Source organism: Robiginitalea myxolifaciens (genome assembly GCF_900115205.1).
GTDB classification, from domain to species: Bacteria; Bacteroidota; Bacteroidia; order Flavobacteriales; family Flavobacteriaceae; genus Robiginitalea; species Robiginitalea myxolifaciens.
Window position 1 is genome coordinate 749,596 of the sequence record NZ_FOYQ01000001.1, and the last position, 230,686, is coordinate 980,281.

General features: G+C 49.0%; 203 protein-coding genes, 5 tRNA genes and 1 pseudogene (2 of these 209 running past the window's edge). 116 read left to right on the top strand and 93 right to left on the bottom strand.

All coding sequences use genetic code 11. The features are described 5' to 3' along the window. Window positions 1-2,146 carry the 3' portion of a glycosyltransferase family 117 protein gene (locus BM318_RS03285; RefSeq protein WP_092980650.1) on the top strand. It extends 1,220 nt beyond the left edge of the window, so 2,146 of the gene's 3,366 nt are visible here — the last part of the coding sequence; the start codon falls outside the window, past its left edge; it ends in the stop codon at window positions 2,144-2,146. Window positions 2,147-2,160: 14 nt separating this feature from the next. Here BM318_RS03285 and BM318_RS03290 read toward each other — a convergent pair whose 3' ends face one another. The 3 genes from BM318_RS03290 to BM318_RS03300 form a co-directional block, all read right to left on the bottom strand. Continuing rightward, window positions 2,161-2,457 (bottom strand): thioredoxin family protein, encoded by a 297-nt coding sequence (locus BM318_RS03290; RefSeq protein WP_092980651.1) that lies wholly within the window; start codon window positions 2,455-2,457, stop codon window positions 2,161-2,163. Between the two features lie 91 nt (window positions 2,458-2,548). Continuing rightward, a complete protein-coding gene (locus tag BM318_RS03295) occupies window positions 2,549-3,778 on the bottom strand; it encodes a metallophosphoesterase (protein ID WP_092980653.1) in 1,230 nt (409 codons plus the stop codon). Window positions 3,779-3,794: 16 nt separating this feature from the next. Beyond that, window positions 3,795-4,523, bottom strand: coding sequence for a copper homeostasis protein CutC (locus BM318_RS03300; protein ID WP_092980655.1), 729 nt, complete (start codon window positions 4,521-4,523; stop codon window positions 3,795-3,797). 39 nt (window positions 4,524-4,562) lie between these two features. Here BM318_RS03300 and BM318_RS03305 point away from each other — a divergent pair, with 39 nt between their 5' ends. Both BM318_RS03305 and polA read left to right on the top strand, forming a co-directional pair. Next, window positions 4,563-5,597 carry an isoaspartyl peptidase/L-asparaginase family protein gene (locus BM318_RS03305; RefSeq protein ID WP_092980656.1) on the top strand — a complete coding sequence of 345 codons (1,035 nt, stop codon included), beginning with the start codon at window positions 4,563-4,565 and terminating at the stop codon, window positions 5,595-5,597. Between the two features lie 9 nt (window positions 5,598-5,606). After that, the gene (gene polA / locus BM318_RS03310; RefSeq protein WP_092980658.1) at window positions 5,607-8,435 is read left to right on the top strand and encodes a DNA polymerase I; all 2,829 of its coding nucleotides are present in this window, start codon (window positions 5,607-5,609) and stop codon (window positions 8,433-8,435) included. A gap of 3 nt (window positions 8,436-8,438) precedes the next feature. Here polA and BM318_RS03315 read toward each other — a convergent pair whose 3' ends face one another. After that, window positions 8,439-8,954 (bottom strand): hypothetical protein, encoded by a 516-nt coding sequence (locus BM318_RS03315; protein WP_092980659.1) that lies wholly within the window; start codon window positions 8,952-8,954, stop codon window positions 8,439-8,441. A gap of 94 nt (window positions 8,955-9,048) precedes the next feature. Continuing rightward, the gene (locus tag BM318_RS03320; RefSeq protein WP_092980661.1) at window positions 9,049-11,748 is read right to left on the bottom strand and encodes a DUF5916 domain-containing protein; all 2,700 of its coding nucleotides are present in this window, start codon (window positions 11,746-11,748) and stop codon (window positions 9,049-9,051) included. Window positions 11,749-11,971: 223 nt separating this feature from the next. On the opposite strand from BM318_RS03320, the gene rplM reads away from it, so the two are divergent. The 4 genes from rplM (at window position 11,972) to tsf (ending at window position 15,141) form a co-directional block, all read left to right on the top strand. After that, window positions 11,972-12,427 (top strand): 50S ribosomal protein L13, encoded by a 456-nt coding sequence (gene rplM, locus BM318_RS03325; protein WP_092980663.1) that lies wholly within the window; start codon window positions 11,972-11,974, stop codon window positions 12,425-12,427. Beyond that, the gene (gene rpsI, locus BM318_RS03330; protein WP_092980665.1) at window positions 12,427-12,813 is read left to right on the top strand and encodes a 30S ribosomal protein S9; all 387 of its coding nucleotides are present in this window, start codon (window positions 12,427-12,429) and stop codon (window positions 12,811-12,813) included. Before rplM ends, rpsI begins: the two co-directional genes overlap by 1 nt. Before the next feature lie 248 nt (window positions 12,814-13,061). After that, window positions 13,062-14,261, top strand: a complete 1,200-nt coding sequence (gene rpsB, locus BM318_RS03335; RefSeq protein WP_092980667.1) for a 30S ribosomal protein S2 — start codon at window positions 13,062-13,064, stop codon at window positions 14,259-14,261. 55 nt (window positions 14,262-14,316) lie between these two features. Beyond that, the gene (gene tsf / locus BM318_RS03340) at window positions 14,317-15,141 is read left to right on the top strand and encodes a translation elongation factor Ts (RefSeq protein WP_092980669.1); all 825 of its coding nucleotides are present in this window, start codon (window positions 14,317-14,319) and stop codon (window positions 15,139-15,141) included. 106 nt (window positions 15,142-15,247) lie between these two features. On the opposite strand, the gene BM318_RS03345 is transcribed toward tsf, so the two are convergent. From BM318_RS03345 to BM318_RS03365, 5 genes are all read right to left on the bottom strand, one after another. Further along, window positions 15,248-16,066 (bottom strand): DUF4097 family beta strand repeat-containing protein, encoded by an 819-nt coding sequence (locus tag BM318_RS03345; protein WP_143099906.1) that lies wholly within the window; start codon window positions 16,064-16,066, stop codon window positions 15,248-15,250. A gap of 4 nt (window positions 16,067-16,070) precedes the next feature. Further along, a complete protein-coding gene (locus tag BM318_RS03350; protein WP_092980673.1) occupies window positions 16,071-16,952 on the bottom strand; it encodes a DUF4097 family beta strand repeat-containing protein in 882 nt (293 codons plus the stop codon). A 42-nt stretch (window positions 16,953-16,994) separates the two neighbouring features. After that, window positions 16,995-17,807, bottom strand: a complete 813-nt coding sequence (locus BM318_RS03355) for a HEAT repeat domain-containing protein (RefSeq protein WP_218154982.1) — start codon at window positions 17,805-17,807, stop codon at window positions 16,995-16,997. 5 nt (window positions 17,808-17,812) lie between these two features. After that, window positions 17,813-18,364: an RNA polymerase sigma factor gene (locus BM318_RS03360; protein WP_143099907.1), complete on the bottom strand. Its 552-nt coding sequence runs from the start codon at window positions 18,362-18,364 to the stop codon at window positions 17,813-17,815. Between the two features lie 148 nt (window positions 18,365-18,512). After that, the gene (locus BM318_RS03365) at window positions 18,513-20,381 is read right to left on the bottom strand and encodes a M61 family metallopeptidase (protein WP_092980679.1); all 1,869 of its coding nucleotides are present in this window, start codon (window positions 20,379-20,381) and stop codon (window positions 18,513-18,515) included. A gap of 99 nt (window positions 20,382-20,480) precedes the next feature. Between BM318_RS03365 and pyrH the strand changes: the two genes are divergently transcribed. The 6 genes from pyrH to BM318_RS03395 all read left to right on the top strand — a co-directional run bounded on the left by pyrH (window position 20,481) and on the right by BM318_RS03395 (window position 27,851). Beyond that, window positions 20,481-21,188 carry a UMP kinase gene (pyrH, locus tag BM318_RS03370; protein WP_092980681.1) on the top strand — a complete coding sequence of 236 codons (708 nt, stop codon included), beginning with the start codon at window positions 20,481-20,483 and terminating at the stop codon, window positions 21,186-21,188. A 4-nt stretch (window positions 21,189-21,192) separates the two neighbouring features. Continuing rightward, the gene (gene frr / locus BM318_RS03375; RefSeq protein ID WP_092980683.1) at window positions 21,193-21,747 is read left to right on the top strand and encodes a ribosome recycling factor; all 555 of its coding nucleotides are present in this window, start codon (window positions 21,193-21,195) and stop codon (window positions 21,745-21,747) included. A 61-nt stretch (window positions 21,748-21,808) separates the two neighbouring features. Continuing rightward, a complete protein-coding gene (locus BM318_RS03380) occupies window positions 21,809-24,214 on the top strand; it encodes an efflux RND transporter permease subunit (RefSeq protein ID WP_092980684.1) in 2,406 nt (801 codons plus the stop codon). A 69-nt stretch (window positions 24,215-24,283) separates the two neighbouring features. After that, window positions 24,284-25,711, top strand: a complete 1,428-nt coding sequence (gene asnS, locus BM318_RS03385; RefSeq protein ID WP_092980686.1) for an asparagine--tRNA ligase — start codon at window positions 24,284-24,286, stop codon at window positions 25,709-25,711. A gap of 77 nt (window positions 25,712-25,788) precedes the next feature. After that, window positions 25,789-27,246 carry an RNA polymerase factor sigma-54 gene (gene rpoN / locus BM318_RS03390; RefSeq protein WP_092980687.1) on the top strand — a complete coding sequence of 486 codons (1,458 nt, stop codon included), beginning with the start codon at window positions 25,789-25,791 and terminating at the stop codon, window positions 27,244-27,246. After that, a complete protein-coding gene (locus tag BM318_RS03395; protein ID WP_092980688.1) occupies window positions 27,246-27,851 on the top strand; it encodes a hypothetical protein in 606 nt (201 codons plus the stop codon). Before rpoN ends, BM318_RS03395 begins: the two co-directional genes overlap by 1 nt. Before the next feature lie 8 nt (window positions 27,852-27,859). On the opposite strand, the gene BM318_RS03400 is transcribed toward BM318_RS03395, so the two are convergent. The 10 genes from BM318_RS03400 to BM318_RS03445 form a co-directional block, all read right to left on the bottom strand. Then, window positions 27,860-28,336, bottom strand: coding sequence for an ExbD/TolR family protein (locus BM318_RS03400; protein WP_092982049.1), 477 nt, complete (start codon window positions 28,334-28,336; stop codon window positions 27,860-27,862). Window positions 28,337-28,357: 21 nt separating this feature from the next. Further along, window positions 28,358-28,957, bottom strand: coding sequence for an ExbD/TolR family protein (locus tag BM318_RS03405; protein ID WP_092980690.1), 600 nt, complete (start codon window positions 28,955-28,957; stop codon window positions 28,358-28,360). Window positions 28,958-29,102: 145 nt separating this feature from the next. After that, entirely contained in the window at window positions 29,103-29,825 is a 723-nt protein-coding gene (locus BM318_RS03410; protein ID WP_092980692.1) for a porin family protein, read from the bottom strand. Between the two features lie 66 nt (window positions 29,826-29,891). Continuing rightward, entirely contained in the window at window positions 29,892-30,374 is a 483-nt protein-coding gene (locus BM318_RS03415; RefSeq protein WP_092980693.1) for an ExbD/TolR family protein, read from the bottom strand. A 14-nt stretch (window positions 30,375-30,388) separates the two neighbouring features. After that, a complete protein-coding gene (locus tag BM318_RS03420) occupies window positions 30,389-30,997 on the bottom strand; it encodes an ExbD/TolR family protein (RefSeq protein ID WP_092980694.1) in 609 nt (202 codons plus the stop codon). A 10-nt stretch (window positions 30,998-31,007) separates the two neighbouring features. Continuing rightward, the gene (locus BM318_RS03425; RefSeq protein WP_177218248.1) at window positions 31,008-31,451 is read right to left on the bottom strand and encodes a hypothetical protein; all 444 of its coding nucleotides are present in this window, start codon (window positions 31,449-31,451) and stop codon (window positions 31,008-31,010) included. A 25-nt stretch (window positions 31,452-31,476) separates the two neighbouring features. Continuing rightward, entirely contained in the window at window positions 31,477-32,247 is a 771-nt protein-coding gene (locus tag BM318_RS03430) for a MotA/TolQ/ExbB proton channel family protein (protein ID WP_092980696.1), read from the bottom strand. 560 nt (window positions 32,248-32,807) lie between these two features. Continuing rightward, window positions 32,808-32,894 (bottom strand) — tRNA-Ser (locus BM318_RS03435). Between the two features lie 82 nt (window positions 32,895-32,976). After that, the gene (locus tag BM318_RS03440; protein ID WP_092982051.1) at window positions 32,977-34,005 is read right to left on the bottom strand and encodes an asparaginase; all 1,029 of its coding nucleotides are present in this window, start codon (window positions 34,003-34,005) and stop codon (window positions 32,977-32,979) included. After that, the gene (locus BM318_RS03445; RefSeq protein ID WP_092980697.1) at window positions 34,005-34,790 is read right to left on the bottom strand and encodes a TatD family hydrolase; all 786 of its coding nucleotides are present in this window, start codon (window positions 34,788-34,790) and stop codon (window positions 34,005-34,007) included. The genes BM318_RS03440 and BM318_RS03445 overlap by 1 nt, the downstream gene beginning before the upstream one ends. A gap of 41 nt (window positions 34,791-34,831) precedes the next feature. Between BM318_RS03445 and BM318_RS03450 the strand changes: the two genes are divergently transcribed. Beyond that, window positions 34,832-35,287 carry a retropepsin-like aspartic protease gene (locus tag BM318_RS03450; protein ID WP_092980698.1) on the top strand — a complete coding sequence of 152 codons (456 nt, stop codon included), beginning with the start codon at window positions 34,832-34,834 and terminating at the stop codon, window positions 35,285-35,287. A 13-nt stretch (window positions 35,288-35,300) separates the two neighbouring features. Here the strand turns inward: BM318_RS03450 and odhB are convergent, their stop codons facing one another. The 4 genes from odhB to BM318_RS03470 all read right to left on the bottom strand — a co-directional run bounded on the left by odhB (window position 35,301) and on the right by BM318_RS03470 (window position 41,745). Next, window positions 35,301-36,536 carry a 2-oxoglutarate dehydrogenase complex dihydrolipoyllysine-residue succinyltransferase gene (gene odhB, locus BM318_RS03455; protein ID WP_092980700.1) on the bottom strand — a complete coding sequence of 412 codons (1,236 nt, stop codon included), beginning with the start codon at window positions 36,534-36,536 and terminating at the stop codon, window positions 35,301-35,303. A 57-nt stretch (window positions 36,537-36,593) separates the two neighbouring features. Further along, the gene (locus BM318_RS03460) at window positions 36,594-39,413 is read right to left on the bottom strand and encodes a 2-oxoglutarate dehydrogenase E1 component (RefSeq protein ID WP_092980701.1); all 2,820 of its coding nucleotides are present in this window, start codon (window positions 39,411-39,413) and stop codon (window positions 36,594-36,596) included. Between the two features lie 112 nt (window positions 39,414-39,525). Then, complete coding sequence (gene galE, locus BM318_RS03465; RefSeq protein WP_092980702.1) at window positions 39,526-40,554, bottom strand: UDP-glucose 4-epimerase GalE; 1,029 nt, start codon at window positions 40,552-40,554, stop codon at window positions 39,526-39,528. 39 nt (window positions 40,555-40,593) lie between these two features. Next, window positions 40,594-41,745 (bottom strand): DegT/DnrJ/EryC1/StrS family aminotransferase, encoded by a 1,152-nt coding sequence (locus tag BM318_RS03470; protein ID WP_092980704.1) that lies wholly within the window; start codon window positions 41,743-41,745, stop codon window positions 40,594-40,596. A gap of 84 nt (window positions 41,746-41,829) precedes the next feature. Here BM318_RS03470 and BM318_RS03475 point away from each other — a divergent pair, with 84 nt between their 5' ends. From BM318_RS03475 to BM318_RS14510, 5 genes are all read left to right on the top strand, one after another. Further along, the gene (locus BM318_RS03475) at window positions 41,830-43,086 is read left to right on the top strand and encodes a 3-deoxy-D-manno-octulosonic acid transferase (RefSeq protein ID WP_092980705.1); all 1,257 of its coding nucleotides are present in this window, start codon (window positions 41,830-41,832) and stop codon (window positions 43,084-43,086) included. A gap of 37 nt (window positions 43,087-43,123) precedes the next feature. Beyond that, window positions 43,124-43,330: a hypothetical protein gene (locus BM318_RS03480; protein ID WP_092980707.1), complete on the top strand. Its 207-nt coding sequence runs from the start codon at window positions 43,124-43,126 to the stop codon at window positions 43,328-43,330. A gap of 49 nt (window positions 43,331-43,379) precedes the next feature. After that, window positions 43,380-44,741, top strand: a complete 1,362-nt coding sequence (locus tag BM318_RS03485) for a sugar porter family MFS transporter (RefSeq protein ID WP_092980708.1) — start codon at window positions 43,380-43,382, stop codon at window positions 44,739-44,741. Window positions 44,742-45,102: 361 nt separating this feature from the next. After that, complete coding sequence (locus BM318_RS03500; RefSeq protein WP_177218249.1) at window positions 45,103-47,493, top strand: Ig-like domain-containing protein; 2,391 nt, start codon at window positions 45,103-45,105, stop codon at window positions 47,491-47,493. Window positions 47,494-47,690: 197 nt separating this feature from the next. Continuing rightward, window positions 47,691-47,819: a hypothetical protein gene (locus tag BM318_RS14510; protein ID WP_262501540.1), complete on the top strand. Its 129-nt coding sequence runs from the start codon at window positions 47,691-47,693 to the stop codon at window positions 47,817-47,819. A gap of 50 nt (window positions 47,820-47,869) precedes the next feature. Here BM318_RS14510 and BM318_RS03505 read toward each other — a convergent pair whose 3' ends face one another. Both BM318_RS03505 and BM318_RS03510 read right to left on the bottom strand, forming a co-directional pair. Beyond that, window positions 47,870-48,835: an L-threonylcarbamoyladenylate synthase gene (locus BM318_RS03505; RefSeq protein WP_092980716.1), complete on the bottom strand. Its 966-nt coding sequence runs from the start codon at window positions 48,833-48,835 to the stop codon at window positions 47,870-47,872. Window positions 48,836-48,903: 68 nt separating this feature from the next. After that, window positions 48,904-48,985 (bottom strand) — tRNA-Leu (locus BM318_RS03510). Window positions 48,986-49,193: 208 nt separating this feature from the next. Between BM318_RS03510 and BM318_RS03515 the strand changes: the two genes are divergently transcribed. From BM318_RS03515 to BM318_RS03525, 3 genes are all read left to right on the top strand, one after another. Then, window positions 49,194-51,929 carry a M16 family metallopeptidase gene (locus BM318_RS03515; RefSeq protein WP_092980718.1) on the top strand — a complete coding sequence of 912 codons (2,736 nt, stop codon included), beginning with the start codon at window positions 49,194-49,196 and terminating at the stop codon, window positions 51,927-51,929. A gap of 122 nt (window positions 51,930-52,051) precedes the next feature. Then, on the top strand, window positions 52,052-52,420 hold the full coding sequence (locus tag BM318_RS03520; protein ID WP_262501551.1) for a DUF2306 domain-containing protein: 369 nt from the start codon (window positions 52,052-52,054) through the stop codon (window positions 52,418-52,420). Between the two features lie 34 nt (window positions 52,421-52,454). Next, window positions 52,455-53,309 (top strand): hypothetical protein, encoded by an 855-nt coding sequence (locus tag BM318_RS03525; RefSeq protein ID WP_092980722.1) that lies wholly within the window; start codon window positions 52,455-52,457, stop codon window positions 53,307-53,309. 33 nt (window positions 53,310-53,342) lie between these two features. Here BM318_RS03525 and BM318_RS03530 read toward each other — a convergent pair. Beyond that, window positions 53,343-53,424, bottom strand: a tRNA-Leu gene (locus BM318_RS03530). Window positions 53,425-53,535: 111 nt separating this feature from the next. Between BM318_RS03530 and BM318_RS03535 the strand changes: the two genes are divergently transcribed. The 4 genes from BM318_RS03535 to BM318_RS03550 all read left to right on the top strand — a co-directional run bounded on the left by BM318_RS03535 (window position 53,536) and on the right by BM318_RS03550 (window position 58,365). Beyond that, complete coding sequence (locus BM318_RS03535) at window positions 53,536-54,930, top strand: dipeptidase (RefSeq protein WP_092980724.1); 1,395 nt, start codon at window positions 53,536-53,538, stop codon at window positions 54,928-54,930. A 138-nt stretch (window positions 54,931-55,068) separates the two neighbouring features. Beyond that, window positions 55,069-55,434: a BlaI/MecI/CopY family transcriptional regulator gene (locus BM318_RS03540; RefSeq protein WP_092980726.1), complete on the top strand. Its 366-nt coding sequence runs from the start codon at window positions 55,069-55,071 to the stop codon at window positions 55,432-55,434. Beyond that, a complete protein-coding gene (locus tag BM318_RS03545; protein ID WP_092980728.1) occupies window positions 55,431-57,179 on the top strand; it encodes a M56 family metallopeptidase in 1,749 nt (582 codons plus the stop codon). Before BM318_RS03540 ends, BM318_RS03545 begins: the two co-directional genes overlap by 4 nt. Before the next feature lie 85 nt (window positions 57,180-57,264). Beyond that, on the top strand, window positions 57,265-58,365 hold the full coding sequence (locus BM318_RS03550; protein ID WP_092982052.1) for a DUF4407 domain-containing protein: 1,101 nt from the start codon (window positions 57,265-57,267) through the stop codon (window positions 58,363-58,365). A gap of 16 nt (window positions 58,366-58,381) precedes the next feature. Here the strand turns inward: BM318_RS03550 and BM318_RS03555 are convergent, their stop codons facing one another. From BM318_RS03555 to BM318_RS03600, 10 genes are all read right to left on the bottom strand, one after another. Next, window positions 58,382-58,741, bottom strand: a complete 360-nt coding sequence (locus BM318_RS03555; protein WP_092980729.1) for an MmcQ/YjbR family DNA-binding protein — start codon at window positions 58,739-58,741, stop codon at window positions 58,382-58,384. 11 nt (window positions 58,742-58,752) lie between these two features. Next, the gene (locus tag BM318_RS03560) at window positions 58,753-59,241 is read right to left on the bottom strand and encodes a Dabb family protein (protein WP_317040335.1); all 489 of its coding nucleotides are present in this window, start codon (window positions 59,239-59,241) and stop codon (window positions 58,753-58,755) included. Window positions 59,242-59,247: 6 nt separating this feature from the next. Continuing rightward, window positions 59,248-59,883 carry a DUF4230 domain-containing protein gene (locus tag BM318_RS03565; RefSeq protein ID WP_394333324.1) on the bottom strand — a complete coding sequence of 212 codons (636 nt, stop codon included), beginning with the start codon at window positions 59,881-59,883 and terminating at the stop codon, window positions 59,248-59,250. A gap of 18 nt (window positions 59,884-59,901) precedes the next feature. Further along, complete coding sequence (locus BM318_RS03570; protein ID WP_092980732.1) at window positions 59,902-60,696, bottom strand: cyclase family protein; 795 nt, start codon at window positions 60,694-60,696, stop codon at window positions 59,902-59,904. Window positions 60,697-60,705: 9 nt separating this feature from the next. Further along, a complete protein-coding gene (gene hemW, locus BM318_RS03575) occupies window positions 60,706-61,836 on the bottom strand; it encodes a radical SAM family heme chaperone HemW (RefSeq protein WP_092980734.1) in 1,131 nt (376 codons plus the stop codon). A gap of 9 nt (window positions 61,837-61,845) precedes the next feature. After that, entirely contained in the window at window positions 61,846-62,418 is a 573-nt protein-coding gene (ruvC, locus tag BM318_RS03580; protein WP_092980735.1) for a crossover junction endodeoxyribonuclease RuvC, read from the bottom strand. Beyond that, window positions 62,418-62,798, bottom strand: a complete 381-nt coding sequence (locus BM318_RS03585; protein WP_143099911.1) for a hypothetical protein — start codon at window positions 62,796-62,798, stop codon at window positions 62,418-62,420. The genes ruvC and BM318_RS03585 overlap by 1 nt, the downstream gene beginning before the upstream one ends. 177 nt (window positions 62,799-62,975) lie before the next feature. After that, window positions 62,976-64,103: a tetratricopeptide repeat protein gene (locus BM318_RS03590; RefSeq protein ID WP_092980740.1), complete on the bottom strand. Its 1,128-nt coding sequence runs from the start codon at window positions 64,101-64,103 to the stop codon at window positions 62,976-62,978. Between the two features lie 48 nt (window positions 64,104-64,151). Next, window positions 64,152-65,591: a M56 family metallopeptidase gene (locus BM318_RS14365; RefSeq protein WP_177218250.1), complete on the bottom strand. Its 1,440-nt coding sequence runs from the start codon at window positions 65,589-65,591 to the stop codon at window positions 64,152-64,154. After that, entirely contained in the window at window positions 65,588-65,950 is a 363-nt protein-coding gene (locus tag BM318_RS03600) for a BlaI/MecI/CopY family transcriptional regulator (protein WP_092980742.1), read from the bottom strand. Before BM318_RS03600 ends, BM318_RS14365 begins: the two co-directional genes overlap by 4 nt. A 135-nt stretch (window positions 65,951-66,085) precedes the next feature. On the opposite strand from BM318_RS03600, the gene BM318_RS03605 reads away from it, so the two are divergent. Then, window positions 66,086-66,619 (top strand): DUF456 domain-containing protein, encoded by a 534-nt coding sequence (locus BM318_RS03605; protein WP_092980744.1) that lies wholly within the window; start codon window positions 66,086-66,088, stop codon window positions 66,617-66,619. A 20-nt stretch (window positions 66,620-66,639) separates the two neighbouring features. Here BM318_RS03605 and BM318_RS03610 read toward each other — a convergent pair whose 3' ends face one another. Continuing rightward, entirely contained in the window at window positions 66,640-67,191 is a 552-nt protein-coding gene (locus BM318_RS03610) for a nitroreductase family protein (protein WP_092980746.1), read from the bottom strand. A gap of 74 nt (window positions 67,192-67,265) precedes the next feature. Between BM318_RS03610 and hutH the strand changes: the two genes are divergently transcribed. From hutH to hutG, 4 genes are all read left to right on the top strand, one after another. Further along, on the top strand, window positions 67,266-68,846 hold the full coding sequence (gene hutH, locus BM318_RS03615; protein WP_092980748.1) for a histidine ammonia-lyase: 1,581 nt from the start codon (window positions 67,266-67,268) through the stop codon (window positions 68,844-68,846). A gap of 8 nt (window positions 68,847-68,854) precedes the next feature. Beyond that, window positions 68,855-70,099, top strand: a complete 1,245-nt coding sequence (gene hutI, locus BM318_RS03620) for an imidazolonepropionase (RefSeq protein WP_092980750.1) — start codon at window positions 68,855-68,857, stop codon at window positions 70,097-70,099. Window positions 70,100-70,155: 56 nt separating this feature from the next. Next, window positions 70,156-72,177 (top strand): urocanate hydratase, encoded by a 2,022-nt coding sequence (locus BM318_RS03625; RefSeq protein WP_092980752.1) that lies wholly within the window; start codon window positions 70,156-70,158, stop codon window positions 72,175-72,177. A gap of 71 nt (window positions 72,178-72,248) precedes the next feature. Beyond that, on the top strand, window positions 72,249-73,244 hold the full coding sequence (hutG, locus tag BM318_RS03630; RefSeq protein WP_092980754.1) for a formimidoylglutamase: 996 nt from the start codon (window positions 72,249-72,251) through the stop codon (window positions 73,242-73,244). Window positions 73,245-73,258: 14 nt separating this feature from the next. On the opposite strand, the gene BM318_RS03635 is transcribed toward hutG, so the two are convergent. Both BM318_RS03635 and BM318_RS03640 read right to left on the bottom strand, forming a co-directional pair. Further along, window positions 73,259-74,416, bottom strand: coding sequence for a homogentisate 1,2-dioxygenase (locus BM318_RS03635; protein WP_092980756.1), 1,158 nt, complete (start codon window positions 74,414-74,416; stop codon window positions 73,259-73,261). Between the two features lie 160 nt (window positions 74,417-74,576). Next, window positions 74,577-75,965, bottom strand: coding sequence for a Gfo/Idh/MocA family protein (locus BM318_RS03640; RefSeq protein ID WP_092982055.1), 1,389 nt, complete (start codon window positions 75,963-75,965; stop codon window positions 74,577-74,579). Between the two features lie 135 nt (window positions 75,966-76,100). Between BM318_RS03640 and BM318_RS03645 the strand changes: the two genes are divergently transcribed. Both BM318_RS03645 and BM318_RS03650 read left to right on the top strand, forming a co-directional pair. Then, window positions 76,101-76,985, top strand: a complete 885-nt coding sequence (locus BM318_RS03645; protein ID WP_092980758.1) for a nucleotidyltransferase family protein — start codon at window positions 76,101-76,103, stop codon at window positions 76,983-76,985. Between the two features lie 24 nt (window positions 76,986-77,009). After that, window positions 77,010-78,065: a phosphotransferase enzyme family protein gene (locus BM318_RS03650; protein ID WP_092980760.1), complete on the top strand. Its 1,056-nt coding sequence runs from the start codon at window positions 77,010-77,012 to the stop codon at window positions 78,063-78,065. Window positions 78,066-78,106: 41 nt separating this feature from the next. On the opposite strand, the gene BM318_RS03655 is transcribed toward BM318_RS03650, so the two are convergent. From BM318_RS03655 to BM318_RS03670, 4 genes are all read right to left on the bottom strand, one after another. Continuing rightward, complete coding sequence (locus BM318_RS03655) at window positions 78,107-79,285, bottom strand: acyl-CoA dehydrogenase family protein (protein ID WP_092980762.1); 1,179 nt, start codon at window positions 79,283-79,285, stop codon at window positions 78,107-78,109. Window positions 79,286-79,425: 140 nt separating this feature from the next. Then, window positions 79,426-80,862 carry a sulfatase family protein gene (locus BM318_RS03660; RefSeq protein ID WP_245759727.1) on the bottom strand — a complete coding sequence of 479 codons (1,437 nt, stop codon included), beginning with the start codon at window positions 80,860-80,862 and terminating at the stop codon, window positions 79,426-79,428. Window positions 80,863-80,953: 91 nt separating this feature from the next. After that, window positions 80,954-81,484 carry a ribosome maturation factor RimM gene (rimM, locus tag BM318_RS03665; protein WP_092980764.1) on the bottom strand — a complete coding sequence of 177 codons (531 nt, stop codon included), beginning with the start codon at window positions 81,482-81,484 and terminating at the stop codon, window positions 80,954-80,956. Between the two features lie 11 nt (window positions 81,485-81,495). Beyond that, a complete protein-coding gene (locus tag BM318_RS03670; RefSeq protein WP_092980766.1) occupies window positions 81,496-82,098 on the bottom strand; it encodes a 30S ribosomal protein S16 in 603 nt (200 codons plus the stop codon). 320 nt (window positions 82,099-82,418) lie between these two features. Between BM318_RS03670 and BM318_RS03675 the strand changes: the two genes are divergently transcribed. From BM318_RS03675 to BM318_RS03715, 9 genes are all read left to right on the top strand, one after another. Then, entirely contained in the window at window positions 82,419-82,868 is a 450-nt protein-coding gene (locus BM318_RS03675) for a ferritin-like domain-containing protein (protein WP_092980768.1), read from the top strand. Window positions 82,869-83,073: 205 nt separating this feature from the next. Further along, window positions 83,074-87,468, top strand: coding sequence for a DNA polymerase III subunit alpha (dnaE, locus tag BM318_RS03680; RefSeq protein WP_092980770.1), 4,395 nt, complete (start codon window positions 83,074-83,076; stop codon window positions 87,466-87,468). Window positions 87,469-87,555: 87 nt separating this feature from the next. Next, entirely contained in the window at window positions 87,556-87,873 is a 318-nt protein-coding gene (gene trxA / locus BM318_RS03685; protein ID WP_092980772.1) for a thioredoxin, read from the top strand. 167 nt (window positions 87,874-88,040) lie between these two features. Continuing rightward, window positions 88,041-88,970: a DUF58 domain-containing protein gene (locus BM318_RS03690; protein WP_092980774.1), complete on the top strand. Its 930-nt coding sequence runs from the start codon at window positions 88,041-88,043 to the stop codon at window positions 88,968-88,970. A 201-nt stretch (window positions 88,971-89,171) separates the two neighbouring features. Further along, a tRNA-Asp gene (locus tag BM318_RS03695) sits at window positions 89,172-89,248 on the top strand. Window positions 89,249-89,397: 149 nt separating this feature from the next. Continuing rightward, window positions 89,398-89,667, top strand: a complete 270-nt coding sequence (locus BM318_RS03700) for a helix-turn-helix domain-containing protein (RefSeq protein ID WP_092980776.1) — start codon at window positions 89,398-89,400, stop codon at window positions 89,665-89,667. A gap of 2 nt (window positions 89,668-89,669) precedes the next feature. Further along, on the top strand, window positions 89,670-89,927 hold the full coding sequence (locus BM318_RS03705; protein ID WP_092980778.1) for a hypothetical protein: 258 nt from the start codon (window positions 89,670-89,672) through the stop codon (window positions 89,925-89,927). 110 nt (window positions 89,928-90,037) lie between these two features. Continuing rightward, window positions 90,038-90,811, top strand: a complete 774-nt coding sequence (locus BM318_RS03710) for a type IV toxin-antitoxin system AbiEi family antitoxin (protein WP_092980780.1) — start codon at window positions 90,038-90,040, stop codon at window positions 90,809-90,811. Then, window positions 90,798-91,700 (top strand): nucleotidyl transferase AbiEii/AbiGii toxin family protein, encoded by a 903-nt coding sequence (locus BM318_RS03715; protein WP_092980782.1) that lies wholly within the window; start codon window positions 90,798-90,800, stop codon window positions 91,698-91,700. Before BM318_RS03710 ends, BM318_RS03715 begins: the two co-directional genes overlap by 14 nt. A gap of 82 nt (window positions 91,701-91,782) precedes the next feature. On the opposite strand, the gene BM318_RS03720 is transcribed toward BM318_RS03715, so the two are convergent. Further along, window positions 91,783-92,286 carry a hypothetical protein gene (locus BM318_RS03720; protein WP_143099912.1) on the bottom strand — a complete coding sequence of 168 codons (504 nt, stop codon included), beginning with the start codon at window positions 92,284-92,286 and terminating at the stop codon, window positions 91,783-91,785. 565 nt (window positions 92,287-92,851) lie between these two features. Between BM318_RS03720 and BM318_RS03730 the strand changes: the two genes are divergently transcribed. The 11 genes from BM318_RS03730 to BM318_RS03780 all read left to right on the top strand — a co-directional run bounded on the left by BM318_RS03730 (window position 92,852) and on the right by BM318_RS03780 (window position 107,937). Beyond that, window positions 92,852-93,238 carry a MobC family plasmid mobilization relaxosome protein gene (locus BM318_RS03730; RefSeq protein WP_143099913.1) on the top strand — a complete coding sequence of 129 codons (387 nt, stop codon included), beginning with the start codon at window positions 92,852-92,854 and terminating at the stop codon, window positions 93,236-93,238. Next, window positions 93,235-95,541 (top strand): relaxase/mobilization nuclease domain-containing protein, encoded by a 2,307-nt coding sequence (locus BM318_RS03735; protein ID WP_092980789.1) that lies wholly within the window; start codon window positions 93,235-93,237, stop codon window positions 95,539-95,541. Before BM318_RS03730 ends, BM318_RS03735 begins: the two co-directional genes overlap by 4 nt. A 144-nt stretch (window positions 95,542-95,685) precedes the next feature. Continuing rightward, window positions 95,686-96,114 (top strand): HYC_CC_PP family protein, encoded by a 429-nt coding sequence (locus BM318_RS03740; protein WP_092980790.1) that lies wholly within the window; start codon window positions 95,686-95,688, stop codon window positions 96,112-96,114. A 117-nt stretch (window positions 96,115-96,231) separates the two neighbouring features. Further along, window positions 96,232-99,984 carry an efflux RND transporter permease subunit gene (locus BM318_RS03745; protein ID WP_092980792.1) on the top strand — a complete coding sequence of 1,251 codons (3,753 nt, stop codon included), beginning with the start codon at window positions 96,232-96,234 and terminating at the stop codon, window positions 99,982-99,984. After that, entirely contained in the window at window positions 99,981-101,201 is a 1,221-nt protein-coding gene (locus BM318_RS03750) for a TolC family protein (RefSeq protein ID WP_092980793.1), read from the top strand. The genes BM318_RS03745 and BM318_RS03750 overlap by 4 nt, the downstream gene beginning before the upstream one ends. A gap of 11 nt (window positions 101,202-101,212) precedes the next feature. Continuing rightward, window positions 101,213-101,758 carry a DUF3347 domain-containing protein gene (locus BM318_RS03755; protein WP_092980794.1) on the top strand — a complete coding sequence of 182 codons (546 nt, stop codon included), beginning with the start codon at window positions 101,213-101,215 and terminating at the stop codon, window positions 101,756-101,758. Between the two features lie 8 nt (window positions 101,759-101,766). After that, entirely contained in the window at window positions 101,767-102,240 is a 474-nt protein-coding gene (locus BM318_RS03760; protein ID WP_092980795.1) for a DUF305 domain-containing protein, read from the top strand. Between the two features lie 3 nt (window positions 102,241-102,243). Next, complete coding sequence (locus BM318_RS03765) at window positions 102,244-102,954, top strand: acetolactate decarboxylase (protein WP_092980796.1); 711 nt, start codon at window positions 102,244-102,246, stop codon at window positions 102,952-102,954. Continuing rightward, complete coding sequence (locus tag BM318_RS03770; protein WP_092980797.1) at window positions 102,951-105,458, top strand: heavy metal translocating P-type ATPase; 2,508 nt, start codon at window positions 102,951-102,953, stop codon at window positions 105,456-105,458. The genes BM318_RS03765 and BM318_RS03770 overlap by 4 nt, the downstream gene beginning before the upstream one ends. After that, window positions 105,458-106,174, top strand: a complete 717-nt coding sequence (locus tag BM318_RS03775) for a PepSY domain-containing protein (RefSeq protein ID WP_092980799.1) — start codon at window positions 105,458-105,460, stop codon at window positions 106,172-106,174. The genes BM318_RS03770 and BM318_RS03775 overlap by 1 nt, the downstream gene beginning before the upstream one ends. Then, entirely contained in the window at window positions 106,171-107,937 is a 1,767-nt protein-coding gene (locus BM318_RS03780) for an efflux RND transporter periplasmic adaptor subunit (protein WP_092980800.1), read from the top strand. Before BM318_RS03775 ends, BM318_RS03780 begins: the two co-directional genes overlap by 4 nt. 63 nt (window positions 107,938-108,000) lie before the next feature. On the opposite strand, the gene BM318_RS03785 is transcribed toward BM318_RS03780, so the two are convergent. From BM318_RS03785 to BM318_RS03810, 6 genes are all read right to left on the bottom strand, one after another. Then, entirely contained in the window at window positions 108,001-109,992 is a 1,992-nt protein-coding gene (locus BM318_RS03785) for a heavy metal translocating P-type ATPase (protein ID WP_092980801.1), read from the bottom strand. Further along, a complete protein-coding gene (locus tag BM318_RS03790) occupies window positions 109,989-110,363 on the bottom strand; it encodes a DUF3703 domain-containing protein (protein ID WP_092982057.1) in 375 nt (124 codons plus the stop codon). Before BM318_RS03790 ends, BM318_RS03785 begins: the two co-directional genes overlap by 4 nt. 55 nt (window positions 110,364-110,418) lie before the next feature. Next, window positions 110,419-110,835, bottom strand: a complete 417-nt coding sequence (locus BM318_RS03795; protein WP_092980802.1) for a Fur family transcriptional regulator — start codon at window positions 110,833-110,835, stop codon at window positions 110,419-110,421. A 14-nt stretch (window positions 110,836-110,849) separates the two neighbouring features. Then, the gene (locus BM318_RS03800) at window positions 110,850-113,030 is read right to left on the bottom strand and encodes a TonB-dependent receptor (protein ID WP_177218251.1); all 2,181 of its coding nucleotides are present in this window, start codon (window positions 113,028-113,030) and stop codon (window positions 110,850-110,852) included. Window positions 113,031-113,087: 57 nt separating this feature from the next. Further along, window positions 113,088-113,405 (bottom strand): DUF6660 family protein, encoded by a 318-nt coding sequence (locus BM318_RS14535; RefSeq protein ID WP_092980804.1) that lies wholly within the window; start codon window positions 113,403-113,405, stop codon window positions 113,088-113,090. A gap of 294 nt (window positions 113,406-113,699) precedes the next feature. Next, window positions 113,700-114,923: a site-specific integrase gene (locus tag BM318_RS03810; RefSeq protein ID WP_092980805.1), complete on the bottom strand. Its 1,224-nt coding sequence runs from the start codon at window positions 114,921-114,923 to the stop codon at window positions 113,700-113,702. A gap of 604 nt (window positions 114,924-115,527) precedes the next feature. On the opposite strand from BM318_RS03810, the gene BM318_RS03815 reads away from it, so the two are divergent. The 7 genes from BM318_RS03815 (at window position 115,528) to BM318_RS03845 (ending at window position 120,704) form a co-directional block, all read left to right on the top strand. Then, window positions 115,528-116,091: a mycothiol transferase gene (locus BM318_RS03815; RefSeq protein WP_092980806.1), complete on the top strand. Its 564-nt coding sequence runs from the start codon at window positions 115,528-115,530 to the stop codon at window positions 116,089-116,091. Between the two features lie 323 nt (window positions 116,092-116,414). Continuing rightward, the gene (locus BM318_RS03820; RefSeq protein ID WP_092980807.1) at window positions 116,415-117,542 is read left to right on the top strand and encodes a helix-turn-helix domain-containing protein; all 1,128 of its coding nucleotides are present in this window, start codon (window positions 116,415-116,417) and stop codon (window positions 117,540-117,542) included. Between the two features lie 357 nt (window positions 117,543-117,899). Beyond that, window positions 117,900-118,394, top strand: coding sequence for a hypothetical protein (locus tag BM318_RS03825; RefSeq protein WP_143099914.1), 495 nt, complete (start codon window positions 117,900-117,902; stop codon window positions 118,392-118,394). A gap of 20 nt (window positions 118,395-118,414) precedes the next feature. Beyond that, window positions 118,415-118,936: a hypothetical protein gene (locus tag BM318_RS03830; protein WP_143099915.1), complete on the top strand. Its 522-nt coding sequence runs from the start codon at window positions 118,415-118,417 to the stop codon at window positions 118,934-118,936. A 67-nt stretch (window positions 118,937-119,003) separates the two neighbouring features. Continuing rightward, a complete protein-coding gene (locus BM318_RS03835; RefSeq protein WP_092980813.1) occupies window positions 119,004-119,399 on the top strand; it encodes a hypothetical protein in 396 nt (131 codons plus the stop codon). 45 nt (window positions 119,400-119,444) lie between these two features. Then, on the top strand, window positions 119,445-120,026 hold the full coding sequence (locus BM318_RS03840; protein ID WP_143099916.1) for a hypothetical protein: 582 nt from the start codon (window positions 119,445-119,447) through the stop codon (window positions 120,024-120,026). A 15-nt stretch (window positions 120,027-120,041) separates the two neighbouring features. Continuing rightward, on the top strand, window positions 120,042-120,704 hold the full coding sequence (locus BM318_RS03845; RefSeq protein WP_092980815.1) for a hypothetical protein: 663 nt from the start codon (window positions 120,042-120,044) through the stop codon (window positions 120,702-120,704). Window positions 120,705-121,017: 313 nt separating this feature from the next. Here the strand turns inward: BM318_RS03845 and BM318_RS03850 are convergent, their stop codons facing one another. The 6 genes from BM318_RS03850 to BM318_RS03875 form a co-directional block, all read right to left on the bottom strand. Beyond that, window positions 121,018-121,590 (bottom strand): nuclear transport factor 2 family protein, encoded by a 573-nt coding sequence (locus BM318_RS03850; RefSeq protein WP_092980817.1) that lies wholly within the window; start codon window positions 121,588-121,590, stop codon window positions 121,018-121,020. Window positions 121,591-121,684: 94 nt separating this feature from the next. Then, window positions 121,685-122,746, bottom strand: a complete 1,062-nt coding sequence (locus BM318_RS03855) for a hypothetical protein (protein WP_092980819.1) — start codon at window positions 122,744-122,746, stop codon at window positions 121,685-121,687. A 101-nt stretch (window positions 122,747-122,847) separates the two neighbouring features. Beyond that, window positions 122,848-124,218 (bottom strand): MFS transporter, encoded by a 1,371-nt coding sequence (locus BM318_RS03860; RefSeq protein WP_092980821.1) that lies wholly within the window; start codon window positions 124,216-124,218, stop codon window positions 122,848-122,850. 161 nt (window positions 124,219-124,379) lie between these two features. Next, window positions 124,380-125,666, bottom strand: coding sequence for a type II toxin-antitoxin system HipA family toxin (locus BM318_RS03865; protein ID WP_092980822.1), 1,287 nt, complete (start codon window positions 125,664-125,666; stop codon window positions 124,380-124,382). Between the two features lie 12 nt (window positions 125,667-125,678). Further along, a complete protein-coding gene (locus tag BM318_RS03870) occupies window positions 125,679-126,008 on the bottom strand; it encodes a helix-turn-helix transcriptional regulator (protein WP_092980823.1) in 330 nt (109 codons plus the stop codon). An 80-nt stretch (window positions 126,009-126,088) separates the two neighbouring features. Beyond that, complete coding sequence (locus BM318_RS03875) at window positions 126,089-126,901, bottom strand: DUF1223 domain-containing protein (RefSeq protein WP_092980825.1); 813 nt, start codon at window positions 126,899-126,901, stop codon at window positions 126,089-126,091. An 83-nt stretch (window positions 126,902-126,984) separates the two neighbouring features. Here BM318_RS03875 and BM318_RS03880 point away from each other — a divergent pair, with 83 nt between their 5' ends. The 5 genes from BM318_RS03880 (at window position 126,985) to BM318_RS03900 (ending at window position 133,059) form a co-directional block, all read left to right on the top strand. Next, entirely contained in the window at window positions 126,985-128,643 is a 1,659-nt protein-coding gene (locus BM318_RS03880) for a sulfatase family protein (RefSeq protein ID WP_092980827.1), read from the top strand. A gap of 65 nt (window positions 128,644-128,708) precedes the next feature. Then, window positions 128,709-129,887 carry a serine hydrolase domain-containing protein gene (locus BM318_RS03885; protein WP_143099917.1) on the top strand — a complete coding sequence of 393 codons (1,179 nt, stop codon included), beginning with the start codon at window positions 128,709-128,711 and terminating at the stop codon, window positions 129,885-129,887. A 190-nt stretch (window positions 129,888-130,077) separates the two neighbouring features. After that, window positions 130,078-132,267 (top strand): PAS domain-containing sensor histidine kinase, encoded by a 2,190-nt coding sequence (locus tag BM318_RS03890; RefSeq protein ID WP_092980830.1) that lies wholly within the window; start codon window positions 130,078-130,080, stop codon window positions 132,265-132,267. Between the two features lie 2 nt (window positions 132,268-132,269). Further along, window positions 132,270-132,671 (top strand): response regulator, encoded by a 402-nt coding sequence (locus BM318_RS03895; RefSeq protein ID WP_092980831.1) that lies wholly within the window; start codon window positions 132,270-132,272, stop codon window positions 132,669-132,671. 7 nt (window positions 132,672-132,678) lie between these two features. Continuing rightward, window positions 132,679-133,059 (top strand): response regulator, encoded by a 381-nt coding sequence (locus BM318_RS03900; protein ID WP_143099918.1) that lies wholly within the window; start codon window positions 132,679-132,681, stop codon window positions 133,057-133,059. Window positions 133,060-133,081: 22 nt separating this feature from the next. Here BM318_RS03900 and BM318_RS03905 read toward each other — a convergent pair whose 3' ends face one another. After that, a complete protein-coding gene (locus tag BM318_RS03905) occupies window positions 133,082-133,408 on the bottom strand; it encodes a TerB family tellurite resistance protein (protein ID WP_092980835.1) in 327 nt (108 codons plus the stop codon). Window positions 133,409-133,609: 201 nt separating this feature from the next. On the opposite strand from BM318_RS03905, the gene BM318_RS03910 reads away from it, so the two are divergent. After that, the gene (locus BM318_RS03910) at window positions 133,610-135,109 is read left to right on the top strand and encodes an NADP-dependent isocitrate dehydrogenase (protein WP_245759729.1); all 1,500 of its coding nucleotides are present in this window, start codon (window positions 133,610-133,612) and stop codon (window positions 135,107-135,109) included. Window positions 135,110-135,170: 61 nt separating this feature from the next. On the opposite strand, the gene BM318_RS03915 is transcribed toward BM318_RS03910, so the two are convergent. Next, window positions 135,171-135,500, bottom strand: a complete 330-nt coding sequence (locus BM318_RS03915) for a tellurite resistance TerB family protein (protein WP_092980837.1) — start codon at window positions 135,498-135,500, stop codon at window positions 135,171-135,173. Between the two features lie 460 nt (window positions 135,501-135,960). On the opposite strand from BM318_RS03915, the gene BM318_RS03920 reads away from it, so the two are divergent. From BM318_RS03920 to BM318_RS03930, 3 genes are read left to right on the top strand one after another with little or no spacing between them, the layout of a single operon-like run. After that, complete coding sequence (locus tag BM318_RS03920) at window positions 135,961-137,976, top strand: tetratricopeptide repeat protein (protein WP_092980839.1); 2,016 nt, start codon at window positions 135,961-135,963, stop codon at window positions 137,974-137,976. An 11-nt stretch (window positions 137,977-137,987) separates the two neighbouring features. Beyond that, window positions 137,988-140,240: a caspase family protein gene (locus tag BM318_RS03925; RefSeq protein ID WP_092980841.1), complete on the top strand. Its 2,253-nt coding sequence runs from the start codon at window positions 137,988-137,990 to the stop codon at window positions 140,238-140,240. Window positions 140,241-140,252: 12 nt separating this feature from the next. Beyond that, complete coding sequence (locus BM318_RS03930; protein WP_092980842.1) at window positions 140,253-140,480, top strand: hypothetical protein; 228 nt, start codon at window positions 140,253-140,255, stop codon at window positions 140,478-140,480. Window positions 140,481-140,532: 52 nt separating this feature from the next. Here BM318_RS03930 and BM318_RS03935 read toward each other — a convergent pair whose 3' ends face one another. From BM318_RS03935 to BM318_RS03945, 3 genes are all read right to left on the bottom strand, one after another. Next, window positions 140,533-142,962 (bottom strand): ATP-binding protein, encoded by a 2,430-nt coding sequence (locus BM318_RS03935; protein WP_092980844.1) that lies wholly within the window; start codon window positions 142,960-142,962, stop codon window positions 140,533-140,535. Further along, the gene (locus BM318_RS03940; RefSeq protein ID WP_092980845.1) at window positions 142,959-144,548 is read right to left on the bottom strand and encodes a toll/interleukin-1 receptor domain-containing protein; all 1,590 of its coding nucleotides are present in this window, start codon (window positions 144,546-144,548) and stop codon (window positions 142,959-142,961) included. The genes BM318_RS03935 and BM318_RS03940 overlap by 4 nt, the downstream gene beginning before the upstream one ends. Window positions 144,549-144,663: 115 nt before the next feature. After that, window positions 144,664-145,125, bottom strand: coding sequence for a DUF4231 domain-containing protein (locus BM318_RS03945; RefSeq protein ID WP_092980847.1), 462 nt, complete (start codon window positions 145,123-145,125; stop codon window positions 144,664-144,666). A 125-nt stretch (window positions 145,126-145,250) separates the two neighbouring features. On the opposite strand from BM318_RS03945, the gene BM318_RS03950 reads away from it, so the two are divergent. Together BM318_RS03950 and xylA are read left to right on the top strand one after the other, a co-directional pair. After that, window positions 145,251-146,768, top strand: coding sequence for a xylulokinase (locus BM318_RS03950; protein WP_245759730.1), 1,518 nt, complete (start codon window positions 145,251-145,253; stop codon window positions 146,766-146,768). Between the two features lie 11 nt (window positions 146,769-146,779). Further along, window positions 146,780-148,105 (top strand): xylose isomerase, encoded by a 1,326-nt coding sequence (gene xylA / locus BM318_RS03955; protein ID WP_092980851.1) that lies wholly within the window; start codon window positions 146,780-146,782, stop codon window positions 148,103-148,105. On the opposite strand, the gene BM318_RS03960 is transcribed toward xylA, so the two are convergent. The 5 genes from BM318_RS03960 to BM318_RS03980 all read right to left on the bottom strand — a co-directional run bounded on the left by BM318_RS03960 (window position 148,089) and on the right by BM318_RS03980 (window position 155,441). Further along, entirely contained in the window at window positions 148,089-149,201 is a 1,113-nt protein-coding gene (locus BM318_RS03960; protein ID WP_092980853.1) for an AEC family transporter, read from the bottom strand. The two genes, xylA and BM318_RS03960, sit on opposite strands and share 17 nt — an antisense overlap. Further along, window positions 149,198-150,439: a pyridoxal phosphate-dependent aminotransferase gene (locus BM318_RS03965; protein WP_245759731.1), complete on the bottom strand. Its 1,242-nt coding sequence runs from the start codon at window positions 150,437-150,439 to the stop codon at window positions 149,198-149,200. The genes BM318_RS03960 and BM318_RS03965 overlap by 4 nt, the downstream gene beginning before the upstream one ends. A 114-nt stretch (window positions 150,440-150,553) precedes the next feature. Then, entirely contained in the window at window positions 150,554-153,601 is a 3,048-nt protein-coding gene (locus BM318_RS03970; protein WP_092980855.1) for a DNA polymerase III subunit alpha, read from the bottom strand. A gap of 12 nt (window positions 153,602-153,613) precedes the next feature. Continuing rightward, complete coding sequence (gene dinB / locus BM318_RS03975) at window positions 153,614-154,828, bottom strand: DNA polymerase IV (RefSeq protein WP_092980857.1); 1,215 nt, start codon at window positions 154,826-154,828, stop codon at window positions 153,614-153,616. A 181-nt stretch (window positions 154,829-155,009) separates the two neighbouring features. Beyond that, window positions 155,010-155,441 carry a hypothetical protein gene (locus tag BM318_RS03980; protein WP_092980858.1) on the bottom strand — a complete coding sequence of 144 codons (432 nt, stop codon included), beginning with the start codon at window positions 155,439-155,441 and terminating at the stop codon, window positions 155,010-155,012. A gap of 143 nt (window positions 155,442-155,584) precedes the next feature. On the opposite strand from BM318_RS03980, the gene BM318_RS03985 reads away from it, so the two are divergent. Both BM318_RS03985 and BM318_RS03990 read left to right on the top strand, forming a co-directional pair. Beyond that, window positions 155,585-156,334, top strand: coding sequence for an SDR family NAD(P)-dependent oxidoreductase (locus BM318_RS03985; RefSeq protein ID WP_092980859.1), 750 nt, complete (start codon window positions 155,585-155,587; stop codon window positions 156,332-156,334). Between the two features lie 39 nt (window positions 156,335-156,373). Continuing rightward, on the top strand, window positions 156,374-156,967 hold the full coding sequence (locus BM318_RS03990) for a TetR/AcrR family transcriptional regulator (protein ID WP_092980861.1): 594 nt from the start codon (window positions 156,374-156,376) through the stop codon (window positions 156,965-156,967). 3 nt (window positions 156,968-156,970) lie between these two features. Here BM318_RS03990 and BM318_RS14370 read toward each other — a convergent pair whose 3' ends face one another. The 10 genes and pseudogenes from BM318_RS14370 to BM318_RS04035 all read right to left on the bottom strand — a co-directional run bounded on the left by BM318_RS14370 (window position 156,971) and on the right by BM318_RS04035 (window position 166,295). Beyond that, window positions 156,971-157,120 (bottom strand): hypothetical protein, encoded by a 150-nt coding sequence (locus tag BM318_RS14370; RefSeq protein WP_177218252.1) that lies wholly within the window; start codon window positions 157,118-157,120, stop codon window positions 156,971-156,973. Window positions 157,121-157,375: 255 nt separating this feature from the next. Next, window positions 157,376-158,122, bottom strand: coding sequence for a succinate dehydrogenase/fumarate reductase iron-sulfur subunit (locus tag BM318_RS03995; protein WP_092982061.1), 747 nt, complete (start codon window positions 158,120-158,122; stop codon window positions 157,376-157,378). 5 nt (window positions 158,123-158,127) lie between these two features. Continuing rightward, complete coding sequence (locus tag BM318_RS04000) at window positions 158,128-160,035, bottom strand: fumarate reductase/succinate dehydrogenase flavoprotein subunit (protein WP_092980862.1); 1,908 nt, start codon at window positions 160,033-160,035, stop codon at window positions 158,128-158,130. An 8-nt stretch (window positions 160,036-160,043) separates the two neighbouring features. Continuing rightward, complete coding sequence (locus BM318_RS04005; RefSeq protein ID WP_092980863.1) at window positions 160,044-160,712, bottom strand: succinate dehydrogenase cytochrome b subunit; 669 nt, start codon at window positions 160,710-160,712, stop codon at window positions 160,044-160,046. An 18-nt stretch (window positions 160,713-160,730) separates the two neighbouring features. Continuing rightward, window positions 160,731-162,032 (bottom strand): ATP-dependent 6-phosphofructokinase, encoded by a 1,302-nt coding sequence (locus tag BM318_RS04010; protein WP_092980865.1) that lies wholly within the window; start codon window positions 162,030-162,032, stop codon window positions 160,731-160,733. A gap of 81 nt (window positions 162,033-162,113) precedes the next feature. Then, window positions 162,114-163,955 (bottom strand): annotated as a pseudogene (locus BM318_RS04015) (SLC13 family permease); the annotation flags it as partial. Window positions 163,956-164,153: 198 nt separating this feature from the next. Next, window positions 164,154-165,017 (bottom strand): sigma-70 family RNA polymerase sigma factor, encoded by an 864-nt coding sequence (locus BM318_RS04020; protein WP_092980867.1) that lies wholly within the window; start codon window positions 165,015-165,017, stop codon window positions 164,154-164,156. A 43-nt stretch (window positions 165,018-165,060) separates the two neighbouring features. Beyond that, a complete protein-coding gene (locus BM318_RS04025) occupies window positions 165,061-165,255 on the bottom strand; it encodes a small ribosomal subunit protein bS21 (protein ID WP_092980869.1) in 195 nt (64 codons plus the stop codon). Between the two features lie 444 nt (window positions 165,256-165,699). Continuing rightward, window positions 165,700-165,783 (bottom strand) — tRNA-Leu (locus BM318_RS04030). Window positions 165,784-165,785: 2 nt separating this feature from the next. Next, window positions 165,786-166,295 carry a hypothetical protein gene (locus BM318_RS04035; protein WP_092980870.1) on the bottom strand — a complete coding sequence of 170 codons (510 nt, stop codon included), beginning with the start codon at window positions 166,293-166,295 and terminating at the stop codon, window positions 165,786-165,788. A 166-nt stretch (window positions 166,296-166,461) separates the two neighbouring features. Between BM318_RS04035 and BM318_RS04040 the strand changes: the two genes are divergently transcribed. The 3 genes from BM318_RS04040 to pth all read left to right on the top strand — a co-directional run bounded on the left by BM318_RS04040 (window position 166,462) and on the right by pth (window position 168,842). After that, entirely contained in the window at window positions 166,462-167,403 is a 942-nt protein-coding gene (locus tag BM318_RS04040) for a ribose-phosphate pyrophosphokinase (protein ID WP_092980872.1), read from the top strand. Between the two features lie 18 nt (window positions 167,404-167,421). Further along, a complete protein-coding gene (locus BM318_RS04045) occupies window positions 167,422-168,081 on the top strand; it encodes a 50S ribosomal protein L25/general stress protein Ctc (RefSeq protein WP_092980873.1) in 660 nt (219 codons plus the stop codon). Window positions 168,082-168,275: 194 nt separating this feature from the next. Beyond that, window positions 168,276-168,842, top strand: a complete 567-nt coding sequence (pth, locus tag BM318_RS04050; RefSeq protein WP_092982062.1) for an aminoacyl-tRNA hydrolase — start codon at window positions 168,276-168,278, stop codon at window positions 168,840-168,842. Here the strand turns inward: pth and BM318_RS04055 are convergent. Next, window positions 168,839-169,543 carry a hypothetical protein gene (locus BM318_RS04055; protein ID WP_092980874.1) on the bottom strand — a complete coding sequence of 235 codons (705 nt, stop codon included), beginning with the start codon at window positions 169,541-169,543 and terminating at the stop codon, window positions 168,839-168,841. The genes pth and BM318_RS04055 overlap by 4 nt on opposite strands. Then, a complete protein-coding gene (locus tag BM318_RS04060; protein ID WP_177218253.1) occupies window positions 169,540-173,316 on the bottom strand; it encodes a reprolysin-like metallopeptidase in 3,777 nt (1,258 codons plus the stop codon). The genes BM318_RS04055 and BM318_RS04060 overlap by 4 nt, the downstream gene beginning before the upstream one ends. 51 nt (window positions 173,317-173,367) lie before the next feature. Between BM318_RS04060 and BM318_RS04065 the strand changes: the two genes are divergently transcribed. The 17 genes from BM318_RS04065 (at window position 173,368) to BM318_RS04145 (ending at window position 186,668) form a co-directional block, all read left to right on the top strand. Next, entirely contained in the window at window positions 173,368-174,300 is a 933-nt protein-coding gene (locus tag BM318_RS04065; protein ID WP_092980876.1) for a bifunctional riboflavin kinase/FAD synthetase, read from the top strand. After that, window positions 174,297-175,628, top strand: a complete 1,332-nt coding sequence (locus tag BM318_RS04070; RefSeq protein WP_092980878.1) for an HTTM domain-containing protein — start codon at window positions 174,297-174,299, stop codon at window positions 175,626-175,628. The genes BM318_RS04065 and BM318_RS04070 overlap by 4 nt, the downstream gene beginning before the upstream one ends. 33 nt (window positions 175,629-175,661) lie before the next feature. Further along, window positions 175,662-176,939 carry a serine--tRNA ligase gene (gene serS, locus BM318_RS04075; RefSeq protein ID WP_092980879.1) on the top strand — a complete coding sequence of 426 codons (1,278 nt, stop codon included), beginning with the start codon at window positions 175,662-175,664 and terminating at the stop codon, window positions 176,937-176,939. 101 nt (window positions 176,940-177,040) lie between these two features. Further along, window positions 177,041-178,822, top strand: a complete 1,782-nt coding sequence (locus tag BM318_RS04080; protein ID WP_092980881.1) for a tetratricopeptide repeat protein — start codon at window positions 177,041-177,043, stop codon at window positions 178,820-178,822. Window positions 178,823-178,827: 5 nt separating this feature from the next. Beyond that, window positions 178,828-179,148 (top strand): DUF4286 family protein, encoded by a 321-nt coding sequence (locus BM318_RS04085; protein ID WP_092980883.1) that lies wholly within the window; start codon window positions 178,828-178,830, stop codon window positions 179,146-179,148. After that, window positions 179,145-180,011 carry a 16S rRNA (adenine(1518)-N(6)/adenine(1519)-N(6))-dimethyltransferase RsmA gene (rsmA, locus tag BM318_RS04090; protein WP_092980885.1) on the top strand — a complete coding sequence of 289 codons (867 nt, stop codon included), beginning with the start codon at window positions 179,145-179,147 and terminating at the stop codon, window positions 180,009-180,011. The genes BM318_RS04085 and rsmA overlap by 4 nt, the downstream gene beginning before the upstream one ends. Then, entirely contained in the window at window positions 179,998-181,350 is a 1,353-nt protein-coding gene (gene mgtE / locus BM318_RS04095; RefSeq protein WP_092980887.1) for a magnesium transporter, read from the top strand. Before rsmA ends, mgtE begins: the two co-directional genes overlap by 14 nt. Further along, complete coding sequence (locus BM318_RS04100; RefSeq protein WP_092980888.1) at window positions 181,347-182,297, top strand: 2-hydroxyacid dehydrogenase; 951 nt, start codon at window positions 181,347-181,349, stop codon at window positions 182,295-182,297. Before mgtE ends, BM318_RS04100 begins: the two co-directional genes overlap by 4 nt. 45 nt (window positions 182,298-182,342) lie before the next feature. Then, window positions 182,343-182,753, top strand: coding sequence for a response regulator transcription factor (locus BM318_RS14540; protein WP_092980890.1), 411 nt, complete (start codon window positions 182,343-182,345; stop codon window positions 182,751-182,753). Window positions 182,754-182,828: 75 nt separating this feature from the next. Continuing rightward, window positions 182,829-183,350: a DUF4199 domain-containing protein gene (locus BM318_RS04110; protein ID WP_092980891.1), complete on the top strand. Its 522-nt coding sequence runs from the start codon at window positions 182,829-182,831 to the stop codon at window positions 183,348-183,350. Next, window positions 183,340-183,795 (top strand): DUF1801 domain-containing protein, encoded by a 456-nt coding sequence (locus BM318_RS04115; protein ID WP_092980892.1) that lies wholly within the window; start codon window positions 183,340-183,342, stop codon window positions 183,793-183,795. The genes BM318_RS04110 and BM318_RS04115 overlap by 11 nt, the downstream gene beginning before the upstream one ends. An 8-nt stretch (window positions 183,796-183,803) precedes the next feature. Beyond that, window positions 183,804-184,193, top strand: a complete 390-nt coding sequence (locus BM318_RS04120) for a VOC family protein (RefSeq protein ID WP_092980894.1) — start codon at window positions 183,804-183,806, stop codon at window positions 184,191-184,193. A 49-nt stretch (window positions 184,194-184,242) separates the two neighbouring features. Beyond that, window positions 184,243-184,713 (top strand): NINE protein, encoded by a 471-nt coding sequence (locus tag BM318_RS04125; protein ID WP_092980895.1) that lies wholly within the window; start codon window positions 184,243-184,245, stop codon window positions 184,711-184,713. Between the two features lie 107 nt (window positions 184,714-184,820). Next, the gene (locus BM318_RS04130) at window positions 184,821-185,168 is read left to right on the top strand and encodes an ArsR/SmtB family transcription factor (RefSeq protein WP_092980896.1); all 348 of its coding nucleotides are present in this window, start codon (window positions 184,821-184,823) and stop codon (window positions 185,166-185,168) included. 32 nt (window positions 185,169-185,200) lie between these two features. After that, complete coding sequence (locus tag BM318_RS04135) at window positions 185,201-185,704, top strand: DUF6428 family protein (RefSeq protein WP_092980898.1); 504 nt, start codon at window positions 185,201-185,203, stop codon at window positions 185,702-185,704. A gap of 10 nt (window positions 185,705-185,714) precedes the next feature. Next, complete coding sequence (locus BM318_RS04140) at window positions 185,715-186,206, top strand: GNAT family N-acetyltransferase (RefSeq protein WP_092980899.1); 492 nt, start codon at window positions 185,715-185,717, stop codon at window positions 186,204-186,206. A 33-nt stretch (window positions 186,207-186,239) separates the two neighbouring features. Next, window positions 186,240-186,668 (top strand): arsenate reductase ArsC, encoded by a 429-nt coding sequence (locus tag BM318_RS04145; RefSeq protein ID WP_092980900.1) that lies wholly within the window; start codon window positions 186,240-186,242, stop codon window positions 186,666-186,668. A 29-nt stretch (window positions 186,669-186,697) separates the two neighbouring features. Here BM318_RS04145 and BM318_RS04150 read toward each other — a convergent pair whose 3' ends face one another. From BM318_RS04150 to BM318_RS04160, 3 genes are read right to left on the bottom strand one after another with little or no spacing between them, the layout of a single operon-like run. Continuing rightward, the gene (locus tag BM318_RS04150) at window positions 186,698-188,509 is read right to left on the bottom strand and encodes a GNAT family N-acyltransferase (RefSeq protein WP_092980902.1); all 1,812 of its coding nucleotides are present in this window, start codon (window positions 188,507-188,509) and stop codon (window positions 186,698-186,700) included. Between the two features lie 55 nt (window positions 188,510-188,564). Continuing rightward, entirely contained in the window at window positions 188,565-189,815 is a 1,251-nt protein-coding gene (locus BM318_RS04155; RefSeq protein ID WP_092980903.1) for an aspartate kinase, read from the bottom strand. Beyond that, window positions 189,802-190,290, bottom strand: a complete 489-nt coding sequence (locus BM318_RS04160) for a GNAT family N-acetyltransferase (RefSeq protein WP_092980904.1) — start codon at window positions 190,288-190,290, stop codon at window positions 189,802-189,804. The genes BM318_RS04155 and BM318_RS04160 overlap by 14 nt, the downstream gene beginning before the upstream one ends. 110 nt (window positions 190,291-190,400) lie before the next feature. On the opposite strand from BM318_RS04160, the gene fbp reads away from it, so the two are divergent. Beyond that, complete coding sequence (gene fbp, locus BM318_RS04165; protein WP_092980905.1) at window positions 190,401-191,408, top strand: class 1 fructose-bisphosphatase; 1,008 nt, start codon at window positions 190,401-190,403, stop codon at window positions 191,406-191,408. A 26-nt stretch (window positions 191,409-191,434) separates the two neighbouring features. On the opposite strand, the gene BM318_RS04170 is transcribed toward fbp, so the two are convergent. Further along, on the bottom strand, window positions 191,435-191,878 hold the full coding sequence (locus BM318_RS04170) for a TerB family tellurite resistance protein (RefSeq protein WP_245759732.1): 444 nt from the start codon (window positions 191,876-191,878) through the stop codon (window positions 191,435-191,437). Between the two features lie 127 nt (window positions 191,879-192,005). Between BM318_RS04170 and BM318_RS04175 the strand changes: the two genes are divergently transcribed. From BM318_RS04175 to BM318_RS04210, 8 genes are all read left to right on the top strand, one after another. Further along, window positions 192,006-193,016 carry a ligase-associated DNA damage response exonuclease gene (locus BM318_RS04175; RefSeq protein ID WP_092980906.1) on the top strand — a complete coding sequence of 337 codons (1,011 nt, stop codon included), beginning with the start codon at window positions 192,006-192,008 and terminating at the stop codon, window positions 193,014-193,016. Then, the gene (locus BM318_RS04180) at window positions 193,013-194,629 is read left to right on the top strand and encodes an ATP-dependent DNA ligase (RefSeq protein WP_092980908.1); all 1,617 of its coding nucleotides are present in this window, start codon (window positions 193,013-193,015) and stop codon (window positions 194,627-194,629) included. Before BM318_RS04175 ends, BM318_RS04180 begins: the two co-directional genes overlap by 4 nt. 16 nt (window positions 194,630-194,645) lie before the next feature. Beyond that, window positions 194,646-197,129, top strand: coding sequence for a ligase-associated DNA damage response DEXH box helicase (locus tag BM318_RS04185; RefSeq protein WP_092980910.1), 2,484 nt, complete (start codon window positions 194,646-194,648; stop codon window positions 197,127-197,129). A 75-nt stretch (window positions 197,130-197,204) separates the two neighbouring features. Next, window positions 197,205-197,882, top strand: a complete 678-nt coding sequence (pdeM, locus tag BM318_RS04190; RefSeq protein ID WP_092980912.1) for a ligase-associated DNA damage response endonuclease PdeM — start codon at window positions 197,205-197,207, stop codon at window positions 197,880-197,882. Beyond that, complete coding sequence (locus BM318_RS04195; RefSeq protein ID WP_092980914.1) at window positions 197,879-198,694, top strand: tryptophan-rich sensory protein; 816 nt, start codon at window positions 197,879-197,881, stop codon at window positions 198,692-198,694. Before pdeM ends, BM318_RS04195 begins: the two co-directional genes overlap by 4 nt. 79 nt (window positions 198,695-198,773) lie before the next feature. Continuing rightward, window positions 198,774-202,172 carry a transcription-repair coupling factor gene (gene mfd / locus BM318_RS04200; RefSeq protein ID WP_092980916.1) on the top strand — a complete coding sequence of 1,133 codons (3,399 nt, stop codon included), beginning with the start codon at window positions 198,774-198,776 and terminating at the stop codon, window positions 202,170-202,172. Window positions 202,173-202,202: 30 nt separating this feature from the next. Beyond that, window positions 202,203-204,119, top strand: coding sequence for a CocE/NonD family hydrolase (locus tag BM318_RS04205; protein ID WP_092980918.1), 1,917 nt, complete (start codon window positions 202,203-202,205; stop codon window positions 204,117-204,119). 138 nt (window positions 204,120-204,257) lie between these two features. After that, a complete protein-coding gene (locus tag BM318_RS04210) occupies window positions 204,258-204,710 on the top strand; it encodes a hypothetical protein (RefSeq protein WP_092980920.1) in 453 nt (150 codons plus the stop codon). A 91-nt stretch (window positions 204,711-204,801) separates the two neighbouring features. Here BM318_RS04210 and BM318_RS04215 read toward each other — a convergent pair whose 3' ends face one another. Both BM318_RS04215 and BM318_RS04220 read right to left on the bottom strand, forming a co-directional pair. After that, a complete protein-coding gene (locus BM318_RS04215) occupies window positions 204,802-205,461 on the bottom strand; it encodes an aspartate kinase (RefSeq protein ID WP_092980921.1) in 660 nt (219 codons plus the stop codon). A 50-nt stretch (window positions 205,462-205,511) separates the two neighbouring features. Further along, window positions 205,512-205,874: a YraN family protein gene (locus tag BM318_RS04220; protein ID WP_177218254.1), complete on the bottom strand. Its 363-nt coding sequence runs from the start codon at window positions 205,872-205,874 to the stop codon at window positions 205,512-205,514. A gap of 193 nt (window positions 205,875-206,067) precedes the next feature. Here BM318_RS04220 and BM318_RS04225 point away from each other — a divergent pair, with 193 nt between their 5' ends. The 6 genes from BM318_RS04225 to BM318_RS04250 all read left to right on the top strand — a co-directional run bounded on the left by BM318_RS04225 (window position 206,068) and on the right by BM318_RS04250 (window position 213,398). Then, entirely contained in the window at window positions 206,068-207,576 is a 1,509-nt protein-coding gene (locus BM318_RS04225; RefSeq protein WP_092980925.1) for a DUF1800 domain-containing protein, read from the top strand. Window positions 207,577-207,586: 10 nt separating this feature from the next. Then, window positions 207,587-209,299, top strand: coding sequence for a DUF1501 domain-containing protein (locus BM318_RS04230; protein ID WP_092980927.1), 1,713 nt, complete (start codon window positions 207,587-207,589; stop codon window positions 209,297-209,299). Between the two features lie 163 nt (window positions 209,300-209,462). Then, window positions 209,463-211,580 carry a methionine--tRNA ligase gene (gene metG, locus BM318_RS04235; protein WP_092980928.1) on the top strand — a complete coding sequence of 706 codons (2,118 nt, stop codon included), beginning with the start codon at window positions 209,463-209,465 and terminating at the stop codon, window positions 211,578-211,580. Continuing rightward, window positions 211,580-212,482 carry a histone deacetylase family protein gene (locus BM318_RS04240; protein ID WP_092980929.1) on the top strand — a complete coding sequence of 301 codons (903 nt, stop codon included), beginning with the start codon at window positions 211,580-211,582 and terminating at the stop codon, window positions 212,480-212,482. Before metG ends, BM318_RS04240 begins: the two co-directional genes overlap by 1 nt. Window positions 212,483-212,555: 73 nt before the next feature. Continuing rightward, a complete protein-coding gene (locus tag BM318_RS04245; protein ID WP_092980930.1) occupies window positions 212,556-213,074 on the top strand; it encodes a ferritin in 519 nt (172 codons plus the stop codon). 105 nt (window positions 213,075-213,179) lie between these two features. Continuing rightward, a complete protein-coding gene (locus BM318_RS04250) occupies window positions 213,180-213,398 on the top strand; it encodes a hypothetical protein (protein WP_092980932.1) in 219 nt (72 codons plus the stop codon). A gap of 32 nt (window positions 213,399-213,430) precedes the next feature. Here BM318_RS04250 and BM318_RS04255 read toward each other — a convergent pair whose 3' ends face one another. Both BM318_RS04255 and BM318_RS04260 read right to left on the bottom strand, forming a co-directional pair. Beyond that, a complete protein-coding gene (locus BM318_RS04255) occupies window positions 213,431-213,931 on the bottom strand; it encodes a hypothetical protein (protein ID WP_143099919.1) in 501 nt (166 codons plus the stop codon). 110 nt (window positions 213,932-214,041) lie between these two features. Beyond that, window positions 214,042-214,377 (bottom strand): single-stranded DNA-binding protein, encoded by a 336-nt coding sequence (locus tag BM318_RS04260; protein ID WP_092980934.1) that lies wholly within the window; start codon window positions 214,375-214,377, stop codon window positions 214,042-214,044. Window positions 214,378-214,529: 152 nt separating this feature from the next. On the opposite strand from BM318_RS04260, the gene BM318_RS04265 reads away from it, so the two are divergent. Genes BM318_RS04265 through BM318_RS04280 form a run of 4 tightly spaced genes read left to right on the top strand, consistent with a single transcriptional unit; the run spans window position 214,530 to window position 221,021 of the window. Then, window positions 214,530-216,095, top strand: a complete 1,566-nt coding sequence (locus BM318_RS04265; protein ID WP_092980935.1) for a M20/M25/M40 family metallo-hydrolase — start codon at window positions 214,530-214,532, stop codon at window positions 216,093-216,095. Window positions 216,096-216,128: 33 nt separating this feature from the next. Next, window positions 216,129-217,427, top strand: a complete 1,299-nt coding sequence (locus tag BM318_RS04270) for a serine hydrolase domain-containing protein (RefSeq protein WP_092980937.1) — start codon at window positions 216,129-216,131, stop codon at window positions 217,425-217,427. Between the two features lie 21 nt (window positions 217,428-217,448). Then, on the top strand, window positions 217,449-220,601 hold the full coding sequence (locus BM318_RS04275) for a VPS10 domain-containing protein (RefSeq protein WP_092980938.1): 3,153 nt from the start codon (window positions 217,449-217,451) through the stop codon (window positions 220,599-220,601). Between the two features lie 30 nt (window positions 220,602-220,631). Beyond that, window positions 220,632-221,021: a hypothetical protein gene (locus BM318_RS04280; RefSeq protein WP_092980940.1), complete on the top strand. Its 390-nt coding sequence runs from the start codon at window positions 220,632-220,634 to the stop codon at window positions 221,019-221,021. Here the strand turns inward: BM318_RS04280 and BM318_RS04285 are convergent. Next, a complete protein-coding gene (locus BM318_RS04285; protein ID WP_092980942.1) occupies window positions 220,999-221,469 on the bottom strand; it encodes a CBS domain-containing protein in 471 nt (156 codons plus the stop codon). The genes BM318_RS04280 and BM318_RS04285 overlap by 23 nt on opposite strands. A 121-nt stretch (window positions 221,470-221,590) precedes the next feature. On the opposite strand from BM318_RS04285, the gene BM318_RS04290 reads away from it, so the two are divergent. The 3 genes from BM318_RS04290 to BM318_RS04300 all read left to right on the top strand — a co-directional run bounded on the left by BM318_RS04290 (window position 221,591) and on the right by BM318_RS04300 (window position 225,478). Beyond that, window positions 221,591-223,873, top strand: coding sequence for a M28 family peptidase (locus BM318_RS04290; protein WP_092980943.1), 2,283 nt, complete (start codon window positions 221,591-221,593; stop codon window positions 223,871-223,873). Beyond that, window positions 223,866-224,693, top strand: coding sequence for an SDR family oxidoreductase (locus BM318_RS04295; RefSeq protein ID WP_092980945.1), 828 nt, complete (start codon window positions 223,866-223,868; stop codon window positions 224,691-224,693). Before BM318_RS04290 ends, BM318_RS04295 begins: the two co-directional genes overlap by 8 nt. Before the next feature lie 74 nt (window positions 224,694-224,767). Next, a complete protein-coding gene (locus tag BM318_RS04300; RefSeq protein WP_092980946.1) occupies window positions 224,768-225,478 on the top strand; it encodes a tetratricopeptide repeat protein in 711 nt (236 codons plus the stop codon). 14 nt (window positions 225,479-225,492) lie between these two features. On the opposite strand, the gene treF is transcribed toward BM318_RS04300, so the two are convergent. From treF to BM318_RS04315, 3 genes are read right to left on the bottom strand one after another with little or no spacing between them, the layout of a single operon-like run. Beyond that, complete coding sequence (gene treF / locus BM318_RS04305) at window positions 225,493-227,079, bottom strand: alpha,alpha-trehalase TreF (protein WP_092980947.1); 1,587 nt, start codon at window positions 227,077-227,079, stop codon at window positions 225,493-225,495. An 8-nt stretch (window positions 227,080-227,087) separates the two neighbouring features. Further along, window positions 227,088-227,621, bottom strand: a complete 534-nt coding sequence (locus BM318_RS04310) for a nuclear transport factor 2 family protein (RefSeq protein WP_092980949.1) — start codon at window positions 227,619-227,621, stop codon at window positions 227,088-227,090. Beyond that, entirely contained in the window at window positions 227,618-228,130 is a 513-nt protein-coding gene (locus BM318_RS04315) for a hypothetical protein (protein ID WP_092980951.1), read from the bottom strand. Before BM318_RS04315 ends, BM318_RS04310 begins: the two co-directional genes overlap by 4 nt. A 79-nt stretch (window positions 228,131-228,209) precedes the next feature. Between BM318_RS04315 and BM318_RS04320 the strand changes: the two genes are divergently transcribed. Next, window positions 228,210-229,157: an NAD-dependent epimerase/dehydratase family protein gene (locus tag BM318_RS04320; RefSeq protein WP_092980952.1), complete on the top strand. Its 948-nt coding sequence runs from the start codon at window positions 228,210-228,212 to the stop codon at window positions 229,155-229,157. 21 nt (window positions 229,158-229,178) lie between these two features. On the opposite strand, the gene rimK is transcribed toward BM318_RS04320, so the two are convergent. Together rimK and BM318_RS04330 are read right to left on the bottom strand one after the other, a co-directional pair. After that, window positions 229,179-230,567: a 30S ribosomal protein S6--L-glutamate ligase gene (gene rimK / locus BM318_RS04325; RefSeq protein WP_092980953.1), complete on the bottom strand. Its 1,389-nt coding sequence runs from the start codon at window positions 230,565-230,567 to the stop codon at window positions 229,179-229,181. Between the two features lie 65 nt (window positions 230,568-230,632). After that, window positions 230,633-230,686, bottom strand: partial view of a hypothetical protein gene (locus BM318_RS04330; protein WP_092980955.1) — the 3' end only. 252 nt of this gene lie beyond the right edge of the window; only the last 54 of its 306 coding nucleotides appear in the window; the start codon falls outside the window, past its right edge — the gene reads right to left on this strand; its stop codon occupies window positions 230,633-230,635.

Genomic DNA, 230,686 nt, shown 5'->3' on the forward strand with positions numbered 1-230,686 from the left:
CGCCGAAAACTATATGCGCTATTTCGGGCCGCTGGATTTTAAGCTTACCGAGAACAACGCCGAATTGCGGGCAGCTGCAGCACAGTTGCGACAGGGCCTTGAAGCCGGGGAGATCGAAGAAGATCAATACATCAGTTTCCTGAATCGCTTCCGGGATTACCTGGAGGTACAACCCCCAACCGTCGGACAAAACCTGGATTATATGGTGCGTTTCCAGTTCGGCTACATGTATTGGAGGTACTTCATGTGGAATTTTGTGGGCAAGGAAAACGATAAACAGGGGCGCTATAATGGCAATGGGGAATGGCTCAGCGGGATTGGCTTTGTAGACAATTGGTTCCATGGCAGCCAGTCTAACTTGCCCCAGGATGTACTCGACAATAAAGGAAGGAATACCTATTTCTTCCTCCCGCTATTACTTGGAATTATCGGGCTGGTTTTCCAAATAAGCCGTAACCCCAAGCAATTCTGGGTGCTTTTTGTTTTCTTCCTCTTCACGGGAATTGCGATTCAATTTTACACCAACCCCTATATTTTCCAACCGCGAGAACGGGACTACTCCCTGGTTGGCTCCTTCTTCATTTTTACGATTTGGATCGGAATGGGAGTAGTTGGGCTTTATGAAGAATTTAAACGGCTGATTGCGCCGAAAATCTGGGCGCCCGTAGTGGTGTTGCTCTGCCTCTTTGCGGTACCGGGAGTCATGGCTTTCCAGAATTGGGACGACCACGATCGCTCAGGCCGCTACACGGCCAGGGCAGCTGCTAAAGCTTACCTGGATAGCTGTGAAAAAGACGTGGGGGCCATGCTGTTTACTATTGGGGACAACGATACATTCCCCCTGTGGTATGCCCAGGAAATTGAGAATTATCGGACCGATGTCCGGGTAATCTGTACCAGCCTGTTTGCCACCGACTGGTATGTGGATCAGATGAAGCACAAAGCCTATACCAGTGATCCGATTCCTTCCCAGCTAACGCACGATTTATATCGCTATGGGAACCGGGATGTGATCTACCACCAGGCACTAACTGAAAATCGCTGGAATATTAAAGACTTCATGGCGTGGATTGCCAGCGACCGCCCGGAAACCAAACTGCGCTCCTACCTGCAGCGCGTTGGAGCCGACGTTAACGAATATCCTGAAAGCACCTTGGATCTGGTTTTCTATCCGACCAATAAAATCCGGGTACCCGTAAACAAAAGGAATGTGCTTGAATCCGGCCTTGTCGCCGAAAAGGATTCCGCACTGATCGTGGATTATATCGATATAGACCTGCCTGGGGTTCTGCCCAAGAATCGCATTCTGATGCTCGATATCCTGGCCAATAACGATTGGAAGCGACCCATCTATTTTTCAGGAGGAAGCTTTGACCGGGCGGAGTATATCTGGATGAAAGAATACCTCCAACTCGAGGGGATGGCCTATAAATTGGTCCCCATTCGCACCGAGAACCGCAACTCCTTTGAATTGGGTCGTATCGATACCGAACGGATGTTCAACGTGGTAATGAACTGGGATTTTGGAAATTCGGGTAGTGACGACATTTACCACGATCCCCAAACCCGATCCCAGGGACTCTCGGTTCGGGCCAATACAGCACGCCTGGTAGAAGCCCTGATCGACGAAGGAAAAATAGATGAAGCCAAGCAGGTTATTGAACTCATCATGACCAACCTTCCGGTGAAGCACTTTGATTTCTACACCTTTGTTGAGCCTTTCGTCGACGGGTATTTCAAAGTAGGGGAAACGACCAAGGGCCGCGAATTGTTCCGCGAGCTCAAAGCTATTTACATGGATCGGCTGGATTACTACGCTGGTATCCCGCGGGAAGAACAGATTTCCCTGGCCGAATCTATCTATTCGGACCTGGAAGCGTACAAACGATTAATCGGGATTCTTCAGGCCAATAACGAAACTGAACTGGCTGCCAGCGAAGATTTGATATTCCGGGAGCAAATGGATCGGATTGCTCTGATGCGTCCGAGTTTCCTCGAGGAATTGCCAGACCTGCCAGAAGAAAGGATGGATCCGGATATGATGGATTCCGCACCGCTGATCGATACACTACCTGTGTCCGATACCCTGGCAACAGATAATACCAACGTAGACGAACCGGCCGACAGCGCGGTGATCAATAACTAAATACTGGGAGGAAATTACAGGTACTCGTTTAGGATTCCGATGAGGGTATTGGCATCCTGCTCGCCGCTCTGGCGCCATACCATCTCTCCTTTTTTATAGATCATCAAAGTAGGAAGGCCTTTGATGCGAAGTGCCTGGGAGAGTTCCTTATTCTTGTCGACATCGATTTTAATGACCTTGCCTTTGTCTCCAAGGGCAGCAGCCACATCCCGGAGTACGGGATGCATCGCCGTAGATTGTTCGTTCCACTCGGCGTAGAAATCCAGGAGTACCGGGATATTCTGGTCGATTAATTCACCGAATTTAGACATATAGGTGTCGTTAAATTACCCCTCAAAAGTAAGAAAAAATGTTAAATAGCCTTTCAGAAGGCCTGTAATTAGGGGGTTTAGAGCGTTAAATTCACGTTAAACCCTTCCGTTTAAGTTCGATCACGGTAATCTCAGGCCAAATGCCAACACGTCCCGGATATCCCAGAAATCCAAAACCGCGGTTAACATTGATGAACTGTCCGAGTTCCTCGTAGATACCTGCCCAGTATTTATAGCGCCACTTGACCGGGCTCCATTTGATCCACCCGGGAATCTCAATCCCAAATTGCATCCCATGGGTATGACCGCTCAGGGTGAGGTGGTAATGCAGCTCATCCTGTATCACCTGATCCTCCCAATGTGAAGGATCGTGGCTCATCAGGATCTTAAAGGCAGCCGGGTCCAGGCCTTCGGTTGCTTTGCGCAGGTCACCTGCTTTCTTAAAACCACCACGCCCCCAGTTCTCCACTCCTACCAGGGCTAGGCGCGCTCCGTTTCGCTCTAAAAAGGTGTGTTCATTAAGGAGCAGCTTAAAACCCATATCCCGTTGGAGGTTTTTCAGATCTTCCAAATTCTGAGATTTGGCTTCCGCGGTTTCCCAACTGACGTAATCCCCGTAATCGTGATTCCCCAGAACGGAGTATTTCCCATCCGGAGCGCTGAGGGTGCTGAACAACTCCGCCCAGGGTTTCATTTCCACCGCCATATTGTTGACCATGTCCCCGGTGAACAGGATCACATCGCTTTGTTGTTTATTGATCAGATCTACGGCGTATTCGATCTTGTCGCGATTGTCAAAACTTCCACTATGAATGTCGGAAATCTGTGTCAGCGTATAGCCGTCAAAGGCCTCGGGCAAATCCTTGAACTCCAGGGTGTATCGGAGCACTTTAAAATTGTACTTCCCCCGGAACATGCCATACAGCAAAGCCCCAAAAGGCAGGGAGGCCAAACCAAGTGCCATCAGGCTCAGGAAACGGCGGCGCCCAGGTACCGTGAACTCCCCTTTACCCCCAAGAAATTTGTGATAGATGCCCACCACCAGGCGAACGATATCCTCTGAGAACAGGAATAAGATGGTGATCAGGTTAAAGGTGAGCACCGCCAGTAAAAATCCGAAGGCAAAACTCTTTGGTCGGCTCAATACCCGACCCTGAACTTCACCCAGCGTAAACTGGTAAATAAAATTCCCGAGAATGACCAGAACAATAGCGATATACAGGAAACGCACCCATGGAAAGCGCACCGCGGCCTGTAGCGCCTGTAAGGTATACAGGCATAAAGCAAAATAAACGACAATAAAAATGATCCAACGCCACATGGGTTAAAGATACCTATTATATAGCCTTGATGCGGTGGACGGTTTCAGAAATACGGGTTGCATCGGAAAGCAGTGGGCTGGTTTCCCGCAACATCCCGGGGCTGTTCATTGCAGGACCGTGAAAGAGCTCCTGTTCCTGCGGAACCTGAACTCCGCTTAAATGAATAGCAGTAAATCCGGCATCGGCAAACAGGCCTGCATTGTCGGGGCCAATCCCCGCCCCCGGCATGAATTTGCAATTTCGGGCTTGCGCAGCGAGACCTACCAATGTGGACAGTCCGGCCGTTGCGTTGGAAGCCTGTCCGCTGCTCAGGATATACATCGGGCCCAGGGTTTCGAGCTGCTCCAATACTTTCTCGGGTTCCGGGCAGCGGTCGAAGGCGCGATGAAAGGTAAAGGTGGAATCCCCGGCGGCCTCTTTCAGAATTTGGGTGCGCTCCATATCCAGGGATCCATCCTGAAATAAAACGCCACTCACGATTCCAGCGACCCCGGCTTCCCGTGCCAGGGCAATATCCCGAAGCATGGCCTTAAACTCGGATGCATCGTAACAGAAATCTCCGCTGCGTGGTCGGATCAAAACATGTACCGGAATGCGCACCTCCTCCAGGACCTGGGTCAGCATCCCCAGGGAAGGGGTAATCCCTCCTACGGCCAGCTCACTGCAAAACTCAATTCGGTCCGCTCCGGCAGCCTGGGCGATTTTCGCAGAGCTCACAGAATTGGCACATACTTCTACCAGCATATTGTTATCTTTAAAATTCGAATTTAATCCCTTAGGACGATGGACAGAAGGAAATTTCTGGAAAATTCCTCTTTAGGCGCCACGGGCATCCTGGCCGTGAGTGCATTAGCCTCCTGCAACACCGGATCGGACAAATCGGGAACTGCTGGAACTATGGCCGGCGAGGCCGATAAAACCGCCGAAGCAGGGGAGGCCATAGCAGGTCCTATTGCCCTTTGCACCTGGAACTTTGGCAAGGCCAGCGAGGCCGCCTGGGAAGTGCTCAATGCCGGAGGAAGTTCCCTGGATGCTGCCGAAGCGGGAGTCCGCGTCGAGGAGTCAAATCCCGAAAATATGACTGTAGGTTTAGGGGGCAGGCCCGATCGGGATGGCCATGTAACCCTGGATGCCTGCATTATGGATTCCGATGGGAATTGTGGGGCGGTAATGGCCCTGGAAGGTTTTGAACACCCGGTATCGGTTGCCCGTAAGGTAATGGAAGAAACCCCTCATGTAATACTCGTTGGAGAAGGTGCCGCGCAATTTGCCAGAGAGCAGGGGTTTGATACCCGCGAGTTATTGACCGAGGCTGCCCGTGAGGAGTATGAGGAATGGAAAAAAACTTCGGATTACAAACCTGTCATCAATATTGAAAACCACGATACCATTGGCATGCTTACCCGGGACTCGGCAGGGAATATTGCCGGAGCCTGTACCACCAGTGGCCTGGCCTATAAAATGCGCGGGCGTGTAGGAGATAGTCCGGTAATCGGAGCGGGACTTTATGTCGATAACGAGGTTGGCGGTGCCACGGCAACAGGAATGGGTGAGGAAGTGGTGCGAACTGTCGGAAGCTTTTTGATTGTAGAATTAATGCGCCAGGGACTTAGCCCGCAGGCTGCCTGTGAAGAAGGCGTGCGGCGAATCCTGGCAAAGAACAAAGGACGGCAGGACTTCCAAATTGGTTTTATCGCGCTCAATAAGCAAGGACAAACCGGGTCCTATTGCATCCACCCGGGATTCAGCTATCGCCTCTATGATGCCAACGGACACCGCAATGTCCCATCTGCAAGTTTTATTCAACCCGAGTCATAAATCGATAAAATGTCAACAAAGAAACGACTCTTCCTCCTGGACGCCTATGCCCTGATCTTCAGAGGATATTACGCCCTCATTAAAAATCCGAGAATCAACTCCAAGGGTATGGACACCTCGGCAATTATGGGCTTTATGAATAGCCTTTTCGATGTGATCCGCCGTGAGAAACCGGATCACCTGGCGGTATGTTTTGATAAAGACGGCAGTGCTGAACGCACCGAACTCTTCCCGGAATACAAGGCCAATCGGGACGAAACCCCCGACGCCATCCGGGTTGCCGTTCCTTGGATACAGGATATCCTTAAGGCCATGCATATTCCCTGCATTGAGCGATCCGGACTTGAGGCAGACGATATCATCGGGACACTTTCCCGACAGGCAGAAGCTGAAGGCTTTGAAGTCTTCATGGTTACTCCCGATAAAGACTTTGGGCAACTCGTCACTGAGCACACCTTTATGTACCGACCCGCCCGAATGGGTAACGGGATCGAAATCTGGGGGATTCCTGAGGTTCAGAAACGATTTGGTGTGGAGCGGCCAGAACAGGTTATCGACTATCTGGGGATGATGGGTGATGCCAGTGATAACATTCCTGGTTTTCCTGGCGTTGGCGACAAAACGGCCAAGAAATTTATAGCCGAATACGGTTCTGTAGAAGGGTTGTTGGCCAATGTTGACCAGCTCAAGGGTAAAATGAAGGAAAAAATCGAGGCCAATGCCGAACTGGGCCTACTCTCCAAAAAACTGGCCACGATCTGTTTGGACTGCGATGTCGAATTCGATGCCGAGGATTTTGAGCTGAGTATGCCCGACAGCCAAAAAGTGCAGGAACTTTTTGAGGAACTGGAATTCCGCCGCCTCAAAGAACAGTTCCTGAAGCTGTTCTCCGGCGAAGCGGAACCAGCCGCCCAGGTAAGCAGCACGGAAACCGCTCGCAAACAGCAGCGCGAAGCGGGGAGTGGACAATTCAGCCTCTTCGGGGACGCAGCGGAAAGCCAACCTTTGGAAGAATACTCAGGCCGGAGGACCATTGCCGATGTAGATCATCACTACCAGGCGGTAGCCAGTGGAATGGCCCGAAAACTATTCCTGCAAAGCCTGATGTCCCAAACCCGTGTTTGCTTTGATACTGAAACCACCTCGCTGAATCCGTTGGAAGCCGAGTTGGTCGGGATCGCTTTCAGCTGGGAAGCTGGAAAAGGCTTCTACCTCCCCTTCTCGGAATCGCGGGAAGAGGCCCTGGAATTGTTAGAAGAATTGCGGCCGTTTTTTGAAGACACCAACATTGAAAAAATCGGGCAAAACCTGAAATACGACATCAAGGTCCTGCGGATGTATGGGATCGAGGTGAAAGGGCCACTTTTCGACACCATGCTCGCGCATTACCTCATCAATCCAGACATGCGGCACAACATGGATGTGTTGGCCGAAACCTATTTGAATTACAGCCCGGTTCCCATCAGCGACCTCATTGGAAAAAAAGGCAAGAACCAGTTGAGTATGCGCGACGTACCGCTGGAGGATCAGAAGGAATACGCTGTGGAAGATGCCGACATTACTTTGCAGTTGGCCCATCAGTTTGAAGGGGAACTCAAAGAAGCCGGGACAGCCGGGTTATTCCGGGATATCGAAATCCCCTTACTCCGTGTACTGGCCGATATGGAACTGGAAGGCATTAAACTGGATACGGATTTCCTGGGAAGTCTGGCCGCAGCCTTGAATAGCGATATAGAAAAACTCGAACAGCAGATTTACCAAGACGCGGGGGAAGAATTCAATATCGGATCGCCCAAGCAACTCGGCGAAATCCTGTTCGATAAAATGAAATTGGTCGATAAGCCAAAGAAGACCCGAACCGGCCAGTATTCGACTGCGGAGGATGTCTTGTCCTCCCTGGCTAAGGATCATCCGATTATACAGCATGTACTCGATTACCGGGGACTGACCAAATTAAAGTCTACCTATGTAGATGCCCTCCCGGAGCAAGTGGCTGCGGGTACCGGACGGGTGCATACCGATTATATGCAGACCGTAGCGGCAACCGGGCGGCTGAGCAGTAATAATCCCAATCTGCAAAATATCCCCATCCGAACCGAAAGGGGGCGGCAGGTGCGCAAGGCTTTTGTGCCGAGGGATTCTGACTATTGCCTTATGGCAGCAGATTACTCCCAGATTGAACTGCGCATCATTGCAGCCTTGAGTGAGGAAGACAACATGATCGAATCCTTCAAGAAAGGAGAAGATATCCACCGCTCCACGGCGGCTCGGGTTTTTGGGGTATCCCAGGAGGAAGTGACCCGGGAACAACGCGCGAACGCCAAAACAGTAAATTTTGGGATCATTTATGGGGTCTCCGCCTTTGGCCTGAGCAACCAGACCGATTTGAGCCGCACCGAAGCCAAGGAACTTATCGACACGTATTACAAGACGTATCCCAAGTTGCGGAACTACATCAGCGATCAGATCGATTTTGCGCGGGAAAATGGGTATGTGCAAACCGTGCTGGGGCGCCGGCGTTACCTGAAAGACATCAACGGCAGCAATGCAGTCGTTCGCGGGGCAGCCGAGCGCAATGCGGTAAACGCACCGATACAGGGTAGCGCAGCGGACATTATCAAAATCGCAATGATCCGCATCCATGATAAACTCCAGGCAGGGAATTACAAGACCAAAATGTTACTGCAGGTGCATGACGAACTGGTCTTTGACCTGTACAAAGCAGAGGAAAAAGAAGTCTGTGCAATGATTGTGGAGGAAATGGAAAACGCCTATGAGCTATCCGTGCCGCTTGTTGTCGATATGGGCCTGGGCGATAACTGGCTGGAAGCGCACTAATAGCTAGCGCTTAACAAAAACCAATTCCCCGTCGCTGACCACGTCGTCAAAAACGCTGCCTTCGAGTTGAAGGATGAGCTGATTTCCGCTGACAGAAGCCTCAGCTGTGGAAGTCACCCCCATGGCATCTACCACGGTTAGCTGGCCATTTTCGAAGGTGTAGGTGGCTTGCTCAACATTGGATTGCGAGGGGCAGGGAATGTCGAAATTTCCGGTAGCGAGTCCGCTCAGATCCAAATATTCCGAAGAGTTTTCGGCCTCCGCAGTACCGTCGGCATTGAAAGTAAGGCTGAGGATATAGCAATCTTTGGCTGCGAGGATATCGAGGAAATCCTTTGCGAGTAATTCGTCTTCCGTAGCGGTGTTCTCATCTATTCGCAATTCCCGGGCATCCCAGGTGCCCACAATACTGGCCGGCGCATCGTCCCCGCTGTCATTGGAGCAGGAAACCATGAGAAAGCTGCTCGTTAACAGGGCAGAAAGCAGGAATAATTTGGAAATTTCTTTGAGGACTTTCATGTGGCGTAGTTTCTGAAATAACAATTAACCCGGCAGCTACCCTACCTGGGTGTTATTCCAATAACGTAAGGCAGCACATAATATTTTCTGCGCCTTAGAGCGCAAAACGATATGTCGCCTTTAAGAGGAAGATATTCCTGGGTTGCACATCTCCGAAAATATTCGATTCTAAAGTATCTAGTAGCGGGTCGGCTGGATTTCCCGAAGCGGTGAGGTCCTGGGACCAAACCAGGAAGAGCTCCGAACCTGGAATATACTCCCAGCGAATCACCAGGTTGGAACGAAACTGCACAAAGGAGAAATCGGGATCCCCAAAGGTAAAGTCCACGCTCCCGTTACTATTTTCATCTACGGAATATACACCTTCCTGGAAACTGATTTCCTGGTCCGAATACCGCGTAATACGGTCCTCGAACTCGGCCGCAAGGGGATCGGTTACTATCTTAAATTCGGAATAACGGCCGCGCGAAATAAACGGTTGCCCCCAATACTGCAGGGTGAGGTTGGGGTTAATGGTATAGTTCAGGCGAATCGACATGGAAAGCGTTTGCTGCTCAATAAACCCATTGAGGTATCGGGTGTCGTCCCCAACAGAAATATTGCTGATCCATTGCAACTGGTCCCGGTTTATGGACCAACTCGGAAATGCAGAAAGGCTCAGGGCATTGGTCGGCTGATAAAAGAAGCCGCCGCTGACGCGATAATTCCTAAACGAATCATCAAAGGCGCGGTATCCATTGTGGCGCAGGGTAAACCGGATTTTCTTGCGACTGTCTGTATTAATACCACTCCAAAAACTTATCGCCGGGGACAGCCGAAGGCGGGGACCACCCCGCAGTGCAAAATTGTTGTGCTGGCTGGCCACTACCGTGGTCCCCAGATTGGAGAACCAGTTATTGGCCCAGTTCTGCCAGCTGTTGGTATTGAACATCAGTAAATTGTTGTTGCCCCCAAAATCCCATGCACCCCAGTGGTTGTAATTTATTCCGACACGCCGGAAGGTCTTGTCGGGTTTCAGGGTCTGATAACCAACCCAGGTGTAGTGGCGGATATCATCGGCCTGCCGCTGAAATCCGATGTCATTCAATTCCAACTCCGGCGATCTCCAGGTTCCACCCGTCTCAAATCGCCAATGACCATTACCCACTTTGCCCAATTGCAGGTTTCCCCCTGTTCCGGTAAGGGAGGTACGATTGGGATCCACCTCGAGATAATCTGCGCCTTCGCGCTGAAAGAGGTGCTCAATCGATTCCTGAGTACGTTGGATGGCACCTTCGCTTCCTTCGACATGGCTCCATACCAATCCCCCACCAACATACCAATCCCGATTGTTCCACTGATGCTTAAAGTCGACTCCTCCTGTATAGGCTGCCTGGTGTAAAAAATCGACAGACTCAGCCAGGGATTCGCGATTCGTAGCTGTAAAGAGGGTACCTACATAAGTGTCTCCGTCGTTGAAATCCTTTTGGACCCGACCCACCATATAATTGGTTAGCGGTTCAACAACCTCTTTGCGTCGATCCCCATTGTTATCGATTACTGCCTGCCTTCTTGCGGTTACGCTTTCCAAAAATCCTATAGACCAGCCATCGCGGGTTTTACCGCTAAACTTGGCAGCCCCCAGAATGGGTGTATTGGATGGTTGGTCTACAAATTCCCCATCGGCAAGGGAAGGAAATCCCTGTGGGCTGCGCCCAATCCTTCGGGAATAAAACACGTTGTCCGAACCGAACGTCTCTCCGGCCTGCGATTGGGAGACGGGCATTTCAAAAATGTTCTTATTCTCGATAAAGAAAGGCCGCTGTTCCCGGAAAAATATCTGAAACCCATCCAGGGCAATGGCGGAAGGGTCGGCTTCGACCTGCCCGAAATCCGGATTTAGGGTCAGGTCCAGGGTCAGGTCATTGGTAATGCCCACTTTGGCATCCAGCCCTCCGTTAAGATCGGTAAGACTTCCGTCTTCAAACGGATTGCCCTCCTGGGCGGGAAAAGTTATACTCCGGGCTACGGTGTAGGGCTGAATCTCCAGCTGATGTTGGCGTTCCAGGTCTTTAAGGCCATGCAATTCCCCGAATTCGCTGACCCACCCGGGTTGATCTATGGGCTTTCGTTGCCAAAGGGAACGCTCCTCCTCCCGAAAAAACCGTCGGGTCGACTGCAGCCCCCAGATCTGTTCCTCGGCATCCCCGAACTTAAGCTGGCTGAGCGGAATGCGCATCTCGGCCGTCCATCCCTCAGCATCAGTAGCTGTCTTGACAAACCAGATCGGATTCCAACTATCGTCCCAGTTATTCCCGTTGTTGGAGACAAATTCATCGCCTTTTACCCCGGCTGCCGTAACAGTAAATGAAAAGGAAGTCCTTTTGTCAAAATAGCTGTCGATGTTCAATTCTACCCAGTCTCCGGCAAAACCGTCACGGCGGGACAGGCGTTTTTCTATTTTGTCCGGTTCCGGATCGTAACATTTAAACGCTACATACAGGTTTTTGGCATCGTACAGAATCTTGAAGCGGGTTTCAACGCTGGGGTCGGTGTTCTCGTCGGGCTGAAATTCGGTGTAATCCCCAGCCCATTCTACCTGATCCCAGGCAGGATCGTTTAAGTTTCCGTCTATGGCCGGGGCAGCGGCATCCCCGACAGGTGCCGTCACGTAAATTTTCTTGGGAACTTCTTCTTCGCTTGTGGTAGTGAGTGCCTCCTCTGTGCCCGATGAAGCCACAGGTCCACTGGCCTCCTGAGCGCCGGCCTTAACAGTAAGAAATGTCAGGGCCAGCATTAATAACAGCTGTCTCATGGTTAGGTTTGTCGATTGATGCTGAATTAAAGACCTTTCCCACGACCCAGTGTTACAGAAATCCCGAATAAATCTCAAATTTTAACAGGATCGGGCGCAAAAAGTTGTTCGGGCGAGATCGGGGAAAAAATATTGCGATATAAGCATTTGTAATTCAACATATAGTTCGTACATTTGCAGCCCGTTTATCGGGATTGAAGCGTTTAATATTAATTACAATATAGTGGATACACTGAGCTACAAGACCTTGTCCGCCAACAGCAAGACCGTAACCAAAGAATGGGTACTGGTAGATGCTGAAGGGCAGCCTTTAGGCCGTATGGCCTCTAAAGTGGCCAAAATTTTACGTGGGAAGTACAAGCCCGACTTTACCCCTCACGTGGATTGCGGTGACAATGTGGTTATCATCAATGCTGAGAAGGTTAGCCTTTCCGGCAACAAATGGGACGATAAAGAGTACATCCGTTACACAGGTTATCCGGGAGGTCAGCGCAGGCGAACTGCTCGCGATCTGCACGCCAAGAAGCCAGAAGCCATCGTTGAGAAGGCTGTAAAAGGAATGCTCCCTAAGAATAAACTCGGTGCCGATCTCTTCCGCAACCTGCGTGTATACGCCGGAGCGGAGCACGATCAGGAAGCTCAGAAACCCAAAGCGATCAACTTAAACGACCTTAAATAATGGAGGTAATTCACAAAATTGGAAGAAGGAAAACAGCGGTAGCCCGTGTTTATGTTTCCAAGGGAAAAGGAAATATCAGCGTAAACAAGCGTGAGCTGAACACGTATTTCCCAACTCCTACCCTGCAGTATAAGGTTAAGCAACCTTTGGCCCTTACAGAAAACGAAAACGCTTTTGATGTAAAGGTTAATGTATATGGTGGTGGAATCACCGGTCAGGCCGAAGCTGTTCGCCTTGCACTTTCCCGTGCAATGGTAGAACTGGACGAGGAGAACCGCGGGATCCTGAAACCAGAAGGATTGTTGACGCGTGATCCACGAATGGTAGAACGGAAGAAATTCGGTCAGAAGAAAGCCCGGAAGAAATTCCAGTTCTCCAAGCGTTAAAATTTCCTGCTCGGATCATTTTTGGTCCGGGCATTATTATATGTTCAACGTCGCCTGGTGCGACACCTTTTTAACCCTGTTCCTTGAAAGACTTCCCGCCTGCGGGGAGTCATGCTGAGACCCGAAGGCCTTTTGGCCCGACGGAGCCCGCTTAGTTTAGCATCTAAATGACTAAGGCGCGTTTTGGGAGTATTCCCTAAACAACCACTTGGTCATTGCGCATTCAAAGAACGTAAACTAAATGAAAAATGGCTGTAAAAGCTGAAGTCAAAGACTTACTGGAAGCTGGGGTGCACTTTGGTCACCTCACAAGAAAGTGGAACCCGAATATGGCGCCCTACATCTACATGGAGCGCAACGGAATCCACGTAATCAATCTGTACAAAACTGTTGCCAAGCTCGAAGAAGCTTGCGAAGCACTGAAGAAAATTTCTGCTTCAGGCCGCAAAATCCTTTTCGTCGCTACCAAGAAGCAAGCGAAGGATATTGTTGCCCAGAAGATTTCTGAGGTCAACATGCCTTACATCACTGAGCGCTGGCCCGGTGGAATGCTGACAAACTTTGTCACTATCCGGAAAGCGGTCAAGAAAATGACGGCTATCGATCGCATGAAGAAAGACGGTACTTTCAACACCCTTTCTAAAAAGGAGCGTTTGCAAGTAGATCGCCTGCGTGCGAAACTGGAAAAGAACCTCGGATCTATCTCGGATATGACCCGTTTGCCCGGAGCTATCTTTGTTGTGGATACCATGCGCGAGCACATTGCCGTAAAGGAAGCCCAAAAGCTGAATATTCCGGTTTTTGCCATGGTGGATACGAACTCTGATCCCCGTCCTATAGACTTTGTTATTCCATCTAACGACGACGCCTCCCGCTCAATCGAAGTAATCATGAGCCGCGTTGCGGAAGCAGTTTCTGATGGTCTTGCCGAGCGCAAGTCCGAGAAGGCTGCCGAGAAAGAAGGGAAAGAAGAAAAAGCGACCGAAGCCAAAGCAGAAACCAAAGTAGCCGAAGCCCCTAAAGCAGAAGCGCCAAAGGCGGAAGCTCCTGTCGAAGCAGCTCCGGCCAAAGAGGAAAAGCCAGCAGCAGCTGAAGCGCCTAAAGCCGAGGAAAAGAAGGCAGCTCCTAAGAAAGAGGAAGCTCCTGCTAAAGAAGCGAAGAAAGAAGCCCCTGCCAAAGCAGCTAAAGCAGCTACCGCAGAAGATCTCACCAAGATCGAGGGAATTGGACCAAAGGCTGCTGAAGCCCTTACCAAAGCTGGAATCAGCACTTATGCTGCGCTTGCCGAAGCTAAGCCCGATGCCATCAAAGAAATCCTCACTGAAGCCAGCTCCCGTATGGCACACCTGGATCCAGGATCCTGGCCAAAGCAAGGTAAAATGGCTGCCGAAGGTAAGTGGGATGCCCTTAAAGAATGGCAGGACAACGCCAAAGGTGGCGTAGAATAAGGAGTAATTAGTAGATAAACCAAGCCGTAGTACGGCTTACAAACACTATAATAAAATGGCAAAAATCACTGCCGCTGAAGTAAATAAACTGCGAAAGGCTACCGGAGCCGGGATGATGGATTGTAAAAACGCATTGGTGGAAGCCGATGGCGATTTTGACAAAGCAATCGAAATCCTGCGCAAGAAGGGTCAAAAAGTTGCCGCTAAGCGCGCTGACCGTGAATCTTCAGAAGGAGCTGCTATCGCGAAGGTAAACGAAGGTAAAACCACAGGGGTAATTATTTCCCTCAACTGTGAGACCGACTTTGTAGCCAAGAACGAAGGTTTTGTAAACCTGGCCAATGAACTGGCTGAGCTTGCCCTGGCATACAACGATAAGGATTCATTCCTCGCAGCCGATTACAACGGCATGAGTGTTCAGGAAAAACTGACTGAGCAAACCGGGGTGATTGGAGAGAAAATCGAAATCGGAGGGTTCTCCAAACTCGAGGCTCCTTTCGTAGGTTCTTACATCCACGCCGGTAACAAGATTGCTACCCTGGTTGGGCTTTCTGCTGCGGTCAACGGAGCTGCTGAAGTTGCCAAAGATGTTGCGATGCAGGCTGCTGCCATGAATCCTGTTGCCCTGAACGAAGAAGGCGTTAATCAGGAGACTATTGATAAAGAAATCGAAATTGCCAAGGACCAACTTCGTCAGGAAGGAAAGCCGGAAGCCATGCTCGATAAAATTGCCCAGGGGAAACTCAAGCGTTTCTTCAAGGACAATACCCTGGTAAATCAGGATTTTATCAAAGACAGTAAGCAAAGCGTTGCTCAGTACGTGAAGTCTGCCGATCCTTCCCTGGAAGTGACCGGATTCGAGCGCGTAGCACTGGGATAAGTAAGTAGCGCTGGAATAAGCCTATTGGATTGTACCTGGAGTACCATCCATAACAAAAAGAAAGCCACCCGATTTGGGTGGCTTTTTTTATTCAGAAAATGCATATTCAGCGCGATGCCTGGCGGATGTAGACATTTCCATTGTATGTTTTAAACAGGTACTGTGGTCCGCCATTGCCTATTGCGCCGATAACCCAATCAGAGACTTCGACCTTTACCGAACCATCGGACTGTTTGCTTGAGGTAACCGTCTGACTTTCCTCAATAGCGATCTCAAAATCGGTAAAGACATCGCCCCAATCAGAACGTGCCTTGACCCGGGCATTCAAACGCGAAGGAAAGGTAACGTCCAGATGACCGTTCAGGCTGCTGAATGCCATACTGGCGTTCGGGTCTACACCCATAAAATCCACTGTAATATCTCCATTAATCGAGTCGGCAGTCACTGCCCCGCTCACCTTACTAAGGGATATGGAGCCATTAACATTGCTGAGTTCAAAACTCCCACTGAGATTACTTACCTCAATTTCACCGTTGTTGACCGTCTTCAGCTTTAACGAAAAATTACGCGGCACCTGAATATCAAAGTCTACAATTTTGTTCCAGCCTTTGTTTCTGATGTAGACCGTATTGTTGGATTCCTCCCCGGTTACCTTGCCGGAAGTAGTGGCTATTTTTCTCATCCCGTCTTTTACGGGTTCTCCGGTTTTTTTATCGGTTTCTGAGCCAAAGGTAGCCTTTACCTTTACGGTATTTCCATCGTAACCCGATACCCGGATTGATCCCTCGATTTGTTGCAAGACCAATTGGCCGGACTCGGAAGGCCTGCTCAGGGCAATTTCAAATAACTCTGATTGTTGTTGGGCCAACAAGGGATTCATTCCAATGACAAGGCCAACTATAGTGATCATTATAATGCGTTTCATAGCGCTATATTTTTTTGACATAAACATTACCATTGAGCGTTTCGAACTCATGCATTACCGCTCCTGATCCAATACGTATAACCGGCTTGGCTACATATTTGTAGCGCCCCTTTTTGTTCTTCCCACGATCTTCGGTTTCCGTTCGCGTATACTGGTCTCTTATCTCGAAGTCCGTATAGATTTCCCCATTCATGGATTCAAATCCTATCTCCGCAGATAAATCTTCCCGGAACTGAACGGTGACGTCCCCATTGAGTGAATAGAAACTGGATCCTTTGTCCGGATTGGCATGGTAAGAGATCTTCACTGCTCCATTGATGGCATTTACCTTGGTCTTGCCGGTTACGTCCTCCAGGGTAATCCCCCCATTGACATTCCCGGCCTGGAGCGTTGCTCCTCGCAATCCGCGAACCATAACTTCCCCCTGGTTAACAGTTGAGACTTTTAGATTTGTTGCTTGCGGTACCTTTACCCGGAAATTTTGGATATAACTATATCCGCGATCCCGATTACATTCCTTTCGCTCCTGGGGATCTAAATCCCAGGGGTTCTCGCTTTCACTACCCCATTTTACACAGGGACCTGTCATACGGACAACAGCCTTATCTCCGAGTCGGGTAGCCTCGAAATCAATTTCAGCAAATCCGGCTTCCAGGTTGGAGGCCTGCTCGGCTTTCACGATTCTTTCTACTTCTATCAGGATAACCGAACCGGGATAGGCCTCTACTGTAACAGAGCCGTTCAGGTTCCAAACTTCCAGTTCATTTGATCCTGATGGAAAGCTGAGTTCCCTGGAAATAACCTCCCGTTTTTCCAGTTGTTGTGCCCCTGCCGGAGCGATCGCTAAAACCAGGCATGTGGCGAGGATAAACTTGTAAAACTTCATGATTGTTGTAATTAAATTGATGAATAAACCGGGCACTGATATTTAGATTATTTGTTTTACAGATTCTTCCAGCGCCCTTCGGACAATAGAATCTGTTTGCTCTTTTTCTATGATTATGCGCAAGGGGGCCACCGAGCTTTGCTCCTGTATTTCTGCCATGAGCGCGGCCAGGGTAATCTGGAGCATGGGAGAATCCTGATGGGGAATTGCAGACACTAATCCCTCCCTCACGATAGGAATATCGGTATATCCCTTTAAGACTTCTACTGCAGCGAGGCGGACATTCACGTTCGAATCGGTGATCAAAGTCTGCAGTAAAGCCCGTATAACCTGCTCGTCGGCCGAAGACATTTCGGCAACCTGGTTAACCCCCTGCAAACGCCGTGAGGCTATCGGCTCCTCCAAAAGAGTCAGGATGGCATCGGGTGCCGACCCGGATTCTTCGGGGGACGTATTCGTGTCTACTAATTCAACCCCGGGAGTCGGCATTGGTTCCGTAGGGCTGCCGGGCTGGAAGACATACCGTCCCAACAAAAATCCGCCGAGGAGCAAACAGGCGGCCAGCAGCCAATTTGGGATTTCCGTTGTACCCGATTTCCCGCGTGTGATTGCTATGGGCTGCGTTTCATCTTGTATTCTTGAATCCAGCACATCCTCAAAGTTTGAAATTGCCTGCCGGGAAGCCTCGGGTACGGGCGCCGTTTCAAGGTGTCCCCACAGCACCCTCATGTCATTAATCTCTTGTTCCTTCTCCGGATTGGCGGTGAGAAAGGCTTGAAATTCCTGTGCTTCCTTCTCTGAGAGTTCCCCATTTAAGAAGGCTATGGACAGTTTTTCGTATTCAGATTCCTTCATTCCCATTATTCAACGGTTTTGATCATTATCTCGCGTAAAGCTTTTAAGGCGCGATGCGCGCGCACTTTGGCAGCGCCTTCTGTGCAATCCAGTATGGATGCGATTTCTATAAACGTCAATCCACGTAGTTTGCTTAAAACCAGTATTTCGCGTTGTTCAGCCGGAAGCGAATCCATGGCATTTCTTAAATCGCGTATGAGGCCCTCCCGAACACCCTCATCTTCCGCAAGCACTGCAGCAGATTTGGAAAGTTGCCAGGGTTCCCCGGTATAACTAACCGGGTGTTTTCCGTTGGCTTTAAAATGGTCGTACTGCAGGTTTCTTGCAGTACGGAATACCCAGGAAGCAAAGGATCCCGATCCGGAAAAGGTATGGCGATAGTCTATGAGCCGAATGAACAGGTTTTGCACCAGATCCTCACTCAGGGCGGCGTCCCCATTCATCTTATAAAAATATCCGAACAGCTTGCGATTATAGCGTTGGTAAAGCACCCCCATTTTTCTGAGGTCGCCGCCTTGCACTTGCTGCATCAGGCTCATGTCGGTTGGTGCGTTCAAGAGGGTTTATTCGTCTTTTATACCGGTAATACTTCTCAAAAAGTCAAAGGTTACAGAAAATACGCGAATTCTTTTTGGAAAAAGAAAAGCACCGCGAATTGCGGTGCTTTTCTTTTGATTCCAGCCTTGGTCTTTGGCAAAAACGGAACTATTTCCCCATCCAGGCTTTTCGTAAAGCTATCGCCTCTGCCGAAGCATCACTAGCTTCAAAAATACCTTTTTCAATTACCGTCGGCGTGCCCGCCTTGCCTTCCAGGGTAAGCAGCTCCCCGTCGCGTTCCACGACCATGGTAACATCCGTATCGGCGGTCCACCCAAAACTTTGGCCAATAACGTTGCGAATCGCTTCCAGGGTAATGTCCGTCCCGTTGATGTTCTTTATAATATCTCCTCCCTGGGCTCCCAATCCGGTAAAGAAGGTGTTTAGCGGGAACCCTTCGCGAACAAAGATGATATCTGTGTTATCCGGGTCTACATCGATAAAAGGAATCTGAGATTCCAGGTCTTTCAGAAAGTAGCCCGATGAAATTTCCTGTTCCCCCATTTTCAACCCGACTTCTTCCATCAGGGACGAGTAGTCTATAGGCGTATCCCCTACTACATGGGTTTCAAAAAAAGTAGCGATCTCAGGATAGGTCATGGCCACAATCTCGTCGATAAGGGCTTCGTCCTTAAAGGGCGTATCCACATCGTATTTTGCTGCCAGCTCCTTCATCAGGTCCAGAACACCGTAGCTTCCGTCGCTGAGTTGGAGGAGGCGGATATCCAGCGCCATATTAATCAGCGCTCCTTTCTCATAAACATTCGTGTACTCATCCTCATACTCCGGTTCGAGGACATTCGCGCTCATCTCAGTAAAAGAGAGGCTGTCGTTGTAACGCATGGAATTTTGAATCTTCCCGACGATCCTTTCGTAAAAATCTTCATTGTCTATCAGGCCTTCGCGGATCTGAAAGATATTGGCGAAGTATTCCGTGGTGCCCTCGTACATCCAGAGATGACGGGACATTTTCGGGTCGTTGTAATCAAAGTACTGTACCTCCTCCGAATGGATATTCAAGGGGGTAACAATGTGGAAGAACTCATGACTCACCACATCGACCATGGTCTGCTCCAACTGGTCTTTGGGCATCTGTTCCGGGAGTACAACTACCGTTGAAGTATGGTGTTCCAATGCCCCGAAGCCCATGGCATCCCCCTCGAGTGTTGAGAGATAAAGCAGGATGGCATACTGCTTAGTTCCATCGATGTCCCCCAGGAATGCCTTTTGTGCCTGCATCATCTTTTCCATGGAAGGCTTAAGGTCATTGGCCGAATAGACTCCATTGGGAGAATAAACGCTCAATATTACTTCGATATCTCCCACGTTAAAGGAAACCGGGTCGCTATTCGCCCATTGCATGGGGTTGTCGATAACGTCAAAATAGCGACCTGCATTGAATTGGTAGTTGCCGGATTCCGTGTGGACTACCGGGAGTGTGGTAACGGGTTTCAACGCTGCAGGAGCCTTGATATCTATTACATAGGGTATTTCTTTTAAGGTCCCAAAGTACCCCACGAACCCATGGAGATTCAGCATAAAGTGTTGCCCTTCCAGGATGTTGGTCCCTGCCGGGGAAAATGGGGCAGGATCTCCACCGCGCTCGCTGTCATAACTGTCATTTACCACATAGGAGATACGATCGAGCAAAGCGCCATTGCTAAACAGCCAGGTGTTATCGTCTTCACGGACTACTTCCAGGGTTTCCCCCTGATATCCGTAAGCCGTAAGGGATGCTACATAACGTCCATAATTATCTTCGCTGTACGTCCCGGGTACGGTTTTCGGGATTGAAAACCGGACCGGTCCTTCGGGAAAAGCCCCGGGGTCCACAGCGACGGTAAGCTGATCATCGGATACCGCGGTTAAATCTATTTGAACATTTATTGGAATTTCCGTTACGCCGGCCAATTTCTTCCCGGACCCGCAACCCGCAAGTAAAAGCAGGGTCAATACGCCCGCAAAAAGCTGTTTCATAATATGCGTTTTGAAGCAAAAATGGGGCTTTTACCCCAGAAGGGCCAGTATTTTAGAATTTAATTTTGATTATTTTTGTGCGGAATCAAGACGGCTCAAATGCAGTACAAAAGGATACTCCTGAAGCTTAGCGGGGAAGCCCTTATGGGGGATAGAAACTATGGAATTGACCCGGCTCGCCTGGAGTTATATGCAGATGAAATTGAGCAGGTACTCCAACGTGGTGTGCAGGTAGCCATTGTCATTGGCGGAGGAAATATTTTCCGAGGTGTTGCCGGTGCCAGTAATGGCATGGACCGGGTACAGGGAGACCATATGGGCATGCTGGCCACGGTTATAAACGGGCTGGCACTGCAGTCTGCCCTGGAAAACAAAGGCCTGGACACCCGTCTGCAATCTGCCATCAAGATCAACGAAGTGGCAGAGCCGTTTATCAGGCGCAGGGCCATGCGACACCTGGAAAAAGGGCGCGTCGTTATTTTTGGAGGTGGAACAGGGAACCCGTATTTCACCACGGATTCGGCCGCCGTGCTCCGAGCCATTGAGATCGAGGCAGACGTTATCCTCAAAGGGACCCGGGTAGATGGCATTTACACCAGCGACCCTGAAAAGGACAAATCGGCCACGAAATTCGATCAGATCAGCTTTCAGGATGTATTGAGCCGGGGGCTCAAAGTAATGGATACCACAGCATTTACGCTCAGTCAGGAAAACGAACTGCCTATCGTGGTATTCGATATGAATAAGAAAGGAAATTTACTGAAGATTGTCTCCGGGGAAAATATCGGAACGGTCGTCAATTTATAATAGCATGAACGAAGAAGTCCAGTTTGTAATCGATACGGCCAAAGAGGCCATGGAAAAAGCTATGGCCCACCTGGAAAAAGAGTTGGTCAAAATCCGGGCTGGTAAAGCGAGCCCTTCCATGCTCTCTTCTGTGATGGTGGAATATTACGGGAGCCAAACCCCACTCTCTCAGGTAGCCAATGTCAATACTCCTGATGCACGCACCATTTCTGTGCAGCCCTGGGAAAAGAGCATGATCCCCGAAATAGAAACGGCCATCATGAACGCCAACCTCGGGTTCAACCCCATGAATAACGGGGAAATGGTGATTATCAATGTCCCGCCGCTGACAGAAGAACGACGCATTCAACTCACCAAGCAGGCTAAGGCCGAAGCCGAAGATGCCAAAGTGAGTATCCGCTCGGCCCGGCAGGAAGCCAATAAGGACGTAAAGCAGTTGGATATTTCGGAGGACCTCGAAAAAAATGCCGAAATCGACATTCAGGAACTTACCGATAGCTATACCAAAAAAGTCGACGCCATCCTCGAAGTTAAGGAGGCGGAAATCATGAAAGTTTGATCGGCTTGGCTGGGCAAATGCAACGGAGTGAAACACTCCCGACAACTTCCAGCCGTACCCTATGGTAGCTAAACTCACACAAGGATTTTGGGCCCGTACCGCCAGGATCATTTTGCGAAATCGCATCCTGATCCTATTGGCGATCGCAGCGATCACGGTCTTTATGGGAACGCAGTGGCAGTATATGCGTTTTTCCACCTCAGAGGCCAACTTACTCCCCGACGACCATCCGGAAACGCTGGGGTATCAGGAATTCCTCAAACAGTTCGGCGAAGAGGGTAATGCGGTTGTCCTGGCCATTCGGGACAGTGCCTTGTTTACCCCGGAACGTTTTAATCAATGGAACATCCTGAGCAAACAGCTCGAAGCCTTTCCCGAGGTAGATCTGGTCGTCTCCACGGAAAACCTCAGGCGCCTGGTTCGGGACACTACTGCGAATGCCTTTGCCCTCCAACCCTGGTTGGAAGGGCCAGTTGCCGACCAGATGACCCTCGACAGCCTCAGCGGAGAACTCTTTGAGCGCTTACCATTCTACGAAGGCTTATTATACAATCCCGAAAGTAAGACCATTCAAACGGTGGTCTACATGGACAAAGACCTGGTGAATACCCCGGTGCGGAAAGACTTTGTCCTGAACGATTTGCGGAATCTGGTTTCGGACTTCGAGGAGGAGACCGGGATGGACGTTCATATATCCGGTATGCCGTACATCCGGACCATGAATTCGCAGAACATTATCGACGAGATCGGGATATTCATTGCCGGTGCCTTATTGGTAACCTCCCTGATCTTTTTCTTCTTCTTCCGATCCTTCCGGGCTACACTTATTTCGATTTGTGTAGTAGTTATTGGGGTGATGTGGGCCTTTGGTACGCTGGGATTACTCAAATACGAAATCACGGTCCTAACTGCCCTGATTCCTCCTGTAATCATTGTTATCGGAATCCCCAATTGCATCTTCCTGATCAATAAATACCAACAGGAAGTAAAAAAACACGGGAATCAGGCCCTTTCCCTGCAGCGGGTTATTTCCAAAATTGGGAATGCCACCCTGATGACCAACGTCACTACCGCCTCGGGGTTTGCCACTTTCATCATTACGGATAGTCAATTACTTTCCGAATTCGGTATTGTCGCCTCGATCAATATCTTGAGTATTTTCATTCTCTCCCTGCTGATTATCCCCATCCTGTACAGCTTTATGCCGCTTCCCAAAACCAAGCACCTGAAGCATTTGAACAAACGGTGGATCGACGCCTTTGTGAGTTGGATGGAACGCATTGTCCGCAATCACAGGATCGCGGTGTATATGGTGACCATTGGCACCCTGGTGGCCAGTATCATCGGGATGTATCAGATTCGAATATCCGGGAGCCCCATTGAGGATATGCCGAAAGGGGAGGAATTCTTCCAGGATATCCGCTTCTTTGAGCAGGAATTCGACGGGATCATGCCCGTTGAAATCGTAATCAATTCCCAACGTCGAAACGGTATCATGAAGCCGGCGACATTGCGCAGGATGGACCAGTTGGGCACTTACATCGAGGAAACCCCGGAACTTTCCCGTCCGGTTTCCGTGGTAGATCTGGTCAAATACTCCAAGCAGGCCTTTTACAATGGCATCCCAAAATATTATCAACTCCCCACCTCCCAGGAAAGTAATTTTATCCTGGATCTGGCGCGGAAATCACAGGACAACTCCAACCTACTGGAGAGCTTTGTGGATTCTACCGGGCAATACGCGCGCATGACCACGTATATGCGCGACATGCCTACCGAGCGCATGGAGGAAATAGAGGAAGACCTCAAGGCAGAGATCGCCAAGATATTTCCGGAGGAGCGTTACGAGGTATCCATGACCGGAAAGGCCTTGTTATTCCTGAAAGGCACCAAGTACCTGGTGCGTAACCTCGTACTTTCCCTCTCTTTGGCCATACTGCTGATTGCATTGCTGATGGCTTTCCTGTTCAGGTCCTTCCGGATGATTATCATTTCCCTGGTCCCGAACCTGCTTCCCCTGGTAATTACCGCTGGGGTCATGGGCTTTTTGGGCGTACCCATAAAACCCTCTACCATCCTGGTGTTTAGTATCGCCTTCGGAATTTCGGTAGACGACACCATACACTTCCTGGCCAAATACCGGCAGGAACTCAGCGCCAACCACTGGCGCATCCGAAAATCGGTATACGCAGCGCTACGGGAAACCGGAGTGAGTATGTTCTACACCTCTATCGTGCTGTTTTTTGGATTTTCCGTCTTTATCATCTCGAGCTTCGGGGGAACTGTAGCCCTTGGTGCCCTTGTTTCGGCTACCCTGCTTTTTGCCATGCTGGCCAACCTGATCCTGCTTCCTTCCCTCCTACTTTCCCTCGAACGGAGTATCGCCAATAAGCAGGTACTCAAAAAGCCTCAGATCGATATCCTGTCCGATTCGGATTCGGCAAAAAATTCTCCTCAGGCGGAATAATTGCACCGGCGGAAGCTGCCTTGTGTTCCTTGGATTCCTTTATATTTGCCCTTTCATTTAAGTTGGGAAATGAGTACTGTAAAAGATCTACTGAAGCAAAAACCATTACTCCAGGAAGTAACGCTTAAAGGTTGGGTGAGGACCTTCCGATCCAATCGGTTTATCGCCCTTAACGATGGTTCCTGTCTGGGTAACCTGCAGTGCGTGGTCGATTTCGAAAGCATGGATGAGGCCCTGTTACGCCGGATTACCACAGGGGCTGCGATCGCGGTTACCGGTACCCTGGTAGAGAGTCAGGGTCGCGGGCAATCCGTTGAGATCCAGGTTAAAGATCTTGAAATCTTAGGGGATGCCGATCCGGAAACCTATCCCATCCAACCGAAAAAACACAGCCTGGAATTCCTCAGGGAACAAGCGCATTTGCGTGTGCGTACCAGTACCTTCAGTGCTGTTATGCGTATCCGGGCAGCCCTGTCCTTTGCCGTGCACCAGTACTTTACCTCCCGCAACTTTTACTATTTCCACGCCCCCATCATCACGGGATCCGATGCCGAAGGTGCTGGAGAGATGTTCCGGGTTACCACCCTGGATCCGAAATCCCCTCCCCTCGACGAAACAGGAGAAGTGGATTATAAAAAAGACTTTTTTGGCAAGGAAACCAACCTGACCGTTTCCGGGCAACTGGAGGCAGAATCCTACGCCATGGGCCTTGGTAAGGTGTACACCTTTGGCCCGACCTTCCGGGCGGAAAACTCAAACACTTCCCGCCACTTGGCAGAATTTTGGATGATTGAGCCGGAAATGGCCTTCTACGACCTGGATGCCAACATGGATTTGGCCGAAGATTTTATCCAGGAGGTACTGAAGTATGTACTGGAAAACTGCCAGGAAGACCTGGAGTTTCTCGAGAAGCGCCTGGCCGACGAAGAGAAATCCAAACCGGCTGCTGAGCGTTCCGAAATGCCTTTGATTGAGAAGTTGCGTTTCGTAACCGACCAACCGTTTAAGCGGGTTACCTACACCGAAGCGATCGACATCCTTCGCAACAGTAAGCCGAACAAAAAGAAAAAGTTCCAGTTCCCAATCGACGAATGGGGTGCCGACCTGCAGAGCGAGCACGAACGCTTCCTGGTGGAAAAGCATTTTAAATGCCCGGTAATCCTCTTTAACTATCCTGCCAAGATCAAGGCTTTCTACATGCGCCTGAATGAGGATGGCAAGACCGTAAGGGCAATGGATGTGCTCTTTCCGGGCATCGGGGAAATCGTTGGCGGTTCACAACGTGAGGAGCGCCTGGACGTACTGGTAGAAAAGATGGAAGCCCTCGGGATTGAAGAGAAGGAACTTTGGTGGTATCTGGAGCTGCGTAAATTCGGAACGGCCCCACACAGTGGATTTGGCCTGGGCTTTGAACGCCTGGTACAGTTCGCTACGGGAATGGGGAATATCCGGGATGTCATTCCTTTTCCACGTACGCCGCAGAACGCCGAATTCTAAGGCGAATTCCTTATTTTTATGAGGGGTACGGGGTAAAATAAAACCCCTTTTCCCGAGTTAAGTACCCAAAAGGATTCATGCTAAAACAACACCTTCAGTTTAAACTCTCACAAAAGCTGTCGCCACAGCAGATTCAGCTGATGAAGCTGATTCAGCTGCCTACCCAGGCTTTCGAGCAGCGTCTGAAGCAGGAACTGGAGGAAAATCCCGCCCTGGAGTCCGGCAAGGAGGATTCCGGGAGCCTGGAGGATGAATACGCAGAAGCCTACGACGGGGCCGAGGAGCACGAACGCATCGAGGCCGACGACATCAACATCGACGAATACCTAAGCGATGATGAAGTCCCCGATTACCTGACTCGTACGAGTAATTACAGCCAGGACGACGAAGAAAAGCAAGTCCCCTACGCCTCCGGTATTTCCTTTACCCAATACCTGATGAACCAGCTCAATACCGAATATCTCGACGATGAGCAATGGACCATCGCGGAATTTCTGGTTGGGAGTATCGATGAAAGCGGCTATATCCGCCGTTCGATTTCCGATATCATGGACGACCTGGCCTTCACCCAAAGTGTTTTTACGGACGAAAAGACCATCCTCGAAGTCCTGGAAAAGGTTCAGCAATTAGACCCCCCAGGGGTTGGCGCCCGCTCTCTGGAGGAATGTTTGTTGATTCAACTTCGGCGCAAAGAGCCTACTCCTTCCGTTGAACAGGCGATTAGCATTTTGGAAAAATCCTTTGACCACTTTTCCAAGAAGCACTTTCAGAAGCTCCTGCAAAGACACGATCTCAATGAGGAAGAACTCAAGGATGCTATCGGGGAAATAGAGAAATTGAATCCCAAGCCAGGGGGTTCGTACTCCGGGGGAAACAAAATTGTTGAGCATGTCGTGCCCGACTTTTCCATCCGCATTGTCGACGGGGAACTGGAATTGAGCCTAAACGGGCGCAATGCCCCTGAGCTCCACGTGAGCCGGGAATATTCCCAGATGCTGGCGGGCTATAAGAACGCCAAGGACAAATCCAAGGAACAGAAGGATGCCGTATTGTTCATCAAGCAGAAACTCGATGCGGCCAAATGGTTTATCGATGCCATCCGGCAGCGGCAACAAACCCTGTTTGTAACCATGAGTGCTATCATGGATTACCAGCAGGAATACTTCATGACCGGGGACGAACGAAATTTGAAACCAATGATCCTCAAGGATATTGCCGACCGAATCAACATGGACGTATCTACCGTTAGCCGGGTGGCGAACAGTAAGTATGTAGATACGCCCTATGGCACCCGTTTGATCAAGGATTACTTCTCGGAAGCAGTTAAGAACGAGCAGGGGGAAGACGTCAGTACCAAGGAGATTAAGAAAATCCTGGAAACGGTAGTGGCGGAGGAAAACAAGAAAAAGCCGCTTACCGACGACCGCCTGGCCAAGATCCTGAAAGACAAAGGCTACCCGATAGCGCGGCGCACCGTGGCCAAATATCGGGAGCAATTGGGAATCCCGGTGGCCCGGCTCCGCAAAGAAATCTGATGCGCATCTTAAGTCAGTTAATCGGTTTGATTGCCCATCCCCTGCTGATTCCAGCCTTCGGGGCCTTCTTTTATTTTCAGGTAACGCCCAAATACAGTCCCCCGGACCTGCAGCGCGCCAATATCCTCCCCATTTTTATCCTTACCGCAATCATTCCCCTTATCAGTATGATCATCCTGCAGAACCTGGGGCTGATCCGATCAGCGCAGATGAAAAATCCTGATGAGCGGGTATACCCGTTACTGGTAGGGCTTGTGCTCTTGCTTATGGTGTTGTTGCAGGTAATCCCCAACAACTATACCCCGGAACTCTATTTTTATATTCTCGGTCTGACCATTGCTGTGGCAGCCTGCTTATTGCTGGCCCTAACGCGAAAGATCGTTAGCCTGCACATGGTAGGCATGGGTAGCCTGCTCGCTTTTATGGTTGCCCTGAGCATTCACTTTGAGAAAAATATCGTTGTAGCCATAAGCCTTTGTACCCTGGCCTGCGGACTCGTCGCTATGGCACGTCTTTACCTGAAGATACACGGAAGGGCGGGGGTATTTACAGGCTTGCTAATTGGCCTGGTTTCTCAACTCCTGCTGATTCGCTTCTGGGTGTAGCTTTCCCCTTAGTCCCCTTGCGCAGCTTTCTCAATCGTAGCGTAATTAATCTTCAGGGCATTGACCTTGCGCAATTCCTGCTTCACATCGTTTATAAGGCCCATCCCGGCCTTTTCGTCTACCTTGAGCACCACAGTTACCAGAGACCGGAGTTCTGCGGGTAGCGCTTCTCTTTTCTGGAGCACATACGGACCGATATCACTGACCCGGGCAAAGGAATCGTCTAATTGGATTTGCGGTTCAGTGCCGTAAACCGAACGATACTGTTGTTCCGGTGGACCGATGTGGATGTAAATCAAGCGGTCCTTCTTCTCCAACTTTTTAATTTCAGTAGCATCGGGGAGCTGATTTAGCACCTTAAGGTCCTTCTCTTGAATCGTGGTCACCGTCATAAAGAAAAACAACAGCATAAATACAATATCCGGTAGGGATGCTGTAGATACCGGGGGAAGGCTTGCAGAACTTCTTGCTTTGAATCGTATCATGATCATTTAAATTTATTAGTGCTATTCAGATGCTGTTTCGGCCTCCGAAAGGTTCAGGGGGAAAAGCTCCTGGATTTGTAAGATCTGCGCTTTGAGCTGTTCCTTTTGCAGGGGCCCGGTCTGTGGGTTCAAATAATCCTGCTCCAAGGCCGTGTAATCGCTTCCAAACAAGCGCTGGGCTTCCCGGTTGCGCAGCGTATTATAACCCGCGGTAATTTCGTTCTGGACGGCTATGTAATCGGCATAGGCGGTTTGCCGGTCGCTCCTCAGGGATACTATCGCAATATTGGGATTGTCCGAAGATGTTTCTTCCCTGTTCCCCTTGCAATAATCACAGCTACCGTCGCCCCCATTGTCCAGGAAAGCGATTACGACATCCTTCAATTCCTCGAGTGGCAGGAGCTCTTCTTCTACGAGTAAGGCCCCGGAGTTGTTGATATTTACTGTTAGAATGTTGCGCTGGCGCACCACTATGGTACTGGTATCGTCTATCCGAGGCAGCAACCGATCGATACCGGCATCGGTTTCAATGGTAGTAGTCACCAAAAAAAAGATAAGGAGTAAAAAAGCGATGTCTGCCATTGATCCCGCGTTCACCTCCGTATTCGCTCTGTTTCGCATATCCTGAATTTTTCCTCAAAATAGCAGGCGAACAAGAGGAAGTAAACGGGGAATGCGTGAGTCAGCGATTTCGATGAGGGAACCCGACGGATCAGGGAAGCTTATTGAGTGTCACTGAAATAAAAAGACCTATTGCGAAGTAATCCTAAAGAATATAGAACGTCAATCCCAAACGTAAGGGCGCCATTTCAAGAGAGGTGCCATCACTGGTCTGGGTTCCGTCCTGGAAGAGGGCATTGAGGCCATAATAGGCGTGCAGATTAAAGGTATTATAGCCCACATTTAAGGTTAGTCCGTAGCGGAAGCGTTCTACCTGCTGGTTGTAAAAGGTATCCCGGAAATCATCCGTTATTATTTTGGAACGGTTGGCAAAAGCATAGCCAAACTTTACGCCTCCATAAATCCTCCAGAATTTAAATGTATCCGGAGTAGAATTACGCCATCGGATTTCAAGGGGAACTTCTATTAGGTGCATCTCCAGTTTATTCCGATTGTAAAAGGACCGGTTCCTGATAAACGTGTATGCGGGGGTTTCTGCCGTGGCCATGGCTGCATTGGAATCCGCCCAAAGATTGGAATAATAAGAGTTCACAGCATAGCCCAGGCCTATTCCCAGGGCAAGTGTGCGATCCCTATTGATGGGCATATCCCGGATAACACCCACGTTAAGGCCATAGGAGAAATTACTTTGGCTAAACCCATCCGGCTTGTCCAGGATTAAATTGTAGGTGAGCCCAAGGTAAATTTGATCCTCGCGGTAGCGCAGATCCGGCGAGGAATCTCCTTCAACAGGAACATCCTGAGAAATCGCCAGATTGAGGCCGCCCACAAGCAGGAGGAATAGAAAAATTGAGATTCTCACATTCATAAGATATAAAAAAACGCTTCAGAAACTGAAGCGTTTTATACTGATCTAACTTAAGTAATGAATCTGCTACTGCAGGTTCGCAAAGGCATCCCCGTCCGTAGTGGTATAATTCACTTTAAGGGCATTTACCTTACGCAGTTCTTGCTTGATATCGGATATCAGACCCATGTTAGCATCCCGGTCTACCTTTAAGGCAGTCGTCAGAACGTTCTGCAGTTCCTGTGGTTTTGCAGCGCGCTCCTGCAGGATAAAATCTCCTACATCCCCTACATCAGCAAACTTATCATTTAGCTGAATCTTTGGCTCCGAACCAAAGGTGCTGGTGTACTGGCTCGTTGGTTTCCCTACATAGATGTAGATTACCCTGTCCTTTTTTTCCAGCTTCTTGGTCTCGGTAGCATTCGGCAGGGTATTCTCAACCATGATCGAACTATCCTTCATGGTTGTTACCGTCATAAAGAAGAATAACAGCATGAAAACGATGTCGGGCAATGATGCCGTAGATACCGCAGGGACGTCTCCGTCTTTTTTCTTATTAAACTTGGCCATATTCGTTTATGCTTTTAGTTGGAAGTTGACGTTTCGGCTTCGGATAGCTTCTGAGGAAACAACCCCTGGATGCGCTCAACTTTTTCTTTGAGCTCATCCCGGATTGCCTGATCCGTTTCCGGATTCAGATACTCCGCTTCCATTTCCGTAAAGTCCACTCCGTATAAACGATTCGATTCGCGGTTCCGAAGTTCGTTATAGGCTCCTACCAACTCGTTCTGGACGGTGATATAAGTCGCGTACTTCGTTTCCCGGTCGTTCTTCAGTGAAATAATGGCCTTCGTAGGATTGTCTGAAGATTCCGGATTCTTGCGGCCCTTGCAGTAATTACAAGTTCCGTCTCCTCCGTTGTCAAGGAAAGCCATCGCAGCCTCCCTCAAATCTTTCAGGTCGATCAATTCTTCTTCTGCCAGTAACTGGCCATTCTTGTTGATGTTAACCGTAAAGATATTCTTCTGCTTGATCACCACATCTTCTTCTGGCGGCTCAATAGGCGGGAGCATACGGTCCAGCCCTGAGTCCGTCTCAATAGTTGTGGTCACCAGGAAAAAGATCAGGAGCAGAAAGGCGATATCCGCCATCGATCCTGCGTTTACTTCCGGTGGTCCTCCTCTTCTAGGCATTACTTTCTATTTACTTGTTCGTCATTTTCTTAACCCCGCCCCACAGCATGGATCCCACGGCAATGAGGGTTAGGATAAAGAATACATTCAACCCGGCACCGATTTTCTTAACGGTGCTTTCAGTAGTGGCTACACCTCTGCTAGCCATTTCCTCTACAGTTCCATCAGCTCCGTCTGAAAGGACATAAGCCACGGCAACTACGATCAAAAATCCTACTATTACAAACAGTGTCTTTTTGAGGCTTGCAGGATTAGCAAAAAGGTTCTTTAAAGTGAACAACAGACTGAATAACACAGCGATCCCAAGAAGGATATACGTGATAATGAACATTCCGTTCATTGCTCCGCTCGCTACCGCTTCAGCTGTAGGCACTTCTTTCTCCGGAAGCATGAACCACAGTACTGCGGCTATAGCTCCGAGAACTACCAATAATATTTTAACAATCTTGTGCATACTCTAAGGTATTAAGCGTTCTGAATTACTTCTTGTGATCTACCAGCATATCGATCAGAGAGATCGAAGAATCTTCCATATCATTAACGATGCTGTCGATTTTCGCAATGATGTAGTTATAGAAGATTTGCAGGATGATCGCAGTAATCAGACCGAATACCGTGGTCAAGAGTGCTACCTGGATATCTCCTGCAATCAGGGAGGCACTCAGGTTACCTACTGCACTAATTTTCTGGAATGCCTGGATCATACCAATTACCGTACCCATGAACCCAAGCATGGGCGCAATCGCGATAAAGAGGGATAACCAGCTCACATTCTTCTCGAGTTGTCCCATTTGAACTCCTCCGTAAGCAACAACGGCTTTTTCAGCAGACTCGATGCTTTCTCCAGCCCGGTCCAGACCTTGATAATAGATGGAGGCAACGGGGCCTTTAGTGTTACGACATACTTCTTTAGCGGCTTCTACTCCACCGGAAGCAAGTGCATCTTCAACTTGTTGCTTGAGTTTACCAGAATTGGTGCTGGCCATATTAAGGTAAATAATACGCTCAATGGCTACCGCCAGACCTAAAATCAAACACAGGAGTACAATTCCCATAAATCCGGCTCCACCCTGGATAAACTGTTCCTTGAGTACCTGGGTGAATCCTCTGTCAGCAGCAGCGTCATCTTGAAGCATAACCATTGCGGTTGATACTGTGCTTGAAACCAATGCTGGCGCCTTCGCGCTTACCGTATTTGTACCGAGGACAAATAGCCCAGCCACAGCCAGGATTGAGAATAATTTTTTCATTTTTTCAAACTTAAATTTAGATTAGTTATTGAGGCTAAAGATAAAAAAAAATTAAAACTAAAAAATTAAATGTAACCGCCCGAAACCCTGATATTTCCAAAAGATTGGGCGATTTTAAAAGAATTCCTTTCCCAAAACGGGCAAGGGTTGAAAAGTATGCAAAAAGTAGGAAAGGCGCAAGTTTGTTTTACATGGATTCGCAACCGCCTTGGAAGTTGGTGTATTCAGATCGAAGTTTAAGGGGATTAGCTGCGCTGATCCCGGGCCGAACGACCAAAAAACCTCCAGTGGAGGTTTTTTAGTGAGGAGCCAGCTGGTGCGCTGGCAATTTCAGGTGCGGAACAAGCATAGAAAGCAGCGATCTGGCTTCGCCAGGATTAGCTCCTGCATTCGCAGTCGCTGATCCCTGCACCTCTTTCAGGTGCCGGACAAGCATAGAAAGCAGCGCGCAGCATCGCTGCTCGCTTATTCTAAAATCAAAGGCCGTCCAGAAGCGAGCTTCCGACGGCCTTTTAAATTTTAGAATGTCGCCGCTATTGCGGCGATGCTTTCCTTTTGTGCAGAGAGGAAGGGATTCGAACCCTCGATCCGCTCTCGCGGAAACACGCTTTCCAGGCGTGCGCCTTAAACCACTCGGCCACCTCTCTAGTTGCAGCCAGGGGCTGCCAAAACAGGTTGGCAAATTAACGAAAAAAATACCCGGGAATAAAATTTTGTAGCCGCTAAATTTCAGGACATTTCCCCCCGCAGGGAAGTTTCAAAAATGGTCTTGAAGGACGCCGGACTCACGCCTGCGCCAAGGAGATACATCAGTTTGGCTAGCGCCGCTTCTGTAGTGATATCGCGTCCGTCGATTAGCGGGATGGCTGCCAGCTCAACACTGGTTTCATAATGTCCCATCATCACACTCCCGCCTCCGCATTGGGTAACATTTACAATCTGGACCCCGCGGTGGACCGCTTGCTTTAAAGAACTGATTAGCCAGGGCGATGTCGGGGCATTTCCAGCTCCAAAGGTTTCAAGAACCAATCCGTGCAGGTCCGGGCTGGCCAACAAGGCTTCCACCCAGCCGCGATTGAGTCCGGGAAAGAGTTTTAAAATCCCGATGCGATTATCCATCTTGGTGTGGACCACCAACTTCTTTCGGGCCTCCCCCGGCCAGAGAAACTCACGGCGCACGTTAAGATGAACCCCGGAAATCGCAAGGGCGGGATAATTCGGGGTATCGAACGCCTCAAAGTGTTCGGTATTCATTTTAGTGGTGCGGTTTCCGCGATACAATTTGTAATCGAAGTACAAACATACTTCCCGGATTGTGGCCCGATTATTATCGCGCAATGCCGCCAGTTGAATAGAGGTAATCAGGTTTTCCTTGGCATCTGTCCGCAGGTCTCCAATAGGCAACTGGGATCCCGTTAAAATCACGGGCTTGTTCAAATTCTCCAGAATAAAACTAAGGGCCGAGGCCGTATAGCTCATCGTATCGCTGCCGTGCAGCACCACGAATCCGTCGTAGGTGGCATATTGTTCCCCGATAATCTCTGCCAGCCGAACCCAATGCGGGATGTCCATATTGGACGAATCCAGCGGCTTGGAAAAGGATACGGAATCGATGGAACATTCCAGCTGATAGAGCTCGGGGATTTGCTGTACCAGGCGATTGAAGTCGAAAGCCTTCAGACTACCGCTCTGGTATTCCCTCATCATACCGATGGTCCCTCCGGTATATATCAATAATATGCGGGGTTGTGCTGCCATCATTGCGAAAATGCGCTTACATCCAGGTTAAAAACATTCCGGGCATTCTCAGAAGTAATACGGTCTATCCCCGAAGGATCTTTCTGGTAGATTTCCGCAAGGCGATCCCGAACCTGAATCAGGTAAGCCGGTTCATTTCTTTTGCCCCGGAAGGGTGTTGGTGCCAGATAGGGCGCGTCGGTTTCCAGTACAATATGTTCCAGGGGAATCTGATCGAGGAACTGATCGATTTTACCATTCTTGAAGGTAGCGACTCCTCCTATTCCCAATTTCATGCCAAGGGCAATGGCCCGGTTGGCCTGCTCCTTTGTCCCGGTAAAACAATGGAAGATCCCAAAGAGTTCCGGACCCTTTTCCTCCTCCAAAATCTCAAAAATCGGGTCAAAGGCGTCCCGACAATGAATTACGATTGGAAGCCCGAATTCCCTGGCCCATCCTATCTGAATCCGAAAGGCCTGCTGTTGCTCGGCCAGCCGGGTTTTATCCCAGTAAAGATCGATGCCTATTTCACCAACTGCCTGGTAGCCTCCCGCCTGGAGTTCCCGACGAACATGTTCGAGTTCCTCCTCCCAGTTATCCTGGACGTGGGTTGGATGTAAGCCGGCCATCAGGCTAATGCGATCCGGATACGCCCGTTGTAATTCACGCATGGCGGCGGTATACTGCGAATCAATTGCGGGGAGGCAAAAATAATCGACTCCAGCCGACAGGGCTCGTGCTATGACTTCCTCGCGGTCCTCATCAAAAGCCTCGACATAGAGATGGTTGTGGGTGTCGATTAACATGGGGTAAAAATAGGACTATCTTTGTCAAAAGCCTCAGCTCAGTGCTCAAAAACCTGCTCGAAAAAACCGGATATATCCGGATACCCCTGGAACCGACCGGAACGGATCATCTCGCGCTCCAAGCGACCCTCAATAATAAGGAGGGACTGTTTATACTGGACACCGGAGCCTCAGGCACCTGCGTTGGCATGGATGCTGCTTTGCATTTTGAGATGCAGGAGGAAGAAACCGAACTCAAAGCAGCTGGTGCCGGAGCCACAGAAATGGATACGCGCATTTCGGAAAACAATATGTTACGCATTGGCGATTGGCAGTGCGAAGGCTTAAAGATTATTCTCCTTGATCTGAGTCATGTGAACACGGCGCTAACCGGTCAGGACGAGCAACCGGTCGATGGGATTATCGGTGCCGATGTCCTGAGGATGGCCGCAGGTATCATCGATTACGGGGAAGATGCGCTTTACCTGAAATCTACCGAGTCCGATAGCGAATTATAAGGCCGGAAACCAGTTATAGCTCAAGCGCTTTCTTCAAGTCGCCATCCATCAGATGCTCCACCGGGTTTTCAATACCTTCTTTTACCGCAACCAGGAATCCTACTGATTCCTTACCATCGATAATACGGTGGTCGTATGACAGGGCTACATACATAACTGGCGCAATGGCTATAGCGCCATCACGGACAATCGCCCGTTCTACGATATTGTGCATCCCAAGGATACCACTTTGCGGTGGGTTGATGATCGGGGTGGAAAGCATGGAACCAAAGACGCCTCCGTTGGAAATCGTAAAGGTTCCTCCGGTCATTTCGTCTACGGTAATCTGCCCGTCACGCGCTCGGAGCGCCAGGCGTTTTACCTCTGCTTCAATACCGCGGAAACTCAGGTTCTCCGCATTGCGAATCACGGGAACCATAAGGCCTTTGGGTCCGGAAACTGCTATACTGATATCGCAAAAATCGTAGGTAATCATTTCCTTGCCGTCGATCATGGAGTTGACCGCCGGATACATTTGCAGGGCGCGGATTACCGCCTTGGTAAAGAAGGACATAAATCCTAGTCCAACCCCGTGCTTTTCTTTAAAAGCCTCTTTGTGCTGGCTGCGCAATTCAAATACGGCAGACATGTCGACCTCGTTGAAGGTGGTCAGCATGGCTGTTTCATTTTTGGCTGCCACAAGGCGTTCGGCTACCTTCCGGCGTAACATCGACAGCTTGGAGCGTTGTTGTCCGCGAGAGCCACTGCCCGGACTTCCCATAGAAGGAACCGCATTCATCGCATCTTCTTTCAGGATGCGTCCATCCTTGCCGCTGCCGCTAACCGATGCGGGATCTATTCCTTTTTCGTCCAGGATTTTCTTAGCCGCAGGAGAAGGCGTACCGGAGGCATAGGTGGTTTTAGCCTCGGATTCCTTTTTCTCAGGTTCGGGTGCCGGTTCTTCAGCTGGCTTCTCTTTCTTCTCGGCTGCTTTTGATTCTTTCTTTTCGGTTTCTCCCCCGCCCGGTTTTTCGGCATCGGTATCGATCAGGCAAACCACTTCGCCCACAGCAACGGCATCGCCTTCTTCGGCTTTCAGGGTAATTACCCCACTTTCCTCAGCGGGCAATTCCAGGGTCGCCTTGTCTGAATCTACCTCAGCGATGGCCTGGTCCTTCTCGACATAATCACCGTCCTGCACCAGCCATTGGGCAATTTCAACTTCAGTAATAGATTCTCCCGGGGAAGGGACTTTCATTTCTAGAATCATGGGTCGCTATTTACTAAACTTTCGTCTGTTTTCTGGGGCCCTTGCCGGCACCCTTTGTTATTTTTTCGCCGCTTCAGCTTTTGACTGAGGCCTTGTTTGATTGTTTTTGGACTTGTCAAAGACATAGTCGATCACCTGTTGGTGGCGCATGCGCGAACGCACCGCACTTCCAGCCGCAGGGGAAGCGTAGAATCTTCTGGAAGCTACGCGGAATTCCGAAGCTCCGGGGAAATGCATTAGCAAGTGACTCCAGGCTCCCATGTTGCGGGGTTCTTCCTGAGCCCATACAACTTCTTCGGCATTGGCGTATTTCTCAATGGTTTCCTGCATCTGTTTAGCCGGAAGTGGAAATAACTGTTCCAGCCTTACCAGCGCAACATCTTCCCGACCCAATTCTTCCCGGGCTGCCAGGAGGTCGTAATAAAATTTACCGGTACAAAATACGAGCGACTTAACCTTATTGGTCTTAACACTATCGTCATCGATAAGCTCCTGGAATTTCCCTGAGGCCAACTCGGAAACTGTCGAAACGCATTTGGGATGTCTCAACAGGCTCTTGGGTGTAAATACAATTAGCGGCTTGCGATAGTTTACTTTCATTTGCCGCCTCAGCAGGTGGAATAAATTGGCCGGGGTACTGACATCGGCAACAAACATATTATCCCGGGCACACAACTGCAGGTAGCGTTCCATCCGTGCCGAGCTGTGTTCCGCTCCCTGTCCTTCATAGCCATGGGGCAGGAGGAGTACCAGGCCATTTTGCGTTTTCCATTTGTCCTCTGCAGCAGAGATGTATTGATCGATCATGATCTGGGCTCCATTGCTGAAATCCCCGAATTGGGCTTCCCAAATGGTTAGCGTATTCGGGCTGGCCATGGCGTAGCCGTATTCAAATCCAACAACCCCGTATTCGGACAAGAGGGAATTGTAAATCTGGAAATCTCCCTGTTCTTTGGAAAGGTGGTTGAGCAAGAGCACTTCTTCTTCACTTTCTTCCACCTTCATCACAGCATGGCGGTGCGAAAACGTTCCCCTTTCCACATCCTGTCCGGAAATTCGAACATCAAAACCTTCCTGTAACAGCGTCCCATAGGCCAAAAGCTCACCCATAGCCCAGTCCAGGTTGTCGGTTTCAAAAAAGCGCTTCCGCCGGTCTTCGACCAGGCGCTCTACCTTGCGCAGAAATTTCTTGCCTTCGGGGAGTTTGGTGATTACCGTAGCCACAGCTTCCAGTGCTTTTGGATCCACAGAGGTATCAACGGCCTCCATCATCTCCCATTCCCGGGCATTTTCGAATCCGCTCCACTCATCTTCCATAAAGGGAGTGATGCGGGTCTTGTCTTCTTTCCGGCTGTCTTCTAATTCTTCCTCCAGGGAAGCTTTGTAATCCGCCTCTAATTGCGCCACAAAATTGTCGTCGATCACGCCTTCCTCCCGGAGCTTGGCCGCATAGATATCCCTGGGATTCTGATGTTTGGCAATTGCCTTATACAGCTTAGGCTGGGTAAACCGGGGCTCGTCCCCTTCGTTGTGACCGTATTTGCGATAACCCAACAGATCCAGGAATACATCGCGTTGAAACCGCATCCGGTACTCCAGGGCAAACAAGGAGGCATGAACCACCGCCTCGGCGTCATCGGAGTTAATATGCAGCACCGGACTCAGGGTTACCTTCCCGACATCGGTACAGTAGGTAGAGGATCGCCCATCGAGGTAATTCGTTGTAAATCCGATTTGATTATTCACTACGATATGTATGGTCCCGGCAGTTCTGTAGCCATCGAGCAACGCCATTTGCACAACCTCGTACGCTAATCCCTGCCCGGCAATAGCAGCATCTCCATGTACTACAATGGGTAGCACCTTGGAAAAATCGTCAGGGCAATGCAATTCTTGTTTCGCCCTTGAAATTCCTTCGACCACAGCACCTACGGTTTCGAGGTGGGACGGGTTCGGAGCGATATTCATATTGATGGATTTCCCGGAATCCGTCTTCCGTTGTGAAGTCCACCCCAGGTGATATTTTACATCCCCGTCAAATACTTCCTGTTCGTAGTCTTTCCCATCGAATTCACTGAAAATATCCGTGGCGGGTTTGCCGAAAATATTGGTCAGGACATTGAGGCGACCCCTGTGGGCCATCCCCATAACGAATTGCTCCACGCCCATTTCGGCAGCGCGTTCCACAATGGCGTCAACGGCTGGGATAAGGGATTCATTCCCTTCCAGTGAAAAGCGTTTTTGCCCAACGTACTTGGTGTGGAGGAAGGCTTCAAAACTTACCGCTTCGTTGAGTTTGCGTAAAATATGCTTCTTCCGCTCGGGGCTGAAATCCGGGTGATTGTCGTTGACATTGAGTTTGTCCTGTATCCACTGTACGCGCTCCGGCTTGCGGATGTACATGTATTCCACCCCAATGGCATCGCAGTAAATACGCTGTAAATGGTTTACGATTTCCCTTAGGGACGCCGCGCCAATCCCGATGATTTCGCCTGCACTGAATACCGTATCCAGGTCGCTTTCGGATAAGCCAAAATTGGAAATATCCAGGGAAGGGGTGTATGTCCGGCGTTCCCGAACCGGATTGGTTTTGGTAAAAAGGTGGCCTCGTGAGCGATAACCGTCGATCAGTCGGATCACCATAAATTCCTTCTGTAGCGATTCCGGCATGGCCTGCTGTGAGCCATCAGCAAGCTGAACTACACCATTGGATGCATCGATACCCAGTTCCTCCAGAGCACTCTCGGTTCCAAAATCGAAGCCTTGGAAAAAAGCCCTCCAGCTCGGCTCCACGCTATCCGGGTGGCTGAGATACTGATCGTAAAGTTTCGAAAAATACGCGGTGTGCGCCGCGTTCAAAAAGGAATACTTATCCATTAAAAGCTATGCTTTCACCTTCGGGTTGAATATTATATCAAAAATACAATAATTCCGGTGGATTAGACATCTTTATGCCGCTTTTAAGCCTGCAACTCAAAAGCGCAGATTCTCAAGGGTGTAACCCGCGAATTTTTTGCTCCCATTGCCAGGCCGAAAGGACCGCCTCATCCAGGCTCGATTCGGCTTTCCATCCCAGGACCTCATTGGCCCGCGTAGTATCCGCATAGGCAGCGACGACATCTCCGGGACGTCGGGGTGCGATCCGATAATTCAGGGATTTACCCGATACCCGCTCAAAACTTTGAATGACTTCGAGTACAGAACTTCCGGTACCCGTGCCCAGATTAAATACTTCAAAATCTTCCGAATTCTCACGGTTAACCAGGCGGTTCAGTGCCATGACATGGGCTTTGGCCAAATCCACAACATGAATATAATCCCGAACGCAGGTCCCATCTGTAGTGGGATAATCATCCCCGAAAACAGCCAATTCCTCACGAAGTCCGGCGGCAGTTTGCGTGATAAAGGGCACCAGATTTTGCGGAACCCCCAAAGGCAATTCCCCAATTTCAGCCGAAGCATGCGCCCCGATCGGGTTAAAATATCTGAGGGAAATCGCCTGCAGCGCCGGATAGACCTTACAGGAATCCCGTATTATTTCCTCCCCGATTTGCTTGGTATTTCCGTAGGGGGATTCGGCCGGAACCACGGGGGCCTGCTCGGTAATCGGCAGGTCTTTGGCCTGGCCATAAACGGTACAGGAAGAACTAAAAATGAAGTGCGCGCCTTCCCGCTGGTGCAGGGCTTGAAGCAGGTACACCAGGCTGTTGAGGTTATTCTCGTAGTAAAGCAACGGATTCTCCACGCTTTCCCCGACAGCTTTGGATGCGGCAAAATGAATAACCGCTTTCAGGTCGGGATGTCTTTCAAAAAAAGCGAGCACAGCCGACTTATCGCGCAAATCAATGCGGTGAAATTCGGGTCGGGTACCAGTGATGTTTTCGATCCCTTCGAGCACCGTTTCCCGGGCATTGGAGCAATCATCAATAATGACTACCTCGTATCCCGCCTCTTGTAATTCAACGGCTGTATGGGACCCGATAAAACCAAGCCCTCCGGTTACTAAAACCTTTGTCATGCGCTCATCAATTCTGATATGAAGTACGAAGTAACGGCTTCACCCCAAATATTGCAATATGGTCTTGCAGATAAAATCCAACTGCTCCTGATCCAATTCGGTGTGCATGGGCAGGGAAATGACTTCCTCCGACAGGCTGTTGGTTACCGGGAAATCGGCCTCGTTATATCTGGGATCTGCATACGCCTTCTGCCGGTGCAGGGGAACCGGGTAGTAGATTCCGTGTGGAATGCCCTGTTCCGCCAAATGAGCGGCCAATCCATCGCGTTTCCCGTTGGCGATCTTCAGGGTATACTGGTGAAACACGTGGCAATCGCAGGTATCGCAAATACCCGCACAACCCCGCATGGTCACCGGGGTAGTGATCTCGGGATGATCGGCTAGTGCCCGGTTGTAGGCGCGCGCGGCGTTCCGGCGTTTTTCACAATAGCCGTCCAGAAGGGGAAGTTTCGCCTGAAGAACTGCTGCCTGCAGGGAATCAAGTCGGGAATTAACGCCAATCACATCGTGGTAGTACCGTTCATACATCCCGTGGTTTACAATTCCCCGGAGCGTATGTGCCAGTTCAGCGTCATCGGTAAAGATGGCACCCCCATCGCCGTAGGCTCCGAGGTTTTTTGAAGGGAAGAAAGATGTTGCCCCGACATGCCCCAGGGTGCCGGCTTTTTTCAGGCTGCCATCTGCAAATTTATAGTTGGCGCCTATCGCCTGGGCGTTATCTTCGATGACGTATAAATTGTGTTTTTCAGCAATCTCGAGAATTGCTTCCATTTCGGCGCATTGCCCAAATAAATGTATGGGGACAATGGCTTTGGTTTTTGGTGTAATTGCCTTTTCGACAGCTTCCGGATCTATATTGAAAGTGTCGGGGCGCACATCGACCAGCACTGGCGTGAGGCCAAGCAGCCCAATTACCTCAACGGTGGCAGCAAAGGTAAAATCTGCGGTAATGACCTCGTCTCCAGGCTTCAACCCCAATCCCATCATCGCGATTTGCAAGGCATCGGTACCGTTGGCACAAGGGATCACATGAGCTACTCCGAGATATTCTTCCAGGGCCTGCTGGAAGGCCTTAACACGTGGTCCGTTAATAAAGGCTGCCGATTCCAGGATTTCAGAAAAAGCTTCCTGGACTTCCTCCTTAATATCCTGATACTGGCCCACCAAATCGACCATTTGGATCTTTTTCATGGCTAAAATTTTCGTCCCTCAAAGGTATAAAATAACCAAGGGGCAGCCAATGAATAGTTTAAAGAACCGTAATTTAGCTGAGGAATGGTTTTGGTCTATTTCTTTTATGATCTCGCGGTCCGGCTCACCGGATTCCTACTGCACCTGCCTGCACTTTTCAATCAGAAAATCCGGCAATTTCTTACGGGGCGGCAAGGCGTCTGGGAATATTTGCAAACGTTTCGGCAGCCCGATAAAAATTTGATTTGGCTGCACGCGGCATCCCTCGGTGAATTTGAACAGGGACTGCCCGTGCTGGAACACCTGCAAAAGGAATTTCCCCAACACCAGTACCTGGTCACCTTTTTTTCCCCTTCGGGATATGAAGTAAAAAAGGGAAGTATGCCGGGTGTGGGAATGACCTACCTCCCCTTAGATACTACCAGCGCCGCAAAGCGATTTATACAGCTGGTAAAGCCGGAAATAGCGTTGTTTGTTAAATATGAAGTCTGGCCGAACCTCTATCGGGAATTGCATCGGGCCGGAATCCCGAATGTTATGATCTCTACCCTCTTCAAACCCGGGCAGGCCTATTTTAAATGGTACGGGGGGATTATGCGAGCTGCGCTGAAACACGTTGTGTATTTTTATGTGCAGGACGAGCGCTCGGCGCAACTACTGGAATCACTTGGTTTTGAAAACCATACGGTTTGCGGGGATACCCGATTCGATCGCGTACTGGAAATACTGGATCGGGACAATCAGCTCGATTTCATGGAGTATTTCAAGGGGAAACGCAGCTGCCTGGTTGCCGGAAGTACCTGGCCGGAGGACGAGACTGTCCTGTTGCCTTTGCTCAGGGAATTAGATCCGGCGAATTCCTGTGCGGTTATGGCTCCGCACGCCATTCAGCCCCATGCGATCAAAAAGCTGCAAGAGAAACTGGGGCCGGGTACGATCTGCTACTCGGAAATCTCCGGCAAGGGGAAAGACTTCCTTAAAAATGCGCGAATCCTCGTGTTAGATACTATTGGAATACTAACCAAGGTCTACAGTTACGCCGACCTGGCCTATGTCGGTGGAGGCTTTGCCACAGGGTTGCACAATACCCTGGAGCCAGCTGTGTTTGGGATTCCCGTTATCATCGGTCCACAGTACAGTGGATTCAGGGAAGCGGAACAGTTGGTTGCCCTCGGAGGAATTCGCGTGGTGGAAGACCCCAAAGCGGCGCATATCACCTTAAGTGAATACCTGAATTCCCCTGAAAAGCGATCTGAAACGGGCCAAATTAATTCCGAATTTATTCTTAAAAGCAAGGGGGCGAGCATCCAAATAGCCGCGGGTATCCGTAAATACTTATAGAAGCCCCTTACTTATGCATTATCCTAAATGGTCTGGCATGGCATTGATTGCCCTGCTTTTGCTTAGCAGCTGTTTGCTTCGGGAGGATTCCTCCCAAAAGGGGCAGGAAGATGCTCCCGCCCTCCAGGCTCCGGACACAGCTGGTCTGCGGAATCCGGAACTTCGGGAAAAAGCAAACCCCAATCGCAAAAAGTCTACAGATACCATTCGGCCCTCTGTGGCCAGAAGCCAGTTTGAGGATTGAGTCCGGATTTTATTAGTTTTACCGGGAACCACCAATCCCTAACCAATCCATGCAATCCAAACTACTCCGCATTTCACTTACTGCTGCCCTGGCAGGATTCCTTTTTGGATTTGACACTGTCGTAATCAGCGGGGCCAACCTGCCCATAAAAGCGCTTTGGAACACCAGTCCCTGGTTTCACGGCACCTTTATTATGTCCATGGCCCTTTGGGGAACGGTCTTTGGTTCCGTTTTTGGCGGAATTCCCTCGGATAAACTGGGACGAAAAAAAACCTTATTCTGGATAGGAGTTCTCTACTTTACTTCAGCCATGGGTTCTGCCCTCGCGACAGACCCCTATGTATTCTCTTTCTTTCGATTTATCGGTGGAGTCGGGGTAGGCGCATCTTCTGTTGCCGCACCTATTTACATCTCAGAAATATCTTCCTCCGAAAACCGTGGGAGGCTTACGGCTATGTACCAGTTCAACATCGTCTTCGGAATCTTTGTAGCCTTTATCTCCAATTACCTGCTCAAGGGCGTGGGAGGCGACAATGACTGGCGATGGATGCTGGGGGTGGAAGGTATCCCGGCCCTCATTTACACCCTGATGGTACTCCGGATCCCGAATAGCCCGAGATGGTTGCTTTCGCGAAAAGGCCAGGAGGAAAAAGCCCTGGACATTCTGAAGTTCCTGGGATATAGTCTGGAAGCCGCCAAGACCGAAATCAAGGAAGTCCTGGAAGCGGCTTCACGCAGTGTAACCAAGGAAAACCTCTTTTCAAAAGCCTACAGCAAGCCGCTGGCCCTGGCGTTTATGCTCGCTTTTTTCAACCAACTCAGCGGGATCAATTTTATACTGTATTACGCGCCGGAAATTCTTGAACGCGCCGGACTGGCATCGAGTGAATCGCTTTTCAATTCTATCTCCATAGGTATTGTTAACCTGATTTTCACCCTGGTGGGTGTTCGCCTGATCGACAACCTGGGACGGAAAAAACTCATGTTCATCGGATCGGTGGGTTATATCGTTAGCCTGGCGATGGTCGGTTGGTGCTTTTACAGCGGGGCGGGTTCCGGGCTCTTACTGGTATTTGTGCTGGTCTTTATCGCTTCCCATGCCATAGGGCAGGGCGCTGTAATCTGGGTATTTATCTCGGAAATTTTCCCCACCAAGGTGCGGGCCTACGGGCAATCGTGGGGCACGGGAACCCATTGGGTATTTGCAGCCCTCATTACATTACTTACCCCAATTTTCCTGGATGCCGAAGAAGGTATCTTCGGTGATAATCCCTGGCCGATTTTTGCCTTCTTTGCAGGGATGATGGTCCTGCAATTGCTGTGGGTCATCTTTAAAATGCCCGAAACAAAAGGGGTATCTCTGGAGGAATTGAGTGCTAAGCTTACCGGGCGCAAATCACAGGAAAACTAGCGGCAATCGGAGTCTATTTTAGGAATAGCATCCCATCAAGCCTGTTTTAACATAAACTTAACCTGAAGCCGAAATACCATAAAATGGTCTGTCTGCCCGCCGATGTTCGATGCATAAGGCCACGAAATGATTTTATTCGGACCTTCATTTTGGGTAATTAGCTTGGTTTTTAGGAGTTTATTAGCTTTTTTTGCGTTTCCTAGATAAAATCATGTATTTTATCGAGGTTACATATTAGTCCAGGCGCAGTCTTCCCCCGTGCGCTATAATTTTTGTCCTTCTAAAACCCCACAACTTATGAGCGGACGAGAACGCTCTACATATATCCTTTTTTTATTTAACCCCACAAACACTATTTGAAATGAGAGTGAAAACTACGCTATTGCTTTTATTGGCCCTGTGCTGCTCAATCGTTGCCTCCGCGCAATGTAGCGGTGCAACCTTTCAGGAGCAAAACGGCATTGTCGTAATCCAGGCCGAAAATGTCAGTACCACTGGCTCATGGGCCAAACAATCCTCCCAATCCGGATCCACCGGTAGCGGTTACCTGAACTGGACCGGATCCGAATTTTTCGGAACTCCCGGGAATGGCCTGATCCAATATACGGTAAGGATTAATTCCCCAGGGACCTACCGCTTTAACTGGAGGACGAAAATTGGTATTGGAAACAACAGTACAGAACACAACGATACCTGGTTGCGAATTCCAGGGGCAGCAGATTTCTACGCCCAAAAAGGAAACAGCCGCATCTATCCGAGAGGAACAGGCAAAACTCCAAACCCGGAAGGAGCCAGCTCCAACGGATGGTTTAAGGTTTACATGAATTCCCTGCAATGGACCTGGTCTGCATTTACCAGCGACTTTGACGGACACGTAATTTATGTACGTTTTGCAACCGCAGGTGTGTACACTATTCAATTATCAGCCCGTTCTCGCGGACACTTGATCGATCGAATGGTACTCTATAAAGAAAGCCAATACGGCGCTGGATCTGCCCAGGATCTGTCCCGGGCCGAAACACTTTGCGACGGCAATCCTACGCCTCCACCATCAGGTGGCGGTGGCGGTGGCGGCGGTACTGGCGGTGGCGGTGGCACCGGTGGTGGTGGCGGAGCAGCCAATACGGCTCCAACCGTGAACATTACCAGTCCTTCGAATGGAGCTACAATTGCTCCAGGCAGTAACGTAAGCATTGCTCTGAATTCCAATGATTCCGACGGGAACGTCGTTCAACACCGCATCTTCGTTAATGGTGCTGTGGTAGATACAGACGGTGCGGGCTATACCCCTCATGTGATCAGTAATATTGCCAGTGGAAGTTACACCGTTCGCGCTTCGGTAACCGATAACGACGGGGCCGTGGCGAATGACGAAATCACCTTTACCGTAAGCGGAAGCACCGGCGGTGGTGGAAACACTGGTGGTGGCGGAAGTACCGGAGGCGGTGGAAGCACTGGAGGTGGCGGAAGCACCGGAAATGCAGCACCTACCGTAAACATTACCAGTCCTGGTAATGGGGCCAACGTTGCCGTTGGTAGCAATGTTTCCGTAAATCTGAGCACCAATGACAGTGACGGAACCGTTGTTGAACATAAGATATTCGTAAATGGAACCCTGGTAGATACCGATGGTCCCGGATTTACACCACATATTATCACCGGAATTGCCGCGGGTAACTATACCGTCCGCGCCATGGTAACCGACAACGATGGTGCAACCAGTGAAGACACCGTTAGCTTTACTGCCGGAGGTGGCTCAGGCGGTGGAACCGGAGGTGGAACTGGTGGAGGCACTGGTGGAGGAACCGGTGGAGGCAATGGAGCTCCTACCGTAAGCATTACCAGTCCTTCAAATGGAGCAAATGTTGCTGTAGGTAGTAACGTATCCGTTAACCTATCAGCCAATGACGCCGATGGAAGTGTTGTAGAGCACAAGATTTTCGTAAACGGGCGCCTTGTCGATACCGATGGTGCCAACTTTACGCCTCACATTATTGTTGGGGTTGCTGCAGGAGGCTATACCGTCCGGGCACTGGTTACCGACAATGATGGTAACACCGGTGAAGCTACTATCAATTTCAGCGCCGGAGGTACCGGTGGTGGATCTGGTGGTGGAACCGGAGGTGGATCTACGGAAACTGTTGTTTTCAACCTGATCAATCCGTCCAATAATACCAGCCTTGGAGCTTTAAATAACGGAAGCAACATCGCCAATGGTAGTTCTTTGAACATACAGGTTTCCACTTCTGTATCCGGTGCGGGTAGTGTCGTATTTGGTCTGAGTGGAACACAGAGCAGAGGATGGGTGGAAAGCACCGCCCCCTATGCCTTGTTTGGAGATTTCAATGGAGACTATATCGCCGGAAGCCTTGCTCCTGGAAGCTACATCTTGTTGGCAACCTTCTATTCTGGGGCTAGAGGTACTGGCTCCGTTGTCGATAGCAGAACCATCAGCTTCACGGTATCAGGATCCGGAAGGGAAGTAACAGACGTTAAGGCTGTTGCCTACCCGAACCCAACCCCTGACGGGACGTTGTCCGTTAAGTTCCCTCGCGTAATGGGAGCCGAAATTGGATACAACCTGATGTCTCCTGCAGGCCAGTTAATCGCCTCTGGGGTTATCGAGAATGCTACGGCTTCCGATGCCGCTGAGCTTAAACTGCCAGCATTACAAAACAGTCAGGAAGGAATCTATTACCTGATTGTAACGGATGGTGCGCAATCGTATACCATCCCGGTTATTCGCAAATAGTGAAGCATCGTAAATAGGAATATTTACATGCTGAGGTAAACAGAAAACCCTGGTCGTTAAGACCGGGGTTTTCTTTTATGCTTATTTACCGTTTACCGAATATTCTTCCCACGCATCCGTAAAAACCTCATTTTGATCGAATAGCAAAAAGGCATTGCCCTCAATTTTAGTATATTGGGAGTAAACACTATAGGATTATGGAAAATAATATCTCCGCCGGCACACGTGTCCTGAATGGATTTCTGAGAATTATGGTCGGTACACTTATCGTCGTATTGGGCGCAGTGGTTGTCTGTATGATCCTGGCGGCTCTTGGAGTTTTTTAAAGGCCAAACGAAAAACGAAACTTAACCCTCTGCTGAATCGCAGGGGGTTTTTATTTGCCAAACGGCGAGCTGTGACCAAAGGACGCTTTCAGCAATCGATCCATAATAGCTACTCCGATTCCTTCTTTCGGAACGGGCTCCGCAATAATCAGTTCCAGACCGGCATGTTGCAGGTCGTGCATCGCTCCAAAAAGGCCGGCTGCATATTTGCTGAGATCCCCATCTTCGGCGAGTAGGCGCACTTCTTTAAAGGGTGCAGGCGCAGGGCCGCTCAAACCAATATAGCCTGTGCGTTCGGGGTCAATAGATTGAATCAATTCCGGCGTACTTAGCATAAAGGGAATGACCGGGCTATAGTGGGAATCCATCATTCCCGGGGCTTCGGTAATAGAGGAACCCGGAAGTTCCGGGGCTTCGGGGACCAGGCGCAACAAATCGTTTCGGGTAATGGCCCCGGGACGCAACAAACGGAATCCGTCCTCCTGTAAGGCCACGATAGTGGATTCTATCCCCACCCGGGTGATCCCGCCATCCAGCACTTTATCCACACCAGGCAGATAGCGGTCTACGTGCCAGGCCCGGGTCGGGCTAATGCGTCCGAACTTATTGGCACTGGGGGCAGCTAGTGGCCGGTCTGCTTCACGGATCAATTCCAGGGCAATGGGATGGTCCGGCATTCGGATCCCTACCGTTGGGAGGCCTGAAGAAACGATGTCGGGCACAACATCCGATTTCGGCACGACCAAGGTCAATGGACCTGGCCAAAAAGCTTCTGCCAGGGTGTACATCATCTTGTTTCGGAATGTCGTCAGGGTTTCGGCCCGGGCAATACTATCGACATGCACGATAAGCGGATCAAAAGACGGGCGTTCTTTAAGTTCATAGATCTTTGCCACGGCCAAAGGATCCAGGGCATTGGCTCCTAATCCATATACCGTCTCGGTAGGAAATGCCACAAGCTTCCCCGCGCGAATGAAGGCAGCTGCCTCTTTGATATCCTTTTTGTTCCCTGTCATTTTCAGAAGTACGACCCTGAGACCGCCTTAAAATAAAAAACCCATCCGGCGGGATGGGTTTCCTTAAGTGCAGATGAAAGGACTCGAACCTTCACGCCTTGCGGCACTAGTACCTGAAACTAGCGTGTCTACCAATTCCACCACATCTGCAGCTTTTGGTATTGCTTACCAAAGCGGCGACAAATGTACTAATTTTTTTGGCTGACTGCGTAATATTTCGAGTCATTTCACAAAGAGTGGCAGCGGAATATTAAATCTTTACTAAATCCTGCTTTTTAGCCTGAATTCAACGCCTGGGATTTGGGTTAAATCGATGTAAATCCTTACATTTTACCTTGCTAAATTCAATACACTAACAATGAAGTTAAAATTCTTTTTTGCACTCTGCTTTCTGGCCGCAATAAGCCTGCAGGCCCAGTATAAGCAAACTGCCTCCGTGGAGGGAATCACGGAGTATCAACTAGACAATGGCCTTAAGGTATTGTTGTTCCCCGACAATTCCTCCCAGACCATTACGGTCAACATCACCTACCTGGTAGGGTCCCGCCATGAAGGATATGGAGAAAAGGGGATGGCGCACCTGTTGGAGCACCTGGTTTTTAAAGGAACCCCAAACCACCCGGACATTCCAAAAGAGCTGAGTTCTCATGGTGCCCGTCCGAACGGAACCACCTATTACGACCGCACCAATTATTTTGAAACGTTTAATGCCACCGAAGAGAACCTCGACTGGGCCCTGGATCTGGAATCCGACCGGATGATGAATTCCTTCATCGCCCAGGAAGACCTGGAATCCGAGTTTACCGTGGTGCGCAATGAATTCGAAAGCGGAGAAAACAGCCCGTTCCGTGTGCTGATCCAAAAGGTAACCGACGCGGCCTACCTCTGGCACAACTATGGGAATTCCACCATTGGTAACCGATCGGATATCGAAAGGGTTCCGATTGAGAACCTCAAGGAATTCTACCGTAAATTTTATCGTCCGGATAACGCGGTATTAATGATTACCGGAAAATTCGAGAACGAAGCCATGATGGAAAAAGTGGTGGAGAAATTCGGCCCGTTGAAGGCGCCGGACATGCCCATCCGGGATTCCTATACCGAAGAGCCTGCTCAGGACGGTGAGAAACGCGTAACCGTTAGCCGTGTAGGCGACATTCAACTCGTTGCTTCCCTCTATCACGGCCCTGCTGGGTCGCATCCGGATTACGCCGCTATGGCGATTGTGGAAGAAGTACTCACCGATGAGCCTTCCGGACGCCTGTACAAGGCGCTGGTAGAATCCCAAAAGGCTTCTTCCGTTTGGTCCTTCTCCCCTTTCCTCAAGGAACCCGGCTTTATATTCATCAATGCGGAGGTACCTTCCGATAAAGATGCCGATGAAGTGGAACGCATCCTGAAGGAAACCCTTGATGGTCTTAAAGACAATCCGATTACCGAAGAAGAGTTGAAACGCGCCCAGGCCAACCTGGCCAAGTCTACAGATCAGATGATGCGCAATTCCTCCTTCCTCGGACTCAATATGAGTGAATATATCGGAGCTGGCGATTGGAGGCTCGCCTTCATTACCCGGGACCGGGTAGCTGAGGCAACCCTGGAGCATGTCAACAAAGTGGCTGCCAAGTACTTCATCCCGTCTAACCGCACCATCGGAAGATTCATGCCTACCGAGAATCCTGTACGTGTTGAGATTCCTCACACCCAGGGTCTGGAAGAACTCGTTACCTCCTACAAAGGCAAAGAGGACATGGGTACGGGAGAAGCCTTTGACGTTAGCTATGACAATATCCAGCAGCGTCTGGATCAGGGTCAATTAGACAACGGGATCCAATATGGCTTCATCGAAAAGCAAAATCGGGCCAATGCCGTGAACCTTAATTTCAGTATGCGTAACGGGGATGTAAATTCCCTGATGAACAAAGGGGTGATTCCCGGATTCACCGCGCAGATGCTGAATAAAGGAACAACGTCACGCAGCAGACAACAGATCGAAGATGAGCTCAGCGCATTGAAATCTTCGATTTTCCTTACTGGTCGCAACGGAAACGTTTATGCCTATATCTCTTCCACAAAGGAAAACCTGATGCCTACCGTGGAGCTGATGACGGATATGATTAAGAATCCGGCCTTTGATCCGGCAGAGCTTGAAAAACTCAAGACCGAACGAATCGCTGCCCTGGAACTCAATAAGACAGAGCCGCAATCTGTAGCCGGGCGTCGCCTTTCGGAAATTAACAACCATTATCCCAAAGGACATCCGAATTATGCGATGTCTCTGGAGGAAGAAATGGAGGCCATCAAGGCAGTAACCATAGATGATCTGAAGCAATTCTACAACGACTTCTATGGCTTGGGGAAATCAATCACCATCGGGATCGGAACCTTCGAATCAGAAGAGGTTAAGGCGTACCTTCAAAAGGAATTCGCCGGATTTGATGACGCTGAGGACTATGCGGAAATTAAATCGCCGTTTCATGCGAATAACGTCGCCAATGAAAACATCATTACCCCGGATAAAAAGAATGCGATCACCTTTGGCGTTCTTGGGGTAAAAATGAGTCAGGACGATAAGGATTATCCGGCATTACAAATCGCTGCCACTGTTTTCGGAGGAGGCTTTTTGAATTCTCGTGTTGCTGAGCGCCTGCGTCAGAAAGACGGGGTCAGTTATGGAGCCGGTGCAAGTCTTAATGCAGATAGTGACAAGGACGACCAAAATTCATCCCTTTTCGTTTATGCCATCTACAATCCAATGAACCTGGATAAGGTCCAGCTCGGATTTACAGAAGAAACCCAGCGCTTTATTGATGGGGGGATTACCGAGGAGGAACTCACCAATGCCGTAAATGGTTGGATCCAGGGGCAGAATGTGAGCCGAGCCAAAGACAATGAGCTGGCGTCCGTCATTAACAACAACATCTACTACAGTCGGGACATGTCCTATCAAAAGGAAATGGAGGCTAAGGTAAGCGCCCTGACTGTTGCCGATGTCAACGCAGCCATTAAGAAGTACTTTAAACCCTTCTCAGAGTGGACCGTGGTCAATGCCGGAGATTACAATGCCGGTGACGCCTCCGGAACAGAAGAGGAATAAAGTTCACGATCCAAAAACAGGGAACATCCTGTAATTAATTTGAAAAAAGCTCCCGTTAAATCCGGGAGCTTTTTGTTTATATTCAAAATTCAAAAAAACTTGCGATGGATTATTACACCCTGATGTACCTACACCTGGCCACCGTAATACCGTGTTTTTTAATTGGCACAATGCTCCTAATGCTAAAGAAAGGTACGGGTATCCATAGATCTTTCGGGAGGGTTTACATGATCCTTATGCTAATAACCGCGACAATAACACTTTTTATGCCAGCCGATGTGGGGCCCAGATTTTTGAATCACTTTGGCTGGATTCATAGCTTTAGTTTTCTTACCATATATACCGTGCCGACGGCATATTGGGCTATTAAAAAAGGTAACGTCAAATCGCATAGCAGGAAAATGGTCCTCCTTTATTTTGGTGCGATAATAATCGCAGGTGGATTTACCTTTTCCCCTGGCCGTTACTTGCACGATTTATTCTTTGGCTAGGCAACATCGAACGAGCTTCTGGCGTTTTCAGGATATGAAATTTCATCCTTTCCAGCTACTTTTAATAACACCGCTACTCTTCCTGAGCTGTTCTTCAGAAGATAGTCCGCGCGAGGAGGTAATGCCAGACACTTTCATTTTTGAGGACGATTTTGAAACGGTCTCCGGGGAGTTGGACGAACTCTTTCCTACCGATCAATCCAGATGGTCCACATTACAACAGACGAATCCAAGTGGTGCCGTGAATGAGATTTCGGTAAGTACTGCCCGGTCGAGTTTGGGCGCTTCCTCCCTAAGGATCCTGGCTCGGCAATCGGACGCCTTGCTTTCCAAAATGGATATTGAAAAAAACGGCTTGAACATTGCCCCGGGTAGTCGGGTAAGCATTGCGGCAGATTTCTTTATCCCAGGTACCCAGCCCCTGACGAATTTACTGTTGATTGACCTGGAATGTTGTTCGTGCTGGGACCCGGAAGTGGGCGATAACTTCGGTGCGGAAAACCAATGCCCGGGAGTGCGGCTTATGATGACCGGAGACAATGACTACCTGGCTATAGAGCGCGGTAAGATCTCCGGTACCACACTCGTGCAATCTGCTGTTCCTTTTCCGAGAAATGAGTGGGTAAACGTCGTTTGGGAAATGACGCTTGCCCCTGATGATACCGGTCAGAACATCCTGAGGATCGAAGGGGTCGAAGTAATTAATGAAAGTGCAATGAATCTGCCCAGCGCAGCCGTTTTCCGAGAGGTATTCGCCCAGGAAGGCATCGCCTTTGAGCTGGCAGACCCCGCTTTTTATGAACGTGTTCAAATCGGGGCTACGGCCAATCCCATAGCCGGCGATGTCGAGATCTATATAGATAACTTTTCGATCCGAATCGAGCAATAAAAAAAGCCGACTGTTAAAAGTCGGCTTTTTTCGTGCAGGCGGAGGGACTCGAACCCACACACCTCGCGGCACTAGATCCTAAATCTAGCGTGTCTACCAATTCCACCACGCCTGCGATTGGGAGGCAAATATACACTTTTTATTCCTCTGGCGCTTTCTTAAATTTATCCCTCCGGCAAAGAACTTTTCCTGCCGCAGGTTCACCAAAACGAAATTGCATACATAAATGACTTCTATTTCCTCCTATATTGAAAAACACAAGCAACGCTTTCTGGACGAATTGCTCGATCTCCTGCGCATTCCGTCCGTCAGTGCGGATTCCAATTACGCTAAAGATGTCCACCGCTGCGCCGCAACCGTTGCCGAATCCCTGCGCAATGCAGGTTGTGAGCACGTGGAAATTTGTGAAACCTCGGGCTATCCTATCGTATATGGTGAGAAGAATGTAAATCCGGATCTTCCTACTGTACTGGTCTATGGGCATTACGATGTGCAGCCGCCCGATCCGCTGGACCTCTGGAATTCCCCACCGTTTGAACCGGTAATCAAGGAAACGAAACTACATCCCGAAGGCGCAATTTACGCTCGTGGGGCTTGCGACGACAAAGGCCAATTCTACATGCACGTTAAGGCGCTGGAATATATGGTTAGCGAGGGCGCCTTACCCTGCAATGTGAAGTTTATGATCGAAGGGGAAGAGGAAGTGGGCAGCAAAAGCCTCGGGACTTTTGTACGTGAGAACCGGGAGAAACTGGCCAATGACATTATCCTGATTTCAGATACCGGGATGATCGGGAGGAATGCTCCCTCAATTACTACAGGATTGCGGGGCCTAAGTTATGTGGAAGTTACCGTTACCGGTCCGAATCGGGACCTGCATTCCGGATTGTATGGCGGAGCCGTCGCCAATCCTATCAATGTTCTGGCACAAATGATCGCCTCCTTACACGATGAGAATCGCCGGATTACCATCCCCGGATTTTATGATAAAGTCCAGGAGGTTTCCAAGGAAGAACGTCAACTGCTGGCCGCTGCTCCGTTTGATCTGCAGGAATATAAGGATGCGCTGGATATCCCTGACGTTATGGGGGAAGCTGGCTATGCCACCCATGAACGCAATGCCATCCGCCCCACCCTCGATGTAAATGGAATTTGGGGTGGCTATATCGGGGAAGGCGCTAAAACAGTGATCCCTTCTCAAGCCCATGCTAAACTTTCCATGCGTCTGGTACCGGATCAGGATTGGGAAGAGATTACCGAATTATTCCAGAAGCACTTCGAAGCCATAGCGCCAGAGGGGGTAAGCGTAGCGGTTCGCCCCCATCACGGCGGGCAGGCTTATGTAACTCCAATGGACCACATCGGGTATCAGGCCGCTCACAAGGCCTATGAAACCACCTTTGGCAAAGCGCCTGTGCCCCAGCGGGGTGGAGGAAGTATCCCAATTGTAGCCCTCTTCGAAAAAGAATTGGGCAGCAAGACGATTCTAATGGGATTTGGCCTGGACAGCGACGCTATCCACTCCCCTAATGAGCATTTTGGCATTTGGAATTACTTCAAGGGGATTGAAACGATTCCACATTTCTATCAGCACTTTACCGCGCTTAGCCAGGGGGAATAAGTAGCCCTGGATTCTGCAGATAAACGGGCAGCATACCAGCTAAATGGCAAAACTTTAACTAAACTACATTTGTAGAATTAAAGATTTATTCTATGTTTGTAGAAAGGATTTAGCATATCCGTATAAAAAGCCTTGCTCATGAAATTATCCGCTGCAGAAGAAGCCCTCATGCAACTGCTTTGGGAGAACCAACCGGTTTTATTGAAGGATTTGGTAGAAGCCCATCCCGAGCCGCGTCCTGCCCAGACCACCGTGGCAACCCTGCTCAAACGTATGCAGGAAAAGGGCTATGTGGCTTTCACTTCCCGAGGTCGTGCCCGGGAGTATTCGGCCACGGTAAGCAAAAAGGAATATTTTTCCGGACACTTCAATAAACTAATTGCCAATTTCTTCAACAACAGTAAGGCCCAGTTTGCTTCTTACTTTACGCGGGAAACGGATTTGACCAAAGAGCAGCTAGAAGATCTCAAACGCCTGATTGAGGCAGAAATCGATAAGAAATGATTGAGTACCTGATTAAATCCAGCGCCTGCCTGCTCATCTTTTTCCTGTTTTATCGCCTGGTACTGGAAAGGCAAAGCAACCATGTCTTTAAGCGATTTTACCTGCTGGGCAGTTTACTGGCTGGCCTGGGAATACCCCTGCTAATCCTGGGCGAAACTGTTATTGCACTGGCTCCGGATTCCGAATCCCTGGTTGGTGCACTTCCGGATCCTGAAATAGGCGATGCCCTGCTTACAACTTCTCCGGGGGAGAATGGAAAGATCCTCACCAACGAATACCTCTTAAATCCGGATTTCTGGGAAGCCTTTTACTTTATTGGGTTGTTGATTTTCGGGGCTTACTTTATCTGGAATCTGTCCTTCCTCCTGCATAAAATATATGGCAACAAGCGCTTACGGGAGACCACTCACACCAAGGTCTTGTTGGAGCAACCTGAGCCACCGCACACTTTCCTTCGCTTCCTCTTCCTCGGACAGCAGGCCTACGCGGATAAAAATATTCCGGAATCCGTCCTGCAACACGAACAAACCCACATAGACGAGAAACACAGCCTGGATGTGCTCCTGGCCGAATTCCTGCGCCTGATCTTTTGGTTCCATCCCCTGGTGTGGGCTTATTGCAGGGCAATTCGACTCAATCACGAATTCCTCGCAGATCGAAAAGTAATAGCAAAAGGCTACTCGGCACTCGAATACCAGCACGCCTTACTGGCTTTTGCGCAAAACAGTAATCAGCCGGCATTATCACATGCCATTCATTATTCATCAATCAAAAAACGAATTCAGATCATGAAGACAAACACCTCAAAACGCCGCAATAAACTGGCCTTGTTGTTGCTCACTCCGATTATCGCGTTGACCGTCCTGAGTTTCAGCAGTAGAAAAATTACGTATCAACCTGTACCGGATGAATCGATTAGTCTGGAATACCTGAGTCCGGATGCACTGCGATGGAACGGGTCGGATTATACGCCAGAAGCGGCAGCCAAATTGGTAAAGGAAACCGCTGGAGAAGCTGCCTCCGTGCTTATTACGGCCCCACATGAAATTACGGCCGCTGCCACGCAGCGTATTGGATCGGCCTTTCAAGCGGCAGGGATTGATCAGATACAGATTAATGCGGACACCTATCGCATGCCTGTCCAAGAATATTCAGACCAGGTGGCTACTGAATCTGCCGGAGTACTAATGCGAGCCAACCGCCTTGTCCTGGAAGAGGAGGAACCCATTGCGGTCCAGCAGGAAAGCGCTACCCGGGAGGAAATGAAAATCTACAACGGTTTGGCTAAGAAGTATAATGCCATGATCGCCAAGGGAAAGGTGCAAGTGTATATGAAGGAAGTGGAGCGCATGATGTACATCTATAACAAAATGAGCGAGAAGCAGCGTGCGGATGCTGAGCCTTTTCCTGATTTCCCTGATCCCCCGCCTCCACCGCCCACACCGACACCTTCTCCCCAGGCAACCAAAATGGCTACGCCTCCCCCGCCTCCACCGCCAGCCCCAGGGGCAGTTAGTGGCAGCGCGCCTTCCCCCAAGCTACCTCCGCCGCCACCTCCGCCACCAACTATGGAGGAAATCCTGGCTAAACTGAAGGCTTCGGGTATGGAAAACACCACCTTTTACTTTAATGGAAAAGCCCTGAATAAAAAAGATGCCATTCGAATTATGGAAGATGGGAAAGCCAGCAGCGTAAGTATTCAGACCAAAAATGACGGAAGTACCGTGGTCAAGCTGTCGAATTAACCTCCAAAGTTTACGTTAAAAGTTAAAAGCGGCGTAACATTTCCCGGCAGGTCGCGTTCTAATGAATACACCAAACCGAGAACACATGCTACGTCGCTTTTTTATTCTCTGCTCAGGAGCAGACCGTACCATCCTTGAAGAGTGCTCCGAAGGAGAAAACAACAAATACGCCGGAATCGGCGCCACCGTCTTTTTTACTGCAGTTATGGCCTTCCTGGCCTCGGCCTATGCCCTCTACACTGTCTTTGACAATGTATGGGCCGCCGTAGGCTTTGGGCTCATTTGGGGACTGCTGATTTTTAATCTCGACCGCTACATCGTTTCTACGATGCGCAAACGGGATAGTTTCTGGAAGGAACTCCTCCAGGCCGGCCCTCGTATAGTGCTTGCCCTGATTATTGCCGTGGTCATTTCCAAACCCCTGGAACTTAAAATTTTCCAGAAGGAAATTGATCAGGTCCTGCTGGAGGAAAAAAACCAGATGACCCTGGATAACCAGGAGCAACTGGCCCTTCAATACGCTCCGGCCATAGCCGAAAAACAAGCCGAAATTGCTGCGATAAAAGACGAAGTAGCCTCCAAAGAAGCCGCCACTGACGCTTTATATGAAACCTACATCGCCGAAGCAGAAGGACGTGCCGGAACCGGACTCTTGGGCAAGGGACCGGTTTATGCCGAAAAGCGCGAAAAGCACGATGCCGCCCTAGCAGAACTACAGGATCTTAAATCCAGTAGTCGGGAACAGATCGCGGTCATAGAAGATGAAATCCTTGCCCTGGAAGCGGGATATGCAGAAGCCGTGGACACGAGCCAGCCGGTAATCGATGGATTCGATGGGCTAATGGCGCGGATCGACGCCCTGGGTAAACTTCCCTGGTTCCCTTCCTTTTTTATATTCCTCCTGTTTCTGGCCATAGAAACCTCCCCCATCCTGGTAAAGTTGATGTCGCCTAAGGGACCTTATGATTTAAAATTACAGGATGCAGAAGATTCCGTGGAATCCTGGGTCAAGCAGAAAGTAGATCAGCGTTTCCACATCGCGGATACCGACAGGCAGCTCAATGAAAAAGTCTACGGGGAAATTTCGGAGGAGGAAGCGGTTTACCGGCACAAGAAAGAACAAGCCGAAGCCCTCATGCAAGCCCACGGGGATTTTTTTGCAAAAATAGAAAGGGGTAGATTTTAAGAATTTTTCCGGCCTATTAGCTGAGTTGTTCCAATTCGGCCTTTAGCTTCTTCGTGAGGGAAGCGACCACCAGATTATATGAATCATCTACCAGCTCAATGACGAGTTTGGCGGGTAACTCGGTAATGTGAACGGTATTCCAGTGCACCTTGTTCATATGCCAGCCCGGAAGGATTCGTCCGTCGTATTCTTCCCTTAGGGCCAGGGCTTTCTCCGGATCGGATTTCAAATTTATTTGAGGAGGGATACGGTCCAGGCCGGAAACGGCAAACATCTTTCCCATAACCTTAAAGACCAGCGCATCGGCACCAAATGGGAAACCTTCGGTTACCCCCGGTTTGGAAAGACAGTATTCCCGCAGTTCTTCGATATGCATGATTTTTCCTTTTACTTATCGATCCCCATGGCATCGTAAACCACCACCTTCTCCCAAAGGTGCTGGGCCTCTTCAATAAAATCCAAATGCGGCTGATCGTCCTGGTAGGCCTGTTGGGCTTCGGCCGATTCAAAGGTTACAATCAGGTTGTAGGTAAAACTGCCATCTACTACCCCGCGGGTGGCTACAGGGGGCGTCCCGATAAAATGGGTCTTGGCGTAACCCGATCGGGAAAGGAATTTTGTGAGGGCGGCTTCAAAGGCCTGGCGATCGTCTTCCTTGTCTGGATTGTGTAACCAGAAGTAAACGACGTGGGCGAAATTCGAATCAAAGGTTTTCATAGCATCCTGTGTTTGTTGCTCGGTTTCATTAGTAAGTGCTGCAGTCTCCGCCGTAGCGTCTTCGGGACTAGTTGTCGTTTCGGTTTTATTGTCTTTACAGGAGAAAAGGCTTCCGGCCAGAACCAGGGCAAAGACTCCTTTTAGGAATATTGATTTCATTTGTAATTATTCTTTTAATTCTTTACGCTCCTGTTCCAACTGCAACGCCTCGGCCGAATCCAGTTCGAGGGCACTGTAATCCAGGCGCCAGCCAATGGTCTCCACCAGCTTTTCCATGAGTAACAGGGTTTCCATGGCCTCCCGGCGGGCCGATTCCATCAGGCCGCTCCCAGGAATCTTCTCGCGAATATGGGCCTTGGCCTCCTTGTTCAGGGTCGTGAGATCATCGGGAGTAAAGGCATTGAAAAGGTCGTTTCGGATATCGTAGAATTCCAGGTCCGGCTCTATGGAAAGGATTTCGGGCTGGGGGAAATCCTGAAGGTATATGGTCTTCTTGGCATCGTCGGCCCGGATGCGGATCTTTTTAAAATCAAAACCGATCTGGGCCTTGGCATTGATTACAATCAGGGCTTTTTTCTTGGTGCTGAAAAGTTTTCCAAAGTGGGACTTGCGATTCTCGAAGCGATAGATTTCCGCAAAGTCTCCCTCAACTGAAATCAACTTGCAAACCGAACGGATCTGCTGGAGTAAAACAGTAGACTGATGTTGGGTTTTACTGCGTCGGCTACGACCACTGATCAGGCTGTAAATCCCATAGGTGAGCAGCGCCCCCAATACCAATCCAATAAAGACTTCGATCATGGTATAAATATAGCCTTTTTACCTCAGGACTTTGGCTGGAAAGACAATGGGTCGGCTCGGGCAGGCATCATTAATCATAGGTCCCAGCTGCAGATTTAAAAGATAGATTCCATCTTCAAGAGATTCGGGAATCGCCAGCAATTCTGAAATTGTAGCTTCCGGGCGAAAGTCAGGACCGGGCTCACGGTCTTCGCCTATCCCCCAAAAAATACGGTGGGCCATGAGCGCGCCACCATCCTCCTCCGGATCTACCGACGGCAGGTTAATCAGCAGGTGTTCAATCCCATGGACAACCAGTGCCTGCATGGCTGCGGGGGTCAAATAGGGTGGATTACTCCCGGACCAGTTGGCCGGTGCATCCAAATTCTCCGGAGCCGTCATTAGCATCAATTCCGGACTAACCAAGCGCAGGATGATCGCAGTTATTTCGGGAGCCAGGGTTTTACCTTCGAAAAAATGGGCCGGAATACCTCCATTTGCATCCAGGGCGCCTTCATTTATCGTGAGTAACTGCGCAAACTGCAGGGCTGGAGGCGGGTTAAGGGTCAAAGGCCGAATTTCCCGTAAGACGTGTCCGCAGGATTCCGTGTGCGTACCGTGGGCATGTGGGTTAAATTGGACATTGTTAAAATTGACACTTCCCCCTGCCTGGACACTCCCAATAAATTCTCCGATTTGCAAAGGTGAAATTGTTGCAGGTGAAATTTCCCAGGCTGTGGTACCCCCATCGGATACCGGAAGACTCAGGTCTGTTGGTGCGGTAAGATCTACATCCGCTTCGATACCCCCTACTGTTATCCGTTGCCAGGCCATCTGCTTGTTTTATTCCAAATTAAGCATAAAGAGGTCGCTCGCAATACCGTCCGCAAGGAATTTTGCAGCCCGTGCAGTAAATAGCCTTTCCTCATCCTCAAAGAGCCAACCTTTACGGATATACGATTCGGCTTGCATCTTCAAATAGTTTTCGTATTTCGGCCCGATTTCTTCGCGTATCCTATGGTAGGAAACCCCCCACTGCGTTCGCAGCCCCGTCATCACGGCTTCGTTGTAGCGGTCGCGATCGGTCAAGGTTTCCGTTTCGAAGTAGCTTTCGCCCTGATCCAGCGCCCGGGTATACTTTATGTTATTCCGGACATTCCATCGGCGCGTTCGCCCGTCATAGGAGTGGGCAGAAGGTCCAATCCCGAGGTAGGGCTTCCCCAGCCAATAGGAACTATTGTTTTTGGAGTAGTAGCCATCCCGGGCAAAATTGGAAATCTCATAGTGCTGATATCTGGCTTCATCGAGGCGCTGCATCAGGATCTTAAAATCGTCCTCCGCCCGTGTATCCGAAACATCCGGGGATTTCCCGGTTTGGATCATGTGCTCCAAAGCGGTATTCTCTTCCACGGTTAGTGCATAGGCCGAGATGTGTGGCGGGTTATAGCCAAGGGCCGTATTCAGGGTAGCCTCCCATTGTTCGGGCGAGCTGCCAGGTATCCCGTAGATCAGATCGATGGAATAATTATCGAAGTGCTGCGCCATCAGGGCCAGGGCACTATGGGCCTGTTGCTGATTATGGGCGCGATTCATCCAGCGTAATTCTTCTTCTTCAAAACTCTGAATCCCCAGACTCAGGCGATTGATCCCAACTTGTTTCCAGGCCTGAATTCGCGATTCGTCCAGATCGTCTGGGTTGGCTTCCAGGGTAATTTCCGCATTGTCTTTCACCGTATACTGCTTGCGAATTGCAGAAATAAATGCCCCGATCTGATCCGCCTTCAGCAGGGAGGGCGTTCCTCCGCCAAAGTAAATCGTGGCTACTTCCCCCTGCACTTCCCCACTGCGGTCCCTTAATTCCTGATGCATGGCACCGAGCACCGGTTCCAGGTGTTTTAAACGGGTGGAAAAATGGAAATCGCAGTAATGGCAAGCCTGTTTACAGAAAGGGATATGGAGGTAGATGCCGGACATGCGTTGCGATTATTCGCTGACCCGGTTTCCCTGTTGCTTTACAAAAGACTCCCAACCGGTATATTTCTTGCCACCGGTAGGATTGCCCATATTGTAGAAATGGCAAACCGCTGCGGCCAGGCCATCGGTGCTGTCCAGGTTATTGGGCAGGGTCTTTAGCCCGAGCAGGGTCTGCAGCATACGAGCCACCTGCTCCTTACTCGCATTTCCGTTCCCGGTAATGGCCATTTTGATTTTCTTGGGCAGGTATTCGGTAATGGGTACCTGACGGGAAAGTCCGGCAGCCATAGCAACCCCCTGGGCGCGGCCCAATTTCAACATCGATTGCACGTTCTTTCCAAAGAAAGGGGCTTCGATAGCAATTTCATCGGGGTGATAGGTATCGATCAATTCAATGGTTCGGTCAAAGATGAGCTTGAGTTTGGTAAAAGGATCGGAATACTTCCGCAGCACCAGTTCATTCATCTGAATAAACTCCATTTTACTTCCCTGGACCCGGATAATCCCGAATCCCATAATCGTGGTTCCCGGGTCAATCCCGAGGATAATGCGTTCCGAAAGTTTGCCTTGCAGGGTAGCCATTATTCTTTTGCTTTTAAGACAAGGGGAATCCGAAATTCGGCCGCCACCGGCACCCCTCTTTTCAAGGCGGGTTCCAGCGGGGGAAGGTCCGACATACTCCGACTCATGGTCTCATAGATCCCCGGGTACTTATTTGCCGTGGCGTTGGTAAAGGCGGTCGAATCCAGGGTAACAACTCCCTGTTGATCTACGGTAAAGTCCAACCAAAGCGTGTCCCCGGCAGGCCCCTGAAAGGTTACGCCGTTTTCCTCCATAATCAGGGATAGATTCATGAGCATGGTGCTTTCAAAACAGTCTTGTTGTCTGAATTTCGAGGCGGTTTCATCACAAATCTCGAAGAGGGGAAACTGGTCGAGCTGATTGAAATCTATTTGTTTCATCTCCTCCTCAACATAAGCTTTGGTCCGGGCCTCGCGCGACGCGAACCATTGACAGGAACTTAATCCTGACAGCAATACTACCCCTAAAACCAATCTGATCCTCGCCAAAATAATTTCCAAATCAGCCCACTGATTTGAAATTTCAGTTTAAGCTGGATGTTGCTGGAAAATTACGACTTATTTGGGATTATCGGCAGACTCCTCTGCGAGTTGCCTCAGTCGCTTTCGGGCTGTATTGGTAAAGTAGTTGTCGTATTTGCCATACGTATTGAGATAGTCCTCATAAGCCCGGGCAACGACTTCACGGTCGGCATAGGTCTTATCCATCAGGGTGCAGATCTGGTAATCTACCCGTAAACTGGGCCCGATTTCCTCCCGTACGAGCAAATAGTATTTCAGCGCGAGTTCAAAATTCTTAGCGCCTTGTTCCAGTCGGCCTAATGCCTGGTGCTCAGCTGCCAGCGCAGGTTCCTTTGCCGCAATCGCTTTTTTGAAATAGATCCGGGCGCTATCCCGCTGAAATTCCAACTCAAAAGTCCGCCCCATACCGTAATAGGCCATGGCTTCACTCCCTTCAAATGTCTCGAGATTACGGAATGCAATCCGTGCGCTATCCAACCTGGAGAGCACAATATAGGACTCCCCCAACTTCTCCCAGATATGATCCTTTTCCTCTCCCATTGCAATCAGCCGCCAGAATTCCGGAATAGCTTCCCGGAAACTGTCCCGATTGTATAAGGCCTGGCCCTTGAGATTTATCAGAACAGGATGATTGGGATTGGTGCGCATACCGAGTTCAGTAAACAGAAGCGCAGAATCCGGCTCATTCTGACGGATATACTGGGTGCTCAGACTCATAATGGCCCGTAAATGCGTGGTATCCTGAGCAATGGCCTCCCGCCAGTTTTTAATGGCTCCTTCCGGGTTTGCCCTGCTGAAATCCATGAGTCCCCGGTAAAACAAAAATTCGGACTGGCCGGGATGTTGCTGGAGTAAGGTGTCCAGGTGTTTGGCAGCTATAAGGTAATTCTTGTCCTTATAGTGCATACGGGCCAATTCAAAGCGCGAAAGTGCCCAGGCGGGGTATTGCGTAACCAGCTCCTCGTACTGCTCCCGTGCTTTGCGCTCCAAACCAATGGCATTGTAAGCTCGCGCTATTTGCAATTGTGCCCGGCGATCCTCCAATTTGGAATACGCCCGTATCGCAGCATTGTAATTGCCTACGGCATACAGGCTATCGGCCCGAGCCGGGTTCCGGACCTCCTGCGCGCGAACCTGGGTTACCACCCCAAGCAGGAAAAACACTAAAAATCCCGATAATCTCTTTTTAATAGCAATGATCTTTTAATACTGCTAATCTAATTTAAATACAATGGGCAGCGAAAAGGGGACCTTAACCGCACCGCCTTCATGTATTCCCGGCTTCATTTTTGGCAGCCGGCCTATAATCCTTCTCACCTCCTCTTCTAACAGCGGATGTGGTCCACGGGTCGCAATTTTTTCAATCCCACCGTCGATCCCAATGGTAAAAATGACAGCAACGCGACCCTGAATCCCCTGGGCTTCCGCCTCTTCGGGATAATTGAAATGCTTACGCACATGCTCTATCATTTTCTTGTTGAAACACGCTTTGGGATCCGCTGCATCTTCGCAACCTGGGAAAACGGGTACCTCATCAATAACCGCAAACGGGACCTCGACAATAGCGCGGTTGTCCTTGGTATTACCCGAAGCGGTGGCATTTTCGCCCGGAAATTCCACATCTCCGGAACTACCGCTGGCCTTTTCGATCGCAGCGACTAAGTCATCGAGGATGGCTTGGCGTTGTTCCGGGGTCAGGTCTTCGTTCTGATTGAGTATTTCCATCATTCGCGCCTTATAATCGGCAACTTTTTCCCCTTCGGTCAGGGCAACATCGCTTATGGCAGCAGGTTCTGACTCCTGCTCACAAGCGCTTACCCAAAGCATTGCTCCCAGTAGTGGAAGGACCAGTAAATAGGTAATAATATTGGATTTTCGGGTGGATTTTCTCTGTAACATTTTAATGCGTTTTACGATTAGTGATTTCTTGAAAAAGGTATGCCCCAGGATCCCGGAGGGAACCCCAAATACCTGCCCGAGGAGTTCCCGGTAATATTGTTCCGGAGGATTGCCGGAAACGACCGTGGCGTCTGCGGCAAATTCGTGGACCTCGTCCAATAAGCGATGGTAAATCCATAATATCGGGTTAAACCAAAAAGGGATTCTCAAGGCTTCCAACAAGACTACGTCCAGGCTATGCCACTGTCGGGCATGAGCCAGTTCGTGCTCCAGAATTCGTTTTTCCTGTGCTGCGTCTAACAATTCCCCGAGGAAAATCCAATGGAAAAAGGAGAAGGCTTGGTCCGACCCGGGCAACCGGACAATGTGCATGGCTTCGAAGCTTTCGGATCGGTTTCCGCGGGACAACCCATGAAGCTTACTCAGGCGAAATAGCAACCAGAACAGACTCATTACCGCCCCACCTGTCCAGATCGCCAGTATCCAGGAGAACCCAGAGGTCGCGCTACCCGGCCCCAATACAATGGCCTCCAGCTCAATCAGATTGGTCTCGACTAGGGCCATGTCCAGGGCTGGCAAGCTTGAATTCCTGAAAACCGGTAATTCGATTAACGGCAGGACCAGGGACACGACCAGGCTACCTACAAGAAAGACCCGATTACTGCTGAAAAAAGTCATCCGCCGCAGGGCTACCAGGTAAAAAAGTATAAACAGGGATTGAAATAATAGTGTCTCCAGTATGTATGCAATCATGATTCCTTGTCTTTAAGTTCTTTCATTAGGGCTTCCAGTTCCTTGAGGCTGAGGTCTTCCTTTTTCATAAAGAAGGACACCAGGCTTTTATAGGAACCCTGGAAATAACCGTCGACCAATTTTTCCAGAGAACTATGGCTGTAGGCCGATTTCTCCACAATCGGGAAATACTGGTAGCCTTTGCCTTGTTGCTCATGATCTACAAAACCTTTGTTTTCCAGGATCCGGACTATGGTCGAGACCGTGTTGTAAGCGGGTTTGGGTTCGGGTAATTGCTCAATTATGCCCGCGACATTGGACTTCTGGAGCTCCCAGAGTATTTGCATTACCTCTTCTTCTGCCTTGGTTAATTGCTTCATAAGTGCCGGTTGAGGCATGCAATATAACTAATTTTTTAGTTTTAACTAATTATTTAGTTGAAAGTTTGTGGCTATTATCTTCCCGAATTGACTTTCCAGTTGTAACACTTTCCCAATTTCCACGTCTAATGCGCTATGGAAATTGTACTTCTTGTCCTGGGACTCTTATGTGTGATCATTGGAATTCTCGGCAGTTTTCTACCTGTTTTGCCCGGACCCCCGATTAGTTGGCTGGGGTTACTCCTCCTCTACCTTACCCCTTCCGTGCCGGACAATTGGTGGTTTCTGGTTATTACTGCGGTGATTGCCCTGGCCATTACCGCACTGGATTACTGGTTCCCGGTAATGGGGACGAAAAAATTTGGTGGAAGCCGTGCCGGGATGATCGGAACGACCATTGGCCTGGTAGTCGCCATATTTTTCCCGGTATTGGGTATTTTCGGGATTGTAATCTGGCCTTTTGTAGGGGCCCTGGTCGGGGAGTTGACCAATAATTCCAACCGGGAAGGTGCGGTCAAGGCGGCCTTTGGATCCTTTCTCGGTTTTCTGACCGGGACCTTTCTCAAGTTTGTAGTGGCAATCGTCTACTTTGGCTTTTTTATTCAGATTGCCTGGCGTTACCGGGAAGGGCTGTTCGCCTTTGAACTATTCAGCTCATCGGGATTCTGATACGTCCTCAGTGGCCTACGTCACAACCATGCAACCACCTCTTCCAGTGGTTTGCGATCTACGGCTTCCGCTGGAATTTCAGGATACCCCATATAGAAGAATCCCAGGCAGCGCTCCCCTTCGGCCAGCTCCAGAAATTCCCCCATATATTTTATCAAACCGGGCGAGCTCCAATAGGCGCCGATTCCTAAATTCGTAGCCACGAGCCACATATTCTGAACAGCCATGGCTGTAGCCGCAATCTCTTCCCATTCGGGCACCCGATTCTCAGGATCCCGCTGCATGCAGATTACAATCATGGCCCCGGCTTTAGCGGGATTATTCAACAGCTTTTGAGCCTTGAATTTCTTGGGATTCTCTTCCGTAGCCAGGTATTTTTCACTGAGAAATTTTCCCAGTTCCACCCGAGTATCGGCTGTAAGAACCTTCAATCTCCAGGGTTCCGTCTTGCGGTGGGTAGGTGCCCAACGGGCCGCTTCTACTATTCGCCTAACGAGGTCATCGGGGATTTGTTGGGAGGAATATTGTGCCGGGAAAATCGACCGACGCTTTCGAATGAGTTCTTCAACCATAATTGCGCTTTTTACAAATTTACAACTTGAGGCATTAGTCGTACCTTAGTCGGGACAACTTTAGCCAAACGAAAATGTCTGAAAATCGATCGGTTTTCCAATATGGAGAAGACCGGCTTACGGTAGGTATTGCCCTGGGATTATCCCGAGGAAATGTTCAGGGCAACATTGGAGCGAAGGCCGCTTCCAGGATCGAAAAGTCCGCCGCACGCGTCGCTGCAATTGTGGCTCAAAATGAAGCCGTTTATGGAATTAATACGGGCTTTGGTCCGCTTTGTACCACCAGGATCTCCGCCAGTGAAACCAATTTATTGCAGGTCAACATCCTCAAAAGCCACAGCGTAGGAGTTGGCGACCCCATTTCGGAGGAGCTCAGCCGGCTGATGCTGGTGTTGAAAGTTCAGGCACTTGCCCAGGGGCATTCCGGGATTCAACCGAAGACCCTGGATCGAATCCTCTGGCACCTGGAGTCGGGATATACTCCGGTGGTCCCCGCTCAGGGATCGGTGGGAGCCTCTGGGGATCTGGCCCCACTTGCCCATCTGTTTTTGCCTTTGATAGGACTGGGAAAGGTGTGGAAGGATGGAAAAATTATCCCCACCGCCACCATTATGGAGCCGCTTGGACTGGAACCGTTGGCCCTCGGACCCAAAGAAGGGTTGGCGCTGATCAATGGCACCCAATTCATCGCAGCCCATGCAGTTTTGGTTGTGGAAAAGATGCAACGCTGCTTGAACCAGGCCGATGTTATCGGGGCAATGATGATCGAAGGCTTACAGGGTTCGGTAAAACCTTTCCACCAGGGCCTGCATCAATTGCGCCCCTATTCGGGAACCCAGCACGTTGCCGAACGCATGCGAAACCTGCTTAAAGGATCAGAAATCCTGGAAGAGCATATCGATTGCGAACGGGTACAGGACCCTTACTCCCTGCGTTGCATTCCTCAGGTCCATGGCGCCTCCCGAAATGCATGGCTCCATCTTAAGGAATTGGTGGAAATTGAACTGAATTCCGTGACCGACAACCCCATAATCCTCGAAGATGGGGAGGCGGTTAGCGGGGGTAACTTTCACGGTCAGCCCCTGGCCATGGCATTGGATTACGCCTGCCTGGCAGCCAGTGAAGTGGGTAATATCAGCGACCGCAGGATCTACCTTGCCCTGGAGGGGAATCAAACCGACCTGCCCAAATTGCTGATGCAGGATACCGGACTCAATTCCGGTTATATGATCCTGCAATATACCTCTGCTGCCCTGGCAAGCGAAAACAAGGGCCTTTGTTTTCCGGCCAGTGCCGATAGTATTCCCACTTCCATGGGACAGGAAGATCATGTGAGCATGGGCTCGATAAGCGGGCGCAAGGCCCTGCAAGTACTGGAAAATGTCGAAAAGATCCTGGCAATCGAACTCCTCACAGCAGCCCAGGCCTTTGAATTTCGAAAGCCGCTGAAATCGGGCTGGTTCCTCGAAAAAGTCCACAATCTGGTGCGGGAACACGTGTCCTTCGCTAAAGAGGATCGCGTTTTTGCCGATGACATCGAGAAAGGACTGGAATTGCTTCGTTCCGGGGCATTGATCGGGATGCTCGACTCGGTATCCAAAAAGAAGAAAGTGGGCCTGAAAACCCAATTTGAGAACCTCTTTGAAAGCCTCTAGGTAGACTTATGAAATCAAAAATCCAGCTTCTCGGTCCTTTTACTCAATTGCTACCCATGTCGCAGCTGCCAACAAGGGGAGCACTTAAGGACAGCTCAATCCCCATCATTGAGGATGGGGGCTTGCTGGTCCAGGGAGATCGGATCCTGGACGTTGGCCCTTATGCGGATCTTCTTAATACGGAGGCTGGAAAGCAAGCCGAAAAAATTACAACAACAGGAGAATTAGTAGTCCTCCCCGGAATGATCGACGGGCACACCCACAGTTGTTTTGCCGGGAGCCGCGCCCGGGATTACGCCATGCGCAATGGCGGGCAATCCTATCTGGAGATCGCAGCGGCAGGCGGCGGGATTTGGGATACCGTAACCCAGACCAGAAAAGCCAGCCTCGATGTGCTCAGGGAATCATTGGTTTCCCGATGCCGGCATTTTGCAACGATGGGAATCACCACCCTGGAGGTCAAAAGTGGTTATGGCCTGAATCCGGAGGAAGAACTAAAAATGCTTCAGGCCATTGACGGGGCTGCTGAAGAAGTGCCCCAGGACCTGGTTGCCACCTGCCTGGCAGCCCATATGGCGCCCCGGGATTTTTCGGGTAGCAAGACGGCGTATCTGGATTGGATCGCAACAGAACTACTCCCCGTAGTTCGGGACAAAAACCTGGCCACCCGCGTCGATGCCTTCGTAGAAGAAACTGCCTTTAGCCCGGAGGAAATTCGACCGTACCTCGAAAAAGCAGCGGAAATGGGTTTTGACCTTACAGTCCATGCCGATCAGTTTTCCACCGGCGGTAGCGAAGTTGCCATTGCCTGCGGAGCCAAAAGTGCCGACCACCTGGAGGCAAGCGGGCCTCGCGAAATTGAATTGTTTGCCAAAAGCGATACCATTCCGGTTGCGCTACCCGGAGCCAGCCTGGGCTTGGGTTGTGCCTTTACCCCTGCCCGGCAGCTGTTAGATGCAGGCGCTTCCCTGGCCATAGCCAGCGACTACAATCCCGGTTCTGCCCCCATGGGGGATTTGCTTACCCAGGCCGCAATCCTGGGCACCTTTGAAAAACTGAGCAATGCAGAAGTTTTGGCTGGAATTACCTTCCGGGCTGCCGCAGCACTCGGATTGGAAGATCGCGGAATTCTCGATACCGGAAAACGTGCCGATTTTATTGCCTTTCCAACCGCAGACTACCGGGAAATCCTGTATTGTCAGGGGCAACTTCGACCTTCGAAGATTTGGATTGCCGGTGAGCAAGTTTTGTGATGCACCCAGGGAAACAGAAAGTACCCGAATGAATAACCGGCTAAATCAATGCCGCCATGCAAGAGACTAAAAATCATACCGAATTTCAAAAGAAAATCCTGGAGGGAATTCCCGCAACACTTCCCCCTGCCAAAAAGCGGAATCCGGATGTAAGCCATGCCCCTCGGCGAAAAGATATTCTGGATACCCCCGACAAGAAATTGGCGTTACGCAATGCGCTGCGCTATTTTCCGAAGTCCTGGCACGCCGAACTCGCCCGGGAATTCAAGGAAGAATTCGACCAATATGGTCGCATCTATATGTATCGGTTTATGCCCGATTATCCCATGTACGCCCGGCCAATAACGGAATACCCCGCCAGGTGTGCTGCGGCAGCGGCTATTATGCTGATGATCCAGAATAACCTGGATCCGGCGGTGGCCCAACATCCCGAAGAATTGATCACCTATGGCGGGAATGGGGCGGTCTTTCAGAATTGGGCCCAGTACCTGCTGACCCTAAAATACCTCGCTGAAATGACGGAGCAGCAAACGCTGCATATGTTTTCAGGACACCCCATGGGATTATTCCCTTCCTCGCCTCAGGCGCCGCGGGTGGTAGTGACCAATGGGATGATGATCCCCAATTATTCGCAGCCCGATGACTGGGAGCGCTTCAACGCCCTCGGGGTAACCCAGTATGGGCAGATGACGGCAGGATCCTATATGTATATTGGCCCGCAGGGCATTGTTCACGGGACGACTATAACCGTACTCAATGGGTTTCGCAGGTGCCTGCCCGGGGAGGAAGATTTTAGCGGAAAGCTGTTTCTGACTGCAGGCCTGGGGGGAATGAGCGGAGCGCAGCCAAAAGCCGGGAACATTGCCGGATGCATCACGGTATGCGCAGAAGTCAATCCCGCTGCAGCCCACAAAAGACACGAACAAGGATGGGTAGATGAACTTTACGAAGATCTGAAGCAGCTCGTTATTCGCACCCGGGAGGCCATGGCTGAAAAGGAAGTTGTTTCCCTGGCTTATCTGGGGAATATCGTGGAGGTTTGGGAGCGCTTTGCCGATGAAGACATCTACGTAAGCCTGGGCAGTGATCAGACCTCCCTGCACAATCCATGGGCAGGGGGTTACTACCCCGTCGGCCTGAGTTTTGAAGCGGCCAATACTATGATGGCCGAAGATCCCGAAAGCTTTAAAAAGGAGGTGCAGGCTTCCCTGGTCAGACAGGTAAATGCCATTGCCCGGCATACAGCCAAAGGCACCTACTTCTTTGATTACGGCAATGCGTTCCTGCTCGAAGCTTCCCGGGCCGGCGCGAAGCTGCTTTCGGCCGATGGAAAATCTTTTATTTATCCTTCCTACGTGCAAGACATCCTGGGGCCGCTTTGTTTTGATTATGGTTTCGGACCGTTCCGTTGGGTATGTTCCTCCGGCGACCCCAAAGACCTCAGCCTGACCGATCAGTTGGCGCTGGAAGTAATGGAGCGACAACGGGAGGAGGCCCCGGCGGAAATCCGCGGCCAATTACAGGATAATATCCAATGGATTCAACAGGCCGAAGAGAATCAATTGGTGGTGGGCTCACAGGCCCGCATCCTCTATGCCGACGCGCAAGGGCGAATGGAGATTGCACGAGCTTTCAATGAAGCGATCGCAGCAGGACGAATTTCGGCCCCGGTTATTCTGGGAAGGGACCACCACGATGTAAGCGGTACAGACAGTCCTTTCCGGGAGACCAGCAATATTTACGACGGGAGTCAGTTTACTGCCGATATGGCCGTGCATAACGTTATCGGAGACAGTTTCCGCGGAGCTACCTGGGTTTCCCTGCACAATGGTGGCGGAGTCGGCTGGGGAGAAGTTATCAATGGGGGATTTGGCCTGGTGCTCGACGGTAGTGCAGAAGCCGAAAGACGCCTGACCCAAATGCTGTTTTACGATGTAAATAACGGGATTGCCCGCAGAAGTTGGGCGCGAAATCAAGAAGCTATCTTTGCCATCAAACGCGAAATGGATCGTACCCCGGGCCTTGCTGTTTGCATCCCGGAAATGGTAGACGATTCCTTACTGGACGACTTATTTTAGTTTCAATAAGCAACCCATAGAATTGATGAGTAACGCAAAAACTAATCAGTAACGCATAATACCAAAGTGCTGTGAGCTTTCAATACCTTCCTCCTAATCCCGACCTGTGGCATGGGCGCAGCTCTTCGTCAAAGGAGTATCTGCATGAAAATGTGCACTGTTTGGCCCTCGAGGGGGAGACCAGCCGATTGGGTAGTGACCCTACCGGACCGGGTAGCGACTCAGCAGCCTCTAAAGCCAAATCAGCGTTTATCCTTGGGTATGCCAGCGACCTGGGCGTAGCCCGAAATTCCGGGAGGGTTGGGGCAGCGCAGGGCCCTGAGGCCTTTCGTAGCGCGCTGGCTAAACTGCCCTGGCACCTGGGAAGTCAGCAACTAATTGATCTAGGGGATCTGACGCATCAGGGAGACGACCTTTCAGGCCTACAGGCCGGCTTCTCCAAAATCGTTATGGAAAACATAAAAGCCGGGAACTTTTCCCTGGCCGTAGGAGGGGGTCACGATATCGCATATGCGCATTACACAGGATTGAGCAGTGCAATCTCACCAGATCAAAAGCTGGGTATCATCAACTTCGATGCGCATCTGGATTTGCGCTTGCCGGGGGATGCGGCGCATTCCGGATCTCCCTTTTACCAGATCTCCCAGGATTGCAAGGCAAAACAACGAGCCTTTGATTACGCCTGTATCGGGGTACGCGAGGATGCCAATATTCCGGAACTCCTGAACCGGGCACGTGAACTCGATGTCCTGATGGTTTATAGAGATGCCCTGGAAGATTCCCTGCCCCGTTTTGAGGAATTTCTTGCCAACCAGGATTACCTGTATCTGACCATTGATCTCGACGGATTCGCTTCGGCCTTTGCCCCGGGCGTCAGTGCGGCTTCTCCACTGGGCTTCTCCCCTATTGAAGTATATCCCTTTCTGGATCGGGTGCTTGCAAGCGGAAAACTATTGGGTGCGGATCTTGCAGAATTAAATCCCACTTATGACCGGGATAACCAAACCGCAGCCCTTGCAGCTGGTTTGGCGCATCGGATATTACATAAGCGGAAGGAAGTTCGCTAAGGCGGCGATTCCAACTACTCCAGCCAGGATTTGTAATACTTCCCGTCGTCCAGGTCGAGTGCGGTCTGAGTGACCATAAGCGGCTTGAAGGTATCTACCATCACCGCGAGTTCCTCCGTTCCCTTTTTACCAATACTGGCCTCGTAAGTCCCCGGGTGTGGGCCATGTGGGATTCCTGCGGGATGCAAAGAAATATAGCCCTTGTCGATACCCTTGCGGCTCATGAAGTCGCCGTCTACATAATAGAGCACCTCATCCGAGTCGATATTCGAATGGTTGTAAGGGGCCGGGATCGCTTCCGGGTGGTAATCATACAAGCGGGGAACAAAAGAACAAACCACAAAGGCACTGGTCTCGAACGTTTGGTGTACGGGTGGCGGTTGGTGGACACGGCCCGTTATGGGTTCAAAATCGTGGATGGAAAACGCATAGGGATAATTGTAGCCGTCCCAGCCCACCACGTCGAACGGATGGGTGGCGTAAACCATGTGGTGCAATTGCCCTTGCTTCTTAACCTTCATCAGGAATTCGCCTTTTTCGTCGTGGGCCTGAAGGTTTTCCGGCAGGCGGAAGTCCCGCTCGCAAAATGGGGAATGCTCCAGATGCTGCCCAAACCAGTTCCGGTACCGTTTGGGGGTATAGATCGGATGATAGGATTCCACAATGAATAAGCGGTTATCAGGACTATCGAAATGAATTTGATAGATCATCCCCCTGGGGATCAATAGATAATCCCCATAACTAAATGAGAGGTCTCCCATCAGGGTTTTGAGTGTCCCCGAACCCTCGTGGATAAACAAGAGCTCGTCGGCATCGGCATTTTTGTAAAAATATTCAGTTTGAGACTTTCGGGGAGCTGCCAGCGTAATATGCACATCCGAGTTAAAGAGTACCACTTTCCGGCTGTCGAGATAATCATCGGTGGGAGGTAGCTCCAGGCCTTTCAGCAAGCGGGAATGCATATTGTATTGCACGGCTGCACGAGGGGAATAATCCAGTGTTTTGGTAATCTCACTAACCTGAGTTGGCCGGTGGAGGTGATAGAGCAGGGAGGACATTCCATCGAAACCAATAGTCCCGAACAATTGCTCATAGTGCAGGGTACCGTCGGCCTTGCGGAATGTGGTGTGTCTTTTATGGGGAATCTTACCCAATTTGTGATAGAGCGGCATAGTGCTGAAGCTTTTTTCTGCTGCCCTAAAAATACGAAGAAACAAAAAAAGCCTCCCTTATCGGAAAGCCTTTCATTGAATACGGCATTGGTTGCCGTTGACCTCGAATCCCCGAAGGGATTACAACACAACGAGGCAAAGATAATAAAGATTTTGATTCCTAATAACTATCCTTGATCCAGGCGTAGGGTTGGCGGTATTGCCATTGGCCCCGGGTAAAGTCTGGAATAAACTGGGGTTCGCCCCCAGCGGCAATAGAACGTTCCGATAAAGGTGTGATCACTGACCAGGCTGCGGCGTCGTAAGCATCGATAGGAGGTGCCACCCCCTGCTTGGCCGATTCCACAAAGGCATGCAGGACAAAGAAGTCCATGCCCCCATGTCCGGCACCTGTTGCGTATTCCCCATACTTCTTCCAAAGCGGGTGGTCATAACGCTCCAGCCATTCGCTGGCCACATCCCAACGGTGGGGATCGGACTGGCCTTCTACATAGATGCGGTTGCCATCTACTTCCCACAGTCCGTTGACTCCCTGAACCCGGAAGCCCAGCGAATAGGGACGCGGTAAATTGCAATCGTGGGTTATAATGATCGTTTCCCCCCGGGCGGTAGTCACTGTTGTGGTGATTACGTCACCCTGTTTGAATTTCAGGGAGGCGTTGGGGTGGTCGGCTCCTCCCTTGGAAACAATGTGGTTGTGCAATCCTATGGCTTTGGTGGCCGAGGAAGTTAGGCTCACCATCCGGTTTCCCCGATTGATATCGGCCATGGCCGCAATTGGTCCCAGTCCATGGGTGGGATACACATCCGCATTCCTGCTCAAGGAATACTGGGTCCTCCAGCGGGCCTCGGATATAGCCTTTTCTCCAAATTCCACGCCGCCTCCGTAGGGTTGTTTGCCATTGTTGAATTTAACCTCCCTAAGATCGTGCTGATACCCACAGCGGAAATGGACCAATTCCCCGAAAACCCCTTCGCGAACCATATTTAAGACGGCCAGGATATCCCTCCGGTAATTGACATTCTCCAACAACATGAGGTGCGACCCACTGGCCTCGTGAGTATTGACCAGATCCCAGCACTCTTCGAGCGTGGTAGCCGCTGAGACTTCCAAGCCGGTATATTTACCCGCTTTCATACTATCGACAGCCATAGGAGTATGCCAGTTCCAGGGGGTGGAAATGATCACAGCGTCCACGTCGTCCCGCTCCAGTAAATTCCGATAGTCGTAGTCGCTTTCCCCCAGCATAACGGCTTTGGGCTTCCCCGCTTTAGCTAAGAGGTGTTCCGCCAGTGAAAGACGCGTTGGATCGGTATCACAGATTGAGGTTACCTGAACATCGTCGCGCAAAATCAGGTTGTTCAGGTGGTTGGTCCCTCTAAGGCCCACGCCAATCAGGCCCACTCGTAACATCCCTTCAGTGTAGGGGAATCCTTTAAATGCCGCTGCTTGCTCCGGGTGGCCAGCAGCTAATGTAGTAGACGGGAAAAGACCAAGGGCGGCGGCAGCCCCTGCGGTTTGTCTGATAAATTTTCTGCGTGATTTCATGGCGGGCATGCTGTGTTGCTGGTTGAATAAATCGGGATAGATATCCGAAATATAGGAAATAAAGCGGCGGTCCTTTCGTTCCTGTTCAAAATGGTATTTTTGCGTCGGATTTCGACCCCTAAACAATAACTAACAATGACCCTATTATTGATGGCCGCCGGACGAGGCAGCCGCTACGGCAAACTAAAACAGTTCGATTCCTTTGGACCCCAAGGAGAATTCCTGATGGAATTCAGCATTTACGATGCGATCAAAAATGGATTTGAGCATATTGTGCTGATAACCCAAAAGGACAATGTCGACTACCTGAAAGATTACTTTTCAGGGCGATTGCCGGAAGCTATAAAACTCGATGTCCTGGCACAGGAACTGACCGACCTGCCCGAGGGTATTACCTTCGAGGGAGAGCGGCCGAAACCCTGGGGAACCGCCCATGCCGTTTGGACTGCACGGGAGGTTATCGACGGTCCTTTTGCCGTTCTGAATGCAGATGACTATTACGGGCAACCGGCCTTTGAACATTCGGCCCGCTTTATGAAGGATTCCGAAGAAACCGGAGCTTTCGGTTTGGTAGCCTATACTTTGGAGGATACCCTGAGCCCATATGGTTCGGTAAGTCGTGGCGTTTGCAGCCGTAATGGGAATCAATTGGTTTCTGTGGTCGAGCGTACTCAGATTGAGCGACAGGGAGATCGGATTGTCGATTCGGATAGCGGACTCGAGTTTGAAGGCAACACTCTGGTCAGTATGAATTTCTGGGTTTGCCAGCCCTCGATATTCCCACAGATCGAAACTGATTTTCGCCATTTCCTGGAGGAATCTGAAGATCCATCCAAAGGTGAAATCTATATTCCTTTTGTTATTCAGGATATGCTCCAGGCGGGAAAGGCCGAGGTTGCGGTGATCCCTGCCGAGAGCCAATGGTTCGGAGTTACCTACTCTGAAGACAAGCAGAGCGCAATGGATGCCCTGGCTAAACTGAGCCAGGATGGGGCGTACCCCTCCCCACTCTGGTCCTGAACCAATAGCTAATAGTATGCTGTAGTGGAAACTGATTCGTTAGCTGCCATCCTCCGGGCCTATGGGTACACTCCCGAAAGTGCCCGGCTTGCTCCCATGCAGGAAGGCTATATCAATCAGTCCTATCTCCTGTGTGCTCCGGGGTTTCCGGATCGTTTATTGCAGCAAATCAGCCTGGCTGTTTTTCCGGATATAGATCCGCTGATGGAGAACTTGCAGCGGGTGCTCCCCTTACTACAGGCCCCGGATTACCATCCCATCCAATTGATCCCGGCTTCCTCCGGGGAGTCCTTTATTCGCGATAACACGAACGCTCCGTGGCGCTTGCTTTCCTTTGTGGAAAACTCTCGCAGTTATGGCCATACAGACAATCCGGAAATTGCCTTTGAATGCGGCCGGATTGTAGGGAGATTTCACCAATTGCTGGAAGGCGTGGACGTGAATTCCTTTCCACCTGTGCTCGTGGATTTTCATAATCTGGAAGTCCGCCTGGAACAACTCCGGCTAGCTGAGGAATCGGCAGCCCGGGAAAGAATGCAAAAAGCTTCCCCCTGGATCTCACAGGTTGGGGAATTGGCCCGCTATTTCGATTATTTTCCGTGGGAAAGCCTGCCCTTGCGACTGTGTCATAACGATACCAAACTGAGTAATTTCCTTTTCGACGAAGCTTCGGATAAAGGACGCTGCCTGGTCGATTTAGATACCATTATGCCCGGGTATTTACTTTACGATTTGGGCGATATCCTCCGGATGCTTATCCAGCCCTTTGCCGAAGACCATCCAAATTACAAGGAGCTATACTTACGACCGGAATACTTTGAAGTCTTTTGCCAGGGTCTGGCAAGCTCTGGTCTTTACATGACGCCTGCAGAAAAAGGAGTAGTGGCTGAATCGGCATTCCTTATGCCCTTGTTGCATGGGATTCGTGGCTTAACGGACTATCTCGAAGGCGATCGGCACTATCGCGTGGTCCATCCCGAGCAGAATTTAGTACGTGCCAGTAACCTGATCACCACAGCCAGGTTGGTACACCAGGACATGGACAACCTTAAGCAACTGGCAAGATCCGTACTCGATTAGGCCAATTAAACTGAAAGGGCTAACCGGACGAGAGCAAGTCCTTATTTAAAAGCACTGATCCCAGTTATATCCGCACCGGTTATCAGCAAGTGGATATCGTGGGTACCCTCGTAGGTGATCACGGATTCCAGATTCATCATGTGGCGCATGATGGAATACTCGCCGGTAATCCCCATTCCCCCGAGAACCTGACGGGCTTCGCGGGCAATTTTCAGGGCCATGTCCACATTGTTCCGTTTGGCCATAGAAATCTGTGCTGTAGTGGCCCGACCTTCGTTTTTGAGTTGTCCCAGGCGGAAGGCCAGGAGCTGTGCTTTGGTGATTTCAGTAATCATTTCGGCAAGCTTCTTTTGTTGCAACTGGAAGCTTGCGATTGGTTTCCCAAACTGGCTGCGTTCTTTTGCATACCGCAGGGCGGTGTCGTAGCAATCCATGGCCGCACCAATAGCTCCCCAGGCAATCCCATAACGGGCAGAATCCAGGCAGCCCAGCGGGGCACCCAATCCGTTCTTACCGGGCAGCAGATTCTCCTTGGGCACCTTGACATTATCGAAAATCAGTTCCCCGGTGGCAGATGCACGCAGGGACCATTTATTGTGGGTTTCGGGCGTGGAAAATCCTTCCATGCCGCGTTCCACAATTAGTCCGTGAATCCGACCCTCTTCATTCTTAGCCCATACTACGGCCAGATCCGCAAAGGGGGAATTGGAAATCCAGAGCTTTGCCCCATTGAGGAGGTAATGATCGCCCTTATCTGCAAAGCGCGTAACCATCCCTCCAGGGTTCGAGCCGTGATCCGGTTCGGTAAGCCCAAAACAGCCCATCTTTTTTCCGGAAGCCAGGTCGGGCAGGAATCTTTTGCGCTGCTCCTCGGTACCATAAGCAAAGATCGGGTACATGACCAGGGACGACTGTACCGACGCCGTTGAGCGGACCCCACTATCGCCCCGTTCTATTTCCTGCATGATCAAGCCATAACTGATCTGATCCAATCCAGCACCACCATATTCCTCGGGGATATACGGGCCAAAGGCTCCAATTTCTGCCAGGCCGGCTATAATTTCGTTCGGGAATTCAGCTCGCTGCGCATAGTCCTCAATAATCGGACTCACGGCCCGCTTTACCCAACTACGGGCAGCATCACGGACCAGTTTATGTTCCTCGCTAAGCAGGTCGTCCAGGTTGTAATAATCGGGAGATTCGAATAAGTCGGGCTTCATCTTCGGCTATTTTTTGACGACATCAAATGTATGGAAATATCACATCTGACGTCCAAAATGTTTCATATTTAACGAGTAGTGGCAATTACTGCTCGTTTTAGGTGCAATTTTTTACAAAGTTCTGCATTCTCAGCGACATATCAATCCACCCGGCCAGGTTCCCGGCGCGCCTTACCTTCAGCACCGGTGAGCGCATCTCCTAATTCCTGCCGCATCGCCTCCGCCAATGCCAGAAGCTCACTTACTTTTTCGGGGTAGGCGTCTGCAAGATCCTGGGATTCAGCCGGGTCATCCGAGAGCCGGTAGAGTTCGGGTTGCTTAACTTCAAAGTGGGTGTATTCCCCGGGTAACCCATCGCCCCCCGGTGGTTGTCCTTTCATAGATCGGTAGCGGTGTGGTAAGAGCAATTTCCACTCCCCAAGCCGTACCGCTTGCAATTCATTGACGCGGTAGTAATAGAAATACGGACGCTCCGGTGCCTCCGATGTGTTGCCACTTAATAAGGGCCATATGGAATTGCCATCGATTTTTTTACCAGGTAGGGCCAGGCCACAAGCCTGCACCAGTGTAGGCAGTATATCAATGGCCATCACTGGCTGATCAATAAGCTGTCCTGCTTTAATTCCCGCGGGATACTTCATTACAAAAGGCTCTCGCACACCACCTTCCCAGTTCGTACCCTTCCCCTCGCGTAATTCTCCGGCACTCCCAGCATGATTGCCATAGGACAGCCAGGGACCGTTATCGGAGGTAACCATTACTATAGTATTATCGGATAGTCCTGAACGCTCCAGGGCCTTCAGGATTTCTCCTACCGACCAATCGAGCTCCATAATCACATCCCCGTACAAGCCCCGTCCGCTTTTTCCTTTAAAACGATCCGATACATACAGGGGTACATGGGGTTGCGGATGGGGAACATATAGGAAGAAAGGACGTGCTTTGTTTCTTTCAATAAATGCAACGCTCTTTTGGGTTAGCGCCATGGTAAGCGTTGTTTGGTCGGTCAGGGTATCGATCACCTGCTCCTGCTCGTAAAGCGGTAAGGGAGGGAAATCAAAGACCGGTCCCTGTTGCGGGTGCAGGGGCCACATATCATTGGAATAGGGAATGCCAAAATATTCATCGAACCCATGTCGGGTGGGCAGAAATTCAATTGCATCGCCCAGGTGCCATTTCCCAAAGATCCCTGTGCGGTACCCTTTGGCCTGCATTAATTCTGCCAGGGTTTCTTCCTCCGGATTAATTCCCACCGGACTATTCGGCATCAATGCATTGTGAATACCAATCCGGTTGGGATAGCAACCGGTAAGTAAAGCTGCCCGTGAAGCCGAGCAAACTGGTTGGGCTGCATAGAAATTTGTGAGTTGTACCCCATCCGCGGCGATGCCGTCCATATTCGGGGTTGGGATGTCTTTTGCTCCAAAAACGCCTATGTCGCCATAGCCCATATCGTCCATAAAAATCAGGACAACATTTGGAGGCTGCTGCGTTCCTCGGGTAAGATCCATTGCAGGGCGCTGTCCCGATAAGGCCAACAGTAACAGATACAGGTAGAGATGCGGAGCGGTAAACACTACAGGTAATTTTATCGGAATGTACGCAAATTTAAATCGGGGATTCGCTACGCAGGCCGCGATTGCAGCAGCCAGGGTAATGCGGTGCCAGCTAGGGATTCAGGAACAGGTCAATCAGACCGTCGGGGGTATTGATGTGGATTTCGCGGGCTTTTCGATCTACCCGCTCCAGGAAGGGATCACTTACCGGAATCAGGAGTTCCTTACCGTCTTTTTCTGCGATGAAAAGGACCTGGGAACTCTGGTCATTGACCCCTTTGATTTCGCCAACGTGTCCATGCTGGCGATCAATCAGGCTAAACCCGATAACCTCATGGTAGTAGAATTGATTACCGGATAGCTCCGGGAGCTGTGTCAGGGGCAGGTATAGTTCTGCTCCGATGAGTTTGGTGGCTGCATCCTCCCCGCTTACCTCCTCAAAACTCAGACGAAGTAATTCACTCTTGTGCAGGCGACTTTGGCGTATAAAAAAAGGAACCAGTGTATTCCCAAGGGAAATAAACACTGATTCCAGATTTTCGTATTCGCCTGGCTGGTCGGTATCCAGCTTTGCGAGTAAATCGCCTTTATAACCATGGCGGGAGACAATCTTACCGAGGTAGAAACAGTCCTCCTTGCGCATGGCGGGCAAATTTATTCCTCTTCGCTCTCGGCAGCTTCGGCCTTAGCTTCTTCAACAGCTTCTGGCGCTTCTGCTTCGGCTACTTCTGCTTCAGGAGCTGGAGCTTTGGCAACGGCTTCAACCTCTTCGGTTGCAGCTTCTCCTTCAGGAGTTTCAGGCAGTTCTGCTTCAGCAGCAGCGGCGGCGCGTTTCTCGTTAGCTTCTTTCTCAGCTTCCAGAGCTTTTGCGCGAGCTTCTTCTTTAGCTTTCTCCAGATCTTTAGACTTTGCAAGGATTTTTTGCTCCTTGTCGGTAAGCCAGGCCTGGAATTTCTTTTCAGCTTCCTCTTCGCTGAAAGCACCTTTGCGAACGCCACCCAGGAGGTGGTGCTTCATCATTACTCCTTTATAGGAAAGGATACGACGAGCAGTTTCGCTGGGCTGAGCTCCATTGTTGAGCCATTCCACAGACTGATCCACATCCAGCTCAATAGTAGCAGGATTGGTATTTGGATTGTAAATTCCTAATTTCTGGAGGAAACGTCCGTCGCGTTTTGCGCGGGCGTCTGCAGCCACGATCCAGTAGAAAGGTTTTCCTTTTTTACCATGGCGTTGCAATCTAATTCTTACGGGCATATCACATTAAATTTTGAGGTTCCCGACCCCGGTTATTAATTCATTATTTGCTTAAAAAGCGGGTGCAAATATACATTTCTTTTATAGAAGTCTCACTATATCCTATAGTTTTTTATTAGGCCTCTCCCTGGAGAAAACTGGTGATCCCGAAGGGGTGCGATCCGCTTAATCCGGCGATGCAGGGGCTCAAAGTGTTAAAGGGTGCCGCTCCTTTGTTAAACTATGTTAATCGCTTGATTTTCCGATAGTTAATTCTTATACTATATATGGTGTTACCGAAAGACGGTAAGCCACCCAGAATTTAAAATGAAGATAGATTAATGAAGTATTCGGAAAAGATTTCCAATAAATTAAATGAATTACTCGAAAAAACTTATGACGCGGAAAAAGGCTATCGCCTGGCTGCCGACAAGGTAGAAAACCCAGCGGTCAAGAAGTTTTTAAACGATAAAGTACAACAGCGCTACAATTTCGGGCATGAACTCAAGAATGAAATTTCGGAGTTCGGACAATTGCCGGATAAAGGCGGAAGTTTTAAAGGGGACATGCACAGAATCTGGATGAACCTGACTTCCACCCTGAGCAACAACGATACAGAGAGAATCCTCGAAGAAGTTGAACGCGGCGAAAAAGCAAGCCTGGAGGAATACAACGAAATCCTCAAGGAAACTACCTTGCCAATGAGCACGGAAAACTTGCTCACCAAGCAGCGCGATGCCATTAAGGCCGCCCTCGAAACAGCTAAGCGTTTTGAGACTGCAGTAGCCTAAGACTTTGGCACTATAAATAAACCCTAACCGAAAGAATCCCGGCCATGAGTCGGGATTTTTTTTGCCAGCGCACCAGCTGGCTCCTCGCTGTAAAAGATCCACAGGATCTTTTACGGTCGCTCGACCCCAGTTGATAACTCCTAAAAAGTAGGCTTTATCTAAAGGAGGTATTTCCATATTTTTAACCCTTGCAACCGGCGAACCTATGTACCTGATTTTTGATACCGAAACCACCGGGCTCCCCAAGCGATGGGATGCCCCTGTTAGTGACCTAGACAACTGGCCGCGTTGTGTACAGATCGCCTGGCAATTGCACGATGCCCAGGGGAATCTGCTGGAACAATACGATGCCCTGATCCAGCCGGAAGGGTTCAATATCCCTTACGAAGCGGAACAAATCCACGGGATTTCCACCCAACTGGCCCAAGAGGAAGGGTTACCCATGCAGGAAGTGCTCGACGCCTTTGATCAGGCGCTGTCGCGGACAAAATTTCTGGTCGGTCAGAACGTAGGCTTTGACATCAACGTTATGGGATCGGAGTATTTCCGTTTCCGCGGTGCAGACCCACTATCCGAACTTCCGGTTCTCGACACCTGTACGGAGGAAACGGCTGCCCTTTGCCAGCTGCCAGGAGGAAGAGGTGGGAAATTCAAGCTACCCACCCTTACTGAGCTGCACGAATTCCTCTTTGGAGAGCCATTCGGGGAAGCCCACAACGCTACTGCCGATGTAGAGGCTACTACCCGTTGTTTTCTGGAATTGTTGCGCCGGGAATCCTACCCCCTCAGCCAACTAAACCAGGGGCCGGATTATTACCGGGAATTCAAGCGTAACAATCCTGAGCCGATTGCTCCAATAGGACTCAAGCACGTTAATCTTAAAAAGGCATCGGCACGACTCCTAAAAAAGGAGGAAACAATCCAGGGACCTTCCCAGGCCGAAATACAGGAAAATGAAGAGGCGCTGGAATCGGTTGGTTTTGCCCACCTGCATAATCACAGTCAGTTCTCCGTCCTGCAGTCTACCATTGCAGTCGCAGATCTGGTGGCTGCGGCAGCCAAACACAAGATGCCGGCCGTTGCCCTGACGGATCATGCCAACATGATGGGCGCCTTCCACTTTGTAAAGGAAGTCAAGGCACATAATCAAAAAATTGCTGCGGCGCAGGAAGCTGCTGCAGAAGCCGGAGGGGTGGAGGAATCGGATTCCGAAAGTCCGAAACCACTGGTCCCCATCATCGGTTGCGAGTTTTTCGTCTGCAACGACCGTCACGATCGTTCCCACAAAGATTACGGCTACCAGGTGGTTTTCCTGGCAAAGAATAAAAAGGGGTATCACAACCTGGCGAAGATGTCGTCCATCGCCTATACGGAAGGCTTTTACTACGTGCCCCGAATAGACCGGGAAGTGGTCCTCGCCCACAAGGACGATCTGATTGTACTTACCGGAAACCTCTACGGGGAGGTTCCTTCGAAAATCCTGAACCAGGGGGAAAAACAGGCCGAAGAAGCCCTGCTCTGGTGGAAAGAAGCTTTTGGCGACGACCTCTATATAGAGCTGATGCGTCACGGACAGGAAGACGAAGATCGCGCCAACCGATCCCTGGTAAACCTGGCGCAAAAGCACGGGGTAAAACTGGTCGCCACCAACAATACCTACTACTGCGAGAAAGAGGACGCAGAAGCCCACGACATCCTGCTCTGTGTGAAGGAAGGGGAAAAACAGGCCACACCAATAGGCAGGGGACGCGGCTACCGTTTTGGTCTGCCGAACCAGGAATACTATTTCAAATCGGACGATGCTATGAAGGCCCTTTTTAAGGATTTGCCGGAAAGTATTCAGTCCATTCCCGAGATCATTGAAAAGATCGAACCCTTTGACCTGGCACGCGATGTCTTGCTGCCCAAATTTGAAATTCCCGAGGAATTCCAGGTCCCTGAAGATGAACAGGACGGAGGGAAACGCGGGGAGAACGCTTACCTGAGACACATCACCTACAAAGGAGCGGAGGCCCGTTACGGAGAGGTAGATGCCGAAAAACAGGAGCGTATCGATTTTGAGTTACAGACCATTGCGAATTCCGGATATCCAGGCTACTTCCTCATTGTAGAAGACTTTATCCGGGAAGCGCGGAATATGGGTGTTTCTGTAGGTCCCGGACGCGGATCAGCAGCCGGGTCCGTGGTTGCTTACTGTCTTGGGATTACCAATATTGACCCCTTAAAGTACGACCTGCTTTTTGAGCGGTTCCTGAATCCCGACCGGGTGAGCATGCCCGATATCGATATCGACTTTGACGACGAAGGCCGCTCTAAAGTCATGGACTATGTGATTGAAAAATATGGTGCCAACCAGGTAGCCCAGATCATAACCTATGGCACCATGGCAGCGAAGTCGTCTATCCGGGATACCGCCCGGGTCCTGGATTTGCCCCTGAATGATGCCGACCGGATCGCCAAACTGATCCCGAATATGACCAAACTCGGGAAGATCTTTGGAAAGCCCGAAGCCGAATTACGCCAGAAATTCCGATCCGATGACCTCTCCAAGGTCAACGAGCTACTCAATATTTCCGAAGGGGAAGACCTGGAGGCACAAACGGTGAACATGGCGCGGGTGCTCGAGGGCTCCGTGCGGAATACGGGGATTCACGCCTGCGGGGTCATTATTACCCCGGACGATATCACCAAGTTTGTCCCGGTGGCCACGGCTAAGGATTCCGACCTGTACGTGACCCAGTTCGACAACTCGGTGGTGGAGAGCGCCGGCCTTTTGAAAATGGATTTCCTGGGGCTTAAAACCCTGACCCTAATCAAGGATACCGTAAAAATTGTCAAGGCCCGGCAGGGAATCGAGCTCGTCCCGGACGACTTCCCCCTGGACGACGAAAAGACCTATGAGCTTTTCCAGCGCGGGGAAACTGTGGGGATCTTCCAATACGAATCCCCCGGGATGCAAAAGCACCTCAAGGACCTGAAACCAACGGTCTTTGACGACCTGATTGCCATGAATGCCCTGTACCGCCCGGGCCCCATGGAATACATCCCCAGTTTCATTGCCCGAAAACACGGGAAGGAGGAGATTTCCTATGACCTCCCGGAAATGGAAGAGAACCTGAAGGAAACCTACGGGATAACCGTTTACCAGGAGCAGGTGATGCTGCTCTCCCAGAAGCTAGCAGGATTCAGTAAGGGTGAAGCCGATGTCCTCCGGAAAGCAATGGGTAAAAAGATCTTTGCCCTCCTGCAAAAACTCAAACCAAAATTTCTCGATGGCGGGGAAGCTAATGGTCATCCCAGGGAAGTCCTGGAAAAGATCTGGAAGGATTGGGAAGCCTTCGCCTCTTATGCCTTTAACAAGAGCCACTCCACCTGTTACGCCTATATCGCCTATCAGACGGCTTATCTGAAAGCGCACTACCCGGCCGAATACATGGCCGCGGTGCTTTCCAACAACATGAACGACATTAAGCAGGTGACGTTCTTTATGGAGGAATGTCGCCGCATGGGGCTCGACGTTTTGGGGCCGGATGTCAACGAATCCTATTACAAGTTCGCCGTGAACAAAGAGAACCAGGTTCGTTTTGGGATGGGTGCAATCAAAGGCGTTGGCCGCTCGGCCGTGGAAGCGATTGTCGAAGAACGCAAAGCATCTGGGAACTACAGCTCACTATTTGACCTGGTCAAACGGGTCGATTTACGGGCTGCCAATAAAAAGGCTTTTGAGAACCTGGCCCTGGCCGGTGGTTTTGATTCCTTGAGTACGGCCCACCGCGCCCAGTATTTCCATTGCAACCCGGACGGGGTAAGCTTCCTGGAGAAAATCATGCGCTTCGGGGCGCGCTTCCAGGAGAGTCAGAATTCCGCCCAGGTAAGCCTGTTCGGCGAAAACAGTGATGTCCAGATAGCTGAACCGGAGATTCCTCCCTGCCCGCCCTGGGGCACCCTGGAAACCCTGAAACGGGAAAAAGAAGTGGTGGGAATCTATATTTCCGGCCATCCGCTGGACGACTTCCAGGTGGAAATCAAATCCTTCTGCAATGGGGAAATTGTTGCCCTGAATGATTTATCACAACTCCTGAATCGTGAACTCTCCCTGGCTGGCATCATTACCGATGTGCAACACCGCGTATCGCGCAATGGAAAAGGTTGGGCCGCCTTTACCCTGGAGGATTATTCCGAGAGTTATGAGTTCCGGATTTTTGGGGAGGAATACCTGAAATTCCGGCATTTCCTTACCATAAACGGTTTTATTTACCTGAAGGTTTTCGTTCGGGAAGGCTGGGTAAACCGGGAAACGGGCAAGCAAGGAGATCCCCGACTGCAATTCAACAACATCATGTTATTGCAGGATGTGATGGAGACCTTTGCCCGTAAGCTCACGATTCAACTCGATATCGACCAACTTCAGGAAGAACGCATCCAGCGGTTGCAGGATACCCTGAGGAGTTTTAAAGGAAAGCACCCTTTGAGTTTTACGGTCTACGAAATGGAAGATGCCATTAAGGTAAACCTGGCCAGTCGGAAACAAAAAGTACACATTAGTTCTGAGCTACTTAACTCCCTGGTAGAACAGGAGGTGCACTATAAATTGAATTGATCGGGCCATCGGTAAAACGAATACTGCCCGTGTAAGGCTTCGAGCCAATTATTGACTAACTTTGCAGTAATTAAAACAGTTGCAATCATGGCATTAGAAATAACAGACGCTAGTTTTGACGAGGTCGTACTCAAAAGCGATAAACCAGTAATGGTAGACTTTTGGGCAGCCTGGTGTGGCCCTTGCCGCATGGTAGGACCGATCATCGAAGAACTAAGCACAGAATATGAAGGAAAAGCTGTAGTGGGTAAGGTAGATGTTGATGTAAATCAGCAGTTCGCCGCTAAGTATGGCGTGCGCAACATTCCTACCGTGCTGGTCTTTAAAAATGGGGAAATCGTTAACCGACAGGTTGGTGTTAGCCCTAAGAAAGTCTATGCTGACGCTATTGATGCTGCCCTTTAAGCGCGAAATTTTTCTTCCGCATTAAAGGCTTCATCCTTTCCATAATTTGATGATGATAAAAACCCCGGGCGCTATGCCCGGGGTTTTGTTTTAAGCACTAGCGGCGGCTTTCAGCGAGACACCGCCTGCTTGGTTTTTGCAGCCTCGCTGTTTCGTATCTTTACTACATGATTCTCAAATCTGAGCTTAACAAAGCCCCTTTATTCGATAACCTGCAATTGCTGGCGCGGCAGGTGGTGGAAGGGTATATCAGTGGGATACATAAAAGTCCTTTTCACGGCTACTCTGCAGAATTTGCTGAACACAAAATCTACAACCCCGGGGAAAGCACCAAACACATCGACTGGAAGCTTTTCGCCCGCACCGATAAACTCTACACCAAACGCTATGAGGAGGAAACCAACCTGCGGTGCCACCTGATCCTCGACAACAGCGCTTCGATGTACTACCCCCAGGTTCCCCGGCTAGACCTGGATCATTTAAACAAAATGGGCTTTGCCGTACTGGCTGCTGCCGCCCTTATGGAACTGCTCAAAAAGCAACGCGATGCGGTAGGTCTGAGCGTATTTTCAGATACCTATGCCTATTACGCCGGGGAAAAGGGTAGCGAGCGCCATTATCAAATGCTGCTGGCCGCACTTTCTGAAGTCGGGCAAAGTCAGGGCGATTCCCGGAAAACGGAACTGCCTACCTACCTCCATCAAATCGCGGAAAAGCTAAAACGTCGCAGCCTGGTAGCGCTCTTTACCGATATGTTCCAGGACAATGCCCAGGACGAAGAACTCTTTGAAGCCCTCAGGCACCTGAAGTACAACAAACACGATGTTATCCTCTTCCACCTAACCGATAAGGCTACGGAAATTGCCTTTGATTTTGAGAATTCCCCAAGGCGCTTTACCGATGTGGAAAGCGGCGCAACTATTGACTTATTTCCCGAGCAGGTCCGCCGGCAGTATCAGGAGCATATGGCAGCCTATATTGAGGAATTGAAACAGGTTTGCGCGAAATATCAAATCAAATATAGCGGGGTGGATATTGCCCAGCCTTTTGCCAGGGTGTTTAACACCTTCCTCGTAGAACGGCAGCGTTTTACCTAGTCCTACGCTTCACGGTATCCAGCCCATCCAAAGTTTCAGCCCGGAAGTTCACCGATAAAGTCTGATCTGCTGTCGCACAAATTGAATTTTTTATTTGCCGATACACAGAAGTAACTTATATTTGCCCACGCTTTTGCACAAAAGCACTGACAATTTCTGTAAAACTAACTGTTGTTAGAATCCCGTAAGGGTTAGAAACTTGGTCTGGTAGTTCAGTTGGTTAGAATACCTGCCTGTCACGCAGGGGGTCGCGGGTTCGAGTCCCGTCCAGACCGCCAATAAAATCAAGCCCTCACAGATGTGGGGGCTTTTTTATTTCTCCATTTATAAACTATTTATAAACATTCAAGGGTTTAATAATCAATATTTTAAATAAGACTAAAAAAGTCATATATTGAGACTATAAATAGGTCAGCCAATAATTACTATGGAAGTCATCTGTGTTCAAAAAGAAGCTTTTTATGCCCTTTTCGATAAGGTGGTTGAACACATTGAATCCAACCGGAAAGACAATAAAGAAAAATGGATTGATGGAGAAGAGGCCATGTCAATCCTTAAAATAAAATCTACGACCACCCTTCAAAAATTGAGGGATGAGGGAAAAATCAGGTTTTCCCAGCCCCAAAAAAAGATTATCCTTTACGACAGGGACTCCATTATGGAATATATCGAGAAACACGCCAGAGAAACATTTTAACTATGGAAGAAGAAAACAAGGTTGACGAAAAATTCAAAAGTGCTTTTAATCTTGGTTATCGAGTTGCGGAGGAGTTGAATCTAAAAACATTGATATTTGAGAATCAAGAAAAGATAATGCCAGATAATCCTATGCATTTGGGTATGCAGCAATTTATTGATGAAGCCAAGCTTTCCATAAATAAACGGCAAAATAAATCCATTGACGAAACAAAAAGTAAATCTCGAAAAAAGAGCAGGGGCAAGGGTTTAGGTCTTTGACACTAAATTCAGTTCGCTTATTTAGTTATTTAGGTACTATAAGTACCGAAAATTTAATTTTTTTAAACCAATTCCTTAAACGGGTTTAAAAAATTACGTATTTTGGTACCATGAGTACCGATTCCAAATTAAAAATAAACCAACTGTTGAGTTCACATCCTTCGGGCATCGTGTACTTATCTTCTTGGTTGGTAACGCAAGGTTATAGTCTTGACTTGCAAAAGAGGTATCGTAAGAGCGATTGGTTTACGTCTATTGGTACCGGAGCCATGATACGTTCAGGAGAAGATGTTGGCTACGAAGGGGCCATCTATGCCCTACAGAAACAGGCAGGTTTATTAATCCATCCCGGGGGTAAAACTGCTCTAGCACTTCTTGGAAAATCACATTATTTGGAGCTATCCCAAAAAAGGGCGACCCTCTTTGGCGGCAAAGCCGAGCGTTTGCCCGCTTGGTGTGTGCGGTACGATTGGGGCATAAAACTGGACTATCACAGTTCTTCTTTTTTGCCCTCGGATATCGGACTTACCGAGATTGAGCTAAAAACGTTTTCAATCAAGGTTTCCAACGCGGCAAGGGCATTGATGGAGTGTCTTTATCTAGCACCCAAAAAGCAAACATTGCTAGAGTGTTACCAATTGATGGAGGGCTTGAATAATCTGAGGCCCGATCTGATCCAGAACCTATTGGAAAACTGCAGCTCGATAAAGGTCAAACGCCTTTTTCTCTATATGGCTGAAAAGGCCAATCACAGTTGGTTCCAACATATTAAAACTGAGATTATAGATTTGGGAAGCGGTAAACGAAGCATCGTAGAAGATGGCATTTACAATAGAAAATATAAAATAACCGTCCCGAAAGAGCTTGAAAATGGCGAATTATAAACCACAGGTATCTTTATTGTTGACCGTGCTGCCCGAAGTGGCAAAGGAAGACTGTTTTGCACTACACGGGGGAACGGCCATCAATCTATTCGTTAGAGAGATGCCCAGACTATCGGTGGACATTGATCTCACTTATATCACCTTGGAGGACAGGGAAACCTCATTTGAAAATATCAACGGTGCCTTGGGGCGAATAAAGGACAATGTGGAAGCAATAGCAACAGATGTCAGGATTGTACATAAGCCTGAAAATCTGAAACTTCAAATATCGAATGGGGAGGCTCAAATAAAACTGGAAGTCAATCAGGCCATGCGTGGAACCATGGAACCGCCCGTTACCATGATATTGTGCGAGACAGCCCAAGAAACTTTTGATGCCTTTTGCGAAATTCAAGTTGTACCCATCGGTCAACTTTACGGCGGAAAAATATGTGCTGCACTCGACCGCCAACACCCTAGAGATTTGTTCGATGTCAAACTTCTTCTCGAAAATGAGGGCTTTACAGAGCAAATCAAAACCGGATTTCTTTTTGGCCTTTTAAGCAGCAAGCGACCGATTCATGAACTTCTGAATCCAAATCTTATTGACCAGCGTTCGGCAATGAGCAATCAATTTGAGGGCATGAGTGAAGAAGAATTCACTTATGAAGATTTTGAGACTACGAGAAGTTTGCTCATCAAAACCATTCATGAGAATCTTACCGACAAGGACAAGGAATTTCTACTGAGTTTCCAAAATGGTACTCCCGATTGGAGTTTATTCGATTTTGGAGATTACCCTGCCGTGCAATGGAAATTGCAAAATCTTCAAAAACTAAGGGAATCCAATCTAGAAAAGCATAAGGAGCAGCTAAGTCTCTTAAAAAGTGCGCTTGTAGTATCAACATAGTCTTGAACACGCCTCATATGGCAATCCGTTATCACGTAAGTATAATTTTGAACTAGAAAACAGGCACGGGGTTATTTGATGATTAACAATACATATCCATAACTTCTAAAATATTTTCATAGGTATATTCATCCACCAGCGACAAATCGAACTCATCGGCGAAATTACATAGGAGCACTTTGAGTTCCTCAATGGTTTCCTGTTCTAGACCGCTTGCATTGGGTTCGTAAATCTTATACGCGAGAGACCTGCCGAATTCTTTATCGAAGTTTGTTTCGGAACCAACAGCAGCATCATATTCGAAACCTTCCAAATAATACAAATATTTCTGGTTCACACCCCAGAAATACAAAGTGATTTCTTCCTCTTTTTTCAGATTGTTTTTAAAACACCATAGCATTTCAAATAAGGCCAGTTCAATTTCGTAAGGCAAGTCAAATCCGTAATAGTTAACACTTTCGAACAAGTCGGTAATAGCCCTGTTATTTGATTGCGGTTCAAAGGAAAATTCCATCAATAGTTTACGGAGCACTATCTTTTTGAAATAGGCTACCGTGACCGAATTGACCTCTTTTGTGATGAACATTTTATCGCTGATACTGATCAAAAGGCTATGAATTTTCTTGCTAATGGATGTTCGAATCTGGGGATTACTCAAAGATACCGAGTGGAGATTTTAAAGAAGGAGTAGTACTCATTTTTAACTTTTATATCCATTCATATATTCCCAGGCAGCTGCGGAAGTCGCACAAAAATTTCACTCCAATCCTTCCCGTTCGAACACGCTTCGCCGGTCCGACCATGAAGTCTTTCCGTTCCAGTTTTGCCCGACCCCCTCGGCCAGCGCAAAAGCACAAGCGGCTGAAAAAGCCGCTTGAACTTTTTTCCCCCTACCCACAAAAAACCAAGGCAAGACTATACCCTTTTCCAAGATTATCAACTTCCATATGAGACCATTTAAAAGTTAATGCTGTACCCATTTGAACTCAAATGGTTTGATATGATTTTATGATATAAATATTTGATTATTAAATAGTTATAATCAAAATCAATCACTTATATTTATCCGTGGAACGGATAGCGAGCTATATTCTAAGTTACTTAGAATTGTCTACTTCTGGCGAAGTGTTTGCCCTGAAAAATCAGCAAAAATGGAACAACGGAAAAGAGGCCGAAAACGGTTGGGGAAAAAGAAGCGGTACCATAACGTAATGCTCCGTTTCAACGATTCGGAATACGCAAAATTGAAGGTACTATGCGAATCGTTTGCTCTGGATATTTCAAAACGGGGAACAATAAGCCCCCTGTTAAGAAGGTTGGTACTTAACCAAAAAGCCGATGAAAAAGACAGGCTTCCCGATACCTCAAACCTGGCATACCAAATCAATAAAATTGGCAACAACATCAACCAACTGGTCAAGCTGGCACACCATAAGAATTTGAAAAACCCGAACACGGGCCTGCAAGATGAAATACAGAGGACGAACGGACTGTTGCTGGAACTCGTGGAAATTATAAATGAGGAAAAAACAGGATGATTGGAAACATCATTTATGGCGAGACCTGTCAGGGAACGTTGAACTATGTTCTCGGCAAGGGAGGTATGCGAATACTCGGTTATGGAAACACATTTTCCCAAGACATCACGCCAAAGTTTTTCGGGAGCGTACTGCATTTTCAGGGACAGCGCAACGCCACCAAGAACCGATATGCCCATATCAGTCTGAACCTTCCCCATGGGGAACATCTTGACGACGCGACCTTCTTCAAAATATCGAAGGAATACATGGACAGCATGGGGTATGGGGAACAGCCCTACGTCGTAGTCAGGCATACGGATACCAAGCACGAGCATGTACATATCGTGACCACCAACGTAAAGGAAGACGGAAAGGTGCTCAGCATCTTCAACAGCTATCGCAGGAACATTGCGGCACACCAGGCCCTCGAAAGAAAGTACGGCCTATCGCCATCCCCAAGCACCAAACAGGAAAGGGAACTTCCGCTTTACCGATTACCGGAGCTGAAATTAGATGTGGACAACACCCAAGGAACGAGGTTCTACATTCAGGACGTTTTGAACACTATCCTCCAAAAATATAAGGTGCGAAGCTTCGAAGAATTGGCGAGACTCGTCAGGCCCTATCATATCGAAATAAAGCAGACCAAGAGCAAATCCGGTCGGATTGGAGTGGCCTATGGTCTAAACAACCAACAGGGCTATCGTACTAGGTTCATCAACGGCTCCAAGGTACACCGACAATTGAGCGGCCCGAAACTGCAAAAGATGTTCGATATCCATTCAAGGTCAAAGCAGCTGCCAATGCATCGGAAACGCTTGCTCAAACAGATAGAGACCACCTATAATCTTTTCAAGACTATCAAGCCGCACGATCTGGAAGAAGTGCTCAGGAAATACCAGAACATCGATATAAAACTTGATACGAAAGGCGATACCATCGAGGGATATACCATTTTTGACAAATCTCGGTATGTTTTCAGGGAAAGGGAACTCAGCAAGGACATCCGCATGCTGAATCGTATGGACATTTTCGGGAATGATGATGTACCAACGACAATCGACATCGAGAACAAACAGTTTAAACTGGAAGTCCATAAATTGCTAAAGGAAGCCTTTCGCACCTCCTATATAAAATCCCAAAAGCAGGAAGGACTGTATTCAGATTACATTGCCAGAATCAATCCCAAAAAAGTTTCCACACATTTATTGGAATCTAAAAGCTTTTTGTTCCTGCACCGATACGTTCCAAAAGACCAAAAGGAATATCTCAAAAGGGTCTTTGCCAATGCCTATCCGAAGGTCAGGGATGAACTGTACATACGAGAAACAAAAAAAGAGGAAGAAACCTTAAAGAACAAGTTCAGGCTCATAGGCAAGGTATTGGAAAAGCAAGTCTTCAATGTGGGCACAAAAGGGGGAAGTGTCAGGCACCTTTTCCAGTCGTTGGGGGTTCGCTACCACGACAATGAAATTTTGTTTGCAGATTCCAATAAGCATAGCCTGCCCGCTCATATAGGAAAGCTCGACTTTCCCAATAGCATGGAAGATTACGTTTCCAAGGCCTCTGTGCGCGAGAACCATCTGGTGTTAGAGATGCTCACAGAAGAGAATCTAGAAAACCGTAAAAAGCCAACTGCGACCGCCATTTTCCTGCCGATGGTATTTCCACGGCTCTTCGAGCGTATGAACAACAATCATAAGCAGCAATTTGATACCATTGCCTTGGAAGCCTATGTGAAATACGCCGAGCGAGTACATGCGCCATTTGAAAAATCCCCAAAGGACTATGTCGCTTTTTTCAACGCCAAGGGGTTCTATTTTGAAAAGGGAGAAAAGGGATTCAGGGTCAAATCGATTTACACAAACCATAGTGCTAGCTACACTCTATCGAAAAGGACGGGCCGTTATCTGGATTCCATTCCCAATTTGGCTTTAGTATTACAAGAACAGGATAAGGTCATGAATGGTTTGGTAGAAGATGGTAGGGACAATCTCAAAAACTTATGGGCAGGCTATTTGACTGAAAAGGGACTGTACAATAGTGTCGCCTATATGTTCACCAAAGAGAACATCGATCCAAACTTGCACAAAGAAATAGTTCAGCACCATTTGGAAAACGGACTTCAAAAAGCGATACGGGAGGCCATCACCAAAAAATCCACGATAGAACACAATCGTGTTCTCAGAAAAAGTGCTGCTACCTTAAGTTCCTTGTTGGACAACAGAGATGAGAACATAGAGGAAGCCTATAATGGGTTCAAGGATGAGCTGACCGATTGGAAGAAGCGCAAGAAAAGAGGCAGGGGGCTTTCATTTTAAAAACCTGATTTCTAATTCAATGCCGAAAAAGTCTGGTTTTCCAAATAACGTCCTTTCATAACCCCGCTTCTAAATCATTAGCGTAAACTAAACATTTCTTAAAGTCACTATACGAATGTTAAATATTTGTAGTTTTGTATTTAGATGAGAGAAGTCTTTCAGAAAATAACATCCCTTTCAATGGCACTTTTAGTGCTGTTTTCCACGATGTCCTTTTCAGTGGAAATGCACTATTGTGGAGACCATTTGGTAGATTTTAGCTTCATACAAAAAGTGGATACGTGTATGATGAAAGCTGAGAAAGCCAAACCTCAAAGCCAGTGTTCCATGCCGGATATGGACATGGAAATGGACTGTTGTTCGGATGTCGAGGTTGTTTTCGAAGGGCAAGACGATTTAAAATTGTCCTTTGACCAGCTTTCATTTGATCAACAAATTTTCCTCACCTCTTTCGTTTATTCTTATGTCAACCTTTTTGAAGGATTTGACGAGAATATAGTTCCCTTTAAGGACTATGCACCACCTCCCCTGATACGGGATGTACAGGTACTACACCAGACCTTTTTAATTTGATTTTTAGTCAGTAGCCTACTCTTTTTGTAGGCAAGAAGCCCAATGAAACTCCTTCATCTGGGCAAAACGTGTTGTCTATCACGCACGTCATGCATTACTGTCTAATTATCAAATCATATGCTGAACAAAGCAATAAAATTCCTGATTGAAAATAAGTTGGTAGCCTTATTGCTATTGGCACTCTTTGTGGGCTGGGGCATCGTCCATGCACCTTTTAAATGGGATATAGGATTTTTACCTAATAATCCCGTCGCAGTGGATGCCATTCCCGATATAGGGGAAAACCAACAGATTGTCTTCACCAAGTGGGACGGTCGGTCGCCACAGGACATCGAAGACCAGATTACCTATCCGCTTACTACATCCTTGCTGGGGATACCAGGGGTTAAAACCATTCGTAGTTCCTCGATGTTCGGATTTTCCAGCATCTACATCATTTTTGAGGAGGATATCGAATTCTACTGGTCACGAAGCCGAATACTCGAAAAATTGAATTCCCTTCCAGCGGGGTTGCTGCCTGATGGGGTAAATCCTTCCCTTGGCCCTGATGCTACAGGCCTTGGGCAGATTTTTTGGTACACCTTGGAGGGTCGCGATAAAGAGGGTGATGTCACAGGTGGTTGGGACTTGCACGAACTTCGAAGCATACAGGATTATTATGTGAAATATGCCCTTTCTACGGCAAGCGGGGTCTCTGAAGTAGCTTCCATTGGTGGTTATGTTCAGGAATACCAGATTGACGTAAACCCTGAACTGATGCGTCAATACAATATTCATTTGAGTGATGTGGTAAAGGCCGTCAAGCAATCCAATCAGGACATTGGCGCGCAGACCTTGGAAATCAATCAAGCAGAATATCTAGTACGTGGATTGGGCTATGTGAAGTCTATCGCTGACATCGAAAATGCAGTAGTGGATGCCGAAAACTACACCTCAATTCGAATAAAGGATGTGGCACAAGTGAACTTAGGGCCTGCCACCCGCAGGGGGTTATTGGACAAGGAAGGTGCCGAAGTGGTCGGTGGTGTTGTGGTCGCCCGATATGGAGCCAATCCTTTGGAAGTCATCAATAATGTCAAGGACCAGATCACAGAACTTTCATCAGGTTTGCCCACAAAAGAACTGGCAGACGGACGAACCTCCCAAGTGACCATCGTCCCGTTTTATGACCGTACCGAACTCATCCAAGAGACTTTGGGAACACTCAATGAAGCACTGACCTTGGAAATCCTGATTACGGTGTTGGTCATCATCGTTATGGTGTTCAACCTAAGGGCCTCCATCCTGATTTCAGGATTGCTTCCCGTGGCCGTTTTGATGGTCTTTATCTCCATGAAAATGTTCGGGGTAGATGCAAATATCGTGGCCTTATCAGGTATCGCCATTGCCATTGGAACCATGGTGGATGTGGGGGTCATCCTTTCCGAAAATATTATCCGACACATTGACGAGAACGATGGAAGACCTGAAAAGGAACAATTGCCCATCAATAGTGTGGTCTACAATGCCACGGCAGAAGTTTCAGGAGCCATTCTAACGGCCGTACTGACCACTATCATCAGTTTTATTCCTGTATTTACCATGGTAGGAGCCGAGGGAAAATTGTTTCGCCCTTTGGCCTTTACCAAAACCATGGCCCTTACTGCATCAATTATCGTAGCACTTTTCCTGATACCACCTTTTGCCGCTTATTTTTTCAAAAAGCAAAAACTAAAAACCTTTTCCAGATATATCATCCATGGGACACTCATAATTCTGGGCTTTACGGCAGTGTTCTTTGGCTATTGGCTCGGATTGGTGTTGGTAGCCTTTGGGAGTATGGCACTATTGGCATTGAGGGATATACTTACCCAAAAACAATACAATCTGGGAACTATCCTGGTATCAGCAGTCGCAATTGTCTTTCTGTTGGCGGTGTATTGGAGGCCTTTGGGATTTGACCGGAGCGTTTTGATGAACCTGATTTTTGTGGGCATCATCAGCTTCGGACTTTTGGGAACGTTTTGGGTCTTTAGAATGTACTATACGCAAATATTGCGATGGGCTTTACGAAATAAATTCCTTTTTCTTTCAATTCCTACTATCATCGTGGTGTGCGGAATACTTATCATGCGAAATACGGGGAAGGAATTTATGCCCTCGCTCAACGAAGGCTCGTTCCTTTTGATGCCCACCTCTTTGCCACATGCTGGAGTAGAAGAGAACAAACGTGTTTTGCGGCAATTGGATATGGCGGTGGCCAGCATTCCCGAAATTGAGACCGTTGTCGGAAAGGCAGGTCGCACGGAATCCGCTTTAGATCCAGCACCACTCTCCATGTACGAGAATGTGATTCAATATCGTTCCGAGTACGAACATAATGAAGAAGGGGAGCCACAACGCTTTAAAGTGAACGAGGATGGTTTTTTTGAGCTAAAGAATGGAAAAGTGGTGGCCAATCCCAATCTTGAGATTAAAGGAGAAGCCGATTATTCAAAAAGACAAGTGGCAAATCCCTATCGCATAGAAAGAGACCAGTTGATTCCCGATAATGACGGAGAATATTTCCGTAACTGGCGACCTGAAATACAATCCCCCGATGACATTTGGAATGAAATTGTTAAGGTGACCAAATTGCCCGGGGTAACATCCGCACCAAAACTACAGCCCATCGAGACCCGTTTGGTCATGCTACAGACGGGGATGCGCGCACCTATGGGCATTAAGGTAAAAGGTCAGGATTTAAGGGAGATAGAGGCGTTTGGACTCCAGTTGGAAGGCATTTTGAAAACTGCAGAAGGTGTCAAGGAACAGGCGGTTTTTGCGGACCGAATTGTTGGAAAACCCTATTTGCTTATTGACATTGACCGCGAGCGACTGGCACGCTACGGCGTCACTATTGAGGACGTCCAAAAAATACTGTCGATTGCAGTTGGCGGCATGCCATTGACCCAGACCGTGGAAGGTAGGGAGCGATATGCCGTTCGAGTACGTTATCCAAGGGAGCTGAGGGCCAACCCTGACGATTTGAAGAATATTTATGTGCCAGTTTCCAAGGGAAGTCCGGTGCCACTTAGCGAATTGGTAAAGATTCGCTATGAACAAGGACCACAAGTCATCAAGAGCGAGGATACTTTTTTGGTGGGATACGTGCTGTTCGACAAGTTGGATGGTTTTGCGGAAGTGGATGTGGTAGAGAATGCACAAGCAGCTATTCAGGCCAAAATTGATAGTGGTGAACTGATTGTTCCCAAAGGAATCAACTTTGCCTTTACAGGAACCTATGAAAATCAGCTACGGGCCGAGAAGACCTTGTCTGTGGTTGTACCATTGGCACTCGTTATCATCTTCTTGATTCTGTACTTCCAGTTTAGAAGTGTGGCCACTTCCTTAATGGTCTTTACCGGAATAGCAGTTGCCTTTGCGGGTGGCTTTATCATGATTTGGTTGTACGGACAGGAATGGTTCTTCAATTTTCATTTGTTCGGGGAAAATTGGCGCGACCTCTTTCAGATGCACACGATTAACCTAAGTGTGGCCGTCTGGGTAGGGTTTATAGCCCTTTTTGGTATCGCCACGGATGATGGTGTGGTGATGGCGACCTACCTCACCCAAACTTTTGATAGGAACAAACCTGATGATGTAAAAGGAGTTCGCGATTCCGTGGTCGAAGCAGGTGAAAAGCGCATCCGCCCCTGTTTGATGACCACCGCGACCACCATACTGGCCTTGCTTCCTATTTTGACCTCAACGGGACGGGGAAGCGATATCATGATTCCCATGGCCATACCATCGTTCGGGGGAATGCTCATTGCGCTGATTACACTCTTCGTGGTACCCGTGCTGTTTGGATGGCGAAAAGAAGTTCAACTTAAAAAGCTTAGCAGATGAAAACGAACAACATAATTATCATCATCGGTCTTTTGTTTGTTTCCGCTTTTGGGACTGCACAACAATTACAGTCTTTTATCGAGGAGGCTCAAAGAAACAATCCAAATATCCAGGCATACGAGCTGCGCTACAACATTGCCAAAGAAAAGGTGAATGAAGCCAATTGGATTCCCAATACCGAATTCGGAGCGGGCTATTTTATGAGCGAGCCTGAAACCAGAACGGGTGCCCAAAAAGCACGGTTTTCGGCAAGGCAGATGTTGCCGTGGTTCGGAACGGTTTCCACACGTGAAAAATATGCCGCTACCATGGCAGAGACCGATTATGTGGACTATCTGGTGGCCAAACGAAAATTGGCATTGTCCGTGGCACAATCCTATTATATACTGTATGGCTTACAGGCAAAGCAGAGGGTTTTGGATGAGAATGTCCAATTGCTAAAGACCTATGAAGAACTGGCACTGACTTCCGTTGAAGTGGGTAAGGCCAGTGCCGTTGACGTATTGCGATTACAGATACGCCAAAATGAGCTACAACAGCAAAAGGAAATCTTGCAAGAACAGTTTACAGCAGAGCAAGCCAATTTTAATGCATTGTTGAATCGGAATCCTAGTTTGGCGATCGAGGTGGTAGAAGAAATGGTTATTCCCGAAAATGACCCTATTACTTCCGACAGCATTCAGTTGAATCCCGAACTGCTGCGCTTTGATAAAATGTACGAGTCCGTTGCCCAAGCCGAATTACTGAACCAAAAAGAAAGGGGACCTATGTTCGGAGTCGGTCTGGATTTTATTCCGGTTGAGGAAAGGCCAGATATGACCTTTAGCGATAACGGAAAAGATATAGTGATGCCCATGGTATCCCTATCCATTCCCATTTTCAACAAGCAGTATGGTTCCAGAACCAAACAAAATGAACTCCGCAAGCAGGAAATCAATTTCCAGAAACAGGAAAGATCGAACGTATTGGAAACTGCTTTTGCAAGAGCGGTAGCTCAGCGCAATGAAGCCCGTATCGCATTCGATACCCAGACCAAAAATATAAAACAGGCAAAAGATGCGGAGCAAATCCTGTTGAAGAACTATGAAACGGGCACCATAGATTTCAATGACGTGCTGGACATTCAAGAACTGCAATTAAAATTTCAACTCAATCAAATTCAATCCGTGCAACTGTACTATGTGCAGTCGGCACTTATAAATTATTTAATAAACTAAAAATCGTAACAATGAACACAAAATTTAAAATAATAATAGTAGCAATGGCATTGACTATAACGGCTAGCTGCAAAGAGAACAAGAACCGTCAGGATGCCAAAATGAACACTCCTGAAGAAGTGGTGCAACAGAAAGAACAGAGTCCAGATATAGCGGATGCCTCTTTTGTGGACGGCATGACCGGAAAGGCATGGCACAATTACCTACAGGTTCGTACCGCCTTGGTGAACAGCGATGCCAAAGGGGTGCAAACAGCTGCGGGCAATCTTGCTGAAAGCTTTGGAGAAGAGCGGGCACAATTAAAATCCTTGGCTATGGAGCTATCGGAAGCTGATGATATTGAGAAGCAGCGAAAACTATTTTCCGACTTTGGAAAGGAGGTCGAGCCTTTGTTCAAGGAGGGTCTGGGTGAAGGAACCATTTACAAACAATTTTGCCCTATGGCTTTTAACAACACTGGAGGCCATTGGTTGAGTGATGTGGATGAAATCCGCAATCCCTATTTCGGGGTCAAAATGTTGAAGTGTGGAAAAGTAACGGAAACAATCTCTAAATAAGAATCGCTATGGAAAATGATAACAACAAGAGTAACTACGGAAAATTTGCCCTAATGATGGGGGTATCCTTTATGGTAATGTACGCCGTCATGTTTTTGAACGCTGATGTCTATGACCATGTTATGCTAAGCAATACACGTACCTACATGACCATACTGATGATAGCACCCATGGCCATTTCCATGATGCTTTTCATGTGGGGCATGTACAAAAACAGGAAGCTGAACTATATTATCATGGGGCTTTCGGCAATAGTCTTTGTTGCCACTTTATATGGATTACGCCAACAGGTATTTATTTCCGATGTGCAATGGATGAAGGCGATGATACCGCATCACTCCAGTGCCATAATGGTAAGCCAGAAAGCGCATTTAAAGGATCCGGAGGCCATAAAGCTTGCGGAGGAAATCATTGAGGCACAGGAGCGCGAGATTGCACAGATGAAAAAGATGATATATCGATTGGAAAACGCAAAAGATTAGGGTATGAAGCTAATAAGATTGTCCCTGTTGTTAATTGTTCTTGTAAGTTGTAATAACAATAAGGAACCCATGGGTAAAGTGTACCATAATGGTGCATTGCGAACCCTTATGAAAGGTGATTTGAATACTGTTGTACAACTGGACTCTTTGAAGGGCAAGGACAATCTTTATGCGCTAGGAGCAGCTTCAAACCTAAAGGGAGAGATTCAGATTTTCAATGGCTCACCGGTAAACGCCCGCGTTGAAAACGAAAAGATCATCATCGATTCTTCATTTGATGAAAGTGCCTCTCTATTGGTATATGCCCAGATACCAGTATGGACTGAAATTACTATTCCCGCATCAGTCAAAACCAAAGTTGCTTTGGAAGAATTCATTCAGGTAAGTGCTATGAACAAAGGGCTTGATATGGGTAGACCTTTTCCTTTCCTTGTTGAAGGTGAGATTTCCTCACTCGATTGGCATGTTATTGACTGGCCTGAAGGGGATACGCTACATACACATGAAAAACATAGGAATTCTGGGCTTAATGGAACAATAAAGGAGAAAGAGGTCGAAATAATCGGTTTCTTTTCATTGCATCACAAAACTGTGTTCACGCATCATTCAACAAATATCCATATACACTTTAAAACCGAAGACCGTTCATTGGCGGGGCATGTTGATGACTTGCAATTGGGAAATGATACAAAACTTAAACTGCCAAAAAAATGAAGCACACCTATCATATACACGGAATGACCTGCAACGGTTGCAGAGCCCATGTTGAGAAAGCACTAGCAAAAGTGGATGGGGTAAATGAGGTATCGGTGGATTTAGAAAAAGCTGAGGCGACCATTGAAATGGAATCCCATGTACCCATCGAAAGATTTCAGGGGGCCTTGGCAGAGGATGGCGGTTCATACAGTATCCATCCACCAGGAGAACACTATCACGTTGAAAAGAAAAAAGAACAAAAACCAAAAGGCAAGGGAACGGGAACATTTTACTGTCCGATGCACTGCGAGGGTGATAAAACCTATGACAAACCCGGTGATTGTCCTGTTTGTGGAATGGATTTGGTGGAGGAGCAAAATCTATCCTCAAATGCTTCCGATGGGCAATGGACTTGCCCTATGCATCCAGAGGTCTTAAAAGACGAGCCTGGCAGTTGCCCGATATGCGGTATGGACTTGGTACCGATGGAACCCGACCTGTCAGCGGAGGAAAAGACCTATAAAAGATTGCTCAAGAAATTTTGGGTTGCGGTTGCCTTCACCTTGCCCATTTTCCTGATCGCTATGAGCGAAATGATACCGAACAATCCTTTGTACGCTGTTTTGGAACAAAAGTATTGGAACTGGATACAGTTCGTGCTTTCGATTCCGGTGGTCTTTTATGCCACTTGGATGTTCTTCGAACGTGCGTATCGCAGCATCGTCACATGGAACCTGAATATGTTTACGCTCATAGGCATTGGTGCGGGAGTGGCGTGGCTTTTCAGTGTGGTGGGCATGTTGCTACCCGATGTTTTTCCTGAACAGTTCAAAACAGAGCAGGGAACGGTGCACGTCTATTTTGAGGCTGCTACCGTTATCTTGACCTTGGTGCTTTTAGGTCAGGTTTTGGAGGCCAGGGCGCACAGTAAGACCAATTCTGCAGTTAAGGAATTGCTCAAACTTGCCCCCAACAAAGCTATAAAGGTGGTCGAGGGCGAAGAAATTGAAGTGCCTATCGATGACATCGAAATTGGTAATATACTTAAAGTGAAACCAGGCGATAAAATTCCTGTGGATGGCATCATCGCCGAAGGGCACAGTGCCATCGATGAATCCATGATAACAGGGGAACCCATTCCCGTCAACAAAGAGGAAGGCGATAAAGTAAGCAGTGGAACCATCAACGGTAACCAGTCCTTTTTGATGAAAGCTGAAAAAGTGGGCAGCGATACCTTGCTTTCCCAAATTATCACCATGGTCAATGAGGCCAGTCGGAGCCGTGCCCCCATTCAAAAACTGGCAGACACGGTATCGGCCTATTTTGTGCCCATCGTGGTCCTTATCGCTGTTGTCACTTTTGGGGTGTGGGCGATTTGGGGACCAGAACCTGCCTATGTCTATGCACTTGTGAATGCCATTGCCGTATTGATCATCGCCTGTCCCTGTGCTTTGGGATTAGCAACTCCCATGTCTGTGATGGTTGGGGTGGGTAAGGGTGCACAGAACGGTGTGCTTATCAAAAATGCTGAAGCCCTCGAAAAGATGGACAAAGTAGATACGCTAATAGTTGACAAAACAGGAACCATCACCGAGGGAAAACCCACTGTGGAAAAAGTAGGCTCATTTGATGATAGTCTTGATGAGGCCCAAATACTTGAATTCATAGTTGCGCTCAACAGCAATAGTGAACATCCGCTGGCAGAGGCCACAGTAGCTTACGGAAAGGAAAAAAAGGTGAAAGCAAATAAGGCCGATAACTTCAATGCAGTTACTGGTAAAGGTGTGGAAGGTAAGGTGGACGGAAAACAACTCGCTCTGGGAAATCCTAAAATGATGGACTACGCCAACGCTGAAATTTCCGAAGAGAAAGAAAACACAGCAAAGAAATTTCAGAAACAGGGCAAAACGGTTTCCTATTTAGCTGTTGATGGTAAGGTCGTTGGATATGTGGTCATAGGTGATAAAATCAAAGAGACCAGTGCCAAGGCAATCAAGGAACTCCAGAACAAGGGCATCGATGTTATCATGCTTACAGGAGACAACCACGATACTGCTCAGGCCGTGGCCAGTGAGCTGAACCTTGCGGACTTCAAAGCAAGTATGCTCCCAGAGGACAAACTCAAAGAAGTGGAACGGTTGCAGACTGAAGGAAAATCCGTGGCAATGGCAGGTGATGGAATCAATGATGCACCTGCCCTGGCAAAGAGCGATGTGGGTATTGCCATGGGCACGGGTACGGACGTGGCCATTGAGAGTGCTGCAATAACCTTGGTAAAAGGCGATCTGCACGGGATAGTCAAGGCCAGAAATCTCAGCGATGTTGTTATGAGGAATATCAAGCAAAACCTATTTTTTGCTTTGATATACAATACCTTGGGAGTGCCCGTTGCCGCTGGGGTATTGTACCCTTTCTTTGGGATTTTGCTTTCACCCATGATTGCGGCATTGGCCATGAGTTTTAGTTCGGTCTCGGTAATCGCAAATGCATTGAGACTGCGTTCAACCAAAATAGATAGCTAATGGTTAAAAGAAAAACAGCAAATTGGATTCGAAAATCCCACAGATACCTTGGTATCTTTCTGGGCATCCAATTTTTGATGTGGACAGTAAGTGGGTTGTACTTCAGCTGGACGGACATCGATGACATCCACGGGGACCATTTCAAGAATATGGATTACCAACCTACTGCCTTTTCGGGATTGATGGCACCTTCATCACTGAATGTTCCAAAGGGCATCAAATCCATCGAAATCAGGGACATTAACGGTCAGCCTTATTACTGGATCAATAAGAGCCATTTGTACAACGCTTTGGATGGCAAAATGAAATCCTCAATAAACCAGGACGAAGCCTTGTATGTTGCCAATAATTACGTGAAAGATGAATTAAAAGTAGCCGATGTGAAACTTATTGAAGAAGTTGGGAAACATCATGAATATCGGGAAAAACTCTTGCCGGCCTATGTAATTTCATATCAAGGGGCAGATAACTTGAAGGCTTACGTTTCGGCAATCGATGGAAAATTTCAAACGGTTCGCCATCGTGATTGGCGCATTTTTGATTTTCTGTGGATGACCCATACGATGGATTATGAAGGTCGGGATGATTTTAACACCGCCGTGCTTCGAGCGTTTTCACTGTTGGGGTTGATTACGGTTTTAAGTGGATTTATATTATGGTATATCAGTTCACCTTCACTAATTAAATTGAAAAAACGATTAAAAATAAAGAGATGAAGAAGGGTATTATTTACATAGGAATAGCAGCCATAATCGGATTGGTGTTAGGCTATTTGCTCTTTGGAGATTCAGCTTCAAGCAATATGGATGCAGATAAACATAACCATGGCGCGGCATCGGAAAGTCAAATGTGGACTTGTTCAATGCATCCTCAGATAATGCAGCCGGAGCAAGGAGACTGCCCAATTTGTGGCATGGATTTGATTCCCGCTGAATCGGGTAAGGATGGTTTGGCACCTGAACAATTCGCCATGACAGATAATGCACTTGCTTTGGCCAATATCCAGACCACAGTCATAGGCTCTGCTTCAACGGATAATGACAACACCATTAACTTGTCAGGTAAGATTGCCGTCAATGAGGAAGCAATTGCCGTTCAGGCCAGTTATTTTGATGGGAGGATTGAACGATTGAATGTGAACTATGAAGGGCAAGAAGTACGCAAAGGACAACTACTGGCTTCCATTTACTCTCCAGAATTAGTAGCTGCCCAACAAGAATTATTGACCGCAGCATCTTTGAAAGCCTCACAGCCACAATTATATAAAGCTGTTCGAAACAAGTTGAAACTCTGGAAACTATCTGAAAACCAAATCGATGGTATTGAAAGTTCTGGAAAGGTGACAGAATACTTCCCGGTGTATGCAACAGTTTCAGGAACGGTTTCAGAAGTAATGAGTGCAGAAGGCGATTATGTCAAAAAAGGGCAACCCATTGTAAAGGTGAGCAATCTAAATACGGTCTGGGCTGAATTTGATGCCTATGAAAGTCAATTGTCATTGTTCAGTAAGGGACAAAGTGTTCGTATCACTACCAATGCATATCCCAATAAAACCTTCGATGGCAAAATATCTTTTATCGACCCGATGTTGAATAATGCCACAAGAACCGTTACGGTTCGAGCTACGCTGAAAAATCAGGATAATATCTTCAAGCCAGGGATGTTCGTGATGGGCACCATAGAGGGTGATAAAATTGGAAAAAGCGAAACCGAACTAATGGTTCCTTCCTCCGCAGTAATGTGGACAGGGGAACGCTCACTGGTATATGTGAAAGTAAAATCGGATGAGCCCGTTTTTGAAATGCGCGAAGTAATGCTTGGGGCAAGAATTGGTGAGCAAATTGAAGTGACATCTGGTCTGAAAGCTGGAGAAGAAATAGTCACCAATGGCACCTTTACGGTGGATGCTGCTGCCCAATTACAGGGGAAGAAAAGTATGATGAACAAGGCAGGCGGCCGGACAATGACAGGTCATGAAGGCCATATAGGAATGCAGGAAAATGTGGTTTCAGACAATTCAAGTGCAATGATGAAAATGGAGTTTTCGGATTCATTTCAAGAACAATTTGAAATAGGGTTGCCAGCTTACCTAAAGTTGAAGGACGCTCTGGTTGCCAGTGATGCCAAACAAACTTCTATGGAAGCAAAATCGATGATGGAAGTATTGGAGGAAATTGACGATTCTAAACTAGGAAATATGGAAAAGGCCCATTTCAGCAAAATCATTGAAATGTTAAAGGCAATTGCCGTAAATCGGGATATAGAAAATCAACGAACCCATTTCGTAATCCTAAACGAAAATATGGTGGCTATTGCCAGCAACTTAAAATCTTTGGACGATACTCTCTATGTGCAGCAATGTCCTATGGCCAATAGTAATAAAGGCGCAGTTTGGTTAAGTGCTGAGGAAGATATTAGAAACCCCTACTACGGGGATGCGATGTTGACTTGTGGGAGTGTTGTCGAAGTTTTGAAATGAGGTAAAGAAAGAATTTTACGGTTTGAATGAAATAGTCTCAACTATCATTCTTTTTTAAACTGATTATTCCCATTTCATCCGCTGCAACCGCACCGCGTTTAGAATGGCTAACAACGCCACACCTACATCCGCAAATACGGCTTCCCACATCGTGGCCAGACCACCAGCGCCGAGAATAAGAACAATAATTTTCACCCCGAAAGCCAGACCTATGTTTTGCCATACAATCCTACGAGTAGAACGACCGATTTTGACCGCCCTAGCAATCTTGCTCGGCTGGTCGGTCTGAATGATGACGTCTGCGGTTTCAATGGCCACATCACTGCCCAAACCGCCCATTGCGACACCTACGTCGCTTGCTGCGAGTACAGGCGCATCATTGATGCCATCGCCCATAAATGCGACCGTTGTGTCGGGTTGCTTTTTAAGTTCTTCTACCTCGTTCAATTTATCTTGCGGTAACAGCCCGCCTTTCGCCCAATCGATATTCAGCTCTTCGGAAACCTGTTGGGTAATGGAATCCTTATCGCCCGAAAGCATTATGATTTTGGAAATCCCAGCATTACGTAGTTGCTTAATAGCTTGGTGTGCATCTTCCTTCAACTCATCAGCAATGGTCACGTATCCAGCAAACTTTCCGTCAATGGCCAACATTACTATGGATTCGACTAGAGTATCGGTCTCAGAGGGAACATCGATACCGTTGGAAACCATCAAAGCTTTATTGCCCACCAAGACCTGCTTTCCGTTGACTGTACCTTTTAATCCTTTTCCTGCAACTTCCGAAACTTCGGTTGCTTCATAACCCGCACCATCCGCTTTGTATTCCAATATGGCTTTTGCGATGGGATGGGTGGATTGTTCTTCCATCGCCATTAAGTATTGCATAAATTCCGCTTCCCCTTCGACTGCGCTCAGGGCAGGCGCGAAATTATTTTTGGTTACCACTTCCTTGATTTTAAACACCCCTTTGGTAACAGTGCCTGTTTTATCCATTACCACTGTATTCACCTTGGTCATGGCATCAAGGAAGGATGCACCCTTGAATAGTATCCCATTGCGGGATGCCGCACCGAGACCACCGAAATAGCCCAGAGGAATGGAAATGACCAAGGCGCAGGGGCAAGAAATCACCAAAAATATCAAAGCCCTGTAAAGCCAATCCCTGAATACATAATCGTCCACAAGGAAATAGGGAAGAAATGTAAGTCCGATAGCCAAGAAAACCACAATGGGCGTATAAATTCGTGCGAACTTTCTAATGAACAGTTCGGTCTTTGATTTTCGAGCGGAAGCGTTCTGTACCATATCCAGAATCCGCGCAATGGAACTGTCCTTAAATCCTTTTGTCGTTTCCACTTCGATAACACCATCGAGGTTGATGCTTCCCGCAAAGACTTTTTCGCCTTGAGCGATGGTATCGGGTTTGCTTTCACCAGTAATGGCAGCTGTATTTAGCGATGCTTTTTCGGACAGTAGAACCCCATCTAAAGGAATTTTTTCACCAACACGTACCTGAATCTTTTCGCCTATCTTGACGGTTTCGGGATTGACCGAAATAAAATCACCATTTCTAAAAACCAATGCTTCATCGGGTCGGGCATCCAAAAGGGCTTTAATGTTTCCCTTCGCCCGATTTACCGCTGCGTTCTGGAACAGCTCACCTACGGCATAGAAAAGCATCACGGCCACACCCTCGGGATATTCGCCTATGGCAAATGCACCCAGGGTGGCAATGGACATCAGGAAAAATTCCGTAAAGAAATCGCCGTTCCTAATACTGTCCCAGCCCTCTTTGATGACAGGAAAACCAACGGGAATGTAAGCTACGGTGTACCAAACAATCCGCACCCACCCTTTGAAAAATGGAAAAGTGTCAAAACAATCTATGGCGATACCCGTAATAAGCAGAACAAGGCTGAAAATGGCCGGTAGATAGGTCTTAAAATTAGTTGCTTCATCTGGAATGCTATGATTGTGTCCGTCATCGTAGTTATGTCCGCCCTGGTGTTCTTTCGGGTCCAAGTCCTGAAGGTTAACTTTTTTCTTTTTCATTTGCTTTGTCGGTATTTGCCCAATATTGGGGCCAAGTCTGACGGTAGCTCCATTTTTCGCAATGGTGGCACATCGCTTCCGCCGGTATTTCCAATAGGTACGTGGTCAATGAATGATTTCCAGCCACCGACCAAAAGACGTAAAACTTGACCCAAGACTTCTTTTGTGTTTCGCTGACGAAACCCAAATTTCAGCATGAGCCAATGCGTATAGGTATGCTCGATCGGATAGGATTGACCAAGAATATGGGAACGTTCAAGGTGGTGCCAAGCTGTCAATACATCATTGTTTTGAAGACAGGAACGGTATAGTTCAAGCTCTTTCAAATAATGACTTTTCAAATCGTGTGGAATAGTTGTATTGAATTTCAAGTTGCCCTTTTTCAATTGCCAAGGTATCAACTGAACAAGTGCAACGGAAGTGCATTTATTGCCCACTGCAATTATCACATATTCCTTTCAGGACCAGATTGGCATCTTCGGCAATAAATCCCTTGGGTAGATTGATATGAGGAATTTTCTGTTCGGTTAGACAAAGGGTATCACCACAATTGGTACAGTGAAAATGTAGGTGCAGGTCTCTTTCCAATTCACAATTACAACCTTCTTCGCATAGTGCATATTTCATAATACCGGAACCGTCGTCTATTTGGTGGACGACTCGTTTTTGCTCAAAAGTTTTCAGGGTTCTGAACAAGGTGGTCCTGTCCGCTTTGGCGAAGGTGTTCTCTATATCCGTAAGGGTGCTGGCCACTTTGGATTTGGCAAGATGCTGAAATACCAAAAGGCGCATCGCCGTTGGCCTTATTCCCTTACTCTCCAAAAATTTATCCGAGGGCGTCATAATCGTCACTTAGTTTAATCGTTGTCTTCGTTTCCGAAAGGTTTTAAAATAATTCCTACACTAAAAATAAACCCGTCAGTTGGGGCATAAATTTCTGGAAATGTAGGATTTTCGTGAGGGGGCAGTACCAACGGCGTAAAACGGCTTTGTCTCCTATCCGTAAAATTCTCAAAGTTGACAAAAGCACTTCCCCATTTAAAATTACGCATAGCTAGCAAACCCATGGTAATAAAATCGCTCGTTTCCAAACCATTGGAAAGCAATTGCTTTCCTGTGTAGTAAGTCTCATAGCCAATACGCCATTTTTCTGATTCGTACATTAAAACACTTCCAGCGTTGTGTTTTGCCGTTAACGGTTTTTGCGGGTTGCCCGGAAGGTAGTTCAATCGGGTATCGATGAGGGCATAGTTCAAGAACCACCTAAAGTCCTTATAGGTGAACTTGATGTTGGTCTCGGCACCCCTGCTCAGAATTTCACCGGAAGCATTCTCGAATTCAAAAAATTCATCATCCACTGGGGTCAGTAGCAATCCATCTCGTATCGCTGTTAGGTAGAACAATTGGTTTATGGAGAAACTAACGTTGTCCAACAGTCTGGTTTGATAGTTGAAGTCCAGATTAAGGCCGTAGGAGCGTTCCGCTTCAAGGTTACTTTTATCTATGGGCCTTATGTTTCTGAAGTTGATGAATTCTGCTTCCTCAGTAAAAATATCGGGGATTTTGTACCCCAATCCACCACCGAGCCTACTTGAAAAACTGCCGTTGGACTTAAACAACATTGAGACCCGTGGTAATGCAAAAAAGCCCCAATCCGTCGCATAATCGGTACGTAGACCTGTTTCAAGAATCCAATGTTCCGATAGGTCATGGATGTTATTTACGAACAGTCCCACCGTAAGGTCGTCTTGGTCGCGTTCCAAAGGGTTGTCCCGCTCATCAAATGATGTAGTATATAGGTTTGCCCCTAGAACCCAGTCCGCTTTCAGACCCTGTTTTTGATAGCTTGCTTCGGTAAAGGTATTCCACTGACTGCCTTTGAAAGATAGATCGGGAATTTCCAAACTCCTATCAAAAAAGGCGATGCTGTTCTTTATGGAAATGGATTGCTCGGAATCCAATTGGGACTCGTACACTGCTTGGGTGCTCAGACGTTTGGAAAGGTTCTCTTCGGTATATTGATGAATGCCATTTTCACCTTCCTCAATTTTTGTAATATCCCCACCTATTCTGTCATCATAGGTTCCATTGATTCCAAACCAGACGGTGGTGTTTTCTGAAGGGTAGTAAAACAGTTTAGGATTAAAACTTATGGATTGGGTATGTGGCAAATTGCTGAAACCATCATTTTCTGGGTCGAATGCCTTTTGATAGTGCCCGGAACCATAGAGAGTCCATCCCCATTTATTTTTCCGGTCTCCATAAAATACATTGACGGTGCTACCAAGGGCCTGGGTTTGGGTCAGCATGATATCAAGTTGTGGGTCTTCATCGGGGGTTTTGGAGACCATATTGACCAATCCCGCAATGGCACCACCACCGTAAAGGGTTGACGAACTTCCCTTTATTATCTCAAATTGTCTTAGATCCAATGGTGGAATCTGTAAGATGCTCAGTCCACTGGAAAATCCACCATAGAGCGGAAAACCATCGCGCAATAGTTGTGTATAACGACCGTCCAGTCCTTGAATTCTGATATTGGTATTGGCACTGCTCAATGAGGTCTGTTGCATCTGTATTCCTGTACTCTCCCTAAGAACCATCGAGATGTTCGTGGGGTTCATAATCGCCTTTTCACCTAGTTCTTCAACTCCGATAAACTCGATTCGTGTGGGTATTTTCTTGATTGTCCGAGTGCTTCGTGTTGATTGTAAAACTACTTCGTCCAAGGCGTTGGCACTTTCTTCCATGTAGAAAGTTAGTTCCGTATCGACCGGAACCGAAATAGAGGTTACCAAAGTCTTAAAGCCCAAATAGGAAATCTGCACTTGGTAAGTACCATTGGGAATTTCATCAAGCATGGCAATCCCATCAAAATTCGTGGTCGCTCCCTTGTCTAGGGATGGGATGTATACCGTGGCGCCAAGCAAGGGTTCTTGGTCTTTTTCGGTGAAGATTTTTATTTCCAATGTGTTCTGAGCATGGCCGAATGCACAAAACAGGAGCATGAGCCCAAAGCTCATAATGTATTCATTCATATTAATTGGGATAAACTGTCTTAATAATGTGGCGGGCGATGATTCTATCGCTTGGGGTCAGACGGTTTTCTTGGGCGGTTGAAGAAGGGAGGGTGAGAAGTTTATTCCGAAACCTTCACAGTAAGTGAATACCCGATTGGATATTGTCTCGTCAATAGGTTGAAATCCGAATATCCCAAAGTCCACCGTATGGGAGTGGCAGCAGTGGCAATGGCAGAAAGGTGAGCACAGTTCACAGTTGCCATGGTCTTGCCTGTGGTCAAAATCAACATGTACTTCCGTATTTTCGAAATTGTTGACAGGGGCATCATCGGAACATGGCAAGAAATTCAATGCCAAAAAATAGAAGGACAATATGACTGCTAGAAACTTCACAATGCAAAGATAGAAGAATTGCAGTGCAACTGTGTTGCAAAGGTTTGGGGGGGGTCAAATAACGGCCGATTTACGATACTAATCAAATTTCACCAAGGAATAATTGTATTAAGTCCCATTTTCCGTTCTTTTTGAGTAATTCCGTTAATTCATCTTTTACGGCACTAAAAAATCCATAAATAATTTGCATGCGCCTTTGAATCTAAGCACCCTATCGGGTGCTTTTTGTGGTTAGGGAGAAGAAGAAAAAGAGTGCTTTTTGAGAGTTATACAACCATGTAGGGTCTTCAAGCGTCACGACATAATTTTCGCATCATAGTCGTCAATGACATTGGTTTCAAATGAACTAAGGTAGGCTTGAGTCATGGCCTCAGTAGTATGGCCAAGACTATCCTGTATCACATTGCTCGGTGCACCGCTTCTTTTGAGTATGTTGGCATAGGTGTGTCGGGCAGTATAAATTGTGAATCTTGGAAGCTCCAGTCTTTCCGCCAAACGCTTTAGATAAATATTCTGCCTTTTTCGTTTGTTTTTTATGGTTTCATGGGTTTGATTTTGGGATACATCCTTAGTGAGTATAGGAAAGATATAATCATCCTTTTGAATCTTGCCCTTATTATAATCAAGGAGCATTTGCTTTAAAGCAGGGGTTATTTTGATGGAAAACAATTTGTTCTTTGTTTTGGCCCTTATATACGTTATCCGCTCAAAATCGCCTTGTACGTTATCCCCTCTCAACAAGGCCATATCCATCCAATTCATACCCCGCAAGTAAAACGAAGCCATGTACAGGTCTCGCGCCTTGGCCAAGTGAGGCTCTTCAATTGATACTTCCTTTAAAGTTTGTAATTGCTCACTGTTTAAAAATTGTCTTTTAGGAGTTCCGTTCTTTATCGAATAATCGTTAAAGGGATTGTGATTTTCCTTGGCTATCCCGTGCTTAACAGCTTTTTTGTAAACCGATCTCAGAGTTCTGAGATACACACTTAAACCACCGGCCGTATTTCCGGAAGCGTAATGATTGGTCTCCAACTTCTTTACAAAAGCGTAGTTGATTTGACGGAAAGGAAGGGAACGCTTTCCATGGAATTTTTCTATTCTATTTCTCAGGGTCCTATAAATTTCTGCATTGCCATATTTTCCGGCCTTTTTAAAATCTAGAATTAGAGAATCGATGAATTGATAAAAGTCCATGTTGCCAACGGACTTACCCTCTATTTCTTTTTTGATTGAGGACATCGACAAACTTTCAATTTTACCATCTTCCTCCAAGCGGGAAACGGTGTCGTAAATCTTCTTCAACTTTTCTTGTATTCCGTTGTTCAGCCGCGTAATATTGGAAGCTATTTTACTTGAAGGCCTTATACGTTGATTCTTGGCATCGAAGTCTTTTTCAGCCAAGTTGTAGCCCAAGGGCAGATATATAGATTTACGATTATAGGTGATGCGTATCACCAGCGGAAATGTTCCGTCCTGTTTTTGTCGTACTTTGTTTAGAAGGACTTTTGTGGTTAGCATGTGTTTATAAATTTATAAACTATTTATAAACAAATATAGGTATTATTTGGTTCTATATGGTTTTATATAATTTTTAATTTACTGAAAAACAGTTATTTAATTATTTTTAAAATCAATTAAAACCATAAATGACGTGTCTGTCACGCAGGGGGTCGCGGGTTCGAGTCCCGTCCAGACCGCAGAACGCGCAAAACCCTTCGCACGAAAGTGCGAAGGGTTTTTTCATTTTGCGAACGGAAAGCTTGCTTTTCAGTGAGTATAAATGGAAAAACCCTTCCCGCCGGCTAGCGCCGGCGAGAAGGGTTTTGCACGATTTGAAGGCCCACCCTTTCGGGCCCTTTTCGAGCCAATGGGGCGAGAAAAGAATCCCGGATTAAAATAGTGGGTGCATTCACCCACCCTTTCGGGCCCTTTTCGAGGCCATTGGCCGAGAAAAGAATCCCGGCTAAAATAGTGGGTGCATTCAGGCAACCCATTCCTGATATTTTACGTCTTATTTAGTAAATGCCCTGAGAAATAGAGGTGTCGGTTACCATATCTGCGTCGGTATAAAGTTGCTTTCAGGGAATCAGTAGTATAAGCATTACTTAAACACAATATTTCCATGAACACACTACGGAAAAAGACAGCATTAATAATCGCTTGCCTTTCGCTTTCATTTGCAAATGCCCAATATGAAATCAAACCAATAGAAGGTTACACGCCCAATATTGGCATAATGGTCAGTATGCTGGAAGATCTGAAGGCCAGGATAACGGAACAGGTAAAGGATCTGGACCAAACCCAGACCGATTTCCAATACGACGAGTATGCAAACAGCATTGGGGCTTTGGTCATGCATTTGGTTTCTACAGAAGCCTATTATCAAATAGAAACCTTAGAAGACCGGCAATGGACGGAAGATGAGCGTGCCCGGTTAGGATTGGCAGGAGAGCTTAACAATGAAACCAAAAAAATACTTCAGGGAAGACCGATCCAGCATTATCTGGATCTGTGGGACGAAGTCCGTCGAAAAACACTGACCGGACTTAAAACCAAAGACGATGAATGGTTTGCTTCAAATATCGAGGAGGGCATCAATTACCATTGGGTCTGGTTCCATGTTATGGAGCATTCGGCCAATCATATGGGTCAAATAGGGACAATTAAGAACAGGTTACCCGAGTAAACCACCACTGTTGGGCTACGTATAGAATCCAGCAAATAAAAAGTTGCTACCTCCTTATTGCTCCTCCAGCCGTACTTAAAAATATCGGGAATCATCGCGCGCCTCGCATCAATATCTTCTGCCTCGTGAGTCACGAACAAGGCCAAAAATACAGCGGGTTACAAGTTCATCAATAATATCATTTTTGATGCATGTCAGTAAATCCAAAAAGCACTCTAATATTTTTAATAATTTCAGTTCGAATAAAGTGAAGCTCACTACGTATCACTGATAGGTATTAGAAAAGGAGACATTCTTCAGCGTGAAATAATTAATTATCAAACATGGAACATTTGACCTATCCCGGAGTAGGTATCCTAATTGTGCTTATGGTATTTATTCTGGCGAAAAAGCGAAAAATTCCTAGTGATTGGTGGTTGTTTGTAGTTCTGTTAGCCATTGGAATCAAGTTTGTCGGTTTCATTTTGCCTTACGACTATACCATCTGGACGTATTGCGTTCAATCGCTGACTGAGTTTTATTTCTTCCCACTATTATTGATTTACGGACTCGTACTTATTTCTCCAAATCAAAAATTTAAACCTGTTTGGCTATGGAGTTTTAGTTTAGCAGTCCTCTTTACACTATTTCTTTTTTATGATATGGGAATCAGCAAAAAGACTTCCACATCAGAACAGATAAAAGAAATCTATGAGGCTGCTCCACCAAAGTATTTACTCTTCTACATTGCGCACTATGTATATCAGATAGTCCTATTAATCTGGTTCTTATTCCGGCTGAAAGGATATACCCTATCCCTTAAGGGAAGTTTTTCAAATATTGATAATATCAATATGCGTTGGCTAGGGAGTTTTACCAAAGCCTACCTTTTTACCATTTGCCTCGCTATGACTATTACGCTATTAAGACATCTAAAACAACCCTCTTATGAAGGTCTATTGTCTTATCTGTTTTATTTAAGTCTAACAATTGCCTTATTCTATGTTTGTTTTCATGGAATTCGACACTATGCTATTGCAGATTTTAAAGCCATTGGAGCTCACGATAGTGGACATAAAGAAACTTTCGAAAAATATAAGTCTTCGTCCTTGACCGAAGAAAAAATGAACAAGCTGTATCATCAGATCAAAAAGCTGATTGAAGATGAGCAGTGGTTTTTGAAACCCCAGCTCCGAATAGACGATCTGGCAAAAGAATTGCAGGTTACGATAAATCAGGTCTCGCAAACCATCAATTCGAAAGCGGAGAAATCCTTCTATGATTTTGTTAATAGTTATCGCGTTGCATATTTAAAAAATGAATTGATCAAATCGGAAAACCAACAATATACAATTCTGGCATTAGGCCTTGAAAGTGGATTCAATTCCAAATCTTCTCTGAATAGGATTTTCAAAGAATCAACCGGACTTACACCATTGCAGTTTCAAAGAATAAATATGCACTCCGCTTAATACTTCAAGTGTTAGCTATTAAGTCCCATATTATCTTTTGGGACGATTGGTATTTACACCTTTCTCAAATTTGGATCCATCAATCAAAATCGATCTGTAATGAGAAATTCAAAAAAGCTAATTCTTCTAGTATTTTCATGCTTACTAACGGTGCAATCCTCATGTTCAAAAGAGGAGAGTACTTCAGAACCTAGTTCCCCTTCAGAAAGGTTATTTCTAGCCACTAAAAACACACCCTACAATCCCTTCACGGGAACTGGGGGACTCAAAAACTATTTTTTGGTCTTATTGCCCGATGGAACAGCCTATAATGGTCTACCGCGGCAAAATACTTTAGGGCTGCTAACCAGAGCTGAATTGATTCAAGAGAATTCCCTCCGTGTCGGGGAATATGAAGAAAATGGCAATCAATTGGTTATCAAGTGGACTTTTAACCAAAACAAGGTTTGGACTTTGGAAAAAGAATCAGGGGGCTGGCGTCAGAATTCCACAAAAAAATACGAACCTATCAGCCCGAATGTAGCTAGTGGTACCCTTGATGCTACTTATGTCTTCGAACATACCGGAGCGTCTGGTTTCCCCGGCATCGGCAGCAACACATTGGGGGTACGAGACGAGATTAAGTTCAATAGGGACGGCACCTATGCCAGAACCATAATTGCAGGAGCTTCATCCGACGGAGGGGTCGGAACTAATGGTTCAATAGATGCGGGCACCTACACCATTGAAGGCTATGCATTACGTCTGGATAGTAACCAAGGCACCACGCTCTCATTCACCATTTTTAAATGGCCCGGGGAGGAGTCTACCGTCCTGGCCTTAAACGGAAAACGCTTTCAGAAAATCCAATAAATCATCTAAGGAGAACAATAATGAAACAAATTTTTAATTGTGACCATCCTGGGATAATGGCAAGTATCTTCCTCATTCTTTTATTTTCCGTCCCTTCAAGTGTATGGAGCCAAGACATACCCCAACCGGGGGTGCTAATCACAGAAAGTGATAAAAAAGCCATAGCGGACTTGGCTAGAGATATCCCTTTGATTCTTAGCAATGAAGGATGGGATGCCTATACCAACACGTTCACCAATGACTATAAAAACTGGTCCATGATTGGCGATAAGGTAAGGGAGCGAAAAGAATACCTTAGTCTGGTAAAAGACTGGTATGATAAAGGCAACAGGGCAACAGAGAGTAGGCTCAATTCCATTGGTTTTATTCCTGTAGATTCATCATGTGTACTCTTTCTATATGCCCTTAGGGAAGAATTCAATTCGACCAATGATTCATCCGGGAATAACTCAAGGGATATTCGATTTGTGGCTATTTATAGAAAGATTGATGGCGCATGGAAAAACTCCTTTACCGCATTTATGGATATGCCAAAACTATAATGGAATTATATAAACATGATCACATAACACTTACATGACATTGATATCAACCATCCAAAATAATACTATGAATGGACACTTAATTGCCGCGAGTGTTCTAACCCTTTTAGCGTTTTTTGTACACACCTTCATTGGTGATAAAGAGCTCCAGGTTTTAGAACCGAATCGTAAAAAAGGTAGTGTAGAAAAGGATACTGTAATATGGACGATGTCGCGATGCGGGTGGCACTGGATTTCATTCGATTTATTGTTTGCGACCCTTGGTCTGGCCCTTATCACGTTCACCGATACCCTGACCAATGAAGATCAATTACTGCAAATCATTTCAGTGTATTTTTTCGGTTACGGGATCGTATGGCTCATCACATTGGCGATTTCCAAATCGTTTCCAAAAAACTATGTCAAACTTGGCCAATGGATATTGTTGTGGACGATCAGCGGGCTCATTTTTTTGGGGACATGAAAGCTAGCGCATTGTGAATCGATTTTTTAGGATAACGAAGTGAAAATGAAAAACAGTATTTCCCGTCCAAGTTGTTTGCTACTAATGGCATTCCTTCTTACTGCAATTGGTTGCAACCAAACAAAAACCCATAAAGAAAATGATCTTGAAAAGGCCGTTCGAAGTAAAGCACAACAATATTTTGAAACGTATGCGGAACGCACTGATTGGAGTAAATTCTGTTCTTATTACCGAGAAGATTTCCTTTTTAAGGATATAATCCTCCAGTTGGAATTGGATAGCCTTTGGAAATTTAAGAGGTTCTATAAATGGGATGAGGAAGGAGATCGATTTCAAAAAATGTTCCCAGAGCAAAAAACCCTTGACTTGAATTCACTTGTTGTAGAGGGGAATATTGCTGTGGCCAAGGGGAATGTGAACCCGTTTTACTATGATGGTGAATTGATAGATACGGAATGGGGAATGGAATTTACCATATGGTTGCGTTTTGATCAAGATTTGAAGATCATTGAACAAATTGATTGGATTGAATACGACCCCAGGGTCCTTGAAAATACCATCCAAAGATGTAAGGAAAACGGCTTTGAGGCCATTCCAGAGTGGTTAGATTTATCCAGGGATAAATAAAAACGCCAAAATTCAATGCGGTTTTTCAAGAAGATTAAAAGAAGTAATCTTACTTACATTCTCAGTGAGCTGGTATTGCTCTTTATTGGGATCAATCTTGCCATCTGGTTCAATAATTGGAATACTTCTAAAAAAATTAATGAGGCTAAAGCGGTAGCCATCGAAAAGATTATTGATGAGATTGAAAATAATCAGTTGGAAGTTGAAACGGTTTTGCAAAATAATTATATCGTTCTCAATGCCTATGAAGATTTCAAAAACCTGTATTCGGGAAATACCTCAGTGGTGAAGGCGGATGCAATTAAGATGCAAACGTTGACCAATAAATACCCAGGTTTTTTTACCGTAAAAGATTCAACCTTGATTGACGAAGGTCAATACCTGTATGAAGGAAGTTCACGAATAAATCTTGAAATTCCAACCTTAACAGAAATTGCCTGGGAAACCACCGTAACAAAAAACATCTCCGTCGAATTCAGCTATGACTGTTTATATGAATTGGAAAGCGTTTACAATCTACAGCGAAGGGTTCAGGTTGAAATTGACAAATCAGCTGATGCATTACAAAAGGGTGATATAGAGAGTTTGATGGTCATCTTGGATTTTTTGAATCAATTAGGCAACGATTTGAAACAGGATTATGAGGCTTTGAAAGAGCACATAAAAAACTGTAGCTAATAGCACTTCGATCCTAACTTTCGATGTTGGCTTATTACTCGCGTTTAGTTCCCTTTTTTTATTCAGTGTTTTTTCATTCTTCAGGATGAGCTGAATTATGAATTCATTACTTAGCTCTTATCGAATTTGAGGTTGCTAACCGCAGGACCATACTGGGAAGTCTTGTTTAAAACAGGAAACCCACAAGCTATAAAAGATTTCGAAAAAAGGTAGCGTATAGACTGCAAGAAAATGGGAATACAAATTGTATCCCCTTTCGTGGCCGAAATTGGACGTTATTATTGAAAAATCCGAAAGTCATCTCCCTCCTTCCCTACTCCTCAGCCAGCTGTACCGCTATTCCATTAACATCGAAGTATTCGGTTACCTGTGCTATTTTGCCCGCCTCGTTAAGGGATATGATGCTGTAAAAATTAACACCGATTTCCTTCCCAGTTGCCGTATGGGTAGCGGTCCAAATCCCATAAACCCGGATGGCATCGGGAGTATCAGAAGCTGAATCCTCCGGGAACACAGAGCCCGACCAGTAGGCGTTTTCCATAGTGCCATCCGGTAGCTTTATCCCCGGGTGCCACTGAATGTTTTCAAAATTATCGTGGTAGCCTTTAATTGCGGCCAGCAAGACATCACTGCCAACCCACGCTCCACCATTATACGCTGGAGGACTGTACTTCAAGGTGTCGGCCATCATTGCGCGCATAGCGTCTATATCTTCAGCCTCATGTGCGGAGTACAAAGCTTCAATCACAGCAACTTGCTTATTAAAAGCATCATAATCGGGAGCGCTTTCCATCACAGGAGCCTCCTCAGACGCTGCTGGTTGTTCCTTACAACCAAGCGTCACTACTAAACTCATTACTACGAGCGTAAGAACTAATTTTTTCATTTGCTTACTAATTAGATTGGTTACGCTTTAAGTTACAAAATATTTGCTAATTGCCTTATTTCGTGAAGTTTATAGTTCTGAAACTATGTAAATGCTAAGATCCCAATTGAAGATATCTGCCTGCTGGCATAACAGAATCCCGGGTGTAGAAGTCAATTTCGAAAGTATCCAGGATTTTGAAAAGTTCGTCGCGTTTGGCGTCGGTTACTTTTGACTCCCAACGTCGGATCAGGAAATCCTTGTCCTGAATCATATCCTTAGTATTGTGACTTACGGAAGCCGAAGGCCGCTTGATCTGCTTAAACATAGGGGCTGTTTCGGGGAGGTTAAACTTTCTGGCCATAAGTTCTATGGTAGCTTCCGGATCCATAACCGTCTCTTCGTAATTGAGGAGTACCCAGTCCTCGGCCTCTCCGGAATTAATCATCCGGTGGGGAATCAGGTTTTTAAAGCACCAATCCAGTACGTGACGGTCTAGTTCGTCCCCGCTCTGCATAATTGTATTCGCCAAATCTACCTGGGCTTCTGTAAGCACTTCTTTCCTGAATTTTTCATTGCTCATAAAATCGGGGCACTCATCGGGCCAACCCTCCTGTAAAATAGACAGCGCGTTCGCAATGGGGTGCCGCATCAAAAAAGCCGATTGAACAGGTAGGTTTTGGTCTATCTGACGGGCCTGTGCAATGGCATTGGTAACCTGAAAAACCACCCGATTGGTTTTGCGATCAAAGAACTCGTTGTCGAATTGGAGTACCGGGTAGACTTCGATTTCGCAGAGTAAAATTTTACGGGCGAGTGTATCGAATTTGGCCTGATCTTTTTCGGAAAAACAAACAAATTGCTCAAAGGCGTGCTCCTCATAACCGACAATGCCTTGCTTTAAATTGGGTGCGCGCTTCTTATGCCGGCTTCGCAGGGCCGACACAAACGGACGGCCAACGTAACGCATCCCGGGATGGGCAGACAGGGTATTGAGAATCCAGGTAGATCCACTCCTGCGGGTACAGAAGAGTGCGATATTCGGTTCCGGACCATTTTTATGACTACAAAGCACCCTGAAGGCCAACTCCCGAATGGTCATTCCGGTTACCGAATTGGTGAATCCCGCGAAAAATTTATTGTAAATGTTGGATCGAAACCAGGATATGAGGCTCATGTGCTTTAGCTATCGGTTGGTTGGTAAATGTGCATATAGTACAAATATTTCACAATTATTCCAGACAAACTATTTGGATTCCCTCCCTAAAGCTTTACGGCTTACGCTCTGGGAACAGGCCACCGCTCTCTTTCGGCCTGCATTCTTTTTTTTCTCGTTCCGAAGCGGTGAATAGTCATCAACAACGTGATTATTAAAAAGACAACTCCCCCAACGGTAAAGACCAGTGATCCAATACCAACAAATAGTGTTCCGCCTACCAACAAGCCCAGCATACTAGCAATACTCCCCATAGAGGTGCCATAGCCCTGTATAGCTCCCTGAAAGCTTTTTGTACCAATACCTGATAAAATCGATAGGAAGCTGGGCCACATTAGACCGTTTCCAATTGAAAGCAAGGTGTTGGCAGCATACAGCTGAAGTATGTTTTCTGTCGAAAGTGCCATAAAACTAATCCCGAGGCAAAAAGAACCTATCAAAACAAGCGCATGACTTGAAATAATTTTTGAGAGTCGCGACAAAACGGGTCCCTGGACCAAAACCATAATTAAACTGGAATAGGCCAAGAATATGCCTAGTGCCGAAGCGGTCCAGTCGAGATAATCACTGGCATAAATCGGAAGTCCAGCGTAGAATAGACTAAATGCAAAAAATGTCAAAAAGTAGATCGCGTATAAAAGCGGGATCCCGGGAAGCTTGAGAACAGCTTTCCAACTTTTTTGTTCTTCTCCCTGCGCTTTCAACTCGCCCTCAGTAAAACAATCCTTATGCTCCACCTGAAAGAATCTTCTAATATTCCGCAGCGACACATTTTTAGTATCAACGACACAGGGAACACTCTCCTGTAGTCGAAATACAATCACAAAAATGGCGATAAGAGAAATTAAAGCAGCCAGGATTAGCGGTAGCGTGGCCCCCAGAACAGTACTTGCAAGGATACCTGCCAAGGCCGGACCCAAAACAAAACCCAGACTTGTCGAAGCTCCCATTTTCCCAAAGTTACTACTGCGGTTTTCGTCATCAGATATATCGGACATATATGCATTGGCGACCGAAACATTCCCCCCGGTAAACCCGTCAAACATCCTGGCTATGAAAATTACAGCAAGGGGTAAAGTCATAACATACCTACCCGTGGATTGATTATCCTGAGACCATAGCATATTCTCCGGTAGGAGGAAGGCCAATAGGAACAGGGACCAGGCAATAAATGTCCCCACCTGTGAGACGATCAACACTTTCTTTCTACCTACTCTGTCGGATAGTCGCCCAAGGATTGGAGCACCGATAAATTGAAAGAAGGGATAAGTAGCTCCTAAAACCCCATAAATAAATCCGTTCCCGCCGAAATCCTGTACAATGAAAATAAGAATGGGTACTACGATACTATAGCCTAGGATTCCTATAAAATTGACCAGGAGGATTGGAAAAATTCTCGATTTGAAGAGTCCCGAAAGTAGGTTGTTTCGCATTTCTTAAAGATAACTCCTTGAGTGACATTGCAAAGCGGCTCAGCTTAACAATAAAAACCAATAGGCTTGCTTGGCAGCTAAATCTACGAGAAGCTTTCAAAATGTATATTAAAATATACTTTATATATTTAATATTTCTATTTAGTATATAATAATATACGTTATAAATTAGTTCTGAATGTACGCTTTAACAGCGCTGACTGCTTTTCAGGAACTCCGGCCTGCTGGGCGAAAGTCTTCCACTCCCGGACAGCTTCTAATACCTCGTCCAGCACTTCCGCCCCGTCTTTTAGACTAATGGCCCGGGCAACAGCCAAAAGGTCGGCACGAGTAAAATCATCTCCTTTTCCCTGAATGGTCATTTGATGGCTATTGGTCCAAATCCCTGCAGGATTGAATGCGTAGGTAACGTCGTATGCCGGAGACAGTTGCCATGTTCCGGAAGGATCCATGGTAAAAGAAATGTTCTTGGTATGGTCGTCCTGGTTTCGCGCAACAACATTGAACACCATACGCCGGTATAGCTGTACGGCCTCGTTAAAAGAAAGGCGCAACTGTCGCATTACCTGAAAAGCATCCTCGTAGCCATATACCCCGGGTTTTTTATAATCGAAGTGGGCCAGGGAACACAGGGTTTGCATGTGCAACTTCTGCCCTTGGGCCAGGCGATCAAAACGCTGGGTCATGAAATGGGCACGTCCGTTTTCTTCCAGCAACCGGGAAGGCATCATCTCAATCCCACAAGCTTTGGCCATCAGGTAATAAGCGTACTCAATCCGACCATAGCCCTGGGGATCTCCCAGTTCCTCATTGGTAACCCCGTCGAACTTCAGAATGTAGTATTGAAAACCCTCAGGGGTCGTAGTTTGCCCCGAACGAATTTCCCCTGTATCCGCATTATAGGCGATAATGGCCTTGGCGCGTTGTCCTCCTGCCGAGGTACCCACCTTAATCAGTTCATTGAGGGTCTCGGTCTCCCGTAGATTCAGCTGCAGGTCTTCGCGCTCTTGCAGTACTTTTCCGGATAACTCCACCAGGCCTCCGATATTGAGGGAGGTGGATTGCTCATATCCCAATTTCCGTGCAGGCTCGAATTCCAGGGCCCCCATTCCGCGGGAACCAATATAGGTAAGCCGGTCGAGGGGAGTGAAATCCAGCGGACGGATGTCGTTGAGGGACAGCCAACGATCGATCAAGCGGTTTCCAAAATCATCGGGAAGCACATCTGAAAGCATCCCGGGAAGTCCCCGAAATGTCTCCTGATTCAGCGAAGGGAAGCTGTAGATTTTACCACGGGAAGCTTGTAAACTCATATGGATTGGGGAGACATCCCAACCGGAATCCAGGAAATCCGGAAAAAACTCAAAGGAACCATAGTTTCGGGATTCATCCCAACTCAAGGCCCCAAGATCCCGATCCCATAGCCTGACTTTAATTACATCTATCATAGGAATGGAGTGCTACCAATTCGATTCAGCCGTACCCTCGGAAGTATTCCCGGAAGCCCGTTCGCGTTCTTTACCTTTCAGTTGCAAGAGCTGTATTGGGCTGAGTCCCGGATCTGGAAGGAATTGATCCAGCCCCTCCAAGTCTCCGTAAACCCGAAGTATCTGGATAACAGTCTGCAAGGAGGCGTTGCGGCCACTTTCTAAATTCTTGATTGTTTGGATATGGAGTCCGGAACGCTCAGCAACCTGCTCCTGAGTCATGTTTAAATTGAGCCTGCGTTGGCGCAATCGGGACGTTAACTCCTTAAGTATCTGGGCATCTGACAATGAAGTGAATCGCATTTTAAGTACTCTTTATTATACGTTAACTACAAATATAGCTATTTAGTATAATATTATGTACTTTAAAAAACTTCTATTGCTTACGGAACCGTTGCCTTGGCCGCCCCTGTTATGGCCATGTTCCCATTTTCACTCAGGAGCATCAGGGTAATCGCCTCTTTTTGTGCGACCCAGGAAGGTATTTCCAGGCTTCCCCTCCCAGTACTAAGCTCGCCATCCAGATACCGCTCCGTAACTACGATATTGCTATTTTTCAGGGTTCGGTTTCGGTTTTCCCCCCGGGTAACCTGGGTCACACGTTCATTGAGGACAAGGACGGCACGCAAGGAAAGATCCTCCAGATTCCCCACGAGCGCATACTCGAAATTAACCCGATCGGCACCGCGGGAGACATCATTCAATCCTATTTTAACGGAAGCCCCCTGTTTTGAGAAATGTTTGATATGGGCGGCCATTTCCCTGGATTTGGACCCCACAAAATGTGCCTGGCCGTTGACCACTACCTCCGGCGTATAATTCCCGGGGTAATCCAATTGTCGGTTATAAAAACTTTGGCGAGCCGTATATTCCTTTTTACTGAAGGGATCCTTCCACCCGATATAATTCCAATAGTCCACATGATAGGAAAGGGCAAAAACGGTTTCGGGATTAGCTTCCTTTACGCTTTCCAGCAAGGCATCTGCTGGCGGACAGCTAGAACAGCCCTGTGAGGTAAAAAGTTCCAGTACCACAATGGGAGGATATGTTTCGACCCCATCGGCGGTCGGCGCTATCGGTCGGGAAACTTCCGTTGAACCCGACAGATCCTTAGACTTCTCGAGCCCGGGAACCATAAAAGCCGCCAAACAAACGGCCAGCAGAAGAAATAAAAGTAGGTAAATGTGCTTTCTCATTTTCAAAGGAGCTTGAGATAATTGGATCGCATCGGTATGGCATTCCTTACTCCGGTTGCCAAAATTTACAGTACCTTACCCCTATGGGACACAAGTTTAAATGGCTACCCGTATTGCTGCTGACGGTTTTGGCCGCTCCTGCATCACTCACCGCCCAAAAGGCAGACTCCTCCGATGCCTTTCCCTCGGAAAAGGAACCCCAAAACAGGCCGAACATCCTCTTTATTATGTCGGACGATCACGCCTACCAGGCGATCAGTGCCTATGACGACCGGCTAATACAAACCCCGAACATAGACCGGATTGGGGAAGAAGGGATGCGCTTTACCAATGCCTGTGTAGCAAATTCGATTTGCGCTCCTTCCCGGGCGACTATCCTCACCGGCAAACACAGCCACCTCAATGGAAAGATCGATAACCGCTTCCCCTTTGACACGACCAATGTGACCTTCCCACAACTCTTTCAGGAGGCAGGTTATCAGACCGCCATGTACGGGAAGCTCCATTTTGGCAATAACCCGAAAGGCGTAGACGATTTTATGATTCTACCCGGGCAGGGGAATTATATCAATCCGGATTTCATTACCCGGGAAGGGGACACCTCCATTACCGGATACGCCACGGATATTATTACGGACAATACCCTGCACTGGCTTAAAGAAAAACGCGATCCGGATCGGCCATTCATGATGATGTACCTGCATAAAGCCCCGCACCGACCCTGGTGGCCCAGGCCCGATAAATTTGCGGAATTCAGCCAGAAGACCTTCCCCGAACCGCCGACCTTATTCGACGATTATTCCAACCGGGGAACGGCCGCAAAGACCGCGGAAATGAACCTACTCGAGCACATGCGCTACAGCCATGACAGTAAAATCCGGCCGGCTACCCTCGAAGCCATGGGCGAAATTTCTCCTGATGTGCCGCCTTACGACTGGGGATGGAGCGGTCCGTATGACACTCGCGTTAATGCCGAACAGCGGGCTTTGTACAAACCGGTGCTCGATTCTATCAATGATTGGTTCCAGGCCAACTGGCCCAAGCTCAGTGAGCGCGAAAAAATGCAGTGGAAATACCAACGGTATATGCAGGATTACCTGGCATGTATTTCCTCGGTCGACGACAATGTGGGCCGGGTGTTGGACTACCTGGAGGAAAGCGGACTGGCCGAAAATACGATTGTCATTTACACCTCGGACCAGGGCTTTTACCTGGGGGAGCACGGCTGGTACGATAAGCGCTTTATCTATGACGAATCCTTTAAAACCCCTTTGCTGGTAAAATGGCCAGGGGTAACCAACCCCGGAGAGGTAAACACTAAAATGGTGCAAAACCTGGACTTTGCCCCTACCCTGCTGGATGCCTGTGATATCGAAATTCCGGAAGATATGCAGGGGGAAAGCCTGGTTCCCTTACTGCAGGGAAATGACGAAGATTTTACCAGGGAAGCAGTTTACTACCACTACTACGAGTACCCGGCCGTCCACATGGTCAAGCGCCACTACGGCATTGTTACCGAATCCTACAAATTGGTGCATTTCTATTACGATGTGGATGAATGGGAATTGTACGACCGCAAAAAAGATCCCCTGGAGTTGCGCAATGAAATCAATAATCCGCAATACGCGGGAGTTATCGATCGGCTTCGTCGGGAATTGGCTGAACTCCGGCAATTTTACGGAGACTCCGATGCCCTGAACCAGCGGTATATCGATCTGTATCAAGAGGATTCTGGAGGATGACCCCAGTAAAAGAATAGGAAATTTGGCTTAACTTAATAACCTTCTAATTGCAAAAAACCAACCCAATGCGCCACGTATCCCGAACGGTTCAACTGACACTTCTGTTACTGTCAGTAACCCTATTTTCCTGCAGTAGTGAAGGAGCTGACCCCTATTCCCCTCCCACCAACCAAAATCCTCCACAATCCAACAATCCGCCTAATAACCCCAGTCCGGGTACACCCTCTGGTGGCGAAACCCCGGAATCGGAAGATTTGTTCAGTGAATTCGACGAGGAAATAACCAATTTTATGCGTCAGCATGGTATTCGTGGAGCACAAGTGGCTATCGTACGTTTCGAAAAATTGGTGTATTACCGTTCTTTTGGTTTGGCCGATGAGGACGCCGCTGAGCCTGTAGGTCCAAATTCGCGTTTCCGAATCGCCAGTGTTTCCAAACCTGTAACGGTCCTCGCAATTTCCAAATTAGTAGCAGACGGCAAACTGTCCATGAACGACAAAGTTTTTGGTGATGGCGGTATCCTGGGCACCCAATATGGTACCCCGCCATATGGCGCTGCAATCGAAAGGATATCCGTAAATCATCTGGTAGAGCACACTTCGGGATTTACAAACGACCCTTACGATATCATGTTCGATGCTATAGAGCTGAGCCATGAAGATTTAATAAACAGGGTACTCGACGAACGTGACTACAGCGGGTCCCCGGGCTCGACCTACTACTACAGCAATTTTGGATATAGCTTACTGGGACGGATTATCGAAGAGGTCTCGGGTATGACCTACGAAGACTATGTTCAGGAAAAAGTTCTTGAACCTATGGGTATAACGCAAATGGTCATTGGCGGAGATACCGAAGCTGAGCGCCTGCCCAACGAAGTTAAATATTACTCTACCTGGTTCGATCCTTATGCCCTGCCCGTAAATCGAATGGATTCCCATGGGGGATGGATTGCCTCGGCTAAGGATTTAGCCCGATTCGCTGCAGGAACGGATACCCGTTCGTTTGTTCCTGATCTCTTGGAATTTGGGGACGGGCAGAGCTATTTACTCAATGGCTCCTATGGCCATTTCGGTGCTCTCGCCGGAACCCAGTCCATCATTTCCGTAAACACTACAAATTCCTTTGCCGTTGTCTTCAATTCCGGGAACGCAAACTTCGACGCCGTATTGCGTGCTATGAATCAGCTGGTACACGATGAAATAAACGCGCGAACCACCTGGCCACAGGAAGATCTTTTTTGATTTGCATCAGGAGAATTAGTGCCACTTAATGGGCTATTCCCCTCCAGCATCCTTTAGCAATACCCCAATCGCTCCCGATTCCGGACCCAATGGATAACTCGATTTAAAGAATTTGAAATTAATTGCAATTGATGTAAGTTTTAACTTACTTTATCGTTAGACAATAAACCTGACTACAAAAACCTTACTCGTGGTTTTAACGCAGACTATTCTTAAGCGTACCCCGCTTCCCATTGCAATCCTGGATAATAACCTCAAGTTTCTGGCTACTTCTGATAAATGGCTGGAGCAATTTCAAGGCCAAAAGGATTTATTGGGCAAATCATTTCCCGAATGTTTTCATGACCTTCCTGAGGAAATATTTATCGATATCCAGTACTGTCTTGAAGGGGTGGAGCAGCGCTCGGATGCAACAAGATATATCAATAAAAATGGCGATGCCCTGTGGTATGAATGGGATGTGAATTCCTGGCTAAACGAGGACGATTCGGTCGAAGGAATCATTGTTATTCTGAAGGATCGAACCTTGAGTCAACGCAACCGTTTATTGCTGGAAAAGTCGCAGCAGGTAGCCCGTATCGGGCATTGGGAAGTAAATTTATTAGAAGGAACACTCTACTGGTCCAAAATTACCCGTGAAATCCACGAGGTACCTGAAGATTTCCAACCAAATCTGGAAACAGGTATCAATTTCTACAAGGAGGGACATAGCCGCGATACAATAAGTGAGTTGGTCAATAATGCCATTGCAACGGGATCCTCCTGGGATACGGAATTACAGATTGTTACCAAAAATGGTCGGGAAGTCTGGGTACGGGCCATCGGGGAAGCCGAAATGGTAGACGGACAGTGCGTGCGACTTATTGGAACTTTCCAGGATATCGACAAACGTAAAAAGGCGGAGATTAACTCTAAAATTGCCAGTGAGCGGCTGGCACAGGCCACCAATTCGGCCGAAATTGGGATTTGGGAATATGACCTGGTTCAAAACGACCTGGTTTGGGACGACAACATGTATAAGATTTACGGGGTTTCCGAGTCAGACTTCAATGGGGTCTACGAGGCCTGGGAATCGACCGTACACGCTGAGGATAAGGCCAGAAGTGCTGAAGAAGTTCAGCAAGCCATCTCAGGAGAAAAGGAATTTAATACCCACTTTCGCGTGGTTTGGCCAGACGGTCAGATTCGATGGATCAGGGGGATGGCCACTATTTTACGGGACGAAGAAGGCATCCCATTAAAAATGATTGGGGCTAACTGGGATTTTACTGAGCTCAGGAATGCCCAAATGAAATTGGCCCAAAGCGAAGAATCCTTACAAGGGGCTTTCGAAAATTCCAGGGTTGGAATGGCCTTAGTATCCAAAGAAGGGGTATTCATGCAGGTAAATGAAAGTTTGTGCACAAGTCTGGGATACACGCAGGAGGAATTACTGCAGCTTACCTTCCAGGAAATTACCCATCCGGACGACCTTGAAACAGACCTCAAATTGCTGAATGAAGTAATTGATGGGAAACGAAATACCTACCAAATCGAAAAGCGGTATTTACGGAAAGACGGACAAATCGCCTATATATACCTCACCGTTACAGGGGTTAAAGATATCGATGGGAATTTGTCCCATTTTATTTCTCAAATAATTGATATCTCTTCGAGAATTGCCGCAGAGCAAAAACTCAAGAATCTCTTTGACCTCACCTCCAAGCAAAACGAAAGTCTGCTGAATTTTGCACACATTGTTTCCCACAATCTGCGATCTCATGCCGCAAACCTGACCATGATCACGGAGTTTTTGGTGTCTGATAAAATTACTGAAGACGAGCGGGATAATGCCAAGGAAATGCTGCAAACTGCGACATCCGGGTTAAACGAAACAATCCAACATCTCAATGAAGTAGTGCAGGTCCAGGTTGTTTCGGAAGAAGACCTCAAAACGCTGGAATTGGAAGTAATCTTGAAGAAAGTATTGAATGATATAGATGCCTTAATACCCCATGAGGACTCCAGTATGTCCATTGACCTTGATACACAACTGGAAGTCAAAGGCGTCAATGCTTACGTTGAAAGTGTCTTGTTGAACTTAATTACGAACGCCATTAAGTACAGGCATCCGGACCGGCCACTTAAATTATCTATAAAGGGGTCAGCGAACAATGGAAAGGTGATGCTATCTTTCACAGACAATGGTCTGGGAATAGACCTGAATAAATATGGCAATAAAATCTTTGGTATGTACAAGACCTTCCACCGGAATAAAGATGCAAAGGGCATCGGTCTGTTCATTACCAAAAATCAAATGGAAGCCATGGGAGGCAGCATACGGGTAAACAGTAGCGTGGAAAAGGGTAGTGAGTTTATTCTGGAATTTAAAGCAGCGTAATCATGGCAGTGTTTCAAACAGCATGCATTATCGACGACGATCAGATTTATCAGTTCGGGATGAAGATTCTTCTTCGGGAAGTAGATTTTAGTGAGGAGATACTGATTTATCAGGATGGTCAGGAAGCCATTGATGCTTTACAGGAAAGGCTTTCATCAGGAGATACCCTTCCTCCTGTGATTTTCCTGGACTTGAATATGCCCATAAAGGATGGCTGGGAATTCCTGGATGATTTTGTCCAGATTCCCCAACGTGACCGGGAGCAGGTAAACATATATGTAATTAGTTCCTCTATTAATCCCTCTGACGAGGATAGAGCTAGAAAATATGAGGTGGTTAGCAACTATATCGTGAAACCGATTACCTCAGAAAAGCTTCTTGAGATTATAGCGCAGCATCAGTAACAGGTTCTTGAAGAAATCAATCATTATCATAGACGACGATCCCCTGAGCGTTTATATGAACACCAAACTGCTTACAGAAGCATTGGGACCCTCAGAAATTCTCACTTTTGAATTGGTGCAGGAAGCGTTGGAGTATTTTGCAAGTGCCGATTATGTTCCTCCGGACCTCGTGCTCCTGGATATTAATTTCCCGGTGATGAACGCCTGGGATTTCCTGGAAGCATTGCCGCAACACAACATTGATCCCGAAACATTGCCCCTGGTCTTACTCAGTTCATTCCTGAGCCCTGAAGACAGGGAGAAAATAGTGCGTTACGGGATGGAACAAGCTGTGCTCATCAAGCCCCTGAAAATTGCGGAGCTCCTCAGGCTGCCACTAATGAAATAAGAAATCCCCCGGAGGCGGGGTATCAGATTTTCAAATCGATTCCGGCGGCATTGAAAACCCGGTAAATAAACTGGATTTCCCGTTCGTCAACTTCACCATCGGCATTGGCTGCCTCATTCATGAGTCGGGCCAGGGTTTGCTTTTGAGGTTCCGGCATGGCCTTGAGTACTGCAATTGCCTCAGCAGGTTCAGCCCTGCGTGCTTCCAATACCAGGGCAGGATCAAAATCCATGGCCTCAGACAGGCGATCCATGAATTTAACTTCTCCGAGTTTTATTTCCTGATCCATTTGGATTACCTCGTCTATCGCTTTGAGTACAGCTAGCTTTTCCAGCAGATTAAATTCCATAGCTTTTATTTGGCCATTAGTGAACTATAGGCAGGGTACGCCTGCAGGCGGGCAAGCTACAAATTTATTTAAGAAAGTACCTAATTCGGCTAGCGCGTAATGGAGTTAAATAATATTTATTTATGTATTTCATTACATATATAAATAAAAATATATGATTATTATTTCAGACTTTTGCCGGGAACAAAATCAAAACGTACTATGTCAAACACTACTGCCCTTACGCCCGAAACCCTTGGGAATAATAATGTAAATGTTCAAAATCTGGTTACTGTCGCTGTTTCTGAAGGCGATGGAATTGGTCCTGAAATCATGGAGGCCACCCTGAAAATTCTTAAAGCTGCTGAGGCCCCTGTGGAATTCGAGAAGATCTCCATGGGCGAGAAAGCCTATCTCTCCGGAATCAGCTCCGGTATCCCAGCCGACGCATGGGATGCTATCCGCAAGCACAAAATACTCCTTAAGGGTCCGATTACTACCCCACAGGGCGGTGGTTATAAAAGCCTGAACGTTACCTTAAGGAAAAGCCTTGGGTTGTTTGCCAATGTACGTTCCTGCCGAAGCTATGCCCCTTTTATCAGCACAAAGCACCCTGAAATGGACGTGGTTATTGTACGGGAAAACGAAGAGGATCTCTATGCCGGGATCGAACACCGCCAGACCCAGGAAGTAGTACAATGCCTCAAGTTAATCACCCGTCCGGGTTGCGAACGGATTATCCGCTACGCCTTCGAGTATGCCCGTAGCAATAACCGCAAGAAGGTTACCTGCTTTACCAAGGACAACATCATGAAGCAAACCGACGGGCTCTTCCACCAGGTATTCCGGGAAATTGCAGCATCCTACCCGGATATCGAAAGCGATCACCGAATTGTTGACATAGGCGCCGCCCTGATTGCTGATCGTCCGGAAGACTTTGACGTAGTGGTAATGCCGAACCTGTACGGCGATATCATCTCTGATATCACAGGACAGATTTCAGGTTCAGTAGGTTTAGGGGGATCATCTAACATCGGAGCCCAGGTAGCCATGTTTGAAGCCATTCATGGAAGTGCGCCGGATCTGGCGGGGAAAGACGTCGCGAATCCCTCGGGACTCCTGCAGGCAGCTATCCTGATGCTTAACCATATCGGGGCCTTCGAAGTTGCAGAAAAAATCCAGAATGCCTGGCTGTATACCCTGGAAAGCGGAAGACACACGGCAGATATCTACAGACCTGATCTGAGCACGAAGTGCCTGGGCACGAAAGCTTTCGCCGAGGAAATCTGCGCGAATCTGGGTAAAACACCCAAACGCTTTACCAAGGCCGATTACACCAATTTCAAATCGATTGAGATCCCCGAGTACCGCCGGCCAAAGTCCAGCGAGAAAACCTTGCAAGGGGTAGACATTTTTGTAGACTGGAGGGGGAGCGAACCCAAAGATCTCGCCATTAAATTGCAAGCCCTCAACGGAGCTGGACTGAAACTAAGTATGATCACCAACCGCGGGGTAATGGTTTGGCCACGTGGATTCAAAGAAACGTTTTGTACAGACCACTGGAGGTGCCGTTATTCTACGGAACACAACATTAACGTACGTCCGTATGATGTCATAGAGATATTACAAAAGGCGGCACTTACCGGGGTAGATGTAATCAAAACTGAAAACCTCTATAGTTTCGATGGCGAAAGGGGCTATTCCAAAGGACAGGGACAGTAAACTACCAACAATAAAAAAGGGCCCTACCTCACGGTGGGCCCTTTTTCTTTATGGATTCATATCAGATCCGGTCTACATCGATCCCGACCTGACCGAAAATCCCATAGATTAATTCCAATTCCTTCTCATCGACGCGACCGTCACTGCTGGCCGCTTCATTGAGCATTACCGCCAACGCGCGTTTCTTCCTCCCGGGCATGGCCTTTAAAATTGCCATGGCCTCTTCGGCTTCCACTTCTCTCGCCTGAGGAATCAAATCAACTTTAAACCGCATTACCGAAGCAAGTTGCTTGATAAATTCAATTTCTCCGGGAGCTACGGTGGCGTCCGACAGGATTATTTCGTCAATCGCCTTTAAAACGGCCAATTGTTCTGCGAGGTTGTATTGCATATAGGATAGGAGGTAGTAAGGAGTTAATTATTTGATACCCGGACCTGTTTTTGATTTTACGCCAGGGCCCGTCTTGGACTTGACTCCGGGACCTGTTTTAGATTTGACTCCGGGACCGGTTTTAGACTTAACTCCTGGGCCGGTTTTAGATTTGACTCCGGGACCTGTTTTAGACTTGACGCCCGGGCCTGTTTTAGACTTGACTCCAGGACCTGTTTTAGACTTCACGCCTGGTCCGGTTTTGGATTTTACCCCTGGGCCCGTTTTGGACTTTACGCCCGGGCCTGTTTTGGATTTTACCCCTGGACCCGATTTCGGGGTAAGGGGATTTGCTGAGTTAGATTGTGATGACATGTGATGGAGGTTGTTTGGATTGTTATTCACTATATTAGAGAAAATTAGCGAGTCTTGCAAGGAAAACCAGAGCCTCAACCCACCGCAAACTCCCGCTTAAACATCGATGAAGCTTAGCAAGTTTATAAAGGAGTGTCAGGAAAACAACGTCCTGAAGAACCTTTCGATTTACATCGTTTCCAGTTGGGTTTTCCTACAGGTTATCGCTTTGATCGCGGAACCGTTGGGATTTTCCATGAAGGTAGTGGCCTACTGCCTTATCGTATTACTCATCGGTTTCCCCCTGTATATTTTCTTCGTTTGGAAGTACCAGTTAGCCCCGAATGTCAAGCGCAAACCCTTGCTGGATGAAACCGGTGAGCCCATACCCGGTAAGTATCGGAAAAATAGTTTCCAGCGACTATACTTTGCCTTTCTGAGCGTTATCGGAATTATCTGCTTCAGCGTTGCCCTTTTTATTATTAACAATAACCTTTCTTCCGATGTCCCGGTTCGGGAATGGGAAGCTTCTGACAAAATAGCTGTGTTGCGCTTTAAAAACCTGACCGGGAACACCGAGGAGGACATGGCTGTGGTTGGTGAAATGGCTGTTCACCGAATTATCCACGGCATCACGCGCAACAAGTTGGCCCAGGTAATTTCCCCTGAAATAATTGATGATTACTCCGAAGTGCTGCGGGCAAGTCTGGCTCCGGACCAAGAGGATTTTGTCCTGGAAGAATATTTAAAACCTTCCCGGATAATTGAAGGGGATTACTATTTAAACGGGGATCAACTGGTTATGCAATGTGCAATTACCGACGAAGTCATGAATCAAACCCTGATTTCATTTGATCCGGTTTATTGCGACTCATCGAGCCCCATGGAGTGTATTGAAGCGCTGAATCAGCGTATTCTGGGCTATATGATTACTGCTGAAAATGAGGTAAACAGTCTGGAGGAGCGACCACCAAAATTCAAGGCCTATCAATTATTTCTAAAAGCACTGAACCTGAGGGGGAAGGACGGCTACCTGGATTATCTGGAGCGGGCCATAACGGAGGATTCCAGTTTTTTCGAGCCCAGGGTCTACCGGTTCATGTATTACTATAATCTTGGAGATCTTCGACGCGCCGACTCCTTGCTAAAACGCCTGGAATTGAGGACCGGAATGCATCCCCGTCAACAGAATCTCCTGAATCTTTACGATGCCTTAATTCGAGGGGATCATAGAAACACCTACAGGTACCAGAAGAATGAATACAATATCACGCCATTCCACTGGGAAACCAATTCAAACATGATGATTTTCAGTTTGCAATTGGTTAATCAACCGGAAGGTGTCGACAGTATTTATCGGCAAATCGTGATGGAAAATGCAGATCTCCAGAAATGCAATTCCTGTATCGAACGCTATAAAATACAGGCCATGTCCCTGATTGAATTGGGTAAATTCCAGGAGGCCATCGACCTGCTAAGCGGCCCGGCCCGACAGGATGTAGAACAAATATGGGTGCTGCGTCAAATTCTTCTTCGGGCATATATTCGGGCGGGACGTACCGAGGATGCCCTGCAGACACTCAATTCCTTCCTGGCCCCCATTACTAATGACTGGCTTAAGGTCGATATGCGGATTTTTGCGGCCAAGGAATTACTCAGGCAAGAGGAAGATGCGCAAGCCGATCAATTATTAGGGGAGGCAATAGCGGAACTAAGGGATCCTGAAAAATTTACCGATAATGAGGCCTACCGAAATTATTACCTGGGGGAAGCGCATTTTTATCAAAAGGATTATGAAGCTGCCCTTCCCGGTCTGAGGGAAGGTTACAGATTGAATGCCCTTAATTTCGATTACGCCGCTTTACTGGCGATAAGCCTGGAAAAATCTGGTAAGCCTCAGCAAGCGCAAGCCTTGATTTCCGAGATGAGGAACAACAAAGGAGACTATCAACTCGGGGAGGTGTATTATGCCCTGGCCACATACTACGCCGCGATATCCGATGACGAAGCCTGTTTGGAAAACTTGCTCCGTGCCATCTCGGAAGGCCATTGGTACGAAACCATTTCCTTCCAGAACGACCCGTTGCTGCGGGATTACTACGAACACCCGGAATTCAAAAGGGTTATGACCTACTGGCAATAAACACACAACTTATGAGTCAGCTCAATAATGCCCACGCGTTGTTAATCGGAATAGACTATGAAGATGGTCTGGATACTCGTGGCGATGCTAAAGATCTGGCAGCCATGCTTACAGATCCAACACGTTGTGGGTATCCGGAGGAAAATGTTTCCCTATTGTTGGGGGAAGAGGCGGATCGCAAGGGTATTCTCAATGCTTTTGACAAGCTCATTGAACGCACCGATGATCAGTCGGCGGTATTCCTTTATTACTCTGGCCATGGCGATGTATTGGATGACGTTTTCCATTTTGTGCCTTATGGCATTGTGGAGGGGATGGAATACGACGACTATACGGCAGCCTGGGTTACCGCCGCCGAAGTGCGTGAAAAAATCAATGCCCTGGCCACTCGGAGATTGATCTTCTTTATGGATTGTTGCCACGCTACAGGCATGGCTGTGGGCGGATTTGACCCGCGTATTAGCGGGGAAAATAGCTCGGATTCCGAAGGGGAACCAGCCTTTGATAAAATGGAGGGCCTGGCCCAGAAAGTAGACAATGAGAAGGGGATATCGATTATTGCTTCCTGTAAGGAAGACCAACTTTCGTATCAGCTCAATGCAGACAAGAATAGCCTGTTTACCAAATATTTACTCAAAGCCCTGAATGGGGAGCACCTCTCTGAATTCCACGATCCCTATGTGCGAATCCTGGAGGTTGCCGGGTATTTGCTGCGCAAGGTCCCGGAAAGACTTCAGCAGGAGGCGTTGGCCTGCGACCCCCCGCTGGATATTGCCCAGGAACCCTATGTAAACCTGGAGATGTACGACAATTTTATCCTGAGTTATATCCCTGAGGATAAAAGGAAGGGAATGGAAGTCGGAGATCTTCCTCCGGCCCCGGCAGATACTGCACAAAGCAAGAAACCGCCCCGGCTGATTTTTAGGGAATCCGATGATGCCAACAATCTTATCCTGTTCCTACATGGCTTTACCGGGGAAGCAGGCGACACCTTTGGAACCCTCCCTGATTTATTAATGAAGGATCCGGAACTCGAAGGCTGGGATATGAAGCCCTTTGGTTACTCGCAGTTCATCCAACCGGAGCACGGTAAACACGTATGGGGTGGAAGTACAGATATTCAACGAATTTCGGATTATCTGCGCACCTCTATGAAGTACAAATTCGATAAATACGACCGCATCGCGCTGATCGGACACGGTTTGGGAGGGCTGATCGCACAACGCGCCTTGCTCGATCTCCCGGAGGCCCAGAGCAAAAAAATCTCCCACCTCATCTTAATGGCCTGTCCCAGTGGTGGTATTCCCGAGGAATCCATCGACAGTACATGGAAAGAGGATTTTGCTGATATCGGTGCCCAATCCGAATTCATTCAATCTTTGCGTTCGCAGTGGTCTGAAAAATTTGGGGCCGAGCCGCCATTCCGGTTGACCGTAGCTGCTGCAGCTGCTGATCCTTTTGTTACCGTGGAGGCAGCCCTGAACCCCTTTGAAAACGACGTCTGCAATCTGTTGTCGGCAAACCACTTTTCTATTGTAAAACCGGCCGACACTGAAGACGAAGGCTATCGATTAGTGCGGGAAAGCCTTACGCGTTCCGAATTCTTCGCACAATTCGGAGATCCCCGGGAACGCAATCTAACCCTGGGGAATTATGAGGCCGTTGTGAAGGATTTGTTACCCCGTGCCAATGAATTGGACCCACATGGGCTGAGACAACTCATTTTTGGCCTAGAGGGATTGGATCGACGCGACGAAGCCCTCAAAATTCTCGATAGCCATCCTGCCGCTGCGGAGTCATCCGACCTTATGGGGATTATCGGGGGACGCTTTAAAAGGGATTACCTGAAGAAGCCCAACAAGCAGGATGGGGAATCTGCCCAGGTGTATTACAGCCTGGCTCTGGAAATAGCCATGGATCAGGATAATAAAGAGCAGGTATACTATCACGCCATTAATTTGGCGTTCTTATCCCTGGTGATTGCAGAAAACAGAAACCAGATGCGAGCGTATGCCCAGCAAGCGAAGACGGCAGCCGAACAATCCCCGGATTCCCTATGGAAAACGGCAACCGTTGCAGAGGCAGACTTGTATCTTGGAAATACTGAGGCGGCCCGGGAGGGCTATCAACAAGCGGCACACGGGGCCGGGATTCGTGAAAAAATCTCCATCCACCTTAACGCAGCTTCGGCAGGTGCGCGCTTACTCAGCGGAACGGCAGCTAAAGACTTCGATCAGTTTTTGAAATCGACCTTCCTAACCTAATGTATCGCCTCCATGCTTCGTTTTCAGAAATCTGAGATTCCGGACCTCCCCTTTCAAAAGGCGGTGAAAAAGCCCATCCCGATGCGCTGTATCCAGATACAGGAACCATTCCAGGTAGAGACCCTGGAAGGCCTGATGCAAGGCAAGGCCGGAGATTGGTTAATGGTCGGGATACACGGCGAAATGTACCCAATAGACCGCGAGATTTTTGAAAAGACCTACAGGCTTCTTGAAGAGTGATTCCCAGGGTACTGCTCTCTCGAGCAACGCGTTTCTCAATGTAAGCCCCCTGTCAATAACTGATTTTGACAAAGACCGCGCCCCCAATAAGCGATTCCACTTCCAGAGCAAGTGCAAAATCCCCGGTATGTATGGGCACCGACTTTTTGTTCACTACCGCAGAGCCGGTAAAGTCATTATAGACACTTCGTCCGCGCCGATCCGTGACTTGTAACAAATCGCCTTTCTTTGGTATCGCATTCGGGGAAGAAGGGCTTCCCCCTGTAGCGCGGTAAACCACCTTGAAAATACGGTCTTCGGGACTGAGCCTTTCTGTTTTCCCCCCATCGAGCCTACCTGCAAACAACCATCCGGAACGCAGGGCACGGATGCGGTTATAAGCAGAATCCACATAACGCCGCATGTCCTCCGGGATGTTTTCAATATTCCGGGTCTTCCCGCTGAGTTCATCGAGGTATTCTACATAGGCCTTAACCGTGTTTCTTGTAGTTGCCCCAATCCATTTGGGATCAATGGAATCCAGACGTCTCAACCGCTCTTCCGCAGCTTCGCGATGCAATGTAATTTCATCGGCGAACTCCAGGGATTCTATCGTATTCAAATAATTCCGAAGGGCTTCTGTCACCTCTGAGGATTCCGCTTTGTCGGCAGCCTCCCAGGCTGCTGCGGCCAGACGTTTCTCCCTGGACTTAATCGAATCCTTAGCCAGCTTCCAGATTTCATAGGCATCGTCCTCCAATTCGTCTGTCTCTGGATCGAATACGATCTCCCCCAATTCATTAGTCCCCTTATGGCCTTCGTAAAGTGCCTGCTGAGATTCGATATAGCGAACGACATCTTTGTATCCTTCGACATACAGAGTGCTGTCCTGCCCGGTATTTTGATCTTCGTCGGCATGTGCAGTGGCCATCATTTCCTGGGCCTTCTCCACAATTTCCCGGGTGCGTTCGTCGGCTTCCTTGGCCAGGTTATAAAAGTAGAGGGAAGCAAAAGCCGCACATAATAACAAGACCCCTATCAGGGAGCCCAGGACAACCCGATTGCTCCTTCTGCGTTTTAGGGCTTTCTGCTTAGCCAACTGATCTGCCTCCACACTTTTGTGGAGATACGCTACAGATTCCTCGAAATTATCATGGTAGCGGTTCGCCCAAATTTTTGTCGGCTTAAAGTGTTCAAACCACTTCTGGGATAACTCCAGCTCAATACCGCTGAGTAATTCTTTAGTCCCTTCATTATTCCATTGACAGTACTGGGCAAGTCGCATGTACTCGGCTGCAGCTTCACCTTCATCTGTCACCCATCGCTCCAGTCGCTTCCATTGGCGAATCAGGCTTTCGTGGCTAATATCTATGATATTTTCATGCTTCCTCCCGGTCTCTTCCACCATCAGGAAGGAACGCCGGTCGCGGATAAAAGCGTTGATTACCTTATCCAATTGCTTTTCATTCGCCTCGGTAAGCTCCAGCAGGATTCCATAGTGCACGGGCCTTCGGGTTTTTCGGCCGTGATCATCGATAGTGGTAAGCGCCTGAAACATTTTTTTGGCAATCTGGAATTCCTCCTTGCTCAGGGTTTTGAGGGCTTCATCGGCATGCATAGATAAAGCCATTTCCAGACCCCCGACAGCGCGGTAATCGTCTAAATTCATCTCCCCGTCCTTCCCCTTGCTTTTTTCATATTCCCAAATTCGCATCAGGGCATGCTGAAGCAGTGGCAACTCGTCTTTGACTTTCCCCATAGCATTGAGCAATTTGGAAGTCAGGGAAGGATTGACTTGCGTATTGAATAATCGGGCCGGACCTTCAATAACCATCTTGAGTTGCTGACGGCTCAATCGCGGGACCAGATAGAGGCTCTTATTCATGGCCTCAGGCAGCCCCCGAAACTCCGAACAATCCCCGATAAAATCGGAGCGCATCGTCAGGACTATGTAGATTGGCAATTCCTTTTGCTCGGCGAGTTCCAGAAAAATATTGACGAAGTCTATGGCTCCATCGCGGCCGGAGGTTCTTCCATCCTCGCTGGCATATCGGAAAAGCTCTTCGAACTGATCGATAAGGATGAAGAAATTGGTTTTTTTGGATTTCCATAAAGGCTCCAGTAAGCCCAAAATGGCATCTACCCCTTCTTCCTCCACGGTCTGTACCAACTGGTTTACGGAATCCTGGTCGGTAGACTGGTATAATTCCTCCAGCAGGGACCGACAGAGGTTACGCAAGGGGTCCTGCCCGGGTTTCATAATCGAAATAAACCAGTTATCACAGTTATCTACCAGGTAACCGGCTTTCAAAGAGGGAATCAACCCTGCGCGCAGCAAGGAGGATTTTCCACATCCGGAACTACCCACAACAGCCACAAAGTGATATTGGTGCAGGCGCTGTAATAGTTCCAGGTTCTGTTCGTTACGACCAAAAAAAAGCAGGCTTTCATTGTCCTGGTAAGGACGCAGGCCCACATAGGGATTCGTTAGTTCTTCTTTCATCCTGCCTGAAGCTTTAGCTCTTTGAGGAAACGATCCACGGCCTGCTCAGTCAGGGTGGGGTCATTGCTGTTGTCAATAACATTAACCTTGAGTAAGCGTTGGTTGATTGAAATATCCCCGGCCTCCTTATGAGGAGGTGCCATGTAGATAAAGAAGTCCTCGATAGGATAATTATTGGTCAGGATTAATTGCAGCGCCGCATTCATTCGCTCCAAAACCCAGTCTTTGGAAACATTGCCGTAGAGGAAAATGAGTTTTCGTACCTGACTCATGCGCTTACCGAGTAAATCCAGGTTCTTTCTGGGGTCATCCTCTTGAGGATTAATGAAGGGGCGAAATTGATTCTGAAGCAGTGAACGGCCCAGATCCAGTGCATACAAGTGATCGTTTTCATGGGCGTCAAGCAGTACGGGAATTTCACCGTCGTCTTCGATCGGTGCAGCGGATTTGGACTTTATCACTTCGGCATAGTCCATTATCTGGCGCGCCAAGGAACTTTTACTCCCACGGATAAACTCATACCGTTTCTTTGTTAGTTCGCCTTCTTCAAGTTTGGTCAGGAAATTTCGGTACTCCCCTTCCTCTATCTCTGCAAAATCGGAATCAGCAGGTATCCAAATGAGCTGGTCTACTTCCGTCTTAAGGGAGAGTTCGGTTTGGAATTGGGGATACCATACGTCCGGGGCGTCCACTACTTCCCGGCCTGGATAAATGTCGAGTAGGTTTACCGCCAGCCCGGAGGTCTGAAGGGCTGCTTCAGTTTCCTTCTGTAATTCCTCCTTGGCATCTGGAGGTGGAATCCCCGCCAGTACCTGATAGCCGTTTTTCTCCAACTCCGATATGATACGTTTACGCGGACTCCTGAGGGTATCTGGCACTTCACTCATAAAGATGGTGAATCCTTCGTCCGAGGCCACAGACTCCGTATTGGTAGCCGGCGCCTTTTCGGCTGCAGAAGCTTTAGCCGTTGACGGTTTCTTGCCAGCTAGCTTTTTCGGCTTGGTGGGAGCTGAAGCAGATCCTGCTTCCTTTTGCATGGTTTCCAGAGCGCGGAAAACGGCATCCTTTAAATGCCGCATTTGAGCTTTGAACTGTGCGGAAGTTGTCTCTACGGTATCCCCGAAATCGTGTTGGTCCTCGCCATCATGAAACGGAAATCCTGTACTCCCTTGAAGTTCGTCCGGCCAATCCGTGTGTGGAATGTTGTTGAGCAGTACGTGGAAAATGCGGGTTTGTTGCCCTGCCTTTAGCCCACCAGGTTCTCCCGCTGCCTTCTTGTGAAAAAGATCCAATTCCTGGGCGCAGTACTTGGAGGCCTTGTACCCGGGACTGTTCAGGCAAATCATAATAGCAGCCTTTTCGATGCCTGCGGCTATGGAATCGTCAAAGAGAACACTGCCATCGAGCTTCTTGGTATCCCACCAAATCTTGATCGAATCCAGCCTGCCCGATCGCTTGGCGAGCATCAGATTGAGGTTTTGATAAAACTGCTTGATCCAGCCATCTCCCTGGTCTGGAAAACAGATATTATCTACGTGAGCATAACTGATAAAGACGTCATACTCATAGCCTGGTACAAAAGCCATGTTAGCGAGGTTTTGGTTGTTGGTCAGAGTAAGATAGGGAAAAATCCTGCGTTAGCTCCCGCCCGGCTTTGCCTTTTTTCGCCCGCTTAAAGTCTTTTCCTACAAACGGATAATCCTACTGCTGTTCCTGCTGCTCCCCAACCCCTGTAAACTGCACCCAGCCTTTATTTTCATTGCCGAGGATCTCTTCGATATTCCGAACGAAAAGATTGAAGTTATTGCCCCCTTTATCATAAGGGTAAGTGGCTGTATCGTAAAGCATTTTTTCCCGGGTAAGGGCTTCAGCCGCTGCCCGGTAAGTGGTCCATTTGTCCTGAAATTTTACCAGAGCAGTGATTCCGGTGAGGGAGGCTGCGGATACCCCCAAAAGCCCGACCACCCAACTGCTTGGGATTTCGCCGGATAACAAGGGCGAGAGATTCAGGTTTTCATATCCCGACAAAAATGGAATCAGTGCGCTGCATATCAGTATGGCCGCATTGAATCGGTAATGGTATTTCTTGTTGAGACTACTTTTTTTGGAATACCAGGCCCTTTGTGCCTCTACCCGTACTTTCATATAATCTGCTTCTTCCATATGCGGAATCTTTTGGTCGCTTCGATTAACTGGGGCAGCATCGAATTTAGGGTATTTTTATCAATAGGCTAGATGCAGCTCCTTTAGCCACGCTTTAGAGGTTATCCTCCTCAAGGTTTGCCGATGTGGGTAATAATGCTGAATTTAAGGGCATGGTTTATCTCGGTTTTGATCTGGGAAGTTCTTCGGTTAAGGCGGCATTGATCGATGCTGCCGACGGAAGGGAAATTGCCAGGGCCCATGCCCCGGAATCTGAAATGCCTATCGACGCCCCTCATCCGGGTTGGGCGGAACAAGATCCTGAAGCCTGGTGGACACACGCGGTAAGCGCAGCCCGAAAACTCTTTTCCTCAGCAGCCATCAATCCCAGAGATGTCGGTGGAATTGGAATTGCCTATCAAATGCATGGACTGGTTGCCGTTGGCGAGCAGCAGGAAGTGATCCGCCCCTCGATAATTTGGTGCGACAGCCGCGCAGTTCAAACCGGGGATGCCCTATTCGAAAAGGTTGGTCCTACCGTGTTCGCGCAGCGCATGCTCAATCATCCGGGTAATTTCACCCTACCAAAGTTGTTATGGGTAAAAGAAAATGAACCGGAGCAGTTTAAGAGAATCCATAAAATCATGCTGCCGGGGGATTACCTGGCCATGAAACTTAGCGGGCACATCACGACTACCTCAAGCGGGTTGTCCGAAGGCATTCTCTGGGATTTTCAACAAAACACGCCTGCCCATTGGCTGCTGGAATCCTGCGGGCTTTCCACCGACCTGCTCCCGGCGCTCGTTCCTACCCTGGGCAAGCAGGGCGAGCTCTCGGCAAAAGCTGCCGCAGCCTTGGGCCTTCCGGAGGGAATCCCCATAGCTTACCGGGCCGGAGACCAACCCAACAATGCCTTGTCGCTGAATGTCATGGAACCCGGGGAAGTTGCTGCTACCGGAGGAACTTCCGGAGTAGTCTATGCGGTAAGTGATAAGCCCGATAAAGACGAGATCAGTCGAATCAACCAGTTTGCGCATGTGAATCATACCGCGGAGGCAGCCCGTATCGGTAAATTGCTTTGCATAAATGGCACGGGTATCCAGTATGGATGGCTCAGAAAACTCATGGGTAAAAAACTATCCTATAACGAGATGAATGCAAGGGCGAGTGCTGTATCTCCGGGGAGCGATGGCTTGAGCCTCCTGCCCTTCGGAAACGGGGCAGAGCGCATGTTAGGGAACAGGTTTCCCGGTGCCTCCATGCATGGTATTGATTTTAACCGCCACAACGAAGATCACTTGTGCCGGGCTGCCCTGGAAGGCATTGCTTTCGCTTTTGCTTATGGCATGGAATTGATGCAGGATACAGCGCACTTTTCGAAGATACGCGCCGGATCGGATAACCTGTTTCAGGCTGCTGTTTTCGGGGATACCCTGGCCACGCTAAGTGGGGCCCGCATTGAGCTTGTAAATACAACCGGGGCCATCGGAGCCGCCCGGGCTGCCGCATTGGCCTGCGGCAACCTGGCCAGTTTGTCCGAGGCATGTGCCACAGATTCACAGGAAGGATTGTACCTTCCACAAACCGACACCTCCGCCATCCAGGAAGCCTACCAGCGCTGGAAGCAACATTTGCGGAACGCATTAGAAAATAAATCATCATAAATACATCGATCATGATCGTAACCGGAGCACAGGAATATTTTAAGGGAATTGGAAAAATACCCTTCGAAGGGAAGGATTCGGACAACCCGTTGGCTTTTAAATATTACGATCCCAGTCAAAAGGTGGGTGGAAAAACCATGGAAGAGCACTTTCGGTTCGCCATTTGTTACTGGCACTCCTTTACCGGTCTGGGAGCAGACCCCTTTGGAGCACCGACTCAGGATTTTCCCTGGTTGCGGAATTCCGATCCCATGCAACAAGCCAAAGACAAAATGGACGCAGCCTTTGAGTTTATTACCAAGATAGGCGCCCCTTATTTCTGTTTCCATGATTTTGATTTGATAGCCGAAGGGAACACCCTGGCAGAATCAGAAAAACGCCTGGATTTTATTACCGATTATGCCGCCGAAAAAATGAAGGCCTCCGGGGTTAAATTGCTCTGGGGTACGGCCAACTGTTTCAGCAATCCGCGTTATATGAATGGGGCGGCAACCAACCCGGATTTTGCCGTGGTGGCGGCAGCAGGGGCACAGGTGAAAAATGCCCTGGATGCGACAATAAAGCTCGGCGGGGAGAATTATGTTTTCTGGGGTGGACGCGAAGGCTACATGTCCTTATTGAATACCGATATGGGCCGGGAATTGGACCACATGGCGCAATTCCTCCACATGGCCCGGGACTATGCCCGAAAACAAGGTTTTAAAGGCACTTTCTTTATTGAGCCAAAACCTATGGAGCCCTCCAAACACCAGTACGATTTTGATGCCGCAACGGTTCTGGGCTTCCTCACAAAATACGATCTGCTCGACGATTTTAAACTCAATATCGAGGTGAATCATGCCACCCTGGCCCAGCATACTTTTGAACATGAATTGCAGGTTGCGGCAGACAACAATCTATTGGGCAGCATCGATGCCAATCGGGGGGATTATCAGAACGGCTGGGACACCGACCAGTTTCCTGTAGACGTCTACGAGCTCACCCAGGCCATGCTGGTTATCTTACAGGCCGGCGGTTTCCAGGGAGGTGGTGTAAATTTTGATGCCAAAGTGCGGCGTAATTCTACCGATCCGGCAGATCTATTTTATGCACATATCGGCGGCATGGACGTCTTTGCCCGGGCATTATTAACTGCTCAGGCGGTGTTGGAACATTCCGCTTTTACTGCAATGCGAAAGGAGCGCTATAGTTCCTTTGATAGCGGCAAAGGGGCAGCATTTGAGGCTGGAAAACTCAGCCTGGAGGACCTGCACAGTTATTTTCAGGCGAATCCGGACATTGCCCGCCGCAGCGGGCAACAGGAGCTCTTTGAGAATATTCTCAACCAATATCTTTAATCGCCTCAGGGGCAAATACCTGCCTTCGTATCCAGGACCAGATTCGGGGCATTAACCCGATGAGCACCATCCCTGTACCCAGGGAGAGGCTTATCCATCCCGTACTGAAGAAGGATCCGAAATTGAAAATGAGCAGGATAAACAGGGAGGAAAAAGGCAGGGAACAGGCGAGTATATTGATCGCCAAATCCGTATCGAAAGTAGGGCCTTTGATATTCCTGTCTGTCTCGAGCTTTCCAACTAAATGCATATGGGCGTAGGGCCAAAAACTGCAAGAGCTTTGGGGGAAAACCAAAATAAGCAAAGCCATTGCCGGGCTCAACGCGGGAAAAAGCAGGAGGAAAATCCCTGAAAACAACAGGGCCATCCCGGAGCGCCAACTGAGCAGGAGGGCAATCTGGCGTAAATCCGATTTACCCACACGCACCGCCATCCCGATAAAAAGCAATACCAGTCCTACCATCATAAGGCTGAATCGATTGATCGTAGATGCTATTGCAGCGGGAAGGTGCTCCAGGCCTAACCCTGCGATCAACAAAATAAGGGCCAGGGCAATGGCCGCGTTGATCGGTTCCCGGATCAAGGAAAGGAGTAATCCCTTCAATTTCCCGGTGGTCGATTTGCCGTTCGTTTCCGAGTTGCGCCGGTGATACCATTGCATCGCCAATAAGTACAATAGGATTAACCCGAAAAACTTGTTCCCCACATCGGCCAGGGCTGCCAGTGCCAGGCTGGAATCGTCCAGATAAGCCAGAATAAAGGGAAAGCAGGAGAGCCCCGGGGCCAGGGAAGGCAACAACAGGCTCAGGGTACGGCGTTGTTTGCCAGAAATACCGGGTTGCAAGACAGGAAGGAAAAAACGGCTTGCCAATAACATATACAAGTTAAACCCCAGGGCGGCAACCGGTAATATGAGTAATGAAGCCTTTAATTCTATTTTCAACAGCGCCAGGAAGATTGTAGCCGGGAGGGCCACATTGAGGATAATCAATTTCACCCCTTCCAATTGCTGTTTCGCATTGAGCTTTCGCTGCAGCAAATAGCCGATCAGGATTATCAATACGAGTTCTACGGTGCGCTGGAGAGCAGGATTCATCCGACCAGCGTTTTTGCAATCGCTGCGAGGAATACCTCCATTTCCTGGCGGGTACCCATACTTACACGACACCATTTTTTATCCAGGAATTCAAAGGCGCGAACCCCAACGCGCTGGGCCGACATTTTATCCAGGAAATCCCTGCCCTCAAGGGCGATAGGAAAGATCATAAAACTGGTATGGGAAGCAACGGGATCATGTCCCAGGCTGCACAGGCCTTCAAAAGTAAACTCCCGAACTTCGGCATTTCTCTCCCGGGAGCTTTTCAGGAATTCCATATCGGAAAGGCTGGCGTCGGCTGCGGCAATAGACGTACAGGCGATTCCCATCCCGGCACGGGTAATGGCATTGATCCGCTCCAGGGTTTCCGGTAGTCCCACCGCATAGCCTACACGAAGGCCGGCCATCCCGTGGATTTTGGAGAACGTACGGGCTACAATGACGTTTTTACCTTCGGCGATCAGGGATACCATGGATTGTTTCATCCCGTCTTCCAGGAAATCCAAATAAGCTTCATCTACAAAAACGGGCACACGCTCCGATACCCGGGCGCAAAATTCGCGGAGGCCATCGGCCGCCGTAATGGTCCCTGTTGGATTATTGGGGTTACAGATATAGACCAATTTGGTCTCCTCGTCTATCGCCGCTTCCATAGCGGGCAGATCATGTGACCAATCGGTTTTCAGGGGTACAGGCTTCCAACTGGCACCACAGGATTTAGCGACCTGGATCAGGGACATGTAGGAAGGGTCAGCCGAAACTACGTTCCCACCACCCTGAAAAAATACCATCGCAGTCTTTTCGAGTAAATCTGAAGACCCCGGCCCCATGAGCAGGTGCTTGGGGCTTACCCCTTCTTTTTCCGACAGGCGCTCCATAAGTCCCATCAACTCCCTCCAGCCGTAGCGATTTCCGCCGGCCATGGCAGCGGACAGGGCCGCGGTGGCTTTGGGAGAAGGACCATAGGGATTTTCATTGGCATTGAGTTTGGCCAATAAGGGTTGTTCGGGTAATCCGGCGGGGATGAATTCCCCGAAAAACGGGCTCATTATTTGTAGCCCTTTGGCGGTTACGGGCATTGCTGCCAACGGGGTGTCGCAGTAAGCAGTAAAAGGCATCAGGCCCAGGCCCCCTGCAGTAAGTGCAGATCTTTTGAGCCAGGTACGTCGGTCGAAGGTGTTGGTTTTCATAGTGTGCTTCTTGTCAGTTGGCAACCAGGCGGTCGCCAGGTGGTTCATCTCTATGAATTTCATCAAAAAATAAGGGGCAGAAGAATCAGAAATGCATTTTTACGGGCTTGCTGAATTCGGCCGGTCCGGATTGTGAAACTGATATTTTTTCAGGGGGAATTTTCAGGCTTCCGCAATTCCGGGTTCATCGGATCCGGCCTGTTTCAGGGATTCTGATTCCTTACCCAGCCGCAAACGGGTGCTGGTTTTCATATCGGAGTACCGGGGATCGGAAATATAGTCCTGCTTTTGCATCCATTCCACCTCGATACTCAGGAAACCAAACTCGCTGACCACCTTGCCGACGCTACGGTAAATCCCCTTGCCGCGAAAGCGATAACGGGCAGCTACGGGTGGAAAAAGTACCGTGTCAAAGACCTCTCCATACCGGTCGATAAATGTGGCAAAATGCATGCGGTTGCCCTTGTGGGTTTTGGTGTTCTTGACCGTCACCAGGTAACCGTAGATATCGATACGCCGACCCAGGTACCCGGGAAAATGACGACTCCCCGTATCGTTAGTCGGGGGATGCTCCAGGAGCTCAAAGGGGCTGCAAAGACAAAATCCCAGGAGTTCGATCTGGGTGAAAGCTGTCTCCAGGTCGGTACCGGGGAGCTCCGGGATACGAAAACGGGTGCGCTGGGGTGGGAAGAGTCGCGGATGGTCCTTTACCTTCCCCTTACCCAACAGCATATGCGCCTTCCAGAGCAGCCGGTGTTTTTCCTCCCCCAAACTGCGGAAAGCGTCGATTCGAATCAGGATACTGAGCTGTTCTATGGAAAGCGGAACCCGGTCCAGGAAATCCTCTATGCTGCGGTACGGGCCTTTGGCCTCCCGTTCCCGGACCAGGCGATCGGCTACCCGTGCTTCCAGCTCGCGCAGGTACATCATCCCCAGGAAGATATCCCTGCCCCGGATACTGTTGGCCCAAACCGAACGGTTCACACAGGGCGGGTGGATGCGTGCTCCCAACATCCGGGCCTCATGCACATAGTGTTCCGAACGATAAAAACCGCCTCCGTTGTTGAGGACGGCTACCATATATTCCAGGGGGAAGTAAGCGCGCAGGTACAGGCTTTGATAGCTCTCCACCGCATAAGAAGCGGAATGGCCTTTGGCAAAGGCATAACCTGCAAAACTGGATACCTGATGCCAGATTTCGGAGATCAGGGATTCGGAATACCCTTTTTTGCGGCAATTCTCGACAAAGGTTGCCCGTACGCGTTCGAATTCGTCCCGCGAACGGAACTTCCCGCTCATCCCCCGTCTGAGCACATCGGCTTCCCCGAGGTCGAGGCCGGCAAAATAATGCGCCACCTTGATCACATCCTCCTGGTAAACCATTACTCCATAGGTATCCGGCATAATATCGAGCAATACGGGATGAGCCCGTTTCACGCGCTCCGGGTCCCGGTGGCGCAGGATGTATTCCCGCATCATTCCACTCTTGGATACTCCCGGCCGGATAATGGAACTGGCCGCTACCAGGCCCAGGTAATTATCCACCTCAAGTTTGCGCAGCAGCATTCGCATGGCCGGGGACTCCACGTAGAAACACCCCATACACTGGGCCGTTTTGATCAGGTTATTGATCACCGGGTCGCGCTTCATGCTGCGGATATCGTGAATATCCGTATCCCGGCTTTCTTCCGGTTGGTTCTGCCTCGCTATCTCCAGGGCTTCCTTGATCTTGGCCAGGCCCCGCTGGCCCAGAATGTCGAATTTGTACAGCCCCACATCTTCGGCAATGACCATGTCGAACTGGGTGGTGGCAAAGCCCTTGGGCGGCAGGTGGGTCGCCGAAAACCAGTTCAGGGGTCTTTCCGAAATCAAAATCCCCCCGGCATGCACACTCAGATAATTGGGCATCCCCTTAATCAGGCCCCCATAACGCAGGACCAATCGCGTTACCTCATCGAGGCGGGAACTTTCGTACTGCCCTTCACAGAGTTGGTCGATCTCCGCCTTGGGAAGGCCAAATACCTTGCCGAGTTCCCGGATAATCCCCCGCTCCCGAAAGGTTACGTAGGTACCCAGCAGGGCCACGTGTTCAAAACGCTCGAAGATGTAACGGGTGATTTCCTCCCGGTCCCGCCAGGAAAAGTCAATATCGAAATCCGGAGGGTTGGCCCGGAACAAATTGATAAAGCGCTCAAAATACAAATCCAGCTCAATGGGGTCCACATCGGTAATCCGCAGCAGGTAGGCCACAATACTATTGGCCCCACTCCCCCGCCCGACATAGAAAAACCCGCGGCGGCGCGCCTCACTCACGATATCCCAGTTGATCAGGAAATAGGAGACAAACCCCTTGGCCTTGATCAGCTGGAGTTCCTTCTCCAACCGTTTCTCGATCTCCGGACCGGGATCCGGATACCGATAGGGCATGCCCTGGCGGCAAAGCTTTTCGAGCAGGGCTTCATCGGCCTGGCGATCCCCGCTGTAATGTCGCAGGTTCTGTGGTTTTCGATCCTCGGAAAAGTCAAAGTGGATACTGCAGGAAGCCATCAGGGCCTGGGTATTTTCCAGGATAAAAGGATACTCCGCAAAGGCCTCAGCCAGGTTGGCCACCGGATACATGCAGTCGTCGGGGCTTGCCTGCTGTGTTTCAGGCAACTTACTGAGCAGGGTGTTGTTGTCGATAGCCCGGAGCAGCCGATGCGCATTGTAATCCCGTTTGTTGCGAAAGGTTACCGGCTGCATCACCACCAGGCGATCGCGATAGCCTACCAGGTGGGAAAAGGGCAGCTTGCGTAAATCCCGAACCGAAATCCCGATGTATTCGTGTGGGGTAAAGCCTTCCATTTCCTCCAGCAATACTTTTTCGAAGGGGTAAATCGCTACCGCATGCTCAAAAGCAGGCGCCCGGGACGGCAACGGTTTTTTTTCGTGCAGGTGGAACGAGAGGAAACGGTTGAGCTCGAAATACCCGGCATTATCCCGGGCCAATCCCACAAAACACGAATCCACCCCATTGCGGAAATCGATCCCCAAAAGCGGACGAATTCCAAACTCCGGGGCCCGGCGTACAAAGTTGAGCCCGGCCGAGGTGTTGTTTACATCGGTCAGGGCCACTGTGCCCACCCCCATCTCCCGGGCGAGCTCCAGTAATTCCAGTTCGGAAAAGGTACCATAGCGAAGGCTGTAATATGTGTGGCAATTCAAATACATGCAAAGACACCACTACTGTTTACGATGAGCCAGCACAATGGGCGGACGGCCGTCAAAAGGGTTGTGCATGCGGCCAATAGTACGCGCCCCCAGACCCGAGGCGCGGATCACGCTTTTGTCCCCAAAACGTTCGCGGATACGGTCCATAGCATTGTACAGATTCAGGACCTCCTCGGTATCTTCAAAGAGGTTGATCTGGTAATCCCCGCTTACCAGGTGGCTGAAACGCACCCCGATCAGGCGGACGAGCAGGCGGCGGTCGTATAGTTTTTCGAACAAGTCCAGGATCTTGGGGATGAGCTTGTGGTCGGCCGAGGTATAGGGAATACGCAGCTGTTTGGAGTACGTATTAAAGTCGGAATAGCGAATCTTTACCGTGACGCAGGCGGTGAGCTTACTGCCCCGACGCAGCTGGAAGGCCAGGTTTTCGGTCATCGCGATCAGGATTCCGCGCAAGCGGTGCACATCGATGGTATCCCGGTCAAAAGTGCGTTCGGTGGAAATGGATTTGCGCTCACAAAAAGGGACGACAGGGCTATTGTCGATCCCCTGGGCTCGCTTCCAGATTACCCGTCCGTTAGCTCCCAGCACCTGCTGCATAACCTCTACAGGCATCTCCTGTACCGTACGGATTTGTCGCAGCCCCAGGTTGCGCAATGTCTGGTAGGTCTTATCCCCGACCATGGGTATTTTCTTGATCGAGAGCGGGGCCAGGAATGCCTTTTCATAGCCAAAATCGATCTTGAGCTGGTTGTTGGGTTTGGCTTCCCCCGTAGCCATTTTGGAAACTACCTTATTGACCGAAAGCCCAAAGGAAATTGGCAGTCCTGCTTCCTGGATAATCCGCTGACGCAGCTCGGTCGCATAGCGATAGCAGCCAAAAAAGCGATCCATCCCGGTAAGGTCTGCGTAGAACTCATCGATACTCGATTTTTCAAAAAGCGGCACCTGCTCCTTGATAATCTCCGTGACCTCATCGGAATGCTTGCTGTAGGTTCCGGCATTCCCCCGGATCACAACCGCTTCCGGGCAAAGTTCCCGCGCCATGCGCATGGGCATCCCGGAATGCACCCCATATCCACGGGTTTCATAACTGCAGGCCGCTACTACCCCCCGGTCGCTTAAGCCGCCCACCAGAATGGGTTTTTGCTTGAGCCGGCTGTCCAGTTTGCGTTCCACAGACACAAAAAAAGTGTCGAGATCGAGATGGAGGATGGTCTTTTGCATCGCGCTTTTTAAAAAAAGAGGGGTGCTAATTTATGGATATATTCCTATTTTTTGGAATTATTCCATGTGATAATGTGTTAAATTTTCAGGGGTGTGTGCTACAGTGCTGGCTCACTGCAGGAAGGAAGAGTAAATTGATACGGGGAGGGGTTCCTATCCCTTTAAATTAAGAAAGCCAATCTCAATACTCATAAAGGATCTGATCCTCCCAGCCATCCAAATTGAGAAACACTGAATTGCTACTCACCCGCAACCGGCTCAGGTCAAAAACGAATGTCCGCTGCAAAAAAGCATCGCATAGCTCCGGGTTCGAAAAATCAATCCGGACATCGCGCTGTGGGGGTAAGGATTCCGCTATGGCTGCAGCATCGAAAAGCCGGGCCTCCCAACTTTCGCCATCACAACCACTGGCCGCCAATGTAATTTCAAGACAATCCCCTTCGAGCATCACGGATTCAATGACATAGCCATCGGTATTGGCCGAACGCCATCGGTTCTCATTAACCTCGGCCAGGATTCCGCACTGCGAAGAGCGGGGCGGATCATCGTCGGAAGTATCACAACTGAAAAGAATACAAACAAGGAATAGCGATAGGAAAAGAATCGGGCGCATAGCATGAAGTTTTCAGATAAGATGGTCATAATCACAATCCGTTGCTTGTGTTAAGCTTTTCACAATTATTTGGAACGTTCGTTCCATTATAATACGTTTGTATTGGAATGTTCGTTCCATTATAACAATTTAAATCTAAAAACATGACCAAGATCAAAGACAAAGTAGCCATAATAACAGGAGCAACCAGCGGCATGGGACTGGAAACCGCCAAGCGATTTTTAAGCGAAGGAGCCCGGGTAGTACTCACAGGAAGAGACCAGGGAAAACTCGACAATCTTAAAGGAGAATTATCCGGAGATTATCTGCTGGTTAAGGCCGAAGCCTCCAACCTGGACGATAGTCGCCAGCTCATAGAGCAAACCGTTAGCACCTTTGGAAAAATTGACATCCTCTTCCTCAATGCAGGCATTTTCAGACTGGAAGCCGTGGCCGAACTCAGCCCGGAAATCTGGGACGAAGTACAAAACATTAATGTGCGCGGACCCCTTTTCACCGCAAGGGAAGCCATCCCTCACATGAACGAAGGTGGAAGCATCATCTTTAATACCTCTGTAGTTAACGGTAAAGGATTTCCAGCCATGGCGGCTTATGCTTCAAGTAAGGCGGCCCTCCGCTCGGTAACCCGAATCCTGGCAGCCGAATTAGGTGAGAAAAACATCCGTGTAAACGCGATAAGCCCCGGGCCTATCGAAACGCCTATATATCAGAAGCACAACGTTGCTCAGGAACAAATCGACGGAATGGCTTCTAACTTTCCGGCAATGGTTCCCCTGGGCCGGTTTGGAAAGTCCGAAGAAATAGCGGCAACAGCACTGTTTCTGGCCAGCAGCGAAAGCAGCTATATCAATGGGGCAGAAATTCCCGTCGATGGCGGTTTTGCACAGGTATAACCCCTGAGAAATCCCTATTTTTGAAGGGAAGATTCAGCCATGCCACGCACCAAAGCATTCGATGAAAATGAAGTATTGAATAAGGCTATGGAACTCTTTTGGAAGAAAGGGTTCCATGCCACTTCAATGCAGGATATTGTGGAAACCCTGGGTATTAACCGGGCCAGCCTCTACAATACCTATGGGGATAAGATGCAGCTTTTCCGCAGTGCGATAGACCAATACTTAAGCGGTAATTATTCCCGTCTGGACGGAATACTGAATAGTGAGGAAAACGTGCATGCGGCCTTTCGGCGACTTTTCGAAGGTGCCCTGGAGCAAGCTTGTAACGACCCCGAAAAAAAAGGATGTTTCATTGTCAATATTACCACGGAATTTGTGCCAGGTCCTCCTGAAATCTCAGGTGTCCTGCAACAAAATCGCAGGGCTGTAACGGAAATATTTGAGAACCGCCTCAACCGGGGAAAGCAAGCCGGGCAGCTCTCCGATTCCATGGATACCAGCGCTGTAGCTTCCTTTCTGCTGACGCAGTATTATGGATTAATGGCGATATCCAAGACCTCCATGAGCCGGGACGAAATGCAACAGGTTTTAAATATTGCTTTGGATTCCTTAAAGCCAAGAAGCCTCTAGTACTTACCAGAGAACAATCAGGAAAATAGTGAGCCCGATAATGTATCCTATCAGGGCTATGATAATGATGATCTCGATTTTGCCGAGATACCTGTCGTGAAATTTGCGGGCAAAAGCCTTGAATCTGGACAGCCGACTTTTAGAAAAAGACATTTTCTTCAGAAATGAGCTAATTGTTACGGAGCCGATCATGACGCGATTTCTGGGGATGAAACACCTGCCTGATAGCACTAATCTAAAGTTGGCAGGAGCACTAAAATTAGCTGAGAAATTGCCAGGGAATTCACTCTTTCGACTAACTGCAGGGAAATAGCGATTTACTGTGCTAACTTATCCGTTAATCCTGATTATCTGCGTTTTACGGATGTGAGATAACCCTAAAGTAGTTTTGGCCAACTGAACGATAGCCTAGGAACCGGAGATCTTTGACTTGAGTAGTCTCGCGTTTAACTCCGCAATATTCGAAATGGATATCCCCTCCGGGCATTCTACCTCACACGCCCCGGTAAATGTGCAACTTCCAAAGCCCTCGAGATTCATTTGCCAGGTCATCTCCTTCACGCGGGTATGCTGCTCTGCCTTACCTTGGGGCAGTCGGTTCAAGTGATTTATCTTAGCCGCCGTGAACAGGGCTGCCGAGGAATTTTTACAGGTAGCCACACATGCTCCGCATCCAATACATGCGGCGGCATCCATTGCTTTATCCGCAACCGATTTCGGGATAAGAATAGCATTGGCCTCGGGTGCTGTACCTGTTTGGGAGCTGATATAAGCACCCTTTTCAATAATCCGATCGAAGGCGCTACGATCTACTACAAGGTCTTTTATAATTGGAAATGATGCGGCCCTCCAGGGTTCCACAACGATCGTATCCCCATCCTTAAAACTCCGCATGTGCAGCTGGCAGGTAGTCATATGATCGTGGGGCCCATGGGCGCGGCCATTGATAAAAATTCCACACTGACCACAGATGCCTTCCCGGCAATCGTATTCAAAGGCAATGACCTGCTTACCCGCAACCACAAGACGCTCATTTAAATGATCTAAGGCTTCCAAAAACGACATATCATCGGTCAGGTCATCTACCGGGTAGGATTCGAATTTTCCTTTGTCCTTGGGACCATTCTGTCTCCAAATCTTGAATGTTACCTGCATGGCCATTATTTATAACTGCGAACCGTGGGCTGCACGAATTCAAATTTCAACTGTTCTTTATGTAGCACAAAGTCTCCTTTCTGATATTCCCAGGCAGAGACATAGGAATACTCCTCATCTTTCCGGAATGCCTCCCCATCATCGGTCTGATATTCTTCCCGGAAATGGGCGCCACAGGATTCCTCCCGTTGCAGGGCATCGGTGCACATCAGGATTCCCAATTCGATAAAATCTGCCAGGCGCAAGGCCTTTTCCAGTTCCGTATTCATTTCTTTATCCCCACCGGTTACGCTCACATCCCTCCAAAATTCCTCCCGGATTTTTTCAATCTGATCGATAGCTTTTTCCAATCCCTTTTTGTTTCGGCTCATCGCGCATTCCTGCCACATGACCCGACCCAATTCCCGGTGGAAATGGTCTACTGTTTTGCTTCCCTGAATGCCCAGGACACGGTCGACATGGTTGCGAACTTCCCGTTCGGCTTCCTCAAAGGCCGGGTGATTGGTATCCGGACTTCCTTGCATTGCCCCTGCCAGATAATTGTTTATGGTATTGGGGAGAATGAAATACCCATCCACGCTGGCCTGCAGTAGGGAATTTGCGCCCAGTCGGTTTGCGCCGTGGTCCGAAAAATTGCATTCTCCAACTGCATAGAGCCCTGGAATGGTGGTCATCAATTCATAATCCACCCATAGGCCTCCCATTGAAAAGTGCGCTGCAGGGGAGATGAGCATTGGGGTTTTATAGGCATTAATTCCCGTGATTTTTTGATACATGTTAAAGAGATTGCCGTAGCGATCTTTAATCACCTCTAACCCAAATCGAGCGATAGCGTCCTTAAAGTCAAGATATACGGCATTCTTCAGGCGACCTACGCCATAACCCGCATCGATTCGCTCCTTTGCTGCACGGGAAGCGATATCCCTCGGGGCCAGGTTCCCGAAACTCGGATAGCGCCTTTCCAAATAATAATCCCGTTCCTCCTCGGGTATTTCTCCGGGTGTTCTTTGATCTCCTTTGGTCTTTGGCACCCAGATCCGTCCATCGTTCCGCAAGGATTCGGACATGAGGGTTAATTTGGATTGCGCTTCGCTGGATTGCGGCAAGGCTGTAGGATGAATTTGGGTAAAGCTCGGAGCAGCAAAGCAGGCTCCTTTTTTGTGGGCCTTCCATATAGCGCTCCCATTGCAACCAATGGCCAGGGTAGACAGCCGGAAAACCCTGGAGTAACCTCCGGTGGCCAGCACCACAGCATCTGCTGCAAATCGCTTCAATTCGCCGGAGACCAAATCCCTGACAATAATCCCTTTGGCTTTGCCATCGACCAGAACCAGGTCCATCATCTCGCTCCGCGTGTGCATCGTTACCTTTCCGGCTGCAATCATTTTATACAATTGCGAATAGGCCGCCAGCAGTAATTGCTGCCCGGTCTGCCCCCGTGCATAAAAAGTGCGCTGCACCTGCACCCCGCCAAAACTTCGATTCTCCAGGGTTCCTCCGTACTCCCGGGCAAAGGGAACGCCTTGCTGCACAAAGTGATCAATCAAAGGGGCAGAAAGTTCGGCCAGCCTATAGGTATTGGCTTCCCGGGATCGGAAATCCCCACCCTTGAGGGTGTCGTAAAACATGCGGTAAACACTATCGCCATCGTGTTGGTAGTTCTTCGCGGCATTCACCCCCCCTTGCGCGGCAACGGAATGGGCCCTTCTGGCAGAATCCTGATAGCAAAAACAATCTACCCTATAGCCCAATTCGGCAAGGGTAGCGGCAGCCCCTGCACCGGCAAGTCCTGCTCCAACGACAATGACCCGCAGTTTCTTTTTATTCGCCGGATTGATCAATTGGGCCTTCAATTGATAGTTTCTCCATTTATCTTCCAGGCGACCCTCCGGGATTTTTGAATCTAACAGCATAACAGCACTTATTTAAAGAAGACAACTATGGGTATAATCCCAAAACCCAGCCCCATAATCCAGGCGTAAATCAGGGAAATCCTGGCTATGATTCGAAGCCCGCCCTGATGATAAAAACCAAGCGTCTTAAACCCGCTTTTCAGACCGTGATGGAGGTGCCATGCCAGGGGGATGGCCATCAACGCATAAAACGCGACAAACCAAGCATTCTGGAATAGTTCGTAGGTAACACTGTAAACATCGAGATTGCCATTGGGGTCGGAAGGGACAGCCTCACCCAATCCCAATTTAATCCGCGCCCAGAAGTTTGCGAGGTGAATCACAATAAAGATCAGGATGAGTGTTCCCAGCACCCCCATATTTCTGGAAGCCCAGGAACTGTTTTCCCCGGCATGGTTCACGGCATAACGCACGGGTTTCGCCTTGCGGTTTCTCAAGGTTACCAAAAGGGCATAAAACACATGTAAAAGAATCGCTGCGTAGAGCAAATACGCCACAATTTTTATAAGCGGACTTTCCCGCAACAAGGTCGAATACGAATTATACGCGGGAATTGCGAGCTCCTTTGGCAGCAACAAGATGCAATTTGCGGAGAGGTGTACAATCAGAAAAAGGCAGAGGAACAACCCGGTTAAGGCTATTGCGGTTTTTCTGAAGAAAAGTGGATTGGTTGTCATGAGCTCAGCATATCAAATTCACATGAAAAAGGGTTGGCCGGTGCTCTGCAAGACCGCAAACCAAAAATCGCTCTCCAGGTCGATCTTTTTACGCTTTTGAACTACGGCGCTAATGGGCAGGTATACCAACTTGTTATTTACTCTCCCGACCACAAACTTTGTTTTACCCGCCATTGCCCCGTGAACCGCCATATAGGCAAGGCCGCTGCAAAAGACACTGTCGCTGGAGTTTGCTGCTGCACTGCGCACGATATAGCTGGGATCGATGTATTTGATGGTAATCGGAAAAATGTCCTTGAAATATTGCTTTATCGTTTCCTTCAAGAAAATGCCAATATCGTCGTGCATGATGTTGCCGGAGGCATCTTTTCGTTCTTCCTCTTTTTGAAAAAGATGCTGACCGGCTCCCTCCGCAACCACAATTACAGCGTGATTTTTGGCTTCCAACCGACGTCGCAACGATTCCAGAAATCCATTTTCGCCATGGAGATTGAATTCCTGCTCAGGGATCAAGACAAAATTAACTACGGGCATAGCCAGGGCGGCCGAAGCTGCAATGAATCCGCTATCCCTTCCCATGAGCTTCACTATAGACACTCCATTATATGCCCCTTGCGCTTCGTTATGCGCATCGCGTAAAATCGGGCTGGCGATATCAAAAGAGGTTTCAAAACCAAAGGATCGGTCAATGATATCGATATCGTTGTCAATCGTTTTGGGAATGCCTACCACAGCGATATTCAGACCTCTTTTCTGGATTTCCTCACCAATGGCATTACACCCCTTTAAGGTCCCATCTCCTCCGATGGCAAAGAGGATGTCGATACCATTTTTCACCAAGGTATCGGTCATTACACCTACATCCTGGGCACCCCTGGAGGAACCCAGAATCGTCCCCCCAAACTGGTGTATATCTTTTACTTTATCCGGGGTAAGTTCTATCAGGCCATGCCCCATCTCAGGATTGAGTCCTTCGTATCCGTAAGGTATCCCCAGGATTCGCCTGACACCATAGTAATAGTGCAAAGCCATGACCACACCGCGAATAACATTGTTTATCCCCGGACACAATCCCCCGCAGGTAACAATAGCGGCAGTCGTTTGCTTGGAATCAAAAAACAGGTTTTGCCTGGGCCCGGCCTTCTCCAGGCAATCAGGTTCTTTTTGATTGTCGAGGCAGAACTGATAATTTTCAAGGGACATATCGTAAACCAGCCGATCCTCGTCGTCGACAAAATTGAAGATGTTGTCGCCCTTTACCGTACTTAACTGTATGGGCGATTTGTACTTCCTATCCCCCAGATTTTCAATTTGAAACATATTTGACTAGACTGCAATTCGGCGGTATTTAAAATGGCTCTGTACTTTTCTTACTGAGTCCTAATCCGCTTTTTTAAGTTATTAAAAATTCCAAATCAAAGGCACCAGCACTATGGTAGCTATAAAGAACAGCAACAACAGTGGACCCCCGACGCGGATGTAATCCAAAAATTTATACCCCCCGGCAGATAGCACCATTGCATTGGTTGTAGTTCCGACCGGAGTTAAAAATGCCGTAGACGCGCTAACGGCTACCGTTATTAGAAATGGTTTCGGCGACAAACCCAGAGAATGTGCGGCCATGAAAGCGATGGGCGCCATCAATACCGCGGTAGCCGAATTATTAATGGTTTGGCTGAACGCCGTGGTAAGCAGGAAAATGCCCGCCAACAAGGCTACCGGGTGCATACTGCCCAGACTGGACACTAAACTATCCGCGGCAATTTGCGCCGCTCCTGTTTTTTGCAAGGCCAGGCCCATAGGGATCATGGCCGCAATCATAACCACGCTGGTCCAGCTTATTCCTTTGTAGGCTTTTGTAATCGGCACACAGCGCGTTAACATCATGATTCCTGCGCAAATTAAAGCCGCCATGGCTCCGGGCAGGATTTTAAATACGAGCAGGATAATCAGCAACAGCAGCGTCCCCAGGGCTATATAGCTTCTTGCGGTTAACTGGTCTACATTCTTGGAGAGCGCTTCCGGACTCCCGGAGATGACCACATTTTCATAAACCGACTTTAAGGTCTCAATATTCTCCCAGGTCCCGCGTATCACGAAGGCGTCTCCAGCCTCAATTTTTATTTTACCCCGCAACGGACTATTCTTTCGGGATGCGGCCAGTAGTTGTACGCCGGATTGCCTCAGATAATGACCTAAATTGACTATTCGCCCCACGAGCATGGAATTCGGAGTGATGAGCATCTCGGCCATCCCCACCTCCTGATTGATCAATTCATTTTTCAAGGTGTCCATTTCGGCCGGGGTAGGTATAATCCCAAGGGAAAACTGCAGAACCATACGATCTACCTGCTCGGGTTCCCCCTTGATGGTAATGATGTCGTGATAGCGCATTTCGGTCTCCGGTTCGGGCAATTCCACGAACAAGGGAACGCGCTGCTTTAGCGGACTGGGGTGTCTCCGTTTTAATCGCATTACGGAAATGCCGTAATTCTTCTCAAAATCCCAGGACCCTATTGTAGTATTTATCAGCGGAGACATGGAACGGATCCGAAGGCGATACAGATTATCTCCAATACTGTAGTTCTCGATCCATTTATGCATCTCTGCATTGATGTCCGTCGGTTTTTCATTGGTCTTGTTGGCAGGCATCAACCGAAAACCGAAATAGCGGAAATAGAGGATTGCAATCAACAATAAGGGTAATCCAATGAGGGAAAACTCAAAGAATCCAAATCCTTCCATCCCATTTTCCACCATGGCATTGCTCGCAATAATATTCGGTGGCGTTCCGGTGAGCGTCAGCAATCCTCCCGTATTGGATCCGAAGGCAACGGGCATCAGTAATTTTGAAGGCATGGTACCGGCATTCCAGGCTGCAGATACCGTTACCGGAACAAGGGCGGCTACGGTACCCGTATTGCTGACAAATCCCGACAACACGCTGGCACCCAAGGTCACGATAACCAGCAATTTAGGGACGCTCTTTTTGGCCCAACTCACAAAACGCTGACCCGCCAGCGCTGTCCAGCCGGTACGGGACAACCCTTCGCCGATAATAAAAAGTGCGGCAATCATGATGACTGTGGCATTACTGAATCCGCTTAACGCCTCCTCTACATTGAGAATTCCCGATAGGAACAGGCTCACCATCGATAGGAGCGCAACGACATCGGGTGGAAATTTTCCCCAGATAAATAAGAGAATGGTGCACGCAAGGATAATCAGCAGTGTAGTCATTAGTGCCTGTAACGGATCTTAATTTACTAAGTCTCAAAATTACGTGCAGGCTACCCGGACATTATATGATGGATGTCAGGATTCATATTTTGAATCGAACGGATTATGGATGAACTATGAATAAGACGGCCCCAGTGATTAAAAATAACCGGTCTTTGGAGATAAAAGCGACACTTCGCCTATGCGGTATTATCAGGCCGGTTACAGGTACTCTTTAAGCAACTCAATTTTGGAAGAACTGCGAAGTTGGTGCAGCGCATTCAACTTAATCTGTCTCACGCGCTCAGAGGTAATGTCCAATTCCATTGCAATTTCGGCCAAACCAACAGGATTATCTAATCCAATACCATAAACCCTTTTTAATACATAGGCTTCCCGAAAAGTAAGGTCGTGGAGAACCTCATCGATATCCTGTTGTAATGAATAATTATTCATGGTATACTCCGGGCCTGAGGATGTGTTGGAGGGCAGGACATCATGTAAATTCAAAGTGCTTTCTCCTGGTTTAAGATATTCATCCAGGGATCGGGAACGGGAGGTATGATTCATGCAGAATTCAATTTCCTGTAAAGAAAAATCAACCATTTCCAATAGTTCGATCGCAGTGGGAACTCTTTGATTCTGTTGTTCGAAGTGAGAAGAAAAGGTTTTTATCTTATTAATCGCGTTGATTTTGTTTAGAGGTAGCCGAACCATCCTTGATTTTTCGGTTAATGCCTGAATAATACCCTGGCGTATCCACCACACGGCATAGGAGATAAACTTAAATCCCCGGGTTTCATCGAATTTTTGTGCGGCCTTGATCAGGCCCAGATTACCCTCGTTGATAAGATCGTGTAGATTAAGTCCCCGAGACTGATACTGTTTGGCAACAGAGACGACAAATCTCAAATTTGCAGAAACCAATCTTTCCAAAGCGGCCGAATCCCCTCCTCTGATCCTAACCGAGAGCTCTACTTCTTCTTCCTGAGAAATCAATGGGATCCGGCTAATATCTCCCAAATACTTGTTGAGAGAAATGCTCTCTCTGGAAGTGATTTGTTTCGAAATATAAAGTGGTTTCATAGCAGGAGTATCTGAGTGCCGATTCTATGGGCAGGTGGAAAAATCAATTCTCCTGATTTCTCATGTATTCGTTCTTGTAAATTGCCTTTTTGAGCTCTTCCCTTTTCGCAGTGGACTTTTTGGTATATTCCTGGTAACTTCTGATACGCTTCAATTGCTGGGTTTTACGCACCTTATTCCTGTATCGTTTCAGAGCCCTTTCAATTTGTTCACCAGGAGCTATTTTTACTACTAACATATTTGCTTGAATTTGGAATTAAAAAAGGCTTTGTTGTAGGCGATATCTATTGAATCGAAAGCAGAAATCAATGAATTTGCCAGAGATGAATCTCTCATGAAGCAGGCCTTTCCGGGCTCAACAACGCAACTATTGGTTCAAGCAAAAAATAAGGAAGAAGGCCTCAGGAACAGCAATGAAGAATATGGAGGCTGTCTAATTTATTTCAGGATTGGAACAATCATTGTCCAGTATCCGTGATTTCCACAAAGGAAAGCTTTTAAATTGGAACCAGGCCTATGCAAGAGCCCAAAACTTTTGGGTGGGATTGCTTTCCTGACGGAAAGCTTCCCTACTCGGTCGTTTTGAAAACCACAAAAGGAAACACTGCGCGGTTTCAAAAAAAAGAAGCGAGCTTCATTTTTTGAAACTCGCTTGCACTTCCGCTTTTTTGCGGCTTATCCGTACCTCGGGTGGGAATCGAACCCACACGATATTGCTATCACTGGATTTTGAATCCAGCGCGTCTACCAATTCCGCCACCGAGGCATTTAAAATTCTCCTGTAAAATCCGCTCTGCCCGAATATCTTATTTCCATAGTAGTCTGAGGATCTTCCTCGGTGCGTTCAGCAGTAAAACTCACCCGTTGTTGGGAAAGATTCACCTGAAAACTACCCAGGGGTGGCTCCAGTGCGTTCCCGGCATTGTCCAGGAAAATCACATTTCCCGACGAATCCAAATCCCAGAAAAAATTGCTAGGGATAGGATCGAACCCGGTTTCGGTTCCGCTGCCGTTGGCGTTGAAGGTTAAAACCACTTCGCCGTAAGCCGCAGCACCTAAATCGGCAATCTCCTGATCGGTAAGCGCTGAGCCGTTGCGTTCAAGGACATTGAGCAGCACATACTGATCAAACGTCCAGGGACTTCCATCGATAACCAAATTGGCCTGTCGCTGGTCCGTTTCGGGTTGTGGCTCAGGCGTATCGCCCGAATCATCACTGCAGGAAACTATGAGAAACAAAAGCCAAAAGGCGATCGAAAAATTTCGAAAAAAACCCATTGACCTAAGATAATGAACATACTTGTTTTCACAAGGGATGGCAAAAGTATAAAAATATTTGATCTGGCATTGAAAATATGGGGTATTAATACTTTTCAGGCTCAGAAATATGTGTAAATTTGCACCTCCTTTCGGGTCAGGGAGTTAGGCCCGTAAAGACACAGTAATGTCGTACACCGTACCGGAACCGAAAATATTTGCCTGCACACAGAGTCAGGAGCTTGGGCGTGAGATCGCCAGGGCTTATGGGGCTGAGTTGGGCAATGTGCACTTTTCCCGATATAGCGACGGTGAATTCCAACCTTCCTTTGAGGAGTCGATTCGCGGAGCGCGAATCTTCATTATCGGTTCTACCCATCCCGGGCCGGAACATCTGATGGAGATGCTGCTCATGCTCGATGCTGCCAAGCGCGCATCTGCCCGCCACATCACAGCGGTGATGCCCTATTTTGGATGGGCACGCCAGGACCGGAAGGATAAACCCCGTGTTCCCATTGCCGCCAAACTGGTAGCTAAAATGTTGGAAACCGCCGGGGCCACGCGCATCATTACTATGGACCTTCACGCCGATCAGATCCAGGGCTTTTTCGAAAAGCCGGTAGACCATTTGTTTGCCTCTACCCTCTTCTTGCCCTACCTGAAAAAGCTGAAGTTAGATAATCTGACCATTGCTTCCCCCGACATGGGTGGATCCAAAAGGGCTTACGCTTATTCCAAAGCCCTGGAAAGCGATGTAGTTATCTGTTACAAGCAACGCGCCAAAGCCAATGTGATTTCGCACATGGAACTCATTGGGGATGTCGAAAATAAAAATGTTGTCCTGGTAGACGACATGGTAGATACCGCTGGAACACTTACCAAAGCTGCCGATCTGATGATGGAACGGGGAGCGTTAAGTGTTCGCGCGATTACTACCCACGGCTTGCTCTCGGGCAACGCCTTTGAACGCATTGAAAATTCCCGCCTGGAGGAACTGATCATCACAGATTCTATTCCGAGAAAGCAGGAATCCGAAAAAGTAAAGGTCCTGAGCTGCGCGGACCTTTTTGCAGACGTAATGCATCGGGTGCATCACAACACCTCGATCGCGTCTAAATTTTTAATGTAGCACAATTAAAATTCAATAATGAAATCAATTACAATCCAAGGATCAGAAAGAGAAAGCGTGGGCAAGTCGGCGACTAAGGCCCTACGTAATGCTGGAAAGGTCCCTTGCGTGATATACGGGGGGGAGGCGCCACTGCACTTTTCAGCAGACGAAATGTCGTTTAAAGATTTGGTGTACACGCCCAATGCCCACACCGTGGTAGTTGAGCTGGAAAACGGCACCAAGATCGATGCAGTAATGCAGGACATCCAATTCCACCCGGTAACGGATAAGATTCTGCACGTAGACTTCTATCAGTTGTTCGAGGACAAAGAGGTTACCATGAAAATTCCGGTTCGTCTGGAAGGAAACTCTCCAGGAGTTCGCAACGGTGGACGTTTGCTTTTCCGCAAGCGCAAACTGGTTATTCGTGCGCTTCCTGCTAACCTTCCCGATTTCTTCAACCTAGACATCTCCAAGTTGAAGATTGGGGACGCGATTAGTGTCGAAGGTCTGAAAAGCGAAGAATTTACCATCCTGCACCCAGACAGTACCGTAGTAGTACAGGTTAAAACTGCGCGTAAAGCTATTGTTGTCGATGAGGATGAGGATGAAGAAGGAGAAGAAGGAGAAACTTCTGAAGCTGCTGATGGCGCCGAAGGTGCTGCAGCAGAGGCTCCTGCTGAGGCCACGGAATAAGTCCGGAACCCTAGCGACCACAAGTCAATAGAAACAAGCGCCATGGGACCTGCAGGTCGCGTGGCGCTTTTTGTATTTTAGCCCTTAAAAGACCCCCTGTGTGGACCTGGCTTAAAAGACTGTTTAGCACTTCCGACCCTGATCCTGTAGCCAGGGTTGAGAGCGCGGATCCCGAAAGTTCCAATAGTGAAACCATGAAAAAATTCCTGATTGCCGGCTTGGGTAATATCGGAGCGGAGTACGAAAATACCCGCCACAACATCGGCTTTGAAATCCTGGATGCATTGGCCGAAGCTGAAGCATTCACCATGGAACCGGATCGCCTGGGAGCTGTTGGCCGATTTCGCGTCAAAGGCCGGCAATTGATTTGCCTGAAACCTTCCACCTATATGAATCGCAGCGGAAAAGCGGTAAAATACTGGATGGATAAGGAAAAGATTTCTCTGGAAAATGTGTTGGTCATAACCGACGACCTCAACCTCCCTTTTGGGACCCTTCGCCTGAAGACAAAGGGCAGTGATGGCGGCCATAACGGCCTGAAGGACATCCAACAGGTTCTGGGAACCACACAGTATGCCCGCTTTCGATTTGGAATCGGGGACGAATTCAGCAAAGGACGGCAGGTAGATTATGTACTGGGTAAATGGGAGGAAGGCGAACAGGAAAAACTGGGAGAACGACTCGAGCGCAGCGCTGCCCTGATTAAATCGTTTGTATTGGCTGGTCCCGCCCGGACCATGAATACCTTTAACGGCACCTAGAGCACCCGGAAGGAGTACACACCCGAACTACTGGAATTACCCTCAGCATCCCGGCTGATTACCTCCCAGAAATATACCGTGCCGGAATTCACACTGACTGTTGTTGACGTGCTAAACGGGCCTACCTGAGCGGCACTGCTGAGATTATCGACCGCGGTACCCAGAAACACCTCGTATCCGTTCAGGTCCCCATCTACATCTCCTCCGATCCACTCTAACAACACCTGCCCCTGAGCACTTGCGGTGATACTGGCTCCGGACCCAGGAGAAATAAGTGTTGCAGGAAAAGGGGGATACGTCAGTGTAATCCCTGCATTGTAAAATTGAAAGGTAGCACTTGAAGGCCCCGACATTCCGGAAGCGGTCTGCCCCACTACGGACCAGGAATACGGGGCGCCCCGATCCAGCACAACCCGGGCTGTGGTGTTCGATGTCGTAAGCTGTTCTGTGGTTCCATCACCCAGGTGGCGAACAGTCAACCGATAGGTAGCTGCGTTATTCGTGGCCTGCCAGCGGAATTCGACTTCACTGGTCTGTTGGTTCAGTACAATCCCGGTCAGGCATTCGGAGTTATTTTCAGGAAAAACAAGGGTTACAGCACCCGGCAGGGATGGGCCATCATCTTTTTTGCATCCCGCGAGCACCATTGCTGCTATCAGCACCACGGTCCCGATCCAATTTTTTAGCACTATCCTTTTCATTGCCGGAATAGTTTATAGGTTGCCGTATTCCCCTGGTTGCTTACCCGAACAACATATAAACCGGAAGGCAATACCGGCACCTCTGTTTCTCCTCGATTTTCAATGGCCTGGAGTTCCTTGCTGAACACCAGGGATCCTGCAGCATTGAAGATTTCCAAAGTAAAGACTTCCGCAGGCCACGGCAGGAAAAATTCGAGACGGTCTACAAAGGGGTTCGGAGCAATTTCGGGCTTGTTGGAATAGAAATACTCCTGACGGAAACTACCTGCGCAGCTGGGTATTGCTTCCACCTCCAACACATTCATCCCTTGCTCAAATTGCAATAGTGCCGTACGCGAATCCAGGGTTTGGGTGTTGCCGTTTAAGCGTACGGTGTAGGCCGCTGCCCCGCTAAGGGCCAGGGCAACCCCCGAACCATCGGCCAGGGTTTGGGCCACTACCCCTAAGGGTTCCGGCCCGGAAATCGTAACCTGGAAACAGCTGGGCTCAAAATTATTCGTTCCATCGTTGCCGTCAATGCAGAGCTCATAATCCCCTGCTGGCAGATTCCCGAAGGTAAATTCTTGGGTAAAGTTCTCCTGGCGGTTAATCCCGTTCCCCGTCAGGGTTGCCTGATAATTCAGTGGGCTGGACGCACTAATGGCAACCGATCCATCGGCCTGGCCTACACAGGACTCGGTAGCAATTTCCACCTGGAACTGATTACTTGCAAAGCGAAATACTTCACAACCAAAGGCATCTACTTCAGCTCCGGCAGGAGTTCCCAAACACAGGTCATCGCCATCGTCAAAGACTCCGTCCCCGTCGGCATCCGGCCGGAATTCTCCTTCGACGCAGAGTTCCAATTCAAAACTATTCAGCTGCCCCCCATCCGCAGGCAAGGTATCATCGATAGTCAGGATCCATTCCCCCTGTGAAGACTCCCCGGCAAATGCATTGAAGGATCCTAACGGGCGAACCATCCCCGATATGGCCGGATTAGAACCACATACAAATGGAGCAGCACTATTGTCAAAAACAGCGACAAGATCTGCGGCGCTTCCACAAGAGTTGGAGACCAGTGTTACTACAGTCCCGGAAGGCGATTGCAGTTTTATGATGAGATCCGATAAGAAACTGTGTTCGATATCTAAAGACACCTTAATATCCGCCACCGTCCCATTATCCGGTACCGTGATCCGCGATTCTACTGTCGGGGTACCCACTGGGGAAATATCTATAGGAAGTCCCGTGGCCGTAATCGTTTTGCAACTGACCTGTGCAGTCGTGAAACGAAATTCCTGGGAAAACGGCACGGCGCCGCATGCATCAGTTCCCGATACCCGCCAGAAGTACTCGGTTTCCGGCTGGAGTTCCGGAACCTGATAGCTGTTCCCAGCCAGGGTTTCCTGAGCAATCAGGGTTAGAAAACCTGAATCCGCAGCCAGCTCTACCGTGTAAGAAGTTATGTCGGGATTATCAATCCACTGTAAGTTGGGCCGGAGCCCAACATCCTGAGCCCCATCCGTAGGACTTGCCAGTACCGGAGCAGTACTTGTTCCGCCAAGGAGCTGTATGGATAGCGGTAAATTGAACTCACTTCCTCCCCCTGTTCCTGTAAGTACGAGGTCGTAATTTCCAGGACTCGCTCCTCCAGTACCAGTAAGGGTTAGGAGTACATCGGTATCGTTGGCCTGAACGCTGCTCGGGGAAAAGTTGGCATTAACCCCGGCTGGCAGCCCGCTCATACTTAATGAAACGACCTCTGTAAAGCTTCCGAAACGCTGATAATTAATGGCAAAGGCGCCATTATCGGGTTGGCATACTTCGGCCGTTAGCCGATTGGCCTGCAATACAAAATCCTGTTGGGTAATCGTGAAATTGGCCGCGTTGACAGCCAGGAATATGTTGTTTTTGGCCTTGAGCATAAACCTACCCTGATTGGTAGGCGTCCCGGGCAATTGGATGGTGGCGCTGCCAATATTGGGCAAAGCGTCATCAATCAGGATATCGAAAGACAGTCCGCCATTGGTAGAGAGCCACAATTCGAGTTCCTGGCAATTTATCGGGGCGTCACTGGTGCCTGCCACATCCCAGCTGATGTTTTGAACGCTTCCGGCCTGAAAAGTCTGAGACGTGGATTGGGAAGTCATTTCAAAAGGACCTGCCGCTGCGCGAACACCAACCCGAACCAGGTCGCTGGTCACCTGTCCGCCACCAAAGGCATTGTCGCGCACCGTAAGCGCAAAATTCAGGTCGCGTTCAATAGTAGCTACCGTTTCCCAGGCCGAACCACTGCCCGGGTTTTGCTGGGTAAGGTTCCCCGAACGAATTCGTTCCAGGGAAGGAAAATAACGTGCATTATCCGTTGTTGGGGGTAAGGATCTGAAGGAGGCCCCGATAGGGTTTTCCGGGCCAAAGCTCGCCTGAGTTACCACCCCGTTGTCTATTTGTTCCCAGGTGTAGGTCAGCACATCGGTGCCATCCGGATCACTGGCCGTTCCTTCGAGAACAAAAGCCGTTCCCTGGGGAATAATGTAATCGGGCTGGCTGGTGATTACCGGAGGGAGGTTGGTCAGATTCATCGTGGTCCCGCAACTCAATCCGGTAACATAGGAACTCATCTGAAGAATGCTGTAGTAGTGGAAGTAATCATCGCTGAAATCGGCAACATCGTTTTGCTGGGTAATTCCCGCGTAGCCCATAATCGTGGTTCCACTTGCCGGTTCGGCCTGAACTTCGGTCCCTTCGGATTGGAACGACCAGGTGTGGTTGGCACCAAACTGGTGTCCCATTTCATGAGCAACAAAATCCACATCGAAGCGATCCCCTTCCGGGTTGGGAGTAGCCGAAAATGCTCCCCCCTTCTGGGAATCAACACAAACGGTTCCAATTCCACCTGCGTTTCCGGTGGCACCGGCCCGGTGAAAGAGATGCCCGATATCATAGGCAGAGGCACCAATATTGGCACTTAGCGTAGTCTGGGCCTCCGAACTCAGGTTGCCCCCAAAGGGATCCGTACCGGGGTCGGTAAAAATAATCTGGTCGGTTTCGGGGATCAATTCCATCCGCAGTGCCATATCGCGCTCAAAGATGGCGTTGATCCGCGTCATGGAAGCATTGATGGCCGCCAGGGCATCGGGCACCGTGCCCCCGTGATATTCGGTATATTCTCCCGTAGTGGTGACCGCCAGGCGGTAGGTCCTCAACTGCCCGTCATCGACCAATCGCGCAGAAGGATTATCAGTGCCGGTCTTGGCAGAAGCCGTAGCCCCCTCAGTTTCACATTTCCAGGCGATGGGGTCGTCCCGGTCTTTTCTCGAAAACAGGATATAATTCCCGGGTCGGTCAGGATGCTGTTCAATAAAGACATCCCCGGACCCGGAAGCGGATAATAGCATGCCCTGGAAGCCCTGGGGCGAGAGGCTGAATCGAATTTGGCGGCCTTGTGGGTCGTCAATAGCAAAACCGCGGTAGGAGCGAATTTGTGGATAACGCGCCTGCAAATCCGGGTGCATTATCGAATATTCCTCCACCTGAAACGTCTTGATGGATCCTTCACCAACGGGGAAGGAAACGGTGATCATTCGCGTGCTTTGGCCCTGCAGGGATTCTAAAGTGCGGCTCAAATCAGCCGTCCGTAATAAATAGCCCTGGGCATCGCGAATCCCCAGAACAGGCACATCCATTGTCCCTGCTATTTCATCCCAAAGTTCCCCGCGATCCTGGGACCAGAGCGAAAAGCAAAAAAAGAGGAGGGGAAATGCTAAAACAAGACGTAATTTTGTCTTCATTTGCGGGGCTTTGCAACTCCTAAAATAAGCCATTTTTATTATTTTCAAGCTGTGAAAACCATTAAGGGTCTTTCAGATTTTCAGGCCAAGCGGCCATCCGTGGTTACCATCGGTACCTTTGATGGCGTTCACGTAGGTCATCGCAAGATCCTGGACCGGCTCATACTATCCGGAAAGGATGCCAATCTGGAGAGCACCTTACTTACCTTTTACCCGCATCCGCGGATGGTGCTTCAAAAGGATACCGATTTGAGGCTTTTGAGTTCCATAGAGGAAAAGACACAAATCCTCAATGAACTCGGCCTGGACGCCTTGATCATCCATCCCTTTACTAAGGAATTTTCCCGCCTCACCGCGAAAGAGTTTGTTCGGCAGATACTGGTGAACCGATTACAAGCCAGGCGGATTATCATTGGCTATGACCACCGTTTTGGCCGGAACCGCTCTGCAGATATCCAGGATTTGCGGGCGTACGGCAACCTCTATGGCTTTGAAGTAGAAGAAATCAATGCGCAGGAAATAGACGATATCTCCGTGAGTTCCACCAAGATCCGAAAAGCCCTGAACGAGGGGGATTTGGAAACCGCGAACCGCTATCTGGGCTATGCGTATACCATTAGCGGCAAGGTAATCCGGGGTAAAGGCCTGGGCCGGGAACTCGGCTTTCCCACCGCCAACCTCCAACCGGACACGCCCTACAAACTCATTCCCAGGCAAGGAGTCTATGTGGTTTCTGCAACCCACGAGCAAACCACCCGCTATGGGATGATGAATATTGGAATGAATCCTACGGTGGATGGAACCCGGGAACATATCGAAATCCATTTCTTTGAGTTGGATCAGGACCTCTATGACCAACCCCTGCAAGTACGCTTGCACAAACGCCTGCGGGACGAAATAAAGTTTTCATCCCTAGACTCTCTGAAAGCACAACTCACCGCAGACCAGGAGCAAGCCAGGAACTACATAGCTACGCTGGAATGAAAGCCCGGTTATTTCAGCGGATCGACAACAGCCCCCTGATCATCTTTCGCATCTTCTTCGGGCTGCTGGTGGCGCTGGAATGTTTTGGTGCCATTGCTACGGGTTGGGTCCGAAGGACGCTGGTAGAACCCCAATTCACCTTCAACTTCATTGGATTTGAATGGTTGCAACCCCTTCCCGGAGGAGGCATGTACTTCTACTTTGCCGTGATGGGTTTTTTGGGGCTGGCGATTATGTTGGGGTATCGCTACCGCTTGAGCATTATTTCTTTTTGTCTGATGTGGACGGCGGTCTACCTCATGCAGAAATCTGCCTATAACAACCACTACTACCTGCTGGTCCTCATTTCGGCTTTTATGTGTTTGTTGCCGGCCGCGGATTCCCGCTCCCTGGATGTGCGCCGCAATCCCGATAAAGAGCGCCATACCATGCCGGCCTGGTGTCGCTGGATCTTTATCGCCCAGTTATTCATCGTCTATACCTACGCAGCCATAGCGAAATTATACACCGACTGGCTGGACTTCAGTTTCATCAGTTTACTGATGGAAAGTCGGGGGAATATCCCGATTATCGGGGAGTTCCTGCAGCAACCTTTAGCCCATTCAATAATTGGGGGTTTTGGGATCCTCTTCGATTTCCTGGTTATTCCCATGCTGCTCTGGAAACCCACCCGGAAAATCGCCCTGATCGCCTCCTTCTTTTTCCATCTCTTCAATTCGGTGGTCCTGCAAATCGGGATTTTCCCGTACCTGTCCCTGGCCTTCATCGTATTCTGCTATCCCCCTGAAACGATTCGCCGGGTATTTTTTCCCTCAAAACCCCAGGTGCAAGAGGAAGTTTTAACCACTACAATCCCAAAAAATGCAAACTTGGTCCTGACCTTGCTATCCCTGTATTTTGTTATACAACTCGCCCTGCCGCTGCGCCATCACTTTATTGAAGGAGATGTCCTGTGGACGGAAGAAGGACATCGATTGAGCTGGCGGATGATGCTTCGAAGCCGCCGGGGAATGGTTACCTACCGTGTGGAAGACAAGGCCACCGGTCAATCCCAGAATATTGTACTCGATGAGTACCTCACCCCCAAACAGCACGGGATGGCTAGTGCCTATCCGGATTGTATGTGGCAATTCGCACAACGCCTTAAAGCGGAATACTCGGCAAAAGGGATGGACGTTTCCGTTTATGTGAATGCCAGGGTCAGAATCAACCGGCGCCCATTTCAACCCTTTATTGACCCGGAAATAGACCTGGCCGCAGAGCCCTGGGATCCCTTCAGGCACCACCGGTGGATCCTCCCCCGAAATAGTGGCGATTTACACGAGTAAATCCTACCTTTGGCGTCGCATAAATTAGTTGTCATGCTGCCTATTCAAACCTTGAGAGATCACGCCGCCGACGTTGCCACTGCTTTAAAGAAGCGTGGGATCGACGCCGAGGCTATGGTTGAGGAAATCCTGGAATTAGACGAAAAACGCCGAAGCCTGCAGGCCGAAGTCGATGCCACCCTGGCCGAGGCGAATCGAATTTCTAAGGAAATCGGGGTACTTTACAAATCCGGAAAGGGAGCTGAGGCAAATGCCCTGAAGGAGGAATCCGGCAAGCTCAAGGAAAAATCCAAGGCCCTTGGGGAAGACCTGACCACCGCCGCTGAAGCCTTGCAACAAGCATTGTATCAATTGCCCAATGCCCCGCACCCATCGGTACCCGACGGGCAGGACGACTCCGATAATGAGGTGGTAAAAGAAGTGGGGGAACGTCCGGATATGGGGAAGGATGCCCAGCCCCACTGGGAATTGGCTTCCCAGTACGACCTCATCGATTTTGAACTCGGCGTTAAAATTACAGGGGCCGGATTTCCGGTCTACAAAGGAAAAGGTGCCCGTTTACAGCGCGCCCTGATTTCCTATTTCCTGGATTACAACACCGCTGCAGGTTACCAGGAGGTTCAGGTCCCGCACCTGGTAAATGAGGCCTCCGGTATGGGCACGGGACAACTTCCCGACAAGGAGGGGCAGATGTATGAAATTACCGCGGATAACCTGTACCTGATCCCTACGGCAGAGGTGCCGGTAACCAATATGTTGCGGGACGAAATCCTGGAAAGATCTTCCTTCCCGATTAAATATACTGGTTATACCCCTTGTTTTCGGAGGGAAGCCGGAAGTTATGGAGCCCACGTTCGCGGGTTAAACAGGCTGCACCAATTCGATAAGGTGGAGATTGTACGCGTGGAGCATCCTGCAAATTCCTATGCCGCCCTGGACCAAATGGTTGCCCATGTCGAAGGCCTTCTTACGGCATTGGGATTGCCCTACCGCATCCTGAGGCTTTGTGGAGGTGACCTTGGGTTTACTGCTGCCCTCACTTATGATTTTGAAATCTGGTCGGCCGGTCAGGGACGTTGGCTGGAGGTGAGTTCCGTGTCCAATTTTGAGGCCTTCCAGGCCAATCGCTTAAAATTGAGATATCGGGACGAGGACAATAAAACCCAATTGGCGCATACGCTGAATGGCAGTGCATTGGCACTCCCAAGAGTACTGGCAGGTTTACTCGAAAACTTCCAGGAGGAAGACGGAATCCGGATCCCGGAGGTATTGCAACCGTATACAGGATTTGCAAAAATATCCCAGGAGTAAGGGCTCCCGCCTTGCTTTACCATTGTCTTAACTCGCGCTTGTGGTGCAAGTTTGTACCTTTGAGTAAGACGCGGTAGTTACTTTCCCGCAACATCCAGTTTATGAAAGGAATCCTCACATTGCTCTTTTGCCTGCTGCTAACTTCACTAAGTGCGCAGGAAGACTTTTTGGCGAAGCAGTACTTCAACGACGGGGAGTTCGAGAAGGCGGTGGTCTTTTATGAAAAGCTGGTTTCGGAGAATCCCAGACGCACAGATTTTGTGGAATACCTGGTCCGGTGTTACCAGCAACTGGAAGCCTACGACAAGGCCATTGCCATGTTGCAGGAAATGGTCGATTCCGGGATTGCCAATCCAACCTTATATGTAGACCTCGGATACACGTACCGCCTTAGCGGGCAGGGGGAAGCGGCTGCGCCCTGGTATCAGCGCGCCCTGGAAGCGATCGAATCCAATCCCAATATGGGATATGGAGTGGGTTTTAAATTCCAGCGCTATACCCTGTTGGAATACGCACTGAAAGCGTATCGCCGCGCGATGGCACTGAACCCGGATCTGGATTTCAATTTTCAGATAGCCCGGATTTACGGAGAACAGGGACGGGTGGATCAGATGTTCGAAGCCTATATGGCCCTGCTCGTAAAAAGGCCTGCCACCAAACCCAATGTACTTCGGGTTTTTGAATCCTTTGTAGAACCGGATGCTGAAAACGAAAACAACCGCCTGCTCAAGCGGGTACTACTCACTCAGGCCCAGCAAAATCCGGATCCCCTTTGGAATGAGTTACTCAGTTGGCTCTTTGTCCAGGAAGGTCAATTCGGTGCTGCCCTGAATCAGGAAAAAGCCATCTACCGCCGGGCGGAAGCCGCAGGGCTCGACCGTATTTTCGATTTGGGCAGGCTGGCCGATGCAGGTGGTGAGGCAGAAGCTGCGAATGAGGCCTTCGAGTTTGTGGCCAAAGAAAGCGGCGATCCCTCCCAGCAATTGAATGCCCGGTTGTTTCTGATTGAGATTGCCTTCCGGGAAGGAAATTACGATCGGGAAGACGCCCTGAAGGCCTACGAAAAATTGCAGGAGGAATTCGGTTATTCACCAGGGACGCTACAATTACAAGTAGCCTACGCCAAGTTCCTCACTTTCGAAATGGAACAAGCGGGCAAAGGGGTACGCTTATTAAAACGGGGGCTGGACTTGCCGCTCTCGGCCTACGGCGAAGGTTATCTGAAAACGCATTTGGCTGACCTGCTGGTTTACGATCGCAAATTCAATGAGGCGCTTATCCTGTACTCCCAGGTGCAAAAACGCCTAAAGAACGACGTCATGGGGCAGGAAGCCCGGTTTAAGGTGGCGCAGACCAGTTTTTATAAAGGGGATTTTGACTGGGCGCTGACCCAATTAAAGGTATTGCGCAATTCCACCTCCCAGCTCATCGCCAATGACGCCATGCAACTTAGTCTGATTATTTCGGATAATTCCCTGGAGGATTCCACCCAGACGGCTCTGCGAAAATTCGCCCGGGCCGATCTGCTCATTTTCCAACAGAAAAAAACACAGGCAAGGGAAATCCTCGAGGAGATCCTCTCCCAACACAAGGGCGAAGCTATTGAAGATGAGGCCTTGCTCAGACATGGTATGTTGCTTGCAGAAGCCGGAGATTACAGTGGGGCCTTGTTGAGTTATCGTAAAATAATTGAATTCTACAGCGGCGGAATCCTGGCCGACGACGCCTATTTCAAAAGTGCGCAACTCTACGACAACTATCTTGGCGAACCGGAAAAAGCCATGGAAAACTATCGCGAAATCATCTACCGCTTCCAGGATAGTTACTACTTCCCGGAAGCCCGAAGGCGATTCCGCATCCTTAGGGGAGACAATCTGAATTAACTGATATGATCATTTACAACGTCACGATAAATGTTTCTGATAAGATCCACCAGGCCTGGTTACCCTGGATGGCAAAAACCCATATCCCTGAAATGCTGGCTACCGGGAAATTTATCGGAGCCCGTCTTTGCAAGGTTCGTGCTGAGGAGCCAACAGGGGGGACCACTTATGCCGTTCAGTACACTGCGGCAACCCAGGAAGATCTGGAACGTTACTATGCCGAGGATGCAGAAAAAATGCGCCAGAAGGGGGTAACCCTTTTCGGGGAGGAAATGCTCGCGTTCCGGACGGAACTGGAAGTCCTGGGACAGACCGAGTCGGAATGAAAAACTCCCGCAAAAAGCGTAAATACGGACCACACAAATCCCATAAATCGGGTTCCGATCAGGGCGTTACAGCCAAAAAGCACCTGGGTCAGCATTTCCTGAAGGATTTACCCACAGCACAGCGAATCGCTGCTACTTTAAGCCTGAAAGGCTATGATCACGTTCTCGAAATTGGCCCGGGAACCGGGGTACTCACCCGTTTCTTGCTCCAACGCCCCATTCATTTATACGGCGCTGAGATTGATACGGAATCAGCGGATTTCCTGGAGGGCCCTTTCCGGGAGGAATTATCCCTGGACCAGGACCTGCCCGGCATCTTTGAATTGATTCGCGGGGATTTCCTGAAAATGGACCTAAGCAGTTTATTTCCCGAACAACCCTTTGCAATTACCGGGAACTTCCCCTATAATATTTCCTCTCAGATCGTATTCAAGGTCATTGAACACCGCGAGCGTATCCCCGAATTCAGCGGCATGTTTCAAAAAGAAGTAGCCGAGCGAATTTGCGCCGATCCGGGATCCAAAGCCTACGGCATCCTTTCGGTCCTTGCTCAGGCTTATTACCAGGCCGAATATCTTTTTACCGTTCCTCCCGACGTCTTTTCCCCACCCCCGAAAGTAGATTCCGGGGTTATTCGATTGACCCGATTGCCGGTAGAAACCATCGACTGGGCCTATGCTGATCTAAAACGAGTGGTCAAAACGGCTTTTAACCAAAGACGAAAAACCTTACGCAACAGCCTCAAAAGTTTGGGGCTTTCCGATAATCTCAAAGAAGATACTATATTTGACAGGCGCCCGGAACAGCTGACAGTTTCGGACTTTATCGCGCTTACAAAGAGTATCGCCAATGACACCCTTTAAGCTCACCGAAGAGCTGGTCCAGCAGATTGAAACACTGATCGAAGGCCAGCAGGATAAGAACTTGATGGATCTTACCGAGGAGCTGCACTACGCAGATATCGCAGAGATCATCAATGAGCTCAATGAGGATGAGGCTACCTACCTGATTAAGCTGCTCGACAGCGAAAAAACCTCCGATGTACTTACCGAACTGGACGAAGATGTCCGGGAAGCCATTTTAGGAAACCTCAGCTCGCGCGAGATCGCAGAAGAAATTGCGGAACTGGACACCGACGACGCTGCCGACATTATCGGAGAGCTGCCTAAGGAAATCGTCCAGGAAGTAATCTCTGAGATCGACGACCGGGAACACGCCCGTGACATCGTTGACCTGTTGCGCTATGACGAGAATTCTGCCGGGGGGCTTATGGCAAAGGAGTTGGTACAGGTCAATGAGAATTGGTCGGTGACCCGCTGCGTCAAGGAGATGCGCGCCCAGGCCGAAAATGTAACCCGCGTCCATTCCATTTACGTGGTAGACGATTCCGGCATGCTCAAAGGACGTTTGTCGCTTAAGGATTTATTGACCGCTTCTACCCGGGCAGCCATTCGCGAGGTCTATATCCCGAAAGTAGATTCAGTTAATGTCAATGAAAAACCGGAAGAGGTAGCCAAAATTATGTCCAAGTACGACTTGGAGGCCATTCCGGTTGTAGACGAATTGGGACGCCTGGTGGGGCGTATCACCATCGATGATATTGTGGACGTTATCCGGGAGGAAGCCGACAAGGATTACCAGATGGCGGCGGGTATCTCTCAGGATGTCGAAGCAGACGATAGCATTTGGGAACTCACCCGGGCGCGACTGCCCTGGTTGTTTTTAGGTCTTATTGGAGGCGTAGGTGCCGCAGCCATTATGGGTGGCTTTGAGGCGCTGATCTCCCAACACGCAATTCTCTTTTTCTTTACCCCGCTGATTGCCGCTATGGCCGGAAACGTAGGGGTGCAATCCAGTGCTATCATTGTCCAGGGGCTGGCGAACAACGACCTTAAGGGAAGTATCGCCAACCGGCTGGGGAAAGAAATGCTGCTGGCTACCCTCAATGGGATTATCCTCGCAGCCGTACTCCTGATTTTCACCTGGGCCTGGCAAGGAAGTTTTGCCACTGCCCTGGCCATTTCCATTTCCCTGATCGTCGTAATCGTGGTCGCCGGCATCATCGGAACCTTTATTCCGCTATTCCTGCATCAGCGCGGCATTGACCCAGCCATAGCCACGGGGCCTTTCATTACAACGAGCAACGATATCTTCGGGATCCTCATTTACTTCTGGATCGCCAAAATTATCCTCGGGATATGAGCGAAACCAAACGCGTACTCCACCTGGACGAAAACCATCCCCTGCTACTTAGTGGTCTGCAGGAATTGGGGTTTCAAAACGAGGAAAGATATACCGGGACCCGGGAGGATATCCTTGGGATAATCGGTAATTATCACGGCCTTATTATCCGAAGCCGGACCCCGGTAGACCGGGAATTCCTGGAAGCTGCAAAAAAATTGGAATTTATTGGCCGTGTGGGTGCAGGCCTGGAAAATATAGATCTGGATTTCGCCCGGGAAAAGGGGATTTTCCTCGCTGCGGCTCCCGAAGGAAACCGCAATGCCGTAGGGGAACACAGTTTGGGGATGTTGCTATCCCTGATGAACAAATTACACAGCTCGGACCAGGAAGTGCGCCGTGGGCTTTGGCAGCGGGAAGCCAACCGCGGCTGGGAACTGGACGGACGCACCGTCGGGATAATCGGATATGGGAATATGGGTAAGGCCTTTGCTCGTAAACTCCGTGGATTCGATGTCGAGGTCCTCTGTTATGATATACAGGGTGGAGTTGGAGACGAGGATGCGCGGCAAGTCGGTATCATGGAATTCCAACAGCGCTGTGAAGTAGTAAGCCTGCATGTCCCCCAAACCCCGCTTACCACCGGGATGGTTAACGCCGAATTCATCGATGCCTTCCAGCATCCCTTTTGGCTGATCAATACGGCGCGGGGAAAATGCGTCCGCACCGAAGACCTGGTCGAAGGCCTGAAATCGGGGAAAATCCGGGGTGCCGGCCTGGATGTACTGGAGTATGAAAAGACCTCCTTCGAATCCTTGTTTGCAGCCGAACTTCCCGACGCTTTTAAATACCTGATCGAAGCTCCCAATGTCTTGCTCAGCCCGCACATTGCCGGGTGGACCCAGGAGAGTAAAGAGAAGCTGGCACAAACTATCGTGGATAAGATACAACAGCATTATAACCCTTAAAAAAAATTGAATCCAGGGTAGTTACGCTTTGGGTTTCATTTCGCAATGTGGCGCACGATCCTGATATACTCGGTACTAATCCTCTGCCTGCTCATCCTATTCCGGATCAGCAGGGCGACTTACTTGCTGGGAGGTAATTCCTGGGACCTTACCCTGGCCGGGATTGCCCTGGTCTTTCTTCTGTTGGGCATCTTCCTGTCCAGAGGTCGGAAAAGCAAAACAGAAACCACCGAACCCGATTCCCGGAAAATCGAGCAACTCGGCCTTTCTACCCGGGAATATGAGGTCTTGCTCCAGGTATGTAAGGGCCAATCGAACCAGGAAATTGCCACGACCTTGTTCATCTCCGAAAGTACGGTCAAAACCCATGTCTCCAACTTGCTGGTCAAACTCGACGTTCGCCGGCGTACACAGCTCATGACCAAAGCCAGGAATCTGAACCTGATTCCCGGGTAAAACCAAATTTGGTACTTTAGTATGAGTCCCGATCCGAGCTGCATTCCTAGTTTGGCAACCTAAACCAATACAACGATGAAAAAAACAATCTTTCGCTACGGGCTTTACGGGGGCATCTTTATCTGTGTCCTGTTTTTAGCCTCCTGGTATTTAATGCCAGATTTGGATTTTGACGCACAGGAAATTGCAGGTTATGCCTCGATGATCCTGGCCCTGATTTTTGTATTCTTCGGAATACGGCACTATCGCGATCAGGTAAACAGCGGTACCCTGAGTATGGCCAGTGGGATTAAAATTGGCCTGGGTATTAGCCTGATCACCGCCCTGTGTTTTGGCTTGCTGGACCTGGCCTATGTGCTGTGGTTGGAGCCCGACTTCATGGAGAACTATTACCAGGCGGTCCTGGCCGACTTGCAGGCGAGCCTTCCGGCCGAGGAATTTGAGATGAGAAAGGCAGCAATGGAGGCTGAAAAGGAATTATTCTCCAATCCGTTCATAAGTTTTGCGCTGATGACCTTTACCGTATTCCTAATCGGAATAGTAATTACCTTGATTTCCACCTTAATCCTGAAAAGAAAAGCAAGCGATGAGATCTGATGCGACATCCCCCAAGGAATATCTATCGGCCTTGCCGGAGGACCGGCAGGCAGTTATAGGAGAGATTAGACAGGTATTGCTGGATAATTTACCCAAGGGATTTGAAGAACGCATGAGTTATGGGATGCTGGGTTTTGTTGTTCCCCACGAAATCTACCCCGATGGATACCATTGTGACCCTTCCCTCCCCCTGCCCTTTATAAATCTGGCATCACAGAAGAATTTTATAGGCCTGTATCATATGGGCATTTATTCTGATCCTGAACTTCTGAAGTGGTTTCAGAATAGCTATGCCGAACTCAGTATCGGTAAGCTCGATATGGGTAAGAGTTGTATACGATTTAAGAAAATGGATAAAATCCCATTTCAACTAATCGGGGAGTTAGCGTCAAAGATGACCCCTCAGGATTGGATTGCACGCTATGAAAGCGAAATAAAAAAATAAAACAAGACATGGATAAACGCGTAACCGGTTTGGGTGGTTTCTTCTTTAAGGCGAAAGACCCGGATCAGATCAAGAGCTGGTATAAAACTCATTTGGGAATCCCGACGGATCAGTATGGCTGGACGTTCTGGTGGAAGGATGCCGAAGGGAACGATTGCTCCACCCAATGGAGCCCCATGGCAGCGTCCACGGATTATTACCAACCGAGCACCAAACCTTTTATGATGAATTTCCGGGTAGAAAACCTGGTGGAACTCCTCAAAGCCCTCAAAGCGGAAGGTGTTGAAATCGTCGGGGAGATGCAGGAATTCAGCTATGGGAAATTTGGCTGGATCATGGATCCTGAAGGCAATAAAATTGAACTCTGGGAACCCATAGATTCTGCATTTCAGGAATAGCCCGGAATTTGCTAATTTGAAGGCTCAATCAACCAAAAGCTAGACAATTATGTCAGACGAGAAAAAAGATATGGGCGATAAGGCGGAAGACGCCTTTGACAAAGCCAAAGAAAAGGCAGAAGAAACATTCGATAAAGCCAAGGAAAAGGCTAAAGAAGCCGGAGAGAAATTCGAGGAGAGCACTAAGGATTTCCGTGAAGAAGCCAAGAAAACTGCTGAGGAGTTTACAGAGGGCTTCAAAAGCGCCAGTAGTGGCGAGAATAAAAAGATACTCGCAGGAATCCTGGCAATCCTTCTGGGTTGGGCCGGGGTGCATAAGTTTGTCCTGGGATATCAGAAGGAAGGGATAATTATGTTGGTACTATCCGTAATCGGATTTGTCTTAACCTGTATTGGAATAGGTGTATTCCTGGTCTGGGCCGTTGGCTTAGTCGCGCTTATCGAAGGAGTCATCTATCTCACTAAATCCGACGAGGAGTTTTACAACACCTATCAGGCGGGACGGAAGCCCTGGTTCTGAATAATACCTGATTATTGGTCAATTAAATTGCCTGAAAAAGCCAGAATATACCGTTCTGGCTTTTATATTTATTGTTATTATCGTAATATTGCGATATATAATAAACTATGGGCGTTTCCAAAACACAACTTTTCAATGACCGCCAGAACGAACTGGCCGAGGTAGCCAAAGTACTGGCGCATCCGGCTCGGGTTGCTATCCTTCAGTATATCAGTCGTCAGGAGGAATGCATCTGTAATGATCTGGTGGCTGAGACCGGGCTGGCCCAGGCTACCATAAGCCAGCATCTCAGCGCTATCAAAAAAATAGGCTTGTTGCGCGGGAATTTCCAGGGCAAGAACCTCTGCTATTGTATCGATAGCGAACGTTGGAATGAATTGCAGGAGTTATTTGGTTCTTTTTTCCAGAATATCGGGCAGCAATGTTGTGCCCCTGTCCAGACCACTAGCGAATAATAACACTTAGATCAATCTATAAAATCACCAATATGAATATTTCTGAATTTCTAAACCTACTCGAAGCGAATCCCGAAGCCGAACTGCGATTTGAGTACGCTCATGGGAAACAAGTACGTGCCGATTATCACATTACCGAAGTTAAAAACGTACACATCGAGGCTACAGATTGCGGAGGCCGGCAGGATTCCTGGCGCGAAACGGTTATCCAACTTTGGGAACCGGAGCAAGCTGAGGAAACCCGCAAATCCCTAAGTACGCGTAAGGCCTTGGCCATCCTGGGCCGGGTTGGAGCCGTACAGCCGCTTCTCAAGGAACGTCCGTTAAAATTCGAGTACGGAAACCCGGAATTCCACACCAGCCAACTCCCGGTAATGGGATATGAAATCCAGCCAGACCGGTTGCTGCTCAAGCTCGGAACCGATACAACCCAATGTAAGGCGCAGGAACTCTGTGGTCCCGCTACCTCAACTACCCAAGCCGTTAAGGAAGAAGTGGCTGCGTCTGCCTGTGCACCCGGCAGCGGCTGTTGCTAAATCCGGGACAATGACCATCCGTAAGATGCACGCCGATGATTGGCCAGAGGTGGCCCGAATCTATGCCGAAGGCATTGCTACCGGGATAGCGACCTTTGAGACTGCTGTCCCGGAGTACACCTCCTGGGACCAGGGGCATTTGCCCTACGGCAGGCTTGTCGCAACTTCGGGGGAAACCCTCCAGGGATGGGCCGCACTATCCCCGGTATCCGGGCGTTGCGTGTATGGCGGGGTAGCCGAGGTTAGTGTTTATGTCTCTGCCCGTTCCAGGGGGATGGGAGTGGGACTAAAACTAATGCAACAGCTAATCGCCGATAGTGAGCGAGAAGGCATCTGGACCCTGCAATCGGGTATATTTCCGGAAAATACCCCCAGTATTCGCCTGCATGAAAAATGCGGGTTCCGATTCCTCGGGATTCGCAAGCGAATCGCCCGAAGGGATGGCATTTGGAAAGACAACGTACTCTACGAAAGAAGAAGTGAAATCGTGGGTGTGGATTAAAAATCCCCCTGCAAACCAAAATCAGATAAGACTATGAAAAACATGCTTGTACTCTGCACCGGGAACTCCTGTAGGAGTCAGATGGCCCATGGGTACCTCAACGCCCTGCAACAACCGGGTAGCCTGAACGTATACAGTGCAGGGATCGAAACCCACGGATTAAATCCGGGGGCGGTTGCAATCATGCAGGAAGACGGGATCGACATTACAAGCCATACTTCCAACCATGTGGACGAATACGAAGGCGTCGCCTGGGATTATATATTGACCGTGTGTGATCACGCCTATGAAAATTGTCCGTTTATCCCGGCTCCCAATGCGATGCGGATGCATCATAATTTCATGGATCCCTCCAAGGTCCAGGGCAGTTCTGAAGAAAAACACGAGGCTTTCGAAAAAGCACGGAACCAGATTAGGACATACGTGCAGGAATTTTTGGAATCGGAAGGCGTGCTTGCCTGAGCCACGGGTTCAGCAGTTTCAGATCTTTTTTAATTCCCCTGGCCGGATTCCAGTAGTTTTTGTTCCAGTTCTGCCTGGAATTCTTCCATTACCGGACGAACCGTATCCTCCGGTAAATCCGCAATCTTGATATACATCAGGCCGTCTACCGAATTATTGAAAAGGGGATCCACATTAAAAGCGACCACCTTGGCATTCTGCTTAATGTATTTCTTGATCAGCACCGGCAACCGGAGGCTTCCCGGTTCTACCTCTTCAATCAGGCGATCAAACTTATTGAGGTCGGCCTCGGTCTCATCAAAGACAAATTCTTTGTCGGCGTCCTTCAGCTTTACTTTGAATTCTTTTTTCGGGCGGATGTACTGGGCTACGTAGGGATCCCAGTAATGGGACTTCATGAACTCGATCATCAGGGATTTGGAGAAGCTCGAGAATTGATTGCTGATACTCACTCCGCCAATAAGGTATTTGTGCTGGGGGAATCTCAGGGTTGTATGCACAATTCCCTTCCACAAGAGGAAAAGCGGCATGGGTTTCTGTTGGTATTCGGCAACGATATACGCCCTGCCCATTTCTATGGACTGTTCCATCATCCCATATAATTCCGGTTCAAAGCGGAAGAGATCCTGCAGGTAAAACCCATCGATGCCATGCTCCGGGAAAATGAGTCCACCCATTCCCATACGGTAGGCGCCCACAATTTGCTTGTCTTTATCGTCCCAGAGAAACAGGTGGTGGTAATAATCATCGAAGCGATCCAGGTCTATGGATTTATTGGTCCCCTCCCCTATAGCCCGAAAGGTGACCTCTCGTTGCCGGCCGATTTCCTGCAGGATAAAAGGCATGTCCTGCTTTTGGGCCAGAAATACTTCGTAATTGCGACTTTGCAACAAGCGGCAATCCTTTTCGCGAAGCTTATCAATTTCGCCCTGGATTACCTCAGAACGGACTGCTGAAGCGATGCGCTTAGGAGGCTTCGGAATTTTCAGCGTCCCAGGGATCTGATCGATCAGCCGTTCTTTTTCATAAGGGTTGGACAGGAGATAAGTCTTGCGCCGCAACAAATCTGCAAACTCATCAAAATCCTCGTGTTCTTTTTGTGCAGCTACCGAAATAGGGTGCCCGATTCGCACCTTAATGGGCCGGTTTCGTTGGGTGGTGAGCTCGGAAGGTAATTTGGCTGTACGGAAAACATCGTTCATCCGGCTAAGCGCATAAAACAGCCGGCTGTTTCTGGCGTGAAAATAAATGGGAACAACGGGTACCTCAGCTCTTCGGATTAATTTGAGCGCCGAAGGCTCCCAGGGCTTATCTACAAACTGCTGGTCTTCCTTATAGGTAGACACCTCCCCTGCCGGGAACAGCCCCAGCGGATGGCCCTCTCTTAAGTGTTCAATTGCCCTTTTGAACCCGGCAACGGAACTCTTCACATCCTTGTGGTTTTCGAAAGGATTTACCGGCATGATGTAGGGGCTCAGCGGTTCTATTCGTTGTAGTAGGAAGTTCGCAACTATTTTATAATCCGGTCGGTGACCCAACATTAACTTCAAGAGTAATACCCCGTCGATTCCCCCCAGTGGGTGATTGCTAATAGTTATGTAGGAACCGTCTTTGGGAAGTCGTTTGAGATCTTCCTCCGGAATTTCAAAGTCGATTTCGTAGTGACTCAGAATTTCCTCCAGGAATTCAGGACCCTCAAGGTGTTTGTGCCTGCGATAGAATCGGTTGATAGAACTGATCCGGGTCAGGCGCATCAATATCCACCCCATAAGGGTACCGAGCGGGCCATAACGATCCAGCCGAATCGCCCTGGCTACTTCCTTGGCATTTACTAAACTCATAGTTAGCTGCTCTCTTGAAAGTAAAGATAAAAAAATGACCCGGGCTGCTCGGGACTTATTTTACCACGAGTTGCACCGTTTCGGCACTGCGCTGTTCCAAGAGGACTTCCCGACCGTTGCGCAATGACTCAATGGCAGGAGAATCAAAATGCCGAATGGTGTAGAGGCTTACCCCTTCGTGGTGCACAACTTTGAACTTACCCCGGAGTGTATCTAATAGGCCTTCCAGTTTTCCAAAGCGATTATCGACACAAACCGAAAAACTAATGGCCGAATTCTGAATCAAATCTACCTTCATGCGATGGTCGGCCAGGAGTTTGAATAACTCGCTGATATTGTCCTCGACTATGAAAGAGAAATCAAGGGAAGACAGCTTCATCAGCACCTGGTCTTTCTTGAGGATAAAGCAAGGCACTTTGGGTTCGATCCCCTTACCCTTGCCTACTGTGGTTCCTGCGGCTTCCGGATTGAGAAAGGACTTTACATTAAGTGGAATTTCCTTGCGTTGCAGAGGTTGAAGGGTTTTAGGGTGGATTACCGAGGCCCCGTAGAACGCCAGTTCAATAGCTTCCCGGTATGAAATCCTGTTGAGCAGTGCCGTTTCCTTGAAATACCTTGGGTCGGCATTCAAGACCCCGGGTACATCCTTCCAGATGGTCACCGAAGCTGCGTTGAGACAATAGGCAATAATGGCAGCGGTGTAATCCGATCCCTCCCTGCCCAGGGTAGTCGTAAAATTGTTCTCATCGCTACCCAAGAAGCCCTGGGTTATAAATAATTCCTTAGATCCTTCCAGGGTCGAAATAGCCTGCTGGGTCTTTTCCCACTGGACATTCCCATCCCGGTAGTTGGCGTCCGTTTTTATGTAATCCCGGATATCCAGCCAGGTATTACTGATCCCCTCGGATTCCAGAAAAGCGCTTACGATCGTCGTGCTCAAAAGTTCTCCGTAACCAACCACCTGATCATAGACAAATGAAGGTTTGGGCGACTTATTCCAGGCCAAAAAACCCTTTACTTCATCCAGGAGTTCGCTCACCCGGGCATAGACCGGATGTGTTTTCTGGGGGAAGAGTTCGTCAAGGATCTCCCGATGATAGGCTTCTACATCGGCCAGGGCGGTTATGGCCCCTTTGGGAGATTCAAAATACGCCTTCACTACGGCCTCCATGGCATTGGTAGTCTTGCCCATGGCCGAGACCACCAAAAAGGTCTGTGCCGTTCCACTGATTTCCAAAACCCGGAGCAAATTGCGCACTCCTTCGGCATCTTTTACAGAGGCACCTCCGAATTTAAATACCCGCATATTCCTTTAAATAATTATCAATACCCGCAGCGTCCAGTTGTACGACATCCCAATCGCGTAATATCCGAGCACCCCTTGCCTTGTAAAAATCGATCGCCGGTTCGTTCCAGTCCAGAACCTCCCAACTCACACGGCGGGCTCCATTTTCCCGGGCGTACCGAATAACCTCAGTGAGCAGTCCACTACCCAGGCCAATTCCCCGGGCAGATTCGGTAACAATGAGGTCCTCAAGGTGCAGGGCCGGACCTTTCCAGGTGGAGTAACGCGGATAGCACAACGCCATCCCAAGGAGCTCATCGCCGCGGGCAGCGACGAAGCAATGGAACTTAGGCTGAGCGCCAAAACCGTCAGCTTCCAGGGTCTCGCGATCCACCTCAACGGCATCTGGTTCCCGCTCAAAATCTGCTAATTCCTGAATCAACTGGAGTACCCCGCCCATGTCTGACTTTTGGGCAGGTCTTATCACTATGGACATATTGTTACAAATAAAACACGAAGTTAAAAAAATTAAATCTATCTCGCTTTTCCTCCCGTACAGGTTTCACAAAATAAGCGATATTTGTGGGCAAAACGACCCTACACCAAATGCAACGCAAGAACAAAACCCTGGGTGAATTCATCATCGAAAACCAGGTCGAATTCCAGTACTCTACCGGAGAACTTTCCAAGCTTATCAATGCCATACGTCTTGCCGCGAAGGTTGTAAACCACGAGGTCAATAAGGCTGGCTTAATCGATATTCTGGGTGGCGTAGGGGAAACCAATGTCCAGGGGGAAAGCCAGCAAAAACTGGATGTTCTGGCCAACGAAAAATTCATACAGACCTTAACCAACCGGGAAATCGTCTGTGGGATTGCTTCAGAAGAAGAAGAGGATTTTATCAGTATCAACTCCCAGGACGAGAACCACCAGAACAAATATGTGGTCCTGATCGATCCGCTCGACGGCTCTTCCAACATCGATGTTAACGTTTCGGTGGGGACCATTTTTTCCATTTACAGGCGCATTACTCCGATTGGTACCCCGGTAACCCTGGAAGATTTCCTGCAACCGGGGATTAATCAGGTGGCAGCCGGATATATTATCTACGGAACTTCAACCATGTTGGTGTATACCACAGGGCACGGGGTTAATGGATTTACCCTGAACCCCGCTATCGGTACCTTTTACCTCAGCCACCCCAATATGCAATTCCCAGAAACCGGGAAAATTTATTCGGTGAACGAAGGAAACTACACCCATTTTCCTCAGGGGGTAAAGGACTATATCAAATATTGCCAGCGCGAAGAAGGAGACCGCCCGTATACCTCACGTTATATCGGTTCCCTGGTTTCCGATTTTCATCGCAATATGATTAAGGGGGGAATCTATATCTATCCAAAAAGCAGCGTCAATTCCGACGGGAAACTCAGACTGCTATACGAGTGCAACCCCATGGCCTTTTTAGCCGAACAGGCCAATGGCAAAGCTTCTGATGGATTCCGCCGCATCCTGGAAATCCAGCCGAAAGAATTGCACCAGCGCGTCCCCTTCTTCTGCGGAAGTCGCAAGATGGTGGATAAGGCTGAAAATTTTATGCAGGGAAAGGCTTGATTAGCTGGTAATCGGAGCGGTCGGGCTTATTTCTTCTCGATCAGACTGTAATAGTCGTCAAAAGATATCCTTCCGGAGAATATGGCCACACTACGCGCGATAGCTTTGTCAGCAGCTTCCGGAGTAAACCCGATTCCGATGGCGTACTTCTTAACCATTACCATTTCATCGTCTTCGATTTTGTTGTCCGAAAAGATGATCTGAAAAAAGTCGTGTAGTCTTTTGTAGCGCTTCTTAAGCTCAAAGGCCGGCTCAATCGGATACTTGTTTTCCTTTTTCATCACCTCTTTGAACTCCGCCTCGGAAATATCCAGCTTTACGGCAAACTTCTCAATAATTTCCTTTTCGGGGGAACTGATTACCCCGTTAATGGCGGCTAGTGACGCCAGAGCAGCGAAGTGCGCCAAGTTTTGACGCTTTTCGGAGTGATTATAAAGATCCAGAATGGGCATTTGTTGCAAATTTTGCATGCAAAGATACCGCTTTTGTTGCGCTTTTCCCATAGCTTTTTGCAGTCTTATAGCCAAGCTTGTCACAAAGTTGGCTGGCAGGATGTGACACGGCCAAAATGGGAATATTCCGTAACTTCACCGGGCTATGAAAAAGCCACTCCTGGAATTTACGGATAGAGGTATTTACTGCTCCCGGGCCAACGTTTACATCGACCCATGGAAACCGGTAGAAAACGCACTGATTTCACATGGCCATGCAGATCACAGCCGCGCTGGCCATAAAAAATATATCACCCATCACCGCAACCTGCCGATTATCCGACACCGGCTCGGAGCCATAGACGCTTCGGGGATGGAATGGGGGGAAACCTTTAGCAGAAATGGGGTGGTTTTCAGCTTTCATCCGGCCGGGCATATCATTGGATCTTCCCAGGTCCGCGTCGAGTATCGCGGAGAAGTCTGGGTGTTCTCCGGAGATTATAAAACCGAAAGCGATGGGCTTTGCGAACCCTTTGAACCCGTTCGCTGCGATAGCTTTATCACGGAATGCACCTTCGGGCTACCTGCCTTTTCCTGGCAACCACAGGAGGAAGTGCTCTCGGATATTAAGGCCTGGCATGCCACCAACCAGGCGGTTGGAAAGACCTCCGTGCTCTTTGCCTATTCCCTGGGTAAGGCACAACGCTTGCTGGCTGGGCTGGGCCCCGATTACGAGCCGGTCTACACCCATGGAGCAATCGAGAACATGACCGAAGTATTGCGCCCGTTGGGCGCATTCGCGCCTACCCGACGGATTACCCGGGAAACCCCCTCCGATGCGTTAAAAGGAGCTTTGGTCATTGCACCGCCCAGCGCACACGGGAGTACCTGGATGCGTAAACTCGTCCCGTATGAGACAGCCGCGGCCAGTGGTTGGATGACCTTCAGAGGAGCCCGGAGAAGACGGGCAGTGGACCGCGGATTTGTATTGAGTGATCACTCCGACTGGGAAGGACTCCTCAGCGCAATTGATGCCACCGGGGCCACATGCGTGATTTGCACTCACGGCTATTCCGATATTTTCTCCCGTTACTTGAGGGAAGTCAAAGGACTGGACGCGCGAACCGAGGCCACACAGTACGAAGGGGAAGGAAACGGAGAATCCACTGTCGAATGAAAGCTTTCGCCGAACTCATACGAACCCTGGATGCCACGAATAAAACCAATGCCAAGGTCGCGGCCCTGGCCGGTTATTTTGAAACGGCACCCGACCGGGATAAAGTCTGGACCATCGCCATACTTTCGCATCGACGCCCTCCCCGGCCCGTAAATACAGGATTGCTGCGCGAATGGGCCGCTGAGCTGGCGGGGATCCCCATGTGGCTTTTTGAGGAAAGCTATCATATCGTGGGAGACCTGGCAGAGACAATTGCCCTGATTGTCCCGAGTCCGAAAAGCCCTGAGGTTCCTGATAAATCCCTGACTGAATACCTGGAGGATATCATCCGTCTCCGTAAAATGGAGGAGGCCGGCAAAAAATCCTATTTACTGGAAGCATGGGCAGAGCTTCCTTATTACCCGCGTTTTGTACTGACCAAGCTCATGACCGGGGGCTTTCGGATTGGCATTAGCCAGAAATTAATGACCCGTGCCCTGGCCAAAGCCACAGGTCAGGAGGAAGACCTTTTGGCGCACAAGCTTATGGGGCAATGGGACCCGGCCGTGATCAGTTTTGAAGATCTGGTCCTCAGGACCCGGGAATCGGATTTGCTTTCCCGCCCCTATCCCTTTTATCTGGCCTACGGCCTGGAAGGAGACCCTGCAGACCTTGGCAATCCAGAACCCTGGGTAATGGAACACAAATGGGATGGCATTCGGGCGCAACTTATACAACGCAAAGGGAACCTGTTCCTCTGGAGCCGGGGAGAAGAGTTGATCACCCATACCTTTCCCGAATTGGAACGCCTTGCCGAAATCCTTCCCGATGGGACTGTCCTCGATGGGGAAATCCTACCGTTCCCCAAAGGACAAATCGGATCCTTCAGGGACCTGCAGAAACGTCTGGGACGCAAAACTGTGAGCGCCTCCATGCTCGCTAAAATCCCCGTAATCCTCAGGGCATATGACCTCTTGGAATGGCAGGGGGAAGACATCCGCGACCGGGCCTATAGCGAGAGGCGGAAACTCCTTGAAAAACTATTAGCTCCACTGGCGGACTCCCCCGAAATCCCCCTGGACCTATCCCATCAAATGAATATTTCGGATTGGGCACAGGCCGCTACAACCCGACAGGAAGCCCGGGAAGTGCGTTCCGAAGGCCTGATGCTCAAACGCAAGGATGCCCCGTATGGGGTTGGTCGTAAAAAAGGGGACTGGTGGAAATGGAAGGTAGATCCGCTTACCGTAGATGCGGTACTTACCTATGCCATGCGGGGTCATGGGAGACGCAGCAACCTGTTTACAGATTATACCTTTGCGCTCTGGGATGAAAAAGAGGATGGCAGTAGGGAACTGGTCACTTTCGCCAAGGCCTATTCCGGGCTAACCGATGCGGAATTTCGGGAAGTAGATGCCTGGATTAAGCGCAATACCCTGGAACGGTTCGGACCGGTTCGCTCGGTAACTCCTTTGCATGTCTTTGAAATTGCCTTTGAGGGAATTGCGAGATCCTCCCGGCATAAAAGCGGCGTTGCCACGAGATTTCCACGAATTGTTCGTTGGCGAAAAGACAAACCTATGGAGGAAGCCGATACCCTCCAGGGGGTTATTGAACTGATCCCGGAAACGTAAAAATCATCCCGGACGCATGAGCAGCGAGAATAGATCTTACGAGGCCCTTCTGGGAATAGCGGAAATGTGGTTCCGCAAAGCCGGCTGGTTGCCCTTCCCCTTTCAGAAGAAAACCTGGAAGGCCTTCCTCGATGGATATCACGGCCTGCTTAACGCTCCCACGGGTAGTGGAAAAACCTATGCCCTTTGGTTTCCCATCCTACTCCATTATATACAGCAAAACCCGGAATACCGGACAAAGAAAACCCCGGGCCTGAAAGCGATATGGATCACTCCATTACGAGCCCTGTCACAGGAAATAAAGCAATCCGCCGAACGGATTATTGCCGATTTGGAGATTCCATTTGAGGTAGGGATCCGCACCGGGGATACCTCCAATGCGGAGCGCGCACGGCAGCGGAAACAACTGCCCGATCTTTTGATCACTACTCCGGAAAGCCTGCAACTCCTCTTGGCGAGCAGTGGTTATCCCAAAAAATTTGCGAGCTGTTATGCTATTGTCGTAGACGAATGGCACGAGCTCCTGGGCAGCAAACGGGGAGTTCAAATGGAACTGGCCCTGTCTCGTTTAAAAACAGTATCCCCACATTTACGTATCTGGGGTATTTCGGCAACGATTGGTAATCTGGAACAGGCCAGGCAGGTATTGCTGGGGCCCGAATCGGAAGCCTTTGATCGGTCCGTGATGATACGCGCCGATATCCGGAAAGACATACAGGTTCGCAGCCTGCTTCCGGAAACCATGGAAAAATTTCCATGGCGGGGGCATCTGGGCCTCCACATGTCGGAGGCTGTGATTCCGATCATCGAAGCGAGTAAAACCACCTTGCTTTTTACGAATACCCGGGGGCAGTGTGAGATCTGGTTCCGCCATTTGCTGGAAACCCACCCGGAATACGCCGGGGAAATAGCCATGCATCACGGCAGTATCGATAAGGACACCCGCCTTTGGGTAGAACAAGCCATTCGCAATGAGAGCCTAAAAGCCGTAGTCTGTACCTCAAGCCTGGATCTCGGGGTAGATTTTGCTCCCGTCGAAACCGTAGTGCAAATCGGGGGACCTAAAGGCGTTGCCCGGTTTTTACAGCGGGCCGGACGCAGTGGCCACCGACCCGGACAACAAAGCCGGATCTACTTCCTCCCCACCCACGCCATAGAACTCATCGAAGCTTCTGCGTTGCAGGAAGCCGTCCGGGAACAAGCGGTCGAAGATCGCATTCCCTACCTCAATAGTTTTGATGTGCTGATTCAGTACCTCACCACCCTGGCGGTTTCGGATGGCTTCCACCCGGATGAAATTTATCAGGAGGTACGGCAAACTTTCTGTTACCAGACCCTGAGCAAAGAACAATGGGCCTGGCTGCTCAACCATCTGGTCCTGGGGAGCCAAAGCCTGCGCACCTACGACGAATACAAACGCCTGGAGGTGCTGGAGGACGGTCGCTTTAAGGTAACCAACCGGGGTATCGCGATGCGCCACCGCTTCCAGATTGGTACCATTGTCGGGGATGCCGATATAACCGTGCGCTACAAAAAAGGAGGGTATATTGGCACCATAGAGGAGTCTTTTATCTCCAAGCTCAACCGTGGGGACGTTTTCACTTTTGCCGGCCGTACCCTGGAGTTCTTACAGGTCAAAGGCATGCAGGCCCTGGTCCGGAATTCCCAGGCCAAAAGCAGCAAGACACCCAGCTGGATGGGCGGGCGACTCACCTTGAGTAGTGAAATGTCAAAAATCCTCCGCGATGAGCTCTATACAGCCAATCTGGAAACGGAAAAGCAATCCACAGAAATCCGGGCACTGCAACCCCTTTTTGACCGGCAGCGGGAGGAGAGTATTGTCCCCGGACCCGGACAATTCCTGATAGAGACCTTCGAGACCCGGGACGGACACCATCACATTTTTTATCCCTTTGAGGGCCGCTTTGTACACGAGGCTATGGCAAGCCTGTTGAGCTACCGAATCAGTCTGCTGGGCAAGGCCACCTTCTCCTTGGCCTACAACGATTACGGGTTTGAATTGCTTTCGGAGGAAGCCGTGAATATCCAGGAAGTGCTGGATAACAATCTCTTCACAGCGGAACACCTAATCGAAGATTTGCAAAAGAGTCTCAACATGACGGAGATGGCCCGGCGTAAATTCCGGGATATTGCCGTAATCAGTGGGTTGGTATTTACCGGCTATCCCAAAAAAGGAATTAAGATGAAGCACCTACAAAGTAACTCCCAATTGCTCTTCGAAGTATTCCGGGACTACGAGCCCGACAACCTGTTATTCCAACAGGCATTCACAGAAACCTTCGAACACCAGCTCGAGGAAGGCCGGCTGCGCCAAGCCCTGGAACGCATTGCAACCCAGGAAGTAGTTTGGAAGGATTGTCGGCGACCCACACCCTTCTCCTTTCCAATTATCACCGACCGATTGCGCGAGAAACTCACCAATGAAAAACTGGCCGATCGGATTCGCCGGATGACCCAAATTCTTACCGGTGGTAAATAGTCCCCACTATAAAATTTTGGAAAGACTGTTTCTTTAAAATTCGCGGAAGACAGTACCTTTTATACCTTTGAACAGATGACGTATTCGGTCGAGATAAGCGGAGCTACATTTACTTTTCACTCCTGGGGGGCAGCCTACTGGGAGGAGGAGCGGATGTTACTTATCAGCGACCTTCATCTCGGCAAAATCATGCATTTCCGAAAGTACGGAGCCGCGGTCCCCCGCCTGGCCCTGCTTGAAAATTTCAGGCGGTTGGAAAAGCTCGAAGCCCAATTCAAACCCGCAACAATATGCTTCCTGGGCGATTTATTCCACTCCCACAAAAACCGGGAATGGGAATTGTTTCAGGGTTGGACCTATGGTAGTAAGGCCAAACTCATTCTGGTGGAAGGAAATCACGATATTCTGTCCCCTTTGCTCTACGAGGAATTGGGCATGGAGGTATTACCCGAGTGGAACATCGGACCATTCTGGTTAACCCACCATCCGGCTGAGACTGATCAAAAGTTCAACATTGCCGGGCATATTCACCCTGCGGTGCGCCTGGGTGGCCGGGGCGGCCAGCGCATGCGCCTTCCCTGTTTTTACTTGCGATCCAACCAACTGATATTACCCTCTTTCGGAGCCTTTACCGGCTCGCACACCATTACACCCGAGGCCGGGGACCGATTTGTTGTGCTTGCCGGGGACGAACTCGTTGCCCTTGAGCAACGCGGAAAGAAAAAGACACTATCCCTTAACCAACCCTCATGAAAAACCCCTGGCTTATTGCAGTAGTTAATTTGCTGTCGGTAATAATCGTCCTTTTTGTCAATTACGCTTCGCAGGTACAGCTTTGGGGAGCTCCTGCCATTGGGTCTATCAGCAATGAATTTACAAACCTGGTTACCCCGGCAAGCTATGCCTTTGCGATCTGGGGGCCTATTTTCCTGGGTTTATTGGTCTTCTGTATTTATTCCTTTTACCGGATTATCAAATATGGAAAAGAGCAGGCATTCCTATTCCAAAGCCTCCCCTGGTTTTTCCTGGCCAATGCCTGTAATGCCCTCTGGGTGTACTGCTTTACCTTGCGTATGTATGGGCTATCGGTGCTGTTAATGCTTATCCTGTTGATCTCCCTGCTTCAACTCATCCGAAAATTCGATATGGAAATATGGGATGCCCCTATCGGCACCATCGCCTTTATCTGGTGGCCAATCTCGCTCTATGCCGGGTGGGTCGCTGTGGCCACCGTGGTCAATATTGGACTTTATCTCGAATCTCTAGGGTGGACAGGGGCGCCGTTGAACCCTACAGCCTGGACCATAGTCATGCTGGTTATTGTGACTATTTTGAATGCCTACCTCGTGCAAAAACGAAACTTACGGGAATTTGCCGGAGTAGCCGTCTGGGCATTGGTGGCCATCGGGTTTCGTCATATCGAAGCGATACCGGTGATCGCCTATGTGGCCTGGTCTGGTGCTGGCTTACTCGGATTACTTATCCTGCGACATGGATTTATAAACCGGAGGACCAATCCTTTTGAAAAACTCCGCCAGCGGCTCTCCAATAACCGTCAGGCCTAGCTGCCTGGTCTTAGATCGCAGAATTCTTAAATGCGGGCTTTGCCCGGGATAGAAAAGCGGCGTATTTTTGCACCTCTTGATGGCAGCGCCCTTACAGGATATCCGTTCCGCCTTTCGTCAGTCCCCCCCATTTCGGGAATTGACCGACGCCCTGCGTCCTGACCACACCCATTTACAGCTCAACGGCCTGCGCGGATCTGCCCTTTCCTTCCTGACCGCAGAACTTTTTGAATCCTACCCGGGCCCGGTATTGCTCTTGCTCTCGGATAAGGAGGAAGCAGCCTATTACCTCAACGACCTGGAGCATTTTCTGGGAAAAGAACAAGTGCTTTTTTACCCGGGAAGTTATCGCAGGCCTTACGAAATAGAGCAAACCGACAATGCCAATGTCTTACTGCGGGCCGAAGTACTCAGCCGGGTAAGTTCGCGCAAGAAGCCCGCCTTAATCGTCAGTTACCCCGAGGCCCTCTTCGAAAAAGTAGTCACCCGCAAAGAGTTAAAAAAGAATACACTCAAGATCGGCACCGGAGACTCCCTTAGTTTGGATTTCCTCAACGAGGTACTCTTCGAATACCACTTTAAGCGTGTGGATTTTGTGACGGAACCGGGGGAATTCTCAGTACGCGGTGGTATTGTAGACGTCTTTTCTTTCTCACATGATGAGCCCTACCGAATTGAATTTTTCGGGGACGAAGTAGACTCTATCCGAACCTTTGACGTAGAGACCCAACGCTCACTGGAGCGACACAAAAAGATCAGCATAATTCCCAATGTTGCCGATAAAATCCTGCATGAATCCCGCCAGAGTTTCCTCGGGTACATTGCCCCGGAAACGGCGATTATCGTTAAGGAACCTCAATTGGCCAAAGGAAAGCTGGACGCCCTTTTCGAGAAAGCCAGGGAGGCGTTTGAAGCCCTCAAGGGAGAAGTAGTCCACAACGAGCCTGAGGCGCTTTTTACCGATGGGACTTCCTTCCTCAGGGAACTGGCCGAATTCAGACTGGTAAACCTGGATGGCCCAATGGATTCGGCAAATGGGAAAGTCGGGGAACCCCTGCCTGAGATTACCCTCAGGACTCTGCCACAGCCCGCTTTCAATAAACAATTCGATCTCCTGCTGGATTCCCTGCGACAGCATGCAGAACAAGGGATCGCGAATTACATTTTTTGCTCCTCGGAGCAACAGGTAAAACGGTTTGCAGACATTTTCGAAGAGATCGGGAAGGACGTTCCGTATACGGCCGTTGTGCAACCTATTTACCAGGGCTTTATCTCCGAATCACTGGGGGTCTGCATTTATACCGATCACCAGATTTTCGAGCGCTTCCACCGCTTCCACCTGCGTAATGGCTATGCCAAAAAACAAGCGATTAGCCTCAAGGAACTCAATAAGCTCGAAGTCGGGGACTACGTAACCCACATTGACCATGGGATCGGGAAATTCGGGGGCCTGAAGAAAATCGATGTGGAGGGACGCCAGCAAGAGGCCATTAAGCTCATCTATGGGGATCGGGACATACTATACGTAAGCATCCATTCCCTGCATAAGATTGCCAAGTACAATGGCAAGGACGGAGCCGTTCCGAAAATCTATAAACTGGGATCCGCCGCCTGGAGTAAACTCAAGGCCAAGACCAAATCCCGGGTCAAGAAAATAGCTTTTGACCTGATCCAGGTCTATGCCAAACGCCGCATGAAGAAGGGCTTCGCATACGCCCCGGACAGCTACCTGCAACACGAGCTGGAAGCCTCCTTTATCTATGAAGACACCCCGGATCAAAGTTCGGCCACCGCGGCGATCAAGGAGGATATGGAAAGTGAACGCCCGATGGATCGGTTGGTCTGCGGGGACGTTGGATTTGGAAAAACGGAGGTAGCGATTCGCGCAGCCTTCAAAGCAGTTGATAACGGCAAACAGGTTGCAGTCCTGGTGCCCACGACCATTCTGGCCTTCCAGCACTTCCGAACCTTTACCGAACGCCTTAAGGAAATGCCGGTTTCGGTAGATTATCTGAACCGGTTCCGCAGCACAAAACAACGCAAATCGGTCCTGGAACGGTTGGCTTCGGGGAAACTGGACATTGTTATTGGCACGCATCAACTTGTGAGCAAACAGGTACAATTTGCGGACCTGGGCTTGTTGATCGTAGACGAGGAACAGAAGTTTGGGGTGGGCGTTAAAGACAAACTCAAAAGCCTTAAGGAGAACATAGACGTGCTTACCCTTACGGCGACCCCTATCCCCCGTACGTTGCAATTTAGTTTGATGGCAGCGCGGGACCTTTCTGTGATCAACACGCCTCCCCCAAACCGCTATCCCATAGAAAGCCGGGTGGTGCGCTTTGATGAGAGCGTAATCCGGGACGCCATCCACTACGAAATCCAACGCGGCGGGCAGGTGTTTTTTGTCCACAATCGCATCGAGAATATAAAGGAAGTGGCCGGGCTTATTCAACGTCTGGTACCTGATGCTCGCATTGGGATCGGACACGGTCAGATGGACGGACAGGTACTCGAAAAACGGATGCTAGGATTTATGAATGGGGAATTTGACGTCCTGGTTTCGACCACCATCATTGAAAGCGGTCTGGACGTAACCAACGCCAACACCATCTTTATCAATAACGCCAATAACTTTGGCTTGAGCGACCTCCACCAAATGCGCGGACGTGTGGGCCGCAGCAATAAAAAAGCTTTTTGCTTCTTCATTACACCTCCCTACGAGTCCATGACCCCAGAGGCGCGAAAGCGTATCCAGGCCCTGGAGCAATTTACCGAACTGGGCAGTGGTTTCAACATTGCCATGAAGGACCTGGAAATCCGGGGCGCTGGTGATTTACTCGGAGGAGAACAAAGCGGCTTTATCAACGAGATTGGATTCGAGACGTATCAAAAAATCCTCGCGGAAGCCATAGAAGAACTCAAGGATAATGAGTTCAGTGAATTATACAAGGAGCAGGGCGAAGTAAGACCCTTTGTCAAGGAAACCCAGATCGATACAGATCTGGAACTCCTCTTTCCCGATGGGTACATCAATGCGGTAGCCGAGCGGCTCAGTCTGTATACCGAGTTGAATAATTGTAAAAATGAGCAGGAACTGGAGGCTTTCCGTCTGGCACTGATCGACCGTTTTGGCCCGCTTCCCGAACAGGCCGAGGCGCTGCTGGATTCCGTACGGCTCAAGTGGCGCAGCACCCTTTTGGGACTGGAGCGCCTGGTGCTGAAGAAGGAAAAACTGATCGGGTATTTTGTCGCCGACCAACAGGCGCCATTTTATCAGTCCCCTACCTTTTCCAGGATACTGCAATTTGTCCAAAGCCATCCGGGTAGCTGTCGCCTCAAGGAAAAGCAGACCCGCAATGGGTTGCGACTGCTGTTGATTTATGAAAGGGTTCGTACTGTAAAAGACGCCCTGAAAGCTACAGATCCCTTAATCGAATTTCTTGGAGTAAGCCCGGAGGAGGCAGTGCAGAATTAATTATCTTTAATCGCACCGAAAATACTCCTCATGCGAAAATTTTACTACTTATTCCTGGCAATGTTGCTCCCAGCACTTGCCGGAGCCCAGGCTGTCGATTCCGTATACCTCCGTCAGCATTACGACCTCAATGAATATCACATCCCCATGCGGGATGGAGCCGAGCTGTTCACCGTGGTCTATACCCCTAAGGACAAGTCGCAGGACTACCCTTTCCTGATGAATCGCACCTGTTACAATGCTTCTAATTATACGAATTACCAGGCCCGGCGCTACCCTTCCGATTTCCTGATCCGGGATGGCTATATCCTCGTTTATCAGGACGTCCGTGGCCGCTACATGAGCGATGGCACTTTTGACAATATGCGACCAAACATTCCGGGCAACGATCCGTCGAATCCCGAGGATATCGATGAGAGCTCGGACACTTATGACACTATTGAATGGTTGCTGGAAAACATCGACAACAACAACGGTAAAGTGGGGATGTACGGCGTGAGCTATCCTGGATTTTATACTGCGGCTGCTTTGCCTGATGCACATCCGGCCCTGAAAGCGTCCTCCCCCCAGGCCCCGATTTCGGATTTCTTTTTTGACGACTTCCACCATCAGGGCGCTTACCTGCAAAGCTATACTGCCGCTTTTGCCGTTTTTGGATACCAGAAGGAGGAACGGACTCGCGAGCCCTGGTACCGGGATAAGATCATGCGATTTTATGGACAGCCTGCAGCGGACGGATATGACTTTCACCTGAGCCAGGGGCCCCTGAAAAACATCACAGAAAATTTCCACCACGATAATTTCTTCTGGCAGCAAATTGTAGACCATCCCAACTACGACAGTTTCTGGCAGAAAAGAAACATCCTGCCACACCTTAAGGATATTGACCATGCGGTAATGACCGTTGGGGGATGGTTCGACGCGGAGGATCTTTATGGCCCCCTGAACATTTATAAATCAGTAGAGGCCAGCAGCCCAAAGGCAAACAACATCATTGTTATGGGTCCCTGGGATCATGGCGGATGGGCGCGCGAACGCGGGCAACTCACCCACAACCACATCTACTTCGGGGACAGCATTTCGACTGGATACCAACGCGATGTAGAACGCAAGTTCTTCAATTACCACCTCAAAGGCGATGGGGAGATGGACCTGCCCGAGGCATATATGTACGATACGGGAATCAAGAAGTGGCAAAGCTTTACGTCCTGGCCGCCTGAAGAAATCGAGCCTGCCCGGCTGTATTTTGGAGCCAATGGAAAATTAAGTTTGGGTGAAGCTACAGAAGCAGCCGCCGAATTCAGTTATGTGAGTGACCCATCAAAACCGGTCCCCTATACCTCCCAGACCGAGGGCCTGACCTTCACCCCCAGGCGCTTTATGAGTGATGATCAGCGGCATGCCTCCCGCCGTCCGGATGTATTGACTTTTCAAACCGAACCCCTGGAAGATCCCTATACCATTGCCGGGGAAATCCTGGCAGCACTGGATGTGGCCATGACGGGCACCGACGCAGATTTTGTGGTGAAGCTTATCGATGTCTATCCCCAGGACCACCCCCAGTACGAACATAACCCGGACAATATCATAATGGGCGGGTATCAGCAACTGGTTCGCTCGGAAGTATTCCGCGGCCGGTTTCGAAACAGCTTCGAGAATCCGGAGCCTTTTGTTCCGGATCAGGTCAGCTCCATAAAATTCCGCCTGCAGGACGTGTTGCACACGTTTAAAAAGGGACATCGCGTCATGATACAGATCCACAGCACCTGGTTCCCGTATATCGATCGGAATCCCCAGAACTATGTAGACAACATCTACAAAGCTGAGGCTTCGGATTTTACCACTTCGACCATAACCCTGATGGGATCTTCCTATGTGGAAGCAGGTGGAAAAGTATCGGAAACCGGAGTGCAGCCGGTAAGTTTGGAAAAGGCTATTAAGGATTAGTCCCCTTCGAAAAGAAGGCGAAACCTCGAAACTATTGGCATTCAGATTCTTGCATTTTTGCGAGCATATTTTCCTACAAAATCGCTTCAGTTTACGGCGAATAATGCTATTCTTGCCTTCGTAACATTTAACCATATTATGAAGAATCGAATTGCTTTTTTTCTGGCTGCAACCCTGCTTGCCGCCAGCTTTCAAAGTTGTGGCGTCATGTTTGGCGGTAGCCGTTACAATGCTACAATTGTTGCCAAAGACAACCCCAATGCCCAGATCTATATCAACGGGGAATTCTATGGCCAGGGTCAAACCACTACCCTACTAAAACGCGACCAACCGCTTCAGGTAGAATTGCGGGAGGAAGGTTGCGAACCCGTGGTTAACAACTTTGATAACCGCTTCCGTACCGGAAACTTTATCCTCTCTGTTTTGAGCTGGGGTATTTTAGGTATCGCCGTTGATTTGGGAACCGGAGCTGCTTACAAGCCCGACCATAAGAACGATCCGGATATCGAAAGACTTTCCACTAAAGATTTCCGTTTCACCGTAAGCGGAGCAGATTGTGGCGATGGGGAGCCGGAAGCCGAAAAGGAATAATGATTTAGCGGGTCTTTACCCAATGCTAAGAATAGAAAAGCCGGGGAATTCCCGGCTTTTTTGTGGATACTAACCTACTAATAACCGCAAGTTATAGCGACTTTAAGTCTTTGATAACCGTAAAGGCCTGATCTACCTGCTCTTCGGAAACCAGAATGGTAAATTCATTAGTCGTGGAAATTACCTCATAGAGTACGATCCCCTCCCAGGCCAGGCGTTGGAAGATAAAGTAATAGATCCCAGGGACAGAAACATTTTCGGCAGGTAGCTTAACCGTAATCGAAGCCAGGTCTTCGGCTTTCTGACTCATCCGTTCCCCGGAGAACAGATTTTCGACCACGGCATTTAATTTATTACTCACCACTATGTTGAGTTCGTTTACCCCACGGGAGGAAGTGTAAAATACGTCCTGGTTGCGGTGAACTTCCTCAACCAACTTTCCCTGATTCTGTAAAATGGTTTCCGATATCAGGAAGGTATAGTCGGTAAGGGAGGAGCGAACCGTGATCTCTCCTATATTCTTAAGCACCTTTACAATACGGTGGGTGGCTCTAAATTCCAGATCGTCGGAAAGCCGCTTTAATGCCATAACAATAGCCCCGTTGCGTACCTCCTTGCCCAATTGGTCCTGAATTTCCGGACGGATTTGCCGGGACAACGAGGTCAGGTTGATTATACCCTGGGCGAGGGCCGATTGCAGGAAGGGTTTCTTCTTGATGTATTGCTCAACTACGGCAGATATTGTTTTCATTTCCCTAGATTCTCAATCAAACATAACAATTTGTTACATTACAAACAAAACTAGAAGAAATAAAAGGCATCTTCCGTGTGTCGGATCCGATATTGGTGTTTCCCTTGAAATTCAATGTAAATCACATCGAACCGAACTTCATAGTTACCCGAATAACTCCTTATATAATGATCGGCCGCCCGGATAAGGCGTAGCATTTTCAATTTCGGTATGGTAATCACAGGAGCCTCATAAAAACTCCCGCTCCGCGTTTTCACCTCCACGATAACCAGTAGATCCCGGCGCTGCACAATTAAATCAATCTCTGCATGCCGATACCGGTATTTCCGTTCAAGAATCTGGTAACCCAGTGCAGAAAGGTGCTCGGCGGCGATTTCCTCCCCTTTATCGCCAAGCTGCGTGGTGGTCTCCATTTTATTTCCCCGGATTGTGAAACTTTTGTGTATTTCATCGAAAAAAAGGGCATTTCGCCGCATTTATTAAGCAGTCCTTGTATTTTCGGGATGTCATTGAACGAAAAACCAAAACCTACGATACTAAGCAGTTTGTACGCGCGTTAAGACTTTGCCCCTAAACACATGAACGTCCTTAAAGCCTACAACGACTATGGAGTATTTTGTGAATTGCAATACGGCCTCGCTCGCCCCGTATGCAAACCCACTCGACAAAACTAGGGTAGAGCATTTGTTTAGGAGGCTGGGATTCAGCGCCTCCGCAGCTACTGTAAATCAAGCCGTTGGCCAATCGGCCACTGCGCTTGTAGACAGCCTGGTAGACGCCGCATTGGCGCTTCCACCTTTAGCTGCACCTGCCTGGTCTACCTGGACCCGGGCCGACTATCCCGAGGATGACGATGCGGCACGCCCTATTATCAGGGACCAAATCGCTACCCTCCGCCTGGATTATACCCAAAGCCTTCTGGATAATAACCTTCGGGACCGCCTCAGTTTTTTCTGGAGTAACCACTTTGTTACCGAGATCGATATTTACGACGGACCGGCATTCCTATTTGAATATGTGAACTGCCTGCAGCGAAATTCCCTGGGGAATTTCAAGACTTTCGTCAGTGAGATCGGCCTTACCAACGCCATGCTATATTATTTGGATGGTGTATTCAACAATGGTAACAATCCGAATGAGAATTACGCCCGGGAGCTTTATGAGTTATTTACCCTGGGTGATGGCAACGGGTACACCGAGGACGATATTATCGAAGCGGCCCGAGCCCTTTCCGGCTATACCGATCGCGGCGATGTACAATGGACCCCGGTAGCCTTCAATCCCGAACGCCATGATACAGGTGCTAAAACCATCATGGGCCAGACTGGAAACTGGGGTTATGACGATACCATCGATATCCTCTTTGACCAGCGACCTAACGAAATTGCCCAATACATCTGCCTGAAGCTGTATGAATACTTCGTACACCCGGATTCGAACGATGATGCCGGGAATGCCCAGACAATTATTAGTGGCATGGCCGCAACCTTTGTGGCGAACAATTTTGAAATTGCTCCCGTATTGCGTCAACTGTTCAAGAGTGAGCACTTTTTTGACGAGAATGCGATAGGAGTAATCATCAAGAGCCCCTTTGATCTGTACTTGCACATGATCAATGAGACCGGTTTCGCCTATGATCAGACGAATATTTCCTTTGCCCTCGAATCAGCGAGCCTGGTGGGTCAGACCTTATTTGACCCGGTAGATGTTGCGGGGTGGGAACGAGACCGTCAATGGATCAATACCAACTTTATTATTGGACGCTGGCTTACTTCGGAAGTAGTTTTCGAAGGGTTCTTCCAGGCCAACCAGGAGCAATTCCGAACCCTGGCCATGGATTTGGTAGGACCGGCGGACAGCAACACCAGCAATCCCGAAACTGTGGTTTCGGCTATCGTGGACAAATTCCTGCCCAAAGGCCTTTTGACGGCCCAGGACTTTGAAAATGCGATGTCCGTTTTCAAAATTGAAGACGTACCAGAGAATTACTATGGATCGGATTATATCCCGGGAGGATTAGGCTTGTGGATGCTCGCCGTTAGCCCGGAGGTTCCGCAACAGGTATTCCTCTTGCTTATGTATCTATCCCGCCAACCTGAATTCCAACTCAAATAAGCCTACGACTATGTGCAATAATCATATCCCTATACCCAAAGAACACCTCGACGCCCACGATAAGGAACACAAGGTTTGGAGCCGACGCTCCTTCCTTCAGGCATTAGGCATTGCCGGGTCAGGTTCTATGATGCTCGGCAGTAATATGCTTACGGCATCTGCTCCATCCCCACTGACTGCGGCAATCGCCAATGCCCCAGGCGATGGCATCCTGATTTTAATACGCCTTTCCGGGGGTAACGATGGACTGAGTACCGTTATTCCGATTGAGCAATACGATACCTATGCCAATGCCCGGCCGAATATTTACATTCCGGAAAGTAAGGTTTTGAAACTCACGGACGAATTTGGTGTTCCTTCCTACATGCAGGCGCTTGAAAGCCTCTGGGGGGAAGGATCCTTTAAGGCCGTACACGGTGTGGGTTACGAGGGGCAAAGCCTCTCCCACTTCACCGGTTCAGACATCTACGCCAATACCGACCTGACCACGACCGGATTTACCGGCTTGGATACCGGTTGGATGGGCCGCTACTTTGAAAACCTCTATCCCGACTACCTGATCAATCCTCCTGCATCACCTGCAGCTGTGCAGATCGGACAGTATGGAAACCTGATTTTCCAGGGAGAGGAAACCAATTACGCCTTCGTAGCTTCCAACATTGATCAACTCGAAGAAATTGCCCAGACCGGGGAGCAGTATAACCTCGATCCCACATTATTCGGAGATTGTATGTATGGCGATCAGCTTCGATTCCTGCGTGGGGTTGCGAATACCACCTATGAATATTCCGGATTGATCCATGCCGCCTACGAGCGCGGAAGGAATGATGTGGAATACCAGGAAAATGGTTTTGCCCGTCAGTTGGCGCTACTTGCGCGTCTGATCAAAGGGAACCTGGGGACCCGGGTTTACATGATTTCCATGGGTGGATTTGACACTCACGGAAACCAGCCGCTGGCTCACGAGCGTTTGATGACCAATCTTTCGGTTGCCGTAAAAGACTTCTACGAAGACCTGACCTTTACGGATCAGGACGATAAGGTGCTGAGTATGACCTTCTCGGAATTCGGACGCCGGATTTTCGAAAACGGTTCTAATGGAACGGACCACGGAAAGGCTGCCCCTACCCTGTTCTTTGGAGCAGGTCTGAACGGAAGTGCCTTTGTAGGGGATCACCCTTCCCTGGACAATCCGAACGGCCGAGGAAACCTGGAGTATACCATGGATTTCCGTGATCTCTACGCCACAGTACTGGCCGAATGGCTTTGTGTGGATATTCCGCTAGTAGAACAACACCTGCTCGGACACCCATATAACCCAGTTAATTTAGGATTCAACTGTTCCGGTGTGGACTTTGACGACATCGCTTACAGCGATCAACCGCCAACGCCACCTACCCCTCCGGACAGTAGTGATCCGAACCCGAATCCAAATCCTTCGGAGGAAATGCTCGATGCCATAGTGCATAAGCCTTTCTACCCGGATGCGGCAGGAGCCAATCCATATATCCGACTGGATATGCCGTTCACTGCCCATGTGGATATTACCCTGTACAACATCCTGGGACAGAAGGTCGCGACGCTCTATAACGAGATGATGCTCGAAGGAAGCCTGGAGATCAACGTTCGGGATCGGGTGCCAGCACACCTGGCAACCGGGAAATACATTTATAGAATCGGTGTACAGGACCGGTTCATGGCTAAATCCATTATGGTAGCCTAGAGCATAAAACCGCAATCGGCATTGCTTTCGAGCTTTGCAGCGGCGAAATGCATTCCCAATCTTACCGTTAATGCCCTCGGACACTGGACGCCCCTGATATTGTATCTGTCCAGTGTCTTCGAGGGCTTTTTTTTAGCTATTTTTGTGCCTTAAAACCTAAGGCATGCCGGCCAATCAGCGCCCTTTTAAGCGAACCTTAATCACCGCAGCCCTCCCCTACACAAACGGCCCGATCCATATCGGACACCTGGCAGGGGTGTATGTTCCTGCGGATATCTATAGCCGTTATCTGCGACAAAGCGGGAAGGAAGTACTCTTCGTCTGCGGAAGCGACGAACATGGGGTAGCGATCCCCATGAAAGCACGCAAAGAAGGGACGAGCCCTCAGGCGCTTATCGATAAATATCACGGCATCATAAAGGAGTCGTTTGAAGCCTTTGGGATTGCCTTTGACAACTATTCCCGAACCTCAGCGGAAATTCACCACAAAACCGCCTCTGATTTCTTTTTGCAGCTGCATGAGCAGGGTGGGTTCTCGGAGGAAGTCACTGAGCAATTATACGATCCCGAAGCCGAACAATTCCTCGCGGATCGCTTTGTGGTGGGTACCTGTCCGGTTTGCGGCCATACCGAGGCCTATGGGGATCAGTGCGAAAATTGCGGTTCCTCCCTGAATGCTACGGATTTGATTTCCCCCCGCTCGGCCATAAGCGGGGCCAACCCCATCCTCAAAAAAACAAAACACTGGTTCCTTCCCCTTGATCAGTCAGAACCCTTCTTGAGGGAATGGATTCTGGAGGGACATAAAGAGGACTGGAAAACCAACGTATACGGGCAGTGTAAATCCTGGATCGATGATGGCCTTAAACCCCGGGCGGTAACCCGGGACCTGGATTGGGGAATCCCGGTTCCCGTACCCGGAGGAGAAGGTAAAGTCCTCTATGTCTGGTTCGACGCTCCGATCGGCTATATCAGTGCAACACGCGAATGGGCCGAGCGGGAAGGAACGGACTGGGAACCCTGGTGGAAAGACGAGGATACCCGCATGCTCCACTTTATTGGAAAGGACAATATTGTCTTTCACTGTATCATCTTCCCTTCCATGCTTAAGGCGCATGGGGACTATATTCTGCCGGACAATGTGCCGGCCAATGAATTTCTGAACCTGGAAGGGCAGAAACTATCCACTTCCAAAAACTGGGCGGTCTGGCTGCACGAATATCTCGTGGATTTCCCGGATCTTCAGGATGTACTGCGTTATACGCTTACTGCCAACGCCCCGGAAACCAAGGACAACGATTTTACCTGGAAGGATTTCCAGGCCCGAAACAACAGCGAACTGGTTGCCATATTCGGGAACTTCGTTAACCGGGTAACTGTTTTGACCCACAAGTATTTCAACGGGGAAGTCCAGACCCCTGGATCGCTAACCGATATAGATACTGAAGTCCTGAAGGCTATTGGAAATTATCCATCGCAAATTGGAAAAAGCCTGGATCGATTCCGTTTCCGTGAGGCATCACAGGAACTACTGAACCTGGCACGTCTGGGGAATAAATACCTGGCCGATGAAGAACCCTGGAAAGTCATTAAAACAGATTCGCAGCGCGCCGCAACCATTTTGTACGTAGGTATTCAGGTAGCCGGAGCACTGGCCGTACTGAGTGAACCCTTCCTTCCATTTACCGCACAAAAGCTGCGGCGAATATTACGGCTAGGAGAAACCGGTTCGGCAAGGGCCCGTTTGGATTGGGACCTGCCGGCAACGGACCCGATTATTTTACCTGCTGGTCATACCATAGGACAAAGCGAACTATTGTTCCGAAAAATCGAAGATTCTGAAATTCAGGCACAACTCGATCGCCTTGAGGCGACTAAAAAATCAAATGCAATGAGTGATTCTAATGCAGACGCTACCGATAATTCCGAAATTGAAATCATCCCCCAGAAGGATACCATTACCTACGATGATTTTATGAAACTCGATCTGCGGGTGGGTACTATCCTGGAAGCCGAGAAAATGCCGAAGGCCGACAAACTCATTGTTATGAAGGTCGATACCGGTATTGATACACGAACCATTGTTTCGGGAATCGCCCAGCACTTTAAACCTGAAGAGCTAATTGGGAAGCAGGTTACTGTATTGGTCAACCTGGCTCCCCGACCTTTGCGCGGAGTAGAAAGCCAGGGGATGATCCTGTTGGCCGAGAATCACGAAGGAAAACTCATCTTCGTCGGGCCGGATCAGGACGGCGCGAATAATGGAGCGACCATTACTTAGTGCTTAAAATAGCTTACCATCCCATTTATAAACATCCTTTGCCAGAGGGACACCGCTTCCCTATGGAGAAGTACGAATTACTCCCCCAGCAGCTCCTGTATGAAGGAACCTGCAATGAGGAGAATTTCTTTGCCCCTGAAATAGTCGGGGACGAGGCGGTCTTTCGTGCCCATATCCCTGAATATGTTGCAAACCTGAAGGCGGGAGCGATACCTCCTCGGGAAATGCGGAAAGTGGGTTTTCCCTGGAGTCCAGCCCTGGTGGAACGCGAACTGCGTATTGCCCAGGGGACTATTCTTGGATGTGAATATGCCCTGAAATATGGCGTTGCGATGAATATTGCCGGAGGCACCCACCATGCTTATTCGGACCGTGGCGAAGCCTTTTGCATGCTCAATGACCAGGCTATTGGCGCACACGACCTCTTACATCGCGGCCTGGCCGAACGAATACTCATTTTAGATCTCGATGTGCATCAGGGTAATGGGACTGCTGAGATCTTTGCAGACGTCCCTGAAGTTTTTACATTCTCGATGCATGGTAAGGCCAACTATCCTTTCAGAAAAGAAACTTCGGATTGGGACATCCCGCTCGAAAAAGGGACTGGCGATCAGGAATACCTGACGATCCTGGAGGAAGCGCTGAATACCCTGGTAGAAAAGGTAGCGTCCGATTTTGTCTTTTACCTTTGCGGAGTCGATATTGTGGGTACCGATAAACTCGGCACCCTGGACCTGAGCGTTGCCGGGTGCCTGCAACGGGACGAAATGGTCCTACGTTGGTGCCAACAAAACAACTTGCCCGTCCAATGCAGTATGGGCGGCGGCTACTCCCCGGAAATACGAATAATCGTCGAGGCCCATGCGAATACTTTCCGCTGTGCCCAAAGGTTATTTTTCTAGGGTTTTAATACGTAAATTAGTGGTGAGAAACCCAATATGGGTTATCTGAAGTAATCTAATAATACGACCACCCATGCTCAAAAAGAAAGTAGAAGAGGCCCTAAACGGCCAAATCCGCGTAGAAGCTCAATCCTCTCAAATTTATCTGTCCATGGCATCATGGGCGGAGGTCAAAGGCCTTGAGGGAATATCCCAGTTCCTCTATAAACACTCCGATGAGGAGCGCATGCATATGCTGAAGTTGGTGAAATACATCAATGAGCGAGGCGGGCATGCTATCGTATCCGAACTGGAAGCACCCAAGACCGAGTTCGGCAGTTTCCAGCAGCTTTTCAAGGCCCTGTTTGAGCACGAAATGTATGTCTCGGAATGCATAAACAACCTGGTCGAAGTAACCCTGAATGAGAAGGACTTTGCGACTCACAATTTCCTGCAATGGTATGTGGCTGAGCAGATTGAAGAGGAAGCGTTGGCGCGTACCATCCTGGATAAAATCAGCCTGATAGGCGACGATAAAGGAGGACTCTACCTGTTTGATCGGGATATCCAGCAATTAACCGTAGATAGCGCAGCTGCCGACCCGGGAGCCTGAGAATTATCCGGGAACTCTAAGACAATTTGGGTCTGATTTGATCTTTTTCGCTTTTTTTATTTAGAATTAATAAAAATTACTAGATTTGTGTAGTCTTTCTACGCAATGGGTAAAAAGAAACAGAAAAAAGCCGCCGAAAAACTCCAAAAAATACGCTTGAAGCACCTGCAGCGCTTCCAGGAAATACAGTGTTCCGGAAAGGCCTGTAAATCCAAGTGCTGTAAAAAATACAAGAAGTGTGAGGAGAAACGCTGTAAACGCTGTCCCTGCAAAGACCTGCTCAAAAAGTGCGATTTTGTACTGGAATTGGAGCGGGTAGCCTAAGCCCGCTTAATTAGCCAAAACCTTATTAAAGCTTAGTTCCTGGAAACTCCAGCCAGGCTGTTATCCCGATTGAATCCCTGTAGCCAAACTAAAACTTCCGCGTCCTCAGAAACAAATTGTGCGTAATAGGAAGCTCGAAGGTGAAAGTAGTCGCCATGTGCGCACGCTTTGGTGCTCGAATGCTTATGGGCGGAGTACACCAACTGCTTGGCCAGAATATAGGTTGTAAATTCCTGAATGTCCTTATCCAGAAGCGCACGTTCATAGGCACGCTGGTCCTTCCAATAATCCAGCTCATCCTGTTCAGATGAAAAAACCAGAGTTTGCTCTAAAGTAGCGTCGTTCTGACCCTGACGGAAATAAAAGGATAAATGGTTAAGGGATGTTCTGCTATCCTGAGCCTGGTGAGCTGACTGACCTACCGCCTTGCCGGTGGCCGGAGTGAATCCATCATTATTGCCGTTACCCTGTGCCACACCCACAAGACTGAATGCCAGGCAAGTAAGCAGACAAAAATGTTTTCTGACGGGCATGATGATGGCTTTAAAATATGACGAATCACTTCTATAAAAGTTACATCAATCGGAGCGCAATTTCAAAGAAAAGGGGTCAGCGACCCCTTTTCTCCGATAAAGACCCCATTTTATTGCTTTCCAAGTAGCAAAAGTTCACTGCATCGAACCTCAGTTACATATTTGCGTTGCCCTTCCTCTGTGTCGTATTGGCGATGGATCAACTTGCCTTCGACAGCCACTTCCTTCCCTTTGACCAGGTAATTGGAAACGATATCTGCCAGCTTACCCCAGGCCACTACCTGATGCCATTGTGTTTCCGTTACCTTTTCTCCGGCGGCATTGCGGAAGGATTCGTTTGTGGCAACAGAAAAGCGCGCCCGCTTGCTGCCATTTTCATTTTCCGTAACCTCCGGATCCTGCCCCAGATTTCCAATTAACAGAACCTTATTTCTCAAAGCATTCATTTCTTATTGTATTCGTTTGTTCTTCGTTACGGGACTTTCCCGAAAGGTCAAAACTAGCCCGGGAAGTATCTGTAGTCGTGCTTTAAACATTTATACCCGTTTATAAATGTTTATGCTTATCTTGATTTGCACCAATCTCGCAAACCACTATTATGAAAATCAGTACCTCAAAAGACTTTTGGAGTAGTACCCTGCTCGGTCTTTTCCTATCGATCTTTTCCCTCTCCGCACAAGATTCAGACATCCCCAAGGCCATCGAAGAAGAGGCCACAGCAAACTCCCAACTCGAGGTCCTCGCGCATGAATTAATGGATCTTGTCGGGCCACGCCTGGTTGGCTCGCCTCAAATGGATAAAGCCCATGAATGGGCAGTCGAAACTTTCGCCTCCTGGGGAATAGAAGCCCAAAACGAAGCCTGGGGAACCTGGCGGGGATGGGAGCGCGGCATTTGCCACATAGACATGGTAGCCCCCCGGGTGGTTTCCCTCCACGGTCGTCAGTTGGCTTGGAGCCCTGCCACCCCAAAAGGAGGAATAACCGCGGAAGTTATCACACTTCCGGAAGTGGCCGATTCTTTGGCTTTTGCAAAATGGCTACCTGCAGTTAAAGGCAAGCTGGTTTGTGTTTCTATGCCTCAGATTACGGGCAGACCGGATTACAATTGGGAGGAGTTCGCTACCGAAGAATCCTTTGCGAAAATGAAGGAAATGCGCGATTCCCTCCAAGACGCCTGGCGTGCCAACTTGCGCAATACGGGATATACCTGGAGAACGCTGAACCAGGGCCTGGAAAAAGCAGGTGCCGCGGGTATTGTACAATCGCGCTGGTCGAATGCTTTCGGCGCAAATAAAATCTTCAGCGCCAATACGGAGCAAATTCCGGTAATCGATTTGAGCCTGGAAGACTACGGCATGGTGTACCGGTTATCTGAAAGCGGTAAATCACCGAAACTGCGGGTGGTAGCCGAGTCTAAAGAATTGGGAAGGGTTCCGACCTTTAATACCATAGCCACTATTCCCGGAACGGAATTGCCCGATGAATACATCGTACTTTCTGCCCATTTCGATTCCTGGGATGGAGGAACCGGAGCTACCGATAATGGTACCGGAACCATAACGATGATGGAGGCAGCCCGCATCCTGAAAAAAGTCTATCCCAATCCAAAACGAACCATCATCATCGGTCTTTGGGGGAGTGAAGAACAGGGTTTGAATGGCTCCAGGGCGTACGTAGAAGACCATCCCGAAGTAGTGGAAGGCCTGCAAGCGCTCTTTAATCAGGACAATGGTACCGGTCGGGTGGTAAACCTCTCCGGTCAGGGCTTTTTACACGCCTATGAATACCTAGGACGCTGGATGGAAGCAGTCCCCGAGTCAATTACTACCCATATCGAAACTACGTTCCCCGGCAATCCGGGAAGGGGAGGTTCGGACTATGCCTCCTTTGTGGCTATGGGCGCCCCGGCTTTTTCGCTTTCCTCCTTAAGCTGGAGTTACTGGAACTACACCTGGCACACCAATCTGGACACCTATGATAAGATTGTTTTTGACGATGTGCGAAACAATGCCATCCTGACGGCAATTCTAACCTATATGGCCAGCGAAGATCCCGAGCAGACTTCCCGGGAGAAAGCCGTACTATCGATTAATCCCAGGAGCGGCGAACGCCGCGAATGGCCAACTCCGCGAAGCCCTAATCGCGAAGGGGGAATGAATTAATAAGGGATTCCCCTTAATTTAAATCATCCAACTATGAGACTATTATACACCCTGGTTGCCCTGCTTCTGATCATGAGTTGCCGGCAACAGCAGTCGGATTCCGCGGCCGCTGAGCAAGTAGCAGTCCTATCCAATGGAAATGCCAGGGCTGAAGGATTATCCCCTGAGCGGCTGGAACGCATCGACAACATGCTGGAAGCGGCAATTGCCGAGAATCAAATCCCGGGGGCCGTTGCCCTTATCGCCCGAAATGGTAAGATCGTGTATCACAAGACCTTTGGGATGTCGGATGCGGAAAACGATATACCCTATAAAGAGGACGACATATTCCGAATTGCCTCGCAAACCAAAGCGATTACCAGTACAGCGGTAATGATGCTCTGGGAGGAAGGGCACTTCCGCCTGGACGATCCCATTTCAAAGTATATTCCAGAGTTCGCCGATGCCGGTGTCATGGAAACCTTTAATGAAAGTGACAGCACCTTTACGGTCACGCCCCTGGAAACGCCGATCACAATCCGGCATTTGCTCTCCCATACCTCTGGAATCGGCTATGGGATGATCGATGGGGATCCTCGATTTCGAAAAGCCTTTGCGAAGGCCGGGATTATCGATGCTTTTACCGCAGAGCCGGTAACCCTGGCGGAAAACATTCCCAAACTCGCCGGCATGCCCTTACATCACGAACCAGGGGAAGCCTGGACCTATAGTGAGGGGCTCGATGTCCTGGGACGTTTTATTGAAATAGTCTCCGGGATGCCTTTCGATGAATTCCTGAAGACGCGAATTTTTGATCCCCTGGGCATGAGCGATACCTGGTTTTACCTGCCCGACGCCCTATCCGAAAGGCTGGTACCGGTACAATACCAGGTGGAAGGCGAGTGGAAACGCTTTGAAACCCCTGTTTTTGACATCGATTATCCCATTAACGGAGCCAAAAGCTACTTCGCCGGTGGGGCGGGGCTTTCGAGCACGGCTAAGGATTACGCCACATTCCTCCAGATGCTTTTAAACCAGGGGGAATACAACGGAACCCGGATTTTGAGCCGCACGACGGTCGCTACCATGATGGCCAACCAGATCGGGGATCTCTGGGGCAATGGCGCCAAGGACTTCGGGCTTGCTTTTTCACGCACAACCGCCAAGGGTGTTGCCCAGGGTGGCGAAGGCGGCTGGGGCACCTTTGAATGGGGCGGTTATTTCAACACCCAATACTTTGCCGACCCCGGGGAGCAGCTCATCGGCATCCTGATGAAGCAAACTCAGAACGCCGCAACAGACCAAACCGGATGGAAATTTAAACAGATGGTTTTTGCCAGTATCGACGATTAGTTCTAACCAACCAACACTATTATGAGTACCCAACCACTACGAATCCTGATTTTTTTAATAAGCCTAACGCTATTCCTCCCGGAAGCCAGCCAGGCACAACGCCGTAAGGCTCCACAGGCCCCTGCAATGGCAGATAGCCTTTACAAAGGCCTGAAATGGCGCAATATCGGACCGTATCGCGGGGGCCGAAGTGTTGCCGCTACCGGCGTACCTTCGCTTCCCGGGACCTACTATATGGGTTCTACCGGAGGGGGAATCTGGAAAACGGAAGACGACGGACTCAACTGGGTCAACGTCTCCGACGGATTCCTGAAAACCGGAACCGTCGGCGCCCTCGATGTTTCCATGAGTAATCCCAATGTGGTGCTGGCGGGAATGGGCGAGCACGCCGCGCGGGGGGTAATGACTTCCATGGGCGATGGCGTTTACCTTTCCCGGGACGCCGGAAAGAGCTGGAAACATATTGGCCTGGAAGAAAGCAGGCATATCTCGGATGTCTGGATTCACCCTGAGGATGAAAACCTCTTTTATGTGGCCGTTCAGGGCGCGCAATACGGCCCCAGCGAAGCCCGGGGAATTTACAGATCGGCCGATGGAGGCAAGAACTGGGAGCGCATTCTCTATGTCGATGCCAATACCGGCGCCTCCTCCTTTGCAGCAGATCCGGACAACCCACGCGTACTCTACGCAGCCATGTGGCAACATCGCCGCTATCCCTGGACCATGGAATCCGGTGGAAAAAATTCGGGCCTGTATCGGTCCATGGATGGGGGAGACAGTTGGCAACAACTCAAAGGTGGTCTACCTGACGCATTCGGAAAAGCCGGGATTTCTGCCAGCGGAGGGAATTCGAACCGCGTTTATGCGGTAATCGAAGCCGAAGGGGAAAAGTCCGGGGTGTACCGTTCAGACGATGGCGGTGACAAATGGACCCAGGTCAGTAAGGACCGTATCAATGTAACGCGCTCCTGGTATTATATGGAGATTTTTGCCGACCCGGTAAATCCGGACCTCGTATATGTGCTGAACGCTCCGGTTACCCGGTCCATTGATGGAGGGCGCAGCTTTCAACCCATCCCTACCCCGCATGGGGACAACCACGATCTCTGGATCAACCCGCTGGACCCGAAAAAGATGATTAACGCCAATGATGGAGGCGCCAACGTATCCAATAATGGAGGGAAAAGTTGGAGTACACAACAAAATCAGCCGACGGCTCAATTCTATCGGGTAATTACGGACAATCGTTTTCCCTATTTTGTTTACGGCGGGCAGCAGGACAATTCCGCGATCGCCATCGCCAGCCGCACCAATGATGTTGGCATTGACTGGAAGGACTGGTACTCGGTAGCCGGGTGTGAAAGTGCGTATCTGGCCTTTGATCCGGATAATCCGGAAGTTGTTTTCGGGGGATGTTACCAGGGGATCATCGATCGCTGGGTTGCCTCCATCCGGGAAGCCAAACCCATTAACGAATACCCAGAGCTATCACTGGGAAATCCTCCCGAAAAACTCAAATTCCGTTATAACTGGAATGCCCCGATCATTGCCGATCCTTTCGACAGCAATACCATTTATCACGCCGGGAATGTGGTGTTCAGAAGCCGGAACCAGGGACAGAGCTGGGATATTGTAAGCCCCGATCTCACGCGCAATGAGGCCGACAAACACGGCCCCGGGGGAGGCCCGTATACGAATGAAGCCGCAGGAGGAGAAAACTACAACACCATCATGTACCTGACCGCATCGCCTCATGAGCAGGGAGTGCTCTGGGCGGGGAGCGATGATGGTCTCATCCACCTGACCCGGGATGGCGGACAAAATTGGGAACTCCGAAATCCACAGGGAATGCAGGAAGGGATCGTAAACAGCATTGAGATTAGCCCCCACGATCCGGCTACAGCTTATGCCGTTCTGATGCGCTACAAGTTCATGGACCTGCAATCCTATGTCTACAAGACAACGGATTACGGGAAAAGCTGGACTAAAATCACCAATGGATTCAAGGACCCGCACGGATTTGTACGCGTCGTTCGGGAAGACCCCAAACGCCCCGGGCTGCTTTATGCAGGTACGGAAACGGGGCTTTATATAAGCCTGGATCAGGGAAGCAATTGGCAACCCTTCCAACTGAACCTACCCATTGTTCCGATTAATGACCTCACTTTCCGCCACAACGATCTAGTAGCTGCTACCGCCGGCCGGTCGTTCTGGATTCTGGACGATCTGGCAGGACTACAGGCCTTCGCCGGACAGGCAACTCCGGCTCTGGGGCTGGCGCAACCCCGGGATACCTACCTATTTGTGGGCGGACATCAGGCCAAGCCATCCCCGGGTCAGGGGCAAAACCCGAAGTCCGGGGTAATTTTAGATTATTACGTCCCTGCAAAACCAGATTCTACGGGGATTCAATTAGAAATAATGCATAACGGACGCGTGATACGCTCCTACTCCAGTATTCCGGACAAAACCTTTAAATCCTGGCCCGGAGGCCCGCCAAAACCAGAGGTACTACCCGCCGAGGTTGGATTAAATCGCATGGTCTGGGATTTTCGCAGGGATCAGCTTCCTGCTGTTGAAAAAGTATTTGTGTTTGGCGATTATCGGGGTGCCCAGGTTGCCCCTGGATCCTATTCCGTAAAGCTCAGCGCGGGCGACCAATCCATAACGCGTGAGTTTGCCATACTTCCCCACCCCGGGGTTGATGCTACTGCCGAGGATTTTACGCAGCAGCAGCAACTGCTGGACCAAATAACCCAGGCCGTTTCGGACATGCATACCGGAGTGAACCAAATGCGAAAGGTAAAGGAACAGCTGCGGCAATATGAGCGATTGCTGGAAGAGGAAGAAAAAGCCGAGCCGCTGTTGGAAATGGGCAAATCCCTGCTGGAGCGCATCGATACCTGGGAGCAGAAACTTATTCAACCCAAGCAAAAGACCTTTCAGGATGTAATCAATTACAACAATGAGCTCAATGCCCAGCTGATGTTCCTGAAATCCTTTATGGAGTCTGCCGAACCGCAGGTTACCGATGGTGCCCGGGAACGCCTGTCCGATTTGCTGGCGACCTGGAACACCTTCAAGCAGGAAAAAGATGCCATTGTCCGGGAAGGGATGGCCGAATACAACGCCAAATACAAGGAATTGGAGTTACCCGCTCTGATTATGAATTGAAACTGCGTAGCGCAACCTTAATTTCCCGGCATGAAAAAGTGCCGGGAATGTGGGCTGCCGATATATGGGCGGAGTGACAAACGCTTTTGCGATGACGGTTGTCGCAACGCCTTTCACAATCGCAGGGCTCAGGGAATTAACCGGGAACTGCAGGGGACCCACCGTAAACTCCTCAGGAATTTCCGCTTGTTACAGGATTACGAAAGCTCAGGAATCAACCGGGTTAGGTTGGAGGAGTTGCTCCGACAAGGATTCGATCCGGAATCTTGTACAGGTTTAAAGACTGCTAAAATCCGGGGCAAGCGAAGGCGCAGCTTTTGGAGTAAAAAAACAGGCGGCACCGGGAGGTACCGCCTGATCTATACGTTGGCTTTTCGCGTGGAAAAAGGAGTAGTCCTTATTTCCAGTTTTGGGAGCTGAGTTTCAAAGCAGCTACCACAATATCTTTACGGCTGATCTGCCCTACCAGCAGGCCATCCTTCATTACCGGCAATCGGCGCCGATTGTTGCGGTGAAACACCCCTGCCGCATCGAAAATGCTCATGTCGTGGGGTATGGTTTCCACCTCTTTTGTCATAAATCGCTCTACACTTTTGTCCAGGATCGGCTGATTGAAATAACGGCTTTCCGAAATCTGTTTCATGCAATCTGCCTCTGAGACAATTCCTACCAGAAATCCGCTATCATCCAGGACGGGCCCACCTGAAATACGGTGTTTGGCAAAGGCTTCCATAACTTCCAGAATGGATTGCTCCGGATGAAAAGTAACCAGTTTGGTAGTCATATAGTCGGTGACCAGGATAGGAGCATCGAACTCCTTCTTGGCCGATTCTTTGGCTCTTCGGCCCTGAAAACTCTTAATGGCCATATGCTTCGTTTTTAGTCAGGTTATTCTTAAATATAGCATTTTCTTTCTAATGCCTTCAATTTAATCGTCGAACGGGAGCTGCGCTGTATATTTTTATACCTTTAAAATTCAATTGATTGGAATGAAAAATACCGCAGTCGTCAGCACGCTTTTACTTCTTGTATTCCTCGCATTTTGGGCCTTTGACGGGACCATCCCGCGCTACGCTCCCGATGGAGACATTCCTGCTGAGAACTTTTCAACGGATCGGGCCATGGACCATGTAAAAGCCATGTCGGCCGAACCGCATGCCGTTGGATTTCCCAATCACAGCGTAGTACGCGATTACATTCGCGCAGAACTCGAAAAACTGGGCCTGGAAACTACCCTGCAAAGCGGATATACTGCCGGAGACTGGGCCAACCTGAGCAAGGCGGAAAACATCCTAGCCCGGATCCCGGGCAGTGGGCAGGGGAAAGCCCTTTTGCTGTTATCGCATTACGACAGTTCTCCCCACTCCTCCTTTGGGGCGAGCGACGCCGGTAGCGGGGTAGCCACGATCCTGGAGGGGCTTCGGGCCTATTTAAGCACCAATCCCAAGCCCGTGAACGACATTATTGTCCTGATCAGCGATGCGGAAGAATTGGGCTTGAATGGAGCTGATCTGTTCGTAAACCAGCATCCCTGGACCCGGGAAGTAGGCCTTGTCCTGAATTTCGAAGCAAGGGGAAGCGGAGGCGCAAGCTTTATGCTCATTGAAACCAATCGCGGGAACGCCCGGATGATCGAAGAATTCGTGGCAGCTGACCCGGAATTCCCCGTGGGTAACTCCCTGGCTTACAGCATCTATAAAATGCTCCCGAACGACACCGATTTGACGGTTTTCCGGGAGGACGCTGATATCGAAGGATTTAATTTTGCCTTTATCGGGGATCATTTCGATTATCATACCGCCCTGGACCGGGCAGACCGGCTGGATACCCGGACCCTGGCCCATCAGGGTAGTTATCTCATGCCCTTGTTGAATCACTTTGCTCAGGCCGACCTGGGAAATCTGAAAAGCCTCAACGACCAGGTTTACTTTAACATGGCCTTTTTTAAGCTAATCACCTATCCTTATGATTGGATCTGGTTGATGTGGGCGGGAACTGTACTACTCTTTATTATTCTGCTGATTTCTGGCTTTCGATCGGGGGCCCTGAGCCTGCGCGGTGTCCTTCTCGGATTTGTCCCAGCCTTGCTTTGTCTGGTAATCAATGGTCTTGCCGGTCATTTTGCCTGGCCATTATTGACCAAACTGTACCCGGATTATACCGATATGCTTCATGGGTTTACCTATAACGGCTATTATTATATCGCGGCTATTGCCGCACTGGCTATCGGGATGTGTTTCCTGATTTACAATGGCTTTGCTAAGCTTAAGACTGCAGATGCCCTGGTGGGTCCTATGGTTTTATGGCTTGCCATTTGCGGCCTCCTGAATTCCGCTTTGAGCGGGGCAGCCTTTTTCCTGATCCCCGGCTTGAGCTTGCTGGCTGGCCTGTGGATCAGCATGCAAAAGGAGGAAGCCAATCCGTATATCCTGGCCTTACTGGCACTACCTGTGCTTTGGATTTTTGCCCCATTTATAAAAGTATTCCCGGTAGGCCTGGGCCTGAAACTCTTAAGTGCTGCAAGCATCATGAGTGTTTTCATCTTCTTATTGCTCCTCGGACTCTTACACCGCTATCCCAATAAAAAGCTTTTAGGAGGTTTAGGGATGCTACTTTTTGTACTATTCATGGTGGGCGCCCATTTCAACAGCTCAAGCACCCCGGAGCGACCCAAACCCACCAGCTTGCTATATGTACTGAATACGGACAGCGAATCGGCCTATTGGACCACCTACGATCAGGTCTTAACATCCTGGTCGGGTGCCTACTTCAAAGAAAGTGTATCCGAGCAAGTGCGGGAGCGCTTCAATAAGCTGAGCAGTAAATACGGCTCTGGATTTTCCAAACTATCGCCAGCCCCATTAAAGACCGTTTTAGCTTCGGAGGTCAAAATCCAGGGGGATACTACGATAGACGGCACCCGTAATCTTAAGCTTAGCCTCGTGCCCCGGCGTGCGATTAATCGCCTGGAAATCTATACGAATGAGACGGAATTGCAGCAAGCCACAGTCAATGGGATCGAACTTTCGGAATACTTCCTGGAGAATCGCTCGAGCCGGCTCATAACCCATTATGTCAGCGATAATGATTCCACCTATCTCGACCTGAGCTATCCTGCGGATCAGCCCCTGGAACTCACCTTGTACGAGGCTTCAAATGATTTGCTGGATAATCCGCAATTCAGCGTTCCGCCCAGACCTGAAACCGAAATCCCCAAACCCTTTGTCCTTAATGACGCGGTAATGACCATTCAAACCCTGAGTTTTGAGTAAAACGGTTGGTGTCCTGGGATGTGGTTGGTTGGGGTTTCCCCTGGCCAAATCACTCATCCGAGAGGGTATTTCCGTTCGCGGAACTACGACCAGCCAGGACCGAATAACGGATTTGGAAGCTGCAGGCATCCAACCCTTTTGCCTGCAACTTACGGCTGAGGAGATACAAGGTCCGATTGCTTCCTTCCTGCAGGGTCTGGATGCCCTGGTGCTGAACATTCCACCTGGCTTGCGCAGCAATCCCGAGACCCGATACACCCCTAAAATAATTCACCTGTTGGACCGGCTTGAACAATCCGATTGCAAACGGCTCATCTATGTGAGCAGCACTTCCGTGTACGGCAATAAGCAAGGAAGCGTCGATGAAGATACACCACCCGAACCCGATAGCGAAAGCGGCCGGCAATTGCTCGAGGCGGAGCAGGCGGTGTTATCGCGCAGTGGGCTCAAAACCCTGGTGCTTCGTTTTGGGGGATTGCTGGCCCGGGACAGACATCCGGTGCGATTCCTGAGTGGTAGGTCCGGCATGCAAAATGGCCGTGATCCGGTAAACCTCATCCATCGGGAGGATTGTATCCGACTCATTCGCGCAGGACTACAGGACCCTGAATTAACTGGTTTGATCAATGGGGTATACCCGGAACATCCGGTAAAATCCGAATACTACACTCGGGAAGCTAAGGCCGCTGGTATTCCTCCACCGCAGTATGAAGACAATGCCCAGCCGGCCACGCCCAAAATCGTGGGGAGCAACCACCCCCTGGGAGCGCAGAAAGCGTTCCTTCGGGGCATATATACCTTCGACCGTTCGGATTTATGAAATGCCGAAGCGGCTTTAACACAATCGATTCGAAAAATTACCTTAATTTTGGCACGCTTTAAAAGCGATTGAAAATGAGAAAATTATTCTTCCTTTTGCTGGTTTTAAGTGCCACAACTTCCTGGTCTCAGGACAATACTGCCCTAATGCAGCATTACGAGGCCTACTACAACCAAATGCGGCAGCAGGCCGACGTTAACGGGGTGATCAATGCCCTGACACACCTGTATGTGCTGCAACCCACCGAGGAACGCCGGGATACCCTGGCCTATCTCTATGCCAATAATGAGCAACACGTTCAGGCCTTGAACCTGGTTGGAATAGAAACCAGCCCGGAAGATTCTGATATCGCAGTCGAAGTCAAAGCAATTTCCCTGAAGGCCATTGGTCAACCTCAGCGCGCTATTGCACCTTTCCAGGAAATTTACAAGCGGAATCCCAACGCCTACATCCTGTATGAACTGGCCGATTTGAAAATCCAGACAGGAGAAAATGCCGGAGCCCTTATCGATATTCAGAAAGGCTTAGAGACCGCAACTGACGAAATGAAGCATGCGTTTTATGAGCGCAACCAGCCTTATGAAGTATCCCTGAAAGCTGCGTTGCTGCATTTGCGCGGATTAGCAGAATACGGGATGAACAAGAACAACATCGACAAGGCCATCGCAAGTATTGATGAAGCCCTGGCGATCAGCCCGAGTTTCAACCTGGCCAGCCTGAGCAAGCAGGCGCTGGAATCCCGTAAATCAGGGGCTGCACCGGGAACGTCGGACAACCAGAATTAGTCGGACAAGCCGAATTAATTCTCCGCGGCGCCTTCTAACAAGGCCTTAAATCCTAAAGCCACGCCGTTAGACCAACCAAATCCGTCCTGGGTGGGATACTCCCCTCCACCGGATAAAAGGGTGGTATCCTGAACGTTGTATTTTTCCATCATTTTCCCGGTGTCCCGGTAAACCTTCTCATTGACGTAGACCCACCGGCGTGCGATTTCCATGGCGAGGTCGTCGTGGCCGTAGCGCTGTAACCCCGCAACCGCCATCCACTGCAGGGGAGCCCAACCATTAGGAGCGTCCCATTGCTGCCCACTGGGCTTCAGGGTAGTAACCAATCCTCCCGGCATCAGGAATTCCATCTCCAGGCGATTCTTTACCGCCTCTGCCTGGGCTTCCGTTGCCAGACCAAAATACAATGGGTACACCCCGGCCAGGGTACGCTCGGAGGTCCTGCTGGAGGAAGTATAATCGTAGTCCATGAAATAGCCCAACTCAGCATCCCAGAAACGGGATTGAAACAGCGCAGCCCTTTGGTCTGCGCTGGCTCCCACACGGTCAGCCTCCGACTCCATGCCACGTTTGCGGTATCCGGCTTCCAGAAAGCGCTCCATGCCATAGATAAGGGCATTGAGGTCTACCGGCAATAAATCAGTAGTCCGGGTAGAGCCGAATTCTCCTTCCTGTCCATACCAGCGACTGCTAAAATCCCATCCGGATGCCGCTGCAGCGCGAAGATTGGCGTATAAGGCAGTCTTGTCGGTTTCACTTTCCAGCTCCCCCGCCAGGTGCAGATCCTCGGCATAAGATTCCGGGCGAGGGGTGGTCCCGCTATCCCAGAATCGATTGGCCAGCGTATCCCCTTGCAGGCGGACTACCCGGGCCGTTTCCTCAGTATCGGAAAGCGTTGAAGCCCCTTCCATCCAGTAGGCGTATTCCTTTTCGACCTGGTCAAAATAGGTGTCGGCCAGGCTGCTGTCTTTTGTGGCCAGGAGTTCCACCATGAGGGTGAAGAATGGGGGTTGGGACCGGGTCAGGTAGTAATCCCGGGTACCGTTGGGAATGAAACCCAAGGTATCGATCAGATAGCCAAAATTCTCCAGCATACTCTCGGCCAGTTGTTCCTGTCCGTCTTCTACCAGTCCAATCATCGTAAAGTAACTGTCCCAGTAATAAATTTCACGGAAGCGGCCTCCGGGTACCACATAGCTTTTGGGTAGCGGTATCTTGGAAGATAAGGGATTGACCTGATCGGCCGGGCGCTGAAGTACCTCCCACATATAATTGATGTGTTCTTCCATAGACCGGGTAGAATCGGCCACAAAATCCCGTTGTTGCATCGGGGCTTCCCGAAAGTGTGCCTTGACGAAGGCGCCAATTTCAAAGTCTTCGTTTTCCCGCTCCGCTAAATACAAGGCCTCGAGTTCTTCCCAGGGACGGTCGCGCAGGAGATCTACGAAGGTTTTGGAATCTTCGAACAAGCCGGCGAGCTGAGCCTCGCGAAACAGTTCGGTTTCATAGAAAGATTCAACGGTAACTTCAGTCTCGGTTGCTGTGCGGCACTGCCAGAAAAGCAGGCCGGCAAAACTGATAATCAGGAGTTTGGTTTTCATAAGGTGTATTAATTTCTGGGAGGTAGTGAAGCCTTGAAAACGCTATCGCGTTCCTTTTTCAGGGCAATGGCTCCCTCAACTTCTTCGTTGGGCATAGTCATGGACAGCACGTAATGGGAGATCTTCCATTTCCCATCTACTTTGATTACCACCCCGGATCCCCTGCAGAGCTTCATCCAGGTATCCAAAATTTCATCGAACCATCCCCACTCCCCGCTGGGATGCAGGTAGATATTTCGTTCTATAGCCGTAAATGACCAGGCCTGTCCCCTTTTAAAATAGGGTTCGGAAAACTCCATAAAGGCGTCCTTCCCCCAATTTTCAGAAGCATCCGTCCCAATAAAAGTGGCGCGTTCTGTCATCAGGGAAAAATAACCTTCAAAATCGGCATCGGCCGCAGCCTTGTGCCATTGGGTGAGCATGGCATCTATGGCAGCACGCTCCGGATCCCCGGACTGGGTGGTTGCCCCCGATGGAGATTCCTGAGCGGCACCCAGGGTACAGCTTGCAAAAATGCAGCAGATAAGAAATTGACGTATCATTTATCGAAGATTGTCGGATCGATATTCATGGCATCGAGCCGGTTGAATTGTTCACGAAGTGCGTTGTACGCTTCAGCGGTGAGGAGCTGGGAATCGCGATAGTTTAATTGGTAGTGGAAATCCTCCTTTAGTTTGAGTAAAAAGGTTCGGACTACCCGAATCCGGCTGCGAATGGAAGGTTTATCGGCATCCGCTGGAAATTCTGAAGTTTCCAGGGCCTGTGAGAGCTCGAGGAGCTCTTCGGCAAGCAGGAGTACTTCCCCGCCATCCTCGGTTTTAAGCAATTCGTCCATGCGCGTCGCCCAATCCTTGTATTCCGTCCAGCCATCCAGCATGGTAGCCACACGCGGTCGCAAGTTAACGGGCTGTGGGATCGCTACTTCCACCACCTGAGCTTCCGGTTCCGCTATTGCTTCCGGGGCTTCGGCATCTCCGCAACCATTTAGGAACAAGACGGCGAAAACAACCAAAATCGCATTATTTCGAAGGAAAAAATGGGTGGAAAACATATAACGAAGTTACAATATTGCGTCGAGTTATCTTTTGGGTAAACCGTTATCTTTGGGCGTAGCTAATCAAACGAACTACATGTCCAAAACAATACTAATTCTGGGAGCCTGCGGGCAAATTGGCACAGAACTCACTCTGAACCTCAGAAGTGTGCACGGGAACGACCGGGTTATTGCCAGTGATATCCGGGAAGGCAGCGGAGAATTGATGTCGTCCGGACCTTTTGAAATCCTGGATGCCACAAACGCCCAGGCCGTCGAAGATGTAGTGGTCCATCACAATGTGGAGGAGATTTACCTGATGGCTGCCCTGTTGAGCGCTACTGCCGAAAAGTTCCCGGACCGCGCCTGGAATCTAAATATGACTTCCCTTTTTAATGTCCTGGACCTGGCCAAGGAGGGGAAGATCGACAAGGTGTTCTGGCCATCGAGCATTGCTGTTTTCGGACCCAATACGCCAAGCGAACAGACCCCTCAGGCAACAATTATGGAACCGAGCACCGTTTACGGTATCAGCAAGTTGGCCGGGGAGCGCTGGTGTGCGTATTACCATCGCAAATTCGGTGTAGATGTACGCAGCGTGCGTTATCCGGGCTTGATTAGCTGGAAAACCCAACCAGGTGGAGGCACCACGGACTATGCCGTTGAGATTTTCCACAAAGCCGTGGCCGGGGAGCCCTATGAATGTTTCCTGAAGGAAGATTCCCGCCTGCCCATGATGTATATGGAGGATGCCATAAGGGCTACCATTAACTTAATGCAGGCCGATGCCGACGATGTGAAAGTGCGGTCCTCCTATAATCTGGCTTCCATGAGCTTTACCCCGGAGGAAATTGCCCGGGAAATCCAAAAGCATAAACCGGAGTTCACTGTCAGTTATGCCCCGGATTTCCGACAAGACATTGCAGACTCCTGGCCCGGGAGTATCGACGACAACCAGGCACGCACGGATTGGGGTTGGGAACCGGAATTTGATCTTTCGGCGACTACAGCCGCCATGCTGGAAGGGCTGGGAGGCTCGCAATAAGCGTCCTTCCAACCGGGAGCATTAAACCGTTGCTACGGGTTCCGGATTGTATTTGAGTTTCTTTTCGATACAGCGAATCATACTGTCGGCAATATCCTTTCCCGTTGCCTTTTCAATCCCTTCCAACCCGGGAGACGAATTGACTTCCAGCAGTAAGGGGCCTTTATTGGAGCGAATGATATCCACTCCGGCAACAGTAAGGTTGAGTACCTTGGCGGCCTTAATGGCCAGACGTCTTTCCTCCGGGGTAATCTTGATTCGGGAGGCCTTTCCCCCCTGGTGAAGATTGGAACGGAATTCCCCCTTCTCGGCCTGGCGTTGCATGGAAGCCACCACTTTGCCATTCACGACAAAACAGCGAATATCCTGCCCATTGGCTTCCTTGATGAATTCCTGAACCAGGATGTTGGTCTGAACACTCTTAAAGGCGTTGATCACACTCTCGGCAGCCTTATTTGTTTCGGCCAAAACCACGCCCTTCCCCTGGGTACTTTCCAGTAGCTTAATAATCAGCGGTGCCCCGTTAACCATCTTGATCAGGTCCTTGGTATCATTGGGCGATTTGGCAAAGCCGGTTATCGGGATGTTGATATCATTCCGCGAAAACAATTGTGACGCGAATAATTTGTCCCGGGACTGGGAAATAGACTCTGCCGTATTCAGGCAATATACCCCGAGATTGTCGAATTGCCGGATCAGGGCACAGCCATAAAAAGTGACCGAGGGTTTAATGCGCGGAATAACAGCGTCGAATTCATTGAGGATATTCCCCCCGCGGTAACGGATTTGCGGGGCTTGTGCATCCAACTTCATATAGGCCAGTTCCACATTGAGGAATACGATCTCATGTCCCCGGGCCTCCGCCGCCTCTACAATCCGTTTGTTGCTGTATAATTCGGGGTTGCTGGCCAGCAGGGCAATTTTTAATCCGGTGCGCTCGGGCTTGAATGAGGCATACAGCCGATCCAGTTCCTCCTGCTCCAAATCCCCCTGGGTAAAACTTCGGGCCGGATCGATCAGGTAGCGATCGGAAAGCGCGCTACGCCCCAGGAGCATGCGATACTCCATGGTATCCCGCTTGGCCAGGGTTAGTTCCGTTTCAAAGATGTCGGCTCCCAAACGGATTTTAGTCGCAACCACCAGGCGTTCTTCGGCAATCCCCAGCGAACTTTTAACCATGCGGCGATCGACCAAACGGGCTTCACAATGTAGCGTGATACTCCGGCTGTCTTGAAGCGGGTTTACCTCGAACTGCACGTATTCTACGGCGTTGCGGTAAATTACCTTGATGTTGTTTGCCTGAATGGACGAGGTTTTGGCTCCGGAATCGACCCGAGCCTTAATGGCCGGGATACCCAGGCCTTCGAAGGCGCACCATTCCTCGCCCCCGAGTATTTTGTGTTCTTGCATGTAAAATTGAATTCCCTTTCGGGCTAATGAAATTATCCTGGGGTTAGTACCCCCTTACCGGTATACTAGGATTCCTCCTCATTGTCCACTTCGAAATCATCGGAAATAGCATCCGGATC

Excerpts from the sequence above, each read along its gene's own strand:
- BM318_RS03290 (WP_092980651.1), bottom strand. The coding sequence starts at position 2,457 with ATGTCTAAATTCGGTGAATTAATCGACCAGAATATCCCGGTACTCCTG.
- BM318_RS03295 (WP_092980653.1), bottom strand. The coding sequence starts at position 3,778 with ATGTGGCGTTGGATCATTTTTATTGTCGTTTATTTTGCTTTATGCCTG.
- BM318_RS03300 (WP_092980655.1), bottom strand. The coding sequence starts at position 4,523 with ATGCTGGTAGAAGTATGTGCCAATTCTGTGAGCTCTGCGAAAATCGCC.
- BM318_RS03305 (WP_092980656.1), top strand. The coding sequence starts at position 4,563 with ATGGACAGAAGGAAATTTCTGGAAAATTCCTCTTTAGGCGCCACGGGC.
- polA (WP_092980658.1), top strand. The coding sequence starts at position 5,607 with ATGTCAACAAAGAAACGACTCTTCCTCCTGGACGCCTATGCCCTGATC.
- BM318_RS03315 (WP_092980659.1), bottom strand. The coding sequence starts at position 8,954 with ATGAAAGTCCTCAAAGAAATTTCCAAATTATTCCTGCTTTCTGCCCTG.
- BM318_RS03320 (WP_092980661.1), bottom strand. The coding sequence starts at position 11,748 with ATGAGACAGCTGTTATTAATGCTGGCCCTGACATTTCTTACTGTTAAG.
- rpsI (WP_092980665.1), top strand. The coding sequence starts at position 12,427 with ATGGAGGTAATTCACAAAATTGGAAGAAGGAAAACAGCGGTAGCCCGT.
- rpsB (WP_092980667.1), top strand. The coding sequence starts at position 13,062 with ATGGCTGTAAAAGCTGAAGTCAAAGACTTACTGGAAGCTGGGGTGCAC.
- tsf (WP_092980669.1), top strand. The coding sequence starts at position 14,317 with ATGGCAAAAATCACTGCCGCTGAAGTAAATAAACTGCGAAAGGCTACC.
- BM318_RS03345 (WP_143099906.1), bottom strand. The coding sequence starts at position 16,066 with ATGAAACGCATTATAATGATCACTATAGTTGGCCTTGTCATTGGAATG.
- BM318_RS03350 (WP_092980673.1), bottom strand. The coding sequence starts at position 16,952 with ATGAAGTTTTACAAGTTTATCCTCGCCACATGCCTGGTTTTAGCGATC.
- BM318_RS03355 (WP_218154982.1), bottom strand. The coding sequence starts at position 17,807 with ATGAAGGAATCTGAATACGAAAAACTGTCCATAGCCTTCTTAAATGGG.
- BM318_RS03365 (WP_092980679.1), bottom strand. The coding sequence starts at position 20,381 with ATGAAACAGCTTTTTGCGGGCGTATTGACCCTGCTTTTACTTGCGGGT.
- pyrH (WP_092980681.1), top strand. The coding sequence starts at position 20,481 with ATGCAGTACAAAAGGATACTCCTGAAGCTTAGCGGGGAAGCCCTTATG.
- frr (WP_092980683.1), top strand. The coding sequence starts at position 21,193 with ATGAACGAAGAAGTCCAGTTTGTAATCGATACGGCCAAAGAGGCCATG.
- BM318_RS03380 (WP_092980684.1), top strand. The coding sequence starts at position 21,809 with ATGGTAGCTAAACTCACACAAGGATTTTGGGCCCGTACCGCCAGGATC.
- asnS (WP_092980686.1), top strand. The coding sequence starts at position 24,284 with ATGAGTACTGTAAAAGATCTACTGAAGCAAAAACCATTACTCCAGGAA.
- rpoN (WP_092980687.1), top strand. The coding sequence starts at position 25,789 with ATGCTAAAACAACACCTTCAGTTTAAACTCTCACAAAAGCTGTCGCCA.
- BM318_RS03395 (WP_092980688.1), top strand. The coding sequence starts at position 27,246 with ATGCGCATCTTAAGTCAGTTAATCGGTTTGATTGCCCATCCCCTGCTG.
- BM318_RS03400 (WP_092982049.1), bottom strand. The coding sequence starts at position 28,336 with ATGATACGATTCAAAGCAAGAAGTTCTGCAAGCCTTCCCCCGGTATCT.
- BM318_RS03405 (WP_092980690.1), bottom strand. The coding sequence starts at position 28,957 with ATGCGAAACAGAGCGAATACGGAGGTGAACGCGGGATCAATGGCAGAC.
- BM318_RS03410 (WP_092980692.1), bottom strand. The coding sequence starts at position 29,825 with ATGAATGTGAGAATCTCAATTTTTCTATTCCTCCTGCTTGTGGGCGGC.
- BM318_RS03415 (WP_092980693.1), bottom strand. The coding sequence starts at position 30,374 with ATGGCCAAGTTTAATAAGAAAAAAGACGGAGACGTCCCTGCGGTATCT.
- BM318_RS03420 (WP_092980694.1), bottom strand. The coding sequence starts at position 30,997 with ATGCCTAGAAGAGGAGGACCACCGGAAGTAAACGCAGGATCGATGGCG.
- BM318_RS03425 (WP_177218248.1), bottom strand. The coding sequence starts at position 31,451 with ATGCACAAGATTGTTAAAATATTATTGGTAGTTCTCGGAGCTATAGCC.
- BM318_RS03430 (WP_092980696.1), bottom strand. The coding sequence starts at position 32,247 with ATGAAAAAATTATTCTCAATCCTGGCTGTGGCTGGGCTATTTGTCCTC.
- BM318_RS03440 (WP_092982051.1), bottom strand. The coding sequence starts at position 34,005 with ATGGCAGCACAACCCCGCATATTATTGATATATACCGGAGGGACCATC.
- BM318_RS03445 (WP_092980697.1), bottom strand. The coding sequence starts at position 34,790 with ATGTTAATCGACACCCACAACCATCTCTATGTCGAGGCTTTTGATGAG.
- odhB (WP_092980700.1), bottom strand. The coding sequence starts at position 36,536 with ATGATTCTAGAAATGAAAGTCCCTTCCCCGGGAGAATCTATTACTGAA.
- BM318_RS03460 (WP_092980701.1), bottom strand. The coding sequence starts at position 39,413 with ATGGATAAGTATTCCTTTTTGAACGCGGCGCACACCGCGTATTTTTCG.
- galE (WP_092980702.1), bottom strand. The coding sequence starts at position 40,554 with ATGACAAAGGTTTTAGTAACCGGAGGGCTTGGTTTTATCGGGTCCCAT.
- BM318_RS03470 (WP_092980704.1), bottom strand. The coding sequence starts at position 41,745 with ATGAAAAAGATCCAAATGGTCGATTTGGTGGGCCAGTATCAGGATATT.
- BM318_RS03475 (WP_092980705.1), top strand. The coding sequence starts at position 41,830 with ATGGTTTTGGTCTATTTCTTTTATGATCTCGCGGTCCGGCTCACCGGA.
- BM318_RS03480 (WP_092980707.1), top strand. The coding sequence starts at position 43,124 with ATGGCATTGATTGCCCTGCTTTTGCTTAGCAGCTGTTTGCTTCGGGAG.
- BM318_RS03485 (WP_092980708.1), top strand. The coding sequence starts at position 43,380 with ATGCAATCCAAACTACTCCGCATTTCACTTACTGCTGCCCTGGCAGGA.
- BM318_RS03500 (WP_177218249.1), top strand. The coding sequence starts at position 45,103 with ATGAGAGTGAAAACTACGCTATTGCTTTTATTGGCCCTGTGCTGCTCA.
- BM318_RS14510 (WP_262501540.1), top strand. The coding sequence starts at position 47,691 with ATGGAAAATAATATCTCCGCCGGCACACGTGTCCTGAATGGATTTCTG.
- BM318_RS03505 (WP_092980716.1), bottom strand. The coding sequence starts at position 48,835 with ATGACAGGGAACAAAAAGGATATCAAAGAGGCAGCTGCCTTCATTCGC.
- BM318_RS03515 (WP_092980718.1), top strand. The coding sequence starts at position 49,194 with ATGAAGTTAAAATTCTTTTTTGCACTCTGCTTTCTGGCCGCAATAAGC.
- BM318_RS03520 (WP_262501551.1), top strand. The coding sequence starts at position 52,052 with ATGTACCTACACCTGGCCACCGTAATACCGTGTTTTTTAATTGGCACA.
- BM318_RS03525 (WP_092980722.1), top strand. The coding sequence starts at position 52,455 with ATGAAATTTCATCCTTTCCAGCTACTTTTAATAACACCGCTACTCTTC.
- BM318_RS03535 (WP_092980724.1), top strand. The coding sequence starts at position 53,536 with ATGACTTCTATTTCCTCCTATATTGAAAAACACAAGCAACGCTTTCTG.
- BM318_RS03540 (WP_092980726.1), top strand. The coding sequence starts at position 55,069 with ATGAAATTATCCGCTGCAGAAGAAGCCCTCATGCAACTGCTTTGGGAG.
- BM318_RS03545 (WP_092980728.1), top strand. The coding sequence starts at position 55,431 with ATGATTGAGTACCTGATTAAATCCAGCGCCTGCCTGCTCATCTTTTTC.
- BM318_RS03550 (WP_092982052.1), top strand. The coding sequence starts at position 57,265 with ATGCTACGTCGCTTTTTTATTCTCTGCTCAGGAGCAGACCGTACCATC.
- BM318_RS03555 (WP_092980729.1), bottom strand. The coding sequence starts at position 58,741 with ATGCATATCGAAGAACTGCGGGAATACTGTCTTTCCAAACCGGGGGTA.
- BM318_RS03560 (WP_317040335.1), bottom strand. The coding sequence starts at position 59,241 with ATGAAATCAATATTCCTAAAAGGAGTCTTTGCCCTGGTTCTGGCCGGA.
- BM318_RS03565 (WP_394333324.1), bottom strand. The coding sequence starts at position 59,883 with ATGATCGAAGTCTTTATTGGATTGGTATTGGGGGCGCTGCTCACCTAT.
- BM318_RS03570 (WP_092980732.1), bottom strand. The coding sequence starts at position 60,696 with ATGGCCTGGCAACGGATAACAGTAGGGGGTATCGAAGCGGATGTAGAT.
- hemW (WP_092980734.1), bottom strand. The coding sequence starts at position 61,836 with ATGTCCGGCATCTACCTCCATATCCCTTTCTGTAAACAGGCTTGCCAT.
- ruvC (WP_092980735.1), bottom strand. The coding sequence starts at position 62,418 with ATGGCTACCCTGCAAGGCAAACTTTCGGAACGCATTATCCTCGGGATT.
- BM318_RS03585 (WP_143099911.1), bottom strand. The coding sequence starts at position 62,798 with ATGAAACAAATAGATTTCAATCAGCTCGACCAGTTTCCCCTCTTCGAG.
- BM318_RS14365 (WP_177218250.1), bottom strand. The coding sequence starts at position 65,591 with ATGATTGCATACATACTGGAGACACTATTATTTCAATCCCTGTTTATA.
- BM318_RS03600 (WP_092980742.1), bottom strand. The coding sequence starts at position 65,950 with ATGAAGCAATTAACCAAGGCAGAAGAAGAGGTAATGCAAATACTCTGG.
- BM318_RS03605 (WP_092980744.1), top strand. The coding sequence starts at position 66,086 with ATGGAAATTGTACTTCTTGTCCTGGGACTCTTATGTGTGATCATTGGA.
- BM318_RS03610 (WP_092980746.1), bottom strand. The coding sequence starts at position 67,191 with ATGGTTGAAGAACTCATTCGAAAGCGTCGGTCGATTTTCCCGGCACAA.
- hutH (WP_092980748.1), top strand. The coding sequence starts at position 67,266 with ATGTCTGAAAATCGATCGGTTTTCCAATATGGAGAAGACCGGCTTACG.
- hutI (WP_092980750.1), top strand. The coding sequence starts at position 68,855 with ATGAAATCAAAAATCCAGCTTCTCGGTCCTTTTACTCAATTGCTACCC.
- BM318_RS03625 (WP_092980752.1), top strand. The coding sequence starts at position 70,156 with ATGCAAGAGACTAAAAATCATACCGAATTTCAAAAGAAAATCCTGGAG.
- BM318_RS03635 (WP_092980756.1), bottom strand. The coding sequence starts at position 74,416 with ATGCCGCTCTATCACAAATTGGGTAAGATTCCCCATAAAAGACACACC.
- BM318_RS03640 (WP_092982055.1), bottom strand. The coding sequence starts at position 75,965 with ATGAAATCACGCAGAAAATTTATCAGACAAACCGCAGGGGCTGCCGCC.
- BM318_RS03645 (WP_092980758.1), top strand. The coding sequence starts at position 76,101 with ATGACCCTATTATTGATGGCCGCCGGACGAGGCAGCCGCTACGGCAAA.
- BM318_RS03655 (WP_092980762.1), bottom strand. The coding sequence starts at position 79,285 with ATGAAGCCCGACTTATTCGAATCTCCCGATTATTACAACCTGGACGAC.
- rimM (WP_092980764.1), bottom strand. The coding sequence starts at position 81,484 with ATGCGCAAGGAGGACTGTTTCTACCTCGGTAAGATTGTCTCCCGCCAT.
- BM318_RS03670 (WP_092980766.1), bottom strand. The coding sequence starts at position 82,098 with ATGCCCGTAAGAATTAGATTGCAACGCCATGGTAAAAAAGGAAAACCT.
- BM318_RS03675 (WP_092980768.1), top strand. The coding sequence starts at position 82,419 with ATGAAGTATTCGGAAAAGATTTCCAATAAATTAAATGAATTACTCGAA.
- dnaE (WP_092980770.1), top strand. The coding sequence starts at position 83,074 with ATGTACCTGATTTTTGATACCGAAACCACCGGGCTCCCCAAGCGATGG.
- trxA (WP_092980772.1), top strand. The coding sequence starts at position 87,556 with ATGGCATTAGAAATAACAGACGCTAGTTTTGACGAGGTCGTACTCAAA.
- BM318_RS03690 (WP_092980774.1), top strand. The coding sequence starts at position 88,041 with ATGATTCTCAAATCTGAGCTTAACAAAGCCCCTTTATTCGATAACCTG.
- BM318_RS03700 (WP_092980776.1), top strand. The coding sequence starts at position 89,398 with ATGGAAGTCATCTGTGTTCAAAAAGAAGCTTTTTATGCCCTTTTCGAT.
- BM318_RS03705 (WP_092980778.1), top strand. The coding sequence starts at position 89,670 with ATGGAAGAAGAAAACAAGGTTGACGAAAAATTCAAAAGTGCTTTTAAT.
- BM318_RS03710 (WP_092980780.1), top strand. The coding sequence starts at position 90,038 with ATGAGTACCGATTCCAAATTAAAAATAAACCAACTGTTGAGTTCACAT.
- BM318_RS03715 (WP_092980782.1), top strand. The coding sequence starts at position 90,798 with ATGGCGAATTATAAACCACAGGTATCTTTATTGTTGACCGTGCTGCCC.
- BM318_RS03720 (WP_143099912.1), bottom strand. The coding sequence starts at position 92,286 with ATGTTCATCACAAAAGAGGTCAATTCGGTCACGGTAGCCTATTTCAAA.
- BM318_RS03730 (WP_143099913.1), top strand. The coding sequence starts at position 92,852 with ATGGAACAACGGAAAAGAGGCCGAAAACGGTTGGGGAAAAAGAAGCGG.
- BM318_RS03735 (WP_092980789.1), top strand. The coding sequence starts at position 93,235 with ATGATTGGAAACATCATTTATGGCGAGACCTGTCAGGGAACGTTGAAC.
- BM318_RS03740 (WP_092980790.1), top strand. The coding sequence starts at position 95,686 with ATGAGAGAAGTCTTTCAGAAAATAACATCCCTTTCAATGGCACTTTTA.
- BM318_RS03745 (WP_092980792.1), top strand. The coding sequence starts at position 96,232 with ATGCTGAACAAAGCAATAAAATTCCTGATTGAAAATAAGTTGGTAGCC.
- BM318_RS03750 (WP_092980793.1), top strand. The coding sequence starts at position 99,981 with ATGAAAACGAACAACATAATTATCATCATCGGTCTTTTGTTTGTTTCC.
- BM318_RS03755 (WP_092980794.1), top strand. The coding sequence starts at position 101,213 with ATGAACACAAAATTTAAAATAATAATAGTAGCAATGGCATTGACTATA.
- BM318_RS03760 (WP_092980795.1), top strand. The coding sequence starts at position 101,767 with ATGGAAAATGATAACAACAAGAGTAACTACGGAAAATTTGCCCTAATG.
- BM318_RS03765 (WP_092980796.1), top strand. The coding sequence starts at position 102,244 with ATGAAGCTAATAAGATTGTCCCTGTTGTTAATTGTTCTTGTAAGTTGT.
- BM318_RS03770 (WP_092980797.1), top strand. The coding sequence starts at position 102,951 with ATGAAGCACACCTATCATATACACGGAATGACCTGCAACGGTTGCAGA.
- BM318_RS03775 (WP_092980799.1), top strand. The coding sequence starts at position 105,458 with ATGGTTAAAAGAAAAACAGCAAATTGGATTCGAAAATCCCACAGATAC.
- BM318_RS03780 (WP_092980800.1), top strand. The coding sequence starts at position 106,171 with ATGAAGAAGGGTATTATTTACATAGGAATAGCAGCCATAATCGGATTG.
- BM318_RS03785 (WP_092980801.1), bottom strand. The coding sequence starts at position 109,992 with ATGAAAAAGAAAAAAGTTAACCTTCAGGACTTGGACCCGAAAGAACAC.
- BM318_RS03795 (WP_092980802.1), bottom strand. The coding sequence starts at position 110,835 with ATGACGCCCTCGGATAAATTTTTGGAGAGTAAGGGAATAAGGCCAACG.
- BM318_RS03800 (WP_177218251.1), bottom strand. The coding sequence starts at position 113,030 with ATGAATGAATACATTATGAGCTTTGGGCTCATGCTCCTGTTTTGTGCA.
- BM318_RS03810 (WP_092980805.1), bottom strand. The coding sequence starts at position 114,923 with ATGCTAACCACAAAAGTCCTTCTAAACAAAGTACGACAAAAACAGGAC.
- BM318_RS03815 (WP_092980806.1), top strand. The coding sequence starts at position 115,528 with ATGAACACACTACGGAAAAAGACAGCATTAATAATCGCTTGCCTTTCG.
- BM318_RS03820 (WP_092980807.1), top strand. The coding sequence starts at position 116,415 with ATGGAACATTTGACCTATCCCGGAGTAGGTATCCTAATTGTGCTTATG.
- BM318_RS03830 (WP_143099915.1), top strand. The coding sequence starts at position 118,415 with ATGAAACAAATTTTTAATTGTGACCATCCTGGGATAATGGCAAGTATC.
- BM318_RS03835 (WP_092980813.1), top strand. The coding sequence starts at position 119,004 with ATGAATGGACACTTAATTGCCGCGAGTGTTCTAACCCTTTTAGCGTTT.
- BM318_RS03840 (WP_143099916.1), top strand. The coding sequence starts at position 119,445 with ATGAAAAACAGTATTTCCCGTCCAAGTTGTTTGCTACTAATGGCATTC.
- BM318_RS03845 (WP_092980815.1), top strand. The coding sequence starts at position 120,042 with ATGCGGTTTTTCAAGAAGATTAAAAGAAGTAATCTTACTTACATTCTC.
- BM318_RS03850 (WP_092980817.1), bottom strand. The coding sequence starts at position 121,590 with ATGAAAAAATTAGTTCTTACGCTCGTAGTAATGAGTTTAGTAGTGACG.
- BM318_RS03855 (WP_092980819.1), bottom strand. The coding sequence starts at position 122,746 with ATGAGCCTCATATCCTGGTTTCGATCCAACATTTACAATAAATTTTTC.
- BM318_RS03860 (WP_092980821.1), bottom strand. The coding sequence starts at position 124,218 with ATGCGAAACAACCTACTTTCGGGACTCTTCAAATCGAGAATTTTTCCA.
- BM318_RS03865 (WP_092980822.1), bottom strand. The coding sequence starts at position 125,666 with ATGATAGATGTAATTAAAGTCAGGCTATGGGATCGGGATCTTGGGGCC.
- BM318_RS03870 (WP_092980823.1), bottom strand. The coding sequence starts at position 126,008 with ATGCGATTCACTTCATTGTCAGATGCCCAGATACTTAAGGAGTTAACG.
- BM318_RS03875 (WP_092980825.1), bottom strand. The coding sequence starts at position 126,901 with ATGAGAAAGCACATTTACCTACTTTTATTTCTTCTGCTGGCCGTTTGT.
- BM318_RS03880 (WP_092980827.1), top strand. The coding sequence starts at position 126,985 with ATGGGACACAAGTTTAAATGGCTACCCGTATTGCTGCTGACGGTTTTG.
- BM318_RS03885 (WP_143099917.1), top strand. The coding sequence starts at position 128,709 with ATGCGCCACGTATCCCGAACGGTTCAACTGACACTTCTGTTACTGTCA.
- BM318_RS03895 (WP_092980831.1), top strand. The coding sequence starts at position 132,270 with ATGGCAGTGTTTCAAACAGCATGCATTATCGACGACGATCAGATTTAT.
- BM318_RS03905 (WP_092980835.1), bottom strand. The coding sequence starts at position 133,408 with ATGGAATTTAATCTGCTGGAAAAGCTAGCTGTACTCAAAGCGATAGAC.
- BM318_RS03910 (WP_245759729.1), top strand. The coding sequence starts at position 133,610 with ATGTCAAACACTACTGCCCTTACGCCCGAAACCCTTGGGAATAATAAT.
- BM318_RS03915 (WP_092980837.1), bottom strand. The coding sequence starts at position 135,500 with ATGCAATACAACCTCGCAGAACAATTGGCCGTTTTAAAGGCGATTGAC.
- BM318_RS03920 (WP_092980839.1), top strand. The coding sequence starts at position 135,961 with ATGAAGCTTAGCAAGTTTATAAAGGAGTGTCAGGAAAACAACGTCCTG.
- BM318_RS03925 (WP_092980841.1), top strand. The coding sequence starts at position 137,988 with ATGAGTCAGCTCAATAATGCCCACGCGTTGTTAATCGGAATAGACTAT.
- BM318_RS03930 (WP_092980842.1), top strand. The coding sequence starts at position 140,253 with ATGCTTCGTTTTCAGAAATCTGAGATTCCGGACCTCCCCTTTCAAAAG.
- BM318_RS03935 (WP_092980844.1), bottom strand. The coding sequence starts at position 142,962 with ATGAAAGAAGAACTAACGAATCCCTATGTGGGCCTGCGTCCTTACCAG.
- BM318_RS03940 (WP_092980845.1), bottom strand. The coding sequence starts at position 144,548 with ATGGCTTTTGTACCAGGCTATGAGTATGACGTCTTTATCAGTTATGCT.
- BM318_RS03945 (WP_092980847.1), bottom strand. The coding sequence starts at position 145,125 with ATGGAAGAAGCAGATTATATGAAAGTACGGGTAGAGGCACAAAGGGCC.
- xylA (WP_092980851.1), top strand. The coding sequence starts at position 146,780 with ATGATCGTAACCGGAGCACAGGAATATTTTAAGGGAATTGGAAAAATA.
- BM318_RS03960 (WP_092980853.1), bottom strand. The coding sequence starts at position 149,201 with ATGAATCCTGCTCTCCAGCGCACCGTAGAACTCGTATTGATAATCCTG.
- BM318_RS03965 (WP_245759731.1), bottom strand. The coding sequence starts at position 150,439 with ATGAACCACCTGGCGACCGCCTGGTTGCCAACTGACAAGAAGCACACT.
- BM318_RS03970 (WP_092980855.1), bottom strand. The coding sequence starts at position 153,601 with ATGTATTTGAATTGCCACACATATTACAGCCTTCGCTATGGTACCTTT.
- dinB (WP_092980857.1), bottom strand. The coding sequence starts at position 154,828 with ATGCAAAAGACCATCCTCCATCTCGATCTCGACACTTTTTTTGTGTCT.
- BM318_RS03980 (WP_092980858.1), bottom strand. The coding sequence starts at position 155,441 with ATGCGCCCGATTCTTTTCCTATCGCTATTCCTTGTTTGTATTCTTTTC.
- BM318_RS03985 (WP_092980859.1), top strand. The coding sequence starts at position 155,585 with ATGACCAAGATCAAAGACAAAGTAGCCATAATAACAGGAGCAACCAGC.
- BM318_RS03990 (WP_092980861.1), top strand. The coding sequence starts at position 156,374 with ATGCCACGCACCAAAGCATTCGATGAAAATGAAGTATTGAATAAGGCT.
- BM318_RS14370 (WP_177218252.1), bottom strand. The coding sequence starts at position 157,120 with ATGTCTTTTTCTAAAAGTCGGCTGTCCAGATTCAAGGCTTTTGCCCGC.
- BM318_RS03995 (WP_092982061.1), bottom strand. The coding sequence starts at position 158,122 with ATGCAGGTAACATTCAAGATTTGGAGACAGAATGGTCCCAAGGACAAA.
- BM318_RS04000 (WP_092980862.1), bottom strand. The coding sequence starts at position 160,035 with ATGCTGTTAGATTCAAAAATCCCGGAGGGTCGCCTGGAAGATAAATGG.
- BM318_RS04005 (WP_092980863.1), bottom strand. The coding sequence starts at position 160,712 with ATGACAACCAATCCACTTTTCTTCAGAAAAACCGCAATAGCCTTAACC.
- BM318_RS04010 (WP_092980865.1), bottom strand. The coding sequence starts at position 162,032 with ATGTTTCAAATTGAAAATCTGGGGGATAGGAAGTACAAATCGCCCATA.
- BM318_RS04020 (WP_092980867.1), bottom strand. The coding sequence starts at position 165,017 with ATGAAACCACTTTATATTTCGAAACAAATCACTTCCAGAGAGAGCATT.
- BM318_RS04025 (WP_092980869.1), bottom strand. The coding sequence starts at position 165,255 with ATGTTAGTAGTAAAAATAGCTCCTGGTGAACAAATTGAAAGGGCTCTG.
- BM318_RS04035 (WP_092980870.1), bottom strand. The coding sequence starts at position 166,295 with ATGGGTTTTTTTCGAAATTTTTCGATCGCCTTTTGGCTTTTGTTTCTC.
- BM318_RS04040 (WP_092980872.1), top strand. The coding sequence starts at position 166,462 with ATGTCGTACACCGTACCGGAACCGAAAATATTTGCCTGCACACAGAGT.
- BM318_RS04045 (WP_092980873.1), top strand. The coding sequence starts at position 167,422 with ATGAAATCAATTACAATCCAAGGATCAGAAAGAGAAAGCGTGGGCAAG.
- pth (WP_092982062.1), top strand. The coding sequence starts at position 168,276 with ATGAAAAAATTCCTGATTGCCGGCTTGGGTAATATCGGAGCGGAGTAC.
- BM318_RS04055 (WP_092980874.1), bottom strand. The coding sequence starts at position 169,543 with ATGAAAAGGATAGTGCTAAAAAATTGGATCGGGACCGTGGTGCTGATA.
- BM318_RS04060 (WP_177218253.1), bottom strand. The coding sequence starts at position 173,316 with ATGAAGACAAAATTACGTCTTGTTTTAGCATTTCCCCTCCTCTTTTTT.
- BM318_RS04070 (WP_092980878.1), top strand. The coding sequence starts at position 174,297 with ATGAAAGCCCGGTTATTTCAGCGGATCGACAACAGCCCCCTGATCATC.
- serS (WP_092980879.1), top strand. The coding sequence starts at position 175,662 with ATGCTGCCTATTCAAACCTTGAGAGATCACGCCGCCGACGTTGCCACT.
- BM318_RS04080 (WP_092980881.1), top strand. The coding sequence starts at position 177,041 with ATGAAAGGAATCCTCACATTGCTCTTTTGCCTGCTGCTAACTTCACTA.
- BM318_RS04085 (WP_092980883.1), top strand. The coding sequence starts at position 178,828 with ATGATCATTTACAACGTCACGATAAATGTTTCTGATAAGATCCACCAG.
- rsmA (WP_092980885.1), top strand. The coding sequence starts at position 179,145 with ATGAAAAACTCCCGCAAAAAGCGTAAATACGGACCACACAAATCCCAT.
- mgtE (WP_092980887.1), top strand. The coding sequence starts at position 179,998 with ATGACACCCTTTAAGCTCACCGAAGAGCTGGTCCAGCAGATTGAAACA.
- BM318_RS04100 (WP_092980888.1), top strand. The coding sequence starts at position 181,347 with ATGAGCGAAACCAAACGCGTACTCCACCTGGACGAAAACCATCCCCTG.
- BM318_RS14540 (WP_092980890.1), top strand. The coding sequence starts at position 182,343 with ATGTGGCGCACGATCCTGATATACTCGGTACTAATCCTCTGCCTGCTC.
- BM318_RS04110 (WP_092980891.1), top strand. The coding sequence starts at position 182,829 with ATGAAAAAAACAATCTTTCGCTACGGGCTTTACGGGGGCATCTTTATC.
- BM318_RS04115 (WP_092980892.1), top strand. The coding sequence starts at position 183,340 with ATGAGATCTGATGCGACATCCCCCAAGGAATATCTATCGGCCTTGCCG.
- BM318_RS04120 (WP_092980894.1), top strand. The coding sequence starts at position 183,804 with ATGGATAAACGCGTAACCGGTTTGGGTGGTTTCTTCTTTAAGGCGAAA.
- BM318_RS04125 (WP_092980895.1), top strand. The coding sequence starts at position 184,243 with ATGTCAGACGAGAAAAAAGATATGGGCGATAAGGCGGAAGACGCCTTT.
- BM318_RS04130 (WP_092980896.1), top strand. The coding sequence starts at position 184,821 with ATGGGCGTTTCCAAAACACAACTTTTCAATGACCGCCAGAACGAACTG.
- BM318_RS04135 (WP_092980898.1), top strand. The coding sequence starts at position 185,201 with ATGAATATTTCTGAATTTCTAAACCTACTCGAAGCGAATCCCGAAGCC.
- BM318_RS04140 (WP_092980899.1), top strand. The coding sequence starts at position 185,715 with ATGACCATCCGTAAGATGCACGCCGATGATTGGCCAGAGGTGGCCCGA.
- BM318_RS04145 (WP_092980900.1), top strand. The coding sequence starts at position 186,240 with ATGAAAAACATGCTTGTACTCTGCACCGGGAACTCCTGTAGGAGTCAG.
- BM318_RS04150 (WP_092980902.1), bottom strand. The coding sequence starts at position 188,509 with ATGAGTTTAGTAAATGCCAAGGAAGTAGCCAGGGCGATTCGGCTGGAT.
- BM318_RS04155 (WP_092980903.1), bottom strand. The coding sequence starts at position 189,815 with ATGCGGGTATTTAAATTCGGAGGTGCCTCTGTAAAAGATGCCGAAGGA.
- BM318_RS04160 (WP_092980904.1), bottom strand. The coding sequence starts at position 190,290 with ATGTCCATAGTGATAAGACCTGCCCAAAAGTCAGACATGGGCGGGGTA.
- fbp (WP_092980905.1), top strand. The coding sequence starts at position 190,401 with ATGCAACGCAAGAACAAAACCCTGGGTGAATTCATCATCGAAAACCAG.
- BM318_RS04170 (WP_245759732.1), bottom strand. The coding sequence starts at position 191,878 with ATGCAAAATTTGCAACAAATGCCCATTCTGGATCTTTATAATCACTCC.
- BM318_RS04175 (WP_092980906.1), top strand. The coding sequence starts at position 192,006 with ATGAAAAAGCCACTCCTGGAATTTACGGATAGAGGTATTTACTGCTCC.
- BM318_RS04180 (WP_092980908.1), top strand. The coding sequence starts at position 193,013 with ATGAAAGCTTTCGCCGAACTCATACGAACCCTGGATGCCACGAATAAA.
- BM318_RS04185 (WP_092980910.1), top strand. The coding sequence starts at position 194,646 with ATGAGCAGCGAGAATAGATCTTACGAGGCCCTTCTGGGAATAGCGGAA.
- pdeM (WP_092980912.1), top strand. The coding sequence starts at position 197,205 with ATGACGTATTCGGTCGAGATAAGCGGAGCTACATTTACTTTTCACTCC.
- BM318_RS04195 (WP_092980914.1), top strand. The coding sequence starts at position 197,879 with ATGAAAAACCCCTGGCTTATTGCAGTAGTTAATTTGCTGTCGGTAATA.
- mfd (WP_092980916.1), top strand. The coding sequence starts at position 198,774 with ATGGCAGCGCCCTTACAGGATATCCGTTCCGCCTTTCGTCAGTCCCCC.
- BM318_RS04205 (WP_092980918.1), top strand. The coding sequence starts at position 202,203 with ATGCGAAAATTTTACTACTTATTCCTGGCAATGTTGCTCCCAGCACTT.
- BM318_RS04210 (WP_092980920.1), top strand. The coding sequence starts at position 204,258 with ATGAAGAATCGAATTGCTTTTTTTCTGGCTGCAACCCTGCTTGCCGCC.
- BM318_RS04215 (WP_092980921.1), bottom strand. The coding sequence starts at position 205,461 with ATGAAAACAATATCTGCCGTAGTTGAGCAATACATCAAGAAGAAACCC.
- BM318_RS04220 (WP_177218254.1), bottom strand. The coding sequence starts at position 205,874 with ATGGAGACCACCACGCAGCTTGGCGATAAAGGGGAGGAAATCGCCGCC.
- BM318_RS04225 (WP_092980925.1), top strand. The coding sequence starts at position 206,068 with ATGGAGTATTTTGTGAATTGCAATACGGCCTCGCTCGCCCCGTATGCA.
- BM318_RS04230 (WP_092980927.1), top strand. The coding sequence starts at position 207,587 with ATGTGCAATAATCATATCCCTATACCCAAAGAACACCTCGACGCCCAC.
- metG (WP_092980928.1), top strand. The coding sequence starts at position 209,463 with ATGCCGGCCAATCAGCGCCCTTTTAAGCGAACCTTAATCACCGCAGCC.
- BM318_RS04245 (WP_092980930.1), top strand. The coding sequence starts at position 212,556 with ATGCTCAAAAAGAAAGTAGAAGAGGCCCTAAACGGCCAAATCCGCGTA.
- BM318_RS04250 (WP_092980932.1), top strand. The coding sequence starts at position 213,180 with ATGGGTAAAAAGAAACAGAAAAAAGCCGCCGAAAAACTCCAAAAAATA.
- BM318_RS04255 (WP_143099919.1), bottom strand. The coding sequence starts at position 213,931 with ATGCCCGTCAGAAAACATTTTTGTCTGCTTACTTGCCTGGCATTCAGT.
- BM318_RS04260 (WP_092980934.1), bottom strand. The coding sequence starts at position 214,377 with ATGAATGCTTTGAGAAATAAGGTTCTGTTAATTGGAAATCTGGGGCAG.
- BM318_RS04265 (WP_092980935.1), top strand. The coding sequence starts at position 214,530 with ATGAAAATCAGTACCTCAAAAGACTTTTGGAGTAGTACCCTGCTCGGT.
- BM318_RS04270 (WP_092980937.1), top strand. The coding sequence starts at position 216,129 with ATGAGACTATTATACACCCTGGTTGCCCTGCTTCTGATCATGAGTTGC.
- BM318_RS04275 (WP_092980938.1), top strand. The coding sequence starts at position 217,449 with ATGAGTACCCAACCACTACGAATCCTGATTTTTTTAATAAGCCTAACG.
- BM318_RS04280 (WP_092980940.1), top strand. The coding sequence starts at position 220,632 with ATGAAAAAGTGCCGGGAATGTGGGCTGCCGATATATGGGCGGAGTGAC.
- BM318_RS04285 (WP_092980942.1), bottom strand. The coding sequence starts at position 221,469 with ATGGCCATTAAGAGTTTTCAGGGCCGAAGAGCCAAAGAATCGGCCAAG.
- BM318_RS04290 (WP_092980943.1), top strand. The coding sequence starts at position 221,591 with ATGAAAAATACCGCAGTCGTCAGCACGCTTTTACTTCTTGTATTCCTC.
- BM318_RS04300 (WP_092980946.1), top strand. The coding sequence starts at position 224,768 with ATGAGAAAATTATTCTTCCTTTTGCTGGTTTTAAGTGCCACAACTTCC.
- treF (WP_092980947.1), bottom strand. The coding sequence starts at position 227,079 with ATGAAAACCAAACTCCTGATTATCAGTTTTGCCGGCCTGCTTTTCTGG.
- BM318_RS04310 (WP_092980949.1), bottom strand. The coding sequence starts at position 227,621 with ATGATACGTCAATTTCTTATCTGCTGCATTTTTGCAAGCTGTACCCTG.
- BM318_RS04315 (WP_092980951.1), bottom strand. The coding sequence starts at position 228,130 with ATGTTTTCCACCCATTTTTTCCTTCGAAATAATGCGATTTTGGTTGTT.
- BM318_RS04320 (WP_092980952.1), top strand. The coding sequence starts at position 228,210 with ATGTCCAAAACAATACTAATTCTGGGAGCCTGCGGGCAAATTGGCACA.
- rimK (WP_092980953.1), bottom strand. The coding sequence starts at position 230,567 with ATGCAAGAACACAAAATACTCGGGGGCGAGGAATGGTGCGCCTTCGAA.